Raw genomic sequence first — 227,306 nt, 5'->3', positions numbered from 1 at the left:
CGAATCCATGTTCACCCATGTCACCGATGGTTCGAAGATCGCGCTGGCGCACCTGGTGCGATTTTTGCAGAATCACGGGGTTCCATGGATAGACTGCCAGCAACAGACCCGTCACCTGGCCACCCTGGGCGCGCGCCCCGTGCCCCGCGCGCGCTTCGTGGCCCGCGTGGCGGAATTGGTAACGTTGCCGGCGCCGCCCTGGCAGTGTGGCAGGCTCGACACGCATGGACGCCTGCTGCCTTTAGCCGAGACGACGTCCTAGCGCCTTAGGCGTTATCATGTCCGCAGCGCCACAGGGCCTCACACCTGCTGGCGAGCGCGCATGAGCCAGCTAAAAGAACTCCCTTTTTCCACCCTACAGTTCTATGCCACGGCCCCCTACCCTTGCAGCTACCTGCCTGGGCGCCAGGCGCGCTCACAAGTTGCCGCGCCCGGGCACCTGATCCACGCCGGCACGTATTCGCAACTGGTGGAACAGGGCTTCCGGCGTAGCGGCCTCTTTACCTATCGGCCGCACTGCGACGGTTGCCAGGCATGCATCCCGGTGCGCGTGGATACCGCGCGCTTTGCGGCCAGCCGCAGCCAGCGGCGCGCATGGAAGCGGCATGGCGATCTGCGCTCCTTCGTGGCCGAGCTGGCGTGGTCGCCCGAACACTACGAGCTCTACACCCGCTACCAGCAGGGGCGCCACCCGGGGGGCGGGATGGATGAGGATAGCCGGACGCAGTATGCGCAATTCTTGCTGACCAGCCGGGTCAACACGCGCCTGGTGGAGTTCCGCGCGCCCGACGGCACGCTCGCGATGGTCTCGATCATCGATGTGCTGGACGAGGGGCTGTCCTCCGTCTACACCTTCTATGACCCGGAACTGCCGGGCAGCCTGGGTACCTACAGCATCCTGTGGCAGATCGAGCAGTGCCGCGCCCTGGATCTGCCCTGGCTATATCTGGGCTACTGGATCGCGGCCAGCCGCAAAATGGCCTACAAGGCCGGTTTCCGGCCCGCCCAGTTGCTGATCGACGGCAACTGGCGCGACCCGCCCGCCGAGGACGATACGGCGTCCTGACGCGCGTCCCGCGGCGCCCCCGGCGCTCTCGCGGCCCCGCCCCGGCTCGCACCCGCGTGCGCTGAAACCCGCTCGAACGCGCCATACGCAGGCGGATCGCTCTACAATGCCGCCCCATGTCTATCCTGTTCCAAGCCTATCCCCTCGCGCGCCGGGCGCTGTTCGCCATGGACGCGGAAACCGCCCATGAAGTCACGCTGAAAACGCTGCAGCGCGCCTACGATTGCGGCGCGACCCGTTCGCTGATGCATGCCGCGCCGCTCGCTCCCATCACCCTGATGGGCCTGCGCGTCCCGAACGCCGTCGGCCTCGCCGCGGGCCTGGACAAGAATGGCGCCCATATCGATGCGCTAGGCAACCTGGGCTTCGGCTTCGTGGAAGTCGGCACGGTCACGCCGCGTCCGCAGCCGGGCAATCCCAAGCCGAGGCTGTTCCGCCTGCCCAGCGCCAACGCGCTGATCAACCGGCTGGGATTCAACAATCTGGGCCTGGACGCTTTTATCGCCAATGTGCAGCGCAGCCAGTGGCGCGCGCGCGGCGGCATTCTGGGCCTGAACATCGGCAAGAACGCCGACACGCCGATCGCCCAGGCCGCGGACGATTATCTGAAGGGCCTGCGCGGCGTTTTCCCGCACGCGGACTATGTGACGGTCAATATTTCGTCGCCCAATACGCAGAACCTGCGCTCCCTGCAGGGCGGCGACGAGCTGAACCACCTGCTGGAGCGCCTGCGCGAGACGCGCAAGGAGCTTGCCGATACCCGTGGCCGGGATGTGCCGCTGGCAGTCAAGATCGCCCCCGACCTGGACCCGGAGCAGGTCGACGCCATTGCCGATATCCTGCCGCGCTATGGTGTGAACGGCGTTATCGCGACCAATACCACGCTGTCGCGGGCGGCCGTGGCCGGCCTGCCGCATGCCGAAGAGGCCGGCGGCTTGTCCGGCCCGCCGGTGCATGAACTCAGCCTGGCGGTCATCTCGCGGCTGAAACAGCGGCTGGGATCTGCCTTGTCCATTATCGGCGTGGGCGGCATCCATAGTGGGCGCCAGGCCGCCGAAAAGATGGCCGCGGGCGCGGATGCGGTGCAGTTGTACACCGGGCTGATCTATCGCGGGCCGGCCCTGGTCCGCGAATGCGTGGACGCCACCGCCGTACGGGCACGGTAGCGCCCCGGCGCACCACAAAAAAAAGGGCCGCCCATTAAGGCGGCCCAGCTCCAGCTCTGCTCAAACTGGTCTACCACGATAGCACCCGCGGCAGCGGGGCGCCGATGCCGGCCCGAAAGACTCAGGCGGCAGCGCGGCGGCTACGGGGCGATGCAACCTTATTGGCGGCGTCGGCGGCATCCGAAGCAGCCTTGAAGGTCGCGTTGGCGGCGGCATTCAAATTGGATTCGGCGACTTCGGCGGCCTGCTTGGCGGCCTTGCTCATCGAATCGTACGCGCTGGTGGCGGTCGCCAGCGAAGACTTGATCAGCGCGACGGCACCTTCCGTGCCGGTCGGGGCGTTCTTGGCCAACTGATCGATGGCTTCGGACAGCTGCGCCTGGTTGTCGGCGATATGCTCTTCGCCCAGCTTGACCAGTTCGCCCTGCACGCCGGCGACGATGTCATACACATGCTTGCCGTAGGCCAGCGCCTTTTCCGCGCTGGGTTGCACCAGGCCGGTGGAGAAGGCCAGGGCTTCCTGCGGGTCCTTGACGTCGGCGGCTTGCTGCGAACGCAGCGCGACTTCATCGATCGAGGCCTTGATAACCTTCAGGTTCAGGTCCACGAGTTTCTCGAAGCCCGCGAAAAGCGCGGACTGCGTGGCGATCAGGGTGTTGATGCCGGCCTTTTGACGGGCAAAGACTTGTTGCGGAATAGCGCTCATAGGGAATCTCCTCGAGTTGCCCCTTCGCAGGGGGCGCAAATGGCGGGATGCGGAAGAAGATGCGAGGGTTCCATACTGCCGAAACACCCCAGGCTCGCGGCTACCACAATTCCCGAGCCGTTGTGCACTGCACAATTCACATTTTAGACATAGCCGGTTCGATGTCAAGCACTTTTGGTGCGCCGCAACAAACCCACACAATTCGGCGGGGTATCGCGTTCCGGCACCACGGGACTATCGCTTCCGGGGCAGCATGGCGCTTCAGTATGACGGCGCATCGTGACAGCGCATCCACCGGCGAAAGATAGAGAGACCGTGAAAAGGGCGCAACATGGGGAAACAACTAGGGTGACGCGTCCCTGCTTATTGCCTAGACTGGCATGCAGAGTAGGCCCGTAGAGGCTCTCGTAGCGATTGCACTTGCACCCGTATGCGGGTATGCACCCGCAAATTGAGGAGACAACATGCCTTTCCGATCCCGTCGGCTAGCTGCCGTTCTTGCGGCTGTCGCGCTATCCGCGGCCGGTGCCGCCCAAGCAGAGTACCCGGACCACGTCGTCAATATGGTGGTCCCGTTCGCCGCCGGTGGGCCTACCGACAACGTCGCGCGATCGCTGGCCGAAGCCATGCGCCCGTCGCTCGGCCAATCGATCATCGTGGAAAACAAAGGTGGCGCCGGCGGCACGATCGGCACCACCTTCGCCGCGCGGGCGCCGGCGGACGGCTATACCGTCCTGCTGATGCACGTGGGTTTTTCGACGGCGCCCTCGCTCTACAAGGACCCCGGCTACGACCCGTTCAAGAGCTTCGAACCGATCGGCCTGGTGGTCGACGTGCCGATGACCATCCTGGCGCGTGACAACTTCCCGCCGAACAACATCAAGGAATTGGCCGAGTACGTCAAGAAGAACGCCGACAAGATCACGCTGGCCAACGCGGGCATCGGCGCCGCCAGCCACCTGTGCAGCGTCATGCTGAACGAGGCCTTCGGCGTGCAACTGCTGACAGTGCCCTACAAGGGGACGGCCCCTGCCATGAACGACCTGCTGGGCAAGCAGGTGGACATGCTGTGCGACCAGACGACGAACACCACGCAGCAGATCAACGCGAAAAAGGTGAAGGCGTATGCGGTCACCAGCCTGAAGCGGGTTGCCACCCTCCCCGACCTGCCGACGATGGACGAATCGGGCTACAAGGGGTTCCAGGTCGGCATCTGGCACGGCATGTGGGTGGCCAAGGGCACGCCCAAGCCGGTGGTCGACAAGCTGGTCAAGGCCCTGCAGGCCGGCGTGAAGGACCCCAAGTTCCAGGAGCGCATGCAGACGCTGGGCGCCACGGTGCTGGTGGACGACGCCAACCCGCAGGCCCTGGATGCCAAGGTCAAGCAACAGGTGCCGCAATGGGCCGAGTTGTTCAAGAAAGCAAATATCGAAAAACAATAACATCCGCCGCGCGACCCGCGTAGCGGGACAGCGCGTGAACCCCGGTCCGCCGGGGTTCGTCGAAAGCCCGGCCCGTGCTTGCACCGTCCGGGCTTTTTTTATCGCGGGCCCCCACGGATGCCATCCGGGCGGGGACAACGGGTTCAGGCGGCCTGGGCGCCATCCTGCCGGCCGGCCACCGCGCCATCCACCTCAGTCTGGCCGAACGCCGTTTCGGCGACGCGGACGTCATAGCCCAGCGATGTGGAAATCCGCGCGGCCGTGTCCATCAGGCGCGCGATCCATTCGTCCTGCATGCGTTCGGCGGGCGCCGAAATCGACAGCCCCGCGACGAGCTTGCCGCTATCGTCATGGATGCCGGCGGCGATGCAGCGCACGCCGACTTCCAGTTCTTCGTTATCGCGTGCATAGCCGTGGCTGCGCACTTTGGACAGCTCTCGCTCCAGCAGATCCAGCCGTGTCAGGCTGTTGTCGGTATGGCCCTTCAGCCCGGTGCGCAAGGCGTAGGCGCGGACCTGCCTGGGTTCGGCCATGGAAAGGAAGAGCTTGCCGGTCGACGTCAGGTGCAGCGGCGCGCGCCCGCCGATGGCGCGCACCACCTGCATTCCGGAGCGTTCGCTCCAGGCCCGGTCGATATAGACGATCTCGTCGCCCTGCTGCACCGAGAGATTGACCGTCTGGCCGGTCAGCTCGTGCAGATCGTGCATAGGGGCCTTGGCCGCGTCGCGCACGTTCAGCCGCCCCTTGACCAGGGACCCAAGCTCCAGCAGACGCATACCGAGCTGGTACACGCCGTTGTCCACCCGTTCGACGTAGCGGCCCACGACCAGATCGTTCAGGATGCGGTGCGCCGTGGACGCGTGCAGGCCCGTCGTTGCGGCGAGCTCTTTCAAGGTGACCGGTTCGGGCTGGGCCGCCAGCGCATCGAGCAGCCGCATGGCGCGTTCGATGACCTGGATCGCGATGGTCGCGTGGCCATCGCCTGGCTGATGGGCGCTGCTGGCTTGGGATGAGGGGCGGGTCATAAGCTCTGCGCGCCGGTCCCGCGTAGTCCGCGCGGGAAGCACGGCAATGCGGCGGCGCAATATTTCGTTATTTCCCGTATTGTGAAATACGTGGCGCGCTTTGGCAACCTGAACCGCCGCCCGGGAGCCGCGGGGAGCCAGGCCGTCGGAGTTTCTTGCCACACCAAGAGGCCATGCGGATGGGCAAGGGGCCAGGCTGGGGACGGCTGCCGTCACGCCCCCGGGTGAAGCGGACGGGTCAGGCGGACGGCGTCAAGCGGCCACCCAGGCGCTCTACTTCGGCGCGAAGGTAATTCATCGCTTCTGCCGCCGCGTCCGGTTCTCCCTTGACCCCAAGGTCGATGTGGGGCGATTTGCCGTCTTCGCCCACGCTGGGCAGGCTGAACGCCTTCACCCCGGGCCAGCGCGCCTGGATTTCCTCCATGACGGGCGCGATGCGGGATTCGGGCAGGCCGTAAACCAGGAAGGCATGCTCGGCATGTGCCGTTTGATGATGCAGATGGCGGTATCGCGTATCGAGCGTCCACTCCAGCATGGGCCAGGCCATGACGGGAAAGCCGGGCACGAAGGTATGTTCCCGGATGAAAAACCCCGGGATCCGGTTGAACGGGTTGGGAACGATCTCGGAGCCCTGGGGAAAGCGGCCCATTTCCAGGCGGCGTTGGTTTTCCGGGGTACTCATATCCGTGCTGCCCTGCCCTTTCGCGGCCATTTCGGCGCAACGCAGCGTGATCTCGCGTTCGGCATCGGGATGCAGCGCCAGCGGCAGATCCAGGGCCGCGGCCGCCGCCTGGCGGGTGTGGTCATCCGGCGTGGCGCCGATACCGCCGCAGGAGAAAACGATATCCCCGCTGGCGAAGCTGCGCCGGTAGGCGGCGACCAGGGTGTCCCGGTCATCCGGCAGGATTTCGGCCCAGGCCAGTCGCAACCCGCGCGCGGATAGCAATTCCACGACCTTGGAAAAATGCTTGTCCTGCCGGCGACCGGACAGGATTTCATCGCCGACGATGATAAGGCCGACGCGGGGCGTCGCGGGATCGAGAGACATTTCGGATTCCATCAAATAAGGTCAGCGGCCCATCTCGATGACTTTTTCCTGGCGCAAGCGCTGCAGGGCATCCAGGCCGTAATGCGCGAAGACCAACGCCGAAAACACCGGCAGGAATACCCAGGCGGGCGGCAGCAGATTGATCAGCGAGCACACCAGCCCGATGATCCAGAAGCCCGTATTGTGCCGGCGCATCAGGATGCGCCTTTCCTCCGGGCTGGCGTGTTCGACGATGGCATCGATGCGCATCATGCGCGAAAACGCGAAGGCCCACCAGAAGATGGACAGCAGTACCGCCATGGGAGGCACCAGCCATAGCGGCAGGGTCAGCAGCCATCCCAGCGCGAATGCCAGGCTGACCCATATGGCGTTCCAGACACTGACCGCGGTACCGAACTTGCCCTGTTTGCCGACGGCCGCGTATTCCCGTTCGCCGACGTGGCGCAAGACCAGCGGCATGACGAAAATCGCCGCGATGGCCAGGCCCAGGATGCCGGACACCGGCAGCAGGATGGCCGCCGCCACCACGGGCACCAGGTACACCTTCAGTGAAAACAATCCGACCGCAACCAGCCATTCGTCGACGCTGTTGACGACGCTCCATTGCGACGCCTCGTCGCGCAGCCAGTCGGTCAGGGGCGTCCAGCAGAACCACAACAGCAGGATCGCGCCGATCAACGCGATCAGGAAAGGTAGCAGCACCGCGAACAGCATGGCGGGATGGCATTGCGATACCGCCGCGCGCCTGAAGGCCTGCCAGACGCCGGCCAGGCCGGCTGACGCGGGCGGCGGATTCGTCGGGGAATAGGGGGAGGCGGGCATGAGGATCGTCCGGTTGTGCATCGCAGGTATGATAGTTAAATACTTCCGCTGCTGCCGATATGTCAGTCCTAGAACCCGGTAAAGATCGTGCCGCCCTGCGTGGCCTGCTTCAACGTCCCGACATCGACCTGGTCGCCTGCTTCTGCGCCGCCTGGTGCGATACCTGCCGCGAATACCGGCCCAAGCTGGAACAGCTCGCCGCCCAGGCCGATACGGCGGTCTTCGTCTGGATAGACATCGAAGACCATCCCGAACTGCTGGGGGAGGAGGAAGTGGAAAACTTCCCGACGCTGCTGGTGCAGCGCGCGGGCAAGACGGTTTTTTTCGGCCCCATGCTGCCGCACATCGGGCATCTGGAACGGCTGATCGCGTCCTTGGGACCGGACAGCGCCACGCTGCCTACCCAGCTGCCCGATATCCGCGCGCTACTGGCGGAATAGGCCGGGCAAACGATTCAGGGGTTCAGGAAGGCTTGCGCGTGCCGCCCAGCAGCACGGCCACCTTGCGTTTGGATGCGGCGGCCCGGTCGGCCGGCGCGTCGCCCTCGGGATTGGATTCCGGCGCGGGGTTGCTGGGCACGTAAGGCTTGAAGAAGAAGTCGTCCACGGGTGCCTGCCGCGCGCCCGATTCGCCATAGCGCCGTTCGCCGGACGAGCGCCCGCGTGGCTCGCGGCGGTCGCGGGCACCGCGCGCTTCATCGCCATGACCGTGGCTACGGCTGCGCGAAAGCAGCTCAGCCGGCACTTCTAGCTTGCCGCGCGGCACCGGCCGCTTGATCAGTTTTTCGATATCCAGCAGCAGGCGTTCTTCGCTGGGGGTGAACAGCGCGATGGCTTCGCCGGAGGCGCCGGCGCGGCCCGTGCGGCCGATGCGGTGCACGTAATCTTCGGCGTTGTACGGCAGGTCGTAATTGATCACGCAGGGCACGCCCGCCACGTCCAGCCCGCGGGCCGCGACGTCCGTGGCCACCAGCACTTCGAGCTGTCCCGCCTTGAAGGCATCCAGCGCCTTCATGCGATCGGCCTGGCTTTTATCGCCGTGGATGGATTCAGCCTTGATGCCGTCGCGCTCCAGTTCGCGCGCGAGCCTGGCGGTGCCGATCTTGGTATTCGAAAAAACGATGACCTGGTTCAGATTGCGCGACTTGACCAGGTGAACGACAGCGGCGCGCTTTGCTTCGCTGCTCATTTCGTAGGCGATCTGCGTCACCGTGTCCGCCGTGGCATTGCGCGCCGCGACTTCGAGTTCGACCGGGTGGCTGAGATACGAACGCGCCAGCTTGCGGATTTCGTTGCTGAACGTCGCGGAAAACAGCAGGTTCTGGCGCTGCTCGGGCAACAGCCTGATGATGCGTTCCAGGTCGGGCAGGAAGCCCATGTCCAGCATGCGGTCCGCTTCGTCCAATACCAGGATGCCGACCTGGCCCAGATTGACGTTCTTCTGCTCGACATGGTCCAACAGCCGGCCAGGGGTCGCGACGAGGATCTCGCAGCCGTTGCGCAGGCTTTCCTTCTGCGGCCCGATGTCCACGCCGCCGAACACCACGGCCGAACGCAGCGGCGTGCGCTTGCTGTAGCGCTTGACGCTTTCGGCGACCTGGTCGGCCAGCTCGCGCGTGGGGGTAAGGATCAAGGCCCGCACGGGGTGGCGCGCCGGCGAGGCGCTGCTATTGGCCATCGGCATCAGCCGGTGCAGGATGGGCACCGTGAACGCGGCCGTCTTGCCGGTACCGGTTTGCGCCGCGCCCATGACGTCGCGCCCGGCGATCACCACGGGGATGGCCTGCGCCTGGATGGGGGTGGGAACGGTGTAGCCGGTTTCTGTAATCGAGGCGAGCAGCAGTGGATGCAGATCGAAGTCCGAAAACGCGAGTGTCGGCGCATCCGTTGAAGGTGCTGCGGAAGGATTGGTTTCAGTCATGGGGTAGGCAGATACCGGTGCCACGTGCAAGCACGAAAACAGAAGGAATCAGGCCCGGATTGCTGTGGATAAGTTCATTTTAGCGCAGGTAGGACTCCACGCCAGTTCTGTAGCGAATTTATTCGGGACGGAACGCTGACCGGGCGGGGCCGGTCAAGCGCCCGCTGGCGGGGCGCTCGCCGCCCGAACGGCGGCGCGAACGTTCCTGCACAGCCGCCATACACCCCGTGGCTAAGGCGCCAGCCAGCGCAACCCCCACAGCACGAGCATGCCGCTGACGATGACGAGTACCGCGCTGCGCGTGCGCAGGAAAACCAGCACGCCGACGATGCCGGCCAACAGCTTCATATCCAGCAACGGCCCGACGCCTGCCCGCCACGGCAGCAGGTCCGGGATGATGATGGCCGTCAGGGCCGCCGCCGGCGCATAGCGCAGGGCGCGCCGCACGCTGTCGGACAAGGGCAGGTAATCCCCGAACACTTGATAGCCGGCGCGGGTGATCAGGCTGCAGAGGGTCAATAGCGCGATGGCGGCATAGACATATGCGTCCTCGGATGCCATGTCCAGGTTCATGCGCGGCCCCGCGCGCGGCGTTCCACCAGCATGCCGGCCGCCACGCCGGCAAACACCGCGGCCGCCAGCCCGAGCCGCAAGGGAAAGACCTGGCCGAACCACGCGGTCGCCGCCGCGGCCGCCATCGCCGCCAGCATCGGCCGGGTCGTCGCCAGGGGCACCACGATGGCAAGCAGGGCCAGCACGGCGGCGAAATCCAGCGACCAGGCGGCCGGCACCAGCGAACCCAGGTAGATGCCGGCGATCGACGTTCCCTGCCAGACGAACCAGCTGGGCGCGATCGTCCCGATGAAGAACCAAAGCTGTTCGCGCGTGCCGCGCACGCGCGCATCGCCGTAGCGCGGGATGAACAGCACGAAACCCATATCGGTGGTGAAGTAGCCCAGCGCCAGGCGGCGCGGCCACGACAAGTGGCGGAAAAACGGATGCAGCGCCGCGCCGAAAATCAGGAAACGCAGATTCACGACGAAACCGGCGGCGAAGATCAGCCACAGCGGCGCGCCCGTAGCGATCAGCGGCAGCGACGTCAACTGCGCGGATCCGGCATACAGCGCCAGCGACATCAGCAGCGCCATGTTTTCGGACAGCCCCGACTTGACCATGGCGATCCCGGTCACCAGCCCCCACGCGCCGGTGGCGACCATGGTAGGCGCGACGGCGCGCAAGCCTTCCCTTGCCGCGGTCCAGCGCGCCTGGCGGACCGCAAGGCCTTCGGAATCGGAAACTGCCGGTTCGGACGACAAGGACTGACCTGAGCTGGAAGGGAAACCGGCCGCGCGGCCGGACAAAAATGCACCGCGGACGGGCCCGGGGCGCACTGGAATGGGGCATATTGTAGCCGGCTGCTTGATACAATACGGCCCACTCAAGGAGAACGAACATGTCGATGGCCGACCGCGACGGATTCATCTGGTATGACGGCAAACTGGTTCCCTGGCGGGATGCCACGACGCACGTCCTGACCCATTCGCTGCATTACGGCCTGTCCGTGTTCGAAGGCGTCCGTGCCTACAAGACGGATGGCGGCACCGCCATCTTCCGGCTCAAGGATCACACCAAGCGGCTCTTCAATTCCGCGCACATCTACCAGATCGCCATCCCCTTCGACGCCGAAACCCTGGAAGCCGCGCAATGCGAAGTGGTGCGCGCCAACCAGCTGGAATCCTGCTACCTGCGTCCGCTGGTGTTCTACGGCTCGGAAAAGATGGGCGTGTCGCCCAAGGGGGCCAAGGTCCATGTGGCCATCGCCGCCTGGCCCTGGGGAGCCTACCTGGGCGAGGAAGCCCTGGCCGAAGGGATACGCGTCAAGGTCTCGTCCTTTGCGCGCCAGCACGTAAACGTGACCATGCCGCGCGCCAAGGTGGCCACCACCTATGCCAATTCCATCATCGCCAACGCGGAAGCGCTGCAGGACGGCTATGACGAAGCGCTGCTGCTGGATACGGAAGGCTTCGTCGCCGAAGGTGCCGGCGAAAACATCTTCATCGTCAAGGACGGCGTGGTCGTGGAACCCGAAATCGCCTCGGCGCTGACCGGCATCACCCGCTCCACCATCCATGCCCTGGCGGCGGACCTCGGAATCCCCGTCCTTACCCGCCGCCTGACCCGCGACGACGTCTATATTGCCGACGAGGCCTTCTTCACCGGCACGGCGGCCGAGGTCACCCCGATCCGCGAAGTGGACAACCGCCGCATCGGTACCGGCCGGCGCGGCCCCGTCACGCAGCGGCTTCAGCAAGCGTTCTTCGATCTTGTGCAAGGCCGCAATGCCAAATACCAGCACTGGCTGACCAAGGTTTGACCCGAGGGGATGGGCCGCGCCACCGCCGGTCAATGACTGCGGGACGCACCTACTTACCCGGATATCGATTCCTCCGCTATCGTTGCGCTATTCATCGCACCCACCGTTTTCAGGAAACACCATGACCTCTGCCGCCACCGCCTCCAAGCACGAAACCATCGAGGTCGGCGCCGAAGACCTGCCCGTTTACTGCCCCGGCCCCAAGGCACCGCTCTGGAGCATGCATCCCCGCGTCTTTCTGGATGTGGCTCACACGGGTTCCGCGCGCTGTCCCTATTGCGGTGCCGAATACCGGCTGAAGCCTGGCACCCCGGTCGGCGGCCACGGGCACTGAAAGCCCACGCCTGTCCCACCCCTTTCGTCCACTTCGTTTTCCGCTCGCCACGCCGCCCATGTTTGCCACGCCGCAAGAAACCGAAGACGCCTTCTACGAGGCACTGGAACATGCCGACCTGACCCGCTTGATGCAGGTCTGGGCGGATGATGAGGAAGTCGTATGCATCCACCCGGGTGGGCTGCGCGTGGTCGGCCTCAAGGCGGTGGAAGAATCCTGGCGGGCCATTCTTGCCGCCGGACCGCTGCACATCCGGCCGATGCAGCCCGTGGTAATGCAAACCATCGCCAGCGCGGTACATATCCTGGTCGAGCACGTCGAAACCGCGCGCGGCCCGCATGACGGCTATGTCAGTTGCTACGCCACGAACATCTATCACAAGGGAGCGACGGGTTGGCGCCTGGTCATGCACCACGCATCGGCGGCGCCGGCGGAAGCCGGACTGCTGGATCTGAGCGACGTTCCCGGCATGCTGCACTAGGCGGGTAACAGCTTTTGGCCACCGCTCGCCTGGATACCACTCCCTGCCCCGTACCGCGCTGGTTGCCCGATGGGCATAGCCAGACCTTGTACGCCGCCACCCTGGCCCGCTATCACCGCATCGCCTTCGTGCGCGAACGCGTCGATACGCCGGACGGCGATTTCATCGACATCGACTGGACCGGCCCCGGCTTGTTCCCGCATAAATCCGCGGACGGCCAGCCGGCGACGGCGCCTCCGGTAGTAACGGCCAAGACCGCGGCGGCACGCTGGATCACCGAAGCCGATTGGGCATCGCTGCCCCAGTTGCCGGGCACGCCGGCACTGGTGCTTTTTCACGGACTGGAAGGCGGCAGCCTGAGCCGCTATGCGCAAGCCATCGCCCAGCATTTCCGTGCCCGCGGATGGATCGTGGCCATCGCGCATTTCCGCGGGTGCTCCGGCACGCCCAACCGGCTGGCGCGCGCGTACTATTCCGGCGACTCCGACGAAGTGGGCTTCATGCTCGACAGCGTTCGCGCGCGTGTGCCCCATGCGCGCTGGCATGCGGTCGGCGTCTCGCTGGGCGGGAACGCGCTGCTGAAGTACATCGGCGAACAGCAGCAGGCGGTGGACTGGCTGGCGGCCTGCGCCGGCATTTCAGTCCCGCTGGACCTCGTCGCCGGGGGCAACAGCCTGTGCCGCGGGTTCATCAATCGCCATGTCTACAGCGCCTATTTCCTGCGCACCATGAAGCATAAGGTGCTGGAAAAGGCGCGCCGCTTTCCCGGCGCCATCGATGTCATGCGCATCGCCCACGCGCGCAATCTGCGCGACTTCGATGACGCATATACGGCACCGATGCATGGATTCCGCAACGCCCTGGATTACTGGACACGCGCGTCCAGCAAGCCGTGGCTGGCCGCCATCGCGGTCCCCACGCTGGTGCTCAACGCACGCAACGACCCGTTCTTCCCGGAACCCGCGCTGCCCGGCCCGGCGGACTGCTCCGCCAAGGTACTCCTGCATCAGCCCGCGAATGGCGGCCACGCGGGCTTTCCCACCGGCGCCTTTCCGGCACATCTGGGATGGCTGCCGCAACGCCTGGGCCGGTTCTTCGAAACCGGCACCTGAGGTCCGGCCAGCGCGGTCCGCCCGGCCTTGCGTCTTCAACGAGACCCGATCAGCTTTTGAAGCGCTGCAACAGCTGACGCTGCTCGTCCAGCTTGTCCCTGACTTCCTTGATCTGCACGTCGATCTGCGACGACACGTAGAAGTCGCGCGATATGTCGCGCGCCTGCCGCAGTTGCGCTTCCGCCGCCGGCAAGGCACCGATCGCCGTGTAGTAGGTCGCCATGTCGCGCCGGGCCTGTACGCGGTCGCCGGTCCTTTCTTCGCTTTGCGCGAGCAACTGGTAGAACACGGGCTCGTCCTCGCCCCATTGCTTGACGCGGTCGCGCAGGAAGGCCTGGGCCTGGGCATCCCGCCCGGACTGCTGCAGGGCCTGCACATAGGCGATGGCAATGGCGTAACGGCCAGGCCAGGCTTTCCACGCGGCCTCGGCCAGCGATAAGGCGCGGGCATGGTCCTTCTGCGCATTGGCCAGATCGATGGCCAACCTGTCCAGTTCCGGCGCGGACCGACCATCGGCCATGGCCAGTTTCAGGTAATTATCCGCCGCGGCCAGATCCTCGCGCCGCATGGCACTCAGCGCAAGGCCATAATAAGCGGCCGATTGCTGCACACCCGTCAGCGTGCGCGTCTCGTCCTGGAACAGCTGGGTGGTGGTGCGCAGTCCCGCCGTATCCTGCCCCTGGATCACGCGCATCTTGGCGCGCACGTACCAGTAGTCGGTACTGTCCACGTGATGCCCCGGCGGCAGGTTGCGCACGCGGTTTTCGATATCGGACATACGGTCGATGGACAAGGGGTGGGTGGACGCCCAGGCACCTCCGCCGGTCCCCTCGTTCAGGCGCGATGCGCTCATCAAGCGCTCGAACATGTGCGACATGCCGCTGGGGTTGTACCCCGCGCTTGTCAGCATCTGGAAGCCGGCCCGATCGGCTTCGCGTTCGGCATCGCGCGAAAAACCGAGCTGCCGATCGATCGCCGCCGCCTGGCCGAAGGCGGCCACGCCAGCCGCCAGGTTGCCGCCGCCGCCGGCCAGCGCGGCGAGCAGCGCGCCCGCGATGGAGGCCAGCATGATGGCGCTCGTCTGGTTGCCCTGCGTCATCCCGCGCGCAATGTGCCGCTGCACCACGTGGCCGATTTCGTGCGCCAGCACCGCGGCCAGCTCGGACTCGCTCTTCGTCGCCACGACCAGGCCGCTATTCACGCCGATATATCCTCCCGGCAGAGCGAACGCGTTGATCTCGGGATCCCGCACACCGAACATATCCACAGTGGGCACGGCACCGGGCGAAAACGACGCCAGCTTGCGTCCCATCGCAGTCAGGTATTGGTTGATTTCCGGGTCCGCGATATACGTCGGGTCACGGCGGCCTTCGGCCATGATGACGTCGCCCAGCTGCCGTTCCGCGTAGGGCGACAACTGGTCCGCCGACGCGGCGCCCATCGAGGGTAGGCCGACCGGCTGAGTCCATGCGGACGATGGCGCTCCACTTAATAATGAAGCACAAAGCAACAGCATGAGCGGCTTATTTACGTAGGCCAACCGCCGCGAAGTCCCGTGTTTCATGCGAGTATCATACCCAGGCACAAAGTATTCTTTCCCTAGCTATAGCGATATTTCATCATATTGAGGCTCCGATGCGACCCATAAGAAAAGCTGTATTTCCCGTTGCGGGCATGGGCACCCGCTTTCTGCCGGCCACCAAGGCCATGCCCAAGGAAATGCTTCCAGTCGTGGACAAGCCCCTCATCCAGTACGCCGTGGAAGAGGCCGTGGCCGCGGGCATCACAGACCTCGTATTTGTCACCGGCCGCAACAAGCGCGCCATCGAAGATCACTTCGACTCCGCACCGGAATTGGAGTCTGACCTCGAAAAGAAAGGCAAGTTCGAGCTGCTGAACATGGTGCGGGGCATTCTGCCGGCCGGCGTCAACTGCATTTATATCCGGCAGTCGGCTCCCCTGGGGTTGGGCCATGCGGTATTGACGGCCGAACCCGCCGTCGGCAACGAGCCCTTCGTGGTCGTGCTGGCCGACGACCTTATCGATGCCGACACGCCTGTGCTCAAGCAGCTGGTGAATACCGCCATCAAGTACGACGGCAGCGTACTCGGCGTACAGGATGTACCGCGCTCCGAAACGAAGAAGTACGGGATCGTGGCCGCGCGCAAGGTTGACGAGCGCACGGAACGCGTCACGCATATCGTCGAAAAGCCCGAGCCGGACGACGCGCCCTCCACGCTGGCCGTCGTCGGCCGGTACGTGCTGGAGCCGGAAATCTTCGAACACCTGCGCGCCACCAAAATGGGCGCCGGCAACGAAATCCAGCTGACCGACGGTATCGCTTCGCTGATGCGCGAACGCGCGGTCTTCGCGCATCGCTATGAAGGCACGCGCTACGACTGCGGCAACAAGCACGGGATGTTCCAGGCGACCGTCGCGCTGGGACGCAAGTACCACGGCCTGGAGCCGGATCAGGAGTAAGGCCGGGCCGGCCGACGGTCGGGTTGACGCGCGCTAGCGGATAGCAGGCGGCGCCGTCATCCCGACACGCCCGCGCCGCTTGCGCGCGGGCAGCCGGCCTTTGCCGGACAAGCGCATCAGGGTTCCCAGCGCAACCAGCAGGCCGATCAATTCCACCAGCGCGGCGGGAATCCACATCGTCAGGCCGCCTATGCTCTGGTCCATCAGCGCCGGCATGGGAATCGCCCGGCCGCATAGCTCGAACAAAGGATAGAGATCGCGCTGCGTCAGCGCGATATAGGCGCCGGCCACCATTTGCGGCGCCATGGTGAAGATCGGCGACAGCACCCGCCCGCCCGGCGACATGGCGGCTGGCGGACTGGGGCGCCGGTCCAGGATCAGGTTCCAGTACAGGAAACCCGTGATCACGACGGACCAGTTCATCAGGCGGTACAAGCGCCAGTCCAGCATGGAATAGAACTGCACCGTCGGCAGCAGCCACACCACAACCAGGAAAACAAAGAGAACCGGTACCAGGATGGGTTGGGTCAGGACGGCTTCCACGCAGCGTCCCGCGACCGTGGCACGCATGCGATGCAGCCACTGCCGGGCGACGGATGGCAGGCCGGCGCGCATGGCCGAACCCGGGTAGGCCGCCATAATGACCAGCGGCCCAAGATGATGCAGGACCAGATGCTGAATGCGGTGAATGAAGAACATCCGTTCCGCGTAGTAGTCCAGGCGCGTGTGCAGCGACAGGTAGAGCAGCACCATCCCGCTCCAGAACAGCGCCTTGCGCGCGCCCGAGACGCGATGCACGCGTCCGCCACGGACGAACAGGATTCCACCGGCGGCGAACAGGGCCACCAGCGTCGGCGAAAACTCCCAGGGGGTGAGCCAATCGAGCAGGAGCACGGAGACGATCCTGAAGCGCGCGCCACCGGGATGGCGATGCGCGGATAGTCCATTGTAGTCGCCGGCCGGGACGGCGGCGCCTTCGCCCCGGCCGCGGATGCTAGAACTGGTGGGTGATGCCCACCGCTACCCGCGTCGTGTGCGAATTGGCGGGATCGAACTGATTGTCCAGGGTGTAGTTGCGCGCATAACCGGCAAAGGTATACAGGCTGGTGCGCGGTGAAAGCGGATAGATATAACCCAGCGTCGCCACCTGGGCGGTGCGCGCCGCCTTGCCGTCCTGCCAGGACCAGGAGGGCTTGGCGGGAGACCACTGCGCCACCAGGCTGCCCGGGCCCAGCGGCACCGTCGCGCCGATATACCAGGCGTCCACCCGACCGCCATGGACAAAGGCGCTAGGCCCCAGGCCCAGGCCCAGCCCATCCGGATCGCCGCCGTCCAGCCCGACATAGCCGTCTTGCTGGCGCGACCAGGCCACCGCGATTTTGACGACCTCGAAATCGTAGGCCACGCCCAACTGCAAGGCACGCGGACGGGCGCCCATTGCGACGGGCGCCCCCAGGCGCATTTCGTCCCAGGTGGCGATCGCCAGCAGCGGACCCTGCTCGTAGTGCAGGCCGATGCTGTACGCCCGATTGTTGTTGGCCGTGCGGAATCCGGACGCGCTGCCGTCGTCCGCATTGAAGGAATAGCCAAGGCCGACCTTCAGTCCGCCGACCGTGGGAGAAAAATAGTTGACCGTATTATCGAACTGGAAGTTGTCCGATGCCTTGAATGTCGAACCCAGGCCCATGTCCTTCCAGCCGGCCTGTTCGAGCTCGCCGCCGAACTGGCGGCCGATGGTGGACTGTCGTCCCAGGCGGACTTCGCCCAAGGTGTCCCTTCCCAATCCTACCCAGGCGTTGTAGTTGAACAGACGGCCGCTGTCGTCTTCCACCAGCCCGTCCGCGGCATTGAAACCCGTTTCCAGCTGGAAGGACGCATGCCAGCCGGCACCCAGATCTTCTTTGCCGCGCATGCCCCATAGCGAATCCGTCTGCCCGCCCGTGAGCAGCCCGTTGCTCGTGCCTTGGCCGGAAGTGTGCTGGCTGGCGACGGCCAGATCGATCAATCCGTACAGCGTGACGTGGGTGCCAGGAGGATCGTCATCATCCGCGCTGGCGATGGCGGGATAAAACAACGCCGCGCTCGTAAGCGCGGCGAATAAAACAAATCGCTTCATTGCATGCAGCCCCAGAGATCAACGCCGCGTGCAAGTCTACCCTTCAAATTGCCGCACCGCGACGGTCGCCGAAGTGTACGTGCGCGACATTCGGATGCGCCTGCAATTGGCGCGCTTGCGACATAAGTATCGATCTCATTTCAGCAGGGCATTTAACGGTGATGCACGCCGAAGCCAGCTGCCTGTCCCCGCCCTGATCGACCTGCATCCTCGATACCGTCAGGCCCGCGGCCTTGAAGTCGGAGAAGATGTGCTTGCGCACTGCGCTCAACGCATCGCGCGGGCAAACGACGGTGAGCCGCGAACTGGCATCGCGGCGATCGGGCATGGCGGCACGGTCCACGCCGGCACGGCGCAGGAACAAGTCGAAAACACGCATAGTGGCCTCCTTGCGAAGCGGGTGCCGCGTGGATACGCGTCGCGCCACAGCCTGCAATGCCCATGCCAGGCATGGCACGGGACGATTGCGGACGATGACGGCTGACGATTCGAACGACTTCGCTGCATAACGGCAGCCCGTGCTCGCGCTGCATCCTGGCCGGGAAGGCGCTCGACGGAGCACCGGCCTGGATCGGCATACCGATGGGCATGCCAGGAAAGCGAGACGGGGAAGTACGGCGGCAAGCGCTATGCGGGATCCGAAGAGGGCGACGGGCACGACGGCATCGGGCCTGGGCCTTCTTCGGGCGCCCCGGCCGCAATGCGGACGGAACGATAGAGCTTGCTGGACAACCGCACCCTGCGGGACAGGGCGCGGCAGAGTTGATCTGCGTGAACCCTATCAGGCAGCGACGCCGACACTAGGTCGACTACTACTGTCGCCGGAATCTGTATTCACGTAGCAACTCCTGGGGATTCGAAGCTGCTATTGTAATCGGGTTTACCCCCATGCTCAATGGCCGAGCCTGCTTTTCAGGCGTAGAAATGCCAGCCGATGTAACCGGCAAACAACGCATACAGCCCGCCCACCGCGGACAGCGTGCGCAGGCTCATGGCTTCCTGGCGGAAACGCAGCCAGAGCACGCCGATGGAGAGCATGGTAAACAGGCCGGCGGCGATCAGAGTGCCATCCAGCAGCCAGGGGGTAAGGAAGATGCCCAGGGCGCTGGGAATGGTTGCCTGGATCATCATGGCCCCGGAAATATTGGCCAGCGCGAGGCGCTCCTTGCCCTGCCGGACCCAGATGATGGCGTTCATGATTTCAGGCAGCTCGGTGGCGACGGGCGCCAGGAGCAAGGCCGCCACATGCGGGCTGGCGCCCATGAACTCGCCCAGGGCTTCGATCTGCACCACGAAGATGCGCGAGGCGACGGCGATGACGGCCAGCGCCAGTATCGTCTGCAGACAGGCCCAACCCATGGTCGGCTCCGCATCGCGCGGCCTGAACTTCAGCGGTTCCAGCACGTCGGCCTCGGTACAGGTATCTTCCGCGGCCAGCGCCCGCTTGACGTACAGCGCATAGGCGAGCAGAAAGAGTATGCCCAGCCACGGCTTCCAGGCGAAGGCCAGCAGCCCCAGGCCCACTTTGAAGATAAAGATGCCCATGAACCAGGCCTGGTCGCGTGCCAGCCGCTGCTGGTCCGCCTTGATACTGGGATCGCCGGCGCTGGCGGGCTGCCGCTTGCGCAGGCGCATCAACGCCAGGCCCACCACCGCGTAGGCGAGCGTGGACAAGACCAGCGGCCCGCCCATGGCGGCGCCCACCCCGATGTCTTTCTGGTCCGGCGTCGTGCCGAACACCACGGCCATGAATGTGACGGCGCTTTCCGGCAAGGCGGTGCCGAATGCAGCCAGCACGGTGCCTACCGCCGTAGCACCCAGCTCGAGCCGGTGCCCCACCCATTCGACGCCATTGACGAAGTACTCGCAGGCGAGATAGATCGCGACTGCCGAGGCGAAAAACAAAACGAACGTGGAAATCATGATGACACAGCCGGACGAGCGGATACCGATGGCGCGACGACACGGCTCGCCCGGCTGGGTTAGCGTGTCGTGGCCAAAGGTCTCGCCTGGCTGGTTTGCGCGGCGCGCGGCGTGCGCGCACGTGGCAAAGGCCGTTTGCGCCATGGGGCCAGGGGCCGCCAAGTGTGTTGACGCAAACTCCTTGGGGTAAGGATGGCTACTCCCCAATGACAACGGGCGGATTGTAGCAGCAGGTTAACGCGCCTGTACCGCGAAATTCGCGCGCCGCGCGGTAAAGTAGCCGCTCGGACACAGCCGGATATGCCATGAGCCTGCCTCCCGACGACCTCGCTCCCCAGATTGCCCGCCGTCGCCACCTACAGGCGCTGATGCGATCGGCCGGGGGTGGCATTGCCCTGCTGCCCGCCGCGCGGACCGCCGTGCGCAATCGCGACGCGGAATACCCCTATCGGCAGGACAGCGACTTCCTGTACCTGACCGGCTTCCCGGAACCGGACGCCTGGCTGGTGCTGGTTGCCGGGGACACGGACCGCTCCGTGCTGTTCTGCCGCGACAAGAACGAAGAGCGGGAACTATGGGAAGGACGCAGCTTCGGCCCGGATGCCGCCGTCGCGCGCTTCGGCTTCGACGAGGCCTATCCGGTCGACCGCCTGGACGACATGCTGCCCGGCATGCTGCTGGACCAGCCCATCCTGTTCGCGAGCTTACTGCGCGATGAGCGCGTCGACGAACGCGTGCGGCGGGCCGTCGACGCGGCGCGCGCGCAATCCCGCACGGGGCAACGTCCGCCCGTCCGCCAGCAAGACCCCCTGCCCCTCATCGCCGAGATGCGGCTGGTGAAGGACCCGGCGGAGATCGCCATCATGCGCCGCGCCGCGCGGATTTCCGCAGGCGCCCATGCGCGCGCCATGCGCCATGCGCGACCCGGCATGCGGGAATACGAGATCGAAGCCGAACTCCTCTACGAGTTTCGCCGCCATGGCGCGCAATCGGTCGCCTACAACACGATCGTGGCGACGGGGCCGAACGCCTGCATCCTGCACTATCCGGCGGGAGAGGCGGTGCTGGAGGACGGCCATCTGGTCCTGGTGGACGCCGGCTGCGAAGTGGACGGCTATGCCGCCGATATCACCCGCACGTTTCCGGCGAATGGTCGCTACAGCGGCCCGCAACGCCTGCTATACGACCTGACCGTGGCGGCGCAGGACGCGGCCAGTGCCGCGACCCGTCCCGGCCTGACATGGAATGACGGACACGAGGCCGCGCTGCGCGTGCTGGCCCAGGGCATGATCGACGCCGGCCTGCTGCAAGGCTCGCTGGATGGCGTGCTCGAATCGAAAGCCTACAACCGGTTCTATATGCACCGTACGGGCCACTGGCTGGGCCTGGACGTGCACGACGTGGGCGACTACCGCATGCCGGATGCGCCCGCGGGGCCGGACCGGCCCTGGCGCATCCTGGAAAAGGGCATGCTGCTGACGATAGAGCCCGGGATCTACGTGCGCCCCGCGGACGACGTGCCGGAAGCGTTCTGGAACATCGGCATCCGTACCGAGGACGATGCCCTGGTCACGGACGAAGGCTGCGAACTGATCACGCGCGGCGTGCCGGTGGATGCGCGCGAGATCGAAGCACTGATGCGCGAATAGGCCTGCGCGGATGCGGCCGCGCGGCCGCATAACCGCGGGGCCTGATGCTGGCGCCGGCCTTGCGCCCAAGGCGATGCGCCGCCGGCGTCAGAGGACGTAGCCCTCCAGCCACCCCATGGCCTGCCATACGTAGACCACCACCATGGCAATGGCGAACATGGTGCAGATGGACCCGATCAGCACCGCGCCCAGCGCGACCAGCACCGGCCCCCATCCCGTGCGCGACGCCCCGGCAAGGCCGGGGTTGTACGCGCGATCGAATTTTTCATCGGCGCGCAGGCTGAGCACGGCGCTTTCGATGAAGCCTTCGGTCATGGGAATGAACAGCAGGAAGAAGGCCGGATTGTCGTACCACACCGGAAACCACCGCGTGGCGGCCAGGCATGCGACGGCGTAGAGCGTCACCCAGATGGCGCCCCGGCGTCCGAGATACCACCAGTGCGCGCCCATCCAGCCAAGAAAAAGGGCAAGCAGGCCGGCGCGCACCTTGGTACGGGGCGCGCGGCGCGACGACTGCAGAACGGAGGACGCTTCGGCCATGTATATTCCATCGCAGACAGGCTGCGTCGCGAATTGTAGCTAGAATTCCGGCATGAAAGATTCGGCATTTCCTATCGCGATCCTGGGCGCCGGCCCGGTGGGGCAGGCGCTGGCGCTGATGCTGGCACGCGTGACCGACGATGCCTCGCGCATTGCCCTGATCCAGGGCGCGCCTCACGCGCCGGCAGCACCGGCCGCACCGGCCGGTGCTGCCGCCGGGGCCCGTGTCCTCGCCCTGAACCACGGCAGCCTGGTACTGCTCGAAACGCTGGGCGCGCGGCCGCGGGGCGCCGCGCCCATCCATACCATCCACGTTTCCCAGCGCGGGCGCCTGGGCCATACCGTGATCCGCGATACGGACTTCAACGTGCCCGAGCTGGGCGCCGTCGCGCCCTATCCCGCCGTACGCGATGCGCTGGCGCGCGCGGTGGCCCAATCCGGCGTCACCGTGCTGCATGCGCACGGCTCGCGCGTCGCCGGCCGCGATGGCGACGGGGTGATCGTGCGGGCGGCGGACGGACAGGAGATCCGCTGCGCCGTGGCGGTCGTATCCGACGGCGCGGCGGCGGGACAGTTGCGCCGCGAATACGGCCAGGACGCCGTGCTGACCACCGTCCGCGCCACCCGGCCCCGCGCCAGCTGGGCCTTCGAGCGATTCACCCGCGAAGGTCCGCTCGCCCTGCTGCCCCATCCCGCCGGCGACGATTGCTACGGCGTCGTGTGGTGCTGCGCGCCGGCGCACGCGGCCACGCTGGCGACACTGGATGCGCCGGCGTTTTCGCATGCGATCGGCACCGCCTTCGGCGACCGCCTGGGCGCCCTGACCTGTATCGCTGATCGCCACGTTTCATCCCTCTTCATGAGCATGCGCCGCGCGCAGGTCGACGGGCGCGTGGTCGCGATCGGCAATGCGGCGCAAACCCTGCATCCGGTCGCCGGCCAGGGCCTGAACCTGGGACTGCGCGATGCCGCCGGCCTGGCGCAATCCCTGACGCCCTGGCTGCGCGACCCCACCCGCGATCCGGCCGCCTCGCTGCGCCAGTTCGCGGGCGCCCGCCGTGGCGACCGCTGGATTACCACCGCCCTGACCGATCTGCTGCCGCGCGTCTTCACCACTGGCCTGGCGCCCGTGGAACACGCCTGCGGACTGGCACTGCTCGCCCTGGACCTGGCCGCGCCGCTGCGCGCGCCCCTGGCCAGGCATCTGCTGCAAGGCTGGCGGGCCTGATAGCGGGCGTCGCAATGCCCGTCCGGCTCGCCGGCGCGACGCCAAATACCCAGGGCCCGCCGCATAGACGGGATGCGCGGCGACCCGGCCCGTCAGGGCTATTCCGGGGGGGCCGCAACAGGGCGTAATCCGGGCCGCATCCGGCACGGGTAAAATCCGCGGATGCAAATCGGCCCCTGGACCCTTCCGAACAACGTGCTGGTCGCGCCCATGGCGGGCGTGACGGACCGTCCGTTCCGCCAGCTGTGCAAGCGGCTGGGCGCGGGCTATGCCGTGTCGGAAATGGCCGCGAGCAACCCGCGGCTGTGGGATAGCGTGAAGACGTCGCGGCGCCTGAACCATGACGGAGAGATCGCGCCGGTCGCGGTGCAGATCGCCGGCGCCGATCCCGCCATGATGGCCGAGGCCGCCGTGTTCAATGCCGGCAAGGGCGCGCGCATCATCGACATCAACATGGGGTGTCCGGTCAAGAAAGTATGCAATGTCGCGTCCGGATCGGCGCTGCTGCGCCACGAGGACCTGGTGGCGCGCATCCTCGAGGCCGTGGTCGACGCCTGCGCGCCCCTGGGCGTGCCCGTGACGCTCAAGACCCGCACCGGCTGGGACCGCGAACACCGCAACGCCCTGCGCATCGCGCGCCTGGCGGAACAGGCCGGCATCGCCGCCCTGACCCTGCACGGCCGCACGCGCGCCGATCTCTACACCGGCCAGGCCGAATATGACACCATCCGCGCCGTCAAGGCCGCGGTCCGGATCCCGGTGGTCGCCAACGGCGATATCGACAGTCCCGAGAAAGCGCGCCGCGTCCTGGACTACACTGGCGCGGATGCCGTGATGATCGGCCGGGCCGCCCAGGGCCGGCCGTGGATCTTCCGGGAAATCGACCACTACCTGCGCACCGGGGCCACGCTGGACCCGCCGACCTACGGCGAAATGCGCGATCTGCTGCTCGAGCACCTGGACGACCACTACCGCTTCTACGGCGAACATACAGGTGTCCGGACGGCGCGCAAGCACATCGGCTGGTACGTCGAAGGCCTTTCCGGCGCCGACGACTTCCTTGCCGCCATGAACCGCATCGACGATACCGCCGCGCAGGCGCGTGCCGTCGGCGCCTGGTTCGACCAATTTCCGCGCGACGGCCGCCCTGGGCAGGCCGACCGCGCGCAAACCCTGCTGGCGGCCTGACGCCAGTCACACAAACAAAAATAGTTGTGCCCCTATATGAGTAAAAAAGATGTCCTGGAAGAATGCGTGCGCGCCAGCCTGGAGCGCTATTTCGAAGACCTCGGCGACGCCGAACCCCACGACATGTGGGAAATGGTGATGCGCTGCGTAGAACGGCCGGTCCTCGAAATGGCGATGGAACGGGCCGGCGGCAACCAGTCGCGCGCTTCCGAAATGCTGGGCATTACGCGCAATACCCTGCGCAAGAAACTGCTCGCGCACAACATCCACGTTTGATCACTCAGCCGCCGCCTCGCGCCTTCCCGACTCCATCATGAAAATCGAAACCGCCCTTATCTCGGTCTCCGACAAGACCGGCATCGTTGAATTCGCCCGTTCGCTGGCGGCGCGCGGCGTGCGCCTGCTCTCGACCGGCGGCACCGCCAAGCTGCTGGCGGAATCCGGCCTGCAAGTCACCGAAGTCGCCGCGCATACCGGGTCGCCGGAAATCCTCGACGGACGCGTCAAGACGCTGCATCCGAAAATCCACGGCGGCCTGCTCGCCCGCCGCGACAGCAAGGAACACATGGCCACGCTGCAGGCCCAGGGCATCGACCGCATCGACATGCTGGTCGTCAACCTGTACCCCTTCCGCGAAACCGTCGCACGCGAGGGCTGCACCTTCGCGGACGCGGTGGAAAACATCGATATCGGCGGGCCGGCGATGCTGCGCGCCGCGGCCAAGAACCACGGCACGGAAGCGGGCGGTGTCACCGTCGTGATCGATCCCGCCGACTACACCCGCGTCCTGGCGGAAATCGATGCCGGCGGCACGACCTCCTACGCGCTGCGGCTGGCACTGGCCACCAAGGTGTACGCGCACACCGCGGCCTATGACGGGGCCATCGCCGCCTACCTGAGCAGCCTGGCCGAGCCCGCGCCAGCCCAGGAAGCCGCGCCGGCACGCCATCCCTGGCCCGAGACGCTGACCATCCAGATGCACCAGCAGCAGGCCCTGCGCTACGGCGAAAATCCGCACCAGTCCGCGGCCTTCTATGTCGATACGCAGCGTCCGGCCGGCGTGTTGGGCAATTACCGGCAGCTGCAAGGCAAGGAGCTTTCGTACAACAACATCGCCGATGCCGATGCCGCCTGGGAATGCGTGCGCACCTTCGACAGCGCGGCCTGCGTGATCGTCAAGCATGCCAATCCCTGCGGCGTCGCGGTGGCCGAGCATGCACTTGAGGCCTACCGCAAGGCATTCAAGACGGACCCGACCTCGGCCTTCGGCGGCATCATCGCCTTCAATCGCCCGGTCGACGCGGCCTTGGCCGAAGCGGTCAGCGAGCAGTTCCTGGAGGTCCTGCTGGCTCCCGCCTACGATGGAGCGGCGCTGGCGCTGTTGGCCAAAAAGAAAAACGTGCGCGTGCTGGAAGTGCCGACCGGCGCCGGCCACAATCCGTTCGACGTCAAGCGCGTGGGCGGCGGCTGGCTGGTGCAGACACCGGATGCGTCTACCGTGGCGCCCGATGCGCTGAAGGTAGTGACGCGCAAGCAGCCTTCCGAACAGCAGATGCTGGACATGATGTTCGCCTGGAAAGTCGCCAAGTACGTCAAATCCAACGCCATCGTGTTCTGCGCCGACGGCATGACCCTGGGCGTGGGCGCGGGCCAGATGAGCCGCGTGGACTCGGCGCGCATCGCGTCCATCAAGGCAGAGAACGCCGGCCTGACGCTGCGCGGCTCCGCCGTCGCGTCGGATGCGTTCTTCCCCTTCCGCGACGGCCTGGACGTGGTGGTCGCGGCCGGCGCGGATTGCGTGATCCAGCCGGGCGGCAGCATGCGCGATGACGAAGTGATCGCGGCCGCCGACGAGCATGGCATCGCCATGGTGCTGACCGGCACCCGTCATTTCCGGCACTGATGCGCATCCTCGGCGTCGATCCCGGCTTGCGCCGCACCGGCTTCGGCATCATCGACGCCGAAGGCTCGCGCCTGCGCTATGTCGCCAGCGGCACGGTCGTGGTGCCGCCGGCGAACGCGCTGGCCGACCGCCTGAAAGTCATCCTGGACAACCTGCGCGACATTATTCGCGATACGCGACCCGACGTCGCCGCGCTGGAAATCGTCTTCCTCAACACGAATCCCGCCTCCACGCTGCTGCTCGGCCAGGCGCGCGGCGCCGCGCTGTGCGCGATGGCCGACACCGGCCTGGCGGTGCACGAGTACACCGCGCTGCAGATCAAGAAGTCGGTTGTCGGCACCGGACGGGCCGCCAAGGAACAGGTACAGGAAATGGTACGGCGCCTGCTGGCGCTGGACGGCCTGCCCGCGCCCGACTCGGCCGATGCGCTGGCCTGCGCCATCTGCCACGCGCACGTCGGCCCCCTGGCGGACCGGCTGGCCGCCTTGAATCAGCCTCTGTCGCTGCGGCGCGCCGGCATGCGCCTGCGCGGCGGACGCCTATCGGGCTAACCCACTAAGCCATAGACCAAATGATCGGACGACTGACCGGCATCCTTATCGAGAAATCGCCTCCCACCGTCTGCGTGGACGTGAACGGCGTGGGCTACGACGTGGACGTGCCCATGAGCACCCTGTACGCCCTGCCCGAAAACGGGGCCCGCGTTTCGCTCTACACGCACCTGACCGTGCGCGAGGATGCGCACCTGCTCTACGGGTTCGCGACTGTCGCCGAACGCAGTGCCTTCCGCGAACTGGTCAAGGTCAGCGGTATCGGCGCGCGCACCGCGCTGTCCGTCCTGTCGGGGTTATCGGTGGCCGACCTGGCCCAGGCCATCACGCTGCAGGAATCCGGCCGGCTGACGCGCGTGCCCGGCATCGGCAAGAAAACCGCGGAACGGCTGCTGCTGGAAATGCGCGGCAAGCTGGGCGCGGACATCGGCGCGACGCCGCACGCCGTGCCGGATAGCCAGTCGGATATCCTTAACGCCCTGCTTGCGCTGGGCTATTCGGACAAGGAATCGCTCGCTGCGCTCAAAGGCCTGCCCGAGGGCATCGGCGTATCCGATGGCATACGGCAGGCGCTGAAGGCCCTGGTGCGCTGAACGCGCCCGCGCCCGGACGCCGGCGCCGCGGCGCTGACGGCGGGCTTAAATGCCGCGTGCCCGCGGGCTCGCCAGATAGCCCGGCACGACGGCTTCCATCGCCGTGGGCACCACACCGAGCTCCGGCGCCATGGGCTCGCGCGCCACGTTGTCCACGGTCAGGCTGTCCAGGTTGTCGGGGGTCATCAGCGGCGTGCCGGGCAGGCAGGCCAGGACACCGGCCTGCAGCCGGCCCAATCCCATCGGGATGTTGATGACGCTGCGCGGATGCCCGCTCCATTTCGCGCACATGCCGGCGATCTCGCCCAGGGTATGCACCTGCGGCCCTGCCAGCTCGTAGACCTTGCCATACGTGTGCGGGTTGGACAGCATCGCGTCGATGGCGGCCGCCACGTCTTCCACATAGACCGGCTGCATGCGGGCCCGGGCGCCGGCCAGCGGCAGCACGGGCAACCAGCGCGCCAGGCCGGCGAACAGATTGGTAAAGCGATCGTCATGGCCGAAGACCACCGACGGGCGCACGATGGTCCACGCGCCGTCCCGGGCCGCGGCGTAGGCGTCGCGCAGCGCGGCCTCGCCATCGCCTTTCGACCGCAGATACATGCTGGGACCGTTGGAATCCGCGCCCAGGGCGCTCACGTGTATCAACCGCCGCACGCCATGGCGCACGCAGCCCTGCGCGATACGGCGCGGCAGCTCGACATGAGCCCGGGCATAGCCCTGGCCGTAGGGACGACCGCGCCCGTCATGCAGGATGCCGACCAGGTTGATCGCCACATCGCAATCGGCCAGCACCGCATCCAGCGCGGCGTCGTCGTACACGTCGGTTTGCGACAGGGTCACGGTAGGCACGACCTGGAGATCCCGTCCGCGCGCGTACAGCCGCGTCGGAACATGCACCTGGTGCTGCGCCACGCCCAGCCGCGCCACCAGGTGCCGGCCGATGAAGCCGGTGCCGCCTATGATAAGGATACGCATCCGTCACCCCAGGTCGATGTGGCAAACAGCGTCGATTCTGCGCCGGCGGCCCGGGTTGACGCAAGCACGGGCCGGCGATCGGCCGGGCATGGATCAGGACGCGAGGAAGCCCGCGTATGCTTTCAGATCCACATTGCCGCCACTGATGATGACACCGACGCGCGCGTCGCGCACCGGAACGACCCGTTCCAGCACCGCCGCGGCGCCCAGGCAGCCGGTGGGCTCTACCACCATCTTCATGCGTTCGGCGAAGAACTTCATCGTATCCACCAGCTGCGGATCGGCGACCGTGACGATGTCGGTGACATGCTTCTGGATGATGGGGAAGGTCAGCTCGCCCAGATGCGTCGTCAGTGCGCCGTCGGCGATCGACTTGGGAGTGGCGATGGGGATGACGTGGCCGGCCCGCAGCGACTGCTGGCCATCGTTGCCGGCCTCGGGCTCGACGCCATACACCTTGCACGATGGGCTGAGCGCCGCCGCGCTCAGCAGGGAGCCCGACAGCAGCCCGCCGCCGCCCAGGCACACGAACAGGTAGTCCAGTTCCCCCACTTCCTCGAACAATTCCTTGGCGGCCGTGCCTTGTCCCGCGATGACATCGAAATGGTCGTAAGGCGGGATCAGCGTCGCGCCCGTTTCCGCCTGCAGGCGCGTGGCGACGGCCTCGCGGTCTTCCTTGTAGCGATCGTAGGTTACGACCTTGCCGCCGTACCCTTCCGTTGCCGCGCGTTTCGCCGCCGGCGCATCCAGCGGCATGATGATGGTGGCCGATACGCCTTGCAGGCGCGCCGCCAGCGCGATCGCCTGGGCATGATTGCCGGAGGAAAAAGTCAGCACCCCGGCGCGCCGCTGTTCGGGCGTCAGCCGCGCGATTGCGTTATAGCCGCCGCGAAACTTGAAGGCGCCCATGCGCTGGTAGTTTTCGCATTTGAAGAAGACCCGCGCCCCGGCACGCGCGTCGGCGGTGCCGGAGGTCAGGACAGGCGTGCGATGGGCAGCGCCCTGCAATCTTTCGCTGGCGGCGACAACATCGGTGTAGGTGGGCAATTGGCGCGACATGGAATTTCCTCGGCAGGAAGAATGGAAAAACCGGGGGATCATAGACCAGCGCGGCACGCGCCGCCATGGCCGGACGAGCCTGTGGTGTACGATAGGCGGGCTATCCTTGCCCCTCCCGACATGGCCATCCAGTCCGACTCTCTCTCGTCCCGTCCCGACGCCGGCCGCCTGGTCGCGCCGCAGCCCGTATCGCCCAACGAAGAGTCCATCGAACGCGCCCTGCGCCCGAAGATTCTGCGCGACTACGTCGGCCAGGACCGCGCGCGCGAACAGCTGGAGATCTTCATCGCGGCCGCCCGCAAGCGCGGCGAGGCGCTCGACCATGTCCTGCTGTTCGGCCCCCCCGGCCTGGGCAAGACCACGCTGGCCCACATCATCGCGCACGAAATGGGCGTGCAGCTGCGCCAGACCTCCGGCCCCGTGCTCGAGCGCCCGGGCGACCTGGCCGCGCTCCTGACCAACCTGGAAAAGAACGACGTCCTGTTCATCGATGAAATCCATCGCCTGTCGCCGGTCGTCGAGGAAATCCTCTACCCGGCGCTGGAAGACTTCCAGATCGACATTCTGATCGGCGAAGGCCCCGCGGCGCGCAGCGTCAAGCTGGATCTGCAACCCTTTACCCTGGTCGGCGCCACCACCCGCGCCGGCATGCTGACCAACCCCCTGCGCGACCGCTTCGGCATTGTGTCGCGGCTGGAGTTCTACAACGCCACCGACCTGGCCCACATCGTTACCCGCAGTGCCGCCCTATTGCAGGCCAGCATCACGCCGGAAGGCGCCGACGAAGTCGCGCGCCGTTCGCGCGGCACGCCCCGCATCGCCAACCGGCTGCTGCGGCGCGTGCGCGATTACGCCGAGGTCAAGGCGCAAGGCCACATCGACGCGAAAGTCGCGGGCGCGGCGCTGTCCATGCTGGAGGTCGATCCCCAGGGCCTGGACCTGATGGACCGCAAGCTGCTGGAAGCCATCGTGCACAAGTTCGACGGCGGGCCGGTCGGGGTCGACAGCCTCGCCGCGGCCATCGGTGAAGAACGCGACACCATCGAGGACGTCATCGAGCCCTACCTGATCCAGCACGGCTACCTGCAACGCACCTCGCGCGGCCGCATGGCCACGCAGACCACCTGGCGCCACCTGGGCCTGGCGCCTCCCGCCGGCACGGCCGGCGGCAGCGGGGACCTGTTCGGCGGCTGAAATTCAGGCGAAGCCGGCCACGCATTCCAGGATTTCGTCGCCGTAGGCTTCCAGTTTGCGCGCGCCTACTCCGCTGATGCCGCCCAGTTCATCGGCCGTTTCCGGCCGGGCCAGGGCGATTTCGCGCAAGGTGGCGTCATGGAAAATGACATAGGCCGGCACGCCATGGTTGCGGGCGACCCCGGCCCGCCATGCACGCAAGGCCTCGAACACCGGTTGCGCATCGGCGGGGAGTTCCGCCACGGGGGCCCGCGAGCGCGTCCCGGCGCTCTTGCCTGCCCGGGCAGCCTTGGGAGACTCCCGGCGCAGCATCAACTGGCGCTCGCCTTTAAGGACGTCCCTGCTGGCTTCCGTCAATGCCAGCGTCCCGTAGCCTTCGGTATCGACGGTCAGCAGCCCCTGCGCCAGCAGCTGGCGCAGGACGCCGCGCCAGGCGGAATCCGATAAGTCCGCCCCGACGCCGAAGACGGACAGCGTATGGTGTCCGTACTGGTTCACGCGATCGGTGGTCTTGCCGCGCAGGATATCGATGATGTGGCCGGCGCCATAGCGCTGCCCGCGCTCCTTCCATAGCCGGTACACGGCCGACAGCACCTTCTGCGCCGCCACCGTCCCGTCCCATGCCTGCGGCGGATCCAGGCAGACGTCGCAATTGCCGCAGGCAGTGATTTGCTGCCCGAAATAGGCAAGCAGGCGCACGCGCCGGCATTCGACGGTTTCGCACAGCCCCAGCATGGCGTCCAGTTGCTGGCCCAGGCGGCGCCGGAACGACTCGTCGCCCGGGGATTCGTCGATCATGCGGCGTTGCTGCACCACGTCCTGCAGACCGTAGGCCAGCCACGCCGTGGCCGGCAATCCATCGCGACCCGCGCGCCCGGTTTCCTGGTAGTAGCCTTCCACCGACTTCGGCAGGTCGATATGCGCGACGAAGCGCACGTCCGGCTTGTCGATGCCCATGCCGAAGGCGATCGTGGCAACCATGACGATGCCGTCCTCGCGCAGGAAGCGCGACTGGTTCGCCGAGCGCACCGCCGCGCCCAGCCCGGCATGGTAGGGCAAGGCCAGCACCCCGTTGTTGGAGAGGAATTCGGCGGTTTCCTCCACCCGTGCGCGCGACAGGCAATAGACCACGCCCGAATCGCCGGCGTGCTCGCTGCGGATCAGGTCAAGCAGTTGCTTGCGCACCTCGTTCTTTTCGACGATGCGGTAGCGGATGTTGGGGCGGTCGAAGCTGGCGACGAAATGGCGCGCCTCGTCCAGCGCCAGCCGCTGGGCGATTTCCGTGCGCGTCACCGCCGTCGCGGTTGCCGTCAGCGCGATGCGCGGCACCTGCGGCCAGCGTTCGTGCAGCAGCGACAAGCCCATGTATTCCGGACGGAAGTCGTGCCCCCATTGCGACACGCAGTGCGCCTCGTCGATGGCGAACAGCGCGATACGGCCGCGTTCGAGCAATTCCAGGCAGCGGTCGGTCAGCAGGCGTTCGGGTGCCACGTAGAGAAGATCGAGTTCGCCGTCCAGGAATGCGCGTTCGACATCCCGCGCGACGCGCCAATCCTGGGTGGAATTCAAATAGGCCGCGCGCACGCCGAGCTCGGTGAGCGCATCGACCTGGTCCTGCATCAAGGCGATCAGCGGCGATACCACCACCCCGGTGCCTTCGCGGACCAGCGCGGGCACCTGGTAGCAGAGCGACTTGCCGCCGCCGGTGGGCATCAGGACCAGCGCATCGCCGCCCTGGATGACGTGATCCACGATGGCCTGCTGCTCGCCGCGGAAGGATTCGTAGCCGAAGACGCGCCGCAGGACTTCCAGGGCGCGCGGCTCAGACATGAAGGAAAGCCGATTGCATCATGCGCGGCATTTTATAGGAGCGGGCAAACCTGCACGCGCGCGCTGTGCCGGGAACGGCACTATCGCCCGCCGATGGGCATGGTCAGTTGCATATTGACGCCGTAGTCGCCGCTGACCACGTCGTGATCGGCGCCCACGGCCAGGCGGACATTGGGCGACAGCATCATGCTTTGGGAAATGCCGTAGCGCCGTTCCAGCATTTCGCCGGTGGTGTCGCGCAGCCCGGAATAAGTGCCGCTGAGTTCGCCCCAGCCGCTGATCGGCAGGCCGGCCGAAAAGGTATTGCGCCATTGGGCGGTCGCGGTGGCGCCGTCCTGGTAAGTGGAGAGGTCGCCGTAGCCGCTGCTGGTCAGTTCGTTGCCGTAGCCCAGTTTCAGCGTATCGAACACCTTGACGTTGTAGCCCAGGCTGTAGCGCCAGCCCTGCGAGGTATCGAAACGGCTCTGCGTCGCGCCGCCCTGCAGCGTGCCCCACTCGCCCATCGAGTAGGTGGTGCCCAGGCCGGTGGCGGTCAGGGCGTGGGCGCTCTGGACCTGCCCCTCCAGGGTGATGTCGGGCGTGACCCCGTAGCGCAGGCTGTTGCTGCCGGCGGTCGGGCCATATTGAACGCCGCCCGCCGTCAGGCCGGGATCGGTGTTGTCTATGCGTCCCCATACGGAGGAATAGCCCAGCTTGCCTTCAGGGACCGTGGCATCGCTGCTGGTGGTGAGGTTGGACACCTGCACGCCCCCTATCGTGGCGGCGCTGCTCCAGGCGGGGGAAAAAGGTGTCAGCGAGCCCAGGGACACCGACGGCCCCTCCACGTTGCGATATGTCAGATTGCGCTCGCCCAATTGCATGCCGCCCTGCGGCGATATCCCGGCAAACCAGGGCTTGGGCGTGCCCAGGGGCCGCCCCCACTTGACCGGCGTGGACCCCGGAGGCAGCGGGACGTAGTCCAGGTCCAGGCCGCCGGCGGTGGAATCCGCGGCTTCCGCCGCCGCGGTCGGCACGGCGATGCAGTCCAGTGGCGCCGCCTCCCCGCCCGCCTCGGCGGCAGGCTGGCCCTGGCCAGCGGCCATCCCCGCGTCGGCGATGGTGGGGGCGACATCCTTGGCGGGGTCCGGAGACGACCCGATTGAACCGGGACCCTTGGCGGGATTCGTCGGGGAAACCGCCGAGCCGTCCGCGCCCCTGGCGGTATCCGCAGGCGATGTCGTCGAGCTATCGGCGCCCTTGGCCGTATCCATGGCCGGCCCGGCGGCGTCCGTGCCGGCGTCTCCCGCCGGCGCTTCAGCCTGCAACGGCGGCACGGGTTGGCAGGGCAGCAGCTCGGCGGTGATCTGCCCCTGGCCTGGGGGCCTGACCGGCAGCGGCAAGGCCGGCGCCAGCACACCCAGGCCGCGGCCCGCCTGGGCAAGCAGGACCGGAGCGCGCGCGCCGGCGCCCGACATCGAGGGTGCGGGATATGCGAGAGCCTCCGCGGCTACGGCGCCCCCGTGGACGCAGCAGGCCAATGCGACGGCAAGCGCGGCGCGGCAGGCGCGCCGCGGGACAAAAACATGCATAAGGCCAAAGTTCCGGTGCCGGGATCGACGTTATCTATCGGGATTGCAACTGAAAGCCGTCATCCTGGCCGTTACAAAACTCCACCTCCCCCTGGAACGGCGTATTTTAATCGGAGCCGAATGGGGCCGTGCTTTATAGTTCGGGTCGATTTCCGATTTCAGTCCATTTCCTCCCCTTGCCCGCGGGGCCCCGGCCTCGCAATATGCGGACATGGAAACACCTCATACTAAATTGCTGGTCGTCGACGACGACCCCGCGCTGCGGCAACTGCTGGCCGACTATCTGAACCGGCACGGCTACGACACCCTGCTGGCGCCCGATGCCGCCGACCTGCCGGCGCGCATTGCCCGCTATGCCCCGGACCTTCTGGTCCTGGACAGGATGCTGCCCGGCGGCGACGGCGCCGATGCCTGCCGGCGGCTGCGCGAACAGGGTGAGGACATTCCGGTAATCCTGCTGACGGCCCGCGATGAAGCCGTGGATCGCATCATCGGCCTGGAGGCCGGTGCCGACGATTACCTGGGCAAGCCTTTCGATCCCCGCGAACTGCTGGCGCGCATCGAAGCCGTCCTGCGCCGCAAGAAGGGCCCCTCGGCGCTGACGCGCGACGCGCCCGTGAATTTCGGCCCCTTCGTCTTCGACCCCGCCACGCGCCAATTGCTGCGCGACGGCGTGGCCGTCAAGCTGACCGGCGGGGAAATCAATCTGCTGGAAGCCCTGGTCCGCAACGCCGGCAAGCCGCTGTCGCGCGAACGCCTGCTGGCCCTGGCCCGCGACGACGACGCCGGCGAACGGAACGACCGCGCCATCGATATCGCCATCCTGCGCCTGCGCCGCGCCATCGAGGACGACCCCAAGCAACCGCGCTGGATCCAGACGGTATGGGGCATAGGCTACCGATTCTCGCCGTGACCAGGTTTTCGCCGCGCTCCCTGCTTCCGCATTCCCTGCGCACCCGCCTGATACTGCTCGTGCTCGGTTGCATGCTGTTGGCCCAGGCGGGCACGCTTGCCGTGGGCTCGCACTACCGGCAACGGTTCATCGACGACGTGGTAATGGACTACATCGTCACGACGATACGCACGTTGCGCGCCGCGGTATCGGAAGTGCCGGCGGAGGACCGCGCCGGCTTCGTGCGCGATGCCTCCGGCGGACAGTGGCATCTGTGGGCCCGCACCCTTCCCGCCGAGGCGCAACTGGCGCGCTTCCATGGCGGCGGACTGCCGCCGCCTCCCCTGCGCGATGGCGTGTCGGCCGCCGACCGCGATGCCCGGATGGCCGAGATCCGCGAATACCGCCGGAATCGTCCCGATGGCGAGGACAACGACATCCGCCGCGACCTGCGCGGCCTGGTGCACCAGCTGAACAATCGCCTGAACGACGGCACCCGCGTCGCGCTGTCGCGCGGGCCGCGGCCGGAGGTCTTCATTTCCCTGGCGCCCAATCCCAGCAGCGAGGACGCGCCGCAACTGCGCGAATGGCTCGTCATTCCGCTGGACCGGCTGGACCCGCCGCTGGCGACGCCCATCGTCATCACATGGCTGGCCACCTTCGGCGTGGTACTGATACTGGCGGGCGGTTTTTCCTGGCATATCACGCGTCCCATCACCCGCCTGGCCGAAGCCGCCGACAAACTTGCCGCGGGCCAACCGCAGCGCGTCGTGCCGTCCGGTCCGCACGAGACCCGCGTGCTGGGCGAACGCTTCAATGCCATGCTGAACGCGCTGCAGGAATCGGAGTCCGTCCGCCGCACGCTGCTGGCCGGCCTGCCGCACGACCTGAAGGCGCCTCTTTCGCGCATGTGGCTGCGCATCGAAATGTCCGACGATGCCGTGTTGACGGAGGGCCTGCGCAAGGACCTCCAGGACATGCAATACATGGTCGACCAGTTCATCGGCTTCGTGCGCGGCACCGATCCGGCGGGTTACCGATATGCCCCCGTCCCGCTTGCCGAGTGGCTGACCGAGCGCGTGCAGGGCTGGAAGGGCGCGGGATCCCCGGTGGAGCTGCGCATCGACAGCGATCAACCGATGACGGTGCAGGGCGATGCGGTCGCGCTGGCCCGCCTGCTGGACAATCTGATCGGCAATGCCCTGCACCATGGCGCGCCGCCGGTGGAGGTATCGCTGGCCGAACGCGACGGCATGGCCGTACTGTGCGTCGCCGACCATGGCAAAGGGATCCCGGCGGACCGCCGGTCCGAGGCGCTGCGGCCGTTCGCCCGGCTTGACGATGCGCGCACGCGGACAGGCAATGTGGGGCTGGGGCTGGCGCTGGTCGAAGCCATCACGCGCGCCCATGGCGGCACGCTTACCCTGGGCACCGCGGCAAGCGGCGGGCTGCGCGTGGAAATCGCCCTGCCGCTGCGCAATTGAGGCGCAGCGGGCCGCGGCGGCTCACTGCCGTCCGGGCATGCCGGCGATGGCGTTCGCGGGACGCCGCGCCTTGCCGAATAGCGACCGGTAGGCCAGGATGTTGAACACCAGGATCAGCGGAATGGCCACGATCGCCCCGGATAGCACCAGCCGCATCGATCCGAGCGAAGCCGCGCCATCCCACAGCGTCATGTCGTCCAGGATCAGGAAAGGGAACATGCTGTATGCCAGCCCGGTCAGCATCAGCAGGAACAGCCCCACGCAGGCGACGAACGGCACCCAGCTGAAACGTTCGGCGTGCCGCGGCAAGCGCATCAGGACCATTTCCGTACCGACGAAACCCAGCAGCATGGCCACCCACACCGCGACGGCGAGGCCAAGATGGGACAGGTTGCTCCACTTATAGAAAATGCCGGCGTTGGCCAGGCCCAGCGTAACCGCGATGGCCACCATGCCCGCCGCGGTCCAGCGGATCGCGTGCCGCGCCCACTGCACCGCGCGGCGCTGCAGATCGCCATCCACCCGCATCGTCAGCCACGAGGCACCGAGCAGCACGTAGGCCGCCACCGCGCATAAACCGACGAACAGCGAAAAACCGTGGTAGCCGGCGGTATTCTGATACCCGGTCGCAATACGGCCCAGGGCCATGCCCTGGCCGAAGGCCGTCATCAGCGAACCGATCCAGAATGCCGTTACCCAGCGCGGCTTGGATTCGGTGCGCGCGCGCAGCCGGAACTCATACGACACGCTGCGCAACACGACGCCCAGCACCATCAGTGTCAACGGCGCGTAGAGCTGCCCCAGCACGTTCCCCCAGGCAAATGGGAACGCCGCGGCGAACAGGCCGATACCGAGCAACAGCCAGAACTCGTTGGCATCGCGCCAGGGGCTGAGCAGTGCCATCATGCGGCCGCGGTCCTCGGTGGGCGCCAGCTGCAGCAGGATACCGACGCCCAGGTCGAAGCCGTCCAGCACCGTACCGGCCACCACCAGCACGAACAGCATTCCCATGAACACCAAAGGCATCCAGAAAGAGGGATCGTCCGGGGCAAGGCCCAGCGACGCGGCAAGCGTGGCGATCATGATGCGACTCCCGCCATCCTGCGCACCGGCACGACGCCATAGCGCGCGGCATGGAAAAGCATGCGCACGAAGGCCGTGCCCAGCACCCCGTACAGCACCGCATAGCCCAGCGTCCCGTACAACAGCGCGCGCGGCGAGGCCGTTCCCAGGATTTCCGACTGCGTGACGGCACCGTTCACCGCATAGGGCTGGATGCCCACCGCCGTGAATATCCAGCCGACAGCCACGAAGGCCGCGCCGGAAAACGTCATCAACGCGAGCGCGCGCAACCAGCGCCGCGACAGGAAGGAGGGATCGAAGCCACGCTTGCGCAGCTTGAGCAGCGTGGCCCAGGCGGCGCAGGTCATCAGGATCGCCAGTATCGCCACGCCCCGCAGGGACCAGAATGTCAGCGCCACCGGCGGTTGCATGTTGGCGTAGTTTTCCAGGGCCAGGAAATGGCCATTGACGTTGCGGCCCAGCCAGCGCGCCGCCGCGTCTTTCAGCGTCCAGACGCCGTGGCTGGTGGCGCTGTCGGCGTCCGGCCAGCCCAGCACGACCAGGTCGGGCGGGTCGCCCTCATGCCAATAAGGGGCGGCGGCGGCCGCCTTGGCCGGCTGGTAGTGCGCGATAAGCTTGCCCATCCCCGCCCCTACCGGCGCCAGCAGCGCCGCCGCGATGCAGGCCAGGCCCAGCGCGGCGCGGAAACCCAGGCGTTCGCCGTCGTCCAGCGGCCGGCGCAAGGCCTGCCAGGCGGTAATGCCCATGATCAGGAAAGCCGCCGTCAGCAACGCGCCCAGGACGGTAGAGCCCAGCATCCATCCCAGCGCGGGGTTGAACACCACCCTGGCCCAATCGTAGATCTGAAACCGGCCGTCCACGGCGACCGCGCCATCCGGGGTCTGCGCCCACGACACCAGGGCCAGCACCCAGAAAACGGTGGCCAGATGCCCCAGCGCGACCATCAGCACCGAGAGGGTATGGACGATTTCCGACACGCGACGCTGGCCGAACAGCATCACGCCCAGGAAGCAGGACTTCAACGCGAACACCGACAGGACGGCGAAACCCACCAACGGCCCTGCCACATTGCCTATCTTGTCCATCAGCCCGGACCACACGGTGCCGAGCTGCAACAGTACGGGCACGCCGCAGGCCAGCGCCAGGATGAAGGCAAGGGCGAAGATGCGCACCCAGAAACGATAGGCGGAGGTCCAGCCGGCATCGCCGCTGGTGCGGGCGCGCAGCTTGAAATACAACAGCAGCCAGGACAGCGCCAGGGCCAGGGCCATGAAAAGCGCCACGAATGCCAGGCTGCCGATGAACTGCAGACGTCCCAGGAATAAAGGGGGGATGCTCATGGTGGGCGCTAGTTTAGACGTAGTTTGCGCCAATCGCGCCTCCGGAATGGGCAACCCTGACCTTCCGCAAGGCGGCGGGCCCCGAACGTGGCAAAATTGTCCCTTTGCCGCCGCCTTTTCCCGCACAGCATGACCACTGCTTCCCCGCCCCCTGCCGCCGCCAGCTTCCTGCGGCACATCATCGAAGCCGATCTCAAGGCCGAACGCTTCAAAGACAAGCATTGGGCCGGCGTTCCCGGTCCGGCCTCGGTGCAGGCCCAGGGCGGCCTGGATCCTGCCCGCATCCGCACGCGCTTCCCGCCGGAGCCCAACGGCTACCTGCACATCGGCCACGCCAAGAGCATCTGCGTGAACTTCGGGCTGGCGCGGGACTACGGCGGCGCCTGCCATCTGCGCTTCGACGACACCAATCCCGAAAAGGAAGACCAGGAATACGTCGATGCCATCATCGAAGCGGTGCGCTGGCTGGGCTTCGACTGGAAAGACCCGGGCGGGCGGGAACAGCTGTATTTCGCCAGCGATTACTTCGACACCATGTATGCATTCGCGCAGGCGCTGATCCGCGCCGGCTACGCCTACGTGGACCAGCAGTCGCCGGAGCAAATCCGCGCCAATCGCGGCACGCTGACCGAAGCCGGCAAGGATTCGCCCTGGCGCGACCGTCCGGCGCAGGAATCGCTGGACCTGCTGGCGGAAATGCGCGACGGCAAGCATCCGGACGGCAGCATGGTATTGCGCGCCCGCATCGACATGGCCTCGCCGAATATCAATCTGCGCGATCCGGTCATTTACCGCGTGCGCCACGCCACGCATCACCGCACGGGCGATAAGTGGTGCATCTATCCGATGTACACCTGGGCGCATCCCATCGAGGACGCGCTGGAAGGCATCACGCACAGCATTTGCACGCTGGAGTTCGAAGACCAGCGGCCGTTCTACGACTGGACGCTGGACCGGCTGGCCGAGCTCGGCCTGCTGGCGCGCCCCCTGCCGCACCAATACGAATTCGCGCGGCTGAACCTGACTTACGTCGTGACCAGCAAGCGCAAGCTGCTGCAGCTGGTTCGCGACGGCCACGTGGACGGCTGGGACGACCCGCGCATGCCGACCCTGTTCGGCATGCGCCGCCGCGGCTATCCGGCTTCCGCGATCCGTTTGTTCTGCGATCGGACCAGCATCTCCAAGTCGGAGTCGCGCATCGACTACAGCCTGCTCGAAGCAGCCGTGCGTGACGAACTGGACCCGGTGGCGCCGCGTTCCGTGGCCGTGCTCCAGCCCCTGAAGCTGGTCATCACCAACTATCCCGAAGACCGTGTCGAAACGTGCAGCGCGCCGCGCAATCCGCACGATCCCGCGCAGGGCCAGCGCGAATTCCCGTTCTCCCGCACGCTGTGGATCGAGCAGGACGACTTCCGCGAGGAACCGCCCAAGAAGTACTTCCGCCTGTACCCGGGCAATATGGTGCGATTGAAGTACGGCTATGTGGTGCGCTGTACCGGGTTCGTGAAGGACGAGCAGGGCAATGTGGTCGAGGTGCAGGCCGAATACCTGCCGGAGACTCGCAGCGGAACGCCCGGCGCGGACAGCGTGAAGGTCAAGGGCACGATTACCTGGGTCAGCGCGGCCCACGCGGTCGGCGCGACCATACACCTGTACGACCGCCTGTTCGCGGACCCGCATCCCGACGCCGGCGACAAGGACTTCATCGCGGCGTTGAATCCCGACTCCCGCAAGACTGTCCAGGCCTGGCTGGAACCGGGCACGCAGCTGGAGCCCGGCGTGACGTGGCAGTTCGAACGGCTGGGTTATTTCACGCTGGACAGCGTGACGTCGACGCCCGATGCGCCCATCCTGAACCGCGTCGTGACCTTGAAGGACTCCTGGGGGCAAGGCTGAACCAGCCCCCCGCACTTGAAGTCCCCCGGGAACAGGCCCCAGCCATGCCGCCGCGCCGGCCGGGACATTGCATGGCGATGTAGCGGTTACGGCCGGCGCCGCGCGGTGTCCGGGTCCAGGTTGGCTGGCCCGGCGGAGGTGTCCTCGGGCCGGTCCATCGGCGGCGCCGCCACCGAGCCGGAAGGCAACAGCCCTTTTTTCTCGGCATCGCCCAGCGCGCCGCGCGATGCCGATTCCTCGCGGCGTCCGCCGGCAGCCCCGGCCGGACGCGCGACACCTGTTTGCCTCGACTTGCCGGCCTCATCGTCCGGGGCATCCACCGCGCCGTCGCCCGGCTTGCGGTCACGATGGTCGTGAACCGGCAGTTCCGGATCCGGCAGCGCGCCGCCGTCGGGGTCATAGCCTTTTTCCAGGGTGCGCAGCGCTTCCTCTTCCTGTCCGCTAAGGCCGGCAGGACGCCGGGGTGCGTGGCGGTTCGTCATGGACGTTCTCCTTGTCGGGCCGGTACGGCACGGGAACGGCATCGCGCAAGGCATGTGCCCGTGGCGAGCGCGACACCGGGTGCGCGGCGATGTCCATGGCCCCCATCCCCGCGGGGGCCCGCTCGGTTATCATGCCCGACGTTCCGTTAACCGGGGGTCTCCCCGGTCTTTCCGCTGCCAAGATGAGCTCTGATCCCCTTGCCCTGGACTTCAAAAGCGCCACGCTCTATGCCGTGCGCGTCGTACTGCATAGCGCCGATATCGGGCGGCTGGCCGCCGCCCTGGACAAGCGCATGGCCGACGCCGGCAGCTTCTTCGAAAACGAACCCGTCGTCATAGACGCAAGCCGGGTCGAAGGCCTGGTGGACTGGCCGGCGCTGCTGGATGCGCTGCGCGGCCACAACCTGCCCCCCATCGGCGTGGTCGCCGAGGGCGACAATCTGCAAGCCGCCAAGGATGCGGGGCTCGCGCCCGTCGAGCTCTCGACGCCCCCGGCGCGGGTCGCGCCAACGGACGCCGGCAATACGCCTCCGCCCCTGCCTACCCAACCCGCCGCCGCCCTGACCGCCGCGCCGGCCCCGCAAGGCGACAGCGGCGCCACCGCACCGCCTGACGATGCCGGCGGCGCCCATCAAGGCGTGACCGGGGACGCCAGCCAGCCCGGAACCGCCGAGTCCGGCACGGCCGGCGCCAAGGCTGAGGCGAATGGCACCCAGCCCGCGACGGGAAGCCCAGGCGCGTCCACCGTTTCCCACGGGAAACCCGGCCGCAAGGGCGATGTCGCCCCCGCGGGCCAGGACGGGCAGGCCACCGCGCAAGCGAAGCCAGGCCCGCAAGCGGCGGCCGGCACGCGCACGCGCGAACCGCTGCCTACCCGCGCCGCGCGCGAAACCACGTCGTCACCCAGCCCCACCCCAGCCGATCCGCAGTCGTCATCGGCACTGGTCATCAGCCGCCCGCTGCGTTCCGGCCAGCGCGTCTACGCGCGCCACACGGACCTGGTGGTCATCGGCATGGTCAGCCCCGGCGCTGAAGTGATCGCCGACGGCAATGTCCATGTCTACGGCCCGTTGCGCGGCAAGGCGATGGCGGGTGCGCGCGGCGATACATCGGCGCGGATTTTCACCACGCACCTGGACGCGGAGCTTTTGGCCGTCGCCGGGGTGTATCGGGTGGTCGAGGACAAGCTGGATGCCAATCTGCACGGCCAACCCGCGCTGGTCCGCCTGGATGGCGACACTTTACGTATCGAAGCGCTGAAAGCGTGACGGAGCCCTCACGGGGGACTTGGTGACCAACAGTTGCCGTGGGCGTTGAAGAAACGCTAAACCCGCAGTTTTGCTTTACGATACTGCGATTTATCTGCTCAGGACATAAGGGTTCTATCGACATGACGCGTACTGTTGTGGTCACTTCCGGCAAGGGCGGGGTGGGCAAGACGACTACCAGCGCCAGTTTTTCTTCCGGCCTCGCGATGCGCGGGCACAAGACCGCGGTGATCGATTTCGACGTGGGCCTGCGCAATCTGGATCTGATCATGGGATGCGAACGTCGGGTGGTGTACGACTTCGTCAACGTCATCCAGGGTGAAGCATCGCTGAAGCAGGCGCTGATCAAGGACAAGCAGCTGGAGAACCTGTTCGTGCTGCCGGCCTCGCAAACGCGCGACAAGGACGCGCTGACGCAGGAAGGCGTGGGCAAGGTCATCGACGATCTGAAAGAGATGGGTTTCGACTACATCGTCTGCGATTCGCCCGCCGGCATCGAAACCGGCGCGCTGCTGGCCGCCTACTACGCCGACGATGCGCTGGTCGTCACCAACCCCGAAGTCTCGTCCGTGCGCGACTCGGACCGCATCCTGGGGATCCTGGCCGCCAAGTCCAAGCGCGCCGTGGAAGGCGACGAACCCGTCAAGGAGTTCCTGCTGCTGACGCGGTACAACCCCAAGCGCGTGTCGGAAGGCGAGATGCTCTCGCTGTCGGATATCGAAGACATCCTGCGCATCAAGCTGATCGGCGTCATTCCCGAATCCGAGTCCGTCCTGCAAGCCTCGAACCAGGGCCTGCCGGCGATCCACCTGAAGGATACCGACGTCGCGGAAGCGTACAAGGATGTGGTCGCCCGCTATCTGGGCGAGGAGCGTTCGCTGCGTTTCACCGACTATGCGAAGCCCGGTTTTCTGAAACGCATATTCGGAGGCAAGTAATCGATGTCCCTTCTGTCCTTCCTGCTCGGCCAGAAAAAGTCATCGGCCAGCGTCGCCAAGGAACGCCTGCAGATCATCCTGGCTCATGAACGCTCGGGACGTGACGGCTCGCCCGATTACCTGCCGCAGTTGCAGCAAGAATTGATCGCCGTCATCTCCAAGTACGTGAAAATCGATCCGGACGACATCAAGGTCCATGTGGAACGCCAGGACACCCTGGAGATCCTCGAAGTGAAGATCGAAATGCCTCAGGCCTGAGGCGGCCTGCGCGCGGGTTCGCCCGCGCCGAAATGCCGCGCGCCGCGGGTGGCTTGCCCTCAGGCCAGCTCTCCGCGGCGCGTTTTCAATTGTGGGGAACGTCGCCGGGTACGATACCGGTCAGGCGACGGGGCGCGGCCCGGACCGCGCCCGCTTGCCAGCCTACTTGCCGACCTGGTTGCCGATCACGCCGCCGATGGCCGCGCCGCCCACGGTGCCGAGCACACCGCCGTTGGTGATCACCGCGCCGGCCACGCCGCCGATACCGGCGCCCGTTACGGTGGCCTTTTGCCGGTGATTCATGCTGTCCCAGGTGGAACAGCCCGTCGCTGACAACGCCAGCAATGAGATCGCGCAGAGTTTGGATAGATGTTGGATTGTCATGATTTTCTCCGGACATCGAAAGCGCCGCGGCTGGCCATAACGCCGGATGCCGTCTGGTGCTTTCGGCGATGCCGTCATGGATGACGCAATGTCATGGACGACATAGCCAGCATTGCAAATGGCGGGCCCAAGGGGTGTGAGACTTGCCCAGCAGTTGTGTCAATACGTTCGGTCGGCCGCCGGTTGCGCCCGGCCGTGTTGCGGGTCAGCCGCTTATTTGACCAGACGTAACACGTCGCGAAAGCGCGGGTGCTCGCACGTGCCCAGCCACTCGAACAAGGCCATCTCGGTGGTCATGACGTCGATGCCGTGCGCGCGTGCGCGCTGCAGCGCAAAATCGCGGTCGGACGGCTGCCGGGAACCGCAGGCGTCGGCCACCATGCGCACACGATGGCCACCGCGGCGCAAGCCCAACGCGGTCTGGAGCACGCAGATATGGGCTTCGCAGCCCGCCACGAAAATCGTCCCGCGGGCGTTCGGCAGCCAGCTGCCGAAACCGGGCTCGTCCACCGCGGAAAAATGCATCTTCCGGAAGACCGCCCGCGCGTGCTGGCCGACGTCGTCCAGTGTCGCGCCCAGCGCGGCGCGGTGATGCTCTGTCGCCACCACGGGCACATCCAGCAGCACCGCGCCGGCCGCGAGCCGCGTGGCGGCGGCAAGCACGGCCGCGCCATCGTGGATCACGGGCATCAGCCTCGCCTGCATGTCCACGATCAAGACCGTGCAATCCGCTGCATCGTGTATCGGCATCGCAGTCTCCCGCCGGGTTTGATGCCCCTGGTCCTTTATCTTGTGGGTGGGTGGGCGGCGTGCTGCCGCCCACGGCCCTGCACCTACACTTACTTCAACGGCTTGTATCGCAGGCGCTTGGGCTTGGCGCCTTCCTCGCCCAGGCGGCGCCGCTTGTCCGCTTCATATTCCTGGTAATTGCCATCGAAGAAGACGACCTGCGAATCGCCTTCGAACGCCAGGATGTGCGTGGCGATGCGGTCCAGGAACCAGCGGTCGTGGCTGATCACCATCACGCTGCCCGGGAATTCGAGCAGCGCATCTTCCAGGGCGCGCAGGGTTTCGACGTCCAGGTCGTTGGAGGGTTCATCCAGCAGCAGCAGGTTGCCGCCGGCGATCAGCGTCTTGGCCAGGTGCAGCCGGCCGCGTTCGCCGCCGGACAGCTGCCCGACGATCTTGTTCTGGTCGCCACCCTTGAAGTTGAAGCGGCCCAGATAGGCGCGCGAGGACATTTCGAACTTGCCGACGGTCAGTACATCGGCGCCATCCGCGACGGCATCGAATACCGTTTTGCCGTCGGTCAGCGAATCGCGGGACTGATCGACATAGGCGACCCTGACCGTCTGGCCCAGCGTGACCGTACCCGAATCCGGCTGCTCGCGGCCGGCAAGCATGCGGAACAGCGTGGACTTGCCCGCGCCGTTGGGGCCGATGATGCCGACGATGGCGCCGGGAGGCACCTTGAAGCTGAGGTTATCGATCAGCAGACGGTCGCCATACGCCTTGCTGACGCCGTTGAATTCCACCACTTCATTACCCAGGCGCTCGCCGACGGGAATGAAGATTTCCTGCGTTTCGTTGCGCTTCTGGTATTCGTAGGAGGACAGCTCCTCGAACCGCGCCATGCGGGCCTTGGCCTTGGCCTGGCGGCCCTTGGGATTCTGCCGCACCCACTCCAGTTCTTTCTTGATGGTCTTCTGGCGGGCGGATTCGCTGGCCTCTTCCTGCTTCAGGCGCGCGTCTTTCTGTTCCAGCCAGGAGCTGTAGTTGCCCTTCCAGGGGATGCCGTGGCCGCGATCCAGTTCGAGGATCCATTCCGCCGCGTTGTCCAGGAAATAGCGGTCGTGGGTGACGCCGACCACGGTGCCGGGGAACTTCTGCAGGAACTGCTCCAGCCATTCGACGCTTTCGGCATCCAGGTGGTTGGTGGGTTCGTCCAGCAGCAGCATGTCCGGCTTGGACAACAGCAGGCGGCACAGGGCCACGCGGCGCTTTTCACCGCCGGAGAGGTGCTCCACCGAGGCGTCCCACGGCGGCAGGCGCAGGGCGTCGGCGGCGATCTCCATCTGGTGCTCGATATCGTCCGCGCCGCTGCTGGCCGCGGCGGCGATGATGGCTTCCAGTTCGGCCTGTTCCGCCGCCAGTTTGTCGAAATCGGCATCCGGTTCGGCGTAGGCGGCATAGACCTCGTCCAGCCGCTTGCGCGCGGCGACGACGGCACCCAGCCCTTCTTCGACGGACTGCCGCACGGTATGCGCGGGATTCAGCTGCGGCTCTTGCGGCAGGTAGCCGATGTTCAAGCCCGGCATGGGAATCGCTTCGCCCTCGATATCCTTGTCGACGCCGGCCATGATTTTCAGCAGCGTCGACTTGCCGGAGCCGTTCAGGCCCAGCACGCCGATCTTGGCGCCCGGAAAGAAGGACAGCGATATATCGCGCAGGATCTGCCGTTTGGGCGGCACGATTTTGCCGACGCGATTCATGGTGTAGACGTATTGAGCCATGGAGGGTGTTTGATAATTGTCCGATCGAAACGGAATTGTAGGCCGTGTCGGCCGGCCGGTCTTCGGCGCGTGCCGCCAGCGACGCATTGCAATCAACGGAAAGAAAGAAAAAGCAGGGACGGCACGCCGGCCGATTCTCCTTTTGCCGGTCTTTCGATATTCTTACAACTCCGGACACGCGTTTCGCAAGACGCGACCACGCAGCAGCAGGAACGCTTATGTCAGCTTCAGCCACCCCTCCCGATTCCATTTCCCGCTTCCAGGCCGCCGAGCTCGATATGCTGGCCAAGACGGCGGACGCGCTCAGCGCCTACCTGGGCAAACCCGTCCTGGCGGAAGTCGGTACGGCGACCGACGGCCTCGAATGGGTCACTTTCGGCATACCGCTCGAAGAGGACGCACTGGAAAGCGGCGAGCACGAGCCCGTGCGCGTGCAAATGGGCGGCCCGGATGCCAGATTGCTGGGCAGCCGCGGCGGCCTGACGGGTACCGACGAACAGGCCTACGACTGCCTGTACCTGTGGGCCATCCAGATCACCCTGGCGGAAGGCGAACGCTTCGTCAAACTGGACCAGGACGGCGAAGAATCCGCCTGGTCCGATACGCTGGCCGACGTGCTGCCGTTTGCGCTGTCCGACGAGGACCTCGCCGCGCTCGAAGACGATGACGACGACGAGGACGATGAGGACGACGAAGACGATGACGACGAGCCCGCGCCCGGCAACGGCAGCGGCGCCCCGCGCCACTAGACCCGGTCGATCAGGAAAAACATCCCACGCCGGCCGCGCCGCATAGCGGGCGCCGCGCCTGGGCCGCGCGGCATGCGCGCCGATACCGCCGCCGCACGGGCGCCTGGCCATGCCGCGGGCCCACTCCGCGCTGCCGGCATGGTTCAATAGCGGGCATCGTCTTCCCCCGTCCCTACGCTGGAGCCCGCCATGCCGTCCAAAGTCCTGCGCGCCACCCTGGCGCTGCTGGCCGCCTGCCTTGCCCTGCCAGGCTACGCGCAAATGAAAATCGGTGTCGTGACATCGTCGACCGGCCCCACGGCGCTGGTCGGCATCCCGCAGAAGAACACCGTGCCGTTGCTGCCGACACGCATCGGCGACCTGACGGTGGAGTACATCGTACTGGACGACGCCAGCGATACGTCGCAATCCGTCACGGCCGTCCGCAAACTGATCAACGAAGACCACGTCGATGCGATCATCGGCCCGCCCGGCTCGCCCAATACCCTGGCCATCCTGCCCTTCGTCGCCGAAGCCGGCGTGCCGCTGCTGGCGCCGGTGGGCTCCGCCGCCGCCGTGGTGCCGATGGACGCCCAGAAGAGGTGGGTATTCAAGACCACGCAGAACGACGACATCATCGCGAAGGCCCTGGTGCAGCACATGGCCGGCTCGGGGATAAGAACCGTGGGATTCATCGGTTTGAACGACCCCTACGGCGAGAACTGGTACAAGGTTTTCTCCGATCTGGCCGCGCGTCACCATATCGCGATCGTCGCCAACGAACGCTATGTGCGCACGGACAGCTCCGTCACCGGGCAGGCGCTGAAACTGCTGGCGGCCAAGCCCGACGCGGTGCTGGTGGCCGCGCCGGGCGGCGCCAGCGTGCTGCCTGAAACCACGCTGGTGGACCTGGGCTATCACGGCAAGTTCTACCAGACGCACGGCGCCGCCCTGCCCGATTTCCTGAAACTGGGCGGCAAGAAGGTGGAAGGCACCATCCTGGCGGCCGGCCTCATGCTGGTCCTGCCGGAGATCCCGGACGACAACCCATCCAAGAAGGTCGCCACCGCCTATATCGATGCCTATCGGCAGCGCTACGGCACGACGCCCGCCACCTTCGGCGCCAATGTCTACGACGCCGGGCTATTGCTGCAGCACGCGGTGCCGGTGGCCGAGCAGGCCGGCAAGCCAGGCACGCCGGCCTTCCGCTCCGCCCTGCGCGATGCGCTGGAACAGACCCGCGACCTGGTCGGCACGCAGGGCGTGTACACCATGACGCAGCAGGACCATAGCGGATTCGACGAACGCGGCCGCGTTCTGATCACGGTCAAGAACGGCAACTGGACATTGCTGAAGTAGCCGCCCATGAACGCGCAGATCGCCCTGATCCTGGGCCAGGACGGCGTGGCCAACGGCGCGGTCTATGCGTTGCTGGCCTTGTGCATCCTGCTGGTCTTTTCCGTCACGCGCGTGCTTTTGATCCCGCAGGGCGAGTTCGTGGTCTACGGCGCGCTGTGCATGGCATCGATGCAGAACGGCCGCATGCCCGCGCTGGTCTGGCTGCTGTGCGCCTTCGCCGTGGCCGAGACCATCGCCGACGCGCGGGCCGGCGCGCGGGGCAGCGCGACGATCCGTCCGGTCCGCCTGGCCGGCCGGACGGCCTATCCCTTCCTGTTGGCCGGCGCGCTGTGGCTGCTGCCGCTGGCGTCGCTGCCGGTCTGGCTGCAGGCCGTGCTGACGCTGGCCATCGTCGCGCCCATGGGGCCGCAGCTCTATCGGCTTTTCTACCAGCCCATCGCGGATGCGTCGACGCTGATCCTGTTGATCGTCTCGATCGCGGTACACCTGGCTTTGGTCGGCCTGGGCCTGCTGGCGTTCGGGCCGGAGGGCGCCCGCGCGGCGCCGTTCAGCGACGCGCGCTATGCGCTGGGACCGGCGAGCGTCGCCAGCCAGACGCTATGGGTCGTGGCGGTATCGCTGCTGTGGATGCTGGCCCTGTACCGCTTCTTCGGCCGCACACTGCCCGGCCGCGCCTTGCGGGCCGCCGCCGATAATCGCGCGGGCGCGCGCCTGGTCGGTATCTCGCCGGAGTTCGCGGGACGCGCGGTCTTTCTGCTGGCCGCAACGCTGGGCGCCTGCTCGGGCATCCTGGTCGGCCCCGCCGCGACCCTGTACTACGACTCCGGATTCCTGATCAGCCTGAAGGGCTTCGTCGCCGCCATCGTGGGCGGCCTGACCAGCTATCCGCTGGCCGTCATCGGCGCGCTGGCGGTGGGACTGGTCGAGTCCTTCTCGGCATTCTGGGCCAGCGCCTACAAGGAAATCATCGTCTTTACGCTGATCATCCCGTTCCTGCTGTGGCGTTCGCTGCGCCACGGCACCATCGAGGACGAAACGGAATGACCGCCCTGGGAAAGCCGCGATGCGCGATGCCCTGACGCCCCGGCGGCTGGTGGCCGCATTCCTGGCGATACTGGCCGTCGCGCCCTGGCTGCTGCCGCCCTTCTACGTCAGCCTGCTCGAGACCATCGGCCTGCACGCGCTGGTGGTGCTGGGCCTGGTGCTGCTGACGGGCATTGCCGGGCTGACCAGCTTCGGCCAGGCCGCTTTCGTCGGCGTCGGCGCCTATACCGCCGCGCTGCTGGCCACGCGCGCGGCATCGCTGCCCGCATGGCTGGCGTGGTTGGGCGCCTCGCCCTGGCTGGCGCTGGCCGCCGGGCTCGCGCTGGCCTTCGTGCTGGCCTGCCTGCTGGGCGCGATCACACTGCGCCTGTCGGGCCATTTCCTGCCATTGGGCACGATCGCCTGGGGCCTGAGCCTGTATCTCGCCTTCGCCGCCATACCGGGACTGGGCGGATTCAGCGGCATCGGCGGCATCCCCCCCTTGCGCATCGCCGGGCTGGTCCTGGGCGACCGCGGCATGTACTACATGATCTGGCTGTTCCTGATGCTTGCCGTCTGGACCACCCTTAACCTGATGGATTCGCGCCAGGGCCGCGCCATCCGCGCGCTGCGCGGCGGCCGCGTGATGGCCGAAGCCATGGGCGTGGATACGACGCGCACGCGCGCCGCCGTTTTCATCATCGCGGCGCTGCAGGCCTGCGCATCCGGGTGGCTGTACGCGCATATGCAGCGCTTCGTCAACCCGACGCCCTTCGGCCTGCAAATGGGCATCGAGTATCTCTTCATGACGGTGGTCGGCGGCGCGGCGCACGTATGGGGCGCCCTGGCCGGCGCGGGCGTCTTCGCGCTGGCCAGGCAGTGGCTGGAGGACTGGCTGCCGCGCCTGCTCGGGCAGAACGGCAATTTCGAAATCATCGTATTCGGCTTCGGCATGGTGCTGGTGCTGCATCGCGCGCGCGGCGGCCTGTGGCCGGCCATCGCCCGGCGGGTACCTGTGGCCCGCGAACCGCGGCGCATCAATATGTCCGCCGAGCCGCTGCCGCGCCGGCCGCTGCCGCCGCGTGGCGACGTGGTGCTGGAGGCCGCCGGCCTGACCCGGCGCTTCGGCGGGCTGGTGGCCAACGATGGCATCGGGCTCGCGGTGGAAGCCGGGCAGATCCTTGCCGTGATCGGGCCGAACGGCGCGGGCAAGAGCACCCTGTTCAACCTGCTGTCGGGCATCGATACGCCGACGTCCGGATCCATACTGTTCCAGGGCGAGCCTATCGCGGGACGCAACGCGCGCCATATCGCCGCGCAGGGCATGAGCCGCACCTTCCAGCACGTGCGGCTGCTGCCGCGCATGAGCGCGCTGGACAACGTGGCATTGGGGGCGCACCTGCGCGGGACGCACGGCATCTGGGCATCGTCCTGGCGCGCCGATCGGCGCGAAGAAGCGCGGCTGCTGGCCGAAGCGGCCAGGCAGCTCGAACGCGTGGGGCTGGGCGCGCACATGCACGATGAAGCCGGCGCCCTGCCGCTGGGCCGCCAGCGCATTCTGGAAGTGGCGCGCGCGCTGGCGGCGGACCCCTGCCTGCTGCTGCTGGACGAGCCGGCCGCCGGCCTGCGGCACCACGAAAAGCGCGAGCTGGCGGCCCTGCTGGCCAAGCTGCGCGCGGGCGGGATGGCCATTTTGCTGGTGGAACACGACATGGATTTCGTCATGTCGCTGGCCGATCGGGTCATCGTGATGGACTTCGGACAGAAAATCGCCGAGGGCACGCCCGCGGATATCCAGCGCCATCCCGCGGTCATGGAAGCCTATCTGGGCGCCATGGACTGAGCGCGGTGCCGGGTGGCGACCGGGACATGGCGCGCGAAGCGCCGCCGCGCGGTTTGCGGCACGCGCGCCGAAGTAAAATCCGGCCCATCCCCCCGGCGCGCCGCGCCGATCCGCACCGAGACGTATGGACGCTGCCACGGTTCAACTGAACGACATCGCGCTTTTCGTAGAAGTGGCGCGCCGCAAAAGCTTCAGCCTGGCGGCGCGCGCGCTGAACATTCCGACGTCCACCCTATCGCGCCGCATCAGCGAGCTGGAACGTGCGGTCGGCATGCGGCTGTTGAATCGCAACACGCGGCGGCTGGACCTGACGGAGGCCGGGGCGCAGTATTTCGAACGCTGCCAGGGGCTGGTGGACGAAGCCCGCTTCGCCCACGAACAACTGTTTTCGCGCTCGTCGCGCCCGGAAGGCAAACTGACCGTCTGCCTGCCCAACAGCCTGGCGATGCTGTTGATGCCCGAATCGCTGCACGCGTTCACCGACGAATACCCCGAAATCGAATGCGAGCTCGATTTGAGCCTGCGTTCGGCCGACCCGCACGCGGCCCCCTTCGACATCATGCTGCGCTTCGGCGAGCCGCCGCCGGCCGACGGCATGGAAGTCCGCGAGCTGATGGCGCTGAAGCGGCATCTGTACGCCTCCGATGACTACGTCGCCAGGTACGGCGAGCCCGAAACCCCTGCCGACCTGGCCCGTTTCGAATGCCTGCGCAGCGGCTCCAGCGAGTTCAGCTCCACCTGGATATTGAGCCGCGACGGCGTGGTCGAACGCGTCCCGGTGTACGGCCGCCTGATGGCGAACAACATGGGGCTGCTGAGCGATTTCGCCAGCATGGGGTTGGGCATCGCGCCGCTGCCGGTCTATGCGGCGACGCACGGGCGGATTTCGCGGGACCACACGCTGCACCGCGTGCTCCCGGAATGGTCGGCCGCGCCCCTGCCCGTCTACGCGGTATTTCCCTCGCGCATCCTGCCGGCGAAAACGCGGGCCTTCATGGACTTCATCATTCCGCGGCTGACGCCGGCCAATGGAGATGGCGCATAAGCATGCGGACGCGGCCCGATGGCCGCTCCGCCACTGGAGACGACGAAAAAAAACCGCCGGTCGATAAACCGGCGGTTTTTTTGTACCGAAGGCGCCGCGAGGCAGCCCCGGCGGCGATGCGGATCAGGCGCGCTTGATCTTTTCCAGCATCTTGAACACGCCCTTGGGCGAGTTCACGAACAGGCGCTTGAAAGCCTTGCCCAGGCAACGACGTTCCAGGGTGTTGCGACGCACGCGTTTGCGTTCAGCCATGACGAATCTCCAATCTACAGTCCGGGTTGCAATTTGCGCCCAGCGGGGATTCCGGTGGCGCCGAATTAGGGGAACCCGGCATTCTACCCGTTTTTGTCCCTATCCGCCCAGCATCAGCGGGCGCCGGCACCGCCCGGCAGGAAGGCCTCGACCTGTGCCGGCGTCGGCAGCGGTTGCACCGCCCCGTACCCGCGGGTGGACAGCGCGGCGGCCGCGTTCGCATACCGGACGGCCCCGGCCCAGTCGTCACCCCGGGCGCGGCGGGCCAGCAAGGTGCCGGCGAAGCAGTCCCCGGCCCCGGTGGCGTCGACCGCCTCCACGGCCATGCCGGCGACGAGATGGCGGTTCCGTCCGTCATCCAGCACCGCGCCGTCGCGGCCCATCTTCAGGATGACGATGCCGCTGGCGCCGGCATCGCGGATCCAGTCCAGCGTGGCGGCCGGATCGGTGTGCCCGGTCAAATGCCGCATGTCGTCCATGCTGGGCAGGAAGATATCGGCCATGCGCATCGCTTCGCGCAAAATGGCGCGCGCCCGGTCGACCGGCCACAGGCGCAGGCGCAGGTTGGAATCCAGGCAGACCTGGCCGCCGGACGCCCGCGCCCGCTCGATGGCGGCGAATACCGTATCGCAGGCATTGCCGCTGATGGCCATGCTGATGCCGGACACGTGCAGGAAGGCCGCGCGTTCCACCATGTCGTGCCGCAGGTCCTCCGGATGCATGCGGCTGGCGGCCGAGCCGTGCCGCATATAACTGAACACATGGCCTTCCGGGCCATGCTGCACGAAGTAAAGGCCGGTATGCGCCTGCGGATCGATCATCACACCGCTGGTATCGACCTGCTCGTCGCGCCACAGTTGCAGGAGCTGTTCGCCGAACACGTCCGCGCCGACCCGGGTCAGGTAGGCGCAGCGGGCGCCCTGGCGCGCCGCCGCGATGATGGCGTTGGAGGTGTCGCCGCCGAACCCCTGCAGGAATTCGGGCTGGCCAGGGCGCGTCTGGTTGAATTCGATCAGGGGTTCGCCCAGGCCGACGATGTCGAAATCAGGCATGGGCAGCCTCGCGAATACGCAGGATCTGGGCAACCAGGGCGGCGGTGTCGCGGGCGGCGAATGCCGCCTTGTCGTACAGGTTGCTGCCGATGCCGACCAGCGAGGCGCCGGCCTTGAAGTAGTCGCCCATGTTCTTTTCCGTCACGCCGCCGGTGGGGCAGAAGTCCGTGTCCGGAAAAACCGACTTCAGCGATGCCAGATGGCTGGGGCCGCCGGTCTCCGCGGGAAAGATCTTGACCAGATCGGCCCCGGCGCGACGCGCCTGGATGACCTCGGAAGGGGTAAAAGCCCCCGGCAGGCACAAGGCCGACGCGGCATGCGCCAGCGGCACCATTTCGGGCACCAGGCCGGGGGACACCAGGAAATCGACACCGGCGACCAGGGCGTCGCGCGCCTGGGTTTCGGTCAGGACCGTGCCCAGCCCGATCAACAGGCGATCGCCATGCTTGTCGCGCAGCGCCTTGACCAGGTCGATGACGCCCGGAATGGTCCACGTCAATTCCAGCGTGGTGCAGCCCGCCGCGATGGCGACTTCGGCGGCATAGGCTGCCGTGCCGGCATCCCCGTAGCGCAGCACGGGCACCACGCGGGCGGCCAGCAGGGCCTGGCGCTTGGCGGCGCGGGCATCTTGGGAGGGAGTCGTCGCGTTCATGGGTCCTCTCGGGAAAAGGCGCCGCCGCCGGCAATGACCGGCCAGGCGCTGAATCTGGCGTGCGCGGCATCGCGCAAACGCATAAGCGGTGCGATATAGCGCGACGATGCCGCGCCTTGCGGGCGAAACTGCAGCGTACTGACGCTGACGCAAGCCAAGGGCCTGCCGCCCTTGCCGGTGACGGCCACGCTGTAGCAAACGATGCCGCGCTCGTTCTCCTCGTCGTCGACGGCATAGCCGCGCTGGCGGATGAGCGCCAGTTCCCGGTGTAGCGCATCGCGATCGGTAATGGTATTGGGCATGCGGGCGGCGAGGTCCAGCGCGGCCACCAGCGAGCCTGCCTCGCCTTCCGGCAATGCGGCCAGGTAGGCCTTGCCGGCGGCCGTGCAATGCAGCGCCAGGCGGCCGCCCACGCGCGAGGCCATGCGCACCGGGCCCTGGCTTTCCAGCTTATCGATATAGATCATTTCCGTGCCGGCCGGCACGGCAAGGTGCACGGTTTCGCCCGTTTCGTCGCGCAGCGTCCGCAAATCGTCGGCCAGCGCGGCGCGCAGGTCCAACTCCGACCAGGCCCGGCTGGCCAGTTGCAGCAGGCGCGGGCCGAGACCGTAGCGCGCGGTACCGCCGGGACCGCTACCCTGGGCTTCCGCGATCAGGCCTTGCTGTGCCAGCGCCGCAACGATGCGGTAGACCGTGCCGCGCGGGTAGCCGCAGGCGCGCACAAGGTCCGTCATGGCGACGGGGCCCGGGGCATCGGCCACGGACTGCAAAACCGTCATGAATTTGGAGAAGGCGGCGGTTCCCGCCACCTGGGATGGATTGTCCACAATGTGGTCACGTATTCCACAATATAGACGGATTATTCCACAGCCGGGAGGCGCCAGCCAAGTGCCCGGCTATCCCGGGGCGCCTAATCCCCACCCGCCGCAAGGCATAGCCGGGCACCTATTGACACCCAGGCTACGATATGAAAATGACATCCGAAATCCGCATCGTTGGCGCTCGCCAGAACAACCTGAAAAACCTGGACGTATCGTTCGCCACCGGCGAATTCGTCGTCGTGACCGGAGTATCCGGCTCGGGGAAGAGCTCCCTGGCCTTCGATACACTCTATGCCGAAGGGCAACGGCGCTACGTCGAGACGTTCTCCCCCTACGCCCGTCAGTTCCTCGACCGCATGGACAAGCCGCAGGTCGACCGCATCGAAGGCATCCTGCCCGCGATCGCCATCGACCAGACCAACCCGGTGCGCAGCTCGCGCAGCACGGTCGGCACGATGACGGAGCTGAACGATCACCTGAAACTGCTGTTCGCGCGCGGCGCGCGGCTGTATTGCCGCGGCTGCGGCCTGCCGGTGCGGCGCGACACGGCCGATTCGATCTTCCGCTCGCTGCAGGAACGCACGGCCGGCGCGGACGACCGCCGCCTGGTCGTCACCTTCCCCATCAAGGTGCCGGCCAACTTCACCGAGGACGAGGTCCGCGGCTTCCTGGAACAGCAGGGCTACACCCGCGTCCACGCCCAGCAGGGCGAGCCGGCATTGCCGGCGTCCCACGACAAGGCCGGCGGCGACGGCGCGAAGAAAACGAAAACCAAGGCGGGCAAGGCCAAGGGCGGCGATACGGGCGTGCCGCAGCGCGTGCTGCACGTGGTGCAGGATCGCTTCCGCTTCGGATCGGTGGAACGCGACCGCGCGATGGAGGCGCTGGACACGGCCCTGCGCATGGGCGCCGGCCACCTGTCCGTGCATGTGCTGGACGACGACGGCAACGACGCGCAGGTCTGGAAATACAGCGATCGCCTGCACTGCGCCGATTGCGACATCGAATACACGGATCCGCTGCCCAGCTCTTTTTCGTTCAACTCGCCGCTGGGGGCCTGCGAGACCTGCCGCGGCTTCGGCCGCGTGATCGGCATCGACTTCGGCCTGGTGGTGCCCGACGAGAACAAGACGCTGCTGGAAGGCGCCATCAAGCCCTGGCAGACCGCCAGCTACAAGGAATGCCAGGACGATCTGCAGAAATACGCGCCCAAGGCGGGCGTGCCTCTGTCGGTTCCCTGGAAAAGCCTGACACCCGCGCAGCGCGACTGGATCCTGCACGGCGACCCGGATTTCAAGGGCGGCGGCCAGGCATGGAAAACGCAGTGGTATGGCGTGCAGCGCTTCTTCGCCTGGCTCGAAACCAAGGCCTACAAGATGCATGTGCGCGTGCTGCTGTCGAAATACCGCAGCTATACGCCGTGTCCGGTATGCCATGGATCGCGGCTGAAACCCGACGCCCTGCTGTGGCGCGTGGGCAGCAAGGAAGAGGCCGATGCCGTGCTCCCGCCCACCGAGGGCCGCTACCGGCGCTTCAAGCCCGTGCAGGCGAACTGGTCGGACGATTTGCTGAACCTGCTGGACGGGCTATCCATCCATGACCTGATGCTGCTGCCCATCGAACGGGTACGCATCTTCTTCGACCGCCTGACCTTCGCCGGCGTGCTGGATGCCGCGACCGATCTTCTGCTGACGGAAGTGCGCGCGCGCCTGAAGTTCCTCTGCGACGTCGGGCTGGGCTACCTGACGCTGGACCGGCAGAGCCGCACCTTGTCGGGCGGCGAGGTACAGCGCATCAACCTGACCACCGCGCTGGGCACCTCGCTGGTGAATACCTTGTTCGTGCTCGACGAGCCGTCGATCGGCCTGCATCCGCGCGACATGCATCGCGTGGTGGAGGTCATGCACCGGCTGCGCGATGCCGGCAATACGCTGGTGGTGGTGGAACACGACCCGCAGGTCATGGTGGCCGCCGACCGCGTCATCGACATCGGCCCGGGACCGGGCGAACGCGGCGGCCATATCGTATTCGACGGTACGCCGGCGCAGCTGCGCGAGGCGCGCACGCTGACTGGCGACTATCTGGGCGGCCGCCAGCGCGTGGAGGCGCCGCGTCCCATGCCGGTGGCGGCCAACACGCCGCGCCTGCTGCTCGAAGGCGTCAACGCGCACAACCTGAAAAACGTTTCCGTCGAAATCCCGCTGGGCCGGCTGGTATGCGTCACCGGCGTCTCGGGATCGGGCAAGTCCACGCTGGTACAGGACGTCCTGTATCCCGCCCTGCTGAAACTCAAGGGCAGGCCTTCGGAGGCGCCCGGCGCCCACGCGCGCCTGCTGGGCGCGGAGCAGATCGCCGACGTGGTGCTGGTCGACCAGGCCCCCATCGGCAAGACGGCACGTTCCAATCCGGCCAGCTATGTCGGGGCCTTCGATGCCATCCGCAAGCTGTTCGCGCAGGCGCCGCTGTCCAAGGAACGCGCCTACACGGCCGGAATGTTCAGCTTCAACAGCGGCGAAGGGCGTTGCCCGACCTGCGGCGGCACCGGTTTCGAGCACGTCGAAATGCAGTTCCTCTCCGACGTTTACCTGCGCTGCCCGGATTGCGATGGCAAACGATTCCGTCCCGAGGTGCTGCAGGTCCGCGTCGAGCATCTGGGCAAGAGCGCGTCGATCGACCAGGTGCTGGACATGACGGTCAGCGAGGCGCTGGACTTCTTCAAGGGCTTGCGCGACGTGCAGACCGGCCTGGCGCCGCTGGCCGACGTGGGCCTGGAATACGTGCGCCTGGGCCAGCCGGTACCGACCTTGTCCGGCGGCGAAGCGCAGCGGCTGAAACTGGCGGGTCACCTGGCCGAGGCCGCGCGCAGCGGAATATCGACGGCCAAGGTAGCCAAGAAAGGCAGCCTGTTCCTGTTCGACGAACCGACGACCGGCCTGCATTTCGATGACGTGGCGCGGCTGATGCGCGCCTTCCGCCAGTTGCTGGCCGCCGGCCACACGCTGCTGGTCATCGAGCACAACCTGGATGTGATCCGCGCCGCCGACTGGCTGCTGGACCTGGGACCGGAGGGCGGCGACGCCGGCGGCCTGCTGGTGGGCGTCGGCACGCCGGCCGACCTGATGAAGAACCCGGCCTCGCACACCGGCGCGGCGCTACGCGACTACGAAACGGCCATCGTGCCGGCGGCACGGCCCGGCGCCGCCGGCACGGCGCTGGCCGAACCCGCGCCCGTCTACGCCAACCGCGACGGCGGTACGCCGCTGCAGACGGCCGTACGCCGACGCGCCACGCAGGCCATCGAGATCCGCAATGCGCGCGAGCACAACCTGAAGAACGTCAACGTGGAAATCCCGCGCGACAAATTCACGGTGATCACCGGTGTGTCGGGCTCGGGCAAATCGACGCTGGCCTTCGACATCCTGTTCAACGAAGGACAGCGCCGCTACCTGGAGTCGCTGAACGCCTATGCCCGCGCCATCGTCCAGCCCGCGGGCAAGCCGGACGTCGACGCGATTTTCGGCATACCGCCGACGGTGGCCATTGCCCAGCGCACCAGCCGCGGCGGCCTGAAATCCACCGTCGCCACGATGACGGAAATCCACCACTTTTTGCGCCTGCTCTATGTGAAGCTGGGCGTGCAGTATTCGCCCGACTACAACGTGCCGGTGGAACCGCAGACGCCCGAGCAGATCGTCGCGCGCATCATGCGCGACCGTGCGGGCCAGCACATCGGCATCCTGGCGCCGCTGGTCACCGCGCGCAAGGGCTACTACACCGACCTGGCGAAATGGGCGGGTGGCAAGGGCCACACGCACCTGCGCGTCGATGGCGAGTTCACGCCGGTCAGTCCCTGGCCGCGCCTGGATCGCTACCGCGAACACACCATCGAACTGCCGGTCGCGGACGTGCAGGTCGATCCCGCCAACGAAGCCGCCCTGCGCGACGCCGTCAAGCGGGCGCTGGAGTACGGCCAAGGCGCGCTCAGCGTGCTGTGGCCGCTGGACAACCTGCGCGACAACCCCAATACCCCGCTGGAGCAGGCGCATTTCTCGACCAAGCGTACCTGCCCCATCAGCGGCGTCAGCTTCCCGGAGCTGGATCCGCGCATGTTCTCGTACAACTCCAAGCACGGCTGGTGTCCCACCTGCTATGGCGCCGGCGTGGTCATTCCCGAGTTCGACGAAGAGCAGACCGGCGAGGAAAGCTACTGGACCGACGGCGCCGGCGAGGCCCAGGTCTGCCCGACCTGCCATGGCCAGCGCCTGAACCGCGTTGCCCTGGCGGTGCGCTGGCGCGACCGCTCCATCGCGCAGCTGGCCGGCATGGCGGTCAGCGAAGCGCATACGTTTTTCGAGGGCCTGGTGCTGCGCGGCCGCGAAGCGGAAATCGCGCGCGACATCCTGCAGGAAATCCGCAGCCGCCTGAACTTCATGAAGGAAGTCGGGCTGGATTACCTGGCACTGGACCGTTCCGCGCCGACGCTGTCCGGCGGCGAAGCGCAGCGCATCCGCCTGGCCGCGCAGCTCGGCTCCAACATGCAGGGCGTCTGCTATGTGCTGGACGAACCCACGATCGGCCTGCATCCGCGCGACAACCGCATCCTGCTCGATGCGCTGGGCAAGCTGGAGGGCAACGGCAATACGCTGGTGGTGGTCGAACACGACGACGACACCATCCGCCGCGCGGCCCACATCATCGACATCGGCCCCGGCGCCGGCGTGCGTGGCGGCCGTGTGGTCGCGCAAGGCACCGCGCAGGACCTGATGGCGGCGCCCGAATCGGTGACCGGACGCTATCTGGCGCAGCCCCTGCGCCATCCCCTGCAAGGCCGGCGGGCCGTCGAGAAGGACACGCCCTTCATCGAAATCCGCAACGCGCACCTGCATAACCTGCACAACGTCAATGCACGGCTGCCGATCGGCCGGCTCAGCGTGGTGACCGGCGTGTCCGGTTCGGGCAAGTCCACGCTGGCGCGCGAAGTCCTGCTCGACAACCTGCTGCACGCCGTATCGCAAGGCAAGGCGCCGGCCTGGAAGGGCTGCACCGGCATCGTCGGGTGGGAAGTGCTGGACCGGGTTCTGGAAGTGGACCAGACCCCCATCGGCAAGACGCCGCGCTCCTGCCCCAGCACCTACATCGGCTTCTGGGACGAAGTACGCAAGCAGTTCGCCGACACGCGGGAAGCCCGCATGCGCGGCTGGACCCCGGCCCGCTTTTCCTTCAACACCGGCGACGGCCGCTGCCCGATCTGCGAAGGCCAGGGCATGCGCACCATCGAAATGAACTTCCTGCCCGATGTGAAGGTGCCCTGCGACGCCTGCAACGGCGCGCGCTTCAATGCCGATACGCTCTCCGTGCAGTTGCGCGGCAAGCATGCCGGCGAAGTCCTGTCCATGGAAGTGGACGACGCGCTCGCCTATTTCGAGGCGCACCCCAAGGTGCGGCGCCCGCTGCAACTCATGCAGGACGTCGGGCTGGGCTACCTGACGCTGGGCCAGCCTTCGCCGACACTGTCGGGCGGCGAGGCGCAGCGCATCAAGCTGGTCACGGAACTGTCCAAGGCGCGCCTGACCGAAGGCGTCATTACCACGGGCCGCGCGTCGCGCGCGCCGCATACACTGTATGTGCTGGATGAACCCACGGTGGGTCTCTCCATGGCGGATGTGGAAAAGCTCATCCATGTGCTGCATCGCCTGGTGGAGGCCGGCAACACGGTGGTGGTGATCGAACACAACCTGGACGTCATCGCCGAAGCCGACTGGTTGCTGGACCTCGGCCCCGAGGGCGGCACCGGCGGCGGCCAGCTGGTGGCGCAAGGATCGCCGGAGCACGTCATGTCCCTGCGCGACCGTTCCCATACCGGCCGGGTGCTGGCCGAGTTCCTGGAGCGCCAGTAGAGGTCGACGATGTTTTGCCGTTTCGAAGACCGTCTCGCGGGACGGGCATTGCAGCTGGACGGAGCGCGCGACCGCATCGAGGCGCGCGCGCCGGAGCAGCTGCAGCCGGCGCTGGACGCCATCGAACGCGCGCGGGGAGAAGGCCGGTGGGTCGCGCTGCTGCTGGATTTCGAGCTGGGCGAATGGCTGCTGCCGTCGCCCGCGGGCACGCTGCCGAACCCGCCTGTTCCGCACGCACCGGCGCAACCGCTGCTGCGCGCGCTGGTGTTCGATGCCGCGCGCCATGAGGTGCCCTGGCAGGCCGGCGCGGATGCGCCCGGCGGCATCGATGGCATCACCCCGCGCCTGGACCGCGCGAGTTATCTGACGCGCATCCAGGCCATCCGTCAGGGCATCGCGGAGGGGGCCTTCTATCAGGTCAACTACACGATGCCGCTGGACATGCGCGTGCACGGCGACAGGCGCGCGCTCTATGCGCGCATCGCGCGGCGCAATCCGGTCGCGCACGCGGCCTACATCGAGGACGGCGACCGGACGGTCCTGTCGTTCTCCCCCGAACTTTTCGTGGCGCGGCGCGGCGACCTGCTGACCACCCGTCCCATGAAGGGAACGGCCCCGCGCGATCCCGACCCCGTGCGCGACCAGGCCCTCGGCCAGGCGTTGCTCGCCAGCGAAAAGAACCGCGCCGAAAACCTGATGATCGTGGACTTGTTGCGCAACGACCTGGGCCGCATCGCGCAGCCCGGCAGCGTACGGGTGGAAGCCCTGTTCACGCTGGAACGCTATCCCACCGTATGGACCATGACATCCACCGTCACCGCGCGTGCGCCGCGGGCGGACCTGGGCGATGTCCTGCGCGCGCTATTCCCCTGCGGTTCCGTCACCGGCGCGCCGAAGATCGCCGCCCTGGCCCATCTGCGCCGGGCCGAGATCGCGCCGCGCGGGCTGTATTGCGGCAGCATAGGCTGGCTGGCTCCGGACGGCGACTTTTCCCTGAACGTGGCGATTCGCACGCTGGTCGTGGACGCGGATGGCCGGGGAGTCTATGGTGTGGGCGGCGGCATCGTGCATGATTCCGATCCGGACTCGGAATGGCAGGAATGCCTGTGGAAGGCCCGCATACTCGACCCGGAGCGCGTCCAGCCATGACTCCCGTTCAACCCATGTCTCCCACACCCCGCCCCGATCTGATCGAAACGATACGCGTCGACGAGAACGGCCATATGGCGCTGCTCGACCGGCACCTGGAGCGGCTGCGGACATCCTGCGCGGCCCTCGGACATGCCTGGGATGCCGGCCATGTCCGCGACAGCCTGCTGGCCGCCGCGCACGCCGCCGAAGGCCCCGGCCCCCACCGCCTGCGGTTGCTGCATCACGCCGACGGCACGCTCACCCTTCGTACGTCCCCCCTGCCCGGCCTGCCCGCGCCACAGGGGGTGTGCCTGTGGACGACGCGCCTATCCTCGAGCGAGTCGCTGCTGCGGCACAAGACCACGCACCGCCCCTGGTACGACGCCATCACGGAATGGCTGGCGCGGCACCCGGACATCTTCGATGCCCTGTTTTGCAACGAGCGCGGCGAACTGTGCGAAGGCAGCCGCACCAATGTCTATCTGCAAATGGGCGGGATCTGGTTCACGCCTCCCATCGCCAGCGGCTGCCTGCCGGGCGTGCAGCGTGCCGCCCTGCTGGATGCCGGCCGGGTACAGGAACGCGTTCTTTACGAGGACGATGTGCCGCGCGCAAGCCGCATCCGCCTGTCCAACGCGCTGCGCGGGTGGATGGATGTGGAGTTCCGCCTGGGGGCGAAGGCATAGGCGCCAGGCCGTCGGGGCCCCGCGGCGCCCGATGCCGCCGCTGCTAGGGCCGTGCCAGTACCTGCCGCAGCGCCTGGTCCGCCGCCGCCATCCCCATCGTGGCGGTAATCGTGACCGACGACCCGTAACCGGCACAGGACAGCCCTTGCGGGGCCAGGGGCTGCACCATGGCGCCGACATCGTCTTCGGCCTCCGCGCCGGCCGTCCACGCGGCGGGAAGAATAGCCGGCTGGTCGAACCACAAGGCCCGCACATGCATCTTCGGTGTACGCGCGGGCGCCTTGCCCGCCTTGGGCGACGCTTTGGGATAGCCGTGTTCGCGGCGCAGTTTGTTGCGCAGCTTGGCCAGCAAGGCGTCATTGCACGCCTGCGATAAATCGCCCGCGCGCAGCGCCAGGGGATCGGTCTTGCCGCCGGCGCCGCCGCACACCAGCAAGGACAGGCCGCGCCGCCGCGCGTGCAGGATCATGGCGATCTTGGCGGCCGCCTGGTCGGTGCAGTCCACCACCGCGTCATAGCTGTCCGCCAGCAGCTCCCCGACATTGTCCGGCGTCACGAAATCGTCGATCTGCGTCACGGCGCATTCGGGATTGATGCCCGACACCCGTGCCGCCATCGCCGCCACCTTGGCCTGCCCCAGCGTATCGGTCAGGGCGTGGATCTGGCGATTGACGTTGGACTCGGCGATATGGTCCAGGTCCACCAGGACAAGGGCGCCGACACCGCTGCGGGCCAGCGCCTCGGCCGTCCACGAGCCGACGCCGCCCAGGCCGACCACGGCAATGCGCGCGGCGCGCAGTCGATCGGGTGCGCCAGGGCCATAAAGCCGCGCCAAGCCGCCGAAACGGCGCTCCGCGTCGATATCGCAAACCAGGGAGTCGGTGGGTGCAGTCATGATGGACGGCATTTTCTCATGCCGCCGGCCTGCGCCCCGCGGGACGCGAGGCTAGTGCATCTCCAGCTTGTACCCCACCCCGTAGATGGAGCGGATCAGGTCATGGCCGGGCAGGACCGCTTCGAACTTGCGGCGCAGATTCTTGATATGGCTGTCCACCGTGCGGTCGGTGACGACGCGGTGATCGGCGTACAGATGATTCAGCAACGCGTCGCGCGACAGGATCTTGCCTTCGGCGGCCGCCAGCGCCTGCAGCAGGCGGAACTCCACCGGCGTCAGGGCCAGGGGCTTGCCGTCCAGCGTGGCGACATGATGTTCGGGGCGGATTTCCAGCAGCGACTGCGGATGTCCGCCGTGGCCGTTGCCGCGCGCGCGGCGCAGGATGGCCTTGACGCGCGCCACGACCTCGCGCGGGCTGAACGGCTTGCAGATGTAATCGTCGGCGCCCATTTCCAGGCCGATGAGCCGGTCGATCTCCTCCACCCGCGCGGTCACCATGATCACCGGCACGTCGCTGAAGGTGCGCAGTTCGCGGCAGACTTCCAGGCCGTCGCGGCCGGGAAGCATCAGGTCCAGCAGCACCAGCTCGGGTTTCATCTGGCGGATCGCCGTCAGCGCTTCGCGACCATCGGCCAGCGATTCGGTTTCGTAGCGGGCGGCGCGCAGGTAATCGGTCAACAGCGCGGCCAGCTTGGGTTCGTCTTCTACGATCAGGATCATGGTGGCTCTCAGGACGCGGCTCCGTGGGCCGCGGGAAAAACAATACGGACACGCAAGCCGCCCAGTTCGGACGGCATCGCGTGGATGGTGCCGCGATGCGATTCGACGATACGCTGGCAGATCGCCAGGCCCAGGCCGGCGCCCCCGCTCTCGCGCGAACGTGACGGGTCGACCCGGAACAGGCGGTCGAACAGGCGCGGCAGGAACTGCGCGGGCACGCCGGGCGCGGAATCCTGGCACTCCACCGCCACCGTGCCGCTTTCCGTCCGGACGGACACCCGCACCATGCCATCCGGGTCGGTATAGCGCAGGGTGTTCTCCAGCAGATTGCTCATCAGCTGGGTCAGGCGCTGCGCATCCCCTTCGATCACGCACGCCTGCGGGCCGATATCGGCTTCCACCCGCAGGCGCCGCGCGCCCAGGCGTTCACGATAAGTCTCGACCGATTGTTCGGCAATGGCGGCCATGTCCACGGGCAGCATGCGATACGACAGCGCGCCCACGTCCGCCAGCGAAAGCTCGTACAGATCGTCGATCAGCTTGCTCAGCAACGAGACCTCCGACTGCAGCGACGCCAGCGCATCGGGCGAGAAAGGCCGCACGCCGTCCTGCAATGCTTCCATCTCGCCGCGCAACACCGCCAGCGGCGTGCGCAGTTCGTGCGAGATATCCGCGACCATCTCTCGCCGCAGGGCCTCGTTGCGTTCCAGCGTATGCGCCAGCCGGTTGAAGTCCTGGCCCAGGCGGCCCAGTTCGTCGGCGGACGTGACGTTCACCCGGGTCGTGTAGTCGCCCGCCGATAGCCTGTGCGTCGCCCCGGCCAGGCGGCGGACCGGCGCCAGGAAAATCCGCGCCAGGAAAATACTGACCGCGGCCGCCAACAGCGCCGCCAGCAGGCCGATGACCCAGGTGGCTTCCGACTGCTCGCGCTGGAAGCGCTGGTCGGCCTCGCTCGGCAGCCGGTTGGGGAACGGCGTCACCAACCACCCGACCGTCATGCCGTCCACATCCACGGGGCGCCGGGGCGCCCCGGGCGGCGGCGCCGAATAGCCGGCGACCACGCGCATCTGGTTGTCCAGCAGGGTAAACGGAAGAGCCAGGAAATCGCGGCCCCGCGCCCAGTCCGGCTCGACGAAGTCCGGCGGCGGCGGAGGCGCGAGGTTGGGATCCACTTCGGACAGCCACTCCAGCACGCCGTGGGGCGGGGGATGCCGGCGGCCGGCCGGGTCGCCGGGCGGCACCGTCAAGATATGGGTCCACAGCGAGGGATTGCCCCGCAGCGCCTCCCAGCTGCCGCGCTCGCGGTACAGGTCGGCCAGAGATTGCCGCATGCGATCGACTCGCCGTAGTTCACGTTCCTTTACATACGAAAGGAAATGGCGTTCGAAGTTCCAGCGCACCGCGCTGCCCATGGCCAACGTCACCGCCAGGCTGGTGGCGAGGATGGCGAGAAAAAGTTTGAAGGTGATGCCTAATCTCATGGCGCACGGTGCATGGGCGAGAACAAGCCGCCCCTCCCTGATAGACAGGGAATTCCGGCGAATGTTACCCACAGCGGCGGGTAAATGGCCTGCCTTGCCCCACTGTTCCACAATGTTTACGCCTTGCCACACCGCCGGCGCCTCGCGTTTGCACATTGTTGCTTAAATGTTACTGCGACCCTCCCGTGCCGCCCTACTACCTCAGGCGGCTCGACATTACACGGAGATAGGGACAGAATAGGACACATTCACCGTGTCCCAGTCAGAATCATCCCCCTCCATTGCGCCGATAGCCGCCTCCGCCTCCGGAGCGATATCGCTGTGCCTGATCAATATGCTGAATCACGTGGCATTGACGGGCGGACGTGTAACAGTTTCCCTTAGCGCAATCCACATCGGCCTGACGACCTTGACGGTCGGCGCGCTTATCGCGGTTTTCGCCGTACTTCCCATGATTTTCTCGGTAAAAGCCGGAAGATGGGTGGACAAGGTAGGCATACGGCGCCCCATGTTCATCGGCACGGGGCTGCTGGCCGTGGGCACCCTCGTGCCAGCGATCGCTTCGACGCGCATTTCGCTGCTGTTGGCGTCATGTTGCATCGGGATCGGGTTCATGTTGCACCAGGTCGCCTCGCAAAACGTGTTGGGCGAGGTGCGCGCCAAGGACCGGCTGCGCAATTTCTCGTGGATGTCGGTGGCGTTGGCGGCCTCCGGATTCTGCGGCCCGCTGGTGGGCGGACTCGCCATCGACCATATGGGCAGCGACGCGGCCTTCGCCCTGCTCGCGGCCGGCCCACTGGGCGCCGCGACCGGCCTTTACCGCCTGCGCCGGCATCTGCCGCGCAAGCGTCCCCGCGCCGGGGCGGACACCGGGAACGACGGCCGGCGCGTGACCGAGCTGCTGGCAGTGCCCCCGCTGCGCCGCATACTGCTGGTCAACACCATCCTCTCCGGCGCATGGGACAGCCACCTGTTCATCGTGCCCCTGTTCGGCGTGGCCATCGGCTTGTCCGCCACCACCATCGGGGTCATTCTTGCTTCCTTCTCGGCGGCTACCTTCCTTATCCGGCTGGCATTGCCGCTGATCCAGCGTCGCGTGCGCTCCTGGACGCTGATCCGCGTCGCCATGGGGACGGCAGCAGCGGACTTCCTGGTTTATCCGTTTTTCACCGATGTTGCGATCCTGATCGGCCTGTCTTTTACGCTGGGACTGGCGCTGGGCTCCAGCCAGCCCAGCATCCTGGCGCTGCTGCACCAGCATTCGCCACCGGGGCGCGCCGCCGAGGCGGTGGGCCTGCGCATGGCGCTGATCAATGGTTCGCAGGTCTCCCTGCCCCTGACGTTCGGCGCATTGGGCGCGGTCATCGGGATCGCGCCGCTGTTCTGGGCTTACGCCGTCATGCTGGCCACTGCCGGCTGGTTGAACCGCGCGCCTCCGGCCGGGTCCGATAGAAATGGCTGATTCCAAGTCCATTCCCGCCCTGCCGCTGCCCGGGACGCCCGATGCCGTCGCCGCGCTAGGAACCGCCGTGCCGTTCCGCCTCTGGACGCCGGAAGAGCGGCATGCCTCCATGGAAGAGGCGCTGAGACACTGGCGCGCCGATGAGGACGTGTGGATCTACGGCTACGGCTCGCTGATCTGGCGGCCGGAGTTCGAGTACCTGGAACGCCGGCTGGCGACCCTGCACGGCTATCACCGGGCGCTCTGCCTGTGGTCGCGCGTCAACCGCGGCACCCCGGAATCCCCCGGGCTGGTATTCGCCCTGGATCGGGGCGGATCCTGCCGGGGCGTGGTGTACCGCCTGCATGGGGCGCTGGTGCCGAAATTCTTTCCGCTGCTGTGGGCGCGCGAAATGTCCACCGGCGCCTACCTGCCGCGCTGGCTGTCCTGCGCGACGGACGAAGGCACCGTGCGCGCGCTGGTGTTCGTCATGGACCGCGCCAGCCCCGCCTATATCCCCGCGCTGCCCGAGGAAGAACTCCTGGCCATCGTGCGGCGCGCCAGCGGCCGCTATGGCCCCTGCATCGACTACGTCATGCAAACGGCGCAGGCGCTGACCGAGGCCGGCATCCACGACCGGCGCCTGGCCCGCGTCGCGCGCCTGCTGGCGGCGCAGCGCCATACGCTGCCGGAAGGATGATGCCCTGCCGCGCCCATGGGATCCCGGCCGGCCGCCTGGCAAGGGCGGTAAACTGCCAGCTTCTCCGCATCAGGCCAGGCCGCCCGCGCCGCTCGCCCTTGCAAGCGCGCGACGACGGATGACCATCTCCCGAGCCCCCGCCATGTCTCTCGCCGATCTGCGCCAAAGCTACGAAAAGAAAGTTTTGCTCGAAACCGACGCCGCCGCTTCGCCCTTCGACCAATTCACCGCCTGGTTCGATGAGGCCCTGGCCGCCCAGGTCCCCGAACCCAACGCCATGACGCTGGCGACGGTGGATGACCGCGGCCGGCCGGCGGCACGCATCGTGCTGGTCAAGGGCGCCGACCCGCGCGGCTTCGTTTTCTATACCAATTACGAATCCCGCAAAGGACGCGAACTCGCCGCCAACCCGCACGCCAGCCTGCTGTTCTTCTGGCAACCGCTGGAAAGGCAGGTCCGCATCGAAGGCTCCATCGAAAAAACCTCGGCGGAAGAATCGGATGCCTATTTCCTCAGCCGGCCACTGGGCTCGCGCCTGGGCGCCTGGGCTTCCCACCAAAGCCAGCCTGTCAGCCGGGAAGCGCTGGAAGCTTCCCTGCGCGACTGCGAGCAGCGCTACGGCGATGCGCCGCCGCGCCCACCGCACTGGGGCGGCTACCGCCTGGTGCCGGACCGCTTCGAGTTCTGGCAGGGCCGGCCGTCGCGACTGCACGACAGGCTGGTATACGAGCCCAGCGGCGCCGGCGACGGCCAATCCTGGCGCATCGTCCGCCTGTCCCCCTGACCGCGGCCGCCGTTGCGGCCCCACCAGCAACCGCCCGGACCGCGGGTCCAGTTCCCATACACGCCCCGCCGCCCAGCCTCCACGACGTACCGCGCATGTCCGCATCTTCACCTGACTTCGACGCCGCCTACTTCCGCACCGCGCTGGGCCGCTTCGCGACCGGTGTCACGGTGGTTACCGCCACCGGGCCCGACGGCAAGCCGCTGGGGCTGACCGTCAGCTCCTTCAACTCCGTCTCGCTGGAGCCGCCCCTGGTGCTGTGGAGCCTGTCGGCAAGTTCGCGCTCGCGGGACGCCTTCATGGGATGCGAACGCTATGTGGTGAACGTACTGGGAGCGGACCAGCTGCACCTGGCGGAGCGCTTCGCGCGCGGCAGCGTGCTGGAGCGCTACGCGGGCATGCGAGAGACTTACGCGCCGGGCGGGACGCGCATGCTGGGCGATCACTGCGCCGCCTGGTTCGAGTGCTACAACCGCAGCCGCTATGAGGAAGGCGACCACATCATCATGGTGGGCCAGGTCGAACACTGCGGCCACAGCGGCGCCCTGCCGCTGGTCTACCATGCCGGCGGCTTCGACCTGACGCCGGACCCTGCGGCAGCGGAACGGGAATAGGTTGGCATGGCGACCGATATCGATTGCGTCGTCGTGGGCGCGGGGGTGGTGGGCCTGGCGATCGCGCGCGCCCTCGCCTTGTCGGGGCGCGAAGTGCTGGTCGCGGAAGCCGCGGAGGGCATCGGCACCGGGACCAGTTCCCGCAATTCGGAAGTGATCCACGCCGGCATCTACTATCCGGCCGGCAGCCTGAAGGCAGAACTGTGCGTGCGCGGCAAACGGATGCTGTATGCCTATTGCGCGGAGCGCGGCATTCCGCACCGCCGGTTGGGCAAGCTGATCGTCGCCACCGACGCCGCGCAAGGCGCCATGCTGGATGACATCGCGCGGCGCGCCCGGGCCAATGGCGTGGACGACCTGGAGCGCCTGTCCGGGACGCAGGCGATCGCCATGGAGCCCGCCCTGCAATGCACCGCCGCTTTGCTGTCGCCGTCGACCGGCATCGTCGACAGCCACGCGCTGATGCTGGCCCTGCAGGGTGATGCGGAAAACGCCGGCGCGCAATGCGTCTTCCATACGCCGCTGCTGTCCGGTGCCGTACGTCCGGAAGGCGGCTTCGACCTGCGTTTCGGTGGCCAGGACGCCATGACGCTGTCGTGCGCGACGCTGATCAATGCGGCCGGGCTGCACGCGCCCACGCTGGCGCGGCGCGTGGAAGGCGTGCCGGCGGCCAGTATTCCGGCCGAATACCTGTGCAAGGGCAGTTATTTCACGCTGGCGGGGCGCGCACCGTTTTCCCGGCTGATCTACCCGGTACCGCAGCACGCGGGGCTTGGGGTGCACCTGACGCTGGATATGGGCGGCCAGGCGAAGTTCGGTCCCGACACGGAATGGATAAACGACGAGGACTACACACTCGATCCACGGCGCGCGGACGTATTCTACGAGGCGGTGCGCAGCTATTGGCCGGCCTTGCCCGACGGCGCGCTGGCGCCGGGCTACACCGGCATCCGCCCGAAGATCTCCGGGCCGCATGAACCCGCGGCCGACTTCGTCATCGCCGGACCCGGCCGGCATGGCGTGCGCGGGCTCGTCAATCTGTTCGGCATCGAATCGCCGGGCCTGACGTCCAGCCTGGCGATCGCCGAACACGTGCTGGCCGCGCTCCAGGGCTGAGCGCACCGATTTTCACCATAACCGGACCGCCCTTTCGAGGCATCTACCGATCATGCAGCACAACGACTACATCCTGACGCTTTCCTGCCCCGACCGCACGGGCATCGTCTATCGCGTCAGCGGCCTGCTGTTCGAACTGGGATGCAACATCCTGGATTCGCAGCAATTCGGCGACGACGAAACCGGACGCTTTTTCCTGCGCGTGCACTTCGACGTTCCGCCCGCCGTGGCGCCCGACGCGCTGCGCGCGCGCTTCGCCCCTCTTGCCGGCGAGCACGCGATGGACTGGCAGATCCACGACGCGCGCCGCAAGGCACGCCTGCTGATCATGGTCAGCCGCCAGGGGCACTGCCTGAACGACCTGTTGTTCCGCGTGCGCAGCGGCCACCTGCATGCCGAAGTCGCCGCCATCGTGTCGAATCACACGGACTACGCCGGCCTGGCGGCGTCCTACGATATCCCCTTCCATCACCTGCCGGTAACGCCGGAAACCAAGGCCGAACAGGAAAGCCAGGTCCTGCGGCTGGTGGACGAACTGCATATCGACCTGGTGGTCCTGGCCCGCTATATGCAGATCCTGTCCGGCGATATGTGCCGCGCGCTGGCGGGCCGGGCCATCAATATCCACCACAGCTTCCTGCCCAGCTTCAAGGGTGCTCGCCCCTATCACCAGGCGCACCAGCGCGGCGTGAAAATCATCGGTGCCACCGCGCACTACGTCACGCCCGACCTGGACGAAGGCCCGATCATCGAACAGGACATCGAACGCGTGGACCACACGATGTCCGCGCAGGATCTCACCCAGGTCGGCAGCGATGTGGAATCGCTGGTGCTGGCGCGCGCGGTGCGCAGCCACGTGGAACACCGCATCCTGCTGAACGGCAACCGGACGGTGGTCTTCCGCTGACGGAGGCAAGGCCGCCGCGTCGGCATGGACATGCGCGCCGTCCGGCCCGAGCCGGCTATCCGGCGCGATGACGGATACGGACGAATCGGATGATCCGGGCATGAATTCAAACGGAATATCCGCCGGATAAAAGCACGGCGCCACGCGCCCCCATAGGATGGTAGGGACCGGCAAGACCGGAATTTCCCTATACATCGAACGGGGTGCGAGATGGACAAACGATACGGTGCCTGGGCTTTTGGCCTTACCGCATGGCTGGCAATGCTTATCTCGCCATTGGCGGCCAAGGCGGATGACGGGACGATCGTCGTCGCGGTGCCTGCCAAGGCGGGCTCGGTGGATGGCAGGCAGGAAAATTCCGACCAGTTCATGTGGCAGCAGTTCATCACCGCGACCACGCCATCATCGGTAAAAGGCAAGGTCGAGTTCGAAACCTGGGCATCCGATCTGGATACGTTCGCTGCCGATCCCAAATGGCCGGCCGCCGATGCGCCCAAGCGCCTTCACGGGAGCATGCTGGAAAACATCAAAAATCCGCACCTCGGCGCGATCGACGTACCCTGCGCGACGCCCGGCAACGCGGGCGTCGGCGGCTTCCCAAGCACGGGTTGCATCGCCGAGGAGACGAGAAGGAATCGGCCCCAGTTCGACTACATCGTCCAGAACAAGCTCTATAGCCGGGCGGGGTTGAAGCAGGCGTTCCAGGACCCGGCATTCACCGTCGCCATGCCGCTGTCCTCGTTGGCCGTCAAGGTGGACTGGGTGCCCGTTGCGACGGTAAGCCAATGGATACCGTACGAGACGGTGGAACGTGTCCGCCAGGACTACTACACGACCACCGTCAACTCCGTCGAGTATGCGCTGGTGTCCATGCACCTGAGCAGCCGGCAGAATCCGAACTGGGTATGGGCCACGTTCGAACACTACCTGACCCCGGGGCGCTGCGACTTTATCGGCTGTTCCGATACCTTCGGGGCCGCCAAAGCGGTCGTCGCTCCCCAGCGGAATACCGTCAATTCGCAGTACGGCTACTGCGACAAAACCGCGGCCCTCGTCAACATGATGAATGCCCGGCAGGTGGCGCCCGTCTGGCGCAACTACTGCCTGAAGTCATCGGAAGTGGACTACGCGGCGGCCGATGGCACGCCATACGTGCTCGGCAACTCGGTCATAGAAGGGATCACAGGGAACGGAACCGTTGCGGCATCTTCCTGCATCGCTTGCCACGCCTATGCGTCCTTCGGACGGGACGGCAGCCCGGAAAGCAGCGTGACGGCAATGTTGCCCTTCAACCCGATAGGAAAGCCCGTGCCCGGGGTGCTCGCGCAATCCAGGCTCTATGACTTCATGTGGGGCCTGCTGTTCGCCAAATGACGGCGTGCCGGCTTGCCGGCGCGCCGTATGCAGAAGCCGCGGCGATCAGTGCGACAGGATCTTCGACAGGAACTGCTGGGCGCGCGGCGAGCGGGCCTCCAGGTTGCCGAAGAACTCTTCCTTGCCGCAATCCTCGACGATAAGTCCGCCCACATCCATGAAGACGACGCGGTTGGCCACCTTGCGGGCGAAGCCCATTTCATGGGTGACCACCATCATGGTCATGCCCTCGCGCGCCAGGTCCACCATGACGTCCAGCACTTCGTTGACCATTTCCGGGTCCAGCGCGGACGTCGGCTCGTCGAACAGCATGGCAATGGGGTCCATCGACAGCGCGCGGGCGATCGCCACGCGCTGCTGCTGCCCCCCCGACAACTGCCCCGGGAATTTGTCCTTGTGCGCGCTCAGGCCGACGCGATCCAGCAGCTTCAGGCCGCGCGCCACGGCTTCGTCCTTGCTGCGGCCCAGCACCTTGACCTGGGCCAAAGCGAGGTTCTGCGTCACGGACAAATGCGGGAACAGCTCGAAATGCTGGAACACCATGCCCACGCGCGAGCGCAGCTTCGGCAGATCCGTCTTCGGCGATCCCACCGACGTACCGTCCACGGTGATTTCGCCCTTCTGGAAGGGCTCCAGGCCGTTGACCGTCTTGATCAGCGTGGATTTGCCGGAGCCGGACGGCCCGCATACCACCACGACTTCGCCCTTGGCGACCGTGGTCGTGCAATCCGTCAGCACCTGGAAATCGCCGTACCACTTGCTGACATTCTTGATTTCTATCATTGCCATTCATAAACCCCGGAAGTGGCCGCGCGTCAGCGCACAATTGCCATGCGTGTCTGCATCCGCTTGACCACGCGCGACAGCGTGAAGCAGATGACGAAGTACACGGCGGCCGCGAACAAATACATTTCCACCAGGCGGCCGTCGCGCTGCGCGATCTTGGAGGCGGCGCCCATGAAGTCCGTCAGGGACAGCACATAGACCAGCGACGTGTCCTGGAACAGCACGATGGTCTGGGTCAGCAGCACGGGCATCATATTGCGGAAGGCCTGCGGCAGGATGATGTGCCCCATGACCTGGAAGTACCGCAGCCCCAGCGCCTGTCCGGCCGCGATCTGCCCGCGCGGGATGGACTGGATGCCCGCCCGCATGATCTCGCAGTAGTAGGCTGCCTCGAACAGCGTGAAGGTAATCAGCGCGGAGGTAAAGCCCCCCACCGCCAGCGGCCTGTCGGACCCGGTCAGCCAGGCACCGATATAGGGCACCAGGAAGTAGAACCAGAAGATCACCAGCAGCAGCGGCAAGGCGCGCAGGCCATTGACGTATATCGTGCCGATCCAGTTGAAAAGGCGGTTACTGGACAACCGCATCATCGCCAGGATGGTACCGAGGAACAGGCCGCCGATCGCCGAGAGGATGGTGAGCTTCAGCGTGAAGACCATCCCGTCGCGAAACAGGTACGGCAGCGAACGCATGATGACGTCGAAATCGAATCCATTATTCATCGCGTTCCCCTCACTCAATGGCCGCCGGTGCCGCTGGACTTGGAGCCGACGAAGCCCGGCACCGAGACGCGGCGTTCCAGGGCGCGCGCGCCCAGCTGCACAACCATGTTCAGCGCGAAATACAGCAGCGTCGCGCCGGCGAAGGCCTCGAACACCTGGAAGCTGAATTCCTGCATGGAGCGCGCCGCGCCCGTCAGTTCCAGCAGCCCGATGGTGAAAGCGATCGAGGTGTTCTTGATCAGGTTGAGAAATTCGGACGTCATGGGCGGCAGGATGATGCGATAGGCCATCGGCAGCAGCACATAACGGTACACCTGCGCCGGACGCAGGCCCATGGCCGTCCCCGCCATGCGCTGGCCGCGCGGCAGCGACCCTATGCCGGAGCGGACCTGTTCGGCCACCCGCGAGGACGTAAAGAATCCCAGGCACAGCACGGCCGGCCAGAACATGCCCCAGGGGGGCGGCATTTGCTTGATGGCATCGCCCAGCGATGTCGGCACCAGCTCGGGTATCACGAAATACCAGATGAACATTTGCACGAGCAGCGGTATGTTGCGGAAGAGCTCCACATAACATGTGCCGATACGCTGTGCGACCTTGCTTTCCGTGGTGCGCATCACGCCGATCACGGAACCCAGGGAGAAGGCCAGTATCCATGCCAGCAGCGCAGTCGAGACTGTCCAGCCCAGTCCACGCAGCAGCGCGTCCAGATAGGTACCGGAGCCATCGGGCGACATCTCGAAAAAGATGGACCAGTTCCAGTTGTAATGCATGTGTGATCCTGCGGAAAAACCACGCCGGCGCTGATGCGCCGGCGCAGGGAAATCAGGGTGGACGGCACCTGGCCGCCCACGCCGCTCATCGAAAGCGAACGATGATTATTGCTTGTACACCGCCGGATCGCCCGAATCCGTCGGATTGGCCAGCACCTTCTTCAGGGCCGGGCTCATCGGCAGATCCAGGTTGACGTTCTTGGGCGGGATGGGCGACAGGAACCACTTCTTGTACAGCTTTTCGACCGTGCCGTCCTTGATCATCGCGACGACCGCATCGTCGACGACTTTCTTGAAGGCCGGATCGTCCTTGGGCTCCATCACGGCATACGGCTCGACCGAATAGGCCTGCTGGCTGATCATCCATTCCTTGGGGTTGCGCGAGGTGGCGACCAGGCCGGCCAGCAGCACGTCATCCATGAAGAACGCCGCGGCGCGGCCGTTTTCGACGGTCAGGAAGGCTTCGGCGTGATCCTTCGCGGGAATGATGTTCATGCCGAGGGGGGACACTTTCTTGCCGTCCAGGTAGGAGGCCTGGCCGCCATTGGCCTCGGTCAGCCACTTGATGTTGCTGGTGCCCGCGGTGGAAATCACGGTCTTGCCCTTCAGGTCTTCCAGCGTCTTGAAGTTGGAGGACTTCTTGGCGACAAAGCGGTTGGCCGTCACGAACGTCGTGGGCGCGAAGCTGACCTGCTTCTGGCGCTCCAGGTTGTTGGTGGTCGAGCCGCATTCGATATCGACGGTACCGTTGGCGATCAGCGGAATACGCGTGGACGAGGTAACGGGTACCAGTTGCACGTTCAGCTTTTTACCGACGCTTTTGCCCACGGCGTCGACAATGCCGTGGCAGATATCCATGGAATAGCCGATGGGCTTCTGGTTATCGTCCAGATAGGAAAACGGCAGCGAAGCGTCGCGGAACCCCACCTTGATCGTGCCCGAGGACTTGATGTCGTCCAGACGGCCGGCCTGGGCCGAAAGGGATGTGAGCGTGGTGGCGGCAGCGACAGCAGCAAAAAGCAGCGTTTTTTTCATGAAGATATTCCCATGGTCAGGAGAAACACTCGAACCGCACGGGTAATGCGGTCCGAGACTAGCCCGGTATTGTTTCAGAAATCCCCTCAGAAACAATCGGTATTACCCCTCTGACGAAAATCAAAAGAGGCCATACAGCTTAGCGCTGCGGGCCACCTGTACCGGCAACCGTTCCCGTCCGCCGAAGGCTTACGCAGCGCTGTTCCGGGCGAAACGTCCGCCTCAGTCCCCGGCCACGCCCTGCAACCACGTCTGGAATACGCGCGGCGCATCCGCCCGGTGGCCGCGGTCCGGGTAGCTGAAGTAATAGCCCTGGGGGACGGGCAGCACCGCCGGGGTCGGCATGACGACCGCGCCGGCGTCCAGCGCTTCCTGGGCCAGGAAACGCGGCACCAGGCCCACCCCCAGGCCCGCCTGCGCCGCCGCCAGGACCATGGAGAACAGCTCATAGCGCGGGCCGCCGGCGGCTTGCGGGCCGAACAGGAAGCGGTTTTCCGCATACCACAGGCGCCAGGCGTCCGGTCGGGAATTCAGGTGCAGGTGGGGCATGCCCGCCAGGGGACCGGCGCCCTGTTCCAGGCTGGCCTGCGCCAGCGCCGGCGCGCACACGGGAATCAGCTCGCGTTCGCGAAACAGCAATACGCCCCGGGTACCGGGCCAGATGTGATCGCCGTGATACAGCGCGCCGTCGAAGGGCTGGTCCTTGAACTGGAAAGGCAGCGTGCGTACCGAAAGACTGACCGTGATGTCGGGATGCATCCGGTTGAAATCGGCCAGGCGTGGAATCAGCCAGGTCGTGGCCAGGGTGGGCACCACGGCGATGTGCAGGCTGCGGCCCATGCCGGTGCGGCTGACCAGGCCGAAGGTGTCCTTTTCGATCTGGTCGAGGTGATGGCGGATGCGGCCGGCATATTCGGCGCCGTGATCCGTCAGGGCGATGCGCCGCCGCACCCGGGTAAACAGCTGCACACCCAGCCGCGCCTCCAGGCTGGCCACCTGGCGATAGACGGCGCTGTGGGTCAGCGAAAGCTCTTCGGCTGCCCGTGAAAACGTACCGAGCCGCGCCGTGGCTTCGAAGGCCTGCAGGGCGCTCAAGTTGGGAATGCCTTTTCTCATGGATGCGCGCAGCGCTGGATGGCGGGAGTCGCCGGGCTCGCGTCGTGCGATTTTATCAACGACTTTGTGCGTTCCACGAAAAATGGAACTGGCGGCGTCTGAACCGCCACTTCCGTCTTTCGGCTCGCCGGGCTGCGGGCAACTCGCCGCCGCGAACCTCGGCACGCTTCGCCGCCGGCGCGCAAATTAAAGATTTATACTGACATAAATAATTACATAAACCCCACTCTTAACCTCAATCCCCTGAAAAACGAACGCGCATGAACAAGCTCACCCGTCTTTCCCGCGTCTTCCTGTCGCTCGCCGCCGCGGCACTGCTGCTGGCCGGCTGTGCCTCCCGCCAGTACACGAATGTCGCCGACGCGATGGTCCCGATGGCGCCTGGCGAAGGCCGCATCGTCCTGTATACGCCCACGACGGATGTCAGCCTGGGCGCGAACGCCCAACCGCGCGTACGCATCAACAACCGCCTGGTAGGACGGGCCAAACCGGGCGGCTTCTTCTACGTGAATCGCGCGGCGGGTACGTATACCGTGCTGGCACACCGCGGCGCACCCCTGACCTTCACCCTAGAGGCGGGACAGACGCAGTACATCCGCTTCGTACCGGACGGCCTGATTTCGACCAATTCCGGCGATGCCAGCGCCAAGTTCCTGCGGCCCGAGCTCAGTCCGTCGCCCACGCAAGCGCAGGCCGAATTGCAAAGCATGCGATTCTGGGGCGCGTCCTCGCGCACCCGAAACGAAGAGGGCATGGCCCGCAACGGCGCCGCGATGCAATAGGCAGCGGCCGAGCCTTAACCGGCCGTAACCTCTGGAAATACTTGGGCAGGATCCCTATACTCCGCGCTTTGCGCTGAGAGGTCTCCATGCCCATCCTGTTTTCCCCTGGCAGGACCCGCGCGCCGCTGCGCGCGCTGGCGTTCTGCATCGCCACCCTGACCCTTGCCGGCTGCATGTCCATCGTCATGCGGCCCGCCACGCTGGCCCCGGCCGCCGGCGGCGCGGACGGCAGGCCGCTGCAACTGGCCCGTCCGGTTTCGGCGGTATTGACCAACGACGTCGCCGTCACGCTGCCCGGCAATTCCCAGTGGTCCCTGGCCGGCTCGATTCCACAGGGCCAGGTCTACCGGAAAGTCGGCGGCACCCTGATGATCGATGCGAAGCGGGTGCGCGAAGCCTATCTCGTCGTATCGGGCGACAAGCTGGCCGGCTTTTACTTCCCCGGCGAAGCATCGTTCACACCGCTTTCCTATACCCCACCCTTGAAACTGGAGCAGACGCAATGAACATCAGCGCCGGCCGGCTGACGGCCTGGACCATCGGACTATGCGCCGCCTTACTTCTGGCCGGATGCGGGGGCCCCCGCTATGCAAGCATGGCACAGGCCTTGCCGGCCCTGCCGCCCGGCACGGGCCGCATCGTCCTCTACAACCCCATGGACGGCGCGGGCTCCGGCCCGTCCGGACAGCCCAAAATCCGCATCAACAAGCAGGTGGTGGGACGCTCGAAGCCGGGCAGCTTCTTTTTTGTCGACGAACCGGCGGGCAGCTACATCGTTACCGACAAGCTCTGGACCGACGATGGCCTTAGCTTCATGCTCAATCCGGGTGAAACCCGCTATGTGCGCTTTTCGGCCGCCAGCCTGGGCAGCACCGGGATCAGCAAGCTGAACATCGAACTGGTCGATTCCCCGAGCGAAGCCGAACGGGAACTGCTGCCCCTGCGCTATGCCGGCGCCACGCCGGCCGTGCAGGCGCAAGCCATGCCGGCGCGATAGCCCGCTTCCCGCCCCGGACCGCGCTGCACCGCACCATCGGCTGCCGGCTGCCGCCGGGGCGGGCGGAACGTGCCCGGGCCGCACTTCAATGTGCGTTTTTATCAATTGCCCTGTGCGCGTTTGGAACATTATTCTCACGGATTACCCTAGCCCGACTCCGTGAAAGGTTCCATGCAGACTCCGCAGCCTCCCCGCCTGGGCGGACATATCCTTGTCGATCAACTCGCCGCCCATGGCGTCAAGCACGTCTTCTGCGTCCCTGGCGAAAGCTACCTGGCCGTCCTGGATGGCCTGCACGACGCGAACATCCCCGTCACCGTCTGTCGCCAGGAGGGCGGCGCGGCCATGATGGCCGATGCCCATGGCAAGCTCACCGGCGAACCCGGCATCTGCATGGTCACCCGTGGCCCCGGCGCGTCCAACGCGCTGGCCGGCATCCACATCGCCATGCAGGACTCGACGCCGCTGATCCTGTTCGTCGGCCAGATCGAACGCGGCATGCGCGAACGCGAAGCCTTCCAGGAAATGGACTATCGCGCCGTTTTCGGCACGCAGGCCAAATGGGTCACCGAGATCGACCAGGTCGAACGCATCCCTGAACTGGTGTCGCGCGCCTTTCACGTGGCGACGTCGGGCCGGCCCGGTCCCGTGGTCATCGCCCTGCCCGAGGACATGCTGGTCGAGACGGCCGAAGTCGCCGACGCGCCGCACTACGAAGTCATCGACAGCGCGCCGGCGCCCGGGCAACTGGCCGAACTGGAAACGCTGCTGAAGTCGGCGCGCGCGCCCATCGCTATCCTGGGCGGCGCGCGCTGGGATGCCGATGCGGTGCAGCGCTTCGCCGATTTCGCGACGCGCTTCCAACTGCCGGTGGCCGTCTCTTTCCGGCGGCAGATGCTGTTTCCGGCCGACCACCCCTGCTTCGCGGGCGACGTCGGCATCGGCCTGAACCCTGCACTGCTCAAGCGCGTGCAGGACGCGGACCTGGTGCTGCTGGTCGGCGGCCGCATGTCGGAAATGCCCAGCCAGTCCTATACGCTGTTCGACATTCCCGTACCCAAACAGAAACTGGTGCATGTCCATCCGGACAGCGGCGAATTGAACCGCGTGTATCGCGCGACGCTGGCGATCAATGCGTCGCCGATCGCCTTTACCCAGGCGCTGGCGAACCTGAGCCCCGCCGGCGGGACGCCCGGCTGGCCGCAAGACGTGCAGGCGGCGCACGCCTCGTATCTGTCGTGGAGCGACCCCGCCTCCATCAAGACCCCGGGCGCGCTGCAGATGGGCGCCGTGATGCAGACCCTGCGCGAAACGCTTCCGGACGACGCCATCATGACCAATGGCGCGGGCAACTATGCCACCTGGCTGCATCGCTTCCACCGCTTCCAGCGCTACGGCACGCAACTGGCGCCCACGTCCGGCTCCATGGGCTATGGCCTGCCGGCCGCCGTCGGCGCGAAGCGCGTCTATCCGGATCGCACCGTGGTCTGCCTGGCGGGCGACGGCTGCTTCATGATGCATGGCCAGGAATTCGCGACGGCAGTGCAATACGACCTGCCCATTCTGGTGCTGATCGTCGACAACGGCATGTACGGCACCATCCGCATGCACCAGGAGAAGCATTATCCCGGCCGCATCTCCGCGACGGCGTTGCGCAACCCGGATTTCGCGGCGTATGCCCGCGCGTTCGGCGGCCACGGCGAACGCGTCGAGTCCACGGAAGAATTCGCGCCCGCGTTGCGGCGCGCGCTGGACAGCGGCAAGCCGGCCATCGTGCATTGCCTGATCGACCCCGAGGTCATCACGCCGACCACGACGCTGGAAAAGATCCGCGACGCGGCATTGAAGGCCAAGCACTAATACGATTTGAACCCGCGAGACCAGGAGTTTTCGATGTCATCCAATCCCTCTTTCCACTGGCAGGACCCCTTGCTGCTCGACAGCCAGCTCAGCGACGAGGAGCGCATGGTGCGCGACGCCGCGGCGGCCTACGCGCAGGACAAGCTGGCCCCGCGCGTGCTGGAAGCCTTCCGGCATGAAAAAACCGACCCCGCCATCTTCCGCGAAATGGGCGAGCTGGGCCTGTTGGGCCCCACCATCCCCACCGAATACGGCGGCGCGGGCATGAACTATGTCTGCTACGGCCTGATCGCCCGCGAAGTGGAACGCATCGATTCCGGCTACCGCTCGATGATGAGCGTGCAGTCGTCGCTGGTGATGGTGCCGATCAATGAATTCGGCAGCGAAGAACAAAAGCAAAAATACCTGCCGAAGCTGGCCAGCGGAGAATGGATAGGCTGCTTCGGCCTGACCGAACCGAACCACGGCTCGGATCCCGGCAGCATGGAAACCCGCGCCGTCCTGACCGGCAGCGGCTACAAGCTGACCGGCAGCAAGATGTGGATCACCAATTCGCCGATCGCCGACGTGTTCGTCGTCTGGGCCAAGTGCGTCGGTGGCGACCACGACGGCAAGATCCGCGGCTTCATCCTGGAAAAAGGGATGAAGGGCCTGTCGGCGCCCGCCATCCACGGCAAGGTCGGATTGCGCGCATCCATCACCGGCGAAGTCGTCATGGACGAAGTCGAAATCCCCGCCTCGCAGATGCTGCCCAACGTCAGCGGCCTGAAGGGGCCGTTCACCTGCCTGAATTCCGCGCGCTACGGCATCGCCTGGGGCGCGCTGGGCGCGGCGGAGTTCTGCTGGCACACCGCGCGCCAGTACACCATGGACCGCAAGCAGTTCGGCCGCCCGCTCGCGGCCAACCAGTTGATCCAGAAAAAACTGGCGGACATGCAGACCGAAATCACGCTGGGCCTGCAAGGCTGCCTGCGCCTGGGCCGCATGAAGGACGAAGGCACGGCGGCCGTGGAAATCACGTCGCTGATGAAGCGCAATTCCTGCGGCAAGTCGCTGGACGTGGCGCGCATGGCGCGCGACATGATGGGCGGCAACGGCATTTCGGATGAGTTCGGCGTGGCGCGCCACCTGGTCAATCTGGAAGTCGTCAACACCTACGAAGGCACGCATGACGTGCATGCCTTGATCCTGGGCCGCGCGCAGACCGGCATCCAGGCGTTCTGCTAAGCAGGCAGGATACGGGGCGGCGCCACGCACCGCCCCGTATGGCCCTTCCGGCGCACAACTCCGATACGAAAAATTACGCCGGCATAGGCTGCGCATCCCATCGGCCATGGAGATACTTTCGACCATGGGCTGGATGACGTTGCCACGATGGGGGAATGCCGCATGGAAAACTGGGAGCGCGAACGGGTAGAGCTATTGCTGGGAACGGGCGACGAGAAGCGTTTTTTCAACCTTCTGCACGAAATCGTGGGTCGGCTCGGATTCGATTACTACGCGTTCGGCATGCGTCTGCCCTTGCCCCTGAGCAACCCCACTCTTATCCTGCGCGACAACTGTCCGGCCGGATGGCAATGGGCGTCGATGGGCACCGCCCTGGCCTTTGCCAAGACCGAGAATGCCCAGGTGGATCCCTCGGCCGACCCCCTGGTCTGGTCCGTCGACCTGCCCATGTATCAGCCTCCATTCTGGCGAGATGCCGCCATGCACGGCCTGAAAGCGGGGTGGGGCCAGGCCTGCCATGGCCCCATGGGCATCAGTAGCGCGCTCAATCTGGCGACCACCAATACCCGTATCACGCCACGGGACCTGGATTTCCTGTCGCCCCGCCTGACGTGGCTGACCCATGTGGCCCACCGCGGCCTTGCCCAATTGCTGATACCGAAATACCTGCCGGAATCCCAGGCGCACCTGTCCGGCAAGGAAGTCCAGATCCTGCGCCTTACCGCGGATGGAAAAACCTGCGGTGCCATCGGCCGCATCATGCATATTTCCGAACGGACCGTACATTTCCATATCGAAAAAATCCTGCAGAAGCTGGTGGCGGCCAACAAGACCGCCGCCGCGCTGAAGGCCGCGATGCTCGGCCTGCTGTAGACAGGCCTCAGAACAGATAGCGGATTCCAACGTTGGCGGATACCGAGCTTACGCCATGGCCGCCGATACGCTGCTGCCCGGACAAATCGCCGTACAGCGACAGGTTGCGACTGATCCGCCCCGTGGCGCCGACCTGCAACTGCATCGCGGTACCGACCGTACCCGGCGTGAATGAGGTATCCGCCAGCTTGACGTCATCGTTCCCACCCCAGGTCTGCAACAGGTTGGCGGCCACATAGGGCTTCCAGTCCGGGGCGGAGTGCACCGGGATGGTTACCTTGACGCCGCCGCGCGCGGTCAGGAAGGTATTGTCGGCCCAGCGGGTTTTGACGCCATCCATGTCCGTGTGGTTATCCAGGCTGAACGTCTGGCTCATCAACTGCAACTGCGGTTCCACCACGAAACCGTTGTCCAGCGTGAATGCCTTGCCGGTTTCCAGCGACGCTTCCAGACTGTTGCCCTGGACCCGGCCGGCCTTGCCGCTCGCGTCGGTGCTGATATCGCCGCTGAAGGTGCCGGCGGACAGCACGCCGTCGACGTACCAGCCGCTCTTGTGCTGCCACGTGCCGGTCAAGGCCAGGCTGCGCGCGTCCAGGCGGAACTTGCTGTCCTCCGCGTCCCGCGCCTTCGGGCGGACGGAGGTCGAACCGATCGTAACGGCCGCGCCCAAACGCAGGTTCTGGTCCTGGTCCGCGAGATGCAGCCAATTGCCGCCGATCTGCATGGCTTCGATGTCCTGATCGAAATCGTAGCCATAGCTGTCGAAACTGCGATTGGACCGGTAGCTGCCGCTGGAACCGATGACGCGGCTGAACATTTCCGCACGATTGTCGGGGGGCGGGACATCATTGCCCCGGATCTCTCCCAGGCGGCGATTCAAAGTGCCCATGACCGTGGCACCATAGTTCTGCAGCGCCAGCGGTGCCACCAGGTCGGAACTGGCCTGCGCCACGAGCGCGGGACGGCCGCCGCCGCCGCCACCCGTGCCAGGCATGCCCGGGACGGGGTTGCCATCGGGGCCCAGATAAGCGGTCTGCAAGCGATAGTCCCAATCCAGATTGTCGCCGCCGAGCAGGGATTGCGACGCCGCGGTCTGGCCCGGACCATAGGCAAAGACCCGATACTGGTACGGGCTATTGTTGGCCGCGACATAGCCTGCGCCACCCAGCTTGAAGGAATCGCTCGATGCGTTGCCCGCCACCTGCACCAGCGAGATGCCTTCGGTCGGCACCTTCAGGTTGTTCAGCGATGTATTGGTGTTGCCGCCCGTTCCCGAGGACTTCAGCAGCAGCGTCGTCGTGCCGGTCGCGTTGCCCTTGATCAGCAACCGGTCGGTGCTCTGCGCGCTCAAGGGTCCGCCGGTGTTCAGCGTCGTGTTCATGACCACGGTGCCGCCGCCGTTGTAATTCCCGGTCACCATCAACGACTTATGGACCCCGCCCGCGGGCGCGCCGAAGGCCACCGTCCCGGCATTGTTCAGGTTCGTCACCGTGGCGTCGCCGGTCACGTTCCAGACGCTGCCGGCGTCGTTCAGGTTTACGTCCGCGGTGCTGGCGGCACTTCCCAGCTCGGGAGTCCCCGTATAGACGCTCCCGTTATTCAGGTTCAAGACCAGGCCAGCGCCCGCATCCGCGCGCAGCGTGCCGTCCAATGCCTGGTTATTCGCGTTCAACGTGCCCTGGCCGCTCGCGACGCGATAGAGCGCCTTGCCGGCGGCCGCGTTCAGCGTCGTTCCGGCAAGGTTGACTACGCTGGATCCGTCAGAAACGATGGCGTCGTCGGCGCTGTTGACGACGCCGCCCGTGAAGCCGATCGTCGCGCCATGCACGGCCACGGCGGCGGTTCCGGCGGCGGTGCTATCCACGGTGGCCGCACCCATATCGAGGGCGCCCGCGTTGACCACGACGCCGCCCACATGGCTGGCGCCGCTCAGGCCCAGCCGGCCGGCGCCGTTCTTGGTAAAGGTATAGCCAGCGCCATTGTCCACTACGGCGCGCCAGGTCGTATCCTGCCCAGCCTCGACGTTGACCGCACCCGCCTGCCGCAGTTCGATATCGCGGGCGGACACAAAGCTGCCGCCGACGTCCAGATTGCCGCCATTCAGCACCACTTCGCGGGCGACCGAGGTATCGCCCAGGTTGCGATCGCTCGTCACCTTCAACGTGCCGCCTTCGATGCGGGTATTGCCGACATAATTGTTATCGCCGGTCAATTCCAGGGTGCCTGCGCCCTGCTTGACGACAAAGATGCCCTGGCCGTTGGGCGTGGTGCCATCGCCCAGGTGATAGGCCACTGTCTGCGTCGCGCCCGCGCCGACGTTGTACGTCACGTTGTCATTGGCGCCGATGATGCCGCCCTGGGCGGCGTTGGCCCCATCGTTGATCGTAAGATTGGGCCAATCGTTCGCCGTCGCCTCGTTGGGCGGACCGGCTTCCGACAAATCCAGCCAGCCGCCGTCCAGCGTCACGGACTTGGCGAACGTGGCGGGCGTCACGTTGCGGATGGCGAGGACGCCGGATTCGAGATCGGTTCCACCCACGTATCCGAAGGCATTGTTGCCCGAAAGAATCAACGTCCCGCTGCCTTTCTTGATCAGGCTCATGCCGCTCGCGTTACCGCCGGTCAGCGTGCCGGAGAATGTGCCCGTGCTGGTGCCATCCAGGTTGTTGACACCGTCCACGGTCAGGGAATTGGCGCCGAGATTAATGGTCCCGTCGCCGGCGATCATGCCGGTATTGAAATTGCCGTCCGGGTTCGCCACGGCGGATACGTCCAGCACGCCAGGGCCGCTTACGTTGAATGTCCGCTGGCTGGCGTTCGCCTGGCCCGCCACGGCCAGCGTTCCGTTCTGCACAATGACACCGCCACCCGCGCCGGATCCGAAATTGAAGACATTGGGGCCCGTCAACGTCAGCGTGCCGGTACCGGCCTTGGTCAACCTGCCGTTGCCCTGTGGCCCGTCCTGTATGGTGCCGCTGAAGTCGGACGACTGCGCCGACGACACGGTCAGATTGTTCGCGCCGAGTTGGATCGTGCCATTGCCGGCCGCGAGGCTATCGATACGGCCGACCTCCACACCGGATGCCGCCGTCGAACCGGAGATGTCCAGGGTGGCGCCCGCCGTGGAGAAATCGAACGCGACGCCGGTGCCCTGGGCAGCGCCGGCCAGGCCCAGTGTCGCGGTATCCCGGATGTGCGCGGTGCCGCTGAAGTTCGTCAGCGCGTTGGCTCCGGTGAACGTCGTGGTGCCGGCTCCGCTGCGGATAAGATCGCCGTTACCTGTGATCTGACCGGCGTATGTCGTTTGCTCGGCGCCGGCGATTTCCAGGTTGACAGGCCCGATCAACACTTCGCCCGTGCCGGCGGTCCCGCTGCCTTGCAGGGAATTCAGCGTAAAGGTGCTGGTGGGGGCACGGGAGCTGACATCCAGCAGGCCATAGTCGTCCACTTCCGCGTGCACATCGGTAGCCGTCACGTTGGGGCTGAGCCGGATCGTGCCGATCCCGGCCGGGCCCGTACCCTCGGCCCGAAGCCCTATGCCATTTATCGTTGTGGTGCCCGTCACGGCCACGAGGCCGCCGTTCTCGGCGTGCAGCCCCCAGGAGTTCGCGCCGAGGTTGAGCGCGCTGGTCTGCGTCGCATCCAGCGTGACATCGTTCAGGTTGACCTGACTGCCCACGCCATTGACATCGATCGCCGCGCCGCCGTCACCGGTCACGCTGAAGTTCGGCAGAACGGTTGCACCGGTAGGAGTGGCCGGGTCGAAGGTGACCACCGCCCCGTTGTCCAGTTCAAGTCCGTTGGCCCCGGGGCCCGCGGCCTGCAGCAAAGTCGAGCCGGAAAACTGGACGCTGCTGCCGGCCTGATTCACGCGCATCGCGTCGCCCGCATTGGCGCCGGCCGTAATGGTCGTATCGGTCAGCGTGGCCGTCGCGGCATCGCCGGTGGCGGCGGAACCGACTGTCATGCCGACAGCACCGCTGCCCGTGGCGTTGACCGTGACCGCGCCGCTGGCGCCGAGATTCATCGTGGCACCGCTGTTGACCGACAGGCCGGTCGAATTGGCGCCGGCCGCATTGATGGCGACGCCGTTCATGTTCAGGGTCGAGGAACTGACTACCTGTGCGCCGATCGACTGGCCATCCACGGTAATGGAGCCGCCGGTCATCCCGGCAGTCGTGCCGATGCCGCCGCCCACGAGAAGACCGCCGGCGGCGTTGCCGGAGGTATGGATGGTCGTATTCGACAGGGCCGGTGTACCGCTGGTGGTCAGAAGCACGCCGATGGATTGGTCTCCCGAGGTCGTGAAGCTGGCGCCCTGTACAGTGAGATTCTGCAGCACACCCTCGAAATCGCCGCCCAACGCGTTGGTGCCCGTCGTCACGATTTGAGAACCGTTGACCGTCACCGTGTTGGACTGCCCCGCCAAGCCGGTTACGCGGATACCGGCGACATTGGTACCCAAACCGCCGGCCCCTCCATTGCCATGCACGTTCAGTACCGTGTTGGCATCCATGGTAACGGTGGAGGCGCCCGACACGCTTACCGCGTTCGAGCCGTCGCCTTCCACCGTAACGTTCGTGCCGACCAGATTCACCGTGCCGGCGTTGCGTGCCACCACGCCGTCCGCGTTCTGGCCGTGCGTTAGGATTGTGTTGTTGCCCGGCGCGGTGATGGAATTGCCGTCGGCCAGCACACCGATCTCGGAATCGGTGCAGGTTTCGACCGACTGGCCGGCGGTCAGGTTGGCGGTCCAAGTGGGACCGCAGGCAGCCTCGGCCCCACCCGCCATCAGGATGAAGGATGCCGCTGTCCCGCCCAGCCAGCACAGGACAACAGAACCGTGACGCTGGCGTGGCCGAACCTGCCCCACCAGGCCACCCGACCCTGCGCCCTGCGGCGATTTATCGCCCTTGGCAAGCTCCGATGCGGCCACCAGCTGGCCGGTTTTCCTGCTCCGTATCAAACGATAGATCCGATTCATCCTTGCACGCCGCCCATATGGTTTCCCGACCCATTCGCCGGAATTTTCCTAGACCGAAATTCATCAAGCCCACGAGCTTAGGTTCTCGGTAGATGGCTTTGAATAAGAAAATTCTTAGCGGCACGCTCGACCGTTGCCGATGCGCACGCGGTAAACGGGAATTCCCCGTTCATCACGATGTGCCGTCGGTCGACAAAGGAACAACCAGCGTATCCGAGTACAGCGTCACATCTGACCGCCGGATTTCATACTGAGCCCCCAGCGTGGCATTCGGCCCCGCGAAGCCGGCAAGCAGGTTCTCCGAGAATACGAAGGAAAATCCCCCCCACAGAAGATCGACGGGAATGGCGAACTCGGGACTGGATAGCGTGACGGCTTTCGGATTTTCCGTACCGGGGAAACGTCCGTTCAGGAACAGATTCATGACGACCACGTCTCCGCTCTGGAAAGCGGTATACGAGTTGGGTACGAATACCTGCAAGCCGCCGGCTATTACTTTTCCATCCACCAGGTCGGGTTTTCCAGGCAAATAAGGCGGGAGCCCTTTCAAAGCCGGACTGGGCCGTTGAGCCGTTGCCGATGCCATCGTACCCAGCACGTTCACGGGAAGGTAATTCGAATCCAGGCCATTGCCGCTGACCGCCGGAACCACTGTATAGGCAACGCTATTGGGCGTCTTATCGGTCGCGTTCAACGACATGAAATACCGTTTGGGTATCTTTATCGTGTCCCCCACCTTCAGTTGATAGGCATTCGTCATGAAACCATTGAGCCACATACCCACCAGGATGGGAGTCCCGTTCACCATCCATGGAACCGAGGGATCCTCGCTGATCGTGACGGGCACACCGGTATCGTCGTAATCATCGAGGTCTATCGCGTCCGGCATCTCGGGCACCTGGACGCCGGCCTCCAGCCAGGCCGTACCCAACGCGGAGAACAGCAGCGGAAACGGCCGGGTCAGGACTCCGCCCCAGGTGCAGCCCATGGGGATAATGCTGGGCCCCGTATTGGCGAATTTCAGGGCGGTGCGGCCATCGCTGTCGGTGTACGTCAGGAAGGTATTGCCGGTGATATCGTTGGGATCCGTTTGAGGATCGCCATTGTCCTCTGTCAGAACGTACGTCGGATTCCCCACATACCCTTTCCAGGTCACTTTGCTATTGTTCAACGGCGTTCCCTCGTCCGCGTCGCTCAACCATAGCGTCAGCATGACGACCTGGTCGGGATCCGGGTTGTTGGGATCGAAGGGCGAAAGCGTTGGATCCGCGGTCTCGCCATACGTGCGGCTTATGCTGGATTGCATGCGGGGCCTGGCACAGCGGAACAGCGCGGTGCAATGGCCCGCATCCGGCGCATTGGTATCCCAGACGGACACCAGCACCATGTACTTGCTATCGAGACCGGGCCGGCTCTTGATCCCGAAGGTGAAAGCCGCCTCGCCGGCCGAGACCTTCGCGGTTCCCGATTTCGCCCCGGATAGCGATGCTGTCGGGATTACGGACCAGGAAATCGAATCGCCGGTGTTGCCGGAAACCTGGACCTTGAGAGTATTGAAGGTGCCCACTATCAGTTGCGTAGCCGGCCCCGGTTCGTCGAACTGGACGTTCATGATTTTCCGCCTGGATGAAGGACACATAAAGCACGGAACCGCCGCCGCATGGCGCCCCGCGCGGACGCTTGCCACCGCAACGCGATCCGCTACGTTGGCGGCCAATCTGGAATCTGCAAGGTGGCGGAATACACGTCATCGTTTACGTCGTCGTCGTCCAACAGACCATAGACCGTGAGCGTGTACGTGTACGCCTTGTCGAATTGCATGGGTAGCGATACGGAAATCGCGGCAGGATCCCGCACCAGGAAACTGTCGAAGCCATACTTCCAATCCACACGGACCCAAAAGCCCACATTGCCGGCGAGCTTGAATGGATCCCAGGTGGCGCTGACGACCCCGGCCGGATCGTAGGTGGCGGTCTTCAGGTTTATCGCATAGGCCATGATTCCATCCCTGTCCAAAAATGCCGACGATTCCGGGCGCCCGCGTTTCCCTGGCGGTTCCAGGTGCAGGCGGCGACTATCTATTTCGCGCCGTGCATTCTTTCCCTCTGCGCCTGACGCATCACGGCCTCCTGAGCCTTGTAATCACCCACCAGGATTGCGCCGGCGAAGAAAGCGCGATCGTCCGTATTTGCGATATCGCCGCCATCGAGCTTGGCGAGATGCAGGCTGTAGACCCGGGCCGCCTGCTCGCGATTGTCGGTCTGCGCCGCGCGCACGACCGACGGACCGTTGCGCCCATATACCGTATCGCCGGCGCGTACGTCCTGGGCGCGTCGCATACCATGCTTCGTCAATATGGGGTGGTCGGGCGTGACCACCACGGAGTCGCCCGCCGCATCGATCAATTTGATGAATTTCTTGTCGTATCCCGGCGTCAGGGCGGTGACGCGCAGGCGCGTTCCCGAGGGCCCGGCCAGAATATCGCCGGTCTTCAGTTGTTCAATGGGCATCGTCCCGCCAGCGGCAAGGGCCACTGGAGTCCCCTCGATAACGCAGCCCCATTGAAAACCCACGGCGGGCAGCTGCTTTTCGGCGTCGTAGCCGTCAAAGTTTCCGATCGAGCCGATTCCGACCGATATCGGCGAATGCGGCTGGCCGTTCCGGACGTCGTAGAAGGTCGCGATCATGTACCAATCCTGGACGTCGCTGGCGCTGAGGTCGGTGCATAACCCGATATTTCCCGCACTCAGGTAGTTGCTGGAATCCGTTCTATCGTTGGGATTGGAGAACTGCCAGGCCAGTACGTTCTGGTTGACGCTGAAACCCTGCCACGGCGACTTCAGATCGAACTGTGCGTTGCACGCCCCGCCTTCGTGCTTGACCAGGCGTATGGCAAGCGTCCCGGGTTTCGGCCCCGTCCCCGTTGGAACCGCGGGCACCGCACGCCCGTTGATCGTCATGGTGTAGATGGCATTGATCGTTTGGACCTTGCCGGCGAACGGAAACACCAGATTCAGGTTCTCGTTTTGCACACCGGGCTGCGTCGGCCCGTAGTCGCAGAAATCACCCTCCGTATTGGTCGCGCCGCGATTGAGACAAATGATCGTGCGATCGGGTCCGTTGGCGGGCGGTTTGTGGTTCGGCGCGTTCGTCGGATCGGTGATGTCGGCAGTTGTCGGACTTGCCCTGGCCCGGTCCATGCGAACGTTGTAGCAAAATGGCGTGCCACCCGCTTCGCCCAGGAACTTGGTAAGCGTGATGACGTCGGCCATGTACGGATTATTCGGTCCCGATGTGAGGGACCCCGCCACGACGGGCATGTTGCGCATATCCGCCTGGGAATCGTTGGTACCGGCGGCAATCAACTGATCGGCCAGACCGTTCGAATCCTTCGTATATACGTTCACTGACTGGACTTCATATTTCTCCGCGTCCGTATCGGTGACGAACATCGAGCTGAAGGACATGGCCGTGACGTTCGTGAAATAGGGATTCGTGGCGGTAACGTGAAGTACCGCGTAGTCGTCCGGAGCGTGGGCAATGCCGTAGCGGGTTGGCGTGCCGGTTACCGTCATATCCCGAAACTGCCAGTTCCTGGCCTTCAGCTGTTCCAGCGTCCGATAGGCCGCGGGGGAGGTCTGCGGATCGCGTCCCCACATCTTGAGTATCGCCCGGTAGGCTGCTTCCGAATCGCTGCCGCAGGACACGGGCAACCCCGTCGCCGGCGTACTGTCCACATCGGCCCGGATCGCCCTGTCGTCCTGAGCGTCAGGCTTATGGAAAGTCTGGGCCGGCGATGCCTGCAGCGGCAAAATCATCAGGGCGCATGCTGCAATAGCCGCGATTGACGAACGGTTCCCCATTTCGAAACTCCCGTGGAATGAGTGCCTGGCACGCACCAGACATCCAAGCCTTGTCCGGAGTGGCCGGACAGATGCATCGATCCGGACCGGCACAATCGACCGGCCGGCCCGGATTCCCCATCAAGCCGTCACGAGCGGAATAATGGGCATCAACGGCGCCGAATATGTCGACTTATCTCCCGGCACGCCCCATCCCTTGTAGTAGTAGCACTCGAAGGTGCCGCGATTGGGGCCATTGGCCGCGTAGCCGCCCAGATTGGCGGCGGGTACCTTGACTTGGTTGGGACCGGCCTGCGCCGCCTGCACCTCAATGCTGAAGCTGCGCCCGATCGCTTCCGGCGGATTTTGGCCCGGCTCCCAGCCGTTAAGAAAATAGACAAGAGTGAATTTTTCGTTCGCCGTCAGGTCCGGCACGTAGACCGTTACATCGCCCTTCAGGAGCAGCGAAATATTGATAATGCCGACACCGAGCACGTAGGGTTTGCCGAGTTCTCCGTCCGTGGGGGGATGCAGCCACGTATCGCCCATGACCGTGGCGGATACGACCTGCGACTGCGTGGTTTCCCCGGTAGTGGCATCGGAGGTCATCCAGTTGACGGAATGCTCGCCGCTGCCGGCAAACAGTTGCTTCTGTATATTGACGCCCGTCTTCAGGCTTTCATAAGGCACGATATCGCTGGCGGCTTTGCCGTTGACCATCGCGATTACCGGCTGCGTCCGCTCCACGCTGGGATCCAGATCGCCAACGATGGACGCGTTGACGAACGCGCCCGGGAAATCATCCAGGTTCAATGGCGACCACAGATTGAACTGCGACGCCGGCCCGCCCAGCAGCTCCGGCATGAAGCTCAGGTGATTATTGCTGGTCGAGTATTGGCTGCCATATTTGACGCTACAGGTATAGACGCCCTCGAACTCGCTCGATACCTTGAAGGTCGCGGGTTCCCCGTTGACGCCAGTGTAGAAATTGTAGGTAAACCCCGCCTCGGGCTGCAGTTCGTTGCCGGCCGAATCGTAGACGTGGACGTTCGCGTCCAGTTGGAACGCAATCGGATAATTCTTGAGGGCAGTCCCATGCTGGGTGAATTGCACGGTGGCCGTGGCGGTGAAGCCTGGCTTCCCCAGATCGGACGACGAGGGCGCGATCGGAATGGATTTCGGACTCAGCACCAGATTCCCCGTATTAACGAACTTCGTCGTGTACGACGCCGTCACATAGGTGGTCGCGCCGTCGGGGCTGGTCACTTTGATAGGCACGGTAACGTTTTCGACCAAAGCCTTGTAGGTCACCGTCACCGACAGCTTGCCGTCGCTCGCGTCCGTGTCCCGGGGCGAAGTCTGCGGAGGATCGAATACCACTTTGGGATCGGTGCTGCTGAATATCACCGGGATATTCTTCGGATCCGTGGGTGCAGCAGGCACATAGGTAAAGACAAAACGCATGGGCGCATCTAACCCGATAACGGCTTTATCGGGCGGCATGATCGAGTTAGCCATGTGGAATCTCCTTGGCGTGCGGAACGATTTCGAGCTCAGGCGGACACCGTTGCAAAAAACCGCAAATGTGCGTTAAGGAAAGATTCTATGGACGTGCCGATGTAACCTGAACTGGCAAAAATGCCAGTTCTCGTTTTGCATAAATGCCGAGGAAATGGGAAAGATTCAAAACGGCCGGCAACGACCGCGGCCGGACATCCGGGCCTTTACGGAACGGCGCTGGAAGGCCCGTATCTGGATGCTCCGGGGAGAAGCACGTTCAGGGCTGGACGTTCGCGGGCATCGCGCCGACGCCCCGTGCAAGGAATCGCCAATAGCGCGGCCCCGCACCCGTGTCGACCGCGACCACGCCGCCCACGTTAACCCTGGGCTGGCGCGGACACGAAGCATCGCGCCCCAGCCGCACGGAGGCCTGGCTGCGCGGAGGCAAGGTCAGCCATTCGCGCGGGGCATAGCCGTGCTCCACCGGCACACCATGGATATCCAGGCGTGTGCACAGCCCGACGAACGTTTGCGGTCCCAATAGCGCGAAGCGCGCAGGGGTGGCAGCGCGGTTTTCCACGCGCAGCCAGACGACCGCGCCATGAGCAGCATCGGCTCGCTGGCCCAGCACGGTAATCCGCAGTGGCTGTTCCAACGCCGCGTCGCGCGGCCATTGCCGATCGGCCCGCGCCTGTCCGGCCAGCACCTGGCGCGATGTGTCCGCCACGAAAGCGGCGCGGCCGCGCCATTGCGCCAGCGCATCGGTTTTGCAGCCGCCGGCATTGGCCACCACGCGCACGGCCTGTTCCGGCGTCATCAGGACCGCAGGCACTTCCTCGCGCAAGGTCTCCAGCATGGCCTTGGCGGATAAGCGCAAGCGCTGCGTGGCGACGGCCTCCAACTCCTTCAGGCGCAGCGCCTCGCGGTCACGGTCGCCGTCCGGACACAGCACGTCGATCTTGGACAACATGTCCCAGGCCGTCACGGCCTGACGCAAGGTGTAGTTTTCCACCGCGGCGGGCGCCGGCGCGCCCAAGGCCGGCAACGCGGCGCCGGCCAGCAGGATCGCGGCGAATATGCCGCCAGCGCCCGGCCATGCCGCCCGCGCGAGCGTTGCACCGATTCCGCGCACCGCCATCCCGGGACTCAAGCGGACTGGTCCTCGCTGAGGTCGAACAGGCTGGTGGCGTCCAGTTCCAGCACCGCTTCGTCGTGCTGGTTGTAGACGATCCACGCCCAGTTGATGATGCCCAGGTCGCTGCGCGACGAAGAACTGCGCAGGCCATGCACGCGAGCCTCCAGCCGCAATTGGTCGCCTGGCCGCACGGGCACGCGCCAGCGCACTTCGCCCAGGCCGGGCGAACCGAAGGATTCGGAATCGTGCAGGGCCGCGTCCACGGCCATGCGCATGGCCATGGCGCAGGTGTGCCAGCCGCTGGCGATCAGGCCGCCCCAGCGCCCCTGGGCGGCGCGCTGGACGTCGGTATGGAACCACTGCGGGTCGTATTTACGGGCGAATTCCAGGATCTCGGCTTCGGTGACCGTGACGGGCCCGGCGTGGATGACCATGCCCTGCTTGAAATCGGCGAACTTCATGAAAACGGTTTCCCCTTATCGGCCGCGCCGGGTCTTGCGCCCCGCGCCGATCGGGCGCCCGGGCATAAACAGCGTCGCGGTCCATGCGTCTCGACATGCAGCCTGCCTTGCCGGCACAAGGCCTGGAGCAGGATAGTCGAATCCCGCGCGGCTTGCACGGCGGCGTCGCGCCGGGTGTACACGGCGCGGACCGCGGCGGGCCCACGCCGCTGCCGTGCGGGCCATCGATGCCGCCGGTCCGCTTGGCGCCGCAGCGGGACGTGAGCGAAAATCCCGCAACAGGAGGACATATGGATCAGGACCACCGGCCGGAGCCGGCCCGGGTTTGCGTGCAGGCCGGTGGCCGCGAGACGTGCCTGGAATACCGATGGATCGCGCCCGAACGCCGGGACGCGCCGCTCCTGGTCTTTCTTCATGAAGGGTTGGGATCGGTGGCCATGTGGAAGGACTGGCCCGCCCTCGCCTGCGCGACGGCAGGCTGCCGGGGTTTGCTCTATTCGCGGCCGGGATATGGCAAGTCCACGCCGCGGCCCGCCCACGAAAAGTGGGAACGCGGATACCTGCACGAACAGGCCCGCGATGTCCTGCCCGCGCTGCTGCATGCCCTGGGCGTGGACCCGCGGCGCGACCCGCCCTTCCTGTACGGGCACAGCGATGGCGGGTCGATCGCGCTACTGTACGCGGCGCACCATCCCGACGCCGTGGCGGGCGTGATCGCCGCTGCGCCGCACGTTTTCGTCGAGGATGTCACCGTGCGCGGTATCGACGAGGCGCGGCGGGCCTACCTGGAAAAGGACCTGCGCGCCCGGCTGGCGCCTTATCACGACGATCCGGATTCCGCGTTCTGGGGGTGGAACGACATCTGGCTGGATCCGGCATTCCGCGGCTGGAATATCGAAGCGGAATTACGGCAGATTCGCTGCCCCGTGCTGGCACTGCAAGGCACCGGGGACGAATACGCCAGCCTGGCGCAGATCGAAAGCATCGCCCGCTACGCCCCCCGCGCGACCATGCAGGTGCTGGCCGATTGCGGCCATACGCCTCACCGCGACCAGCCGGTCGCGGTGATGGCGGCCATCAAGGATTTCCTGTCGAGGAATCGGCTTAGCGTATCGGCCACGGATACATCGCCCCGCCCTGGTTCCACAGGGCATTGACGCCCCGCTTCAATCCCAGCTTGCTGCCGCTGCCCACGTTGCGCTCGAAGATTTCCCCATAGTTGCCGACCGCCTTGATGGCGTTGTAGGCCCACTTTTCGTCCAGGCCCATGTTCTTGCCCGCGCCGGGGGTCACGCCCAGGATGCGCAGCACGTTCGGGTTGCTGCTCTTGAGCATCTCGTCGACGTTCTTTTGCGTGATGCCGTATTCCTCGGCCTCCATCAGCGCGAAGAGGGTCCAGCGGACGATGCCCAGCCAATTTTCGTCGCCCTGCCGCACCATCGGCCCCAGTGGTTCCTTGGACAGGCGTTCGGGCAGAATCTCGTAATCGGCGGGGTTGGCCACCTGCGAGGCGCGCACGGCGGCCAGTTGGGAGGCATCGTCGGTAAAGGCATCGCAACGGCCGGACTCGAACGCGCGCACCACCTCGGTCACCTTGTCGATGACCACCGGCGTGAACTTGATGTTGTTGGCCCGGAACCAGTCGGACAGGTTCAGTTCGGTGGTGGTGCCGGGCTGCACGCAGATGGTCGCGCCGTCCAGCTCCTTGGCGCTCTTCACCTTCAGGGAATTGCGCACCAGGATGCCTTGCCCGTCATAGAAGCTGGCCGCCACCGCTGCCAGGCCCAGCGAGGTATCGCGGGTCTGCGTCAAGGTTACCGTGCGCAGGAGCACGTCGACTTCGCCGGACTGCAGCGCGGTAAAGCGCTGTTGCGTGGACAGGGCCGTGCCCTTGAACTTGCTGGCATCGCCCAGCGTCGCCGCCGCGATGGCGCGGCAGATGTCCACGTCCATGCCGGCCCACTCGCCTTTGCTGTCGGTGGCGCTGAAGCCGGTGACGCCGTCGCTCAGGCCGCATTGGACAAAGCCCTTCTTCTTGACCGCATCCAGTGTCGGACCGGCCACCGCGACATGCGCCGCACCCGCCAGCGCCAGGGCGCCGGCCGTCAGGGTAAGGAACTTCTTCATGGATGTTCTCCTTGTGCGCGGTTCGCCGGCCTTGTGGGCGCGGGCCACCGCATCGCCGGGCGAGCCGCCGGCCGGACCTGCATGTAGGCGGCGCAGCGTAAGCCGCGCCGGATGGCGCGGCAATTAGGTGGAACACTTAGCCCATGGGATGAGGCCCCGCCACGCAAGCGCGCGGTCCGCCACGTGCGAGTCGCCTGGGCGGACGTGCGGGGACGTGCGAGGGACGGCGAGGCGCACGGGATGAGGTGCCGGAGAACTGCTGGAGGACGTGGTCGACCGTCAGACTTCAAAAGCGGCGGCGGCCCGGCCGATGCGGTCGTTCACTGCAGCCCATTCCGGCGTGCGGGGTGGGGCCTCGACGAGAATCCGCGCATAACCCAGCCCGTCCAGTTCTCGCAGCAGGGCGTACAGCGCCTGCGCATACAGCGCCGGGTCGGCGGCCACCGGCTGCCACACCAGCCGGCTATCGATTTCCAGCGGACGCGGGGTATAGGCGACCGCGACCGTGCGGCCATCCGGCGGCAAGCCGATGCCCACGGCCGCCGCGTCCAGCTGTTCGCGGCTTACCAGTGCCAGCGGCGTGCGCGGCGCGTAGTGGGCGCGCAGCGTGCCGGACGCGCGCGGTGCGGCCGCATCGGGCAGCGCGGGAGCCGTGCCCAGTACGCGGGCGATATCGGTGGCGGATATGTGGCCGGGCCGCAGCAGTACCGGCCCGATTCCCTCGTCCACGCGCGACAGGTCCACAATGGTGGACTCGATGCCGACGGCGGAGGCGCCGCCCTGCAGCACCGGCATGCCGGCCGCGACTTCATCGGGGAATTCCGCGCGTACATGTTCCGCCCGCGTCGGCGATACATGGCCGAAGCGATTGGCGGACGGCCCGGCCACACCGCCCTGGCCGTTGGGATGCAGCCCGGCAAAGGCCCGCAGCAGCCGCTGCGCGACGGGATGCGAGGGGCAACGCACGCCCACGCTGTTCTGCCCGCCGCTGACGGCGGGGTCGATGTGCGGCGCGCGCTTCAGGATCAGCGTCAGCGGACCGGGCCAGAAGGCGTCGATCAGGGCGTGGGCCTGCGGGGGAATGTCGGCGGCCCAGTACGTCAGGTCCGCCCCGGGCGCCACGTGCACGATCACCGGATGATCCGAAGGCCTGCCCTTGGCGGCATAGATACGGCCCACCGCCAGCGGGTTCTCCGCGTCGCCGCCCAGGCCATAGACGGTTTCCGTGGGAAAGGCCACCAACTGGCCGCGCGCCAGCACGCGCGCGGCATGCGCGATCTGGGCATCGGTGGCTTCGTCTTCGGTCTCTGGCACCATGGCGGATCCGGGTGGGTCAGGGCGCGGGCATGCCCAGCACGGCCGCCACGCGGGCCGCATCGCGGCGCGCCTGCGACAGGGTGGACGCGACGATGGTGACATGGCCCATCTTGCGCCCGCGGCGCGCGTCGCGCTTGCCATACAAATGCAGCTTGGCGCTGGGCACCGCCAGTGCCGCGGCCCAGTCCGGCTCACGCTGGCGATCCGAGCCTGGTTCAAACCAGATGTCGCCCAGGATATTCAGCATGACGGCCGGCGCCAGCAGGTCGGTACCGCCCAGCGGCAACCCGGCCATCGCGCGCGCCTGCTGTTCGAACTGGCTGGTAAGGCAGGCGTCGATGGTGTAGTGGCCGCTGTTGTGCGGACGCGGCGCGATTTCGTTGACCAAAAGCGAACCGTCGCGCAGCACGAAGAATTCGACGCACAGCACGCCGTGGTAATCCAGGCCCGCGGCAATGCGCAGGGCGGCGTCGCCGGCGGCACGCTCGAGCGCCGCGTCGGGACCGGACAGGGCTGCGCGGTCCACGGTGGAGACGGCCAGGATGCCGTCGCGATGCACGTTGCGGGCCACCGGGAACATCACCGTCGCGCCATCGAAGCCTCGCGCGATCACCACCGAAATTTCGTGGTCCAGGGGCATCAGGGCTTCCAGCACGCACGGGACGCGGCCGAACGCCTCGAAGGCGGCCAGCGCCTCGTCGCGGGTCTGCACCCGCGCCTGGCCCTTGCCGTCATAGCCCAGGCGCGCCACCTTGAGGATGCCGGGAAACAACGTCTGCGGCGCGGCGCGCAGGTCGTCGTCCTGGCGTACGGCCGCGTGCGGGGCCACCGGAATCCCTTGGCCGGCGATGAAGGTCTTTTCCGCGATGCGATCCTGAACCACGGCCACGGCATCGGCGGAGGGACTGACGCGGCAGCGCGCCGACAGCGCGCGCAGGCTATCGGCCGGGACGTTCTCGAACTCCGTCGTCACTGCGCGGCAGGTGCGCGCGAGCTCGTCCAGGCCGGCCGGGTCGTCATAGCCCGCGTGGATATGGCGATCCGCCACCATCGCGGCCGGGCCGTCGGCCGCCGGATCCAGGACGGCGACCTTGTAGCCCAGGCTTTGCGCCGCGTGGCAGAACATCCGGCCCAGTTGCCCGCCGCCCAGCAGACCGAGCCAGCCGCCCGGCTCGACGATCATGCCGTGGGCCGGCGCCGGTTTGCCGCCGGGGGCCGGCGCCGGGGGCGTGCCGCCGTGCGAGGACGATGCGGCGCCAGCGGCGGCTGCGGAAGATACCGGCGTATCGCCAGCCTGGGAGGACACGCGGGTATTCATGCCTGGGCTCCTGCCGGCGGCAGTTGCATATCGCGGGCGGCCTGCGTCTGGCGGGCGCGGAAGTCCGCCAGCTTGGCATGCAGGCGGTCATCGGTGGTCGCCAGATTGGCGATGACATGCAGGGCCGCATTCGCGGCGCCGGCCTCGCCGATCGCGAACGTGGCCACCGGGACCCCCTTGGGCATCTGCACGATGGAAAGCAGGGAGTCCTCGCCACGCAGGTACTTGGACGGCACGGGCACGCCGAACACGGGAACGTCGGTCAACGCCGCCATCATGCCGGGCAGATGCGCCGCCCCGCCCGCGCCGGCGATGATCGCGCGCAGGCCGCGGCCGCGTGCGGCCGCGCCGTATTCCGCCATATCCAGCGGCATGCGGTGCGCGGAAATCACACGTGCCTCGCAGGCGACGCCGAAATCGTCCAGCATGGCCACGGCATGCTTCATGACTTCCCAGTCGCTGGAGGAACCCATGATGACCCCGACCAGGGGCGTCGAGGCGGGCGAGGAGGTGGATTTGGCTGTCATAACAAGGCAGTGGGACTAAGCGATGGAACGTTGCGGCGCGGCGGCGCGCCGCCGCCAATGGTGCGGCCCGGTCGCGCGGGAACGGGCCGGCGAAACAGGGGAAACCGTCGATTTTACCCGGGCCCCGGCACGCCGTCCCGCGACCGCGCGTGAGGGACCGCGCGCGGGAAGCGCGGCGCGCCGGACGGGACACGCGCCGCCACGCCGGGCACCGGACGTGGGTGCCGCCGATTCGCCGACGCTCAGCTCCCCGAAAAGGGAGCCAGCCATTCGTAGGAGGTGGGATTGTCCGCGCACGGCCCGAAGCCGCATTCCAGCGTCGTACTGGCGGCGTTGACCAGCACGACCAGGAAGAAAGACCACATGATGACCCCGCCGATGATGCCGGCGCGACGCGGCGCGCTGTTGTCGCCGGCCCGGCGGTCCAGTGCCAGCATGACAGCGCAGTAACCGATCAGGGCGACGAAGGCGATCAGGGCCCAGGTATAGAAATGCAGGTCCAGCAAGGTCGAACCATAGCCGGGATCGCCGGGCGCCTGGTGCAGCAGCAGCTGGCGCGCCGAGACCACGATACCGGCCAGCGCGGCGGCGATCACCATGGCGTAATGCGCCGGCGAGGCGCCGAAGCGCAGGTTCAGCAGCAGCCCGGCGCCGGCCAGCACGAAGGCCAGGCGCTGCAGCAGGCAAAGCGGGCAAGGCAATTCGTTGAAGACGATCTGCCAGGCGAAGGCCAGGGCCAGCGCGGCCGTGATCGCCAGCAGCGCCAGGGCATTCAGGAAAGTGGACGCGGGATGAGAGGAGCGGGAAGCGAATTGCACGGCCTGCCTCTCAGAGCATCAGCCGCAGGGCGTCGGTCATGTGATAGCGCGCCCAGACCGCGAAAACGATCAGGGTCAATACCCACAACGTGAAGCAGGCCTCGCGCCTGCCCCGCAGCCCGAACCACACCGCCAGCATGCCGAGAACAAACGGCAGCATCATGACCATTTCAGCCCCTCCCCTTTCCCGCCGGCCGCCCCGGAATCAAGCGGCCCCGGCAAGGGCCGCCGGTCGATGTGGCCGACCGGCAATGAGGGCGCCCGTCACCCCCTCTGGGCGCGGTTGCGCGGCACTATATATGATCCTTGCCCGAAAGACGACTACGGGAGAGACCCACCCCCGAAGCGCTACGCGCTTCCCCCTCAAGGGGGCGGCGCCAGAGGACCGGCGGAGCCGGATCCTCGGCGTCCCGGGTCGGGAGAGACCTGTTTGATGCGGACGCGGTGGCGCTGTTGGCGGCTTTATTGGGTCAGGCGGTCGAGGGCCTCGCGGTACTTTTCCGCGGTCTTGCGGATCACGTCGGCGGGCAGGCGCGGCGCCGGCGGCGTCTTGTCCCAGGGCTGGGTTTCCAGCCAGTCGCGCACGAATTGCTTGTCGAACGACGGCGGGCTGATGCCGACGCGGTAGCTGTCGGCCGGCCAGAACCGCGAGGAGTCCGGCGTCAGGACTTCGTCCATCAGGTGCAGCGTGCCATTGTCGTCCAGGCCGAACTCGAACTTGGTATCGGCGATGATGATGCCCTTGGTGGTCGCGAAGGCGGACGCTTCGCGGTACAGCGCCAGGGTCACCTCGCGGATGCGTTCGGCCATGGCCTGGCCGACCTCGCGCACCACGTGATCGAAGTCGACGTTTTCGTCGTGCGTGCCGAATTCGGCCTTGGCCGCCGGCGTGAAGATGGGCTGCGGCAGTTTTTCCGCCTGGCGCAGGCCCGCCGGCAAGGCGATACCGCAAACGGCGCCCGTGGCCTGGTAGTCCTTCCATCCCGACCCGATCAGGTAGCCGCGCGCCACCGCCTCGACGAGGATGGGCTTGAGCCGCTTCACCACCACCGCCCTGCCCCGGACCTGCTCGACTTCATCGGGCGCCACTACGTCTTCGGGCGCGATGCCCGTGGAATGGTTGGGGATGAGGTGGGCCAGCCTGGACAGCCAGAACTCCGTCAGGGCGGTCAATACCTGCCCCTTGCCGGGAATGGGATCGTCGAGAATGACGTCGAACGCGGAGATACGGTCCGTCGCGACGATAAGCAGCTTGTCGTCGCCGACAGCGTACATGTCGCGCACCTTGCCGCGCCCGAGCAGGGGCAGGGACCGGATACTGGATTGATGCAGGGCTGATGTCACGGGAGGCCTATGGCGGAAATAAACATTCCCGCGGGACGCTGGGTCCGGCGGGAATGTCCGATGGAACGAAATGCCGGCGGATGCGCGCAGTTTACTGCACGGCGGGGGCCGGCTTTACTGAACGACCCGGGCGGGCCTTACTGAACGACCTGCGCCAGTTGGCCTCCCGCGTATTGCCGGGCGATTTCCTGCAGCGGCACGACCTTGATCTTGCTGGCGTTGCCGGCCGTTCCGAATTCCGTGTAGCGCTGCACACAGATCGCCTTGGCGGCCGCGCGGGCGGGCTTCAGGTATTCGCGCGGGTCGAACTTGGAAGGATTCTCGGCGAAAAAGCGGCGGATGGCGCCGGTCATGGCCAGGCGGATATCGGTATCGATATTCACCTTGCGCACGCCGTACTTGATGGCTTCCTGGATTTCCTCGACGGGCACGCCGTAGGTTTCCTTCATGTCGCCGCCGAATTCGCGGATTTCCGCCAGCAGCTCCTGCGGCACGCTGGAACTGCCGTGCATGACCAGGTGGGTGTTGGGCAGCCGGCGGTGGATTTCCTTGATGCGGGAAATCGACAGGATGTCGCCGGTGGGCTTGCGGGTGAACTTGTAGGCGCCGTGACTGGTGCCGATGGCGATGGCCAGCGCGTCCAGCTGCGTCTTGCGCACGAAATCGGCGGCCTGTTCCGGATCGGTCAGCAGCTGTTCGCGCGTCATGGTGCCTTCGGCGCCATGGCCGTCTTCCTTGTCGCCCATCATGGTTTCCAGCGAACCCAGGCAGCCCAGTTCGCCTTCCACCGTCACGCCCACCTTGTGCGCCATGTCGACGACCTTGCGGGTGACTTCGACGTTGTAGTCGTAGTCGGCAACGGTCTTGCCGTCTTCCTTCAGGGAGCCATCCATCATGACGCTGGAAAAACCCAGGTCGATCGCGCCCTGGCAAACCTTGGGCGACTGGCCGTGGTCCTGGTGCATCACCACCGGAATATGGGGATAGGATTCGACGGCGGCCTGGATCAGGTACTTCAGGAAGCCCTCGCCCGCGTATTTGCGCGCGCCGGCGGAGGCTTGCATGATCACCGGGCTGTCGGTTTCGTCGGCGGCCTCCATGATGGCCTGGACCTGCTCCAGATTATTGACGTTGAACGCCGGAATGCCGTAGCCATTTTCGGCGGCGTGGTCGAGCAGCTGGCGCATGGATACTAGGGCCATGGTGGTCCTCCTGATAGGTGATGATCGAGTAATGTGAATTTCTGGAACCGGGCGATTTTAACGGGGCTGAAAGGAAAGTTCTTGGGAAGGAGGAACTAGCCCAAGCGCGCGATTGTTTCCGGGCATTACGCCTGCCCGGTCCGGTCGAACCATCCGCGGGCGGTCCTGTCCCAGGCCCTGTTAAGCTCCCATCGCGTCCGGACGCCCCCGGGCCGACGGCCCTGCAAAGCCGGACTGGTGCCGGCATATCGACGAGGACAGCAATGAAATCACGCGCGACATTCGCATTCGTTTCCGCCCTGATGGGCGCGGCCGCCGCGACGGCTTCGGCCCAGACCACCCAGGAGATGCAGTTTCCCGGCCACGACGGCAGCCTGTCGCCACCGTCCACCCTGCGCATGACGGTCACCCCCCAGGCGCCGGCCGTGCCGCCGCCGCCCCCCGTGCGCGACACCCCGGAAAGCGTGCGCTTGTATACCCAGTGCCGCAACGACGCCGACCGCGAGGCCACATCGGCGGAAAAAATGCGCGAAGCGGTCGGGCAATGCCTCGATCAGCTGAACCAGCGCCGCGCCCAGGGCCAATAGCGCGCCGTCCCGGTTCGGCGCGGCGGCGGGGTCACGGGATGATCCCAACCGGGCCGATCCCGGGTACACTCCCGCGCGTTCGCCGGGGATCGCTCCCGGCCGGGTTTGGGCCTTTTTTTACGCCATGACGCAGAACTTAACATCCGCCCCGCCGACCATTTTCCTGTACACCGAGGAAAAACGCGGCAACCAGTGGGTCGAATCCGTCGTCGTCGGACAGCTCGGCGATTTTTCCGGCTCGGAGAAATTCATCGTCGTCCAGGATCCGCACACGGGTATCAACTTCGTCTACCGCATCGACACGATGAGCAACAATCTGGATGCGGTATCCATGACCAGCCTGACGGAGGCCGACTTCGCCGCGCGCAAGACTACGACCATCGGCGGCGCCACGTTCAAGCTGGGGCCCGCCGAAGACGCCATCAGGCTGCTGCGGGGCAAGGGGCAATGGATACAGGACAAAGGGGCGATCCTTTCCGTCCTGCTGCAGGGGGCCGCGACCAAGAAAGTGGGCTTCGTCAGCCCGCGCATCCGGCGAGAGCGCGTGACCCAGGTGGGCCCCGGCGTACCGGTGGAATACCTGCGCGACCGCGTTGCCCGCGACGAAGCGCCCGCCGACGCGGCCGCCCCGGCCGATCCCGCCGCCTGACGGATGTCCCGCCCGCCCGGGCCGCCACGCCCGGCTACGTGCACCGGCCTAGTCGTTGAGCGTGCAGGCGACCGCCTCGCCCCCTTCGAACTCGACGTCGTACGTGTGCTCGTCATCCCACGGCACCGTGAACCACAGTTCGAAGTCCTCGCAGCTTTCGTCGAACAGCCACAGCGCGCGCAGCACGGCGACTTCGGCCATGGCCTCCGGCGTTTCGCTTCGGGGCAGGCGCGCCGGGTCCATGCCCATTTTTTCGCACTCATCGGGCGAATAATGCTCGAGCAGCAGATCGGCCGCCTCCAGCACCTTGTCGTTCAGTAGGTCGAGCAGAGCCAGCAGCGCTTGCTGGCACTCGCGCGAGGGCATTTCGCCGTCCGTCTGCACCATGACATGAATGGGCGGACGGTCGACCGCGTACATAACGTTTTCCACCGCCCAGAGCTCCGGTTCTTCGGGGTCCTGGCTGAATGTGAGCTGCGCCATCAAGGTTCTCCAGCGGAAGTGAACGGCCGGAGGCCATGGTAACGCGTCATGTCTTTTGGAGCGACGGCCGGAAAAGCCCCCACCCGCGCGGCTGTGCGATTTGCTGACGGGACTTCACAAAAACTAACGAAACTCATCTACACTGCCCGCTTCTTCCCCGGACCTTGCCTCCCCGCTCCCATGATAGGCCGCCACGCATGGCGCTTCTGGTTGCCTGCGCTGTTGGCCATCGCCCAGGCGTCCGCCAGCCCTATCCCCGCCCCCGACGGCCGTGCCGCGAGCGCCGCCGCAGTCGGACAGGTCGTCATGGGAATTCTCAGTTACACGCGCTGGCCCCAGCAGCCCGAGCCCATCCGCCTCTGCGTCACGGGCGAACCGGCCTACGCGGCCGGCCTGCTCGATGACGAGGCGCGGCCGTCCACCCCGGCGGCCGTCGCAAGGGCGGTCGCGCCCGGCGATCCCTCGCTGGCGCAGGATTGCGACGCGGTGTACCTGGGCGGACTGTCGGAAAAGGCGCAGCGCCAGGTATTGCAACGCCTCGTCGGCCGCCCGGTGGTAAGCATCATCGAAGATGATGCCGAATGCGCCGTCGGTGGCATGTTCTGCCTGGATATCCAGCCCGACCGGGTCGGCTTCCAGGTCAACCTCGATTCCGTCGCACGCAGCGGTGTTCGCATACACCCCGCCGTGCTGCAGCTTTCGCGTCGCAGGCCACCACCATGAAGAACGCGCGCTCCGAATCAAACCGCCCCAGCCTGGGCCAGGCGCTGCGCCGGCTGTACCTGACCGTCACCTTGTTCGCGGTGGGCATGGCCGGCATCGTCGTCACCGTGATGGGACTGGTGGCGCTACGGGCCTATACCGATCATCACCAGCAGCTCATTGCCCGGTCCATCGTCTACACCGTGGAGGCCGCCACCGTATTCCACGATCGCCAGGCCGCGATGGAAGCGCTGGCCGCTATCGCGGCCAAGGAAGACGTAGCGGCCGCTACCGTATTCGACAGCCGCAACGAGATCCTGGCGGACTGGCATCGCTCGCCGCGCGAGCGCTTCGCCTGGGCACGGCAGCAGGTCGCGAGGATGGTCAATCCGCCTCCCGTCTTCCTGCCGATCACGCATCAGGGACAGACGATCGGCCGCCTGCTGCTGGTCGGCCGCGGCGGCAATCTGTTCGATTTCCTGCTGAAAGGCCTGGCCGGGGTGGTCGGCTGCGTCCTCGTCAGCGGACTGGTCGCGAGCTGGCTGTCGCGGCGTGCCTCGCGCGAAATCGTGCGGCCGCTGCGTACCCTGGCCGAGGTGGCCCATGCCGTGCGCAACGAGCGCGCCTTCGCGCGGCGTGTGCCGCCAGCCCGCATTCGCGAACTGCATGCGCTGGGCGAGGACTTCAACGCCCTGCTCGACGAACTGGAAGCATGGCAGACGCAGTGGCAGCATGAAAACGCGTCGCTGGCGCACAAGGCCGCGCACGACAGCCTGACAGGCCTGCCCAATCGCGCGCACTTCGAGGAACAGCTGGACCGCGCCATCCACGACGCCGCCGTGCTTAACCGGCGCGTGGCAATCATGTTCCTGGACAGCGACCGCTTCAAGGAAATCAATGACGGCATGGGGCACGCGGCCGGCGACGCCGTTCTGATCAATATCGCCGCCCGCGTGCGGGGCCAGCTGCGCGAAGGCGATGTCGTCGCCCGCCTGGGCGGAGACGAGTTCGCCGTCATGCTTTCGCCCCTGCGCGAGCTGAGCGACGCGCAGCGCATCGCCGACGACATCCTGTTGGGCATGCGCGCGCCGATCCGCCTGCCCAACGGCGAGGACATCGTTTGCTCTCTGAGCATCGGCATCGCGGTCTTTCCGGACCATGCCGACAACGCCGCAGATCTGTTCGATGTCGCCGACAGCGCGATGTATCACGCCAAGCGCCGGGGTGGCGGCACGCAATCGACGGCGGGTCGCCGCGGACGTTCCGCGCGCGAAATCTATAACGCCTACAACTAGAGGAGTTCGTCCGTGTCCGCAATCCATCCATCCGCTCTCGGCCGGTTTCACACCCGCGCTGCCGCGTATCTGCGCCGGATCCTGTGGCTGACCTGCGCGGCGCTGCTGCTGGCCGGCTGCCAGACCGTGCCGCAGGGGCTGACGCCGGCGCAGATCGCGGTGCTGAAGCAGGAAGGCTTCAAGCAGACCGACGAGGGCTGGGAACTGGGATTGTCCGACAAGGTGTTGTTCGACTTCGACGCCTATGTCGTCAAGCCCGAGGCCCGCGACAATATCCAGCGCCTGACCGGTAATCTGCTGCGCGTCGGAATCGAACACATGCGGCTGGATGGACATACCGACAACGTGGGCGCGGCCGACTACAACCAGCAATTGTCCCTGCGGCGCGCGCAGGCCGTTGCCGACGTCGTGCAGGCCGCCGGCATGCCCGCCGCCAATGTCGGTGTGCGCGGCCTGGGCGCGAGCCGCCCCATCGCCGACAACGGGACTGCCGCGGGCCGCGCGGAAAACCGCCGCGTCGCCATCGTCATCACGGCGGCGTAAGCCCGCCCGATCGCGGTTCCCCGCCCCGCCCGCGCCCCCGCCTGCCGCTGAAGCGAGACTGCGCGCGCCGGGGCCTGGCAAGGCGCCGCGCGGGTCAGGCGGCCGCCCACCGCTGGATGCGCAAGGCCATCCGGGCGACGAATCCGGGCCGTGACATGTGCCGCTCGATGTGCAAGCGCAGCCATTGGTCCACCTCGGCCTCCCACGCGAGCGAGGCATGCGCCGGCGCCGCCGGCTTGGACATGGCGGCCATGCTCCGCATGGCACCCGAAGCCGCGGCGCGCGCCAGGCGCCTCCGGATGCGGTCTTCTATGCATGGCCCGATCCTGCCATCGAGCAGGATGGCGCGATAGGCGGCGACCGTGTCCGCATATCCCTCCTGCCCCGCGGCCGGCAGTCCCGCCGCGCCGGATATGTCCTTGGCGACCAGCAGCTCCGGCAAGACATGCGCGATCGCCGACAGGATCTTCGGATCGACCACCAGGGCATGGAATGCCGCGACCACGCGGGTATGCCCCGCGGCCACTGCCTTGGCAACCCCCGCGGGCTCGCCCACGGACCTGGCCTGCAGCAGTCCTGGCAGGCTGCGTGCGATGACGGGCAGAAGCGCCTCATCGACCAGCATCGCGTGGTAGGACGCCACGGCTTGCGCGTGCCCCTTCTGCATGGCCAACGCCAGGCCCGGCGCTCCCCACGAGCCTTGCGCCAGCAGCGCTTTGGGCAGTACATGCCGGATGAACGGCAACAAGGCGGGATCGGCGACGAAGGCATGGTATGCGTCGATGGCGGCCGCATGGCCCTGCTCCAATGCGCTATGCAATGCCGTGACCTGGCCCAGGGGATCCTTGCCGGTCACCAGGGCGGGAAGGCTGTCCTTCATGCATTCCAGGATGGCCGGCTGAACCAGGACGCGGCGGTACGCGTCGAGGGCCCCGGCCTGCCCCTTGCTCATCGCCCACCATAGGACGGATTGATAATATTTGCGGGCACCTGGGCGCTCGCTTGCGGTGCGAATCCCGAGCAGCGTGGGCATATCCTCCCGGATTTCCGGGAAGAGGGCGGGATCGAGCAGCATGCTGCCGTAGGCCAGGATGGCGGCCGCGCTACCGCCGTCCATGGCGTAGATCAGCGGGCTCCCGACCTGCAGCGTACGGCCGAAACGCGTACCGGTGCCCGCCAGCAGGCAGAGCAGCCTGCGACGGATCTTTGGCAGGAGGACCGGATCGGTCAGCATGGCGCGATACGCCTCGACCGCTCCGGCACGGTCGCGATGCATGGCGGCGACCAGGGCTGGAGTGCTGCCCTTGCAGTCGGCGATCAACAGGTCGTGCAATACCGCGCCGACAGCGGGCAACACGGCCGGGGAGCACAGCAGGCGATGCCATGCGCCGATACCCGCCACGTTGTCCGCCACCATGGCGTCGTACAGCATCGGCGTATCGTGGTTGCCGCACAGCAGGCGGTAGAGCTGCTGGCTTTTCCGCTGCGTGGGCGCGGCGCCGCCCCACCCTTGCTCCGCGAGCAGGCGCGCCGCATCGATGGCTGCCGCGTTGCGCTGGGCCATCCAGCGCTGCAAGCGGGTCGCTCCGCCCGGCCGGGAAACCTCGCTCAGCAGCGCATACATATCGGTGTACCAGCAGGACGCCAGCACGAAGCCCGCATTGCCCATGTGCATCACGCCGTCGATCAGCGCGGCCCGCTCGCCGACCGGGAAATGATCGCGAAAATGGCCGATATTGCGATTCAGATATCGGCACGCCTCGTCATTGCCCAGGCGCACCAGCAGGAGCAGCAGGGTATCGGTATCGGTCAGGCATTCGGCCGGGGTATCGACAAGCTCCCGGGGATCGTCGGCGCGGATGGCGGCCCGTACCTCGACCGGAGAAACGTCGGCTGCGTCCGGCCGGCGCGCCTGCCGCCACCTGCGCAGATCGGCGATCGTCAGGGGATCCGGACTCTTCCAGCGTGCCATAGCTGTCTCTGCCTCCGATGTCTGCCAGGCGAGCTTGCCATAGGAGAGCGCCACGGCGCGCTGGCCACGCTCGTCATGCCATTCCGCCCGCTGGACCGGGATGTCGTCCATCAGTCCCTCGGCGTGGATGGCGTCGAGCAGCGCGACGGCGATGAGCGTGGCGTCGGTCCGCAGCCTGTAGCGTTCGCCGAACTCGTCCAGTTGCACGAAAGCGTGCAAGGTCAGGCGCTCGGCGCCCAGGCCCAGGTCCAGCAGGATATCGTCCAGCGCGGCTTCGAACCACGCCGGAATGCCCTGGCCGTGCTGCGCGTGCCGCAGTTCCGGCGGCGCGGCGTTCCTGAAGGCGGACAGGCATTGGTCGGCGAGCAGGCTGGCCAGGTTGTCGGGCGTGATGGACTCCAGGACCAGGGTCCGGCAGGCATCGACAAAGGCCGGGTCCTCGGCGCGCAGCGCCGGGGCGCGTGGATCGGAGACGGGCTCCAGGCCGATCTCGGCGGCCAGCGCATTCCAGGCGGCGTTGACGTAGTGGATTTCATAGTCGGTATAGCCTTTGCGCCGCCCGAATTTCTCGTGTACCGCTTCCTGCAGTACACCGCGCGTGCAGTCTTCCTTCATCTTCCAGAACCGGGCCTTAATGCCGCCCGCCGACATCAGCAGCCCGCGCTGCGTGGCGATCAGGTTGGACAGCGTGCCGCCTTCGCACACGTCCAGGCTTCCGGAGAGGTTCACCGCCGCGCTTATCCTGATGTGCAGCGGGATGGCGCCATCGCGCAGCAGCGCATCTATGCTTTCCAATGCCCGCTTGCCCGAGCCATCGATCAATTCGGCGTAGCACTCCTGGTACGGTGCATTGAAGCGCCGGCGAAACAGGCAGTTGTAGCCATCGGCGATCTTTCGTGCCTGCTCCAGCGACTTGCCCTGCGCCGCGAATTCGGCCAGGGTATCCAGCAAAACGCGCATTTCATCGCGGTACCGCTCGAAAAGCGGGCCGGCGCAGAAGGCCCTGTTCGAGCCATGCTGCTCGCGGCTATAGCTGATGCCGGCGCAGGGCACGGCCTGCGTGCCCTGCGCCGAAACATCCTCTTGCCGGTAAGGTAGGAAAAACTCAGGTCGAAAACCGGCTGCGCCGGTCGCGCACGCGTACATGGGCATCTCCCGCAAAACGCCTTATGTGGCGCTTGCGCGGGATCGTTCCGGACGCATCGCGGCCCGTGTTCCGCCGGGAAGCGTTGCCGGGACCTTCGAGCACGCGCTCCGCGCGCGCTTACGCTGGTGCCTCGACGCGTTCGGCATGCCGCGGTACGGCCGGATCCGGGAGGGCGGGATAGCTGGCGGAAAACACCAGCCGCCCGGCGCTCCAGGTATGGCTGACCAGCGGCTGTCCGTTCACGGTCGCGACGGCCGTCAGGTCCGCGCGCAGGCCGGCCTGGATGCGTCCGCGGTCGTGCAGCCCCGCGGCCTTGGCCGGGTTGCCCGATACCAGCGCCACGGCCTGGGGCAGCGGCAGCGACGCCTGGCGCGCGGCGACGAAGGCAGCGGCGATCAACGTAGAGGGCTGGTAGTCCGAACACAGGCAGCTGGCGACACCCGCGCGGATCGCGTCGATGGCGCGCATGGAACCGCTCTGGCTCTGGCCGCGCAGCACGTTGGGCGCTCCCAGGATGGTGGGCAGCCCGCAGGAAACGGCCGCCTTGGCGGTATCCAGGGTGATGGGGAATTCGCTCATCGCCACGCCCAGCGCGCGCATCGCCGCGATGCGGTGGACGGAGTCGTCGTCGTGGCTGGCGGTGGGGATGCCGTGACGGCGCGCCCGCTCCAGCAGGTGCTCGACGCGGCCCACCGCGCCCTCCTGGGCCTCGGCCTTGGCGCGCGCCGCTTCCTCGGCCTGTTCGCGGCTCATCCCGTGATTGCCCATCATGTATTCCAGATAGGCATCCAGCGTCTTGAATTGTCCCTGGCCGGGCGAATGATCCATCACCGACAGCAGATTGACCATGCCTTCGTCCATCAACGCGGTCAGGACGGGCACCGCGAACGGGTCGGTGACCTCGTAGCGGCAATGCACCCGGTTGTCCACCAGGCTGTGGGGCTTGAAGGCGTGCAGCATGCGGATGACCTGGGCCGCCGTGTCGTTGTTGCGCACGCCCCATTCGCGGTTGGCGAAGGACACCGCATGGTACGGCGTGGTGATGCCGGCCGCGGCATTGCGGCGGTCGACCTGCGCCACCGCGAATTCCAGCGGGAACAGCACGCGGGCGCGCGGCTCCGCCTCTTTTTCGATGGCATCGCAATGCAGGTCGATCAGGCCCGGCATCAGTGTTTGCCCGCGCAGTTCGACCACGCGGTCGGCTCGCGGATTCACGGGGTCCACGGCGGCAATGCGGTCGTCCTCGATCAGCAGCGACGCATTGTCCAGGACATCGTCGGCCAGCACGATGCGGGCATGGGTCAGCAGTGTGGTCGCCATGGTTACTCCTGCAGGGCCGCGGAGGCCGGTTCCAGTGCCAGGACGCGCGTCGCCACGGCATCGCGCACCGCATCGTCATGGAAAATGCCTATCACGCAGCGGCCTTCGGCCACGGCATCGCGGATCAGCGAAACGACGACTTCCCGATTTCCCGCGTCCAGCGAAGCCGTCGGCTCGTCCAGCAGCAACAGCGGATGCCCGCCGATAAATCCGCGCGCGATATTCACACGTTGCTGCTCCCCGCCGGAAAACGTGGCGGGCGGCAGGTCCCACAAGCGGCGGGGCAGCCGCAGGCGTTCCAGCAGCCCGGCGGCACGCGCGCGCGCCTGGTCGGCGGCGACGCCACGCTGGCGCAGCGGATCCGCGACCACGTCCAGCGTGGCGACACGCGGGATGGCGCGCAGGAACTGGCTGACGTAGCCGATCACGTCGCGCCGCAGCTGCAGGATGCGTTGTTCGGGCGCCCGGGTCAGCTCTGTCCAATCGTCGCCGTCGCGCACCCGTATGCTGCCGGAGGTGGCCAGGTAATTGCCGTACAGGCAGCGCAGCAGCGTGCTTTTGCCGGTACCCGACGGGCCGGAGAGCACCAGGCATTCGCCGCGCGCCGCATCGAAGGACACGTCGCGCAGCACGGGCAGCGTAATGCCGCCCTGGTTGTGCAGCGTGAAGAGCTTGGACAGCCCGCGCGCTTCCATCATCATGTGTCGTTGCATCATCTCAATTACTCCGCCGTGCTTCGCGCGCCCCACGACGCGGGAAACCGGTATGGTGTTGATCGGGGACGCCGCCGGAGCCGGCTTTGCCGTTCCGCCAGCGTCGCTCCCTTCGAGGGGGGAAGCGCGCAGCGCTTCGGGGATGGGCTTCCTCTACGACTGGAGAATCGAAGAAACCAGCAATTGGGTATACGGATGCTGCGGGTCGTCCAGGATCTGGTCGGTCAAGCCGCTTTCCACGACATGGCCGCCGCGCATTACCAGCGTGCGATGCGCCAGCAGGCGCGCCACGGCAAGATCGTGGGTGACCACGATGGCGGCCAGCCCCAAGTCGGCTACCAGCTGGCGCAGCAGGTCCAGCAGGCGGGCCTGCACCGAGACGTCCAGCGATGCGGTCGGTTCGTCCATGAACACCATGCGCGGGTGCGTCACCAGGTTGCGGGCGATCTGCAGGCGCTGTTGCATGCCGCCGGAAAACGACGCCGGCCTGTCGTCCAGGCGGCCCACATCGATTTCCATCTTGTGCAGCCAGTTGCCCGCGACTTCACGCAGGCCGCCATAATGCCGCTGGCCAACGGCCATCAGGCGCTCGGCGATATTGGCGCCGGCACTGACCTGCATGCGCAGGCCGTCGCGCGGATTCTGCCGCACGAACCCCCAGTCGGTGCGCGCCAGCAGGCGCAGCCGGGACTGGGATAGCGTGGCCAGATCGGTCAGCCCTTCCTCGCGCAGGTCGTAGGACACGCTGCCGGACTGCGGCGCGACCTGGCACGACACCGCCTGCAGCAGCGTGGTCTTGCCGGAGCCGGATTCGCCGACCACGCACAGCACCTCTCCGGCGTACAGGTCGAAATCGATATCGCGGCAGCCGTGGATGCCGTCCCAGGTGTGCGTCATGCCGCGCACGGATAGCAAAGGCGTGGGTGCCATCATGCTGCGTTCTCCCCGGCGTCCGGGCCGCGGTGTCCGGCGGCCTGGCGGTCCGCGCAGTATTCGGTATCGGAACAGACGAAGTGGCGGTTGCCCTGGTCGTCCAGGATGATCTCGTCCAGGTAGCTGTCGCGCGATCCGCACAGCGCGCAGCAGTCCTGCCATTTCTCCACGGTAAAGGGATGGTCCTCGAAGTCCAGGCTGCGCACGCGGGTATACGGCGGCACGGCGTAGACGCGCTTTTCGCGGCCGGCGCCGAACAGCATCAGCGCGGGGTTGCCGTCCAGCTTGGGGTTATCGAATTTAGGGATGGGAGAAGGCCGCATCATGTAGCGGTCGTTGACCACGACCGGGTAGTCGTACGTGGTGGCGATATGGCCATGCTGCGCGATGTCCTCGTACAGCTTGACGTGCATGCCGCCGTATTCGGCCAGCGCATGCATGGTGCGCGTTTCGGTTTCGCTGGGCTCCAGCCAACGCAGCGGTTCCGGTATCGGCACCTGGAACACCATGATCTGCCCTTCGCGCAACGGCGTTTCCGGCACCCGATGGCGGGTTTGCACGATGGTCGCGTCGCGCGTCGATTCGGTCGTTTTCACGCCGGTCACGCGGGCGAAGAAGCGGCGGATATTGATCGCGTTGGTGGTGTCGTCCGATCCCTGGTCTATCACTTTCAAGGTATCGCCGGCGCCGATAATGGCGGCCGTCACCTGGATGCCGCCGGTGCCCCAGCCATAGGGCAGCGGCATTTCGCGGCTGCCGAAGGGCACCTGGTAGCCGGGGATCGCCACGGCCTTCAGCAGCGCGCGGCGCAGCATGCGCTTGGTCGATTCGTCCAGGTAGGCGAAGTTGTAATGCGGATCGCGCGCGACGCCGGCCTGGGCGGCGCCGGCGGAAGCGGGTACGGAACTGACGGTCATGATGCGATGGCCTCGTCCAGAGGGGATGCGGCGGCGGCCCGGGTGGCCTGCCGTTCGTTGTGCGCGGCGACGCCGCCCTGCGTATCCGCGCCGGCCTGCGCGGCGCTTTCGGCACGCATCCGGCGCACCAGTTCCAGGTTGGCCTGGAAATCCACGTAGTGCGGCAACTTCAAATGCTGGACGAAGCCGGAGGCCTCGACGTTATCGCTGTGATACAGCACGAACTCGTGGTCGTTGGCGGGGGAATCGGCGGCTTCGCCGAGTTCCGCCGCGCGCAGGGCCCGGTCGACCAGCGCCATGGACATGGCCTTGCGTTCGCCGTAGCCGAAGACCAGCCCGTAGCCGCGCGTGAAGCGCGGGCCTTCCTGCGGGTTGCCGGCGAACTGGCTTACCATCTGGCACTCGGTGACATCGATTTCGCCCAGCGTGACCGCGAAACCCAACTCTTCGACGAACATCTCGACTTCGACCGATCCATAGCGGATCTCGGCGGCGAAAGGATGCGTATTGCCATAGCCGCGCTGCGTCGAATAGCCCATGGAGAGCAGATAGCCCTCGTCGGCGCGTGCCAGGTTCTGCAGCCGCGCCGGACGCGAGGCCGGAAAGGTCATCGGCTGGCGCGTCAGGTCGAAAGGCGCCGGGTCGCCCGGCGGAATGGCTTCGTCTTCCACCAGCGATTCGTGCCGCAACAGGTCCGTGACGCGCGGCATGGCCGGATCGAGCGGAACCTCGGCCGGCGGCAGCGGCGCCACCGGGGCATCGTCCTCCAGGCTGAAGTCCAGCAGGCGCTGCGTGTAGTCGTAGGTGGGCCCCAGCACCTGCCCGCCCGGCACGTCCTTGAAGGTGGCCGATATGCGGCGCTGCAGCCCCATGCATGCCGTGTCCAGCGGCTGCGTATAGCCGAAGCGCGGCAGCGTGGTGCGGTACGCGCGCAGCAGGAATACCGCTTCGATCGCATCGCCGGCCGCCTGCTTGAGCGCCAGCGCGGCCAGGTGCGGATCGTACAGCGAGCCTTCCGCCATGACGCGCGACACCGCCAGCGGCATTTGTTCGCGGATCTGCGCCAGCGTCAGCGCCGGGACCGCGGGATCGCCACGCCGATAACCGTCCAGCATGCGGTAGGAATTCAGGATGGCGCGTTCGCCGCCCTTCACAGCAACGTACATATCAGTTCTCCATCCGGGTGGTGCGCGGCAGACCGCAGATCTGCCTGCCTTGCGTCAGAAAGACATCCACGCCCAACGGAAACAGCGCGTGATTCGATGCCCATTGTTCGCGGAAGTCCGCGGGCAGGCCCGCCACCGCCAGGGCGCGCGTGCCGGGAATGCCCGGGCCGGAAAGCGCCAGCGCCACCCCTGCCCCGAAGGCGCCGACTTCGATCAGCAAGGTGGCCGATCGATCGGGATAGGCGGCATCGCCGGGATCGCAACTGTCCAGCGACGGGGCCACGTGCCCGGCGGGCACGGCGATGAATCGGGCTTGCGCCGGATCGTCCACCAGCGGGCAGGCGCAATGGAAGCGCAGGAAACCGCGCACGCTTTCGTCCACGCCGGCCGGCAGCCAGACCGGCGCATCGACATCGGCCAGTGCCAGCAGCATCGCCGCCATCGCCGGCGACAGGCCGGAAGGCACGCCGCAGGACGTTTCCAGTTCCTGGATCCGCCCCGGATGCGCCAATGCCTGCAGCGCCGCGCGGAAGGTCTCCTGGGCACCCGCCACCGGGTCGTCGAAGCCGGGCAGCAAGGTGGCCGCGCCGCGTGCCGCGGTGCTCGCCGTATGAGTGGTGGCCATCAGTTATCCCCCCGCACCAGGGTAAAGAAGTCGACGCGCGTCTGCGCCGCGACCGCGGCGCGCGCGGCGGCGTTGTCCGCATGCGATCGGGCCAGCGGCTCTATCACGCTCTTGCGCACGCGCTCGTGCCATTCGTCCATCTGCAACAGCCCGTCCAGCACGGCGGCCTGCTCCGCGTGGCGGGCGGCGCGGCCGCGCACGTAGGCGGTACCGACGATGCCATCGTCGAACGCCACGGCGCAGCGCGTCACGGATATCTCGCCAAGATTGAACTGCGCGCCGGTGCCGCCCGCGCGGGCACGCACCATTGCCATGCCGGTTTCCGGCGCGCGCAGCTTGCGGTAGACGGGCAGTGTCCCCAGCGCCGCATAGGCGAGCGCCAGGGCGTCCGGTTCGGCCAGCGCCATCACGCGCATCCAGGCAGCGCGCGGCGCGTGCGGCTGTTCGCCGGTTTCGGGAGTCATGGTTACCTCTAAACGTCTATACGAGTAGATGTAGTATGATCCGTCACGAGGTAAAGTTCAACCGCAGTGAACCACGTTGTCGGTGAATTTTTTATGACCACGCTTGCGTAACGGAAGAACATCATGGTGGAACGAGGATCGGGCATCGCCATCTGGCGCCAGATTGGCGAGGCCCTGGCGACGGACATACGCAACAAGCGCTACGCGCCCGGCGAACAGCTGCCGCCGGAACCGGAACTGGCCGAAAAGTTCTCCGTCAACCGCCACACGATACGGCGGGCGATGGGCGAACTCGAACAGGGCGGCCTGGTCCGCATCGAGCAGGGACGCGGCACCTTCGTGCAGGAACACGCGATCGACTACGCCATCGGCAAGCGCACGCGCTTTTCCGAGAACCTGGGTAGCCAGGGCGTGCTGGGCCACGCTCAGGTGGTGCACAGCGAAACGCTGAAGTCCGCGGAAATCGCCCATCATCTGGGCCTGTCGCGCAATGCCTCGCTGCTGCGCGTGCAACTGATCGGCAAGACGGAAAACCGCACGATAAGCGTGGCGGAGCATTACTTCGAAGAAAAGCGCTTTCCCGGATTCGTCGACAAACTCGACGCCACGCGCTCCATTTCCAAGACCTATCGCCAGTTCGGCATCTCGGACTACACGCGCAAGTGGTCGCGCATCACCGCCACGCTGCCCAGCGAAGAGGTGGCACGCCTGCTGGCACAGCCCAAGACCCGCCCCATCCTGAAAGTGGAAGCCCTGAACATCGACCAGGACAAAGCGCCGCTGCAGTACAGCATCACCTGCTTTTCCGGCGACTGGGTGCAATTGATGGTCAACGACGACTAGGGTCCGCAGACGCCGGAAGGCATCCCGCTGCGCGCCATCCCGCGCGCGGAAAGACATCTAGACATCTGTTCGTCATCGAAGATCGCTACTCTAGAAGGTTCTACAGGTGGACTCCATGCATCCAGACAATTCGCCTTCCCATTTCCTGCGCGGCATCGGCGGCCGCCGCGTACTGACCGCCCAGGGGCTCGGCCCCGCCCGCCTGTCCTTCGAGCAGGACCGTATCGCCGACACCCATAACGGTTCCGGACCCGCGCCGGCCGATTTCGACGCGGGAGACCTGCTGGTGCTGCCCGGCATCGTCGACCTGCATGGCGACGCTTTCGAACGCGCGATCATGCCGCGTCCGGGAGTGACCTTCCCTTACGACGGCGCCCTGCTGGACGTCGATCGGCAACTGCTGGCCAACGGCATCACCACGGAATTCCACGGGCTGACCCTGTCCTGGGAAGGCGGCTTGCGCGGCGAACCCTACGCCATGCGCATGTTCGACGCCCTGGAGCGCATGCAGCGCCTGCTGGGGGCGCGCCATTACGTACACCTGCGCTTCGAGACCCATCACGTCAGCGGCGTGGAAATCGCGCAGTCCTGGATCCGCGCCGGCAAAGTGCGTTTCCTGGCATTGAACGACCACCTTCCCAGCATGACCAAGCGTTTGGGCGACGACCGCAAGCTGCTGCAGTACGCGGAGCGCGCCGAATGCGACCTGGACACCTTCCAGGACCGCATCCGCGCGGCCATGCGATCGGCCGATGCGGTCGCCGGCGCCATGCGCGAACTGACCGATTGCGCGCGCGAAGCCGGCCTGGAGGTCGCATCGCACGACGACCGCGATCCGGCCACCCGCCGCTACTATCATCAGCTCGGCTGCGGGGTGGCGGAATTCCCGCTAACCATCGAGGCGGCCCAGGTGGCCCGTTCGCTGGGCGACGCCATCGTTTTCGGGGCGCCCAATGTGGTGCGCGGCGGCAGCCACACCAATGCGCCCGACGCTACCGCGATGATCCGCGCGGGCCTGTGCGACGTGCTGGCTTCCGACTACTACTATCCCGCCCCGCTGACGGCCGTAATGAAACTCGCCAGCCGCGGCATCCTGCCGCTGGAGCACGCCTGGGCCCTGGTCTCGCGCAACCCGGCGCGAGCCGCCGGGCTGCGCGACCGCGGCCAGCTGGACACCGGCATGATCGCCGATGCCATCGTGGTGGACGACAGCGTGCCCGAGGTCCCGCGCGTCTGCGCCGCCATCGTGGGCGGACGGCTGCGCTATGCCGCACGCCACTTCGAAAGCCCGCTGGCGCGGGCCGCTGCCTGAGCCCCTGCCATGCCGCTTGCTTATCGCTACGCCGTCTATCTGGCGCCGGCCGGCGCCTGGCGCGAATTCGGCCGCGCCTGGCTGGGTCGGGATGAAGAAAGCGGGCAGCGCCTGCCGCGCGCGCGAGAAGAGGATCCCCGGCTGGACGCCTGGACCGACGCGCCTCGGCACTACGGCCTGCACGCGACGCTGAAGCCGCCCTTCCGCCTGCGCCCGGGCACGACGGCGACGGGACTGGACGAGGCGGTCCGCGCGCTCGCCCGCATGCAAAAGCCCTTCCACATCGCGCTGACCCTGCGCGCCCTGCGCGGGTTCCTGGCCTGGTGCCTGCCCGACGACGCCGGCACACACGCGCGCGTCCGCGCCCTGGCGGACCGGGTGGTACGCGACCTGGACCCCTATCGCGCACCGTCCACCCCGGCTGAAATCGCGCGCCGCCGGCCGGAGCAGTTAACGCTGCCCCAGCAGCGCATGCTGGCCGAATGGGGCTACCCCTACGTCTTCGATACCTACACCTTTCATATCACGCTGACCGGCAACCTCGGCGCCACGGAACTCGACCATGCCGAGGAACTGCTGCGCGCGCGCGCCGGCCGTGCACTGGACGGCGCCATGCCCGTCGAGGCAATCACCGTGTACGTCCAGCCGCGCCCCGACGATCCGTTCATCGTCGCGCGCCACTACGGCTTCGACGGAACCGTGCGCGACGCGGCCGGCGCCCGCTATATGGACGACGATGCACCATGAATGCGCCCGCACCCTCGCTCGTCTACATCATGGGCGCGTCGGGCAGCGGCAAGGACACGCTGCTGCGCCATGTGCGCGGCATGAGCACGCCGCGGGACCGCATCCTGGTTGCGCATCGGTATATCACCCGGCCCAGCGGCGTCGACGAGGCCTCGGTGGCGCTGAGCGAAGACGAATTTGTCCGGCGCGAACAACTGGGTTGCTTCGCTCTCTCGTGGCGCAGCCACGGGCTGGCTTACGGCGTAGGCGTGGAGATCGACGCCTGGATGGCAGCCGGGGTAACGGTGCTGGTGAATGGATCGCGCGCGCATTTGCCGCGCGCCTGGGCCCGTTACCCGGGCCTGTGCGCGGTGGAGATCGCCGTCGATGCGCGCACGCTGAAGCAGCGCCTGTCCAGCCGCGGCCGCGAGAACACGCAGGCCATCGAGGAAAGGCTGGCGCGCGCGACGGCGGCATTCGACGTGCCGGCCGGTTGCGAATTGCTTACCGTGGACAACAACGGCGCTCCGGAACAAGCGGCGGATCGCGTGCTGGAGATCGCCCGCCGCCGGCACGCATGAGCGTGCCCCGGAAGCCGCCCGGGTCGTAGCGGGCGGGCCCGCATATCGACCCGGCCGCGCGATGGCCTGCCCGCGACCAGGTATCAACGCGCCCGCGCCGCGTCCCGCACATAGGCATGAAACCGCCCGAGTAAAGGATCCTCCAGCGACATCCGGTGAAACGCCAGCATGACGGGATTGATGGGCAGCGCGCGCCTGACCTTGACGATGCGCAGCACGCCAAAGCCGACATGGCGGCGCACGATGGATTCAGGCGCGATGGACACCAGCCGCGACGCGGCGACCAGGGCCAGATTGGCTTCGAACGAGCGGGTTTCCATCAGGGGCTTGATAGGCGGCAGGCCGTGTTCGGCCCAGAACGCATCGAATGCGCCGCGCGATGTCGTTCCCGGCTCGGGCAAGGTCCAGCCCATCGCCGCCAGCCGCGACAGGGACACCTGCCCCGAGGGAATATCGGGGTGGCCCGCGGCACAGTAGATAACGGTGCGCTCGTCGAACAATCGCTCGATGACCCATTCGTCGCCAGGGTCCGCCACATTGCCGCGCAGGATGGCGAAGTCCAGGTCGCCCGCGGCGAGGCTGTTGAACAGCGCGACGGAGTTGCCTTCGCGCACCTCGAAACGCATGCCCGCCCCATCCGTTCCCGTGCCGCCTCCCGGCGTCCGCCCTTGTGCCTTCGCATCGCCATCGGCGCCGGCCGCTACCACCGCGCCGCCCGTCCCCGTCTTGTCCAATGGCGCCTGCCCGCCATCCGGATAGACGCGTTCCAGCAAATGCGGCAGCAGCGTGTGCATGGCGCGCGGGATACACCCCAGCCGGATCGGCGGCGCATCGCCCGTCGTCAGGTCGTTCAGGCGCTCCATCGTGCGCAGCGCGAAACGGGCGCGTGGCAGGATCAGGCGGCCCTGCGCCGTCGGCACGCTGCCATGGCTGGACCGCTCGAACAGGCGCGCGCCGACCAGCGTCTCGGCCTCGGCCAACAAGCGCGACAACACCGGTTGCGGTACGCCCAGCTCACGAGCGGCGCGATGCACCGACCGCCCATCGCCGACGGCGACGATGGCTTCGATATGGCGGCGCTGTAGGGTTTTTTTCTTTTGCATGGATGGATGCGCGGATAGGCAATCGCCGGCACGGGCTTCACATGCCGGCGGTCGTTGCCCGCATTCCGCACGCCCGGCGGGCCCGCGGCGTGCGGCGTGCGGCGTGCGGCAATGGGGATACATATTCAGTATAACGGTATGCCTTATATATATCATTTACCGCATTACCCACGATTGCTATATTGGCCTCGCCCACCCTCCCAGCCGTGCCCCGCGGGCCCGCGCCATCCGGGAAGGGACATAACCTCTAGCATGCACAGGCCAACATCATGTCGATCACCGTTACTCCCCTCGCGTCGGCCCTCGGCGCGGAAATTTCCGGTCTGGATCTGCGCGCGCCGCTCGCCGCCGATGACGTCGCGGCGCTGAAGCGCGCCTGGAGCGAGCACCTGGTCCTGCGCTTTCGCGGCCAACTGCTGAGCGATCCGGAACTGCTGGCCTTCAGCCGGGTATTCGGCGAGCTCGATCCTCCCGGACCGAACCCTTACGGCAAACCTTTCCTGACGGAATTTCCCGAAATCAACGTGATTTCCAACGTGAAGAAAGACGGCGTACCCATCGGCAACCTTGGGGACGGCGAAGCCGTCTGGCACTGCGACATGACCTACATCGACACGCCGCCGATGGCCGCGCTGCTGCACGCGCTGGACGTACCGCCCAGCGGCGGCGATACCTTCTGGGCCAATATGTACCTGGCCTACGAGACACTGCCCGCCACGCTCAGGAAAGCCATTTCCGGGCGCCGCGCCATCCATGACGCCACCTACAACAGCGCCGGCATGATGCGCAAGGGCATGAAGGAAGTGACTGACCCGCGCGAGGCGCCGGGTGCCCGCCACCCGCTGGTGGTGCGTCATCCGGAAACCGGCCGCGCCGCGCTGTACCTGGGCCGTCGCCGCAACAGCTATATCGTCGGATTGCCGCTGGACGAAAGCAATGAACTGCTGGACCAGCTTTGGGCCCACGCCACGCAGCAGGAATTCACTTTCCGCCAGCAATGGCAACCGTACGACCTGATCCTCTGGGACAACCGCTGCACCCTGCACCGCCGCGACGCCTTCGATCCCGCCGTCAGCCGCATCATGCATCGCACGCAAATCAAGGGCGCGGCCACCGTGCCCCACGAAGAGCACGATGCCCTCGCCGCGTAGCCGGCCGGACACCGCCATGAAAGCCATCCTGATGCGCGAACCCGGTCCGGCCAGCGTGCTGTACCACGGCGATGCGCCCCTGCCGGAACCCGGTCCCGGCGAGGTACTGGTGCGCGTGCACGCCACCTCGGTCAACCGCCCGGACATCGTCCAGCGCGAGGGCAATTACCCGCCACCGCCCGGCGAATCGGACATCCTGGGCCTGGAAGTGGCCGGCGTGATCCACGCCGTGGCCGAGGGCGTGCAAGGCTGGCGGCCGGGGGACCGCGTGATGACGCTGGTCGGCGGCGGCGGGTACGCGGAATACGCCCGGGCGCGCGCCGAGCTGCTGCTTCCCATTCCCGACGGCATGGACTTCGAGACAGCCGCCTGCGTCTGCGAAACCTACATCACCGCCTATCTGAACGTCTTCATGCTGGGCGGCCTGCGCGACGGCCAGACCGCGCTGCTGCATGGCGGAGGCGGCGGCGTGAACACCGCGGCCCTCAGGCTGTGCCGCGCCCTGGTGCCCGACGCGCGCCTGATCGTCACGGCGTCGCCGGGCAAGGAGGACCGCCTGAGGGCGTTGGGCGCGCACCACGTCATCGACTATCGCGCCACGCCGGACTTCGCGGCCGAGGTCAGGACACTGACCGCGAAGAAGGGCGTGGACGTCATCCTCGATCATATCGGCGCGCGCTATCTCGCGCCGAATATGAATTCGCTGGCGGCCGGCGGACGTTTGGTCGTCATCGGCGTCATGTCGGGCATCAAGGCGGAACTGAACCTTGCGCTGATGATGGTCAAGCGTCAGCAGATTATCGGCAGCGTCCTGCGTTCGCGCCCGGCGACGGAGAAAGCCGACATCGTCAGGGAGTTCGCTGCGCGCGCGCTGCCCTGCATCGCCGACGGACGCGCCGCGCCCATCGTCGAGAAAGTGTTCCCGCTGGAGCAGGCAGCCCAGGCCCACGCCTGGATGGAGGCCGGCGGATTCTTCGGCAAAATCGTGCTGTCCGTGCGCCCCGCGTAGTCGTGGACGAACAGGCCGGCCGCGCCGGCCAGGCCGCCGATGCACAGCAGGCCGTGCATGCCCATGCGCATGCAAACCCTGACGATGGGAAGACCTCGCCGGACAGCGAAGGTCTCGTCCGCGGTAGCCGCCTTGCGCATCAATGCCCCAGCACGCGAAGATCCCAGGACACGATGGTGCCTGGCGCGTCCGCGGAGGACGCCGGACTCGCCGCGTCGGTGACCTGCAATGTCCAGGTGCCGCGCGCGGACTCGTCCAGGAAGGCGTTCGAAGCGGCCAGGTCGATGGAGAAGGTGTCGCCCGCCAGCATGACGAGCGTGCCCGCCGGCAGAATGATGCTGCGGGTGCCGGACGGCGATATGAGCGCGATATGCAGTCGGTTGGGATCCTTGTGCGTGGTGCGCAACCGCAGCTGTACCGTTTCGATCTTTATGTCGTCTTTCACCGCGATCGGCGCGCCGGTCCCCGGCGCATCGCAGGCGCCGATGGGGACCGCGTCGCCGCTCATTGCGACCCAGCCCGTGTTGCGCAGCGGGCCCAGGGGCGTGTGGCGCCGGGCCGCGTGCACGGCAGCCGTGGCGTCGACCAGACCGAAGCCGTACCAGTTGCTGAAGGAGCGGCCCGCGGCATTCCTGACCCAGCCGTCGTCCAGTACCAGCCCCTGCCGGACGATGTCCGGACGGTCGGGATCGATCTTGCGTGCGGTCGTGGCGAGGATGTACTTGATATCGCGCCAGGTCAGCGCCGGGTTGGCTTGCAGCATCAGCGCCGCGACGCCCGTCACGGTGGGCGCGGCGGCCGACGTCCCATTGGCACGGGCGGTGTAATCGCCGCTGGCATCGACGCTGGACAGACTGCCGCTGTCGAGCGCGTTGTAGCGCGGCAGGCCCGGCTCGTCGCGGTTCAATCCCTGCGCCAGGCCGGAGGCGTCCGTCGTCACGATGGCGGGCGCATACAAATGCGTATCGTCCACCGAAGACGTGCCCGACTGCGCATGGGACTGCGCCACGAGGGCCTTTTCCAGGCCGAACTCGCCCCCCAGGCCGGATACCCAGAGCGCCGAACCCGTATTGGAATAGGAGGACTTGATGCCGTCCGCGTTCACCGCCCCCACCGTCACGACGCGGGCCATGGCGTTCATCGTGTCCGCCGTGGCGGTCAGGCAACCGATGCCCGTGCCGCCGGTCGCCGCACGGCAGGTTTCCGCGCCGATGCCTATCTTGTCGGCGCTTTCGAATTCGTTGCCCGCGGACTTGATGAACAATTCGCCAGTGTTTCCATCCAGATCCGCATCCGGATACTCGGACGCCGAATACGGCGCGAAGATGACCGGCGAGTTTCCCCCGCTGATGTTATGCAGCACGGGCCGGGGCACATCGCGTGCGCCGGGTGCCTGCATGTCCAGCAGTTTGGCCTCTGGCGCGATGCTGCCGCCGCCCTTGCCGTTGCCTTCCAACGCCCCGATGATGCCCGCCGTGGCGGTGGCATGGGCAATATCGCGATCGCGCAGGCCGGTCCGGTCCAGGGGCGCGCGCACCAGCAGATTGGGCGCCAGGTCTTCGTGATCCGGGTCGATACGGCCAGGCTCGTGTATCGCGACCACGACGTCCTTGCCCGTTATGCCCTCCTGGTGCAGCGTGCCCAGGTTCAGGTCTACGCCGGCCTTGGGCGCCGTATCCGCGAAAACGCGCCGGCCGGTATTGTTCAGATGCCACTGGAAGGGATACAACGGGTCGTTCGGCACCGCCCGCTCGAACGCTGCCGCCGCGCCCGCCGCGTGTCCCGTCGCCCCGTCTTGCGGCGCCGCCGGCCCGGATCCGGGCAAATGCGGGGAAGGCGTATCGCTGCCGGGTGGCCGCGGGGCGTGCGCAATGGGGAAGGAAGACGTGATCATGACGACATAACCTGCGTGCGATGACGGATCGGATGTTCGATTCCCTGTGGTGTCCGTCTGCCTGCATTCCGATCCCTGCATAAGCCGCCCCGGCGCGCGCCGCACCAACGATTCGTCAACGCCATTAACGTTGTTGTTGCAACAACTACCAATATCCCCTATTCTGGATCCAGCCACGCCCGCTCGCGGCCGCATCGTCGTATCGATGCCCGTTGGCGCAGCGCGCGCCACCATCGGGCCATATGGAGGAACACGGCATGAGTACCGTAGACGTCAAGACCGAGATCACCGGCAATGTCTGGAAAATCCTGCGCAAGCCGGGCGATACCGTGGAAGAGGACGAACCGATCCTGATTCTGGAATCCATGAAAATGGAAATCCCCGTCGTGGCACCGGAAGCCGGCACCATCGCCGAGATCCTGGTCCAGCCGGAGCAAACCGTGTCCGAAGGCAGCGTCGTCGCTCGCCTGTCGGTGTGAGGCCGCCATGGCGTCCCTGAACCGCCTGCTGGTCGCCAACCGCGGCGAAATCGCCTGCCGCGTCATGCGCAGCTGCCGCGCCCTGGATATCGAAACCGTCGCCGTCTATTCGGAAGCGGACGCCCAGGCCGCCCACGTCGCCATGGCCGACCAGGCACGCGCGATCGGTCCGTCGCGCGCCAGCGAAAGCTATCTACGTCCGGAAGCGATCCTCCAGGCCGCCGCCGACACCGGTGCCCAGGCCATCCATCCCGGCTACGGCTTTCTTTCCGAAAACGCCGCCTTCGCCCAGGCCGTGCTGGCGGCGGGCCTGACCTGGGTCGGACCGCGCCCGGACAGCATCCGCGACATGGGCGATAAGCAGCGCGCCCGCGAACTGGCCATCGCCGCCGGCGTGCCGGTGGTACCCGGCAGCGACCGCTACGAGACGGGCGCACTGGACGGCATCGCCGAAAGCGCCGCGCGCGTCGGCTATCCCCTGCTGGTGAAAGCCGTGGCCGGGGGCGGCGGCATCGGCATGCGCCGCGTCGACCGCCCCGAGGACTTGCAGGCCGTCGTCGAAGCCAGCCAATCCATGGCGGCCAAGGCCTTCGGCAACGGCGCGGTTTTCCTGGAACGCTATATCCCGCTGGCGCGCCACGTCGAGATCCAGGTCTTCGGCTTCGGCGACGGCAACGCCATCCACCTGTACGAACGCGACTGTTCCCTGCAGCGCCGCTACCAGAAAATCATCGAGGAAAGCCCGGCGCCCGGCCTGCCCTCCGCCACGCGCGCCAGGATGGCCCAGGCCGCGGTCGACCTGTGCCGCGCCACGCGCTACCAGGGCGCCGGCACGGTCGAATTCATCGTCGACGCGGGATCCTTCGAGTTCTACTTCCTGGAGATGAATACCCGCATCCAGGTGGAACACCCGGTGACCGAGATGATCACCGGACGCGATCTGGTGGCAATGCAGATCGACCTGGCGCGCGACAGCCTGCCCGCACTATCCCAGGATGCCATCGCCGCGCAGGGCCATGCCATCGAATGCCGGCTCTATGCCGAGGACCCCAAGCGCATGTTCATGCCCTCGCCGGGCCGCCTGACCGTGTTCCGCCCACCTGCCGGCATGCCGGGCATCCGCGTGGACAGCGGCTACCGGGAAGGAGATGAGATCACGCCTTTCTACGATCCGATGATCGCCAAGCTGATCGCGCACGGCGAAGACCGCGACACCGCGCGCCGCCGCGCCGCCGAGGCCCTGCGGCGGTTCGAGGTCGAAGGGATACGCCACAATCGCGATTTCCTGATCGCCTGCCTGGAACATCCGGCGTTCGCGGCCGGCGACGTTCATACCGGTTTTGTGGAGTCGCATCGCCAGGCCCTCTGCTAAACTCGCACGGTTTCCGACGGGGTACCCCGATGAGCGTCAAGCATGTGGCCAAGGACGATGCGTCCACGGACAACATTTCCGGCGATTTGAAGAAACTGGGCTTCACGGAATACGAAGCCAAGGTTTATGTCCAGCTGCTGGGCATGCCGCCGTCGACGGCCTACGAGATTTCCAAGCAGGCCGGCGTGCCGCGGCCCAATACCTATAGCGCGCTGGACAGCCTGGCGCGCCGCGGCGCCGTGCTGCCGGTGCGAGAGAACCCGACCTGCTATGTCGCCGCGCGCCCGCGCGAGCTGCTGGACGCAATCGCGCGACAGACGCGTTCGCTGTGCGCCGGCCTGACCGAGCGCCTGGAGGCGGTCACGCCGCGCACCGAGGACCAGTACGTCTGGACGCTGCGCGGCGACGCGGCGGTGCACGAACATATCGACATGCTGATCGAGCGGAGCACGGCGACGGTGTGGATCAAGGCCGCCGATCACGTGCTGCGCCGACATGCGGATCGTCTGCGCGAGGCGGCGGTGACGCGTGGGGTGCGCTTGCTGATCGTGCTGTTCGGGAACAATGCCGAGGAGTTCCGGTATACCGATAAGTGCCGCGTGTATATCCACGAGAACAACGGTGTGCGAATGGGGACGGCGGACAATCTGTTCACGCTGGCGGTCGACTATCGGGAGATGCTGACGGCCAATGTCGAGGGGGATGTGATCGCGGCGCATTCCAAGAACATGCCGATTGTGACGATGGCGCTGTCGTTGATTCGCCATGATTACTACATGGCGGAGATTTTTTCGCGGTTCGGGGACCAGATAGACGAGGCGTTCGGTCCTTATCTGCGGGATCTTCGGCTGCCGAGTTTCACGCCGGAGCAGGTGGCTTCGTTCAAGAAGAATACAGGGATCGTTTAGGGCTGGCGGTTTCGTTTTTTCCTTCGGCAGGTGTGTTGCTTTGTTCTGTGCGGTGATCGGGGCTGTTGGCGGGTGGCTTGCTAGTGCCGTCCGGCGGGGGTGATGCCTGTCGGGGCCAGCCCGGAGGAGCCGGTCCGGCGCCTTCGCGCCGGACTCCCGCGTTGTCATCCTCGTACGGCGGCCGAAGTGGCGGTGGGGTTCTTGCGTTTTTTTTTGCCCGGCCGTCCTTCCTACGGATTCCCTCGCGCGGCTCCAACGGGCTGGCCCCGACAGGCATCACCCCCGCCGGACTCCGGTTTGCCTTAATTACGGTCGCTGCGACGAGCTGGGTTCTTGCGCTTCGTGGGTGGCGGTTGCTGCCGGTGGAAGATTTTGCGGCGCACGTCGATCGCCGGCCGCCCAGCGCGGCCAGCGATCGCCTACACGGTGCGTTATGCCGCGGGGGCTTTCGTGCGACGGCCTTGCATCTGGAGTGGATGCCGTTGCATGCACGCATCCGCATGTGCCTTGGGCTAGATGGCCTGCGAGCTGCGATGGTCAACCATACGCGATATGGTGAACGAGCCGAGATAGTCAACGAAACGCGGCATGGCGATCAAGCCGCGACATGGCCCCCTATACGGCGTACGGGACTGTCCGGATTCCGGGGTATCCGCGGCATCCAGAGCCTGCGCGATGTCAGGATTTCTCGTCTGCAGCCCCCAGCACGTCGCATTCCACCATCGCCGCCATTCCCACAGCCATCCGCATGCAGCCCGTCGCAGTCAACCACCGAGTAGGCGCATCGGGGCCGCGCTGGGCGGCCTCGATGCGACGTGCACCGCAAGATCCTTCAGCGGCGACATCCCCCACCCACGAAGCGCGAGAAACCAGCTCGTCGCAGCGCTCGTGATTAAGGGCAAATCGGAGTCCGTCGGGGGTGGTGCCTGTCGGGGCCAGCCCGTTGGAGCCGCGCGAGGGAATCCGAAGGGAGGACGGCCGGGCAAAAAACCCGCAAGAAAACCACCGCCACTTCGGCCGCCGTACGAGGATGACAACGCGGGAGTCCGGTGCGAAGGCGCCGGACCGGCTCCTCCGGGCTGGCCCCGACAGGCACCACCCCCGACGGACGGCACTAGCAAACCACTCACGAACAGCATCGATCAGCGCACGGCACCAGCAAGCCACCCACGAACAGCACCGATCACCGCACGGCACCCACAAGCCACCCCGCAACCGCCAAATCCCTACCGCTGATGCGCCGCCGCCTGCCAGGCCGCCAACCGATCCTCCAGAACGGCCACCACCGCCAACGCCTTCGCCAGATCCGGAATTTCGTCATACACCGGCACACCCACCGCCCGCGCCCTTTCCCGATACGCTCGTTTGCTATCGTCCAGCTCGGGCGACCCGTCGCCCCGCAAGGCGAGCAGGAAATGCGCCTGTCCCGCCCACTTGCGCTGCGTCTGTTCCACCACCGCCAGCAGATTGCCGATCGGATCCACCGACCCCCGGCCCACGAAGGCTGCCAGGTTCAAATGCATGGCCACCGCATCGGGCCGCGCGTGTTCGTAGACCAGGTCCAGGATCTCGCCCGCCACCCAGCCGTCCTTCTCCTGCAAGGACCGCACCGGCGTATCGATGGGATTCAGCACGCTCGTCCCCGGCGGAAAACCCAGTGCCTCCAGCGCCTCGCGCGCCGCCTTGCCGAAAGGCGCGACCGCCAGTCCTTCGCGGGCGAAACTGTCCGCACCCAGCACGCTGGACCCGCCGCCGTTGCCGAACAAGGTCACGACGCGCGTCGGCCGTTGCGGGCGCGGCGTCAGGTGTTGCAGGGCCAACAAGGCATTGATGAACTCGTCGACCGTCTGCACCAGCGCCACCGGCGTCTGGGCGGCCAGCGCGTCCCAGGCACGTTCGTGTCCGCCCAGCGCGCCCGTATGCGAGCTGGCCGCCAGCCGCCCCAGGCTCGTCGTGCCGCCCTTCAGGATCACGACCGGCTTGGCCACTGGCGCATTGCGCAGCAGCTCGAAGAACGCCCGGCCGTCCTTGATATCTTCCAGGTACAGGCCCACCGCCTTGGTATCGGGGTCGTACAGAAAGTATTCGAGCAAATCATGCGGCGCGATATCGGCGCTATTGCCGATGGTCACCAGTCCGCTGAAGCGCAGCCCGCGCCATTGACCGCGCTTGATGATATCGGTGGACAACCCGCCCGACTGCGACACGATGCCGATGGTACCCGCTTCCTTGGGAGCATCGGCGGGAAACGTCAGCCCGCCGCGTGGAGAATACGTGCCCAGGCAATTCGGCCCCAGCACGCGCACGCCGCCCGCGCGCGCCCCTTCGACCAACGCCTGCTGCGTCTCGCGGCCTTCCTCGGTTTCGCCGAAGCCGGAAGAAATCACCTGCGCGAATCGGCAGCGTCCCGCCGCCGCGCCCAGCACGTCGGGGATCTGCGCCGCGCCGATCGCGACGTAGGCATAGTCTACGGGTTGCGGCGTTTCGGCCAGGCTGGGATAGGCGGGCAAGCCCTCCACTTCGGCCGCGGTGGGATGAATGGGATAGATCGCGCCGTTATAGCCGTAGGCTTTCAGGCGGCGGATGAATGTATTGGCGATCGCCACGCTGCGCGTCGAAGCGCCCAACACGGCAACCGTGCGCGGACGGAACAGCGGCCGGTAATAGGCAAGGATATCTTCGCCGCCGCGCGGCACGGCGGCGCCGCTCGATGGCGATACGGCGGATGCCTTGTCGGCGGGGCTCGCTTCCGCTGGCGGCGTCAGTACGAATCGCGCATCCACCGCGCGCACGCCGGCCGGCGAAGCGATCAGCGGATTGATGTCCAGTTCGGCAAGGTCATCGCCCAGCGCTTCCAGCAACCCACCCTTGCCACCCACCGCCATCAGCGCGCGTACCAGCGCGTGCCGGTCCACCGGGTCCTGGCCTCGCGCGCCACGCAACAAAGCGGCCCCGCGCAGCTCGTCCAGCATCGCCCACGCATCGGCCTCCGTAATGGGACAAATGCGAAACGCCACGTCCTTCAATACTTCGACGAAAATGCCGCCCAGGCCCACCATGATCAGCGGGCCGAACTGCGGATCGCGCACCGCCCCTACCGCCACCTCGATGCCGCGCGGCGCCATTTCCTCCACCAGCCAGCCGTCCACCCGCGCGGCGGCGATCGTCGGCCGGACGGCCATCGCGCGTACGGCCGCGCCCACCGCGGCGGCATCGGCCAGGTTCAGCGCGACGCCGCCCGCATCGGACTTGTGCAGGATATCGGGCGACACCACCTTCGTCACGAAAGGGCCCGTCAGCCCGGCCGCCCGCGCGGCCGCGTCGTCCGCATCGCGGGCCACCACGGCGCGCGGGACGGCGATACCGAATGCCGCCAGCAATGCCTTGCCGTCGGCCTCGCTCAGGGCCTGGCGATGTTCCTCGCGCGCGCGGACGATGATGTCCCGCGCCGGATTGCGTTCCGTCATAGTGCTTTCCCCCTGGAGGCGGCCTCAGTAACTGGTGGGCCAGGTGCGCATCAGGTGTTCGCCGATTCCGCCCGCACGGCGGCGCCGGTGTACGTCCAGCATGCGGATCAGGAATGCGCGCGTTTCCTGCGGCTTGATAACGTCCTGCGCGGAGAAGATCCGTGCCATGTCCCAGACTTCCAGGTCTTTCTGGATATCCGCCAGGGCCTCCGCGAATCCCTCGTCCGACGGCGTCTTGTTGTGCACGATATTGGTGGCGAACACCGGGTCCATGAAGCTGACCTCGGCGGTGGGCCAGGCCACCATGACATCGTTATGGGCGCCGCCACCCATGGCGACATAGGCGCGGCCATAGGCCTTGCGGCACAGCACGGTGATCTGCGGCACCGTGGTCAGGCAGGTGGCGTTCATGAAGTTCATGATGTGGCCCGGCGCGCCGCGCCGTTCGGCGTCCAGCCCCACCACGAAACCCGGCGTATCCATGAAGCGGATCAACGGGATATTGAAGCTGTCGCACATCACGGTGAAGTCCACCGCCTTGCGGCAGGCTTCCGCCGAAAGGGCGCCGCCGCCCGACATCGGGTTGTTGGCGATAATGCCCACCACCTGGCCCTGCAGCCGGCCCAGCGCGGCCACCAGCGGCTTGCCGAAGCGTGCCTTGATTTCCAGCAGGCTATCGCGGTCGAAGATGATCTCCAGGATCTTCTTCATGTTGTAGACCTGCGTGCGCTTCTCCGGCAGGATCTCCAGGATGCGCTCCTGCCCTTCCCCCGATCCTTCCGTCACCTCGGCCACCGGCGGCAGTTGGCCGTTGTGCGAAGGCATATACGAAAGAAAGCGGCGGATGGCGCGCATGGCCTCTTCATCGGTGTCGACGAAGTAATCGATCAGCCCGGTTTGTTCCGCGTGCAGCCGCCAGCCGCCGAGTTCCTCCAGATCGACCTTCTCGCCGATCGCCATCGATACCAGCCGCGGGCTGGATACCGACATGATCGAACCCTTCTTCATCACGGAGAAGTCCGCGCAGCAGCATAGCCAGGCCGACGATCCGAACGATGTATTCAGGGCGGCGGAAACCCAGGGGGTTTCGCGCATGCGGCGAAACTGCGTGGTGTCGTTGCCCAGCAGCGCGCCCATCCCGCGCGAGCCCATGGCATCGGGCAGGCGCGCGCCGGTGGATTCGCCCACGTGCACGAAAGGCATGCCGCGCTCGGTGCAGGCCTTGCGCACATAACCCATCTTGCGGGAATTGGTCGCGCTGGTGGAGGCCCCCTTGGTCGTGAAATCGTTCACCACCACGCCGACGTCACGGCCATCGATGCGGCCGAAACCCACCAGCTTGCCGTCGCGCGGCGTCTCGGCGGCGTCCAGCTCGAAGCGCGCCGACGCGGCCAGTACACCCAGCTCGATGAAGCTGTCCGCGTCCACCAGTTGCTCCAGGCGCTCCTGCGCATTCAGGTCGCCGCTGGCCCGCCGCCGGGCCAGCTTGTCCTCGCCGCCCATGGCGCGCGCGGCTGCGCGCCGCCGATCCAGTTCCGCCAGGGATTCTTCATGGGGCATGGGGTTCTCCTCCTGTTGATGCGCGGTGCCGATCAGGCGGAAAAGTCGCGCCTTTCCACCGTCAGCCTGTCGATGGCGGCCGGGTCCAGTTCGGGGCGATAGCCGGCCGGCATGACGACGGCGCCGCGCTCGAAGCCCAAAGGTTGGCGAAACAGCTTGTCCGGGTGCTTCAGGAAGCCGTTGAACTCGCCGGCGTTGTCGATGGTGGTGCGTGCCACGCAGGCTTCCATCCAGTTGTGGATCTCACTGCCCAGGCCGTCGCCCAGCACCGGGCGCATGCCGTTGCCGCGCACGCGGTCCAGGCCTTCCGCCAGCCGTTCCAGGCTGCCGAAGCGCTTGAGCTTGAGCTTGCAGTAGCCGACGTTGCTCAGGGTGGCGGCACGATCGATATCCGCCAGCGCGCAGATCGGCTCGTCCAGCATCAGCGGCACGGGGCTGGCCCGCGCCACGGCGGCATTGGCATCCCAGTCATCCGCGTCGCACGGCTGTTCGAACAAATCGATTCCCGCGGGGTCCAGCTGGCCGACGAAGGCCACGGCATCGGTCCGGCTATAGGCGCGATTGGCATCCAGGCGCAGGCTGGCGCGCCCGTCCGCCGCGCGCTGGATGGCGCGGACGCGATCCAGATCGGCGGCGACGTCCTTGCCGACCTTGACCTTGAACACCTTGAAGCCGGCGGCGATGCGCCGGTCGATTTCCTCGGCGATGGCGGCGGGCTCCAGCGCGCTGACGGGTACCAGCAGGGGCAGCACGGTGTCTCGCGCCACGTCCAGGAAGGGCGAGCCCTCCAATGCCTCGATGGCGCAGACCATGGCAGTGACCGCGACTTTGCTGTCCTGGAAGCGCGCCAGCAGCCCGGCCTTGGCATCCGCGGTATCGCGCCCCGGCAGCGCCGCCAGCTGCTCCAGGCAGAAGGCCCATGCCCCTTCCCGCGTTTCGCTGCTGGAACCCGGCGATACGTGGCCGTCGGCGAAGGCCCGCCGCCCGCCGTCGTCCTCCAACTGCACCAGATAGGGCTCGAACTCCGTGAAGGTTCGGTATGACAGCCGGTACGGGGTGGACAGCGGCAACCGCAGGCGGCGCAGCGTGACCTTGCGAATTTTGCTCATGCGACCTCGCCAGGGAAATACCGGGAACGCGCAACGGAATACGCACCCGAATAATGGTTGTTGCGTACACTACTACGATAATCCCCCAGCTGCAACGGTCGCTCCGCGATTATTGCGCTGCGGCAAACCCGGCCCCGATATGACTATGTGTTTTTGCCCGATTGACGCGCCACGCATTCGCGTATCACAATCCGCAAAATAGTAGTTGTAGTTACGACAACCATAACAAACGACGCGCGCCCCCCGCGCGTACCACAGGAGACGCGGCCTGCCCTCGCGGGCAGCCGCGGCGCAGTACGGCGTTCCGCCGCAACAGCGGAACCGCACGGAGACAACGCGCATCAACGGAGGCAGCGATGCAGGACAACCATAAGAAGGGCGGCGAGGCGACACCGGACCGCGCGGCAACGGTTTTTTTCTCGGCCTGGCGGCCGGCCCGGCGGCATAAAGGGGCGACAGCCTCGTCGCCCGGCATGAGGACGCGCCGTCCCGGCGTCTCGCGTGGATGGCTGGCCGCCCTGGCGGCAACGGTGTGCGCCGCGCTGGCAGTGCCTGCGCCGGCACGCGCGCAGGATGACTGGCCCGCCAAGCCGCTGACCTTGCTGATCCCCTACGCGCCCGGCGGCACGACCGACATCATCGGCCGTATCCTGGGCGACAGGCTCGGCCGCATCCTGGGGCAGACCGTCGTGGCCGATAACCGTGGCGGCGCGGGCGGGACGATTGCCGGCACCATGCTGGCGCGATCGAATCCCGACGGCTACACGATCATGCTGGAACACATCGGCTTCGCTTTCAACGCGACGCTGTATCCGCACTTGAGCTACCAGCCGCAGAAGGACATCACGCCGGTCGCCTACGTAGGCCAGACGCCCAATGTGCTGGTGGTAACCAACTCCATGCCGGTCCACAACATCAAGGAATTCCTCGACTACGCCCGCGCCCATCCCGGCGCGGTCAACTACGGCTCGGGCGGCGTCGGCAGCGCGGGACATCTGCCCATGGCGTGGCTGCAATCCAAGGAGGACCTGAAGCTGACCCACATACCCTACAAGGGATCGGGCCCCGCCATCACGGATTTGATCTCCGGCCGCATCGAAGCCATGCTGCTGACCATCCCGGCGGTGCTGCCCTATATCCGCAGCGGCCAGGTCCGGCCGCTGGCCACCTCCGGTGCCCGGCGCGCGGCCTCGCTGCCGGACCTGCCGACGATGCAGGAAGCCGGCGTCAAGGGATTCGACTACGAGCCCTGGTACGGGGTTTTCGTGCGTGCCGGCACGCCGCCGGCCGTCGTCGCCAAGCTGCACGACGCGATCAATCAGGCGCTGAAAGACCCGGATACGCAGAAGAAGATGCTGGAGCAAGGACTGGCGGTCGATACCTGGACCCAGCAGAAGTTCCAGCAGCAGGTACGCGACGATACCGAGAAGTGGCACGGCATCATCACGTCGCTGAACATCAAAATGAACTGACCGGGCCGCGGCCTCAGGCGGCGACGGTTTCCAGCAGATCCAGGTAATGCCGCAGCGGGGGCGTGGCCGCCCCCGCCACCTTGGCCAGGTCGTCGTACTTGCGCAGGCGCACGGCTTCGGCGAAATACGGCAGGCGTTCGAAGGCCTGGGCTTCTTCCGGCGTGAAGGGGCCGCCCTGCAGCACCAGCGTATCCTTCGAAGCCTGGGACAGCGTGTCCCAGTAGCCCGCGTCCACGGCGCACAGATAGCGCTTGGCGGGTACATGCAGCCGCACGGGCGCGACCACGCTTTCGCCGACCAGGCCCAGCAGCGCGCGCGCGCCGATGTCCTGATGGCGCTTGTCCTCCAGCGCGCTTTCGGCCATCAGCAGGTGGCCGATGTCGTGCAGCAGGCTGGCGACGATGGTGGCCGTCGACTCGCCGGCCTGTTCGGCCAGCGCCGCGCATTGCAGCGCGTGTTCGGTCTGGGTGACGGCCTCGCGGCCGTAATAGGCGCTGCCGTAGCCCGAAAACAGGCTTTCGACGCGCGACAGGGTCAGGGCTTCGGACATGATGGCGGCCATCAGATAAAGATTTTTCGGATGCGCGAGGACAGCACGTCGATGGCGGTCACGAACAGGATGATGATGATCATCACCGCGCAGGTCTGGCCGTACTGGAAGCTGCGGATGATTTCCCACAACACCATCCCGATGCCGCCCGCGCCCACGATGCCCACCACCGACGCCGAGCGCACGTTGGATTCGAAGCGGTACAAGGAATAGGAAATCCACAACGGCAGGACCTGCGGGATGACACCGAAGACGATCTCTTCGATTGCGCCCGCGCCGGTGGCCCGCACGCCTTCGACCGGCCGCGGATCGATGGCCTCCACCGCCTCGGAGAACAGCTTGGCCAGCACGCCCAGGGTGTGTACCCACAGGGCCAGCACCCCGGCGAACGGCCCCAGGCCCACGGCCACGATGAACAGCATGGCGAACACCATCTCGTTGATGGCGCGGCAGGCGTCCATCAGCCGGCGCACGGGCTGGTGCACCCACGCCGGCACGATGTTGGAAGAGCACAGCAGGCTCATGGGCACCGCCAGCACTACCGCCAGGAAAGTACCCCAGATGGCGATCTGCACGGTGACCAGCATCTCTTCCAGATACATGCGCCAATCGCGGAAGTTCGGCGGAAAGAAATCCTGCAGGAACTGCGACATGTTCCCGGAATCGCGGAACAGGTCCAGCGGGCGCATGTCGGCCCCCTGCCACGACGCGGCCAGCAGGGCGATGATGATCGCCCATGCCAGCATGGTGGGCAGCGAGCCCCTGGGCGATTGAGGCGCGGGCCGCGCCGGAGACAAGGTGGCACTCATGGGATCTCTTTACCTGTTCGCTGCGACGTCGCTTACTGCTGCGACTTGACGGAGGCGGCCTGCTCGGCCAGGTCGGCCAGCTTGCCGTCGATTTCCGCCAGCTTCTGCTGCTTGGCTTGCGCGCTCAGGGTCGTATCGCTTTCGACCTTGGCGCGCTGGCCGGCCAGGTTGATCTGGCGGATCGGCAGCAGCTGCGTATTGTCGGAAACGACGAAGCCCTTGTAGCCCAGCTTCTTCAGCTTTTCGAGCTCCTGCGCCGCGTCGGGACCCTTCTGTCCGTAATTCACGAAGAACCCCTGGATCTTCTGTTTCAGGGCCGCGGGCAGGTCGGCGCGCCACACCAGCGGATCGGCCGGGATCAAGGGCGACTTCCAGAGGATACTGATCTTGTCTTCCGGCGATTTGCCGGTGTTGACCTTGTAGCGCTCCAGGGCTTCCGTATTGGTGATGGCCACATCGACCTGGCCATTCATCGCCGACAGCAGATTGGTTTCGTGGTTGGCGATGCGGAAGTTCTTGAAGAAGGACTTGGGATCGATCTTGTTGGCGCCCCACAGGTAGTACCCGGGAACGGCGGTGCCGGAGGTCGAATTGGGATCGCCCGCGCCGTAGCTCAGCGTCTTGCCGTTCTTCAGCACATCGTCCAGCGACTTGACCTTGCCGTCCTTGGCCGTCACCAGCACCGACCAGTAGCCGGGATTGCCGTCCTTATCGATCACGTGGGCGAAAACTTCGCCCTGCGAGCGGTCCACGGCTTCGATGGCGGACAGGTTGCCATACCATGCCATCTGCACTTTGTTAAAGCGCATGCCCTCGATGATGCCGGCATAGTCGGATGCGAAAAAAGGCTGGACCGGGACACCGAGGACCTTGCTCAGATCGTCGATGACGGGCTGCCATGCGCTGCGCAGATTGCTCGACGATTCCGTCGAGATAATGCCGAAGTTCAAGGTCTTCACGTCCTGGGCGAACGCCGGCGCGGAAATGGCCGCCGTGGCGATGAGGGCGCAAAAAGTTCTGCGAAGCATGAGGGTAACTCCGTGTCTTGCGGTGGAAAGTGAAAACAGAAATCAGGCCGCCGCCAGCTGCGGACGGCCCATCGGGGACTGCGGTGCATCGGCGGCGGCCGGCGCCGCCGCGGGCATCAATTCGCCCAGCTCGGCGCCATACAGGTCCTGCAGCATTTCGGCGGTCAATTTGGATGAGGGGCCGTCGTAGACGACCTTGCCATGGCGCAGGGCAACGACACGCGGGCAATAACGCATGGCCACATCGACCTGATGCAGCGACACCACGACGGCGACGCCGCGCGTGCGATTGATTTGCGCCAGCGTATCCATCACGCGGCGCGACGATTCGGGGTCCAGCGAGGCGATCGGTTCGTCGGCCAGGATGGTACGGGCGTTCTGCACCAGGGTACGCGCGATGGCCGCGCGCTGCTGCTGGCCGCCGGACAAATTGGACGCACGCTGAAAGGCGTGGCTTTCGATGCCGACCTGCGCCAGGGCGTCCAGGCCCACCTGGATCTCGCCGCGCAGGAACCAGCGCAGCAGGCTGCGATACAGCGGCACGCGCGGCAGCATGCCGGCCAGCACGTTGGTAATGACCGGCAGGCGGCCCACCAGGTTGAATTGCTGGAAGACGAAGCCGATGCGGGCACGCGCGCGCCGCACGTCGCGGCTGATGCGGCCGTTGCGCTGGATCAGGTCGCCGTTGACGCGGATCTCGCCGGCGCCGCCATCGGCCGCGACGAACCCGGCCAGGTGACGCAACAGCGTGGACTTGCCGGAACCGGACGCGCCCAGCAAGGCCACCATCTCACCGTCGCGCACCTGCAGGCTGACTCCGTCCAGGGCTTTCTGGCCGGCGCGGAAGGACTTGCTGACGTCGCGCACATCGATTGCATAACTCATCGCATGGATCTCGCATTCGGAAGATGCGAGTAGTCTGGGCAGAGCCGATGACAGGCTCATGACCATGTCATGAGACATTCAGCCAGGATTTAGTGACGGCGTGTGTGTTCGTCATCAAAATGAAAAGAAAGCCGTTGCTGCATTGCGGCCGAATTAGTCCGGCCGCAGGAGCGGCCCGCGCATCTCGCGCGTGGCGGCCCGACACGCGCACAAGCGATTTCTCCGCGGCTTCGGCCGCTAAAAACGCCCTATCCACGACATTCCGCCGCCACTACGCGGACTTACGCATGAGCATGGCGCGATGCCGCATGCGCCTCCGTTGCGCCCAAAGCATATGGGACAACTGCGCTGCTTATGGATGACGCGCGACCCTGCGGCGGACGCGCAGAATCGGGGCGTGTGTAGGGGCACGGGAGGTCGCCCATGGGTTTGCTCAGGACGTTATTCGCGCTATCGGTGGTACTGGACCATTCCCCTTTCAATGGCGGCAATATGCTGGTGGGAGGACGGCTTGCGGTGCAGCTGTTCTATGTAATCTCGGGGTTCCTGATTTCCTATATCCTGAACACCAACGAGGCCTATCGCAGCACGGGGCGCTTTTACGAGAACCGCCTGCTGCGGCTGTTTCCGACCTATCTCGCCGTCGCGGCGGTGGCCCTGGCATTGAATTGGGTTGCCAATCCCGAATTCCTCGATGTCTATCGGCGCAGCCCCAACAGCGCGGACCTGTTCCTGATGCTGTCCAATCTATTCATCGTCGGCCAGGACTGGCTGATGTTCTTCGGCATCAAGGGTGGCTCGCTGGTCCTGACCGGCAGCTACGCCGACAGCGACGTGCCGCTGTACCAGGGCCTGCTCGTGCCGCAGGCGTGGACGCTGGGCGTGGAACTCAGCTTCTATCTCATCGCCCCGTTCGTCCTGCGCTCGATGCGCCGCGTCGTGCTGCTGTTCGTGGCATCGCTGGCATTGCGCGCGGTACTGCTGCTCGCCGGCGTGGCGCAGTCGGACCCATGGACCTACCGTTTCTTCCCGCTGGAACTGGCGTTGTTCCTGTCCGGCGCGCTGTCGCACCGGCTGCTGCTGCCGATGTGGCAGCGGCTGAGCGAGCGCTTCCGCTACCTGCCGGAACTGGCCACCGGCCTATTCGTCATCTACACGCTGTTCCACTTTTCCGTGCCGATCAACCACAACCTGCGCGACGCGCTGGCACTGGCGGCTTTCGCCGGCATCCTGCCGCTGACCTTTATCCATCAGGCACGCCATCGCCTGGATAAAAAAATCGGGCAGCTCAGCTACCCGATCTATATCTCGCATTCCGTGGCGATCCTGCTGGTGCATCAGGCCGCCGGCTGGATCGGCCTGACCGACGCGCTGGCGATCTCGACCCTGAATGTGCTGCTATCGCTGCTGCTGGCCGCATTGCTGTGGAGCATGATCGATAGCAAGGTCGATAAAATCCGCGAGCGCGTCAAGTCGGGCGATCGGTCAGGCGCTCCGGCGCGCGCCCTGCGGGCCTGACACCATGCCCATCACAAGCTGCGCGACGACCGCGACGATGATGTTCACGGCCAGAGCCGCCAGGCCGGTATAGATGCCATAGGTGTCGCCACCCACCACGAAGGCGTGCACGGGCTTGATGCCGTCCATGTACGCCAGCGTGGTGCCGGTGGCCAGGCCCACGAGCCAGCCCAGCAGCAGCGGACCGCCGCGGAACCAGCCGAAGAACAGCCCGAACACCACGGCGGGGAAAGTCTGCAGGATCCACACGCCGCCCAGCAGTTGCAGGTCCAGCGCGAACTGCGTGGGCACGAACAGGATGAAGACCAGCGCGCCCACCTTGACGACGAGCGAAACGATCTTGGCCACCTTGGCTTCGCCCGCCGGCGTCACCGACGGGTTCACATAGGCCTTCCAGAAGTTGCGCGTGAACAGGTTGGCCGCGCCGATCGACATCACGGCCGCGGGCACCAGGGCACCGATGGCGATGGCGGCGAAGGCAAAGCCCGCGAACCAGCTGGGGAACAGCGAATTGAACAGCGCCGGCACCACGTCATTGGGCGTCTGCGGATGCAGGTTGGCGGCGTAGGCCATGTATCCCAGCATGGCGATCAGGCCCAGCAGCAGCGTATAGGCCGGCAGGAAGATCGCGTTCTTGCGGATGGTGTCGGCGCTCTTGGCGGCGAAGATACCGGTCAAGGTGTGCGGGTACATGAAGGCCGCGAGGGCGGACCCCAGCGCCAGCGTCGCATACGGAAGAAATTGCGATGCCTTCAGCGTCAGTCCCGTGGCACCGCCTTTCGCGGCGAACGCCGCGCCGGCGGAGGAGAACACCGCGGCGTAACCGCCCAGCTTGGCCGGCACCAGCACAATGGCCACCAGGACGACGATATAGATCATCAGGTCCTTGACGAAGGCGATCAGCGCGGGCGCCCGCAGGCCGGCGGAATAGGTATACAGGGCCAGGATCACGAAGGCGGCAGCCAGGGGCAGTTCGCCGGTCAGGCCCAGCGCCTTGATGACCACTTCCATGCCGACCAGCTGCAGCGCGATGTAGGGCATCGTCGCCAGCACGCCGGTGACGGCGATGGCCAGCTCCAGGGGGCGCGACTGGAAGCGCGCATAGACGACATCGGCCGAGGTGACGTGTCCGGCCTTCTGCGCCACCCGCCACAGCCGCGGCATGATGGCGAATACGATGGGATAGACAAGAATGGTGTACGGCAGCGCGAAAAACCCGTAGGCGCCCACGGCGTAGACCAGCGCGGGCACGGCAATGACGGTGTACGCGGTATAGAAGTCGCCGCCGACCAGGAACCAGGTGATCCAGGTACCGAAGCGGCGTCCGCCCAGGCCCCATTCATCCAGATGCGCCGTCGTCTCGCCGCGCTGCCAGCGCGACGCCGCGAAGCCCATGACGGTCACCAGCACGAAAAAGAAAATGAACACGCCCAGGGCGGTCCAATTGATATGGCCGTCCATTATTCGTCCCCTTCTTTACGCTGGCTGCGGTAGACGATCCACGTCAGGAACGCGGTGATCGGCACCCACAGGAGCTGATACCAATAGAAGAAAGGGAAACCGAACAGCTCGGGCAGGGCCTGGTTATAGAACGGCACCCATAGCAAGCCGATGAACGGCAGCAATAGAAGAATCCACATGCCTAGACTCGTTATAAGAAGGTTGTCTCTCGATTTTGTCGCGCGATCGGACATGACGCCGGACGTGGCAGGATGGCGCCGCCGTTGGCGAGGCCGCAGGATACTCCCGTATTCCGGAGCACCGCAAATAAAGACCTTGCGCGCCGCGCGGGCATATTGCACGCCGCCGAAGCCGCTGCTCGCCGGCTGCCACACGCCGATTTCTCGACATTCGGGTTTACACCAGGGTAAAAATGAACTAAACTTTATCGCGTGACGTATTTCCATAGCACGGACATCGCCTTTCGCGATTTCCGCGGCATTCCGGCGGTTCTGCCGCTCTCACCCGCTTCTTCCGGTCCCGCCGCATGGGCTGACCGCGACCAAGCACCCGTTTTGACGGGTTCGCCGCCCTGACGGCCAGCGTCCTCGCCTTTCCATCATTCGCGTCCCCGGACGCGACCGACCGGCCGTCCCGGCCGCGTGCCCGTTGCCGCGCGGCGGCATGGCGCGACGGTTTACCTTTTCTGGAGACTTCCATGGCGAAAGAAGAACTGATTGAACTCGACGGCATCGTCGACGAAGTGCTGCCCGACGCGCGCTACCGCGTCACGCTGGACAACGGCGTTGAAGTCGGCGCCTATGCGTCCGGCCGCCTGCGCAAGCACCGCATCCGCATCCTGGCGGGCGATCGCGTAACGCTGGAAATGTCGCCCTACGATTTGACCAAGGGCCGCATCAATTTCCGCCACAAGGACGCCAACCCCGCGCCGCGCCCCAGCGGAACGGGCTATCGCCCCTCTGCCCGCCGCTAAGTCCCAACGGCCTGGCATGCCCGCCCGGTTCATTCCGGGAACGCGGCAAGTCACGGCTTGCCTACAGGCAAGCGCTGCCGAAACGACCTGGGTTTCGGCCCGATTTCCACCGAATGCGAGGCTGCCGCGTGCGCTAACGTAGCGGCTTTGCGGAAACATCGACCGGCCGCCCATGGCTACCGAACAGGAATTGCGCGCCGCGGCCGCGCGCGTCACGGAACTACAAAAGCAGCTTGCACTGGCGGACCGCGGCTGGCAGCTGCTGGGCCGTTCCCGCGCCGCCTTCATCAGCAGCCTGCGGCACACCGGGCTGTCCTATGCCCACGCACAGATCAAGTTCGATGATTTCGTGGAAGAACAGCGGCGCCTGTACGAGTACCTGACCCAGGCATTGCAGGCCGCGCAGGACCACTACGCGGCCCTGACGGCGACGGCCGGCGGCACGCCGCGGCCGGACGCGGGCCAGGACATCCGCGAGCACGCGGCCGCGCGGCCTTGACGGCCTACATGCACAGGTTGGCGGTCTGCACCAGCCCCTGCGCGCCATAGGACGAACGCGACGACATGCGGACTTCCACCTTGCCGCTGGCGTACTCGATGACGCGCAGCACCGAGCTGATGCCCATCGCGCTTTCGTCGACCACGTCGTAGCCGTTGCTGATCGCCACTATCTTGACCTGCTCGCCCTGGCCGCGCCAACCGTCGGCCACGCATTGCGCGTAAGCCTGCGGGGGCTTGGCCGTATGGCCGAAAAATACCGGATCCTTCTTCAATAGATCGTTGGTCGACGAGCAACCGACCAAGGCCAGCACGAGGGCGGCGACGCCTGCGCGACGAATCATTGCAACTCCCATTGGTGCGATAACGATCCCGGACTATAGCGCAGTAGGAGTATGCTCAAGCGGTCCCGTGGCGCCGTGGCGCCCGGGATGCGGTATCGACATGCCGTGGTTTCGAAGGTCCGTTTCGTCAGCCGAAAAAGGAATCCCCATGAAACGCTCATATCTCGCCATCACCCTGTTTTGCGGCGCGATCGCCGTGTCCGCCGTACAGGCCCAGCCGGCCATGCAAGGCAAGACCGACAAAGGCCCCGCCCTGGTCGATCAGAAGAACATGACGCTGTATACCTACGACAAGGACGCCCAGGGCAAGTCCAATTGCAATGGCCAATGCGCCGCCAACTGGCCTCCCCTCGCCGCGGGCAGCGATGCCAAGCCCACCGGCAAGTGGACCATCGTCACGCGCGATGACGGCAGCAAGCAATGGGCATACGGCGGCATGCCGCTGTACACGTTCAAGAAAGACACCAAGCCGGGCCAGGCCACCGGCGATGGCGCGGGCGGCGGTACCTGGCATATCGCCAAGCCATAGCCCGGGCGCGGCCGGCGCCCGCGCCAGCCCCCCGCACTGCACAGGCCCGGCGGATCCGCCGGGCTTTTCGATTCGAGGCCCTTTGATTCGCCGGGCTTTTACTTGCGCAGCGCCGACTTCGGGCGGAACGCCTTGACCACGTCCGGACGCGTTTCCATGTAGGGACCGCCGATCAGGTCTATGCAATACGGCACCGCCGCGAAGATGCCGGGCGTCGCCACGGCGCCCTGCGCGTCGCGCAAACCCTCCAGGGTTTCCTTGATGGCCTTCGGCTGCCCGGGCAGGTTGATGATCAGCGCGGCGTGATCGGCGGTTTCGCGCAGCACCGCGACCTGCCGCGACAGAATGGCGGTGGGCACGAATTTCAAACTGATCTGCCGCATTTGCTCGCCGAAGCCCGGCATTTCGCGGGTGGCTATCGCCAGCGTCGCCTCCGGCGTCACATCGCGGCGGGCAGGCCCCGTACCGCCGGTGGTCAGGACCAGATCGCAGCCGACGTCGTCCACCAGCTCGACCAGCGCGGCGGAAATCGCTGCCTGCTCGTCCGGTATCAGGCGGGCGACCGCTTGCCAGGGCGATGCCAGCGCCTCTCCCAGCCAATCGCGCAGGGCCGGGATGCCGAGGTCTTCGTAGGTACCCTGCGAGGCCCGATCGGATATGGACACAAGGCCGACGATCAATTCATCGGGATGGCTGCGCGTGAGACGCGAGGCGGTATGGCTCATGGAAGCACCTGACGGTTCGGAATACGTTCCGCGAACTATACCGCCGCGCCCGCGCCGTTACGGCCGGCTCAACGCCCGAACTTGGCGCGCGGGTCGAAGGGTGCTTGACGCTGCAGATTCCGGTAGGCTTCCTGCGCCGCGGGCGTATTGGCTGGCGGCAAGGCGATTTCCAGCTCCAGGTACAGATCTCCGGGCGGCTTGCCGGGCAGGCCACGGCCTTTCAGGCGCAGCTTTCCGCCGTTGCGCGACCCGGCCGGTATCGCCACTTCCACCGGCCCGCCCGGGGTCGGCGCCGTGACGGTACCGCCCAGCGCCGCTTCCCACGGCGCCACGGGCAGCCTTAGCGTCAAATCGCGTCCGTCCACCCGGTACAGGGAATGCGGCCGCAGGCGGACCTCCAGGTAGAGGTCGCCCGCCGCGCCGCCGGCGTAGCCCGCCATGCCCTGGCCGGCCAGACGGATGCGTTGCCCTTCGCGGATCCCTTGGGGGATCTTCACGCTTAACTTGCGTTCCTGCAGGCGCGGCCGTCCCTGGTCGTCCATCTTCATGGACCGCAGGCTGATTTCCCGGGTGGCGCCATGCAGCGTGTCCTCCAGCTCGACTTCTATCGTGGCATGGTGGTCCTCGCCGCGCGCGCGAAAACCGCGCGCGCGCCCGCGCGTCGCATTGCCGAACAGCGACGAGAAAAACTCGCTGAAGTCGGTGTCCTCGCCGCCGTGGGCGGAGCTGAACTCGAAGCCCTGGTCCCAGCCCGGCGGCGGCCGGTGCGCGCCGTTGGCGGACACGCCTGCCGCCAGGTTGTCGTACGCCGCCCGCTTTTCCGCGTCGCGCAAGACGTCATAGGCTTCGTTGATGTCCCGCATGCGCACTTCGGCGTCGGCTTCCTTGCTGACGTCGGGATGGTATTGCCGCGCCAGCTTGCGGTAAGCGCGGCGCAGGTCGTCCTCGCCGACGTCCCGCGTCACGCCCAGTATGTCGTAGTAATCCTTGAACTCCATTTCGCCCGCTCTCGCTTCCGGGTAGCCATACGGTGGCCCTGCCGGCCCACGCCTGGGCGAAAGCGCAGCCCGCGCTGCCGCCTTCGCGCCGCATTCCATGCGCCAGACTACCGTAATCCCGAACAAACTTTCAGATAGTGGATATATCGGGCTAGATCGGCCGATTTCAACGCAGGGTGGCCATATGGGCCCCTGAACGCTACACCGCCGGTGGGCTACCGGCGATCCCCCTTTCGAACGAGAGGGGCAACGCTGCTACTGCTTCGATACAACATTGGGAACATTATGTAGCGCACGGACGGTCTTTGCGACAGAATGGGTAAAGTTCACATCAGCCGGGCACAAGGCTTGTTTCGTCGTCATCCACTCACGATCCAACAGCAGATTGTCCTGCTGGCCGGCACCCTCTGTCTGGCCCTGGTGGCGGCGGCAGCCGGTGGCGCGGCCTACATGGGCCAGCGCCAGACCCGGGATCTGATCGAACAGCACGTGGCGGATATCGCCAGCGCGATGGCCCATACGCTGGATCGCGACATGTTCGAGCGCTTCCGGGAAATCCGCAACCTTGCCGAAGGGCCGACCTTGCGCAGCATGGACCCCGGTACCCTGCGCGGCCTGCTGACGGTCCGCCAGCAATCCATGACGGACTATGCCTGGATCGGTGTCACCGACCCCGACGGCAAGGTGATCGCCGCCACCCAGCGCAGGCTGGAGGGCGACTCCGTGGCGCGGCGCCTGTGGTTCCAGCGCGGCCGGGAATCGCCCAATATCGGTGACGTCCGCGAATCCCGCATGCTCAATGAACTGCTGGAACGGCCGCGCGGCAAAGGCTTCCGCTTCGTGGAAATTTCCGCGCCCATCGTCGAGGACGGCCGCCTGGTCGGCGTGCTGGGCGCGCACCTGAGCTGGACCTGGGCGGCCGACGTGCGCCGCGCCATGCTGGAGGCCGATACCTCGGGCGGCGTGCGGGATCTGTGGATCCTGTCCTCCGACGGCACCATGCTGCTCGGACCTCACCTGGGCAGCAGGCCCTTTTCCGACGAACAGATCGCCCGCATGCGCGCATCCCGCCAAGGCTACTTCGAGCTGCAGAGTGACGCCGGCGAAATGTTGACTGGCTATGCCCTGGCATCGGGCTATCGCGACTATCCTGGCCGCAATTGGATCATCGTGGCGCAACAACCTGCCCGCAACGCCTATGTGGCAGTGCGGCGCCTAGAATGGCGGGTCCTGATCCTGAGCATCCTTATCAGCATCGCCGGCATCGCCCTGACCTGGACCATCGCCAACCGCATCGCCCGGCCCTTGCGCGCGCTGACCAAAGCGGCCAGCCACCTAGGCCGCGACGAATCGGTCACCATGCTGCCGCGCCTGGCGGGCGCGCGCGAGATCGTCGATCTTTCCGCCACGCTGCGCTCGCTGATGCGGCGCCTGGACGTCGAACAGGCGCGCGCCGAACACGTCCAGCGCCGCGCGCAGATCGAAGAGCAGCGCTACGTGCAGGAAATCAGCGAACTGCGCAAGGCCGCGGGGATCGATCCGCTTTCCGGCCTGCTGAACCGGCGCTCCTTCCTGTACGCGGCCGCCATGCTGATGGCCGAACAGAGCGCCCGCCTGGGACAGGTCGCCGTCATCATGGCGGACATCGACTTCTTCAAGCTCGTCAACGACAACCACGGGCACGGAGCCGGCGACGCGACCATCCGCAAAGTCGGTGAAATCCTGACGTCTTCCGTGCGCGAACAGGATCTGGTCGCCCGTTTCGGCGGCGAGGAGTTCGTCATCCTGCTCGCGGGGGCATCGCCGAATGCCGTCCTTGCCACCGCCGAGCGCATGCGCCGCAATGTGCAGCAAACGCCGATCGAATATCACAACGTCACCATACGCATCACCATCAGCCTGGGAATCGCCGTGGCCAGCGCGCGCGACGGCGACATCCAGACCATCATCGAAAGCGCCGACCACGCCTTGTACCGCGCCAAGCAGCGCGGCCGCAATCGCGCCGTCCTGTCGGCCTGAGGCCGCCCCATGACCGATATCCGCCATTTCCAGCTGCTGGCCCGCTACAACGCCTGGATGAACGAGAAACTGATGGACGCGGCGGCCGCCTTGCCGGCCGATGCCCTGCACACCGATCGTGGCGCCTTTTTCGGGTCCATCCTGGGCACGCTGAACCATCTGATCGTCACCGATACCATGTGGTTCCGGCGCTTCCTCGATCATCCGGCCGCGCGCCGCGGCCAGGCGCTCTCGCCCATCGCCGCCATGCCGGTCGAAAACCGGCTGGATGCCCGGCCCTTCGATACCCTCCAGGCGCTGCGGCCGCGCCGCACGGCGATCGACGCGGCCATCTCGGCCTGGGTAGGGGAACTCCAACCCGACGATCTTGCCTATCTATTGACGTACCGCAACAGCAAGGGCATCCCATCGCGGCGCGAGACCGCCAGCCTGCTGCTGCATGTGTTCAACCACCAGACCCACCACCGCGCGCAGGCGGGCACCCTGCTGACGCAGGCCGGTATCGAGGTCGGGGTGACGGATTTGCTTATCCTCGTCCCGGACGAACAGCCCGCGCGCTGCTAGTATTCCTGTTCACGCCAACCGGAGGAGACCGTGGCCGTACCGCTGACCCTATACGTCGATGCTCAATTTCTAAGCCCTTATGCCTTGTCGGCATATGCCGCCCTGGAAGTAAAAGGGCTGGACTTCGAGGTCCGGCAAGTCGACCTGGAGCAAGGGGACCAGCGCGCCGCGCCTTTCCTGCACCGTTCGCCTATCGGCAAGGTCCCGGTCCTGGCGCATCTGGATTTCTACCTGAGCGAATCCAGCGCCATCGCCGAATACCTGGAACAGGCCTTTCCCGCGCCGGACTACGCTGCCATCTATCCCGCCGACACGCGCGCACGCGCCCAGGCGCGGCAAGTGCAGGCGTGGCTGCGCAGCGACCTGCAGACGCTGCGCCGCGAACGCCCGACGGAAGTCATTTTCGACGGCATGCGGCCGGCGCCGCTCAGCGACGCCGGGCATTGCGACGCCGCCCGCCTGATCCGGGTCGGCACCGCCCTGCTCGCGCACGGCCAGCCCAACCTGTTCGGCGCCTGGAGCCTGGCCGACCTGGACCTGGCCGCGATGCTGAACCGCCTGGCAATTCCCGGCGACAGCCTGCCCGACCCGCTACGCGCCTACGCGCAACACCAGTGGAACCATCCCGCCATCCAACGATGGATCGCCGGCCGCGCCTAAAGCAGGAAAGAAGAAACGCGGGAAAGTCAGGAACGCAGGAAAGAAAGGAACAAGGAAAAGCAGAAAGACCCAGCCGCGTCCTTCCGGGAAACCCGGAGTCGCGCGCCGGACGGGTCCGCGGCGGGCCGTTGGAGCCGCGCGAGGGAATCCGAAGGAAGGACGGCCGGGCAAAAAACCCGCAAGAAAACCACCGCCACTTCGGCCGCCGTACGAGGATGACAACGCGGGAGTCCGGCGCGAAGGCGCCGGACCGGCTCCTCCGGCCCGCCGCGGACCCGTCCGGCGCGCGACGGCTAAAGAACCCAAACCACCCACGCACCAGAAAAACGCAATACCCGCATCACCCCGCCCGCTGCTGCAGAATCTCCACCGCCGGCAAGGTCTTCCCTTCGAGGAACTCCAGGAACGCCCCGCCCCCGGTGGAGATATACCCCACCTTGTCGGTAATGCCGAACTTGGCGATCGCCGCTAAAGTATCGCCACCGCCAGCGATGGAAAAGCCGGAGGATTCGGCGATCGCCCGGGCAATCACTTCAGTCCCGTGCGAGAACTGCTCGAACTCGAACACCCCCACCGGGCCGTTCCATACGATGGTCCCGGCTTTCTTCAGAATGTCCGCCAGCGCCTGCGCCGTCTGCGGCCCGATATCCAGCACCATGTCGTCCGCCCCGATGTCATCGGCCGACTTCACCGTGGCCGGCGCATCGGCCCCGAAGGACGGCGCGCACACCACATCCGTCGGGATCGGGACATCCGCGCCACGCTTGCGCATGATGTCCATCACCGCCACCGCCTCGCCTTTCTGGTCCGGCTCGGCCAGCGATTTACCGATGGACTTGCCGGCCGCCAGCATGAAGGTATTGGCGATGCCGCCTCCGACCACCAACTGGTCGACCTTGTTGGCGAGCGACTGCAGGATACTGAGCTTCGTGGACACCTTCGACCCGCCCACAATGGCCACCAGCGGCCGCTTGGGTTCGTGCAGCGCGCGGCCCAGCGCATCCAGTTCGGCTTCCAGCAGCGGGCCCGCGCATGCCACCGGCGCAAAGCGCGCAATGCCGTGGGTGGTTGCTTCGGCGCGATGCGCGGTACCGAAAGCATCGTTCACATAGACATCGCACAACGCCGCCATCTTGCGCGACAGCCCTTCGTCGTTCTTCTTTTCGCCCGGGTTCACCCGGCAGTTCTCCAGCAGCACCACCTGCCCCGGCGCCACCTGCACGCCGTCCACCCAATCGCGCAGCAGGGGCACCTGAATGCCCAGCAGCTCCGACAGGCGGCGACCCACCGGCGCCAGACTGTCGGCATCCGTCAGCTGGCCTTCTTTCGGACGGCCCAGGTGGGACGTCACCATCACCGCCGCGCCGGCATCCAGCGCCATCCGGATGCCGGGGACCGACGCGCGGATACGGGTGTCTTCCGAGATATTGCCGGCATCGTCGAACGGCACGTTGAGATCGGCGCGGATGAACACGCGCTTGCCTTGCAGGGCGCCGGACTTCGCCAGCGCGGACAGCGTATTTACCTTGGACATAGTTGTCTGCTCCCCTGAGCGCGGACCGGCCAGGCCCGCGCAGCCGTACGGAAAACAAAGGGGACGACGCGCGTCCCCTTTGTTCATGGTCTATCCATGCGCGATACGCGTTTTACTTGGCGTTCATCAGCGCGACGGTGGTGTCCAGCATGCGGTTGCTGAAGCCCCACTCGTTGTCATACCAGGACGACACCTTCACCAGCGTACCGGATACCTTGGTCAGCGTGGCGTCGAAGGTGCTGGATGCCGAGTTATGGTTGTAGTCGACGGAGACCAGCGGCTCGGTGTTGTAGTCCAGGATACCCTTGAGCGCGCCCTGCGAGGCCGCCTTCAGGATGCCGTTCACTTCCTCGACCGAGGTTTCGCGCTTCGCGATGAAGGACAGATCGACGATGGAAACGTTGATGGTCGGCACGCGGATGGCGTAGCCGTCCAGCTTGCCGTTCAGCTCGGGCAGCACCAGGCCCACCGCCGCGGCCGCGCCGGTCTTGGTGGGGATCATGCTCATGGTGGCCGAACGGGCACGGCGCAGATCCTCGTGATACACGTCGGTCAACACCTGGTCGTTCGTGTACGAGTGGATGGTGGTCATCAGGCCCGATACCACGCCGAGTTCGTCGTGCAGCGGCTTGACCAGCGGCGCCAGGCAGTTGGTCGTGCAGGAGGCGTTGGAGATGACGGTGTGCTCGGCCTTCAGCGTCTGGTGATTCACGCCGTAGACCACGGTCGCGTCCACGTCCTTGCCGCCCGGCGCGGAGATCACCACCTTCTTGGCGCCGCCCTTCAGGTGAGCGCTGGCTTTTTCCTTGCTGGTGAAAAAGCCGGTGCATTCCAGCACCACGTCCACCTTCAGCTCGCCCCAGGGCAGTTCGGCCGGGTTGCGATTGGCCAGCACGCGGATCTTGTCGCCATTGACGACCATGTAGTCGCCATCCACTTCGACCGTGCCGGGGAAGCGGCCATGGACGGTGTCGTAGCGCGTCAGGTGCGCGTTGGTCTTGGGATCGCCCAGGTCGTTGATGGCGACGATCTCGATCGCGTGCTTCTTGCCGCCTTCATAATGCGCGCGCAGCACGTTGCGTCCGATGCGGCCGTAGCCGTTGATGGCAACACGTATTGTCATGACTCGCTCCTCGTTTACAAAACCTGTTTGACGGCCTCGGCGACCTTTTCGGCGGTCAGGCCGAAGAAGGGGAACAGGGCGCCGGCCGGCGCCGACTCGCCGTAGCGATCGATACCGACCACGGCGCCCTCCAGCCCTACATATTTGTGCCACAGGCCGGTGGTGCCGGCTTCGACGGCGACGCGCGGCAAGCCCTTGGGCAGCACGCCGGCACGCCATTGGACGTCCTGCCTGTCGAACACGTCCGTGCTGGGCATCGATACCACGCGCACGGCCACGCCATCCTTGGCCAGCAATTCCTGTGCTGCCAGCGCCAGCGCGACTTCGGAACCGGTCGCGATGATCACCGCGCGCGCATCCGGGGCATCGCGCAACACGTATCCGCCGCGCGCGATCGCGGCCAGGGTCTGCTCGTCGCGGGGGACGAAAGGCAGGTTCTGGCGCGACAGCAGCAGCGCGGTCGGGCCGCCGTCATGCACCGCCATGCCGATGCTTGCCGGACGCTTGACGGCCTCTATCCACGCGACGGCCGTTTCGGCCGTATCGCACGGACGCCACACTGACAGGTTGGGGATCAGGCGCAGGCTGTTGGCATGCTCGATGGACTGGTGCGTGGGGCCGTCTTCGCCCAGGCCGATGGAATCGTGGGTAAAGACATGGACGACACGCTGCTTCATCAGCGCGGCCATGCGCAGGCCGTTGCGCGAGTAATCCGAGAATGTCAGGAAAGTGCCGCCGAAAGGCAGGTAGCCGCCATGCAGGGCGATGCCGTTCATGATGGCGGCCATGCCGAATTCGCGCACGCCATAGTTGATGTGGCGGCCGAACTGGATGGCCTTGTCGCCGGCGCGAACCGGCGCCACGCCCTTCCAGTCGGTGTAGTTGGAGCCGGTCAGGTCGGCCGAGCCGCCCAGCAGTTCCGGCAGCGCCTGCGCCAGCGCGCCGATCGCATACTGCGACGCCTTGCGCGTGGCGACGGTTTCCGCTTTCTCGACGGTGGCGGCGATGAACGCGCGCGCCTTGTCGGCGAAATCGGCCGGCAGCTCGCCGCGCATGCGGCGGGTGAACTCGGCCGCCTCGGTGGGGAACTGCCGCGCATAGGCGTCGAAACGGCCCTGCCATTCGTTCTGCGCGACGGAACCGGCACGGCGCGCGTCCCAGCCTTCGTAGATGTCCGCCGGGATGACGAAGGGCTCGGATTGCCAGTTCAGGGCGGCGCGGGTGGCGGCGATCTCGTCCTTGCCCAGCGGCGCGCCGTGGACTTTGTCCGTACCCGCCACATTGGGCGCGCCCTTGCCGATGACGGTGCGGCAGGCGATCAGCGTGGGGCCGCCATGGCTGGCGGCATTGGCGCGGGCCTGGCGCAAGGCGCCATCGACCGCGTCGACATCATGGCCGTCGACGCCGCGGATCACATTCCAGCCGTAGGCTTCGAAACGCTTGGCGGTGTCGTCGCCGAACCAGGCTTCGACCTTGCCATCGATGGAAATGCCGTTGTCGTCGTACAGCACGATCAGCTTGGACAGGCGCAGCGTGCCCGCCAGCGAGCAGACCTCGTGCGAGATGCCTTCCATCAGGCAGCCATCGCCCACGAAGGCGTAGGTGTGATGATCGACCACGGCATGGCCGGGGCGGTTGAATTCGGCCGCGAGCAGGGCTTCGGCCAGCGCCATGCCCACCGCGTTGCCCAGCCCCTGGCCCAGCGGCCCGGTGGTGGTTTCGACGCCGGGGGTGATCCCGACTTCCGGGTGGCCAGGCGTGCGCGAGTGCAATTGGCGGAATTGCTTGAGCTCTTCGATCGGCAGGTCGTAGCCGGTCAGGTGCAACAAGGAATACAACAGCATCGAGCCGTGCCCGTTGGACAGCACGAAACGGTCGCGTCCGGGCCAGGCCGGGTCGGCGGGATTGTGGCGCAAATGGCGGGTCCACAGGGCCTGGGCGATCTCCGCCATCCCCATGGGAGCACCCGGATGCCCGGAATTCGCCTGCTGTACGGCGTCCATCGCCAAAGCGCGGACAGCATCCGCCAAAGAAGGTTGTCGGGCGGTCGGATTGCTCATGCTCGAAGGGCTCGTCTCCCGGCGAAGGTACAAAAAGGGGCCGGGTATAGGGTTTGAAGAGCTCACGATTTTAGCACCGGGCCGGGAGCCGCCCGCCGGGGCGGCCTCCCCCGGGCGGCGTAATGCCGCCTCGCCCGGGCGGAGGACACCGCGCGGGCGGTAAGATTCCGCCACGCACGCCACGACGACATCCCCATGCCCGGTCCCCGCTTCCACTGCCCCTTCGCGCTCTCCGCGCACGCGCGCATCGAATTGCCCGACGCCATCGCCCACCACGCCGCCCGGGTGCTGCGGCTGCGCGACGGCGACACGGTAGTGCTGTTCGATGGCAACGGCGGCGAGTATCCGGCCACCCTGCGCATCGCCGGCAGGACGGTCCACGCCGAACTGGGCGCCCACGATGCGCGCGAGGCGGAACTGGCCGGCGGGATCACGCTGGTCCAGGGGCTGCCGTCGGGCGACAAAATGGATTGGATCGTCGAAAAGGCCGTCGAGCTGGGCGTACGGCAGCTGGTGCCCATCGCCGCCCAGCGCAGCGTCCTGCAGTTGAACGGAGAGCGCCAGGACAAGCGCCTGGCGCATTGGCGCCGCATCGCCGCGTCCGCCAGCGAACAATGCGGGCGCAACCGGCTGATGCACATCGAACCCGTGACGCCATTGGCGCGCTGGCTGGAAACGCCGTCCACCGGACTGCGCCTGCTATGCCACCCGGAAGGCGGCGCGTCATTGAAGACGGCACTGGACAATGCGCGGGACACCCGTTCGATCGCGCTGCTGGTGGGCCCGGAGGGAGGCTGGTCGGATGCGGAGCGCACGGCGGCCGGCGCGGCGGGTGTGCTTACCGCCAGCTTCGGCCCCCGCGTACTGCGTACCGAAACCGCCGGCCTGGCCCTGGTGGCCGCGACGACCGCGCTACTGGCCTGGGACGAAAACGAGCCCGCTGGCCCGCTTCAATCGGCCTCGCCGTAGCGCGCCGCGGCCACGCCGGGCTCTGCCGCGGGATGGGCACCGGCATGCTCGACGATGTAGGCGAACAGCCGGCCGTTTTCGCGCGCGTATTCGGTCACATCCTGGCAGATCGAGATGATGCGCGCGGCGTCTTCCTCCAGCGCGGGATCGCCGGAGTGCAGTTTGTACAGCCACAGCACGACGCCGACCTTCTGATCCAGCACGGTATCGGAAAGGCAATCGGAAAGTTCGTCGAAACTGCGGAAATGCATGGGGAAGTCCACCGCCTTGGCGATGGCGCGGAAGACGGCCGAGCGGCTGCGCGCCCGATCGCAGTCCGCGACGTACAAGGCCGCGCGCAGCTCACCAGTGGCCTCGACCACTGATTGCTTGTCCAGCGCAGCGGCATCGAGCTCGCCGCCACGCTGCAACTGTCGCTGCAATGCGGGCTGACCGGTTCTGGCCATGCTCGGACCTCCTGCAAAAAAATCCACCGCGACCATCCGCGGAATACGCTGCATCGTATCGACATAAGCCGGTTCGATCAATCGCATCGCGCCATGTTTTTGCGCCGCCTCGATACGCGCGATCCACGGTCGACGCCTGGGCGTCGGAAAATGCCAGGAAAGTCTCACCCGCCAAGCGCTGCGCGCCGCCCCTTAAAGGGGGCGAAGCCGGATCCGCGGCGTCCCGGGCCGGGCAGCGCACCCGCCTTCTGCCGTCGAGAAGATAAAGGCAGGGCGAGGCGCCCGTTTCCGGCGCTCGAAAGACAAGGGCCGGAAGAAGGCGCCTGTCGGCCTGCCTTCTTCCGGCCCTGTCGCGGGCGCGGGACCGCCTAGCGGCGGTTGTTGGCGTCCACCACGGCGAGCGCCGTCATGTTGACGATGCGGCGCACCGTGGAACTGGAGGTAAGGATGTGCACCGGTGCGTTGGCGCCCAGCAGGAAGGGCCCGACGGCCACGTTGCCGCCCGCCGCGGTCTTCAGCAGGTTGTACGCGATGTTGCCGGAATCGACGTTGGGGCACACCAGCAGGTTGGCGGTGCCCTTCAGCGTGGAGGACGGCAGGATGCGCAGGCGCAGTTCTTCGTCCAGCGCGCAATCGCCGTGCATTTCACCGTCGATTTCGATCTCCGGCGCGCGCTCGCGCACCAGCTGCAGGGCCGCGCGCATTTTCGCGCCGGACGAGGAACTGCCCGAACCGAAGTTCGAACGCGACAGCAGCGCGACCTTCGGCGCCACGTTCAGGCGATTCATTTCCTGCGCGGCGGCGATGGTGAACTCGGCGATCTGTTCGGCGCTGGGTTCCTCGTTGATATGCGTGTCGACCAGCACGACGGTGCGCTCGGACAGCAGCAGGATGCTCATGGCGGCGTACACATTGCAACCGGGCCGCTTGCCGATCACTTCGTCGATGAAGCGCAGGTGATCCGCATACGAGCCGACCGTGCCGCAGATCATGCCGTCCGCGTCGCCAAGGTGCACCATCATCGCGCCGATAAGGGTCAGGCGGCGGCGCATTTCGACGCGCGCCATTTCCTTGGTGATGCCGCGGCGGCACATCAATTCCCAATACGTGGTCCAGTAGCGATGGAAGCGCTCGTCGTATTCGGGATTGGTGACTTCGACGTCCTCGCCCAGGCGGATACGCAGGCCCAGGCGTTCGATGCGCGCGGCCAGCACGGCGGGACGGCCCACCAGGATGGGCTTGGCCAACCCTTCGTCCACCACGACCTGCACGGCGCGCAGCACGCGTTCGTCTTCCCCTTCGGTGTAGACGACGCGCGCCTTGCCGCCCTCGCGCACCAGGCGCTTGGAGGCCGCGAACAGCGGCTTCATGAAGGCGCCGGAGTGATACACGAACTGCTGCAGCTGCTCGATATAGTTGTCCATATCGGCCAGCGGACGCGTCGCGACGCCCTCTTCCATCGCGGCCCTGGCCACGGCGGGCGCGATGCGCACGATCAGGCGCGGATCGAAGGGCTTGGGAATGAAGTACTCGGGACCAAAACAGAGGTCGAAGGTACCGTAGGCCGCGGCCACGACCTCGCTCTGTTCTTCCTGCGCCAGCTTGGCGATGGCGTACACGGCCGCCTTTTCCATGCCGCGGGTGATGGTCGTCGCGCCGACATCCAGCGCCCCCCGGAAAATATACGGGAAGCACAGGACGTTATTGACCTGGTTCGGGTAGTCGGAACGGCCGGTCGCCATCACGGCGTCATCGCGCACGCTCTTGACGACTTCGGGCAGCACTTCCGGCGTTGGGTTGGCCAGCGCCAGGATCAGCGGGCGGGCGGCCATCGCGGCGACCATATCGGGCTTGAGCACGTTGCCGGCGGACAGGCCCAGGAACACATCCGCGCCCTCGATCACTTCGCCCAGCTTGCGCAGCTCCGTCTTGCGCGCGAAGCGCGCCTTGTCCGGATCCATCAGCGTGGTACGGCCTTCGTACACCACGCCTTCGATATCGGTGACCCAGATGTTTTCGATGGGCAATCCGAGGTCCACCATCAGCTCCAGGCAGGCCAGCGCCGCGGCGCCCGCGCCCGAGGTGACCACCTTGACCTTGGCGATGTCCTTGCCCACGACCTTCAGGCCGTTGATGAAGGCCGCGCAAACGGTGATGGCGGTGCCGTGCTGGTCGTCATGGAAGACCGGAATCTTCATGCGTTCGCGCAGCTTGCGCTCGACGACGAAGCATTCCGGCGCCTTGATGTCTTCCAGATTGATGCCGCCGAACGTCGGCTCCAGGCCGGCGATGATTTCCACCAGCTTGTCGGGATCGGTCTCGTTGATCTCGATGTCGAAGACGTCCAGGCCGGCGAACTTCTTGAACAGCACCGCCTTGCCTTCCATCACGGGCTTGGATGCCAGCGCGCCGATGTTGCCCAGGCCCAGAACGGCCGTACCGTTGGAGATCACACCGACCAGGTTGCCCCGGCTGGTGTAGCGGTAGGCGTTCACCGGATCGGTGACGATTTCTTCGCAGGCGGCCGCGACGCCGGGCGTATAGGCCAAAGCCAGATCGCGTTGGTTGGTCAGTTGCTTGGTCGGCGTGACCGAGATCTTGCCGGGGCGGTCTTGCTCGTGATATTCGAGCGCGGCCTTGCGCAGATTGGCGTCCATGATCGCTTGATACGTGTGAAGAAAGTTGAAAACCGAAAACGCAGGATTCTAGTCCTTTGACAGGCTAGCCGCCGAAGACGGTGCCGGAACCGGCCACCGCCCATGCTCTCGCGCGCCCTCGCCGCAGGAAGAAACGACGGCGCCAATGCTGGTCTGGCCATCATCCCTTACATCTGGAAAGTCTTTAATCTTACTCCGGCCACGAAATTCGGCCGAAATGCGGCGCCGCCGCGCGATGAATCGCAGGCGCGGCACGCGCTGCCGGGACGCTTCGGTTGCGGCGCAAACGCCACGTCGATTCATGCGAGTTCGGGGAAGACGCCGGCCGGATCGAAATGCGATTTGACGCGCCTGTCCAGCGCACGCGCCTGGGCCGGCGGCAGGCAGGCATCGGCGCGGGCGGCCGCGCCGGCTTGCTCCGCGACCGCGGATCCGATCGGTACCGGCTCCAGCACCAGGCTTTCCAGCCATGCCAGCGTGCCCGCATGGCCATGCAGCATCCGGGCCAGGTTCAGCGTGGCGGGCGCCTGCGGCAATAGCGCATCGAGCCTGTAGTGCGCGGGCCAGGCGGGCTGTTCCCGGCACCACTGGGCTTCGGCGGCACCCGCCATGCGGAACAGCGCCGGCACCAATTGCTGCAATGCCGCGCTGCGCAAGGGCAGGCCATCGTCCGCGCCGAAGGGTCCGAGCGTGTCGGCCACCCCGTCGGCCAGGAGCACATCGGCCGCGTGCACGCCGGACAGATCGCCCCGGCCTGGCGGCCAGGCTGCCGCGTCGCGGTCGGCGAACCAGGCCGCCAGGGTGCGGCCGGGCGCCGCGCCGGCAAACTGGCGCAGGCCGGCTTGCGCCAGCTCGCCCAGGGTCACGCCGGGCCCCGCGCGCCAGCGCGGTACCGGGCCCGGTTCGCGCACGAGCCGGTCCAGCCGCGCGGGATCCACCCACAACACCGGCCGCCCTTCCGTGGACACCGTCGATCCGGCCAGCGCCAGTTGGATGCCATGCTCGGCACACAGCGCCCTGGCCTGCCGCACATCCGCCGTCGCCAAAGGCGTCCAGGCGGCTTGCGGCACCGCATCGTCCGCCGCCGGAGAGACCGCCGTGCCGGAGGTATCCGCGGCGGGAACGCCGGCGTGCATCGACTTCAGCTCCCCGTCGCAGACGCGGCGCAGGCTATGGCAGAAGACCTGCCACGGCGTGCGCGGGGCCGGCCGCCCCAGGAGAAACGCGCGTCGCGATGGCTGCATGACTACAATCCCTTTTCTTCGTATCCGCCGATAGCACCCAGCGTATGTATCCCCTCGCCGACCGTACTCATGAATTCCTGACTTTTCACGCGGTGGAGGTGTTCAAGCAAGCCCAGGCGCTACAGGCGTCCGGACGCGACATTATCAGCCTGGGCATCGGCGAACCGGACTTTACCGCGCCCCCGCAGGTGGTGGAAGCGCTGGAACGCGCGGCGCGCGCCGGACTGAGCGGCTACAGCCCGCCGGCCGGGCTGACCGCCTTGCGCGAGGCGATCGCCGGCTTCTACACCCGCTTCGGCGCGCACGTGGACCCTGCCCGCATCATCGTGACGTCTGGCGCCTCGGGCGCGCTGTCCCTGGCCTGCGCGGCCCTGGTCAATCCGGGCGACGAAGTCCTGATGCCCGACCCGTCCTATCCCGCCAACAGCAACTTCGTGCTGGCGGCCGGCGGACGGCCGCGGCTGATCCCCAGCACGCCGGCCAAGCGCTTCCAGCTGTCCGCGGCCGATCTGCGCGAACATTGGACGCCGCGCACCCGCGGCGCCATCATCGCATCGCCCAGCAACCCCACCGGCACGTCCATCGCGCAAGCCGAACTGGCCGAGCTGCTGGGCGAAACCGCGGCGCGTGGCGGCTTTACCCTGATGGACGAAATCTACCTGGGCCTGTCCTACGACGGCGAGCCGCGTTCGGCGCTGGCGCTGGACGACGAGGTCGTGGTCATCAACAGCTTTTCCAAGTACTTCAATATGACCGGCTGGCGGCTGGGCTGGCTGATCGTGCCGCAGGCGATGGTGGCGACCGTGGAAAAAATGGCCGCCAGCCTGGCGATCTGCGCGCCCACGCTGGCCCAGCACGCGGCCCTGGCCTGCTTTACGCCCGACACGCTGGCGCTGTATGAAGAACGGCGGCTGGCTTTCCGCCAGCGTCGCGATTTCCTGCTGGGCGCCTTCCAGGAACTGGGTATCGACGTGCCGGTCAAGCCGGACGGCGCCTTCTATATCTATGCCGATATCTCGCGCTGGGGCATGGACAGCGACCGCTTCGCCACCCGCCTGCTGCACGAAGCCGGCGTGGCGGCCGTGCCGGGGCTGGATTTCGGGCCGGCCCACGCCAGCCGCGGCATGCGCTTCGCGTATACCACCGGCATGGACCAGTTGCGCGCCGCCGCCGGCCGCATCGGCGGCTTCCTGGCGGGGCTGCGCTGAAGGCAGGCTATTCGCGCGCCAGGGGAATGCCCGACGCCACGGCCAGCCGGCGCCGCTCGGCCTGGACCTTGTCGCCATAGCCGCCATCGTTCGGGCCGCTGGCGCCGACATAGCAGGCCAGGCCGGCCTCGACGGAGCCGCGCCGCTTGATGCAATCCTTGAGGATGCCGGCGCCGACGCGGATATTGGCGACCGGATCCAGCGCGCCCTTCTTGCCATAGGCATCGAACTTGGACTGGTGGACGCTGGTCATCACCTGCATCAATCCTTGGGCCCCCACGCTGCTTTCGGCGAAAGGGTTGTAGCGGGATTCCACGGCAATGACCGCCAGCAGCAGCAAGGGATCGACCTTCAGCTCGCGTCCGACCTTGTACGCCGTATTGACCAGCACGGCGGTCGCATCGGATGCCACTTTGTACTTGCGCGAGATATAGTTGCGCAGCGCTTCGGTTTGCGCGCTGCTCACGCCATCTCCCCGCGACCCAGATTTGGCCACGGGATGCGGCAAGGGGGTGAGAAAGGCGGTGGCGTTACTGCCCGCTTCGGGTACGGCAAGCGCGACCGCGCCCGGCGTGCCGGATGGCTTGTCCGTGTCGAGATCGAGGTCGGCCGCGGTATCGGCGTCCGCCAGCGCGCTGTCCGCGCCCATGGGCGGGACCGTCGCGGGCGCGAGCGCCGTCAACAAAGCCTTGTGCACCTGCAGCGCCTGGTCGCGCAGACCGGGCAGAGCCAAACCCATGCTAACGGTGACGATGACGGCGATGCCGAGGTAGACGGCACAGATTCGCAGCCATTCGCCGATATAGCGGTGAACGCCTTGTGCCAATTGCCTGAACGGATAACTGGCCACTGACGCATAAGGCATTGGAGACCTCCTGCGTTTTATAGGGAAGGGGATGTTAACCTCTTATCGGCTGCCCATATGTAACAAATCCCGCAAGTAACATGCAACGTTGAGCAAGTTTGCCTAACTTCTGCGAATTCACACCCGCTCTCCCGTAGGCCTCCCGTGAAATACCGAGATTTAAGAGATTTCATCGCCCAACTCGAAGCGCGCGGCGAGCTCAAACGCATCGCCGCCCCCGTCTCCACCCAGCTGGAAATGACGGAGATCGCCGATCGCGTGCTGCGCGCCGGCGGGCCGGCGCTGCTGTTCGAGAACGCCCGCCACCAGGATGCGCCCGCCACGATGCCGGTGCTGGCGAATCTGTTCGGGACGCCGCGCCGCGTCGCCTGGGGCATGGGCGCCGACGATGTGCAGGCCCTGCGCGAAACCGGCGAGTTGCTGGCGTCGCTGCGCGAGCCCGAAGCCCCCAAGGGCCTGCGCGATGCCTTTGCCAAGGTGGCGATGCTGAAAGCCGCGCTGTGGGACATGAGTCCGAAGAACGTCCGCGGCCCCGCGTGCCAGGAGATCGTCCTGGAGGGCGACGATGTCGACCTGTCCCGCCTGCCCCTGCAAACCTGCTGGCCCGGCGACGTCGCGCCGCTGTTGACCTGGGGACTGGTCATCACCAAGGGGCCGCGCGCGCGCCGCCAGAACCTGGGCATCTACCGGCAGCAGCCGATCGCCCGCAACAAGCTGATCATGCGCTGGCTGTCGCATCGCGGCGGCGCGCTGGATTTCCGCGAGCATGCCCAGGCCCATCCCGGCCAGCCCTTTCCGATCGCCGTGGCGCTGGGCGCGGATCCCGCGACCATCCTGGGCGCCGTCACCCCGGTCCCGGACACCCTGTCGGAATACCAGTTCGCGGGCCTGCTGCGCGGGTCGCGCACGGAAGTGGCCAAGGCGCTGGGCAGCGATCTATCGGTCCCCGCCTACGCGGAAATCGTCCTGGAGGGCCACCTGTTGCCCAGCACGGATCCGCGGGCGCGGGCACCGTCGGTGCCCGACGGCGTCGCGCCGCCGGCGGATACCGGCTACGAAATGGCGCTGGAAGGCCCCTACGGCGATCACACCGGCTATTACAACGAACGCGATTGGTTTCCGGTGTTCACGGTGGACCGCATCACCATGCGGCGCGATCCCATTTACCACTCCACCTACACCGGCAAGCCGCCGGACGAGCCGGCGGTCCTGGGGGTGGCGCTGAACGAAGTCTTCGTGCCCCTGCTGCGCCGCCAGCTGCCCGAGATCGTCGACTTCTACCTTCCACCCGAAGGCTGCAGCTACCGCCTGGCCGTGGTGTCCATCCGCAAGCAGTACGCGGGCCACGCCAAACGCGTCATGTTCGGCCTGTGGAGCGTGCTGCGCCAGTTCATGTACACGAAGTTCATCGTGGTCGTGGATGAGGACGTCGACCCGCGCGACTGGAAAGAGGTCGTCTGGGCGATGACGACCCGCATGGACCCGGTGCGCGATACCACGCTGGTGGAACGCACGCCGATCGATTACCTGGATTTCGCCTCGCCGGTTTCCGGGCTGGGCGGCAAGATGGGCCTGGACGCCACCAACAAATGGCCGGGCGAGACCGACCGCGAATGGGGCCGGCCCATACTCATGGACGAAGCCGTCAAACGGAAGGTGGACGCGATGTGGGGGGAACTGGGCTTGTAGGGCCGTCGCCGTGTCCTTGCGCCTGCCGCGCCTGCCAGCCGCGATAGACCTGCCATCCGACCGCGGCGGCGCCGGCCAGCTTCAATAGCCGGGACCGCTTGCCGCGCAGGAAGATCGCCGACAGCGACGACATGATGACCGGATAGCGGCGCACCAGGGAAAAAGCCTGCAGCGCGAGCCCCGGCATATTGCTGGCGCCCAGGCGCGGCATCAGGGCCTTCACCAGATGCGAGGGCGACAGGGAGTCGGTCAGTCCGGCAACGTTGTGCAGCAGCGCTTCGCGCTCCACGGCCGCGCGGGCGCGCAGCAGTTCGATGCGGATCTGGCGATCGACCTCGGGGGACAATTTGTTCATGGCGCGGGCTCCCGGCGGCGGGCGGCGCGGGCCTCGCGCGCCGCTTCGGCGCGCCGCTCCGCTTCTTCTTCCTCTTGCGCCTTGATGCGCAGATGGTCCAGTAATTGGGCGTCGCGCGCCAGTTCTTCCAGCGTGGCCGCGAAGGGCGCGGGGCCCGTCGTCAAGGTGCGGCGCACGATGAAGAGAAGAACCACGCCCAGCACGGCATAGACAGCCGCCAGCGCCCCGAGCGCCATGTAGCGTTCATCGGTAGGCCAGAAATACACGGCCACCAGGATCGAGAACACCAGCACGGCCAGGGTCAGGAACAGCAGGGCCGCGAAGGAACAGCCCAGCAGCTTCAGCAGCCGGCCTTTCTCCGCGGACGCTTCCAGCGCCAGCAGCTCGAAACGCGTGCGCCCCAATTCAACCAGGCTGGAGGCGACACCGAGCAGGGATTTGCGTAAAGGCATATGAGTATTCCATTGCGCTCCGCGCCACCCGCGCCGCATGAAAGCGGTGCAGCCGGGCGCGGGGCGCGGCGGTTCACAGGCGCTGCCGGACGCCCCGTTGCCTTAGCGGCGGCTGATCAGCAGACCGAGCAGCAAGCCGGTCAGGCCAGCGATGCCGATAGCCTGCCAGGGATTGTCATGGACGTAGTCGTCCGTTGCCCGGGCCGCCTTGCGGCCGCGTTCGACCACCGCGTCCTGCACCTCGTAGAGCGTCTCGCGGGTGCGCTTGAGCGAGGTCATGGCGCGGTCGCGCAGTTCGGCGGCCTTGTCGCCGGTACTCGCGGCGGCTTCGCGCAGCAGGCTTTCCGCATCGTTCAGGCTGCTCTTGACGCTGTCGATCAGGTTCTCTTTAGCGTTTTCGGAAGATGTCGCGTTCATGTTCGTTCCCTTTTCTTGTGTTGCATGTCCTGGACGGAAACAATGATACCAGCGGGGCTTTGCCTCAAGCCCCCTATTGCTACCGACTGCTACGTCCGCGGCGGCATGCCGCGGACCGTAAGAGCATGCCACGATGCAACGCGGCTTTATTTGATCTGGGTTATTTCGACGGCGGATTTAATGCCCTGCTGGTCGATGTCCTGCTTCATCACCAGGTTGACGGCGGGGCAATACCAATCGGTGACGGTGGTATTCAACGCCGGGATGGGGATGGTCAAGCCCTTGAAGGTCGCCATGGTCGGATCGGTATCGCGCCGATAGGAAATCGGCCAGCAGGATTGCTTGCCGAGCGCCGTATCCATCGTGCGTCGCGTGCCGACCGTCTTCTGGCCGATGCGCACGGTGGTACTGGGCGTCCCTCCCACAGGGGCCTCTTTGCCGATATTCAGGCGGAAGTTCGCGCCCGGCAGTTTCTGGCCCGGCCCGCTGATTTTGCCGTCGTAGGCGAACAGGCCCAGCATGCGCAGGTCGAACTGCCCTTCCGACACGGGTCTTTCGCCGGCGCTTTCGTAGCGCACGAAACTGGCCTGCCCGTTGTGGACGGTCATCAGATAGTCCAGCCTGGACTTGCCCGGCGGCAGGCCGGCATAGGAGAACGTGGCCACGCCGGTGACCCGGGCGCGGCAGTTTTCGCCATTGCTTTTGGTTACGTCAGCAAACGCCAGGTCGGCGCCCAGTTGCAAGTTGCCGGAGCCCGTCAACTGCACCTGTCCGCCGTTGCGGATGAATTGGGCATCGCAGACGCCGGCTTGCGCGTTGCCGGCGGCCAGCAGCATGGCGATGGCGGCCAGAGCACCGTACACCGGAACAGCCGCCGCGCGCGGCGGCTTCCGCAGCGTAGAACGCCCCGGCGACGGGAGGCAGGCCGGCGCGGCGTCATGAGGAGAATGCGGATACACGATTGGAGACCTCATCGAAACGGCCGCCCATGGGAACGGGCGGGTGCATCGATACTACACCGCGCCACGCGGGGCGCGCGCCCACCTGTTCGCCCCGCATCCGCCTGCCGCGGCCGACTCCGGCGCGTGCCGGGCCCGCATGCGGACCGCGCGCCGCATATGCCGCCCGGACATAAAACCCTACACAAATATTTCTTTTGTTTATATAAACATACCCACATCTTCGTTCCACGCTGGAAGCCGGCTTCCTAGAATGGAGGCCCTGCCCATGCCGCATCGCGGAAATGGGCTCGTGCCGCTCCCTCCTCCGCACCCGCCATGAAGCTATTTCCCCTGTTTGCCGACCTGAACCAGCGCCTGGTGCTGGTGGTAGGCGGCGGCGCCGTCGCCGCGCGCAAGGCCCAAGCGTTGCTGGAGGCCGGCGCGTTCGTACGCGTGGGCGCGCCGGAATTGAATGCCGAGCTGTCAGCCATGGTCCGGGACGGCAAAGTGGCCCACCTGGCAGGACGCTTCCACGATGGCTGGCTGGACGACGCCTGGCTGGTGGTAGCGGCCACCGATGACGCCCAGGTCAATGCGCAGGTGGCCGCGGCAGCCGGGGCGCGCCGCATCCTGGCCAATGTGGTGGACGATCCCGCCCTGTCTTCTTTCCAGGTGCCGTCCATCGTCGACCGGTCGCCGCTCATCGTGGCGATTTCTTCTTCCGGCGTGGCCCCGGTACTGGCCAGGCGGCTGCGGGAACGCATCGAATCGATGTTCGATCACGCGCTGGGTCCGCTGGCCGAGCTGGCGGCGCGCTACCGCACCCGCATCCGGGAACGGCTGCCGGACCTCGGCGCCCGGCGACGCTTCTACGACCGCCTGCTGGACGGCCCCGTTGCGGCGCTGCTGCGGCAGGCTCGGCCGGAGCAGGCCGCGCAGGCCCTGGAAACCGCCCTGGCGCAACCCCAGCAAACGCCGGCCGGCAGTGTAGTGCTGGTGGGTGCCGGCCCCGGCGACCCCGGCCTGCTGACGCTCAAGGCGTTGCGGGCCTTGAACGAAGCCGACGTCATCCTGTACGACCGCCTGGTCGGCGACGGGATCCTCTCGCTGGCGCGGCGCGACGCCGAACGCATCGACGTGGGCAAGCGCCCGGGCGAAGATCACGCCGCCACGCAGGCACGCATCCACGCCTTGATGGTCGAGCAGGCGCGGCACGGGCGGCGCGTGGTGCGGCTCAAGGGCGGCGATGCGTTCATTTTCGGGCGGGGCGGCGAGGAGCTGCAGCACCTGCGCGCCCACGGCGTACCCTACGAAGTGGTGCCCGGAGTAACGGCGGCGCTGGCCTGCGCGGCGCACGCCGGCATTCCGCTGACGCACCGGGACCACGCCCAGTCCCTGCACCTGATCACCGCGCATTGCCGCGACGATGCCGCCGCCCCGGATTGGGCGGCGCTGGCCGCCGGTAACCAGACCCTGGCGTTCTATATGGGCGTCGGCCAGCTGGAGCCGCTGTCGCGGGGGCTACGGGAACACGGCCGGCCGGCCGATACGCCCTTCGCCCTGGTGGAAAACGGCAGCCGGCCCGAACAGCGGGTACTGACCGGACGGCTGGAAGACCTGGCGGAGCTGGCACGGGCGCATGCCATCCACGCGCCCGCCCTGCTGATCGTCGGCAGCGTGGCCGCACTGGCCAACGAGCTGCACTGGTTCGGGGAACATATCGACGGCATGGCCGCCGCGACGGCCGGGTGAAGGCGAGCCGGGCGGGAGCCGCGTTTCCGCCTGGCGGCCAGGCGCCTATTCGGCGGTCTGGCGGGTGCCGAAAATGCGGTCGCCGGCGTCGCCCAGGCCGGGGATGATGTAGCCGTCCTGGTTCAGGCCCTGGTCGATCGACGCCGTATAGACCTGGACGTCGGGATGCTCCCGGTCGAGCCGCGCGATGCCTTCGGGCGCGGCCACAAGCACCAGCGCGCGGATGTCGCGGCAGCCGGCGCGCTTGAGCATATCGATGGTCGCGCACATCGAGCCGCCGGTCGCGAGCATCGGGTCCACGATCAGCGCCACGCGCTGGTCCAGCTCGGCGACCAGACGCTCCAGATAGGTATGGGCCTGCAGGGTTTCCTCGTTGCGCGCCAGCCCCACCACGCTGACCTTCGCGCCGGGCACCAGCGTCAGCACCCCGTCGAGCATGCCGATGCCGGCCCGCAGGATGGGCACCACGGTGATCTTCTTGCCGGCCAGCTTTTCCACGTCCACGGTGCCGCTCCAGCCCTGTATCTGGCACGGTTCGAGGGGCAGGTCCTTGCATGCCTCGTAGGTAAGCAGGGCGGCGACTTCCTGGGATAGCTCACGGAAACTTTTGGTGCTCAGGTCGGCGCGGCGCATGATGCCCAGCTTGTGGCGGATCAGCGGATGACGTATTTCGTGCACGGGCATTGCGGTTCTCCGATATCGATGGGTCGAATCGTAGCCGGGCGCTCAGCGATCGGCCAGCCACTTGATGAGCGCATCGTCGAAGGGGCGCACGGCATCGGCGCGCTCGTCGTTGACGATGCTGACGACGACATAGCGCTTGCCGCTGTTGCCCAGCACGTAGCCCGCTATCGCGCGCACATTGGCCAATGAGCCGGTCTTCAGGTGGGCCATCCCCCGCGTATCCTTGTCACGCAGACGACGGCGCACCGTACCGTCGACCCCGGCGATCGCCAGCGAAGACATGAATTCCGGCATATAGGGCGAATTCCATGCCACGGTCAGCAGCGAGGCCAGGCTGTCCGCGGAAACGCGGCCGATACGGGACAGGCCCGATCCATTGTCGATGACCAGCTCCGGCATGGATAGCCCCTGGCTGTCCAGCACCCGGCGCACGACCGCCGCGCCGGTGGCCGGCGTGGCGGGACGACGCCCCTCTTCCGCGCCCATGGTCAGCAGCAGGAGGCGCGCCATGACATTATTGCTGCGCTTATTGATCGCGCGGATGATGTCGGACAGCGGCGGCGAGTCATGGGCGACCAGGGGCACGGCATCCGGCGGAACCATGCCGGCGCGCACCTGGCCGGTAAAGGTGCCGCCCAGTTCGCGCCACAGCAGGCGGAAGACCGCGGTCGCGTAGTCCGGCTGGGACAGCGCCAGGCGGTACAGGCTGAATTCTCCGCAGGAACCGGCGACCTTGCCGGCCACGCGCAGCGTGATGCCCGCCTGCGTAATGAGGGGCTCGGTGGCGACTTCCGGCGCGCCGGGACAGACCGCGTCGCTCCATTCGACCTGCCCCTCGACGGTGACGCCCGGCACCGGCGGATCGATCACGGGGCGCCAGCGCCGCGCGACGGGATCGGGCAGGAACGCCAGGCGTACCGCCCCGAAGCCCACCATGAGCGCGTCGGGACTGGCGTTATAAGGACGGTCGGGCGCGCCGTCGAAGGCGCCGGGGTCGGTGGCGACCGCCCCGAATATGGTGCGGTCGATCACCAGATCGCCGATTTGCCGGACTCCGTGCAGGCGCAGATCGCGCAGCAGGCTCCACAAGTCCTGCATCAGGAACAAGGGGTCGCCGCTGGCACGCAGGTACAGCGGACCGGCCAGCACGCCATTGGCCCCCAGGCGCGCCCCCGGATCCGACAGCAGTTCCGTGCGCCAGACGTAATCGGGCCCGAGGCTGGACAGCGCCGACCAGGTGGTGACCAGCTTCATCACGGAGGCGGGATTGCGCGGCTGCTTGGCGTTGATGGAAAGCAGCCGCTGTCCGCCCAATTCCTGCACCACCAGCGACAGCGACCCGCCGGGCAGCTTGCTGGCGCGCCAGGCCGACGCCAGTTCATGCGGCAACGCATTGGTCGAAGCGGGCGCCAGGCCCTGGGCGCGCGCCGCGCCCGGCGCCACGCCCATTATCGATATGGCCAGCAAGCCGGCTGCCGCCCGCCCCGCCAACCCAGCCATCCACCCGAACCACCGCTCGATCATTCCCCGCCCGCTTCCGTCGCCGAACCGCCAAAAGCGCCAAGGATACCTTGCATGAACGGCGCCGTGCGGCCGGCCTACTACAATTGCCGGTTCGCTTGTCACGATTTCCACATCCAGCGTGTCCCCGTCCATTCCACCTTCCCATCGCCTGTCCGACTTCGACTACGAACTGCCGCCGGAGCTCATCGCCCAGCATCCCAGCGCCGAGCGCGGCGGCAGCCGCCTGCTGCACCTGGATGCGCAAGGGGGCCTGCACGATCGGCGTTTCGCCGACATCGCGGCCCTGCTGCGGCCGGGCGATCTGCTGGTATTCAACGACACGCGCGTGATCAAGGCGCGGCTGACCGGCCACAAGGCCAGCGGCGGCAGGATCGAAGTCCTGGTCGAGCGCATCACCGGCCCGCGCCGCGCGCTGGCCCACGTGCGCGCCAGCAAATCCCCAGGACCGGGTACGGTCCTGCGCCTGGCGGACGCTTTCGACGCCGTGGTGCACGGCCGCGCGGGCGAACTCTTCGACCTGGAGTTTCCCGCCGATGTGCTGGCGCTGCTGGATGCCCACGGCGCCACGCCGCTGCCGCCCTACATCGCGCACGCGGCCGACGCCGAGGACGAAACGCGCTACCAGACCGTCTACGCGCGCGAACCCGGCGCCGTGGCGGCCCCTACCGCCGGGCTGCACTTCGACCAGGCCATGCTGGACCGCCTGCAGGCGCTGGGCGTGGCGCGGGCATTCGTTACCCTGCACGTCGGCGCCGGCACTTTCCAGCCCGTGCGCGTGGAAAACATCGCCGACCACGTCATGCATGCCGAGTGGTACACCGTCCCCCAGGCCACCGCGGATGCCGTCGCCGCCGCCCGGGCGGCGGGCGGGCGCGTCGTCGCGGTGGGAACGACCAGCGCGCGCGCGCTGGAATCGGCCGCCGCCCAGCAGTTTCCGCTGCAGGCCACGCAGGGCGATACCCGGCTGTTCATCACGCCGGGATATCGCTTCAAGGCGCTGGACGCCCTGATCACCAATTTCCACTTGCCGCAGTCCACGCTATTGATGATGGTGTCGGCGCTGGCGGGCATGGAACCCATCCGTCGCGCCTATGCCCATGCCGTGGCGCAACGCTACCGTTTCTTCAGCTACGGCGACGCCATGTTCATCGAAGCGGCCGCGGCCCAGACATCATGACCGGACTCGATTTTCAACTGCTTGCCACCGATGGCGCCGCGCGGCGCGGCCGCATGACGCTGAACCACGGCGTCGTGGAAACCCCGATTTTCATGCCCGTTGGCACCTACGGCAGCGTCAAGGCCATGCTGCCGCACGAGCTGGCGGACATCGGCGCGCAGATCGTGCTGGGCAATACCTTCCACCTGTGGCTGCGCCCGGGCACCGAAGTCATGGAAAAGCATGGCGGCCTGCACGGTTTCATGGGCTGGAACAAGCCCATCCTGACCGATTCCGGCGGTTTCCAGGTGTTCAGCCTGCAAGGCATGCGCAAGATCACCGAGGAAGGCGTCCGCTTCGCCTCGCCCATCGACGGCGCGCGCCTGTTCCTGACGCCAGAGGAATCCATGCGCATCCAGCGCGCGCTGAATTCCGACATCGTCATGGTGTTCGACGAATGCACGCCCTATGAAATCGACGGCCGCGCGGCCACGGAAGACGAAGCCGCGCGCTCGATGCGGATGTCGCTGCGCTGGGCGCGGCGATCGCGCGACGCCTTCGACCAGCTGGCCAACCCGAATGCGCTGTTCGGCATCGTCCAGGGAGGCATGTACGAGCGGCTGCGCGACGAATCGCTGGCCGGCCTGCTGGACATCGGCTTCCATGGCTATGCGATCGGCGGCCTGTCCGTGGGCGAGCCCAAAGCGGACATGATGCGCATCCTGGCGCACGTGGCGCCGCGCCTGCCCGCCGGGGCGCCGCGCTACCTGATGGGGGTGGGAACGCCGGAAGACCTGGTGGCCGGCGTCGCGCAGGGCGTGGACATGTTCGACTGCGTCATGCCCACCCGCAACGCCCGCAACGGCTGGCTGTTCACGCGCTACGGCGACGTCAAGATCCGCAATGCCCGCTACCGGGACGACACCCGGCCGCTGGACCCGACCTGCGGCTGCCATACCTGCGGGAACTTCAGCCGGGCCTATCTGCATCATCTGCAGCGTGCCAACGAGATCACCGGGGCACGGCTGAACACCCTGCACAACCTGCATTTCTACCTGACCCTGATGAGCGAGATGCGCGAAGCGATCGCGGCCGGCCGCTTCGAGGCCTGGCGGGCGCAATTTGCCGCCGACCGGGCGCGCGGCGTGGATTAGCGGCGTGTCCGGCCGCCGCCGGGGCGCGCCGCGCCCGCCCGGCGGCCGGCGATGCCGCTCCTGGGGGGACGAGGCTTTCCCCCGCGGGCGGCTCCGATACAATAGCGGGCTGCCCTCCATGCGCAGGCTCGCGAAAAAACGCAAAATCAGACCAAAAACCCAATAACCGGATCCGCGCGGCGGATCCCTTCAGGAGAACCCGATGTCCTTTACCGACACCCTAGGCGTTGTCGTCGCCCAAGCAGCCGCCACCGAAAGCGCGCTGATGAACATCCTGCCCATCGTCTTGATGTTCGTCATTCTGTATTTCCTGATGATCCGGCCCCAGATGAAGCGCCAGAAAGAGCACCGGAACCTGCTGGCCGCGCTGAGCAAAGGCGACGAAGTCGTCACCGCCGGCGGCGTGCTGGGCAAGGTGACCCGTGTCACGGATACCTATATCACCGTGGAGATCGCCGAAAGCGGCGACAAGCCGGTGGAAGTGGTCGTCCAGAAATCCGCCGTCTCCACCGTACTGCCCAAGGGAACCATCAAGGCGCTGTAAGCGTCCGAGTGTGGCCCGGGCGATGCACATGCCGCCCGGGCAATCCCGCAGTGCCCCCGGCCTTTTGCCTCAACCGTCATTCGTCAAAATCAGTAGCCGGCCATGAACCGCTATCCCCTCTGGAAATACCTTACGGTCCTGATCGCGGTCGTCATCGGCCTGCTGTACACGCTGCCCAATTTCTACGGCGAATCCCCCGCGGTGCAGATTTCCAGCGCGAAGGCGACGGTCAAGGTCGACAACGCCCTGCTCGGCACGGTCGAACAGATCCTGGCCCAGGCCAAAATCCCCACCGTTGGCGCTTTCTACGAGCAAAACGGCCCGCTGGGCACCATCCGCGCGCGCTTCTCGTCCACCGACCAGCAGCTGCAGGCGCGCGACCTGCTCGACAAGACCCTGAATACCGTTCCCGGCGACCCGCATTACACGGTGGCGCTGAACCTGCTGCCCGCCTCGCCTGCATGGATGCGCGCCCTGGGCTGGTTCGAGCCCAAGCCGATGTACCTGGGCCTGGACCTGCGCGGCGGGGTGTATTTCCTGCTGCAGATCGACATGCAGGGCGCGCTGAGCGCCCGCTATGACTCCCTGGCGGCCGATGTCCGCAGCGTGCTGCGCGACCAGGACGTGGCCGGCGCCAGCGTGGACCGCACGGGCCAGGCCATCACCGCCACCTTCGCCAACGCCGATAGCCGCGACAAGGCCGTTTCGATCCTGCGTACGCGCATGCCGGACCTGCAGTTCGTCGACCAGAACGACGGCGCCAAGCCGCAACTGGTCGGCACGCTCAGCCAGGCCTCGATTACCCGGGTGCAGGAAAGCGCGCTGACGCAGAACATCAACACGCTGCACAACCGCATCAACGAACTGGGCGTGGCCGAGCCCGTCATCCAGCAGCAGGGCAACGACCGCATCGTCGTGCAGCTGCCCGGCGTGCAGGACGTGGCCAAGGCCAAGGAACTCCTGGGCCGCACCGCCACCCTGGAAATCCGCATGGTGGACGATTCGCCGGCGGCGCAATCCGCGCTGGCCGCCAATACCGTCCCCTTCGGCCTGGAACGCTACACCGACCGCGACGGCCGCCCCATCCTGGTCCGCCGCCAGGTCATCCTGACCGGCGAAAACCTTCAGGACGCCCAGCCGGGCCGCGACCCGCAGACGCAGCAGCCGGCCGTCCATCTGACGCTGGACGCCAAGGGCGCGCGCATCTTCCGCGACGTCACGCGCGATAACGTGGGCAAGCGCATGGCCATCCTGCTGTTCGAAAACGGCAAGGGCGAAGTGGTCACCGCGCCGGTCATCCGCGGCGAAATCCCCGGCGGCCAGGTGCAGATTTCCGGCAGCATGACCGCCGAGGAAGCCGCCGATACGTCGCTGCTGCTGCGCGCCGGCGCGCTGGCCGCCCCGATGTCCATCATCGAGGAACGCACGATCGGCCCCAGCCTGGGCGCGGACAACATCGCCAAGGGATTCGCGTCCACGCTGTACGGCTTCCTGGCGATCGCCGTCTTCATCATCCTGTACTACCGCCTGTTCGGCGTCTTCTCCACCATCGGGCTGGCGGTGAACGTACTGCTGCTGCTCGCGGTGCTGTCCATGCTGCAGGCCACGCTTACCCTGCCCGGCATCGCCGCCATCGCCCTCACACTGGGGATGGCGATCGACTCGAACGTGCTGATCAACGAACGGATACGCGAAGAACTGCGCAATGGAGCGTCGCCGCAGCAGGCCATACACCAGGGCTTCGAGCGCGCGTGGGGCACCATCCTGGACTCGAACCTGACGACGCTGATCGTCGGCCTGGCGCTGCTGGCCTTCGGCTCCGGCCCCATCCGCGGGTTCGCGGTGGTGCACTGCCTGGGCATCCTGACCTCGATGTTCTCGTCGGTCGTGGGCGTGCGCGCGCTGGCCAACCTGTGGTACGGCCGCCGCAAGAAGCTGGCCAGCGTCTCGATCGGCCAGGTATGGAAACCGTCCGGCGACACCAAGGCGAAGGCCTGAAGACCCGATATCCAAGGCCAACCCTAAGCAAGGCGAAACATGGAATTCTTCCGCATTCACCGCACCATCCCGTTCATGCGGCATGCGCTGGTGCTCAACATCATCAGCGCGGTGACCTTCCTGGCCGCGGTTTTCTTCATCCTGACACGCGGCTTCCACCTGTCGATCGAATTCACCGGCGGCACGGTGATGGAAGTCAACTACGCGCAGACCGCGCAGCTGGACTCGGTGCGCAGCGCGGTAGGCAAGCTCGGCTACTCGGATTTCCAGGTGCAGAATTTCGGCACCTCGCGCGATGTGCTGATCCGCCTGCCGCTGCAGACGGGCCAGACCTCGTCCGCGCAAAGCGACGCGGTGCTGAAGGAACTGAAGGCGGCCGATCCGTCGGTGGAGCTTCGCCGCGTGGAATACGTGGGGCCTCAGGTGGGCCAGGAACTGGTGCACAACGGCTTGATGGCGCTGCTGTTCGTGGTGCTGGGCATCGTCGTCTACCTGGGCATCCGCTTCGAATGGAAGTTCGCGCTGGCCGGCGTCATCGCCAACCTGCATGACGTGGTCATCATCCTGGGGTTCTTCGCCTTCTTCCAGTGGGAATTCTCGTTGTCGGTGCTGGCCGGCGTGCTGGCGGTGCTGGGGTATTCGGTGAACGAATCCGTGGTCATCATGGACCGGATCCGCGAAAACTTCCGCAAGCAGCGCAAGGCTTCCGTGCCGGAGGTCATCAACGGCGCGATCACGCAGACAATTTCGCGCACCATCATCACGCACGGATCCACGCAGATGATGGTGCTGTCGATGCTGTTCTTCGGCGGCCCCACCCTGCACTACTTCGCGATGGCGCTGACCATCGGCATCTGGTTCGGTATCTATTCGTCGGTCTTCGTGGCCGCCGCGCTGGCCATGTGGTTTGGCGTGAAGCGCGAAGACCTGGTCAAGCCCGCGAAGAAAGATGGACCTGAAGTAGCCTGAGCACGATTAACGGACGGTCGCTAACGGACGATCCTTAATGGACGATCTTTAACGGACGATCCGCGAGCGCCCTGCCCGGGCGCTCGCCACTGCCTCGATGGCGGACCCGGACAGGTCCGCCATTGTTCTTTTGCAGGTCACCGCCGTTCGCCGCCCACCGCCAGGGCGGGGGGTTCGGACACGGGTTCTTGCCGGTTCAGCAGGGAATGATGCCGGGCGTAGGCGAAATAGACGACCAGCCCGATGGCAAGCCAGACACCGAAGGCCAGCCACGTAAGCGGCTGCAGGTAGGTCATGAGCGTCACGCACGCCACCACGGCCAGGGCCGGCACGACGGGCACGCCAGGGCAACGGAAGCCTCGACGCAGTTCCGGACGCGTCTTGCGCAGGACGATGACGGCAATCGAGATCAGGCTGAACGCGGCGAGCGTGCCGATATTGATCAACTCGGCAAGGGTGCTCAAGCGCACGAACCCGGCCACGATGCCGAAAAGTATGCCCACGACCCAGGTCGCCAGAAAGGGCGTGCCGTATTTCGGATGAACCGTCGAAAGCCGGCGCGGCAGCAGGCCGTCGCGTGACATCGCGTAGAGGATGCGCGTCTGTCCATACGTCATGACCAGGATCACCGTCGTCATGCCCAGGATCGCGCCCACGTCCACGAAGCCGGCGATCCAGGTTTCCTTCGCGTAGTTCAGCGCCAGCGCTATCGGATCGTTGACGCCCAGGAAGCGCTGGTAAGGCACGATGCCGGTCATGATGGCGGCCACCGCCACATACAGCACGGTGCACACGATCAGCGAACCGATGATGCCGATCGGCAGGCTCCGCTCCGGCCGCGCCACTTCTTCCGCCGCGGAAGTCACCGCATCGAAGCCGATGAACGCGAAGAAGACCAGGGCCGCGGCGCTGAATATCCCCGTATATCCGAAGGGAGCGAAGGGATGCCAGTTCGCCGGCTGAACGTGATGCACGCCCACGACGATGAACAACAGCACCACGGCAACCTTGATGACCACCATGGCATTGTTGACGCGCGTCGACTCCTTGACGCCGATCGAAAGCATGGCCGTCAGCGCCAGCATGATCAGCATCGCGGGCAGGTCCATCCAGGTATGGACACCGGGCAGCGCGCCCGGCGCGGCGGTAAGCACCGTGGGAAGGTGAAGGCCGAAGCCCCTTAGCAGCGATTGGAAGTAGCCGGACCATCCGGCGGAAACGGCCGAGGTGGCGAAGCCGTATTCCAGTATCAGGTCCCAGCCGATCATCCAGGCGACGAACTCGCCCAGCGTCGCGTAGCTGTAGGCATAGATGGACCCCGTGACGGGTACCGTGGAGGCGAACTCCGCGTAGCTGAATGCCGCGCATCCGCATGCCAGCGCCGCGACGATGAACGAAATGGTCAGCGCGGGCCCCGCCGTGACCGCGCCCGTTCCGGTCAAAACGAATATGCCCGTCCCGATGATCGCGCCGATTCCCATCAAGACCAGATCGAACGGACCCAGCACCTTCTTGAGGTTTCCGGACGCACGACTCGACGCGATCATGGCGTCTATATTTTTTGTTCGAAAGATATTCACCGCATGCCTCCAGGAGAATGCTGCCCCCGCCCCATGCTTGGGTGGGCGGGCAGAATATCATCGGGAGAGTGCGGTCAGGACCGATTGGCGGCCATGCAGGCGCCGGAAAACTTCTTTTGAATCAACGCTCTTTACACGGTCGCATTGGCGACCGGCGAACCGGCCGCGCGGCGCATCGCCGTGGAACGCGGCGATGCGCGCTGCGGAAACGACACCGCCGGGGCCGCGATGCGGCGGGACGGTTGCGCCGCCGCTGCCTCGGTCGCGTGCGTCGCGACGCGGGGCCGGTCCGTCACTCGGGACAATCCAACTGGGAGGCCAGATGCCCCATGTCGTCGGCGATCCAGTCCCAGTCCTGCTCGGCGCGCAGATTGGTTTTCTGCGCCGGACCGTATTCCGTCGGCCGCAGGATAAAGGCGGTCCTGAAGCCGCATTTGCGGGCGGCGGCCAGATCGGAATTGTGGGCGGCCACCATGCAGATTTCCTCCGGCCGCAGGTCCAGCACTTCCGCGGTCCTCAGGTAGGCCTCCGGCGAAGTCTTGTACGCCTTGACGACCTCCGCGCCCAGGATGGCATCCCAGGGCAGCCCGGCATGCTTTGCCATGTCCGTCATCAACCGGATATTGCCGTTGGACATCGGCGCGATGATGAAGCGCTGCTTCAGCCGGCGCAGGCCCGCCACGGAGTCTGGCCACGGCTGCAAGCGATGCCAGATCAGATTCAGGTCGTTGAGCGTTTTCTCGGGCAGGGCGGCGACGTCGATCCGGTAGTCCGCCAGCAGTTTTTCCAGGTTCTCGCGGTGCAGGACATCCAGCTTGACGAAGGGGCGCCGCCCGGAACGGACTTCGTCCAATGCCGGCTGGTACTTCTTGCGCCACGCGTTCGCCACATCATGGGGATCGTCCGCGATCCCATGCTTTTCCAGGAAAGGACGCAATTCCCGCGCGACGCTGGTACGCCAATCCACCACCGTTCCGAACACATCGAACAGCAACGCCTTGATCATCGTGTGATCCGCCATGGTCTCCACCTGTTTGTCGAAAAAAAGGCCGATGGTGGAGTCTACCTCCGGTGATATTCTCGAGGCTTAATCGTCGCTGAACCTGAAGGCCCGCGGGGCCGTGGACATACGCAATGGCACATGGCGAACACAAATACCACGTCGAGGTCCGGTGGACCGGCAATCGCGGCAGCGGTACGTCCGGCTACGGCGCCTATGGCCGGGATCATGTGATCCGGGCGGATGGCAAGCCGGATATACCGGGTTCGTCCGATCCCGCGTTCCGGGGCGATGCCGCCCGCTGGAATCCGGAAGACCTGCTGGTCGCGTCGGCATCGGCATGCCACAAGCTGTGGTACCTGCACCTGTGCGCGGATGCCGGCATCGTGGTGGTGGATTATGCCGACGCCGCCGAAGGCACCATGAAGGAAAGCGACGGCACGGGCCGCTTCACGGGCATCGTATTGCGTCCGCGTGTGGCCATCCGGCAGGGATGCGATCCCGCCGAAGCGCAACGGCTGCATCACGTCGCGCACGCCAAGTGCTATATCGCCAACTCGGTCGACTTTCCCATCGCCTGCGAACCCACCATCGTGGTCGCCGACAGCTGAACGGCGCCCCGGGCGGCGGTCCCGCCGGGACTTCAGGCCGACGCTACGGACACGGGCCGGGCGGCCCGCCAGCGCTATTTGCCGCGCAATTGGTCGATCAGGCGACGGTCGCGCTTCGTCGGACGCCCCTGGACGATATCCAAAGCCGGTTCGGGCGCCAGCCGGCGCATTTCGGCGGCGCGTTCGCGCGCGGCGATGCTGTCCGGTGTCTCGTCGTACATCAGGCGCGCCGCCGTGGCGGGGCCGCGTATGTTGCTGACCGCCCGCACGAGCACGCGGATGGGCGGATCGCTCTTGCGTATGGTGATGAAATCGCCCTCGCCGACCTCGCGGGCGGGCTTGGCGGGCTGGTCGTTGACCAACACCCGCCCCTTGCCGATCTCTTCCACGGCAAGGCTGCGCGTCTTGTAGAAGCGCGCCGCCCAGAGCCATTTGTCCAGCCGTATTTTGTTCGTCATGGCGATCCTCCTGAGTCAGCCGCGGCCCGGTCGTTTTTTCCGTCCGGACTTTCCCGGGCACCATCCCCGCACGCCGCGCCGCCTCATCGCGGCGACGACGGGGCCATGGGATTGCGGACCCGGTACAGGCTGCCCTCGCTGTCATTGACCGTTCCGTAGACCCAGGCCTGATCCGGCGAAATCGCCAGGTTGGAGTGGTGGGTACCGGGCAGGGGCTGGGTGGCCAGCAGGCGGCCGTCCGGACCGAAGACGGCAAAGCCGTCGCCATTGTAGAGGCTGACGAACAGGCGGCCGGCCGGATCGGTGCGCACCCCATCCGGCGTGTGGCGGCCCGTCCCCGGCAGGCGCTCGTCCAGCACCAGGAAGTCGCCGCCATCGCGCAAGCTGCCGTCCGGCGCCACCTTGAATCGCAGGATCTTGTCGGTGGTGCTCTCGCCCAGGTAGAGCGTGCCGCCGTCGGGCGACAGGGCGACGCCGTTGGCGTTCTGGATGTGGTCGGCGACCATGTCGGCGCGTTGCAGGCCCGCCGGCAAGTGATACAGCCTGCCCGGAATGCCGCCGTCGCCGCCGGAAGCGGTGAAATAAGCGCCGCCACGGCCGTCCGCGGCCAGATCGTTGGGGCGGACGAAAGGCTCGCCGCGCGCGCCGTGGTCAAGGGTGCGCAGCAACCGCCCATCCAGGGAGCGCTGTTCCACCGTGCCCGCGTCGTAGCAGGCGACAAGCAGCGTGCCGTCGGCCAGCGGCAGCAACCCGTTCGGGCCGCACCCGGCCGCGTGCCATGCCACCTCGGGGCCGGCCTGCGCCAACCGCAGTACATCGCCCGCGCCATAATCGACGAAGTAAAGAACAGCGCCGACGAAAACCGTGCCCTCGGGGAATTGCAGGCCTGGCGCAAAACGGGTGGCATCGCCCGCGGATGCCGCGCAGGCGGGTCCGCACAGGGCAAGAAGGAGAACCAATAGGTACCGCATGAAATGCTCCTGGGGATCGAAAGCGCGGCCGGGCGGGGCGATACGCATGGCAACGCGGCCGGCGCGCCGGCTGCGATAACCCGTCTTGCCTGGCAAGCCGTGCAAACCCGCACTGAAGGGAAGCCGCCGCAGCGTTTAAAGTTGACGCACACGACAACCCTCCCTCCGATGGAATTCCCGCCATGAAGTTCCTTGCCGCCCTTGTCCTGCTGTCCGTCCAGGCGTTCGCGTTTGCCCAGGCGCCCGCGACCGCCCCCTCTCCCGTTTCCGGCCCGGCACTGGCGCGCATCGAGAAAAGCGGAGTGCTGCGCGTCTGTACGCCCGGCGACTACAAGCCTTTCAGCTTCCAGCACGCGCCGGGACAGTTCGAAGGCATCGATATCGACCTGATGCAGACCCTGGCGACGGCCCTTAAAGCCAAGCCGGAATACATCAAGACGAGCTGGTCGAACCTGCTGCCGGATTTCGTCGCCGGCAAATGCGATATCGCGGTGGGCGGGATTTCGGTATCGCTGGAACGCCAGAAGCAGGCGTACTTCAGCATTCCCTATATGATCAACGGCAAGACGCCGCTGACGCGCTGCGAGAACGTCTCCCGCTTCCAGACGATCGAAGCCATCGACCAGCCCTCGGTACGCGTCATCGCCAACCCCGGCGGCAGCAACGAACGCTTCGCGAAGACACGGCTGAGCCACGCGAAACTGACCATGCACCCGGATAACCTGACGATCTTCGACGAACTGATCAAGGGCCAGGCCGACGTCTTCGTCACCGAGGCCGCCGAAGCCATCGTCCAAAGCAAGGCCCACCCGGAACTGTGCGCGGTCAACCCCGACAAGCCGCTGCAATATGCGGAGATGGCCTATCTGCTGCCGCAGGGCGACGAGGTGTTCAAGCACTTCGTGGACCAGTGGCTGCATCTGGCCCAGGCCAGCGGCGAATACGCGCAGATCAGCGCCAAGTGGCTGGGCAAATAAGGCGGCATGAAGGAAAGCGGCATTGGAGACGATCACCCAGTACAAGCTATGGTCGTTCACCGGCGGCTCGCCCAGGGCGACGGTGGTCCAGCGCCAGGACTATCGCAAGGCAGCCGCCTACGAGGTCGCTTCGTATGCCGACCTGGCGACCCGGGTGGCGGAGCTGCAATTCCACAATCGCGACCATATCCTCCTGTTCCGCGGACAAACCGGCGACCATCGCAACCGTTCCGGCTATACCTCGTTGAAACCCAGCCTGCTACGCGGAACGGGCCACGCGAATCCCAGCCTGGACACGTTGCGCAAGCGATTCGCGCGCCTGACCGCCGCCGAGAAAATCCTGGCCGAGGAATACCTGGCGGCCGGTTTGCTGGGCATGGAACGCATCGGCCGGCATGGCACCGTGCGCTGGGCCATCCTCCAGCATTACGAGGTATGCGCCACGCCCCTGCTGGACGTGACCCACTCCCTGCGCATCGCCGCATCGTTCGCCAGCCATGGCGCGGACGACGAAGCCTATGTCTTCGTGCTGGGCGTACCGTACCTGAGCGGCGGGATCACCGTCAGCGCGGAAGCGGGGTTGCAGACGATACGATTGTCCAGCGTATGCCCACCCTCCGCGGCGCGGCCGCATTTGCAGGAAGGCTATCTGCTGGGGGAATATCCGGAAATCGCCGGGATCGGCCAGAAGGCGCTCTATCTGCACCATGAAATGGATTTCGGGCGGCGCCTGATCGCCAAGTTCCGCTTCGACCCACGCACCTTCTGGAAAGGCCACAGCTTCCCCATCGTGGGCAGGCACGAGCTGTATCCGTCCGACGACCCCCTGCTGGACCTGACCCGGCGCGTCAGGAAAAAGCTGGAACGGGACGGCGGCTGAAGGCTTAGCGCTTCGCTACGCGGGCGAACCACCGCCAGGGCACACGCATCGGCCAGCGATAGGCCGGGTCCAGGAACCACCGCTTGAGCCCATGCACCGCCGTCATGGCGATCAATGCGGACGCCGCCACGTCCGACGCGAAATGGTCCAGGTTGACCAAGCGGCTGACGGCCGCCAGCACGGCCAGGGTATAGACCGCCCAGCGCCAGCGCGGCGCCACCACCGCGATCGCCGCGGCCAGCACGAAGGCGGTCAATGCGTGGCTGGACGGAAAGGAATTGAACGGCTTGCCCTGGAAAGGATGTCCCAGCCCGTAGATCCCCTGCTCGAAAAACAGTTCCGGACGCGCGCGTGCCACCACCTGCTTGAGCAGGCCCGTAACGATCCCGCCGGCGATCCACGCGGCCATCAGCAGCAGCGCGCCCCGCACCACGCGTTCGTAGCCGCCGATCCAGGCGCCGTCGCGCCCGCGGCGCAAGGCGGCCAGCGCGGCGATATAGACGATCAGGACCGCCCAGGCGTAGTTGCCGCTGTCGCCGGCTTCGCCTATCCATTCGAAGACATGATCCACGCCGGGGGAAACGTTGGCGTGCAACCATTGGGCGAGCGGCAGGTCCACGAATAACGCCGACAGGCCGAGCAGCAGCAGCGCGAAGATCCCGACCGCCACCCGGCGCGCGCGGCGGTCGGCGGGCGCGTCGTCGCGCACGCCTGAATTCTGGAACATGGTTTGTCCTCTGTAAGTGCGCGGCTGCCGCCCCGTGCGGACCGGCCGCGTTTCCGGCCCGATGGCCCGCCGGACCGAGACGATACCAAGACAGGATGGCATCCGGGGTAAAATTCTGTTTTTCCTCCCACGCCCCCGGGATCTACACCCGTCACGGCCTCCGACATGCAAGAAACCATACTCGCGCGCGACGCCGCGCCCGCCGACGCGTCCGCGCCCGGCTCCCCCCGCAAACTGTTCATCCGCACCTTCGGTTGCCAGATGAACGAGTACGACTCCGACAAGATGGCCGACGTGCTGCGCGAATCGCAGGGCGTGGAATTGACCGACAAGCCGGAAGACGCGGACATCATTCTCTTCAATACCTGTTCCGTGCGCGAGAAAGCGCAGGAGAAAGTCTTCTCCGACCTGGGACGCGTGCAGCAACTGAAGAAAACCAAGCCGGGACTGGTCATCGGCGTGGGCGGTTGCGTGGCCAGCCAGGAAGGCGAGGCCATCGTCAAGCGCGCGCCCTATGTGGACGTGGTATTCGGACCGCAGACCCTGCACCGCCTGCCGGAACTGATCCGCCAGCGCCAGTCCGAGGGCCGCGCCCAGGTCGATATCAGCTTCCCCAGCATCGAAAAGTTCGACGCCCTGCCGCCGCCGCGCGTCGACGGCGCGACGGCCTTCGTGTCCATCATGGAAGGCTGCAGCAAATACTGCAGCTTCTGCGTGGTGCCCTACACCCGCGGCGACGAAGTGTCCCGGCCTTTCGATGACATCCTCATGGAAGTCGCCGACCTGGCCGACCAGGGCGTGAAGGAAGTCACGCTGCTCGGGCAGAACGTCAATGCCTATCGCGGCCGCCTGGGCGACGGCGACGAAATCGCCGATTTCGCCATGCTGCTGGAATACGTGCACGACATTCCCGGCATCGAGCGCATCCGGTACACCACCTCGCATCCGAAGGAAATGACGCCGCGCCTGATCCAGGCCTATGCGCGCCTGCCCAAGCTGGTGTCTTTCCTGCATCTGCCAGTGCAGGCCGGCAGCGATCGCGTGCTGGCGGCGATGAAGCGCGGCTATACGACCCTGGAATTCAAGTCCATCGTCCGTCGCCTGCGCGAAGCCCGCCCGGGCCTGACGCTGTCGTCCGACTTCATCGTCGGCTTTCCCGGCGAGACGGAAGAAGATTTCGAGAAAACCATGAAGCTGATCGACGACGTCGGCTTCGACACCTCTTTCTCGTTCGTGTATTCGCGCCGCCCGGGCACGCCGGCGGCCGACCTGGCCGACGACACGCCGCAGACGCTCAAGCTGCAGCGCCTGCAACGGCTGCAGGCCCGCATCGCCGAGCAGGCGGCGGCCATCAGCGCGGCCATGGTGGGTACCACGCAGCGCGTGCTGGTCGAAGGCCCCTCGCGGCGCGACCCGAACGAACTGATGGGCCGCACCGAAAACAACCGCATCGTCAATTTCGCGGCACCGCCGCGGCTGGTCGGCCACATGATCGACGTAGTCATCACCGAGGCCTATCCGAATTCCCTGCGCGCACGGGTCGCCCTGGCGGAATCCCCTGCGCCGGAGGCCGCATGACGGGCGCGCGCGCGCGGACACCGCGCAAGCAGGCCGGCGTCACGGTGCAGATCGGCGGCGACAACGCCCAGTTGGCGAACCTGTGCGGCCCGCTGGACGAAAACCTGCGCCAGCTCGCCGACGGGCTGGGGGTCAAGCTGTCGCGCCGCGGCAGCCGCATCACACTGGAGGGCGAACAGGCCGAACTGGCCGCCCAGGCGCTGCGCCGCTTCGATGAACAGGCCGCGCGCAAGCCGCTGTCGGTGGACGACATCCAGCTGGGATTGGTCGAAATCGGCGTCGGACGCGAGAGCGGCGCGCATGGCGGCAAGCCGGCGCTCAAGCCCCCCACCCTGCCGGCGATGGACGACTACGGCGAAGGCATTTTCCTGCGCACACGCCGCTCGGACCTGCGCCCGCGCACGCCGCGCCAGCGCGATTACCTGGAAAACATCCTCAAGCACGACATCACGTTCGGCATCGGCCCGGCCGGCACGGGCAAGACATGGCTGGCCGTCGCCTGCGCCATCGACGCGATGGAGCGCGACACGGTACAGCGCCTGGTGCTGACGCGGCCCGCCGTGGAAGCCGGCGAACGCCTCGGCTTCCTGCCCGGCGACCTGGCGCAGAAGGTCGACCCCTATCTGCGCCCGCTGTACGACGCGCTGTATGACCTGATGGGCTTCGAAAGGGTGCAGCGCCTCTTCGAGAAGCAGACCATCGAGATCGCGCCGCTGGCCTATATGCGCGGCCGCACGCTGAACCACGCCTTCGTCATCCTGGACGAAGCGCAGAACACCACGCCGGAACAGATGAAGATGTTCCTGACCCGGATCGGCTTCGGCAGCAAGGCAGTCATCACGGGCGATCCTTCTCAGGTGGACCTGCCGCGCGGCCAGCAAAGCGGCCTGGCGCATGCGGTGGGCGTGCTGCAGGACGTGCAGGGCATCGCGACGACGCGCTTCACCAGCCGCGATGTGGTGCGCCACCCGCTGGTCGCCCGCATCGTCGACGCCTACGAGCAAGCGGCGGCCGATGAAGACTGAAGCATCGGCCGCGCGCACGCGCGGCCTGGGGTCCGGCGACGCCGCGCGACGGACCATCGAGGCAGGACGCGCCGGCCGGAAGCCGCCACACGCCGTTGCCAAGGCAGGGCGGCCGCCGGCGGCCGTCTCGCTGTCGCTGTCCGTCCAGTACGCCGTCGAGGCGCCGGCCCTGCCTCGCTGGCGGTTGCGGCGCTGGATCGCCCGGGCGCTGGACGGCGCGCGCGATGACGGGCTGGTGGCGTTCCAGGGCATGGAGATCAGCATGCGTATCGTCGGCCTGGCCGAAGGCCGCCGCCTTAACCGGGATTTCCGTGGCCGGGATTACGCCACCAATGTGCTGACTTTCGAATACGGCGTCGGTCCCGACGATGTCGCCCGGGGCGACATCGTCCTGTGCCTGCCCGTGCTGCGCCGCGAGGCGCGCGAACAGCGCAAGACGCCCCTGGCGCATGCCGCCCATCTGACCGTCCACGGCACCCTGCACGCCCTCGGCTACGACCATATCCGCGAGCGCGATGCCCGCCGCATGGAAGGGCTGGAGACTCGCGTATTGGCGGACATGGGCATCGCCGACCCCTACGCGCCGCGTTAAAGCGCGCCGGCGTGGGGGTAATCCCGCCCGTGGCGTTACAAAAGTGCCGCACAACATCGGTTATGCTGGTTTTTTTGTAACTTGTCCTCTGGACGATGCCCGACCCTTACCCTGCGAACGACGCGGATCACCCGCGTCAGGCCAAGCCCGCCAACAAATCCCTGCTAGACCGCCTGCTGTCCCTGGTTCGACGCGAACCCGAGGACCGGGAAGGCATCAAGGCCATACTCGAGGCCGCCCACGAACGCCAGCTGCTGGACAGCGAGTCCTACGCCATGATCAAGGGCGCGCTAGCCGTCTCGGAGCGCACCGTCGGCGACATCATGGTGCCGCGGCCCCGCATGGACCTGCTGGATATCTCCCAGCCGCTGCCCTACCTGCTGTCGATCATCATCGACACGGCGCATTCGCGCTTTCCGGTATTCGAAGGCGATCGCGACAATATCGTCGGCATCCTGCTCGCCAAGGACCTGCTGCGTTGCATGCTGGAGCCGGACATCGAATTGCGCTCGCTGGTCCGTCCGGCGGTATTCGTCCCGGAATCCAAGCGGCTGAACGTGCTGCTGCGGGATTTCCGCGAAAGCCGCAACCATCTGGCCATCGTGATCGATGAATACGGCGGCATCGCCGGCCTGGTCAGCATGGAAGATGTGCTTGAGGAAATCGTCGGCGATATCGAAGACGAATTCGACGAGGACGACGAAGCCACCATCTTCCCCGAAGGCGAGAACCAGTGGCGCGTCCAGGCCGCCACCGATATCGACAAATTCAACGACGCCTTCGGCCTGGCCTTGCCGCACGACGAATACGACAGTATCGGCGGCTGGCTGGGCGGCGAACTCGGGCGCATCCCGCGCCGCGGCGACGTCGCGGAACGGCACGGCCTGCGCTTCGAAGTCGTGCGCGCCGACGCCAGGCGCGCCTTGTGGCTGCGCGTCAAGCGACTGCCTTCCACCGCCCCCACGACGCCTTCCCCCGACGCAGAATGACGACTTCGACGACGCGCCACCCGCGGGTGCTGGGTATGGCCTGCGTGGCCGCGGCCGGCGCCATCCAGGCCCTGACGTTTGCCCCCGGCCCCCTGCCCGACGGCGCGCTGGCGCTGGTACAGGTCCTGATGCTGGCCATCCTGGCGCGCCGCCAGCTGGCCGCGCCGACATTGCGCCAGGCCCTGCGGGACGGCTGGATCTTTCACTTCGCCTGTTATGCCCTGGGCCTCTACTGGCTGTACGTCAGCATGCACGACTACGGCGGGCTGTCGTCGCCGCTGGCGGCCGCCGGCGTGCTGGCGCTGTCGGGATTCATCGCGCTGTTTCCCGCCGCGGGGGGCGTCCTGGCACGCTGGCTGGCGCCGCTCGCGGCCAACGCCACGCCGGGTCGCCGGCTGCGCGCCGCCCTGGCCTTCGCCTGCGGGTTCACGGCGCTGGAATGGGTGCGCGGCACGTTGTGGACAGGCTTTCCGTGGCTGAATATCGGCTACGCGCACGTCGATAGCCCCTACGCCGGCTGGGCGCCGGTGGTCGGCGTCTACGGCATCGCCTGGCTGGCGGCCTTCGCGGCCGCGGCATTGGCCGCGCTGTGGCGGCCGGCCGACGTGCCGCGCGATCCGCGCGACGGCATGGCCGCCGCGCTGGCCATCGTCACCGCACTGGCCGGCTGGGGCCTGTCGCGGGTGGAATGGTCCCGGCCGCACGGCTCGCCGCTGGAGGTACGGCTGGTCCAGGGCAATATCGAACAGTCGCAGAAGTTCGATGCCGGCCTGATGGAAAAAGGCCTGCTGCAGCACATGAACCAGGCGTCGATGCCGCCCCCGGCCGGCACCCCGGCGCCGCAGCTCATCATCCTGCCCGAAACCGTCCTGCCGGTCTTCCAGGACCAGCTCGACCCGCGCGCCTGGGACCTGTGGCGCCGCATCGCCGAGGAACGCAAGGCCACCATCGTCATGGGCGTGCCGCTGCATCGCGTGGTCGACGGCCGCGACCGCTACACCAACAGCGCGGTCGCCTTCGACGGAAACACATCGGTGGAAGCCCTGCGCACCGGCGAGCTGGCCATGCGCTACGACAAGCAGCATCTGGTGCCCTGGGGCGAATTCGTGCCGCCGGGCTTCCATTGGTTCGTGCGCATGCTCGATATCCCGCTGGGCGATTTCGACCGGGGCGACGTCCGCCAGCCGCCCTTCGATATCGACGGGCAACAACTGGCCCTGAACATCTGCTACGAGGATCTTTTCGGCGAAGAACTGCTGCCGGCCATACGGCATGGCGCCAACGGCGAGCCGGGCGCGTCCATCCTGGTGAATATCAGCAACCTGGGATGGTTCGGCGACACCTGGGCATTGCGGCAGCACCTGCAGATCGGCCGCATGCGCACACTGGAAACGGCGCGGCCGATGCTGGCGGCCACCAACACCGGACTGACCGTATCGATCGACCCCCACGGCCATGTGCTGGCGCAGGCGCCCGCCATGCAGATGACGGCCCTGCAGACGACCGTGCAGGGCATGACCGGCTTCACGCCTTATGTCCGCACCGGCAATACCACCATGATCGGGCTGGTGGCGGCGGGACTATTGATTCTTCTGGCCACCCGGCGGCGCGTAGCGGCGTAGCGGCGTAGCGGCCATCGGTCCGCCGGGGGCTTATTTCTCGCGCAGCGGCAAGTCGGCGCCCGCCTGCCGCCGCGGCGACGAAGGCCCGGTCCCGACGCCGCTGGTTTCGATGAAGGCGGCGATCTCCGCCATATCGTCGTCGTCCAGCTCCAGGGTCGCGGCACCGACCCAGCCGTCGACCTGCCCTGCCGACCGCGCGCCCACGATGGCCCCGGTGACGCCGGGCCAGGCCAGCGTCCATGCGATGGCCGTGGCGGCGACGGTGCTGCCGTGCCGCGCCGCGACACGCCGCAGGACGTCCGCCAGTTCTAGATTGCGGCGCAGGTTTTCGCCGGTGAACTCCGGGTTGCGCGAACGCCAGTCGTCGGCGGGCAGCGCGGCGGCGCGGTCCTCGCTGAAGCCGCCACTGAGCAATCCCGACTGCATCGGGCTATAGACGATGACACCCGTCCCGTGGTCCACGCACCACGGCAGCAAATCGGCGGCCGCATCGCGGCGGATGGCCGAAAAAGGGGGCTGCAAGGTATCCACGTGGCCCAGGCGCTCGGCATCCTCCAGTTGGGCCGCATTGTGATTGGACAGGCCCACGGCACGCACCTTGCCCTCCGCCTTCAGATCCAGCAACGTCTGCCAGTACTCGGCCACCGTCGCGCCGTCGTTGGCCGGCCAATGCATCTGGTACAGGTCGATGCGCTCCACGCCCAGGCGCCTGAGGGATGCTTCCAGCTCGGTCCGCAGGCTGCGCGCCGCCCCGACGCGACGGGGTGGCGCGGTGGGGTGATCCTTGTCCCACACCAGCCCGCATTTGGTGAACACGTAGGGACGCTGGCTGGGCGCCATGCCCTTGAGCGCCTGGCCGACCAGTTCCTCGGAATGGCCCAGGCCGTACACCGCGGCCGTGTCGATCCAGTTGATGCCGCGCGCCACCGCGTGACGCAGGGCGGCGATGGAGTCGGCGTCGTCCTGCGCGCCCCATCCGGCCGCCCAGCCCGGGCCGCCGATCGCCCAGGCGCCGAAACCCACGCGCGTAATGTCCATGTCGGTGCGGCCCAGCCGTCGAACCGGAAAAGAAGTGGGACTCATGCGGTGCCTCCTTGTCAGATTCCCGCCATCCTGACGGGCGGTATTCGGCGCCTCGCCGCGTCGGCATATGCCATGCCCACGGGAGTCATGCGCCCAACTTGCACGCCCAAAAAAAGTCGTGCATAATCTCGTTTCTTCGCCAACGGCACAGACAAAAAGCCGGCAAGAACAGTCGCAGCGAACAGTCATGCTGTAACCCCAAGCGCTGATTTTGCAGGATTTTTGCCTCGTATTTCGTCGGAAGTTTCGGCCAGAAGTACACGGGGGTATAGCTCAGCTGGGAGAGCGCTTGCATGGCATGCAAGAGGTCAGCGGTTCGATCCCGCTTACCTCCACCAGTCGAAAGCGAAGTTGCTGTAGTCAGTTCAAGGTCCCCTTCGTCTAGAGGCCTAGGACATCACCCTTTCACGGTGAGTACAGGGGTTCGAATCCCCTAGGGGACGCCAGTTTAAATGCTGGCAAGGTTGTAGGTTCAGTGTCGCTCGCGATGCTGTGCGAATACACCGCTGCGGAGCGGTAGTTCAGTTGGTTAGAATACCGGCCTGTCACGCCGGGGGTCGCGGGTTCGAGCCCCGTCCGCTCCGCCAGAATTCCAGAACGTTGTTGTGACAACAGCGGTCACGCGAAAGCCCTGAGAAATCAGGGCTTTTTGCTTTTCTGCTTGCCAACCATGGGCGCATCTTTGGATGCCTGAGAACTGGCAGCATAGTCCCAAGCCCACTAAATTCTATCCGATTAGTGTGCCCGGATTGTGCCCGTGATCGGCCTGCCGGAACTACCTCCGTAGCGTTTGATAGTATCTATCGCCTGGCCTAAGAACTGCCTTCCAGCGCCCGGGCAACCCCGACACCCGCGTCAACTCGAATCTAGAGGCTTTCTGTGTCAAACCAAAACGCAGAACTTTACTTTGAACTTCAGGGGGCCCTTCGGTCGATTTATCGGCCGATGGTGGAAAAAAAAATACCCCGAGCTGGGCCACCACTGGCCGCTGTTGTCTGGTTTCACGTTGCACCGGGCGTCATTCAACGGTTGGGGCCTTTTCGGCCTCCAGCATACTGGCAACAATGCCATGATGATTACCAGCGATCATGGAGAACTTCCAGGTTTCGTCGTTGGTGTGCAGGAAATCACCCCCGAATCCCGGGCGGCGGTAAGACGACGAGTCGCCCAGCATTTCGGATTTACTTCAATGGATGCTGTACTCCTATGCGAGCCCAACGGTAACCTGGCTAAATGCGAGTTCGACGCGATGTTAGAGAACCATGAGCGTGCTAAGAACCTCACGCCGATGAAAATTTTCCTGAGCCATAAAACGGCAGATAAGCCTCTCGTCCGTGAGTTTAAAAAAGTACTCGCAGAAATCGGCTTTGAGCCGTGGCTTGACGAGGATGCGATGACCGCCGGGGCACCGCTGGAGCGGACAATACTTAAAGGATTCAACGACTCTTGTGCGGCGGTGTTCTTCGTGACGCCTAACTTCGTAGATGAGAACTTCTTAGCGACCGAGGTAGATTACGCTATAGCGCAGAAGCGCGCGAAGGAAGAACGGTTCGAAATTATTACGTTGCAGCTAAGCCAGGACGGCAAGAAAGGCAACGTACCCGATCTACTGCGGAGGTTCGTGTACAAGGAGCCGTCGTCCGAGGCTGAGGCGCTATACGAAATACTCCGCGCCTTGCCTATTCGACCCCATCAGATTAGTTGGCGGGACTAGTCTGGGGCCGAATTCCGATGCGATTTTCCGCGGGGGTAGCGCCACTCGCGCGCCAGCCAGTTTCCCCCCGTAGGCCCCTCGCGTTCTGTGGTCGGAGTTGGTGCCCCTAGCCTCCAGGCGTTACACGTCGAGCCGCTTGCTTTTCGGCGGCCGTGGCTTTGATTTGCGCGTTGCGCACCTGTCGGTTATGCCGGGCCACGTACCAGTCTTCTATCAAGGACTCTATTAGGCCGATCAGCAACCCCGCCTCGTCCGGCTCAACATCGACAATCACGTCTATCTCTCGTTCCATGTGCGCGCCAATGTTGCCAATAGTCCTGACGGCTTCAATTGATTCCCACGTGTCTTCAGCTACTTGCTCCCGGATCGCTTGAATTTCAGCAGCGAGATTTCTGAGGTGTGGCAGCTTGAAAAAATCCCGGATCATCCCTTGCAAGCATCGTCTAGAAAGCGTTGCAGACGCCTTGGGACTTAGATCGCAGATTGCACACGCCTCGGCGTAGTCCTGTGCAATGGCGATTGGGATGTAGTCTGGTAGTGGTTTTACCCGAGATCCGGGGCGAAGATGCCACGTATCGAGCGTCTTTCCGTATCGTCGCTCCTTGTCGGTGGTGACTCGGACTAGTTCCACTTTGATGGCATATTCTTTGCATTCCCTGTTAGGGCACACAATGACGTGAGTAAGGACTGCTAGCGGCCCGTCCTTATTGCCTTTATTAAAGAATGTCTCACCGCCGGTCGAGTTATCTTCAGTGATGATCGAATGATGGTGGCAATACGGGCAACGCCATGAGAACGCCATATAACGCTCCGTTAATGATTTGCTCTGCACTGTAATCCAACAATGGTCACGTCGGTAGTGCTCCGAAATCGATCGTATACAGAGCAGCCCGGGCAAGGCCGATCTGTTGTCACGAAAATCCTTGGCCACCATTCGGAACATTGATAATTCGGATCATCCATTTCGGAACAAGTATTCGACATTACTAGCCGCACCTTTCTGTCGCCCGCGTGTCCGCCGAAGGCCACCACTGACAATCAAGTCAAGGAGGTTGAGAACGCCGGCTTGGCCATAAGCCGCAGCGGGTCGTCATCGAAACCATTTCCGGCCGCGTGCTCGCCGCTGAGTGCCCAATCTTCGCCAAGCTGATGGGCAAGCTTGAGGATGGGGATACGTTGGTGGTCACGAAGCTGGACCGCCTGGGGCGCAACGCGACGGACGTTGTTGGCACTGTGGAAAGGCTGCTGCGGACTATCTCGGCCTCCGTCTGTAGCCCCCAGGCCTCCGCCTCGGCCCCGCTCTCAACGATCTTACTTCTGGGCGGAAACCCCTTCCCGCCGTACTTGGCACTTCCATTTATTCCGATGCTTGCTGATGGTCGCCACGGGATTCTCCAAACCCAATCGCCGCCTGATTGTGCTCAAAGAATGCCCAAACCACCCGCAACGTAGTTAAGTTGGTTGGAGAAGCGCGCCCTGCAAGGGCGTGCGACGACCGCAATACCGGCCTGTCACGCCAGGGGTCGCGGGTTCGAGCCCCGTCCGCTCCGCCAGAATTCCAGAACGTTGCCGACGATATGTCCAGGACAACGATCACGCTGAAAAGCCCTGAGCGATCAGGGCTTTTTGCTTTTCTGCCTGCCAACATGGACGCATCTTTGGATGCCTTAAAACTGGCAGCATAGTCCCAGGCCCACCAAACTCCCGCCGATCAGTGCGCCGGATTGTGCCCAGCCAGCCGGGGGGCGACACCCAACACCAAGTCATCGTTGCGCTCGACGTTGATTGCGCGTGTTATCTCAAACGCTTAAGCGCGCCCCGCGACGTAGCCGATGCGTGACAGCTCGGTACGCGGTGTCTCGGCCAGATCGACAACGCCCTGGGGCGGCAACGCGGCGGGCCGACGACGGGCCGGTCAATGTCGGCCCGGCCCGGCATCAGGCCGCCGGAAAGCCCACTTTCTGCGGCCACAGGTTGGCGAAGGCGTGGATCGCCGTGGAGCCGTACACGCCGTGCCGCGTGAACGGCTCGTCTTTCAACCATTCCTCCGCCGCCTGCCGGGAGGGGAAATCGATGACCAGCAGGCTGCCGATCATGGTTTGGCCGTCGTCCGCCAATAATGGGCCGGCGAAGGCCATGTGGTCCGCCTTGGTGGCCAGATACGCGCGGTGTTCGGGACGTACCCGGGTACGGATGTCGGCGACGCCGGGCTTGTCGAGCAGGTGTATGGCATACAGCACGATGAAGTCTCCAGGAATTTGCAATGCGGCCGGGAGAAGGCTGCCACGCGGCGCCCGTCCGTCCGGGATGCATCATAGGGCACTGGACGGCAATCGCGTGGCACCGGCAAGATGCCTGCAAGTGGCCTGCGCCATCAGGGCACATACCCCCACAGATCCATGATGACCGCCGCGCCGGGCAGGAATAAGCGGTCGGCCACCTGCATGGCGCTGAAAGGCAGGCCGGCGCGCCGCAAGGACGGGTCCCAGGCCATGTAGCTTCGGCGGAAGTCCTTCAGGTCGGTGTGGAAATGCAGGGCCCGGACGACGCGGCCCAGGTCGGTGCCGGCGGCGGCGAAGATGACCTGGGCCTTTTCCAGGATATCGGCCGCCTGCGCGTGGACGGGGTCGCCATAGTAAGGCGCGCCGGGTTGCGGGCGCGCGCCTGGGCAAAGGCCACCGTCCTCGACAGCCATCAGGCCGGCGACGAACAGCACGCCATCGAACACGCGGGCCGGCAGCATGTCTGGCGCGATCAGGGAAACATCGCAGTCGATATCGCGGACGCGGCCGGCCGCGGAGGCATGCGCGGCCACCAGGTTGATCTCGATCGTCGCATCGCGGGTACCGAAGGCCGGATGACGTACCGGCACGACGGTGGTGGGCGGCACGCGCCCGTCGAAGGCACGGGACCAGGATTGCCAGAAGGCGGCCAGGTCCTCGTCATGGCTGAGATAGACCTGGGCCTTGAGCACAAGGTCCAGCCGGCTGCCCGATGCCTCCAGCGCCGGCACCAGGCGCTTGCCCACCAGGTAGTCGGTTTCCAGCTTGATCCTCGTGCCGTTCCACATCTGGCCGTCCGGCACCCGGGCTTCTGCCGCGATGTTCCCGCTGCCATCGCGGGCCAGTTGGCCGGCGACGAAAATCATGTCGCCCATGCGCAGGCATGGCGCGTAGCCGGAGGTCCGCGGCACGTTCAGTTGACCGGTGCCGGCGACTTGCGCGGCGTAGCCGCTGGCGGCCGTGGCCGCCATGACCTGCACGTCCATGGACACGTCCAGGTTCAGCAAGCCATCGACGATGACCGAGGTGCTGGGCGCGACCTGCCCCGCCAAGGCCTGCTTGCGCGCGACGTGATAGGGATCGACATGGCTGGCATCGGGATAGTACTGATCCAGGCGCGCCACGCGGTCCATGCCGCTTCCCGCTTCCTGCAGGTGCAGGCGCATGGCGTCGAAGATGGCTTGCGCTTCGCGCTGTGCCTGGGGCGGCCGGCCCAGCGGGTGGTCGGCGCGCAGGACGGCGGGGTCGGCGAGGCCATTGGGAAGAACGGCGCGCAGACCGGTGCCGAAGACCCAATTGCCGGCGCGCACGAACGGCACGTGGATAATGTCGCCGTTGCCGTAGCGGCGAACGCCGTAGCGTTGGAACGTCATGCTGTCTCCATATCAATCTATTTTCAGGCCGGCATCCTTGATCGCCTGCGCGGCGCGCTGCTTTTCCTGCTGGAAAAATGCCTGGAATTCGGCGGGCGTATCCGTGACGATTTCGACCGACGCATTATCCATGTAGGTCTTGACCGCATCCGACGCCATCGCTTTCTTCAGCTCGCGATTCAGGCGCTCGATAATGGCCGGCGACGTTCCCTTCGGCGCCACCAGCCCGGACCACACATAGGCCGAAAACCCCGGGAAACCCGATTCCGCCAGGGTGGGCACATCCGGCAGCAAGGGCGAACGCCGGTCGCCTGTGACCGCCAACGGAATCAGGCGCTTTTCGCGGATGTGCGGCATCATCGCGGCCAGGCCCGGCATGGCGACGGGGACCTGGCCGGCCACCACGTCGGTCACGGCCTGCGCGCTGCCGCGATAGGGAATGTGCATCATCTGCAGCCCCGCCGCCGACAGGAACATGGCGGTGAACAGATGCTGGGCGCTGCCGTTGCCGGACGACGCATAGTCGATCTTGCCGGGGCGCGCCTTCACGTATTCGATAAATTCGGCGACGCTGCGCACGGGCATCTTGGGGTTTACCACCAGTACGCTCGGCTCGCGGCCGAACAGCGATATGGGGGCGAAGTCGGCGACCGGATCGAAGTTCAAGCGGCTGTACAGGGTTGCGCTGATCGCCTGCGGATTGGAGGCCAGCAATAGCGTATAGCCGTCCGGCGCGGCGCGCGCGACATATTCGGCGCCGATCATCGCGCCCTGGCCGGGTTTGTTTTCGATCACGATGGCCTGGCCCATCTGCTGCGCCATCTGCTGGGCGATGACGCGCATGGGCGCGTCGGACGAACCGCCCGCCGAATACGGCACGATGATGTGGATGGCGCGCGCCGGATAGTCGTCGGCGGCCCGGGCCGCGGGTATGGCGCAAGCGCCGGCCAGGGCTAGCACCGCCGCGGCGAACGAGGCAAGCCGCACCGGCAATGGCGCGGGGCGGGACGGCGTGCGGCGGGACAACAAAGCTTCCATGACGGGCTCCAGCAGAAGGACGGCGATGTGCGCATGTTGCGGCCCCACGGCGCCAAGAACAATGAGACCCGGGAAACTCACTATTCAACGGATTTATCTAATCCGGGCGCGGGACCCGGGCATCCCCATCGTGGATGAGGACACGGCCTGGCGCTATGCCCTTCGCTACCGTCAGAGGCGGACGAAGGGCAGATCGTGCTCCCAATAAGGCCCCTGCGCGAAAGCGGCCTCGAGGAAACGCACGAAGGTTTGCACGCAGTTGGCCATGGTCGGATTGGGCAGATAGGACGCATACATGACGCCCTCGGGCAGCACGTAGCCGGGCAGCAGCCGGACCAGCCGGCCGGCGCGGATCTCGTCGGCGGCCGCCATGGTGGTGATGGCCGCCACGCCCAGGCCGGCCAGCGTGGCCTGGAGGACGCCGTCGGCGTTATTGGCCTTGAAATTGCCTTTGACGCGCACGGTTTCTTCGCCCTTGGGATGCCGAAAGGTCCACTCCCCCTGGGCGTTGGAGCAATACAGGATGCAGTTGTGACGCGCAAGATCGGGCGGCACGAGAGGGGCGGGATTGCGCTCCAGATACGATGGCGCGGCGCACAGCACGAAGCGCCATGGGACCAGCGGCCGCGCGACCAGGGACAGCAGGCGGGGCTGCTGCGCGGTGCGGATGACCACGTCTTCGCCACCGGTGATCAGGTCCGCGAACTTGTCGGTCAGGTGGAGTTCGACCGTGATGTCCGGATACCGCGCCAGGAAGCGCGTGATGACGGGAACCAGATGCAGGCGTCCGAACGCGATGGCTGCGCTTACCTTGACATGCCCGCCCGGGGCGCACCGGAATTGCTCCAGTTCGCGCACGGCATGCTGCGCGTCGGACATCAGGCGCTTGCAACGCTCGAAGAACAGATTGCCCGCCGCGGTCAGGCCGATCTTGCGCGTACTGCGGTGCATGAGCTTCACACCCAAGGCGTGCTCCAGGTCGGCGACGTGCTTGGTGGCGAGCGGGCGCGATATGCCCAGGCGCTCCGCGCCCGACGAAAAGCTGCCCGCCTCCGCGATCGTCACGAAGGTGGTGAATTCATTCAGGTTCAACATCCCGGCCATCCGTTGCGATATCCATGCACAAACTGAAAGCAATATGCGCGCCAGTTTTGCGCTTACCTACCGGTGCGCCGGATGCACCGCCGCGGGGCAGGGCCAACCGCTGATTTCCGCAGCCGCGCCGGATTCAGCGCGGCGGCGCCAGGAAGCGACGCGCCCGCGGCCTGCGGCCTGCGTACATTGAAACGTTTTGAAACCAGAAATCGGCCTACCCGCGCCATCCGGCGTAGGCGGCAGGATAAATATCGCTCGTCGCTAACTTCCGGCAACTTCGCGAGGTTGTTAGCAACGTGCGGTTTATTTCATCGAATTCTGGCCATTGCATGGTGAGGGACGCGTTCCTACGATCCGGCCGTTTTCAACCCGCCCGCCGGAGACCCCATGCCGCAGACTCAGACCCTTCCCTCACCCGTCGCCCCGGGCGAAGCGCCACGCGAGGGGGTGTCGCCGGCGGCGTGGACCGTCGACGCCATCGCGGCCCTGTACGCGCTGCCCTTCCCCACCCTGATGCGGCGCGCACAGGCGACGCATGCCGCGCACTTCGACGAGACGGAAATCCAGCTATCCAGCCTGCTGTCGATCAAGACCGGCGGCTGTCCGGAGGATTGCGGCTACTGCTCGCAGTCCTCGCGCCATGACAGTGGCCTGGCGGCCCAGCCCTTGATGCCCCTGGAAGAGGTGCTTGCCGCGGCCCGCGCCGCGCAGGCCGCCGGGGCGCGCCGCTTCTGCATGGGGGCCGCATGGCGCTCGCCCAAGCCCAGGCAGGTGGCGGCGGTGGCGCGGATGGTTACCGAGGTCAAGGCTTTGGGCCTGGAAACGTGCGTGACGCTGGGCATGCTGGACGACGCGCATGCGCGCCAGCTGGCCGATGCCGGGCTCGACTACTACAACCACAACCTGGACACATCGCCGGAGTTCTACGGCAAGGTCATCACGACCCGCACCTACCAGGACCGGCTCGATACGCTGCGACGCGTGCGCGAGGCCGGTATCAAGGTGTGCTGCGGCGGTATCGTCGGCATGGGCGAAGACCGCCGCGCCCGCGCGGGGCTGATCGCGCAACTGGCCAATCTGGATCCCTATCCGGAGTCGGTGCCGATCAATAACCTGATGCAGGTGGCGGGCACGCCGCTCTACGGCACCGCACCGCTGGATCCGTTCGAATTCGTGCGCACCGTCGCGGTAGCGCGCATCGTCATGCCGCGCGCGATGGTCCGGCTATCGGCGGGGCGCGAGCATATGGACGACGCGACGCAGGCCCTGTGCTTCCTGGCCGGCGCCAACTCGATCTTCTACGGCGAAGTATTGCTGACGACGGCGAATCCGCGCGCGGACGCGGACCGCAAACTGCTGGCGCGGCTGGGCATGCGTACCGGAGACGCCGTATGCGCGGCGTGAACAACCCCGCAAAGGCCGCCGCCGGACCGGTACGCGACGCGGTGGCGCGCAGCCTGCGCGCCGTCTGGCATCCCTGCACGCAGATGAAGCACCACGAGCGCATCCCCCTGCTACCGATCGCGCGGGCCCAGGGCGCGTGGTTGTACGACACCGACGGCCGCCGCTATCTGGATGGCATCAGTTCATGGTGGGTGAACCTTTTCGGCCACGCGCATCCGGCCATCAATGGCGCGCTGATCGATCAACTGGGCAAGCTGGAGCACGCCATGCTGGCCGGCTGCACGCACGAGCCGGCGGTGGAACTGGCCGAACGGCTATCGGCGCGCACGGCGGGCGAGCTGGGACACGCATTCTTCGCGTCCGACGGGGCGTCGGCGGTGGAGATCTCCTTGAAGATGAGTTTCCATTTCTGGCGCAATTCCGGCCGGCCCGCCAAGCGCGAGTTCGTCTGCGTGGAACAGGGCTATCACGGCGAAACCCTGGGCGCGCTGGGCGTGACCGACGTCGCATTGTTTCGGGACGCATACGGGCCTTTGCTGCGCCAGGCGCACCGGGTGGCCTCGCCGGACGCGCGCATGGCCCTGCCCGGCACGGGCGCGGCCGCGCGCGCCCTGGAAGACGTCGCCGCGCTGTTCGAGGCGCGCGGCGCATCCATCGCCGCCATCATCGTCGAGCCGCTGGTGCAGTGCGCGGCGGGCATGGCGATGCACGACGCCACTTACCTGCGCGGCTTGCGCGCATTGTGCGATCGGCACGACGTGCATTTGATCGCCGACGAAATCGCGGTGGGCTTCGGCCGCACCGGCACCTTCTTCGCGCACGAACAGGCCGGAATACGGCCCGACCTGCTGTGCCTGTCCAAAGGGATCAGCGGCGGCTACCTGCCGCTGTCGGTGGTGTTGTCGCGCGACGCCATCCATGACGCCTTCTATGACGACGATCTGGCGCGCGGCTTCCTGCATTCCCACTCCTACACCGGGAATCCGCTGGCCTGCCGCGCCGCGCTCGCCACGCTGGACCTGTTCGACACGCGCGATGTGCTGCGCGCCAACCAGGCCCGCTTCGATGCCCTGGCGACCGCTTTGGACGGGCTTTCCACGCATCCGCGCGTGCGGCACCTGCGGCGATGCGGCACCATCCTGGCCTTCGATGTCGTTGTCGATGGCCAGGAGCGGCACGACTTCGCGCGGCGCTACGCCGCCCATGCATTGGCGGCCGGCGTGCTGCTGCGCCCCATCGGCCGCACGGTCTACCTGATGCCGCCCTACATACTGGACGACGACGAGATCGCCCTGCTGGCAGCGGCCGCCATCGAAGCGCTGGAGCGAACACTGAACGATCAGGGAGGGCACCCATGATCGATCCCTTCGAGGTACTGCAGGCCGGCCTGGCGGAACGCGCATCCCAGGCCCTGACCCGCCGGCGCCGCATCGCGGATAGCCCCTGCGCGCCGCGCATCCGCATCGACGGCCGGGACGTGGTGGCTTTCGCCAGCAACGATTACCTGGGATTGGCGAATCACCCCGCGCTGATCGACGCGATCGCGCAGGGCGCGCGCCGCTACGGCGCGGGCAGCGGGGGATCGCATCTGCTGGGCGGCCATTCCCGCGCGCACGTGCTGCTGGAGGATGTCCTGGCCGAGTATGCGGGCGGTTTCGCGCGCGACCCGCGCGCGCTGTCGTTCTCTACCGGCTATATGGCCAACCTGGCCATCCTGACCGCGCTGGGCGAACGCGGCGCGACCCTGTATTCGGACGCGTTGAACCACGCCTCGTTGATCGACGGCGCGCGCCTGTCGCGTGCACGGGTGCGCGTCTACCCGCACGCGGACGCCGCGGCCCTGTCCGCGATGCTGGAAGAAGATCGCGGCGGCGGCGTGAAGATCATCGTGACCGATGCCGTGTTCAGCATGGACGGCGACATCGCGCCGCTGGCCGAACTGGCCGCATTGGCGAAACGGCACCAGGCATGGCTGGTGGTGGACGATGCGCACGGCTTCGGCGTCCAGGGCGACGACGGCGCCGGCACCGTCGCGGCGCTGGGATTGCGATCGCCGCTGCTGGTCTATATGGGCACGCTGGGCAAGGCCGCGGGCGTGGCGGGCGCCTTCGTCGTCGCGGAATCCACCGTGATCGAATGGCTGATACAGCGGGCGCGAACCTACATCTTTACCACCGCCGCCGCCCCCGCCCTGGCCCATGCCGCGGCCGCCAGCGTGGGGCTGATGCGCGGGCCGGAAGGACGGGCGCGCCGGGCGCGCCTGCGCGAACGCATCGACACCGTGCGGACCATGATCGGACGCATCGCCACCGACCATCCCGAGCCGTCCTCGACCGCGCCGTCCGCCGCCGCGCTGCCGCTCGCATCGCTGTCCGGCACGGCCATCCAGCCCATCGTTGTGGGCGAAAACGAAACCGCGCTGTCCGTGGCCGACGCCCTGCTCGACCACGGTTTCTGGATCCCGGCGGTCAGGCCGCCGACCGTGCCGGCGGGCACCGCGCGGCTGCGGCTCTCGTTATCGGCGGCCCACGAAGCCGGCGACCTCGAGCGCCTGGCGCATGCCATGGCGTCCGTTTTCCACGCGGCGAGCTACCCGCGCGACATTCGTCCTGCGTCACGATGAAACGCATGCGATGACGCCCGTTAACGCGACCAGTCACCCTCACGACTTCTTTTCCACGCCACGATGAGACCCCGCCACGCCTGCGCGCCGGACACCCCAGCGCGTCGCCACTCGTACTTCATTGCCGGGACCGACACCGAGATCGGCAAGACGCTGGCCAGTTGCGGCTTGCTGCGCGCCTTCGCCGCGCACGGCCTGTCCACGGCCGCCATGAAGCCCATCGCGGCCGGTGCTGCCCAGGATGCCGGGGGCGTCTGGCGCAACGAGGACGCCGAGGCCTTGGCTGCTTGCGCAACCGTGCCGGTGCCGCGCGCGCTATCCACGCCGTTCCTGCTGCGCGAGCCCGCGGCGCCGCACCTGGTCGCCGCGCGCGAAGGCGTCACATTGGATATCGCCCACATCGTCCGTTGCCACCGCGACATCGCCGCGCGAGCCGACATCACCGTCGTCGAGGGCGTGGGCGGCTTCCGCGTGCCGCTGGACGATGACCTGGATACCGGCCACCTTGCCCAGGCCCTGGACCTGCCCGTCATCCTGGTGGTCGGCATGCGCCTGGGCTGCCTGAGCCATGCCCTGCTGACCGCGGAAGCGATCGCGGCATGCGGCCTGCGCATCGCGGGATGGATCGCCAACACCATCGACCCCGGCATGCGCCTGGCGGCGGAAAACGCCGCCACGCTGCGCGAGCGTCTTGCTCGGCGCCACGGTGCCGCGCTGCTGGGCGAGATACCGCGCCTGCGGGACGCGACGGGCGAACACGCGGCCGGATGGCTGGACGTCCGCGCGCTGGTCTCCGCTTGGGGACGCCTACCGCCATAACGCCGCCCGTCCGCGCGGCGCGTACATCAACCCGCTTCAGCCAGGGCTTGCTGGATCATGGCTTCCGTCTCTTTATAGCGGCCTTCACCGAAATGCGTGTAGACGATCCTGCCCTGCTTGTCGATCAGGTAGAACGCGGGCCAGTAGCGATTGCGATAGGCATCCCAGGTGGCGTACTGGTTGTCCTGGGCCACCGGATACGCAATGCCGAAGCGCTTGATGGCATCCTCGACATTCCGCGTGGAGCGTTCGAAGGGAAACTCGGGCGTATGGACGCCGACCACCACCAGGCCCGAGTCCTTGTACTTCTCGTGCCATGCTTTCACGTAGGGCAGGGTGTGGATGCAATTGATGCAGGTATAGGTCCAGAAATCGACCAGCACGACCTTGCCCCGCAACGAGGCAAGGTCCAGCGGCGGGCTGTTCAGCCACTTTTCGATGCCGGTGAATCCGGGCGCCTGGACCGGCGGCGCGGCTTGCGCCATGGACGGCAAGGGCAGCGCGCAAAGCGCGACGACGGCGGCAGCGGCGAGTTTTTTCAATGTGGCCAGCATGTTGTCTCCTTCAAGACGGAAAGAAAAACCGGTACCCCGCGGCGCAGCGCATGGATCTTCGGAGAATCTTGAAAATCCCGGCTCCGCGCGAGGCGTCATTGGAACAAGCCCGTGATCCAGGCATAGGCCAGGACGTCGTATTGGAAATGGATGGCCACCGCCGTCAGGATGAGCAGGACGCCGAAGGCGCGCTGCAAGCCGGTGGTATGGCGGGCGATGCGGCCTACGCGTCCCACGACGAACTTGCCGCCGTAGGCGATCGCCAGCATGGGAATCCCCGCGCCCACGGCGTAGAGCAGCAGCAGGACACTCGAATGCCCGATATCCTGGGCGCGCGCGGCCAACACCAGGATGGATGCCAGCACCGGACCGGCGCAGGGCGTCCACACCGCCCCCAGCGACACGCCCAGCAGAAAGCCGCCGGCGTTACCTCTGCCCGTACCGCCCAACGCGGCCACCCGCTGCAACGGGCCGTTGATCCGCGCCATCAGCCAGTCATAAGGGCGCGGCCAGAGGCGGGCCAGCCCGAACAGCGCCAGCAGCACGGTCGACGCCGAACGCACCGCCTCCTGCACGTGGCCGGAAGACTGCGACAGCAGCCCCAGCAGGATACCCAGCGAGGCGAATGCCAGGACGAAGCCCGACACGATGAACAGCGGGCGCAGCCGGCCCGAACGCTCCACCGAAGTGCCCAGCACCACCGGCAACAGCGGCAGTACGCAAGGCGATGCGATGGTCAGCACGCCGGCCAGCAGCGCGATGGGCGGATCGATCAGGTCCATGTCGGGTCTCCGGTTCCAGAGCCCGCATTGAACCGCGCCAAAGTATCGCCGCGGTGCCGGCAACCGGGGATTTTCTTGGGCTTTTGTATCCCCTGCCGGGGCGTATACAGTACGACACAAACGGCGCGTCCGCGGACGGTATAAAGCGGGCATCGACGCTGCCGGAGCGACCAGATCGCGTACCGGACACAGCGGAACGCCCGTGCCGCTCCCGACCGGAACCGGCACGGCCCCCTCGCCAAGGAGCATCGCGATGACCGCCCACCGCCATACCGGCGCCCTGCCTTGCCGCGCCCCCCTCGAACGCGGCATCCATAGCCGTCCCGCGGCAGCCATGAAGCGCTGGGTATCCGCCCTGCTGCTGATGCTGGGCGGCCTGGGCGCCGAGGCGCTGCGGCCCGGCCCCTGCCCACTGATCGTCGATAACGGCATGCCGCAGCTTCGCGATCGCCGGGAGCGACGCGACGATAAGGATCGCCTGGACGGCCCCGAACGCCGGCGGCGCGGATTTTAAATACACTCTTCCGGACGGCGGCCCGCGTCCGCTTCCACCAGGCCAACGATAAAGGCACCGCAGATGGACCATGTCGATCACATCATGATCGTCGACGACGATCGCGAAATCCGCGAACTGGCCGGCAACTTCCTGAAGAAGAACGGCCTGAACGTCACTTTCGCGGCCGACGGGCGGCAGATGCGCACGCTGCTGGAAAGCAGCACCGTGGACCTGATCGTGCTGGACATCATGATGCCCGGCGACGACGGCCTGGTCCTGTGCCGCGAACTGCGCAGCGGCAAGCACAAGCGCATCCCCATCGTGCTGCTGACCGCGCGCAGCGACGATATGGACCGCGTCCTGGGCCTGGAAATGGGTGCCGACGACTATCTGGTCAAACCCTTCGTCGCGCGCGAGCTGCTGGCGCGCATCAAGGCCGTGCTGCGCCGCACGCGCATGCTGCCGCCCAACTTCCAGGTCACGGAGGCGGGCCGGCAGATCCGCTTCGGCGACTGGCGGCTGGACACCACGGCGCGCCATCTGCTGGACAGCAGCGGCACGGTGGTCTCCCTCAGTGGCGCCGAATACCGGATGCTGCGCGTATTCCTGGACCATCCGCAACGGGTGCTGACGCGCGACCAGCTGCTGAACCTTACCCAGGGGCGCGATGCCGACGTCTTCGGCCGCTCCATCGACCTGCTGATCAGCCGCCTGCGCCAGCGCCTGCGCGAGGACGCGCGCGAGCCGATGTACATCAAGACCGTCCGCAGCGAAGGCTATGTCTTCGCCGCCACGGTCGAAGTCACCGAAGAGAACGCATGAACGGGACCGCCGCGATGTCCGCTCCCAGCGCCACGCAACGCTTTGCCCTATGGCCGCGTACCCTGGTGGTGCGGCTGTTCGTGATTTTCCTGGTGGGCCTGGCCGTGGCCCAGGCCCTGTCGATGGCCCTGCTATTCTACGAACGCTACGAAGCCGGCAAGTCTATGATGCTGGGTGCCCTGGGCAGCGATGTCTCCATCGCGATGGACATCCTGGATCGCCTGCCACCGGACGAACGGCCCGCCTGGCTGTCGCGACTGAGCACGGCCAAGCGGGTCTACCTGCTGCGCGAGGGCGTGGCCGACCAGCCCGTGACGAACTCCGCCGGACAATCCGCGGCGGACCGGATCCGCGACGCCCTGCCCGGCCGCGACGTTGCCGTGCGCGCGATGGCCGGCGATCCCAAGCATATCCAGGCCATGATGCACCTGCGCGACGGCAGCCCGGTCACCCTGGACATCCATCTGTCGCTGATGCCGCTGGCGATGTGGCTGCCGCTGGTACTGGTCGTGCAATTGCTGTTGCTGGTCGGATGCGTGTGGTATGCCGTACGCCTGGCCGTGCGGCCGCTGACGCGCCTGGCGCATGCCGCCGATACCCTGGACCCGAACAAGACCGGCCCGCGGCTGGACGAGCAAGGGCCCATGGAAGTCGCGCACGCGGCGACCGCCTTCAATGCCATGCAGGACCGCATCGCCGCGCACCTGGCGGAACGCATGCGCATACTCGGCGCCATTTCGCACGATCTGCAGACGCCCATCACGCGCATGAAGCTGCGTTCGGAGCTGATGGACGAGTCCCCGGACAAAACCAAGCTGGCGCAGGACCTGGACGAGGTGGAGCGTCTCGTGCGCGAAGGACTGGCGTACGCGCGCACGGCGCACGGGGCGCTGGAGAAGCCGGCGCGCCTGGATATCTGCGCCTTCCTGGACAGCCTGACCTGCGATTACCAGGACACGGGCAAGGATGTCAGCCTGACCGGTTCCAGCGGCGGCCCGATGCTGACGCGTCCGCACGCGCTGCGGCGCCTGCTGGGGAACCTGATCGACAACGCCCTGAAATACGGAGGCGGCGCGGCCGAGGTCCACGTGGAACCGCGCGACGACGGCAGCCTGACGGTGTCGGTGCTGGACCGGGGTCCGGGGATTCCGGACGATAGGCTGGAAGACGTGCTGCAGCCGTTCTATCGCCTGGAGGGTTCGCGCAACAGGGATACCGGCGGAACCGGGCTGGGGCTGGCCATCGCCAGCCAACTGGCCGCGGTGACGGGCGGGACGCTGACATTGCGCAACCGCGAAGGCGGCGGGCTGTGCGCGGAACTGCGCCTGGCGGGGCTGGAATAAGGCCATCCCATTGCCCCGCCGCCGCCGCGATCCCATGCGCCGTTGCGTTGGTCGGTGCTGTTGTTGGGTGGTTTGCTAGTGCCGTCCGTCGGGGGTGGTGCCTGTCGGGGCCAGCCCGGAGGAGCCGGTCCGGCGCCTTCGCGCCGGACTCCCGCGTCGTCATCTTCGTCCGGCGGCCGAAGTGGCGGTGGGGTTCTTGCGGATTTTTTGCCCGGCCGTCCTCCCTTCAGATTCCCTCGCGCGGCTCCAACGGGCTGGCCCCGACAGGCACCACCCCCGCCGGACTCCGATGTGCTTTATTCACTGTCCGCTGGGGCGAATTGAGTTCTTGGGCTCCGTGGGTGGCCGATTCTGCCGTTGGAAAATTTCGCGTTGCACGTCGCATCGAGGCCGCCCAGCGCGGCCTCGATGCGCCTACGCGGTGGTTGAATGCGACGGGCTGCATGCGAATGGCGGTGGGAATGGCGGCGGTGGTGGAATGCAACGTGTCGAGGCTGCTGCAGACACAAACATCCTGACGCCGCCACAGGCTCTGGATGCCGCGGATACCCCAGAATCCTGACAGTCCCGTACGCGCTCGTAGGCCATGTCGCGTTTCGTTGACTATCTCGGCTCGTTCGCCATGTCGCGTATGTTTGACCATCGCAGCTCGTAGGCCATCTCGCATAAGGCACATGCGGATGTACGCATGCAACGGCATCCACTCCAGATGCAAGACCGTCGCACGAAAGCCCCCGCGGCATGACGCACCGTGTAGGCGATCGCTGGCCGCGCTGGGCGGCCAGCGATCGACGTGCGCCGCAAAATCTTCCACCGGCAGCAACCGCCACCGACGAAGCGCAAGAACCCAGATCGTCGCAGCACCCGTGATTAAGGCAAACCGGAGTCCGGCGGGGGTGGTGCCTGTCGGGGCCAGCCCGTTGGAGCCGCGCGAGGGAATCTGAAGGGAGGACGGCCGGGCAAAAAGCCCGCAAGAAAACCACCGTCACTTCGGCCGCCGTACGAAGATGACAACGCGGGAGTCCGGCGCGAAGGCGCCGGACCGGCTCCTCCGGGCTGGCCCCGACAGGCACCACCCCCGCCGGACGGCACTAGCAAACCACCCGCGAACAGCGCCCGTCAGCGGACCACATCAGCAAACCACACATCAACAGCACCGACCAACGCAACGGCATCAGCAAACCGCAAACCCCTCACCCCCCAGGCCGAACCCCCGCATCGAACTCCACCTCTTCCAGCGGATACAACGGCCGACTCCGTTTCACATAAGGAAAGATCGAATAATCCGAAGTCGTCACACCCGGGCTATCGCATTCCACCAGCCCGTCGGAAATCGGCACGAACACCGGCCGGCAATACATCCGCGACTTCAGCAACAGGAACCGCGCCTGCCGCGGATCCTGTCCCACGCTCTCGAACACCGCCAGATCCCAAGGCTCGTGTGTCTGCTCCGACACCACCACGCGCGCATCGCCCAGATCCAGGACCGCCGTGCGCCCCATACTGACCCGCATGCCGGTATAGGTCGGCCCGGTAATCACGTACTCGCCATCCGTGATGGCCAGCACCGTCCCGCTGGCTTGCATCGGCTGCGCATGAATGCCCAGCGACGCCAGCGAACGCTTGTTCCCCAGCGGCAAACTCACCCGCGCCCCCACGCCGGTCTCGACCATCCGGGCGACCGCCTCCGGATCGCACACCACTCCCGCCAGGATGCCCTTCATCCCGCGTCCCAGCGCCGCTTCCAGCACCGCCGTCGTATCGCAGGTGCCGCCGGAATTGCAATTGTCCCCGTGGTCGAGCAACAGAATGGGTCGCCGCGCGTCCCGCGCCATCGCGTCCGCCCGTGCCAGGGAGTTTGCCAGCGGCTCGCTGCGATATACGAAACCATCGCGTTGCGCCCAGATTCCCGCCGCGATTCTTTCCGCCGCCGCCTCGGCCAGCGCGCGGTCCTTATCAGCCACCACCACCACGCTGATGCAAGGATGGGGAATATCCGCCAGCCCGAAGCCTGCCAGCACGGATGCCGCCGCGATACCGCCTGCTTCTTCCGCCTGGGCAGCCCGCACCGCGTCGCGCATCGCGCCGGCATCGGTGGCCGAGCGCAGGGTATGTGTCATCAGCGGCGGACGCCGCCATGCCATCACCGGGTGGAATTCGCCCGCGATCATGCGCCACAGCAGCCGGCCCGCATGGTCACCGGTCTCGTACATATCCACGTGCGGGTAAGTCTTGAAGCTGACGATCACGTCCGCGTTCTCCACCATCCGCGCCGTCACATTGCCGTGCAGGTCCAGCGCCACCGCGATCGGCACGCCGGGCGCCGCCGCGCGCACGCGGGCCAGCAGGTCCCCTTCGCCGTCATCGCTATTTTGCGCGACCATGGCGCCGTGCAGGTCCAGGAAGATAGCGTCGCAGCCTGGCACGTCCGCCAGGATACGGGCGCACATCCGGTCGTAGGCGTCGGCGTGCACCGGTCCGCTGGGATAGGCCCAGGCGGAAAGCGGCGTCACCATGTCCGCGCCATGCGCCTTGGCCAGATCGATGAAGGCACCCATCGCCGTGCGGGCGCCTTCGTTCTCGCGGCGGGCGTCGTCGCCGCAGGCGGGACCGTTGCGGCCGAAGGCCGACCAAGGGGTGGGGACGGGCGAGAACGTGTTCGTCTCGTGGTTCATCCGCGCGATCAGGACTTTCATGCGGCGGTCTCCCGGGCAGCGACGCCGGCGGTCTGCAGCATGGCGCGCAGCAGCACATTGCAACCCGCTTCCAGGTGTTCCGGGCTGGCGTCCTCAATCTCGTTGTGGCTGATGCCATCCTTGCACGGCACGAAGATCATCGCGGTCGGCGCGACGCGCGCCAGGTAGACGGCATCGTGGCCGGCGCCGCTGACGATGTCCATGGAAGACAGGCCCAGTTCGCGCGCGCCATCCTCCAGCGACGCCACCAGTGCCGCATCGAAAGGCTGTGGCGGGAAGTAGACCACTTCCTGCACATCCACGGTAACCCCCGTTCGCGCCGCGCAATAGTCGCGCATGGCCGCGGTCATGGCGGTCAGGGTGGCGTCGTCGGCCGCGCGCAGGTCCACCGTCAATCGCACGCGCCCCGGGATGACATTGCGGGAATTGGGATAGGTGTCCAGGCAACCTACGGTGCCGCGGGCATGCGGCGCGTGGTCCAGCGCGATGCGGTTGACCTGCTTGACGATATCGGCGGCGGCCAGCAGCGCGTCGTGGCGCAGCTCCATGGGCGTAGGCCCCGCGTGCGCTTCCATGCCCGTGACGGTGACGTCGAACCAACGCTGTCCGAGCGCGCCGCGCACCAGCCCGATGGTCTTGCCATTGGCTTCCAGGATGGGGCCTTGCTCGATGTGCGCCTCGAAATAGGCGGCCACGGCGCGGCCGCCCACGGCATCGGCGCCGTCGTAGCCGATGGCGCGCAGGGCGTCGGCGACGGCAATACCATCGCGGTCGCGCTGTTCCAGGGCGTGCGCCAGGGTGAAGGCACCGGCGAAGACGCCGGAGCCCATCATGACCGGGACGAAGCGCGAGCCTTCCTCGTTGGTCCAGACGGCGACTTCCACGGGAGCCTCGGTGACGATGTCATGGGCATGGAGGGTACGCAGGACCTCGATGCCGGCCAGGACGCCGTAGTTGCCATCGAACTTGCCGCCGGTAGGCTGGGTATCGATATGGCTGCCCGTCATGACCGGGGGCAGGTCGTTGCGGCGACCCGCGCGGCGCATGAAGATATTGCCGATGGCGTCGATGCGCACGGTGCAGCCCAGTTCGCGGGCCCACTGCACGACCAGATCGCGGCCCTGGCGGTCCAGGTCCGTCAGTGCCAGGCGGCACACGCCGCCCTTGTCGGTGGCGCCGATGCGCGCCAGCGCCATCAGCGATTCCCACAGGCGCGCGCCATCGATGCGCGGGAAGGATGGGATTGCAGGGTCGGACATGTTCGGTTCCTCTAGAAGATGATGCGCCGTGCCGTAGCCATCAAACCCCCACGCCCAGGTAGCGGTCCTTGATCGCGTCATCGGCGGAAAAATCGGCGTTGCTGCCCTCGTACACGATAGCGCCCTGTTCGATGATGTAGTGGCGGTCGGCCAGCTGCGTGCAGACTTCCAGGTTCTGCTCCACCAAAAGGATGGGCACGCCCTGCTGCCGGATCAGCTTGAGCTGCGCGACGATTTCCTCGACGATGACGGGCGCCAGCCCTTCGACCGGCTCGTCCAGCATCAGCAGGCGGGGATGGTTCATCAGCGCGCGGCCGATCGCCAGCATCTGCTGCTCGCCGCCGGACAACTGGGCGCCGCCATTGCGCCGGCGTTCTTTCAGGCGCGGGAAAATGCGGTAGATATCGGCCAGTTGCCAGGGCGAGCGGCGCCGCGCGCCCAGCAGCAGGTTTTCCTCTACGGTCAACAGCCGGAAAATGCCGCGATGTTCGGGTACCAGGCACAGGCCCAGGCTCGCCACGCGGTGCGCCGGCAGCCCGCCGACGGGCGCGCCATCGAAGAGGATATCCCCGCGCGCCGGACGCAGCGCGCCCGCTATGGTCTTCAGCGTGGTGGATTTGCCCGCGCCGTTGCGGCCCAGCAGGGTCACCAGTTCGCCGTCGCCCACGGCCAGCGATACGCCCTGCAGAATATGGCTTTTGCCGTAATAGGCGTGCACGTCGCGCAGTTGCAGTTTCATGCGCGGCCTCCGGTGATCATATTGCCGAGGTAGGCGGCGCGCACGCGCGGGTCGTCGCGGATCGCCGCGGGCGGGCCTTCCACCAGCACCCTGCCCTGCTGCATCACGGTCACGGTATCGGAGATATCCATCACGATATTCATGTTGTGCTCGATCAGCACCACGGTATGGTCCGCGGCCAGGCCGCGGATCAGCGCCTTCATCGAATCCAGGTCGTCCACGCCCATGCCGGAAGTGGGCTCGTCCAGGAAGATGGCACGCGGACGCGCCGCCATCGCCATGCCCACTTCCAGGCGTCGCTGCTGCCCGTGCGACAGGGACGCCGCGGCGACACCGGCGCGCGGACGCAGCGCCAGGCGGTCGAGCAGGCTGTCGACCAGTTCGTTCAGGGCGGCGTCGCGGCCGGGCCGGTGCCACATGTCGAAGGCGCCGGAGGCGTGCCCGCCCTGCGCCGCAAGGCGCAGGTTCTCGCGCACGTCCAGGTTGGCAAACAGGCTGGTCACCTGGAACGAGCGCGCGATGCCGCGCCGCACGCGGACGTTGTCGGGCTCGCGCGTAACGTCGTGGCCATCGAATACGATGCGCCCGCCGCTGACGGGCACGGTACCGGTCAGGGTATGGAACAGCGTCGTCTTGCCGGCGCCGTTCGGTCCGATCACCGAGTGCACCGTACCGGGCATCACGCGCAGGTCGACGCCGCCAAGCGCGGTGAATTTTCCGTAGCGTTTGACGATGCCGGTGGCTTCCAGGATGGGGTGGCTCATGGCTGCCCTCCTGGCACCGCAAGGCGGGGGTCCGCCGCGCGCGGCGCGCAGCGCGTTCCGCCCCCGCCGATGCGGAATCGCGCAGGCCATCCCGGCAACCGCGTGTTCATAGCCGGTCCTCCTCCGCGTGGGGTGGCGGGACACCGCGCCGGGCATGCCGCAGTCGCTGCCACAGTGTCTGCCCCAGGCCCCACAGGCCCTTGTGCATGAACAGGCTGACACCGATCAGCAGCAGGCCCAGCAGCATCAGCCAGCGCGGCCACAGCGTCGACAGCCAGTCCGATACCAGGACGTAGAAAGCGGCGCCCAGCACCGAGGCGAACAGATTGCCGGTGCCGCCGATCACCGTCATGACCAGGATCATCTCGCTGGTGTGGTATTCGATGTTGGACAGCGGCGCGATGCCCGTCATCAACGCATGGAAGGCGCCTGCCAGCGCAGTCACGGCGCCCGACAGGGCGAAGACGGCCAGCTTCAGCGCACGCGTGTCGTAACCCACGGCGCGGGCGCGGCCTTCGTTTTCGCGAACGGCCAGCAGCGTGCGGCCGAACACGGAATCCGTCACCCGCTGCAGCAGCCAGAACACCACGAGGAAGCAGATGCCCACCAGCGCATAGAAGCGCCATGGCGTATCCAGCCGCATCAGCGTCAGGCCGCCCAATGCGAGGGGCGGACGCGGAATGTCCAACAGGCCGTTGTCGCCGCCGGTCCACGACGGCAGGCTGTAGGCCAGGAAGTAGAACATCTGCGCGAAGGCCAGCGTCAGCATGACGAAATACGTGCCGCGCTGGCGGATGGCGAACCAGCCCACCAGGCCGGCGACCGCGGCCCCGACGACGATGGCGGCCAGCACGGCGGCGGGCAGCGGCAGGCCGGCGCGCGTCATCAGGATGCCCACCGCGTAGCTGCCCACGCCGAAAAAGATACCCTGGCCGAAGGAAAGCAGCCCGGTGTAGCCCAGCAGCAGATTGCAGCCCAGCACCGCCAGCGCATACACCAGGACTTCCGTCGCCAGCGTGCCGGAATCCAGCAGGAGCGGCAGCAGCAGCACGGTGGCAGCCGCCAGCAGCAAGCCCGCATGACCGCGCAGTGCCCGCGTCATCCTGGCCTCCGCATGCCCGCATGCGCGCGCGGCCGTTGCACCGTCCTGGCCCGCGTGCGCAGATGTCCGCGCGTATGTCCGTACGGATGTCCGCTCAAGCGCCGCGTCATCCCGGCCCCGGCATATCCCGGTGACAGCCGCATTATCCTCTCCCCAGCAAGCCGTGCGGACGCAGCAGCAGCACGGCCGCCATCGCCACATAGATCATCAGCCGCGCGCCTTCCGGCCACAGCGTGCTCATCACGCTTTGCACGATCCCGATCAGCAGGCCGCCCGCCAGGGCGCCGGCGAAGCTGCCCATGCCGCCCACCACCACGATGACGAAGGCCACGCCCAGCGCTTCCAGGCCCATGAAGGGGTCCACGCCGCGGATCGGGGCCGCCAGGGCACCCGCCAGGGCCGCCGTGCCCGCGCCCAGGGCGAACACCAGGCCGAAGACCCGGTATACGTTGATACCGAGCAGGGAGACCATTTCCGCCGATTCGCTGCCCGCGCGCACGGCGCTGCCCAGCCGCGTGCCTTCCAGCACCCACCACAGCAATAGCGCGAAAACCGCGGTGAAGCCGATGATGAACAACCGATACTTGGGATAGATGAAGCCGCTCCACATGACCACGCCCTGCAGGATGTCGGGCGTCGCCACGTTGTCGCCCAACGGCCCCCAAACCACAATGACGGCCTCTTGCAGCACCAGGGCCAGCCCGACGGTGATCAGGATGTGGAATTCATGCGGCTGGTCGTACACCCGCCGCAGCAGCGTACGTTCGGCCAGCCAGGCCAGCAGCGCCACCAACAGGGGCACGACGGCCAGCGCCAGCCAGAAATCCAGGCCCCAGGCCACAGCCTGGTAGCAGAAGTAGGCACCCAGCAGGTAGAACGCCCCGTGCGCGAAATTGACGAAGCGCAGCAGGCCGAAAATGATGGACAGCCCCACCGCCAGCAGGAAATACAGCATCCCGATGCCGATGCCGTTGACGACTTGCAGCAGATAGACGTTCATGAATGCGAAGGCAGCCGGGATCTTTACATACTGGAAGGCACGGACGCCCGCCGCGCTGGGCCGTCCCTGCCGGGCGCACCCGCGGCGCCAGGCATCGGAGCGTCAACCATCAGAGCTTGCAGCCGGTCTGCGCCACGGGCAGGAAGGACTGGCCCGAACTGAGGATCTCCGCGTAGTCGTCCTTGTCCTTCATGGCTTTCTTGGCCTTGCCCCGCAGCAGATAGTAGTTCTTCAGCACCTGGTGATCCTGCGCGCGGATTTCCTCGTCGCCGGTCAGCCCGGTGTACTTCATGCCTTCCAGCACGGGAATGACCTTGGCGGGATCGTCGGTGCCGGCCTTGACGATGGCGTCGATCAGGATCTTGGCGCAGATATAGGAACCGGCCAGGCTGTAGTTGGGATTGGCCTTGAAGGTGTCCTGGCAGCGCTTGACCAGGTCCTTGTTGCCCGGGCTATCGATGCCATGCCAATATTGCGCGCCGAAGTACACACCTTCGCAAAGATCCGCGCCCAGCGATTCGAACTGCTCCAGGCCGGAAGCCCACGCCATCAGGATCGTGGTGTTCTGCTTCATGCCGAAGCTGACGGCCTGGCGCAACGCGTCGGAAGACTGCGAGCCGAAGTTCAGCAGCAGCAGGACATCCGGCTTGGCCGCCATGGCATTGGTCAGATAGCCGCTGAATTCCTTTTCCGCCAGCGAGTGGTAGCTGTTGCCGACGTGCTCGATACCCTTTTCCTTGAAGATATTCTTGGCCGCGTTCAAGAGACCGTCGCCGAACACATACTGCGGCGTGATGGTGTACCAGCGCTTGGCCTTGGGTAGTTTTTCGATGAGCGGGCGCACGGTCTGTTCGATCGCGCCGTAGGTGGGCACAGACCAGCGGAAGGTGGACTTATTGCAGTCCGAACCGGTGATTTCGTCCGCGCCGGCCGTGGTGATGAACACGCCGCCGTCCTTCTGCACTTCCTTGCCCATGGCCAGGGCTTCCGACGACAGGATGCCGCCGGCGAAGTAGCGCGCATGCTTCTGCTGCGCCAGTTCCTGCACCTTGCGCACCGCGGTGGCGGGCTTGCCTTCGGTATCCAGCGTCGTATAAGCCAGCGGACGGCCGAGGATCTTGCCGTACTGCTGGACGACCAGTTTCATGCCCAGGTCCGCATACTTGCCGTTGGCGGCGAACGGCCCGGACATGGGCACGGGGCATCCGAGCTGGATCTCCTGGGCCGCTTGCGCATAGGCGTTGCGCAGCGAAAGGGATCCAGGCAGGGCCGACAGGGCGGCGAGTTTCAACAGGTGGCGACGGTTCAAGGATTTCCCCTTATTTATCATGATAAATAGGATGAACTGATAATATGGGGCTGCGATATTCCGCGTCAACACGGCAGGGCACGGAACGGGGCCGTATTTTCCCTAGGGTGTGCCCGCAACACGCAGGCCGTTTCAACGGATCCGTCCAGCCGAACCAAAAGGGGAGACTCCTCGCATGCCCCGCGAATCCGCCGCCCGGGCACCCGCCGCGCCGGCCAAGTCCAAGCGCGCCGACCTGGTCGCAGAAGAAATCAAGCGGCTGATCACCGAACGCGACCTGCGGCCCGGCGACAAGCTGCCGCGCGAAAACGAATTGCAGCAGCTGTTCGCCGTCAGCAAAAGCACGATGCGGGAAGCCTTGAAATCGCTGGAGGTGCAGGGCCTGGTCACGATCAGCACCGGTCCGACCGGCGGCGGCCGCATCGTGGAGGTCACGCTGGACCGCACCTTCCAGTTGATGCAGAACTATCTGTTCTTCAAGGAAGTCACGATCGACGACATCTACACGGTGCGCAAGCTATTGGAGCCGGAACTGGCGGCGGGCGCCGTACCCCACCTGACGGAAGCCGATTTCGAAGCGCTGACCCATAGCATCGAATGCTGCGATCCGTCCTCGGGCAGGACGGCCGACGTCGTCGCGCAACGCAAGGAAGACCTGAATTTCCACGACATCCTGGCCCTGGCCAATCCCAATCCGTTCCTGCGCTTTACCTGCCAGATGATCAACGAGATGCTGCGCCAGCTGACCGTGTTCGAGAACGATACGCCGACGCGCACGCAGCGTCGGTTCGGCCAGGCCAACGTCCGCATACACCAGGATATCGTCGCCGCCGCGCGCGCCCGCGACGCCGATACGGTCCGGCGGCTGATGGCCGAACACATGATCGAGGCATCGGGCTACGTGAAGAAGCTGAACGGCAAGCTGCGCGGACGGCTTGTCCTGGACTCGGAGATGACCCGCCGCGGCACCTTGGCCCGCGGGGCGCTCCACCGGCACAACGATAAATAACGACGCCGGAAGGACGGCCGGGCGGTTCCGCCCGCACGCGATTCCTCGCGGGAAATTACGGTCGCGCGATCCCGGTGGAACCAGGCGCCGATGCGCCATTGCTCACAGGAAATTACGGTCCCGCCATCGCCGCGGACTCTACTATTTTCATTGGCGAATCACCCCGGGTTCGGTGCCGTCTTGCATGGTGCATACGGATGTCGCCATGGCAGGCGCTTGCGGCCCTATCGGTTCGGGCTTGCGCACGGTCGACGCACTCTACCGCCTTGCGTCGCGTGTCATCGACTCCTACGCATTTAAAGGAATAGATCGTGACCAACAAGACCAGGACCATCAACCTCGAACACCTCATGAATATCGCGGTGCCCGACGACCTGTACGGAAGCATCACCGGAACGCTGTTCATAGACGGCATCGATGCGTTGGATAGCCCACACTACAGGTCGGCCGCCCTGATAGGCAGCCCGGACACGACCCTGGGATTGGGCATCGTGTACTACGACGTGGCCCAGAAAACGTTCGCGGCTCAAAAAGCGCAGCAAGGTCTTGGAGGGACATGGCCATTCGGCACGAAGGTCTCCGCTGCCTGCGGCGTGGGGGGCGGATTGGCGGCCTTTGCCGGCCAGGACGAGACCATACCGTTCGTGGAGGTGTATCGCAGCCCGCTATCCTCCGGCGGTCCGCCGTCCGACAGCACCGATTGGTCGCACAGCCACACCATTACCTTCGACAATTACGTCGGCATGCCGGGGGGAGTTACCGGCAGGGTCCAGAACATGCTGGAACGGAATGGAAAGATCTACGGCTTTATCAAGTCCAAGCCTCCACAACTGCACGCATTCTTTTACGCCGACGCGTTGCAGAACTCGACTGCGACGGTGATCCCTTACCCCGGCAACGCCGCCCTGGCTTTCCTGCCCCTGGACGTGGATGAGTCCAGCACCATGACGCAACGGCGGATCGCGTTTCACGGCGACGACAAGCTGTACACGATCGATGAAAGCTACTCCAAGGTGTTATGCGCGGACTTGACCACTAACAAGGTCACTTCTTTTCTGCTCGCGAAGCCCACCACGCGCAGCCTGCTGATGCACGCCGACCCGGACCCCCGGTTCAATAAGGCCTACACCGGCTACGACCCGGACTCCGACGGATACATCATGCCGTATACCGTGGATCCTGGCGGCAACTTCACACGCGGGGAAAACACGATCGTCGGCGGCTCTGAAGTTTGCCCGTCTTTGGACCAGAACCTGGGACTGCTTTATACGATAGAGGTGTTCGCGCAAGCACCGGTCGTCGATATACGAACGGACACGCAGGTCACGCTTACCGGCGACCCGCTGCCCACCTTCCTGGATTACGCGGGCAGGCCGGGAACATGGGTGGACAGCGCCAATAGTGTGCTTTACCTCTCGGGTCTGAACGGCTCGCCCACTTCCGACAAGCTGGCCAATCGTATAGCCGTATTCAAAGCATCCGAAAAATAGGCCGGCTACGCCATTCTTCCCAGGTTTATGACGCAGCGACCGATACGGCCGTCACGGTCAACGGAGACGCCATATCCATGGGTAAAGGCGTCCCCTGCACAATAAGAAATCGCACTCCCAAAAAGGCGATTTCCGCTCGGCTCCCGAGGCGCGCCCCATGTAACTGACAGGAATGTCAGTTTTCGGACAGCCTATCGTCCCGGATCGCTTCGTACAGTACGGGCATCATGATTGCCCTTACCCCGATCGGGCGCCGTGCAGGGCGCCGCCTTTCCTTCGTTCCGGCCGCGCTGTCGGCGTTGGCGCTGCTGTCCGGCTGTGCCGTCGGGCCCGACTACGTCCGCCCGACCATGGAAATCCCCGCCGCCTACAAGGAAGCCGGCCCCTGGAAGACCGCGCAGCCCGGCCAGGTCGATCCCAACCAGAACTGGTGGGAGATCTACGGCGATAAAACCCTGGATCGCCTGATGGCCCAGGCCAACGTTGCCAACCAGACCATCGCCCAGGCCGCCGCGCAGTATCGGCAGGCCCGCGCGCTCGTCGCACAGGCGCGCGCCGCTTTCTGGCCGCAGGTGACGGCCGGCGTATCGGCCGACCGCACGCGCAGCATGACCAACAGCGGCACCAAACTGGGCAATACCTATGCCGCCACGCTCGATGCCAGCTGGGAACCCGACCTCTGGGGCGCCGTGCGCCGCTCCGTCGAAGCCAGCAACGCCACCGCGCAGTCCAGCGCCGCCCAGCTGGCCGCCGCCCGCCTGAGCGTGCAGGCCGCCCTGGCCCAGGATTATCTGCAGCTGCGCGTCACGGACGAACAGAAGGCCCTGTTCGCGCGCACCATCGCCGCCTTCGAGCGCTCGCTGAAACTTACGCAAAGCCAGTACAACGCCGGCGTCGCCCTGCGTTCCGATGTCGCGCTGGCCGAAGCGCAACTGCGCACGGCGCAGGCGTCCGCCATCGACCTGGACACGCAGCGCGATCAACTCGAACACGCCATCGCCATCCTGACCGGCCGCGCGCCCGCCGACTTCACGCTGCCGCCCGCGCCCGAAAGCTGGCAGGCCAATGTGCCGGCCATTCCCGCCGGCGTGCCGTCGCAATTGCTGGAGCGGCGGCCGGACATCGCAAGCGCGGAACGCCTTGCCGCCGCCGCCAACGCGCAGATCGGGGTGGAGCAAGCCGCCTATTATCCCGACCTGATACTGAGCGGCGGCCTTGGCTTCAGCAGCGGCACGGCCGCGCTGTCGCAGTGGTTCAACACGCCCAGCCGTATCTGGTCGCTGGGCGCCGCGCTGGCCCAGACGGTATTCGACGGGGGGCTGCGAGGGGCGCGCGTGGACGAAGCCCGCGCCGGCTTCGATGCCGCGGTCGCGCAATACAAGCAGACCGTCCTGGGCGGTTTCCAGGAAGTCGAGGACAACCTGTCGAACCTGCGCGTACTGGCCAATGAAAGCGTCGCGCAGGACCAGGCTGTGGAAGCGTCGAGGCTTTCCGAGCGCCTGGCGCTGGCGCAGTACCGCGCCGGTACCACCACATATCTGACCGTGGTCACCGCGCAGGCGCTGACCCTGTCCAATGAACGCACCGCCGTCGACCTGCTGGGCCGACGCCTGCTTTCCAGCGTCGCGCTGATCAAGGCCACGGGCGGCGGCTGGAACGCCGCGCGGCTGGATACGCCGATGGCCGACGCCGGCACCGCCGTCCACTGACGCGAAACGAATTCCAGGAAACGAGAGCGAAGATCATGGCAGATGCATTGTCCCGGCGCCGCGCCGGATTCGCGGTCGCCGGCGTGGCGCTGGTCGCCGTCGCCGCCGTCTTTTGGGGCATGACGCGAAAAGCCGAATCGGCCGACGCGCCAGCACCCAAGACGCCGCCCGTTATCGTGACCTCCACGCGGGTCGAGCAACAGGACGTGCCCATCTACCTGACCGGCGTGGGCACCGTGACGGCCAACCAGTCGGTGACCGTTAAAACCCGCGTTGACGGCGAACTCGACAAAGTGGGCTTCGTCGAAGGCCAGGACGTGAAGGCCGGCCAGATGCTGGCGCAACTGGATCCGCGCGCCCTGCAGGCGCAGCTGGCGCAGGCCAAGGCGACGCAGGCCAAGGACCAGGCGCAGCTGGTCAACGCCCGCCTGGACCTGAAGCGCTTCACCCAGCTGACCAAGGAGGACGCCGCCACGCAGCAGCAACTGGACACGCAGCGCGCGCTGGTGTCGCAACTGGAAGCGACGGTGCAGATGGATGAGGCCCAGGTCGCGTTCGCGCAGGTCCAGCTTGGCTACACCACCATTACCGCGCCCATCGGCGGCCGGGTGGGCGCGCGGCTGGTGGACCCGGGCAATATCGTGCACGCGACCGACACCGGCGGCCTGGTCGTCATCAACCAGATCGATCCCATCTCCGTCATCTTCACGGTGCCGGAATCGGCGGTCGGCGACATCAATACCGCGATGGCGGACACGCCGCAGGGACTGCCCGTGACGGCGCTGGGACGCGAATCCAACCAGCCGCTGGGCGAAGGCAAGCTCGTGCTGGTCAACAACCAGATCGACACTACTACCGGCACCGTGCAGCTGAAGGCGCTGTTTCCCAACCCGCGCCACGTGCTGTGGCCCGGCCAGTACGTGAACGCGCGGCTGCAGCTGGGCGTGCGCAAGCAGGCCCTGACGGTGCCCGCCGCCGTCGTGCAGCGCGGCCAGAACGGCACCTATGCCTATGCGCTGGACGACCAGGGCATCGCGCGCATCCAGCCGATCCGCGTGGCGGTGATCCAGGACAACGTCGCCGTGGTGGACGACGGCCTGAAGGCCGGCGAACGCGTGGTCGTGGACGGGCAATACAAGCTGCGCCCCGGCCTGCACACGAGTGAATCCGCAGCGGCGACCGCGATGGCCGATCCGCCGGCCGCCACCGCTACGCGCGCCGGCGCGCCGGATGCCCGCGCGGCCGGCACGGGCGCCAATGCGCCCAAGGGAGAAGGCCGATGAGTATTTCCGCCACCTTCATCAAGCGCCCCATCGGCACCAGCCTGCTGGCGCTGGCGATCCTGCTGGTGGGCATCGCCGCCTGGCCGCTGCTGCCCGTGGCGCCGCTGCCGCAGGTGGACTTCCCCACCATCCAGGTAACGGTGAGCCTGCCGGGCGGCAGTCCGGAGACCATGGCGTCGAACGTCGCCCAGCCCCTGGAGCGGCAGTTCTCGCTGATCGCCGGTTTGTCGCAGATGACCTCGCTCAGCGGCCAGAGCCAGACGCAGATCACGCTGCAATTCGACCTGGACCGCAGCATAGAGTCGGCCGCCGTGGACGTGCAGGCCGCCATCAACGCCGCGTCCGGACAACTGCCGTCCAACCTGCCGAACGCGCCGACCTTCCGCAAGGTCAACCCGGCCGACGCCCCCATCATGATCCTGAGCGTGCAGTCGGACACGCTGCCCATCACCGAAGTCAACGACTACGCCGACAACATCCTGGCGCAGCAGATTTCGCAGATCAAGGGCGTCGGCCTGGTCAATATCGGCGGCCAGCAGAAGCCGTCTGTGCGTGTGCAGGTGGACCCGGCAAAGCTGAAGTCGCTGGGCCTGAGCCTGGAGGATGTGCGCAACGTCATCGCGACGACCACGGTGAACCAGCCCAAGGGCACGATCGACGGGCCCACGCAAAGCTTCACGACCTACACCAACGACCAGTTGCTCAAGGCGGCCCCGTGGAACGACATGGTGATCGCCTATCGCAACGGCGCGCCGATCCGCGTGCGCGATGTCGGCGTGGCCGTGGACGGCCCGGAGAACAACAAACTGGCCGCCTGGGCCTACGCCGGCCCGGCGGCGGCGCCCGGCAATACGATCACCAACGGGCGCGGCATCGTGCTGCAGATCAGCAAGCAGCCGGGCGCCAATGTGATCGATACCGTCGACGCCATCAAGGACGCCATGCCGCGCCTGCGCGCGGCCATTCCGCCGACGGTGCAGATCAACACCATCATCGACCGCACGCAGAACATCCGCGCGTCCGTGCAGGACGTGGAGTTCACGCTGATCATTACCATCGTCCTGGTGGTCATGATCATCTTCGTCTTCCTGCGCGACGTCGCCGCGACGCTGATACCCTGCATCACCGTCCCGCTGGCGCTGATGGGAACGGCGGCCATGATGTACGTGGCCGGCTTCAGCCTGGATAACCTGTCGCTGATGGCGCTGACGATCGCGGTGGGCTTTGTTGTCGACGACGCCATCGTGATGCTCGAGAACATATATCGCCACGTGGAGGACGGCATGGGTCCGCTGGAGGCCGCCTACAAAGGCGCCGGCGAGATCGGCTTCACCATCATGTCCATCTCGGTATCGCTGGTCGCCGTGTTCATCCCGCTGCTGCTGATGGGCGGGATCGTCGGCCGGCTGTTTCGCGAGTTCGCCGTCACCGTCACGCTGACGATCCTGGTTTCGGTCATTGTGTCGCTGACCTTGACGCCGATGCTGTGCTCGCGCTACCTGAAGAACCAGCATGGCCGCGAACACGGGCGGCTGTTCATGCTGTTCGAGCGCGGCTTCGACGTGATGCTGGGCGGCTACAAGCGCGGACTCCAGTGGGTGCTGCGCCACCAGTTCATCACGCTGATGAGCTTCATCGCCACGGTGGCCGTTACGGTGCTGATGTTCCTGACGATCCCCAAGGGCTTCTTTCCGCAGCAGGATACGGGCTACATCTTCGGCTTCGCGCAATCGGCGCAGGACTCTTCGTTCGCCGCCATGAACAGCCGCATGGTGCGGCTGGCGGATATCGTGCGCCAGGACAAGGACGTGGCGGCCTTCGGCATGAACGGCGATCCGACCCAGTTCAACACGGGCCGGTTCTATATCGGCCTGCGCTCCAAGGAAGATGGCCGCAAGGATAGCGCCGACGAGGTGATCCGCCGCCTGCGGCCCAAGGTCGCGCAGGTGGAAGGCGTTACGCTGTACATGCAGGCCGGGCAGGACATCAACGTCGGTGGCCGCCTGTCGCGCACGCAGTACCAGTACACCCTGACCGATTCCAACCTGGACGAACTGAACGAATGGGCGCCCAGGCTGGCCACGCGGTTCGCGCAACTGCCCCAACTGACCGACGTCGCGTCCGACCAGCAAAGCAACGCGCCCACCGCCACCCTGACCATCGACCGCGCGCGGGCGTCCAGCTTCGGGATTTCGCCCGCCCTGATCGATTCCACCATCTACGACGCCATCGGCCAGCGCCAGGTGGCGCAGTACTTCACGCAATTGAACAGCTATCACGTCGTGCTGGAAGTCACGCCGGCGCTGCAGCGGGATCCCTCCCTCTTCAGCAAGCTGTATCTGACATCCCCGCTGACCGGCGAGCAGGTTCCGCTGTCCACGTTCGTCAAGCTGGATACCACCAAGACGGGTTACCTGGCCATCAACCACCAGGGCCAGTTCCCGGCGGTAACCCTGTCCTTCAACCTGGCGCCCGGCACGTCGCTGGGCGAGGCGGTACAGGCGATCGACGCGACCAAGACGGCCATGGGCGTGCCGGCCACGCTGGTCGGATCGTTCCAGGGCGCCGCGCGCGCCTTCGGCGACTCGCTCAAGTCCCAGCCCTACCTGATTGCCGCCGCGCTGATCGCCGTCTATATCGTGCTGGGCTTTCTCTACGAAAGCTACATCCATCCGCTGACGATCCTTTCCACCCTGCCTTCGGCGGGGCTGGGCGCGCTGCTGATCCTGCGCGCGGGCGGCTACGACCTGAGCGTGATCGCGCTGATCGGCATCATTCTGCTGATCGGCATCGTGAAAAAGAACGGCATCATGATGATCGACTTCGCCCTGCACGCCGAACGCGAGCACGGCATGTCGCCCCAGGAAGCCATCTACCAGGCCTGCCTGCTGCGCTTCCGCCCCATCATGATGACGACGATGTGCGCGCTGCTCAGCGGCCTGCCGCTGATGCTGGGCAACGGCCAGGGCGCCGAGCTGCGGCGTCCGCTGGGGTACGCCATGGTGGGCGGGCTGATCGTGTCCCAGGCCCTGACCCTGTTCAGCACGCCCGTCGTCTACCTTTACCTGGACCGCGCGCATTATTGGTACCTGAAGCGCAGGCAGGCCCGCGCCGATCGCAAGGCGGCGCGGCGGGCCGGCGCGGACGGCACCAGGCAGGACGAGCCACTGGTGCAGAAATAGGGTAAAAGAGCGGCATGAAAATCCTGATCGTCGAAGACGAGCTCAAAACGGCCGACTACCTGCACAAGGGGCTGACCGAGCAAGGCTGCACCGTCGATCTGGCGCACAACGGCATCGACGGCCAGCACCTGGCCCTGGAGCATGATTACGACGTCATCGTCCTGGACGCCATGCTGCCGGGGCTGGACGGCTTCCGCGTATTGCGCGAACTGCGGCGCATGCGACAGACGCCCGTCATCATGCTGACGGCGCGCGACGGTGTGGAAGACCGCATACGCGGTTTGCAGGACGGCGCCGACGACTACCTGGTCAAGCCGTTTTCCTTCCTGGAACTGCTGGCCCGCCTGCAGGCCCTGACCCGCCGCGGCCGCGCCCAGGAGCCCATGCACCTGCGTATCGGCGACCTGCAGATCGACCTGGCCAGCCGCAAGGCGCAGCGCGCCGGCGTGCGCATCGACCTGACCGCCAAGGAGTTCGCCCTGCTTGCCGTGCTGGCACGGCGCAAGGGCGAGATCCTCTCCAAGACCGCGATCGCCGAGCTGGTCTGGGACATGAACTTCGACAGCAACGTCAACGTCGTCGAAGTGGCCATCAAGCGGCTGCGCGCCAAGATCGATGCGCCCTTCGGCGTCCGCCTGCTGCATACCATACGCGGCATGGGCTATGTCCTGGAACAGCGCGACGAAGCGCTGCCCGAATGAAGCGTTCCATCACCACCCGCCTGGCGCTGATGTTCGCATCGGTTGCGCTGCTGACCTTTTCGCTGATCGGCATCGCCCTATACGGCGTCCTGCGGGCGGAATTGGCCCGCCAGCAGACCGAGGTGCTGGACACCACCGCCAACGAAATGCTGTATGCCCTCAACCGCATGGGCAGCACCGAACGCTGGAGCCGCGCCGAAACCAAGATGGACACCCTGACGCCGGCCGACGGCAGCCTGCGCTTCTGGATCCTGAGCCCGGATCCAGCCTACGCCTATGGCAGGGACGTTCCCCCCAGCCTGGCCGCCAGCCCGCCGGCCGACGGCTTCTACAGCATCGCCATGCCCGGCCGCGAATACCCCATGCGCGTGCTGGTCCGCACCGTCCCGGCGCTGCAGGAGCGTCCCACGGTCAAGTTCATCGTCGGGATGGAGACGGCCCCCTACTTCCATACGCTGCATACCTTCCTGATCGCCCTGGCCGGCCTGCTGCTGTCGGCCGTGCTGCTGATCATGCTGCTAAGCCACTGGGTGGCCCGCATGGGCCTGCTGCCGCTGCAGCGGCTATCGAGCGAAGCCAGCATGCTAAGCCCCCGGCACCTGTCGCAGCGGCTGAACGTCGCCACGCTGCCCATCGAGCTGGCCGACCTGGCTGGCGCCTTCAACGGCGCGCTCAGCCGGCTCGAAACCGCCTATACCCGCCTGGAAGCCTTCAATGCCGACGTCGCCCATGAATTGCGCACCCCCCTCACCAACCTGATCGGCCAGACCCAGGTCGCGCTCTCGCGCCGCCGCAGCGCCACGGACCTGGAGGAAGTGCTGCAGTCCAACCTGGAAGAGCTCGACAGGCTGCGCGCCATCGTCAACGACATGCTGTTCCTGGCCCGCGCCGACCAGGGCGAAGCCGCCACCGGACTGGTGCGCACGCCCGTGGCGGCGGAAGTCGGCAAGACCATCGAGTTCTTCGAATTCGTCCTGGACGATATGCGCCTGGCCGTGGACATCGAAGGCGACACCGAGGCACAGGCCTCGCTGGACACGGCGCGCTTTCGCCGGGCGGTCACCAACCTGTTGCAGAATGCCATCCAGCATACCGAATGCGGGCGCCGCATCACCGTCCGCATCGAGTCGCAGCCCGGCACGGTGCGCATCGCCGTTTCCAATCCAGGGCCGGCGATCGACCCCGTGCATTTGCCACGGCTGTTCGACCGTTTCTACCGGGTCGACGCCGCCCGCCACGACAATGGCCACACCCATGGCCATGGCCTGGGCCTGGCCATCGTCAAGGCGGTGGCCACCATGCATGGCGGCGACGTGTTCGCCAGCAGCGATGCCGATGCCACGACCATAGGCTTCAGCGTCCTGGCCTGACCAAACTCCGGTAACGCATTGCCGGCTGACGAATGCGCAAGCTTCGGTCACACTCGGCACACCGGCCGCCAACCCGGCGCCGGCCATTCCCGGAAGGAGGTCCGATGAAACATTCCCATTCCCGCAAGGCCCTGCTGGCGGCGACAGCGGTGGCCGCCGCCGCGCTGTTCGCGGCCGCTCCCGCGCGGGCCGACGTCACGGTCCCGATGGCGCTGGCCACCCCCACCGGCAAAGGAGAGGACATAGGCACCGTCACCCTGTCGCAAAACAAGTACGGCCTGCTCCTGACTCCCAACCTGAAGGGCCTGCCGCCCGGCCTGCACGGCTTCCACATCCACGAAAAAGGCGATTGCGGCCCCTCGCAGCAGGACGGCAAGCCCGTGCCCGCCGGGGCCGCGGGCGGCCACTACGACCCGAACGGGACGAAGAAGCACGGCAGCCCATGGGGCGACGGCCACCGCGGCGACCTGCCCGCGTTATACGTCGACGCCGCGGGCAACGCCACCAACCCCGTACTGGCGCCACGCCTGAAGCTCGCCGAGGTCCACAAGCACGCGCTGATGATCCACGTCGGCGGGGACAACCATAGCGACCATCCCCTGCCGCTGGGCGGCGGCGGTGCGCGCGCGGCCTGCGGCGTAATTCCCTGAGCGGAGCGCTGCCGGTTACGCGGGATGTCATCGGCTCGATCCGGCGGCGCCGTCGCTAAGAGTAAGTCCTATAAGTTATGGAGGCGGGGAATTCCTGCATCAAACAGGAACCCCGTCTTCTACGCGCGCGACGAATGGGCCTCTTCATGACCCAACCCTGTTGCACCCAGATCGATCTGGCCGTAGACCCCGCAGCTTGATGACTTCGTTGACCTACTCCCCGCTTCCGCAGTTCCACTCCCTGACCACCCGGATCGTGGCGCGCCCGCGGTTCATGGCGCCTCCCCGCTTTACCTTCTTCGGAGGAACGCGCGGTTCCCTCAACGGGCACCGTTACGCGCGACCTCCCTGCTGACGCTTCGCTGTTAGCGCTCGACGCGCGCCGCACGTCCGATGAACCGGGCGTGCGCGGGCAAGTACTGCCCATCGTCGCGTCGATGCCGCCTCGAACGCATGCGCCCGCTGTTGCGGCGCCACGCGCGGGCGAAGCGCACCGCCCTCCACCGTAGCCCTTTTCCCCGGCGCCGTTGCCGCGATGCGCTGCCGCGCCATGCGCCCGTCGGCCGCTCGCCCCGGCGCATCCCGACAGGCCGGCTTATCCGTCCGCGCGCCTTGCGGCCCGCGGCGAATTCCCATCCACCACAGAGAGTACGCAGCAACCGGTTTTTCCCACCCTTAGCGCTTTAGGAGCAGTATGTC

General features: G+C 66.4%; 210 protein-coding genes, 3 tRNA genes and 1 riboswitch (2 of these 214 only partly in view). Of the genes, 106 read left to right on the top strand and 107 right to left on the bottom strand.

What is annotated here, in order from left to right; genetic code table 11:
* The 3 genes from aat to CAL28_RS05885 all read left to right on the top strand — a co-directional run.
* Window positions 1-262 carry the final stretch of a leucyl/phenylalanyl-tRNA--protein transferase gene (gene aat / locus CAL28_RS05895; protein WP_094840408.1) on the top strand. The gene continues 494 nt to the left of window position 1, outside the view, so the window shows 262 of its 756 coding nt (coding positions 495-756); its start codon lies off the left edge, out of view; the stop codon is at window positions 260-262.
* Between the two features lie 60 nt (window positions 263-322).
* Entirely contained in the window at window positions 323-1,066 is a 744-nt protein-coding gene (locus tag CAL28_RS05890; RefSeq protein WP_094840407.1) for an arginyltransferase, read from the top strand.
* Between the two features lie 116 nt (window positions 1,067-1,182).
* Window positions 1,183-2,232 carry a quinone-dependent dihydroorotate dehydrogenase gene (locus CAL28_RS05885; RefSeq protein ID WP_094840406.1) on the top strand — a complete coding sequence of 350 codons (1,050 nt, stop codon included), beginning with the start codon at window positions 1,183-1,185 and terminating at the stop codon, window positions 2,230-2,232.
* A 121-nt stretch (window positions 2,233-2,353) separates the two neighbouring features.
* On the opposite strand, the gene phaP is transcribed toward CAL28_RS05885, so the two are convergent.
* Window positions 2,354-2,938, bottom strand: coding sequence for a TIGR01841 family phasin (gene phaP, locus CAL28_RS05880; RefSeq protein ID WP_094840405.1), 585 nt, complete (start codon window positions 2,936-2,938; stop codon window positions 2,354-2,356).
* 464 nt (window positions 2,939-3,402) lie between these two features.
* Between phaP and CAL28_RS05875 the strand changes: the two genes are divergently transcribed.
* Window positions 3,403-4,380, top strand: a complete 978-nt coding sequence (locus tag CAL28_RS05875; RefSeq protein ID WP_094840404.1) for a tripartite tricarboxylate transporter substrate binding protein BugD — start codon at window positions 3,403-3,405, stop codon at window positions 4,378-4,380.
* Between the two features lie 143 nt (window positions 4,381-4,523).
* Here the strand turns inward: CAL28_RS05875 and CAL28_RS05870 are convergent, their stop codons facing one another.
* From CAL28_RS05870 to CAL28_RS05860, 3 genes are all read right to left on the bottom strand, one after another.
* A complete protein-coding gene (locus CAL28_RS05870) occupies window positions 4,524-5,405 on the bottom strand; it encodes an IclR family transcriptional regulator (protein WP_094840403.1) in 882 nt (293 codons plus the stop codon).
* Window positions 5,406-5,643: 238 nt separating this feature from the next.
* A complete protein-coding gene (locus CAL28_RS05865) occupies window positions 5,644-6,453 on the bottom strand; it encodes a competence/damage-inducible protein A (protein ID WP_094840666.1) in 810 nt (269 codons plus the stop codon).
* A gap of 21 nt (window positions 6,454-6,474) precedes the next feature.
* Entirely contained in the window at window positions 6,475-7,275 is an 801-nt protein-coding gene (locus CAL28_RS05860; RefSeq protein WP_094840665.1) for an EI24 domain-containing protein, read from the bottom strand.
* A 59-nt stretch (window positions 7,276-7,334) separates the two neighbouring features.
* Between CAL28_RS05860 and CAL28_RS05855 the strand changes: the two genes are divergently transcribed.
* Entirely contained in the window at window positions 7,335-7,715 is a 381-nt protein-coding gene (locus CAL28_RS05855; protein WP_094840402.1) for a thioredoxin family protein, read from the top strand.
* Window positions 7,716-7,737: 22 nt separating this feature from the next.
* Here the strand turns inward: CAL28_RS05855 and CAL28_RS05850 are convergent, their stop codons facing one another.
* From CAL28_RS05850 to CAL28_RS05840, 3 genes are all read right to left on the bottom strand, one after another.
* Window positions 7,738-9,195: a DEAD/DEAH box helicase gene (locus CAL28_RS05850; RefSeq protein WP_094840401.1), complete on the bottom strand. Its 1,458-nt coding sequence runs from the start codon at window positions 9,193-9,195 to the stop codon at window positions 7,738-7,740.
* Between the two features lie 231 nt (window positions 9,196-9,426).
* Window positions 9,427-9,756, bottom strand: a complete 330-nt coding sequence (locus tag CAL28_RS05845; RefSeq protein ID WP_094840664.1) for an AzlD domain-containing protein — start codon at window positions 9,754-9,756, stop codon at window positions 9,427-9,429.
* A gap of 8 nt (window positions 9,757-9,764) precedes the next feature.
* Window positions 9,765-10,511, bottom strand: coding sequence for an AzlC family ABC transporter permease (locus CAL28_RS05840; RefSeq protein ID WP_254925997.1), 747 nt, complete (start codon window positions 10,509-10,511; stop codon window positions 9,765-9,767).
* Between the two features lie 137 nt (window positions 10,512-10,648).
* Between CAL28_RS05840 and CAL28_RS05835 the strand changes: the two genes are divergently transcribed.
* From CAL28_RS05835 to CAL28_RS05820, 4 genes are all read left to right on the top strand, one after another.
* On the top strand, window positions 10,649-11,569 hold the full coding sequence (locus CAL28_RS05835; RefSeq protein ID WP_094840399.1) for a branched-chain amino acid transaminase: 921 nt from the start codon (window positions 10,649-10,651) through the stop codon (window positions 11,567-11,569).
* Window positions 11,570-11,690: 121 nt separating this feature from the next.
* Window positions 11,691-11,903, top strand: a complete 213-nt coding sequence (locus CAL28_RS05830) for a zinc-finger domain-containing protein (RefSeq protein WP_094840398.1) — start codon at window positions 11,691-11,693, stop codon at window positions 11,901-11,903.
* Between the two features lie 58 nt (window positions 11,904-11,961).
* Window positions 11,962-12,384: a nuclear transport factor 2 family protein gene (locus CAL28_RS05825; RefSeq protein WP_094840397.1), complete on the top strand. Its 423-nt coding sequence runs from the start codon at window positions 11,962-11,964 to the stop codon at window positions 12,382-12,384.
* 14 nt (window positions 12,385-12,398) lie between these two features.
* Window positions 12,399-13,496, top strand: a complete 1,098-nt coding sequence (locus CAL28_RS05820; protein WP_094840396.1) for a YheT family hydrolase — start codon at window positions 12,399-12,401, stop codon at window positions 13,494-13,496.
* Between the two features lie 49 nt (window positions 13,497-13,545).
* Here the strand turns inward: CAL28_RS05820 and CAL28_RS05815 are convergent, their stop codons facing one another.
* Window positions 13,546-15,012: a M48 family metalloprotease gene (locus CAL28_RS05815; RefSeq protein ID WP_254926030.1), complete on the bottom strand. Its 1,467-nt coding sequence runs from the start codon at window positions 15,010-15,012 to the stop codon at window positions 13,546-13,548.
* Window positions 15,013-15,131: 119 nt separating this feature from the next.
* Between CAL28_RS05815 and galU the strand changes: the two genes are divergently transcribed.
* The gene (gene galU / locus CAL28_RS05810; protein WP_094840394.1) at window positions 15,132-15,977 is read left to right on the top strand and encodes a UTP--glucose-1-phosphate uridylyltransferase GalU; all 846 of its coding nucleotides are present in this window, start codon (window positions 15,132-15,134) and stop codon (window positions 15,975-15,977) included.
* A 33-nt stretch (window positions 15,978-16,010) separates the two neighbouring features.
* On the opposite strand, the gene CAL28_RS05805 is transcribed toward galU, so the two are convergent.
* From CAL28_RS05805 to CAL28_RS05790, 4 genes are all read right to left on the bottom strand, one after another.
* Window positions 16,011-16,871 (bottom strand): cytochrome c oxidase assembly protein, encoded by an 861-nt coding sequence (locus CAL28_RS05805; RefSeq protein ID WP_094840393.1) that lies wholly within the window; start codon window positions 16,869-16,871, stop codon window positions 16,011-16,013.
* Window positions 16,872-16,971: 100 nt separating this feature from the next.
* A complete protein-coding gene (locus CAL28_RS05800; RefSeq protein ID WP_094840392.1) occupies window positions 16,972-18,093 on the bottom strand; it encodes a porin in 1,122 nt (373 codons plus the stop codon).
* 43 nt (window positions 18,094-18,136) lie between these two features.
* Window positions 18,137-18,472 (bottom strand): hypothetical protein, encoded by a 336-nt coding sequence (locus CAL28_RS05795; RefSeq protein ID WP_094840391.1) that lies wholly within the window; start codon window positions 18,470-18,472, stop codon window positions 18,137-18,139.
* Between the two features lie 533 nt (window positions 18,473-19,005).
* The gene (locus CAL28_RS05790) at window positions 19,006-20,016 is read right to left on the bottom strand and encodes a sodium:calcium antiporter (protein WP_094840663.1); all 1,011 of its coding nucleotides are present in this window, start codon (window positions 20,014-20,016) and stop codon (window positions 19,006-19,008) included.
* Between the two features lie 93 nt (window positions 20,017-20,109).
* Window positions 20,110-20,233, bottom strand: a riboswitch (yybP-ykoY riboswitch).
* An 88-nt stretch (window positions 20,234-20,321) separates the two neighbouring features.
* Here CAL28_RS05790 and CAL28_RS05785 point away from each other — a divergent pair.
* Window positions 20,322-21,665, top strand: a complete 1,344-nt coding sequence (locus CAL28_RS05785) for an aminopeptidase P N-terminal domain-containing protein (RefSeq protein ID WP_094840390.1) — start codon at window positions 20,322-20,324, stop codon at window positions 21,663-21,665.
* Between the two features lie 87 nt (window positions 21,666-21,752).
* On the opposite strand, the gene CAL28_RS05780 is transcribed toward CAL28_RS05785, so the two are convergent.
* Window positions 21,753-22,205, bottom strand: coding sequence for an NINE protein (locus CAL28_RS05780; RefSeq protein WP_094840389.1), 453 nt, complete (start codon window positions 22,203-22,205; stop codon window positions 21,753-21,755).
* 52 nt (window positions 22,206-22,257) lie between these two features.
* Between CAL28_RS05780 and CAL28_RS05775 the strand changes: the two genes are divergently transcribed.
* The 6 genes from CAL28_RS05775 (at window position 22,258) to ruvA (ending at window position 27,668) form a co-directional block, all read left to right on the top strand.
* Entirely contained in the window at window positions 22,258-23,433 is a 1,176-nt protein-coding gene (locus tag CAL28_RS05775; RefSeq protein ID WP_094840388.1) for an FAD-dependent monooxygenase, read from the top strand.
* Between the two features lie 162 nt (window positions 23,434-23,595).
* Window positions 23,596-24,621, top strand: coding sequence for a tRNA dihydrouridine synthase DusB (gene dusB / locus CAL28_RS05770; protein WP_094840387.1), 1,026 nt, complete (start codon window positions 23,596-23,598; stop codon window positions 24,619-24,621).
* A gap of 36 nt (window positions 24,622-24,657) precedes the next feature.
* Window positions 24,658-24,897, top strand: coding sequence for a helix-turn-helix domain-containing protein (locus CAL28_RS05765; RefSeq protein WP_066633074.1), 240 nt, complete (start codon window positions 24,658-24,660; stop codon window positions 24,895-24,897).
* A 37-nt stretch (window positions 24,898-24,934) separates the two neighbouring features.
* Window positions 24,935-26,524, top strand: coding sequence for a bifunctional phosphoribosylaminoimidazolecarboxamide formyltransferase/IMP cyclohydrolase (gene purH, locus CAL28_RS05760; protein ID WP_094840386.1), 1,590 nt, complete (start codon window positions 24,935-24,937; stop codon window positions 26,522-26,524).
* A complete protein-coding gene (gene ruvC, locus CAL28_RS05755; RefSeq protein ID WP_094840385.1) occupies window positions 26,524-27,075 on the top strand; it encodes a crossover junction endodeoxyribonuclease RuvC in 552 nt (183 codons plus the stop codon). The genes purH and ruvC overlap by 1 nt, the downstream gene beginning before the upstream one ends.
* Before the next feature lie 20 nt (window positions 27,076-27,095).
* Window positions 27,096-27,668 carry a Holliday junction branch migration protein RuvA gene (ruvA, locus tag CAL28_RS05750; protein WP_094840384.1) on the top strand — a complete coding sequence of 191 codons (573 nt, stop codon included), beginning with the start codon at window positions 27,096-27,098 and terminating at the stop codon, window positions 27,666-27,668.
* Between the two features lie 45 nt (window positions 27,669-27,713).
* Here the strand turns inward: ruvA and CAL28_RS05745 are convergent, their stop codons facing one another.
* Together CAL28_RS05745 and CAL28_RS05740 are read right to left on the bottom strand one after the other, a co-directional pair.
* Complete coding sequence (locus CAL28_RS05745) at window positions 27,714-28,646, bottom strand: complex I NDUFA9 subunit family protein (protein WP_094840383.1); 933 nt, start codon at window positions 28,644-28,646, stop codon at window positions 27,714-27,716.
* 93 nt (window positions 28,647-28,739) lie between these two features.
* A complete protein-coding gene (locus tag CAL28_RS05740; protein ID WP_094840382.1) occupies window positions 28,740-29,705 on the bottom strand; it encodes a threo-3-hydroxy-L-aspartate ammonia-lyase in 966 nt (321 codons plus the stop codon).
* Window positions 29,706-29,825: 120 nt separating this feature from the next.
* On the opposite strand from CAL28_RS05740, the gene ruvB reads away from it, so the two are divergent.
* The gene (gene ruvB, locus CAL28_RS05735; protein ID WP_094840381.1) at window positions 29,826-30,899 is read left to right on the top strand and encodes a Holliday junction branch migration DNA helicase RuvB; all 1,074 of its coding nucleotides are present in this window, start codon (window positions 29,826-29,828) and stop codon (window positions 30,897-30,899) included.
* A 3-nt stretch (window positions 30,900-30,902) separates the two neighbouring features.
* Here the strand turns inward: ruvB and recQ are convergent, their stop codons facing one another.
* Window positions 30,903-32,729 (bottom strand): DNA helicase RecQ, encoded by a 1,827-nt coding sequence (gene recQ, locus CAL28_RS05730; protein WP_094840380.1) that lies wholly within the window; start codon window positions 32,727-32,729, stop codon window positions 30,903-30,905.
* Between the two features lie 80 nt (window positions 32,730-32,809).
* Window positions 32,810-34,297 (bottom strand): fimbrial protein, encoded by a 1,488-nt coding sequence (locus tag CAL28_RS05725; RefSeq protein ID WP_141218142.1) that lies wholly within the window; start codon window positions 34,295-34,297, stop codon window positions 32,810-32,812.
* Between the two features lie 211 nt (window positions 34,298-34,508).
* Here CAL28_RS05725 and CAL28_RS05720 point away from each other — a divergent pair, with 211 nt between their 5' ends.
* Both CAL28_RS05720 and CAL28_RS05715 read left to right on the top strand, forming a co-directional pair.
* Entirely contained in the window at window positions 34,509-35,210 is a 702-nt protein-coding gene (locus CAL28_RS05720; protein ID WP_094840378.1) for a response regulator, read from the top strand.
* Window positions 35,207-36,673 carry an ATP-binding protein gene (locus CAL28_RS05715; RefSeq protein ID WP_440588352.1) on the top strand — a complete coding sequence of 489 codons (1,467 nt, stop codon included), beginning with the start codon at window positions 35,207-35,209 and terminating at the stop codon, window positions 36,671-36,673. The genes CAL28_RS05720 and CAL28_RS05715 overlap by 4 nt, the downstream gene beginning before the upstream one ends.
* Before the next feature lie 21 nt (window positions 36,674-36,694).
* Here the strand turns inward: CAL28_RS05715 and CAL28_RS05710 are convergent, their stop codons facing one another.
* Together CAL28_RS05710 and CAL28_RS05705 are read right to left on the bottom strand one after the other, a co-directional pair.
* Complete coding sequence (locus CAL28_RS05710) at window positions 36,695-37,756, bottom strand: cytochrome d ubiquinol oxidase subunit II (protein ID WP_094840376.1); 1,062 nt, start codon at window positions 37,754-37,756, stop codon at window positions 36,695-36,697.
* On the bottom strand, window positions 37,753-39,096 hold the full coding sequence (locus CAL28_RS05705; RefSeq protein ID WP_094840375.1) for a cytochrome ubiquinol oxidase subunit I: 1,344 nt from the start codon (window positions 39,094-39,096) through the stop codon (window positions 37,753-37,755). The genes CAL28_RS05710 and CAL28_RS05705 overlap by 4 nt, the downstream gene beginning before the upstream one ends.
* 129 nt (window positions 39,097-39,225) lie before the next feature.
* Here CAL28_RS05705 and CAL28_RS05700 point away from each other — a divergent pair, with 129 nt between their 5' ends.
* Window positions 39,226-40,992 carry a glutamine--tRNA ligase/YqeY domain fusion protein gene (locus tag CAL28_RS05700; protein WP_094840374.1) on the top strand — a complete coding sequence of 589 codons (1,767 nt, stop codon included), beginning with the start codon at window positions 39,226-39,228 and terminating at the stop codon, window positions 40,990-40,992.
* Window positions 40,993-41,078: 86 nt separating this feature from the next.
* Here the strand turns inward: CAL28_RS05700 and CAL28_RS05695 are convergent, their stop codons facing one another.
* Window positions 41,079-41,474 carry a hypothetical protein gene (locus CAL28_RS05695; protein WP_094840373.1) on the bottom strand — a complete coding sequence of 132 codons (396 nt, stop codon included), beginning with the start codon at window positions 41,472-41,474 and terminating at the stop codon, window positions 41,079-41,081.
* Between the two features lie 182 nt (window positions 41,475-41,656).
* On the opposite strand from CAL28_RS05695, the gene minC reads away from it, so the two are divergent.
* The 3 genes from minC to minE all read left to right on the top strand — a co-directional run bounded on the left by minC (window position 41,657) and on the right by minE (window position 43,938).
* Window positions 41,657-42,742 carry a septum site-determining protein MinC gene (gene minC, locus CAL28_RS05690; RefSeq protein ID WP_094840372.1) on the top strand — a complete coding sequence of 362 codons (1,086 nt, stop codon included), beginning with the start codon at window positions 41,657-41,659 and terminating at the stop codon, window positions 42,740-42,742.
* Window positions 42,743-42,864: 122 nt separating this feature from the next.
* Window positions 42,865-43,680 carry a septum site-determining protein MinD gene (gene minD / locus CAL28_RS05685; RefSeq protein WP_094840371.1) on the top strand — a complete coding sequence of 272 codons (816 nt, stop codon included), beginning with the start codon at window positions 42,865-42,867 and terminating at the stop codon, window positions 43,678-43,680.
* A 3-nt stretch (window positions 43,681-43,683) separates the two neighbouring features.
* Window positions 43,684-43,938 carry a cell division topological specificity factor MinE gene (gene minE, locus CAL28_RS05680; protein ID WP_094840370.1) on the top strand — a complete coding sequence of 85 codons (255 nt, stop codon included), beginning with the start codon at window positions 43,684-43,686 and terminating at the stop codon, window positions 43,936-43,938.
* 162 nt (window positions 43,939-44,100) lie between these two features.
* Here the strand turns inward: minE and CAL28_RS05675 are convergent, their stop codons facing one another.
* From CAL28_RS05675 to ettA, 3 genes are all read right to left on the bottom strand, one after another.
* The gene (locus CAL28_RS05675) at window positions 44,101-44,322 is read right to left on the bottom strand and encodes a glycine zipper 2TM domain-containing protein (RefSeq protein ID WP_094840369.1); all 222 of its coding nucleotides are present in this window, start codon (window positions 44,320-44,322) and stop codon (window positions 44,101-44,103) included.
* 213 nt (window positions 44,323-44,535) lie between these two features.
* Complete coding sequence (locus tag CAL28_RS05670) at window positions 44,536-45,072, bottom strand: isochorismatase family protein (protein ID WP_094840368.1); 537 nt, start codon at window positions 45,070-45,072, stop codon at window positions 44,536-44,538.
* An 89-nt stretch (window positions 45,073-45,161) separates the two neighbouring features.
* Complete coding sequence (gene ettA, locus CAL28_RS05665; protein WP_094840367.1) at window positions 45,162-46,835, bottom strand: energy-dependent translational throttle protein EttA; 1,674 nt, start codon at window positions 46,833-46,835, stop codon at window positions 45,162-45,164.
* Between the two features lie 218 nt (window positions 46,836-47,053).
* Between ettA and CAL28_RS05660 the strand changes: the two genes are divergently transcribed.
* The 5 genes from CAL28_RS05660 to CAL28_RS05640 all read left to right on the top strand — a co-directional run bounded on the left by CAL28_RS05660 (window position 47,054) and on the right by CAL28_RS05640 (window position 52,833).
* Window positions 47,054-47,584, top strand: coding sequence for a hypothetical protein (locus CAL28_RS05660; protein WP_094840366.1), 531 nt, complete (start codon window positions 47,054-47,056; stop codon window positions 47,582-47,584).
* 189 nt (window positions 47,585-47,773) lie between these two features.
* Window positions 47,774-48,922: an ABC transporter substrate-binding protein gene (locus CAL28_RS05655; protein WP_094840365.1), complete on the top strand. Its 1,149-nt coding sequence runs from the start codon at window positions 47,774-47,776 to the stop codon at window positions 48,920-48,922.
* 6 nt (window positions 48,923-48,928) lie between these two features.
* Window positions 48,929-49,966: a branched-chain amino acid ABC transporter permease gene (locus tag CAL28_RS05650; protein ID WP_094840364.1), complete on the top strand. Its 1,038-nt coding sequence runs from the start codon at window positions 48,929-48,931 to the stop codon at window positions 49,964-49,966.
* A gap of 19 nt (window positions 49,967-49,985) precedes the next feature.
* Complete coding sequence (locus CAL28_RS05645; protein ID WP_094840363.1) at window positions 49,986-51,788, top strand: branched-chain amino acid ABC transporter ATP-binding protein/permease; 1,803 nt, start codon at window positions 49,986-49,988, stop codon at window positions 51,786-51,788.
* A 124-nt stretch (window positions 51,789-51,912) separates the two neighbouring features.
* The gene (locus tag CAL28_RS05640) at window positions 51,913-52,833 is read left to right on the top strand and encodes a LysR family transcriptional regulator (protein WP_094840362.1); all 921 of its coding nucleotides are present in this window, start codon (window positions 51,913-51,915) and stop codon (window positions 52,831-52,833) included.
* Between the two features lie 123 nt (window positions 52,834-52,956).
* On the opposite strand, the gene CAL28_RS29965 is transcribed toward CAL28_RS05640, so the two are convergent.
* The 4 genes from CAL28_RS29965 to CAL28_RS05625 form a co-directional block, all read right to left on the bottom strand.
* The gene (locus CAL28_RS29965) at window positions 52,957-53,085 is read right to left on the bottom strand and encodes a hypothetical protein (RefSeq protein WP_254925996.1); all 129 of its coding nucleotides are present in this window, start codon (window positions 53,083-53,085) and stop codon (window positions 52,957-52,959) included.
* 113 nt (window positions 53,086-53,198) lie between these two features.
* Window positions 53,199-54,137 (bottom strand): sugar kinase, encoded by a 939-nt coding sequence (locus CAL28_RS05635; RefSeq protein ID WP_094840361.1) that lies wholly within the window; start codon window positions 54,135-54,137, stop codon window positions 53,199-53,201.
* Window positions 54,130-54,789 carry a bifunctional 4-hydroxy-2-oxoglutarate aldolase/2-dehydro-3-deoxy-phosphogluconate aldolase gene (locus CAL28_RS05630; RefSeq protein WP_094840360.1) on the bottom strand — a complete coding sequence of 220 codons (660 nt, stop codon included), beginning with the start codon at window positions 54,787-54,789 and terminating at the stop codon, window positions 54,130-54,132. The genes CAL28_RS05635 and CAL28_RS05630 overlap by 8 nt, the downstream gene beginning before the upstream one ends.
* Complete coding sequence (locus CAL28_RS05625) at window positions 54,786-55,619, bottom strand: IclR family transcriptional regulator (RefSeq protein WP_254926029.1); 834 nt, start codon at window positions 55,617-55,619, stop codon at window positions 54,786-54,788. Before CAL28_RS05625 ends, CAL28_RS05630 begins: the two co-directional genes overlap by 4 nt.
* Window positions 55,620-55,762: 143 nt before the next feature.
* Here CAL28_RS05625 and uvrA point away from each other — a divergent pair, with 143 nt between their 5' ends.
* From uvrA to CAL28_RS05610, 3 genes are read left to right on the top strand one after another with little or no spacing between them, the layout of a single operon-like run.
* Window positions 55,763-61,507 carry an excinuclease ABC subunit UvrA gene (gene uvrA / locus CAL28_RS05620; RefSeq protein ID WP_094840661.1) on the top strand — a complete coding sequence of 1,915 codons (5,745 nt, stop codon included), beginning with the start codon at window positions 55,763-55,765 and terminating at the stop codon, window positions 61,505-61,507.
* 9 nt (window positions 61,508-61,516) lie between these two features.
* Window positions 61,517-62,656: an aminodeoxychorismate synthase component I gene (locus tag CAL28_RS05615; protein WP_094840359.1), complete on the top strand. Its 1,140-nt coding sequence runs from the start codon at window positions 61,517-61,519 to the stop codon at window positions 62,654-62,656.
* The gene (locus tag CAL28_RS05610) at window positions 62,653-63,324 is read left to right on the top strand and encodes an aminotransferase class IV family protein (RefSeq protein WP_254925995.1); all 672 of its coding nucleotides are present in this window, start codon (window positions 62,653-62,655) and stop codon (window positions 63,322-63,324) included. The genes CAL28_RS05615 and CAL28_RS05610 overlap by 4 nt, the downstream gene beginning before the upstream one ends.
* A gap of 43 nt (window positions 63,325-63,367) precedes the next feature.
* Here CAL28_RS05610 and CAL28_RS05605 read toward each other — a convergent pair whose 3' ends face one another.
* Genes CAL28_RS05605 through CAL28_RS05595 form a run of 3 tightly spaced genes read right to left on the bottom strand, consistent with a single transcriptional unit; the run spans window position 63,368 to window position 66,420 of the window.
* Window positions 63,368-64,219: a tRNA threonylcarbamoyladenosine dehydratase gene (locus CAL28_RS05605; protein WP_094840660.1), complete on the bottom strand. Its 852-nt coding sequence runs from the start codon at window positions 64,217-64,219 to the stop codon at window positions 63,368-63,370.
* A 51-nt stretch (window positions 64,220-64,270) separates the two neighbouring features.
* A complete protein-coding gene (locus CAL28_RS05600; protein ID WP_094840357.1) occupies window positions 64,271-64,939 on the bottom strand; it encodes a response regulator in 669 nt (222 codons plus the stop codon).
* A gap of 8 nt (window positions 64,940-64,947) precedes the next feature.
* The gene (locus CAL28_RS05595; RefSeq protein WP_094840356.1) at window positions 64,948-66,420 is read right to left on the bottom strand and encodes an ATP-binding protein; all 1,473 of its coding nucleotides are present in this window, start codon (window positions 66,418-66,420) and stop codon (window positions 64,948-64,950) included.
* A 253-nt stretch (window positions 66,421-66,673) separates the two neighbouring features.
* On the opposite strand from CAL28_RS05595, the gene CAL28_RS05590 reads away from it, so the two are divergent.
* The 7 genes from CAL28_RS05590 to CAL28_RS05560 all read left to right on the top strand — a co-directional run bounded on the left by CAL28_RS05590 (window position 66,674) and on the right by CAL28_RS05560 (window position 73,356).
* On the top strand, window positions 66,674-67,882 hold the full coding sequence (locus CAL28_RS05590) for an MFS transporter (protein ID WP_440588351.1): 1,209 nt from the start codon (window positions 66,674-66,676) through the stop codon (window positions 67,880-67,882).
* Window positions 67,875-68,561 (top strand): gamma-glutamylcyclotransferase, encoded by a 687-nt coding sequence (locus CAL28_RS05585; protein ID WP_094840354.1) that lies wholly within the window; start codon window positions 67,875-67,877, stop codon window positions 68,559-68,561. The genes CAL28_RS05590 and CAL28_RS05585 overlap by 8 nt, the downstream gene beginning before the upstream one ends.
* 142 nt (window positions 68,562-68,703) lie before the next feature.
* Complete coding sequence (gene pdxH / locus CAL28_RS05580; RefSeq protein WP_094840353.1) at window positions 68,704-69,345, top strand: pyridoxamine 5'-phosphate oxidase; 642 nt, start codon at window positions 68,704-68,706, stop codon at window positions 69,343-69,345.
* Between the two features lie 95 nt (window positions 69,346-69,440).
* Window positions 69,441-69,959 carry a flavin reductase family protein gene (locus tag CAL28_RS05575; protein ID WP_094840352.1) on the top strand — a complete coding sequence of 173 codons (519 nt, stop codon included), beginning with the start codon at window positions 69,441-69,443 and terminating at the stop codon, window positions 69,957-69,959.
* A gap of 6 nt (window positions 69,960-69,965) precedes the next feature.
* Entirely contained in the window at window positions 69,966-71,075 is a 1,110-nt protein-coding gene (locus tag CAL28_RS05570; RefSeq protein ID WP_094840351.1) for an NAD(P)/FAD-dependent oxidoreductase, read from the top strand.
* A gap of 52 nt (window positions 71,076-71,127) precedes the next feature.
* The gene (gene purU, locus CAL28_RS05565; protein ID WP_094840350.1) at window positions 71,128-71,982 is read left to right on the top strand and encodes a formyltetrahydrofolate deformylase; all 855 of its coding nucleotides are present in this window, start codon (window positions 71,128-71,130) and stop codon (window positions 71,980-71,982) included.
* Window positions 71,983-72,192: 210 nt separating this feature from the next.
* Complete coding sequence (locus CAL28_RS05560; protein WP_094840349.1) at window positions 72,193-73,356, top strand: hypothetical protein; 1,164 nt, start codon at window positions 72,193-72,195, stop codon at window positions 73,354-73,356.
* 45 nt (window positions 73,357-73,401) lie between these two features.
* On the opposite strand, the gene CAL28_RS05555 is transcribed toward CAL28_RS05560, so the two are convergent.
* From CAL28_RS05555 to CAL28_RS05535, 5 genes are all read right to left on the bottom strand, one after another.
* Complete coding sequence (locus CAL28_RS05555) at window positions 73,402-74,139, bottom strand: amino acid ABC transporter ATP-binding protein (RefSeq protein WP_094840348.1); 738 nt, start codon at window positions 74,137-74,139, stop codon at window positions 73,402-73,404.
* A gap of 32 nt (window positions 74,140-74,171) precedes the next feature.
* Window positions 74,172-74,864 (bottom strand): amino acid ABC transporter permease, encoded by a 693-nt coding sequence (locus tag CAL28_RS05550; RefSeq protein ID WP_094840347.1) that lies wholly within the window; start codon window positions 74,862-74,864, stop codon window positions 74,172-74,174.
* Window positions 74,865-74,878: 14 nt separating this feature from the next.
* Entirely contained in the window at window positions 74,879-75,637 is a 759-nt protein-coding gene (locus CAL28_RS05545) for an amino acid ABC transporter permease (RefSeq protein ID WP_094840346.1), read from the bottom strand.
* A 105-nt stretch (window positions 75,638-75,742) separates the two neighbouring features.
* Window positions 75,743-76,672: an amino acid ABC transporter substrate-binding protein gene (locus tag CAL28_RS05540; protein ID WP_094840345.1), complete on the bottom strand. Its 930-nt coding sequence runs from the start codon at window positions 76,670-76,672 to the stop codon at window positions 75,743-75,745.
* A gap of 222 nt (window positions 76,673-76,894) precedes the next feature.
* Window positions 76,895-77,788, bottom strand: a complete 894-nt coding sequence (locus CAL28_RS05535) for a LysR substrate-binding domain-containing protein (RefSeq protein ID WP_094840344.1) — start codon at window positions 77,786-77,788, stop codon at window positions 76,895-76,897.
* A 260-nt stretch (window positions 77,789-78,048) separates the two neighbouring features.
* On the opposite strand from CAL28_RS05535, the gene CAL28_RS05530 reads away from it, so the two are divergent.
* The 6 genes from CAL28_RS05530 (at window position 78,049) to CAL28_RS05505 (ending at window position 83,527) form a co-directional block, all read left to right on the top strand.
* Window positions 78,049-78,570 carry a DUF2846 domain-containing protein gene (locus CAL28_RS05530; RefSeq protein WP_094840343.1) on the top strand — a complete coding sequence of 174 codons (522 nt, stop codon included), beginning with the start codon at window positions 78,049-78,051 and terminating at the stop codon, window positions 78,568-78,570.
* 86 nt (window positions 78,571-78,656) lie between these two features.
* The gene (locus CAL28_RS05525; RefSeq protein ID WP_094840342.1) at window positions 78,657-79,076 is read left to right on the top strand and encodes a hypothetical protein; all 420 of its coding nucleotides are present in this window, start codon (window positions 78,657-78,659) and stop codon (window positions 79,074-79,076) included.
* Window positions 79,073-79,567 (top strand): hypothetical protein, encoded by a 495-nt coding sequence (locus tag CAL28_RS05520; RefSeq protein WP_094840341.1) that lies wholly within the window; start codon window positions 79,073-79,075, stop codon window positions 79,565-79,567. Before CAL28_RS05525 ends, CAL28_RS05520 begins: the two co-directional genes overlap by 4 nt.
* Before the next feature lie 171 nt (window positions 79,568-79,738).
* Window positions 79,739-81,427, top strand: a complete 1,689-nt coding sequence (locus CAL28_RS05515) for a thiamine pyrophosphate-binding protein (protein ID WP_094840340.1) — start codon at window positions 79,739-79,741, stop codon at window positions 81,425-81,427.
* 33 nt (window positions 81,428-81,460) lie between these two features.
* On the top strand, window positions 81,461-82,654 hold the full coding sequence (locus CAL28_RS05510) for an acyl-CoA dehydrogenase (RefSeq protein ID WP_094840339.1): 1,194 nt from the start codon (window positions 81,461-81,463) through the stop codon (window positions 82,652-82,654).
* A gap of 162 nt (window positions 82,655-82,816) precedes the next feature.
* A complete protein-coding gene (locus CAL28_RS05505; RefSeq protein ID WP_176463886.1) occupies window positions 82,817-83,527 on the top strand; it encodes an autoinducer binding domain-containing protein in 711 nt (236 codons plus the stop codon).
* 7 nt (window positions 83,528-83,534) lie between these two features.
* Here CAL28_RS05505 and CAL28_RS05500 read toward each other — a convergent pair whose 3' ends face one another.
* The 7 genes from CAL28_RS05500 to CAL28_RS05470 form a co-directional block, all read right to left on the bottom strand.
* A complete protein-coding gene (locus CAL28_RS05500) occupies window positions 83,535-88,511 on the bottom strand; it encodes an autotransporter outer membrane beta-barrel domain-containing protein (RefSeq protein ID WP_094840337.1) in 4,977 nt (1,658 codons plus the stop codon).
* Window positions 88,512-88,683: 172 nt separating this feature from the next.
* Window positions 88,684-90,123 (bottom strand): hypothetical protein, encoded by a 1,440-nt coding sequence (locus tag CAL28_RS05495; protein WP_094840336.1) that lies wholly within the window; start codon window positions 90,121-90,123, stop codon window positions 88,684-88,686.
* A gap of 89 nt (window positions 90,124-90,212) precedes the next feature.
* On the bottom strand, window positions 90,213-90,509 hold the full coding sequence (locus CAL28_RS05490) for a hypothetical protein (RefSeq protein WP_094840335.1): 297 nt from the start codon (window positions 90,507-90,509) through the stop codon (window positions 90,213-90,215).
* Window positions 90,510-90,589: 80 nt separating this feature from the next.
* The gene (locus tag CAL28_RS05485) at window positions 90,590-92,329 is read right to left on the bottom strand and encodes a Hint domain-containing protein (protein ID WP_094840334.1); all 1,740 of its coding nucleotides are present in this window, start codon (window positions 92,327-92,329) and stop codon (window positions 90,590-90,592) included.
* A gap of 165 nt (window positions 92,330-92,494) precedes the next feature.
* Window positions 92,495-93,871, bottom strand: coding sequence for a hypothetical protein (locus CAL28_RS05480; RefSeq protein WP_094840333.1), 1,377 nt, complete (start codon window positions 93,869-93,871; stop codon window positions 92,495-92,497).
* Between the two features lie 259 nt (window positions 93,872-94,130).
* Window positions 94,131-95,003 (bottom strand): hypothetical protein, encoded by an 873-nt coding sequence (locus CAL28_RS05475; protein ID WP_176463885.1) that lies wholly within the window; start codon window positions 95,001-95,003, stop codon window positions 94,131-94,133.
* Entirely contained in the window at window positions 95,000-95,449 is a 450-nt protein-coding gene (locus CAL28_RS05470) for a MaoC family dehydratase (protein ID WP_094840331.1), read from the bottom strand. Before CAL28_RS05470 ends, CAL28_RS05475 begins: the two co-directional genes overlap by 4 nt.
* A 290-nt stretch (window positions 95,450-95,739) precedes the next feature.
* Here CAL28_RS05470 and CAL28_RS05465 point away from each other — a divergent pair, with 290 nt between their 5' ends.
* Window positions 95,740-96,606, top strand: a complete 867-nt coding sequence (locus CAL28_RS05465; RefSeq protein ID WP_094840330.1) for an alpha/beta fold hydrolase — start codon at window positions 95,740-95,742, stop codon at window positions 96,604-96,606.
* Here CAL28_RS05465 and CAL28_RS05460 read toward each other — a convergent pair.
* From CAL28_RS05460 to fba, 8 genes are all read right to left on the bottom strand, one after another.
* On the bottom strand, window positions 96,554-97,576 hold the full coding sequence (locus CAL28_RS05460) for an amino acid ABC transporter substrate-binding protein (protein WP_094840329.1): 1,023 nt from the start codon (window positions 97,574-97,576) through the stop codon (window positions 96,554-96,556). The two genes, CAL28_RS05465 and CAL28_RS05460, sit on opposite strands and share 53 nt — an antisense overlap.
* Window positions 97,577-97,855: 279 nt before the next feature.
* On the bottom strand, window positions 97,856-98,893 hold the full coding sequence (locus CAL28_RS05455; protein WP_094840328.1) for an L-threonylcarbamoyladenylate synthase: 1,038 nt from the start codon (window positions 98,891-98,893) through the stop codon (window positions 97,856-97,858).
* A gap of 16 nt (window positions 98,894-98,909) precedes the next feature.
* Window positions 98,910-100,076 (bottom strand): 5-(carboxyamino)imidazole ribonucleotide synthase, encoded by a 1,167-nt coding sequence (locus tag CAL28_RS05450; protein WP_094840659.1) that lies wholly within the window; start codon window positions 100,074-100,076, stop codon window positions 98,910-98,912.
* Window positions 100,077-100,207: 131 nt separating this feature from the next.
* Window positions 100,208-100,738 (bottom strand): 5-(carboxyamino)imidazole ribonucleotide mutase, encoded by a 531-nt coding sequence (gene purE / locus CAL28_RS05445; RefSeq protein ID WP_094840327.1) that lies wholly within the window; start codon window positions 100,736-100,738, stop codon window positions 100,208-100,210.
* A gap of 242 nt (window positions 100,739-100,980) precedes the next feature.
* Window positions 100,981-101,556, bottom strand: coding sequence for a disulfide bond formation protein B (locus tag CAL28_RS05440; protein ID WP_176463884.1), 576 nt, complete (start codon window positions 101,554-101,556; stop codon window positions 100,981-100,983).
* Window positions 101,557-101,566: 10 nt separating this feature from the next.
* Window positions 101,567-101,719 (bottom strand): DUF5993 family protein, encoded by a 153-nt coding sequence (locus tag CAL28_RS29685; protein ID WP_176463824.1) that lies wholly within the window; start codon window positions 101,717-101,719, stop codon window positions 101,567-101,569.
* Window positions 101,720-102,018: 299 nt separating this feature from the next.
* Entirely contained in the window at window positions 102,019-102,900 is an 882-nt protein-coding gene (locus CAL28_RS05435) for a phosphoribosylaminoimidazolesuccinocarboxamide synthase (protein ID WP_094840326.1), read from the bottom strand.
* 137 nt (window positions 102,901-103,037) lie between these two features.
* Window positions 103,038-104,102 (bottom strand): class II fructose-bisphosphate aldolase, encoded by a 1,065-nt coding sequence (gene fba / locus CAL28_RS05430; protein ID WP_094840325.1) that lies wholly within the window; start codon window positions 104,100-104,102, stop codon window positions 103,038-103,040.
* 263 nt (window positions 104,103-104,365) lie between these two features.
* On the opposite strand from fba, the gene CAL28_RS05425 reads away from it, so the two are divergent.
* Together CAL28_RS05425 and CAL28_RS05420 are read left to right on the top strand one after the other, a co-directional pair.
* Complete coding sequence (locus CAL28_RS05425) at window positions 104,366-104,689, top strand: hypothetical protein (RefSeq protein ID WP_094840324.1); 324 nt, start codon at window positions 104,366-104,368, stop codon at window positions 104,687-104,689.
* Between the two features lie 124 nt (window positions 104,690-104,813).
* On the top strand, window positions 104,814-105,338 hold the full coding sequence (locus CAL28_RS05420; protein ID WP_094840323.1) for a hypothetical protein: 525 nt from the start codon (window positions 104,814-104,816) through the stop codon (window positions 105,336-105,338).
* A 48-nt stretch (window positions 105,339-105,386) separates the two neighbouring features.
* On the opposite strand, the gene CAL28_RS05415 is transcribed toward CAL28_RS05420, so the two are convergent.
* A complete protein-coding gene (locus tag CAL28_RS05415; RefSeq protein ID WP_094840322.1) occupies window positions 105,387-105,821 on the bottom strand; it encodes a hypothetical protein in 435 nt (144 codons plus the stop codon).
* Between the two features lie 306 nt (window positions 105,822-106,127).
* Between CAL28_RS05415 and CAL28_RS05410 the strand changes: the two genes are divergently transcribed.
* From CAL28_RS05410 to CAL28_RS05400, 3 genes are read left to right on the top strand one after another with little or no spacing between them, the layout of a single operon-like run.
* Entirely contained in the window at window positions 106,128-106,544 is a 417-nt protein-coding gene (locus CAL28_RS05410) for a YfiR family protein (RefSeq protein ID WP_254925994.1), read from the top strand.
* Window positions 106,541-107,818, top strand: coding sequence for a diguanylate cyclase domain-containing protein (locus CAL28_RS05405; protein WP_094840320.1), 1,278 nt, complete (start codon window positions 106,541-106,543; stop codon window positions 107,816-107,818). Before CAL28_RS05410 ends, CAL28_RS05405 begins: the two co-directional genes overlap by 4 nt.
* Before the next feature lie 12 nt (window positions 107,819-107,830).
* Window positions 107,831-108,361, top strand: a complete 531-nt coding sequence (locus CAL28_RS05400; RefSeq protein WP_254925993.1) for an OmpA family protein — start codon at window positions 107,831-107,833, stop codon at window positions 108,359-108,361.
* A 94-nt stretch (window positions 108,362-108,455) separates the two neighbouring features.
* On the opposite strand, the gene CAL28_RS05395 is transcribed toward CAL28_RS05400, so the two are convergent.
* The 8 genes from CAL28_RS05395 to phnG form a co-directional block, all read right to left on the bottom strand.
* Complete coding sequence (locus tag CAL28_RS05395) at window positions 108,456-111,479, bottom strand: hypothetical protein (protein WP_094840319.1); 3,024 nt, start codon at window positions 111,477-111,479, stop codon at window positions 108,456-108,458.
* A gap of 118 nt (window positions 111,480-111,597) precedes the next feature.
* Window positions 111,598-112,800: an alpha-D-ribose 1-methylphosphonate 5-triphosphate diphosphatase gene (locus CAL28_RS05390; RefSeq protein WP_094840318.1), complete on the bottom strand. Its 1,203-nt coding sequence runs from the start codon at window positions 112,798-112,800 to the stop codon at window positions 111,598-111,600.
* A 2-nt stretch (window positions 112,801-112,802) separates the two neighbouring features.
* Entirely contained in the window at window positions 112,803-113,516 is a 714-nt protein-coding gene (gene phnL, locus CAL28_RS05385) for a phosphonate C-P lyase system protein PhnL (RefSeq protein ID WP_094840317.1), read from the bottom strand.
* 150 nt (window positions 113,517-113,666) lie between these two features.
* A complete protein-coding gene (gene phnK, locus CAL28_RS05380; RefSeq protein WP_094840656.1) occupies window positions 113,667-114,443 on the bottom strand; it encodes a phosphonate C-P lyase system protein PhnK in 777 nt (258 codons plus the stop codon).
* Window positions 114,443-115,363: an alpha-D-ribose 1-methylphosphonate 5-phosphate C-P-lyase PhnJ gene (locus CAL28_RS05375; RefSeq protein WP_094840316.1), complete on the bottom strand. Its 921-nt coding sequence runs from the start codon at window positions 115,361-115,363 to the stop codon at window positions 114,443-114,445. Before CAL28_RS05375 ends, phnK begins: the two co-directional genes overlap by 1 nt.
* Window positions 115,360-116,529, bottom strand: a complete 1,170-nt coding sequence (locus CAL28_RS05370; RefSeq protein WP_094840315.1) for a carbon-phosphorus lyase complex subunit PhnI — start codon at window positions 116,527-116,529, stop codon at window positions 115,360-115,362. The genes CAL28_RS05375 and CAL28_RS05370 overlap by 4 nt, the downstream gene beginning before the upstream one ends.
* A 1-nt stretch (window position 116,530) precedes the next feature.
* Window positions 116,531-117,154, bottom strand: coding sequence for a phosphonate C-P lyase system protein PhnH (gene phnH / locus CAL28_RS05365; RefSeq protein WP_094840314.1), 624 nt, complete (start codon window positions 117,152-117,154; stop codon window positions 116,531-116,533).
* Entirely contained in the window at window positions 117,154-117,618 is a 465-nt protein-coding gene (phnG, locus tag CAL28_RS05360) for a phosphonate C-P lyase system protein PhnG (protein ID WP_094840313.1), read from the bottom strand. The genes phnH and phnG overlap by 1 nt, the downstream gene beginning before the upstream one ends.
* A 123-nt stretch (window positions 117,619-117,741) precedes the next feature.
* On the opposite strand from phnG, the gene phnF reads away from it, so the two are divergent.
* From phnF to phnN, 4 genes are all read left to right on the top strand, one after another.
* Window positions 117,742-118,461, top strand: coding sequence for a phosphonate metabolism transcriptional regulator PhnF (phnF, locus tag CAL28_RS05355; protein ID WP_094840312.1), 720 nt, complete (start codon window positions 117,742-117,744; stop codon window positions 118,459-118,461).
* Between the two features lie 115 nt (window positions 118,462-118,576).
* On the top strand, window positions 118,577-119,773 hold the full coding sequence (locus CAL28_RS05350; protein WP_094840311.1) for an alpha-D-ribose 1-methylphosphonate 5-triphosphate diphosphatase: 1,197 nt from the start codon (window positions 118,577-118,579) through the stop codon (window positions 119,771-119,773).
* Between the two features lie 9 nt (window positions 119,774-119,782).
* The gene (locus tag CAL28_RS05345) at window positions 119,783-120,520 is read left to right on the top strand and encodes a DUF1045 domain-containing protein (protein WP_094840310.1); all 738 of its coding nucleotides are present in this window, start codon (window positions 119,783-119,785) and stop codon (window positions 120,518-120,520) included.
* Window positions 120,517-121,080: a phosphonate metabolism protein/1,5-bisphosphokinase (PRPP-forming) PhnN gene (gene phnN / locus CAL28_RS05340; protein WP_094840309.1), complete on the top strand. Its 564-nt coding sequence runs from the start codon at window positions 120,517-120,519 to the stop codon at window positions 121,078-121,080. The genes CAL28_RS05345 and phnN overlap by 4 nt, the downstream gene beginning before the upstream one ends.
* Window positions 121,081-121,163: 83 nt before the next feature.
* On the opposite strand, the gene CAL28_RS05335 is transcribed toward phnN, so the two are convergent.
* Window positions 121,164-122,183, bottom strand: coding sequence for a LysR family transcriptional regulator (locus CAL28_RS05335; protein WP_176463883.1), 1,020 nt, complete (start codon window positions 122,181-122,183; stop codon window positions 121,164-121,166).
* Window positions 122,184-122,452: 269 nt separating this feature from the next.
* Here CAL28_RS05335 and CAL28_RS05330 point away from each other — a divergent pair, with 269 nt between their 5' ends.
* Together CAL28_RS05330 and CAL28_RS05325 are read left to right on the top strand one after the other, a co-directional pair.
* Window positions 122,453-123,334, top strand: a complete 882-nt coding sequence (locus tag CAL28_RS05330) for a TauD/TfdA dioxygenase family protein (protein ID WP_094840307.1) — start codon at window positions 122,453-122,455, stop codon at window positions 123,332-123,334.
* A 16-nt stretch (window positions 123,335-123,350) separates the two neighbouring features.
* Entirely contained in the window at window positions 123,351-124,343 is a 993-nt protein-coding gene (locus CAL28_RS05325; protein WP_094840655.1) for an NAD(P)H-quinone oxidoreductase, read from the top strand.
* A gap of 139 nt (window positions 124,344-124,482) precedes the next feature.
* On the opposite strand, the gene CAL28_RS05320 is transcribed toward CAL28_RS05325, so the two are convergent.
* On the bottom strand, window positions 124,483-126,237 hold the full coding sequence (locus tag CAL28_RS05320; protein ID WP_176463882.1) for a S8 family serine peptidase: 1,755 nt from the start codon (window positions 126,235-126,237) through the stop codon (window positions 124,483-124,485).
* Between the two features lie 257 nt (window positions 126,238-126,494).
* Between CAL28_RS05320 and CAL28_RS05315 the strand changes: the two genes are divergently transcribed.
* The 3 genes from CAL28_RS05315 to CAL28_RS05305 are packed head-to-tail and all read left to right on the top strand — an operon-like array spanning window position 126,495 to window position 128,996.
* Window positions 126,495-126,716: an acetyl-CoA carboxylase biotin carboxyl carrier protein subunit gene (locus CAL28_RS05315; protein ID WP_094840305.1), complete on the top strand. Its 222-nt coding sequence runs from the start codon at window positions 126,495-126,497 to the stop codon at window positions 126,714-126,716.
* A gap of 7 nt (window positions 126,717-126,723) precedes the next feature.
* Window positions 126,724-128,088, top strand: coding sequence for an acetyl-CoA carboxylase biotin carboxylase subunit (locus CAL28_RS05310; RefSeq protein WP_217906531.1), 1,365 nt, complete (start codon window positions 126,724-126,726; stop codon window positions 128,086-128,088).
* Window positions 128,089-128,117: 29 nt separating this feature from the next.
* The gene (locus CAL28_RS05305) at window positions 128,118-128,996 is read left to right on the top strand and encodes a TrmB family transcriptional regulator (protein WP_094840304.1); all 879 of its coding nucleotides are present in this window, start codon (window positions 128,118-128,120) and stop codon (window positions 128,994-128,996) included.
* A gap of 1,226 nt (window positions 128,997-130,222) precedes the next feature.
* On the opposite strand, the gene CAL28_RS05300 is transcribed toward CAL28_RS05305, so the two are convergent.
* The 3 genes from CAL28_RS05300 to CAL28_RS05290 are packed head-to-tail and all read right to left on the bottom strand — an operon-like array spanning window position 130,223 to window position 135,132.
* Window positions 130,223-132,463, bottom strand: a complete 2,241-nt coding sequence (locus CAL28_RS05300) for an acetate--CoA ligase family protein (protein ID WP_094840303.1) — start codon at window positions 132,461-132,463, stop codon at window positions 130,223-130,225.
* Between the two features lie 24 nt (window positions 132,464-132,487).
* Window positions 132,488-134,023 (bottom strand): acyl-CoA carboxylase subunit beta, encoded by a 1,536-nt coding sequence (locus CAL28_RS05295; protein WP_094840302.1) that lies wholly within the window; start codon window positions 134,021-134,023, stop codon window positions 132,488-132,490.
* Window positions 134,024-134,055: 32 nt separating this feature from the next.
* Entirely contained in the window at window positions 134,056-135,132 is a 1,077-nt protein-coding gene (locus CAL28_RS05290; RefSeq protein WP_094840301.1) for a mandelate racemase/muconate lactonizing enzyme family protein, read from the bottom strand.
* Between the two features lie 356 nt (window positions 135,133-135,488).
* On the opposite strand from CAL28_RS05290, the gene CAL28_RS05285 reads away from it, so the two are divergent.
* Entirely contained in the window at window positions 135,489-136,604 is a 1,116-nt protein-coding gene (locus tag CAL28_RS05285) for a Bug family tripartite tricarboxylate transporter substrate binding protein (protein ID WP_094840300.1), read from the top strand.
* Between the two features lie 13 nt (window positions 136,605-136,617).
* On the opposite strand, the gene CAL28_RS05280 is transcribed toward CAL28_RS05285, so the two are convergent.
* Genes CAL28_RS05280 through phnC form a run of 4 tightly spaced genes read right to left on the bottom strand, consistent with a single transcriptional unit; the run spans window position 136,618 to window position 139,876 of the window.
* Complete coding sequence (locus CAL28_RS05280; protein ID WP_094840653.1) at window positions 136,618-137,154, bottom strand: phosphonate degradation HD-domain oxygenase; 537 nt, start codon at window positions 137,152-137,154, stop codon at window positions 136,618-136,620.
* An 11-nt stretch (window positions 137,155-137,165) separates the two neighbouring features.
* The gene (phnE, locus tag CAL28_RS05275) at window positions 137,166-137,963 is read right to left on the bottom strand and encodes a phosphonate ABC transporter, permease protein PhnE (protein WP_094840299.1); all 798 of its coding nucleotides are present in this window, start codon (window positions 137,961-137,963) and stop codon (window positions 137,166-137,168) included.
* Window positions 137,964-137,995: 32 nt separating this feature from the next.
* Window positions 137,996-138,991, bottom strand: a complete 996-nt coding sequence (phnD, locus tag CAL28_RS05270; RefSeq protein ID WP_094840298.1) for a phosphonate ABC transporter substrate-binding protein — start codon at window positions 138,989-138,991, stop codon at window positions 137,996-137,998.
* Between the two features lie 42 nt (window positions 138,992-139,033).
* Entirely contained in the window at window positions 139,034-139,876 is an 843-nt protein-coding gene (gene phnC, locus CAL28_RS05265) for a phosphonate ABC transporter ATP-binding protein (protein WP_094840297.1), read from the bottom strand.
* Between the two features lie 423 nt (window positions 139,877-140,299).
* Between phnC and CAL28_RS05260 the strand changes: the two genes are divergently transcribed.
* Window positions 140,300-141,394, top strand: a complete 1,095-nt coding sequence (locus CAL28_RS05260) for an acyltransferase family protein (RefSeq protein ID WP_094840296.1) — start codon at window positions 140,300-140,302, stop codon at window positions 141,392-141,394.
* On the opposite strand, the gene mctP is transcribed toward CAL28_RS05260, so the two are convergent.
* Entirely contained in the window at window positions 141,362-142,855 is a 1,494-nt protein-coding gene (gene mctP, locus CAL28_RS05255) for a monocarboxylate uptake permease MctP (RefSeq protein WP_094840295.1), read from the bottom strand. The genes CAL28_RS05260 and mctP overlap by 33 nt on opposite strands.
* Window positions 142,855-143,034 carry a DUF3311 domain-containing protein gene (locus CAL28_RS05250; RefSeq protein ID WP_094840294.1) on the bottom strand — a complete coding sequence of 60 codons (180 nt, stop codon included), beginning with the start codon at window positions 143,032-143,034 and terminating at the stop codon, window positions 142,855-142,857. Before CAL28_RS05250 ends, mctP begins: the two co-directional genes overlap by 1 nt.
* A gap of 518 nt (window positions 143,035-143,552) precedes the next feature.
* Between CAL28_RS05250 and infA the strand changes: the two genes are divergently transcribed.
* Window positions 143,553-143,828 (top strand): translation initiation factor IF-1, encoded by a 276-nt coding sequence (infA, locus tag CAL28_RS05245; protein ID WP_094840293.1) that lies wholly within the window; start codon window positions 143,553-143,555, stop codon window positions 143,826-143,828.
* 172 nt (window positions 143,829-144,000) lie between these two features.
* Window positions 144,001-144,327 carry a hypothetical protein gene (locus tag CAL28_RS05240; RefSeq protein WP_094840292.1) on the top strand — a complete coding sequence of 109 codons (327 nt, stop codon included), beginning with the start codon at window positions 144,001-144,003 and terminating at the stop codon, window positions 144,325-144,327.
* Window positions 144,328-144,331: 4 nt separating this feature from the next.
* Here the strand turns inward: CAL28_RS05240 and CAL28_RS05235 are convergent, their stop codons facing one another.
* Window positions 144,332-144,670 carry a hypothetical protein gene (locus tag CAL28_RS05235; RefSeq protein WP_094840291.1) on the bottom strand — a complete coding sequence of 113 codons (339 nt, stop codon included), beginning with the start codon at window positions 144,668-144,670 and terminating at the stop codon, window positions 144,332-144,334.
* 148 nt (window positions 144,671-144,818) lie between these two features.
* Here CAL28_RS05235 and CAL28_RS05230 point away from each other — a divergent pair, with 148 nt between their 5' ends.
* The gene (locus tag CAL28_RS05230) at window positions 144,819-145,199 is read left to right on the top strand and encodes a COG4315 family predicted lipoprotein (RefSeq protein ID WP_094840290.1); all 381 of its coding nucleotides are present in this window, start codon (window positions 144,819-144,821) and stop codon (window positions 145,197-145,199) included.
* 98 nt (window positions 145,200-145,297) lie between these two features.
* Here the strand turns inward: CAL28_RS05230 and mog are convergent, their stop codons facing one another.
* Complete coding sequence (gene mog / locus CAL28_RS05225; protein ID WP_094840289.1) at window positions 145,298-145,924, bottom strand: molybdopterin adenylyltransferase; 627 nt, start codon at window positions 145,922-145,924, stop codon at window positions 145,298-145,300.
* Window positions 145,925-145,992: 68 nt separating this feature from the next.
* Window positions 145,993-146,922 carry a DnaJ C-terminal domain-containing protein gene (locus tag CAL28_RS05220; protein ID WP_094840288.1) on the bottom strand — a complete coding sequence of 310 codons (930 nt, stop codon included), beginning with the start codon at window positions 146,920-146,922 and terminating at the stop codon, window positions 145,993-145,995.
* A gap of 315 nt (window positions 146,923-147,237) precedes the next feature.
* Between CAL28_RS05220 and CAL28_RS05215 the strand changes: the two genes are divergently transcribed.
* From CAL28_RS05215 to yfcF, 3 genes are read left to right on the top strand one after another with little or no spacing between them, the layout of a single operon-like run.
* Window positions 147,238-148,941 carry a sensor domain-containing diguanylate cyclase gene (locus CAL28_RS05215; protein WP_094840287.1) on the top strand — a complete coding sequence of 568 codons (1,704 nt, stop codon included), beginning with the start codon at window positions 147,238-147,240 and terminating at the stop codon, window positions 148,939-148,941.
* Window positions 148,942-148,950: 9 nt separating this feature from the next.
* Window positions 148,951-149,505, top strand: a complete 555-nt coding sequence (locus CAL28_RS05210; RefSeq protein ID WP_094840286.1) for a DinB family protein — start codon at window positions 148,951-148,953, stop codon at window positions 149,503-149,505.
* Window positions 149,506-149,535: 30 nt separating this feature from the next.
* On the top strand, window positions 149,536-150,165 hold the full coding sequence (gene yfcF, locus CAL28_RS05205; protein WP_094840285.1) for a glutathione transferase: 630 nt from the start codon (window positions 149,536-149,538) through the stop codon (window positions 150,163-150,165).
* Between the two features lie 340 nt (window positions 150,166-150,505).
* On the opposite strand, the gene CAL28_RS05200 is transcribed toward yfcF, so the two are convergent.
* From CAL28_RS05200 to tkt, 3 genes are all read right to left on the bottom strand, one after another.
* Window positions 150,506-151,699 (bottom strand): phosphoglycerate kinase, encoded by a 1,194-nt coding sequence (locus CAL28_RS05200; RefSeq protein WP_094840284.1) that lies wholly within the window; start codon window positions 151,697-151,699, stop codon window positions 150,506-150,508.
* Window positions 151,700-151,811: 112 nt separating this feature from the next.
* The gene (gene gap / locus CAL28_RS05195) at window positions 151,812-152,822 is read right to left on the bottom strand and encodes a type I glyceraldehyde-3-phosphate dehydrogenase (RefSeq protein ID WP_094840283.1); all 1,011 of its coding nucleotides are present in this window, start codon (window positions 152,820-152,822) and stop codon (window positions 151,812-151,814) included.
* A 14-nt stretch (window positions 152,823-152,836) separates the two neighbouring features.
* Entirely contained in the window at window positions 152,837-154,882 is a 2,046-nt protein-coding gene (tkt, locus tag CAL28_RS05190; protein ID WP_094840282.1) for a transketolase, read from the bottom strand.
* Window positions 154,883-155,077: 195 nt separating this feature from the next.
* Here tkt and CAL28_RS05185 point away from each other — a divergent pair, with 195 nt between their 5' ends.
* A complete protein-coding gene (locus CAL28_RS05185) occupies window positions 155,078-155,851 on the top strand; it encodes a 16S rRNA (uracil(1498)-N(3))-methyltransferase (protein WP_094840281.1) in 774 nt (257 codons plus the stop codon).
* Here CAL28_RS05185 and CAL28_RS05180 read toward each other — a convergent pair.
* The 3 genes from CAL28_RS05180 to CAL28_RS05170 form a co-directional block, all read right to left on the bottom strand.
* Window positions 155,833-156,297 (bottom strand): barstar family protein, encoded by a 465-nt coding sequence (locus CAL28_RS05180; RefSeq protein ID WP_094840652.1) that lies wholly within the window; start codon window positions 156,295-156,297, stop codon window positions 155,833-155,835. The two genes, CAL28_RS05185 and CAL28_RS05180, sit on opposite strands and share 19 nt — an antisense overlap.
* Before the next feature lie 368 nt (window positions 156,298-156,665).
* Window positions 156,666-158,954 (bottom strand): NADP-dependent malic enzyme, encoded by a 2,289-nt coding sequence (locus CAL28_RS05175; RefSeq protein ID WP_094840280.1) that lies wholly within the window; start codon window positions 158,952-158,954, stop codon window positions 156,666-156,668.
* 299 nt (window positions 158,955-159,253) lie between these two features.
* Window positions 159,254-160,198 carry a hypothetical protein gene (locus CAL28_RS05170; protein ID WP_094840279.1) on the bottom strand — a complete coding sequence of 315 codons (945 nt, stop codon included), beginning with the start codon at window positions 160,196-160,198 and terminating at the stop codon, window positions 159,254-159,256.
* 44 nt (window positions 160,199-160,242) lie between these two features.
* Between CAL28_RS05170 and CAL28_RS05165 the strand changes: the two genes are divergently transcribed.
* The gene (locus CAL28_RS05165) at window positions 160,243-161,406 is read left to right on the top strand and encodes a pyridoxal phosphate-dependent aminotransferase (protein WP_094840278.1); all 1,164 of its coding nucleotides are present in this window, start codon (window positions 160,243-160,245) and stop codon (window positions 161,404-161,406) included.
* 7 nt (window positions 161,407-161,413) lie between these two features.
* Here the strand turns inward: CAL28_RS05165 and CAL28_RS05160 are convergent, their stop codons facing one another.
* The gene (locus CAL28_RS05160) at window positions 161,414-162,271 is read right to left on the bottom strand and encodes a transglycosylase SLT domain-containing protein (protein WP_094840277.1); all 858 of its coding nucleotides are present in this window, start codon (window positions 162,269-162,271) and stop codon (window positions 161,414-161,416) included.
* A 144-nt stretch (window positions 162,272-162,415) separates the two neighbouring features.
* On the opposite strand from CAL28_RS05160, the gene CAL28_RS05155 reads away from it, so the two are divergent.
* Window positions 162,416-163,960: a UbiD family decarboxylase gene (locus CAL28_RS05155; RefSeq protein ID WP_094840276.1), complete on the top strand. Its 1,545-nt coding sequence runs from the start codon at window positions 162,416-162,418 to the stop codon at window positions 163,958-163,960.
* Here the strand turns inward: CAL28_RS05155 and CAL28_RS05150 are convergent.
* The 4 genes from CAL28_RS05150 to CAL28_RS05135 form a co-directional block, all read right to left on the bottom strand.
* The gene (locus tag CAL28_RS05150) at window positions 163,917-164,315 is read right to left on the bottom strand and encodes a hypothetical protein (RefSeq protein ID WP_094840275.1); all 399 of its coding nucleotides are present in this window, start codon (window positions 164,313-164,315) and stop codon (window positions 163,917-163,919) included. The genes CAL28_RS05155 and CAL28_RS05150 overlap by 44 nt on opposite strands.
* Entirely contained in the window at window positions 164,312-164,767 is a 456-nt protein-coding gene (locus CAL28_RS05145) for a phage holin family protein (RefSeq protein ID WP_094840274.1), read from the bottom strand. The genes CAL28_RS05150 and CAL28_RS05145 overlap by 4 nt, the downstream gene beginning before the upstream one ends.
* A 102-nt stretch (window positions 164,768-164,869) precedes the next feature.
* Complete coding sequence (locus CAL28_RS05140) at window positions 164,870-165,184, bottom strand: DUF883 family protein (RefSeq protein ID WP_094840273.1); 315 nt, start codon at window positions 165,182-165,184, stop codon at window positions 164,870-164,872.
* Window positions 165,185-165,330: 146 nt separating this feature from the next.
* The gene (locus CAL28_RS05135; RefSeq protein ID WP_094840651.1) at window positions 165,331-166,020 is read right to left on the bottom strand and encodes a hypothetical protein; all 690 of its coding nucleotides are present in this window, start codon (window positions 166,018-166,020) and stop codon (window positions 165,331-165,333) included.
* Between the two features lie 441 nt (window positions 166,021-166,461).
* Here CAL28_RS05135 and cysG point away from each other — a divergent pair, with 441 nt between their 5' ends.
* Complete coding sequence (gene cysG, locus CAL28_RS05130; protein ID WP_094840272.1) at window positions 166,462-167,877, top strand: siroheme synthase CysG; 1,416 nt, start codon at window positions 166,462-166,464, stop codon at window positions 167,875-167,877.
* Window positions 167,878-167,922: 45 nt separating this feature from the next.
* Here cysG and upp read toward each other — a convergent pair whose 3' ends face one another.
* Window positions 167,923-168,561, bottom strand: a complete 639-nt coding sequence (upp, locus tag CAL28_RS05125; RefSeq protein ID WP_094840271.1) for a uracil phosphoribosyltransferase — start codon at window positions 168,559-168,561, stop codon at window positions 167,923-167,925.
* Between the two features lie 42 nt (window positions 168,562-168,603).
* Complete coding sequence (gene dacB / locus CAL28_RS05120; protein WP_254926026.1) at window positions 168,604-170,010, bottom strand: D-alanyl-D-alanine carboxypeptidase/D-alanyl-D-alanine endopeptidase; 1,407 nt, start codon at window positions 170,008-170,010, stop codon at window positions 168,604-168,606.
* Between the two features lie 193 nt (window positions 170,011-170,203).
* Between dacB and queA the strand changes: the two genes are divergently transcribed.
* The 5 genes from queA (at window position 170,204) to secF (ending at window position 175,906) form a co-directional block, all read left to right on the top strand.
* Entirely contained in the window at window positions 170,204-171,262 is a 1,059-nt protein-coding gene (gene queA / locus CAL28_RS05115) for a tRNA preQ1(34) S-adenosylmethionine ribosyltransferase-isomerase QueA (RefSeq protein ID WP_254925992.1), read from the top strand.
* Window positions 171,259-172,395: a tRNA guanosine(34) transglycosylase Tgt gene (tgt, locus tag CAL28_RS05110; protein WP_094840269.1), complete on the top strand. Its 1,137-nt coding sequence runs from the start codon at window positions 171,259-171,261 to the stop codon at window positions 172,393-172,395. Before queA ends, tgt begins: the two co-directional genes overlap by 4 nt.
* 202 nt (window positions 172,396-172,597) lie before the next feature.
* The gene (gene yajC, locus CAL28_RS05105) at window positions 172,598-172,939 is read left to right on the top strand and encodes a preprotein translocase subunit YajC (protein WP_094840268.1); all 342 of its coding nucleotides are present in this window, start codon (window positions 172,598-172,600) and stop codon (window positions 172,937-172,939) included.
* Window positions 172,940-173,041: 102 nt separating this feature from the next.
* On the top strand, window positions 173,042-174,937 hold the full coding sequence (secD, locus tag CAL28_RS05100; protein WP_094840267.1) for a protein translocase subunit SecD: 1,896 nt from the start codon (window positions 173,042-173,044) through the stop codon (window positions 174,935-174,937).
* A 39-nt stretch (window positions 174,938-174,976) separates the two neighbouring features.
* A complete protein-coding gene (gene secF, locus CAL28_RS05095) occupies window positions 174,977-175,906 on the top strand; it encodes a protein translocase subunit SecF (protein ID WP_094840266.1) in 930 nt (309 codons plus the stop codon).
* A gap of 137 nt (window positions 175,907-176,043) precedes the next feature.
* On the opposite strand, the gene CAL28_RS05090 is transcribed toward secF, so the two are convergent.
* The 3 genes from CAL28_RS05090 to CAL28_RS05085 all read right to left on the bottom strand — a co-directional run bounded on the left by CAL28_RS05090 (window position 176,044) and on the right by CAL28_RS05085 (window position 178,507).
* Complete coding sequence (locus CAL28_RS05090) at window positions 176,044-177,486, bottom strand: amino acid permease (RefSeq protein WP_094840265.1); 1,443 nt, start codon at window positions 177,484-177,486, stop codon at window positions 176,044-176,046.
* Window positions 177,487-177,617: 131 nt separating this feature from the next.
* Window positions 177,618-177,782 carry a hypothetical protein gene (locus tag CAL28_RS29680; RefSeq protein WP_176463880.1) on the bottom strand — a complete coding sequence of 55 codons (165 nt, stop codon included), beginning with the start codon at window positions 177,780-177,782 and terminating at the stop codon, window positions 177,618-177,620.
* Complete coding sequence (locus tag CAL28_RS05085) at window positions 177,779-178,507, bottom strand: haloacid dehalogenase type II (RefSeq protein ID WP_217906530.1); 729 nt, start codon at window positions 178,505-178,507, stop codon at window positions 177,779-177,781. Before CAL28_RS05085 ends, CAL28_RS29680 begins: the two co-directional genes overlap by 4 nt.
* 113 nt (window positions 178,508-178,620) lie before the next feature.
* Here CAL28_RS05085 and CAL28_RS05080 point away from each other — a divergent pair, with 113 nt between their 5' ends.
* A complete protein-coding gene (locus CAL28_RS05080; RefSeq protein WP_094840264.1) occupies window positions 178,621-179,097 on the top strand; it encodes an OsmC family protein in 477 nt (158 codons plus the stop codon).
* 74 nt (window positions 179,098-179,171) lie between these two features.
* On the opposite strand, the gene CAL28_RS05075 is transcribed toward CAL28_RS05080, so the two are convergent.
* Window positions 179,172-179,555, bottom strand: a complete 384-nt coding sequence (locus tag CAL28_RS05075) for an RNA-binding S4 domain-containing protein (RefSeq protein WP_094840263.1) — start codon at window positions 179,553-179,555, stop codon at window positions 179,172-179,174.
* An 83-nt stretch (window positions 179,556-179,638) separates the two neighbouring features.
* Complete coding sequence (locus CAL28_RS05070; protein ID WP_176463879.1) at window positions 179,639-180,526, bottom strand: SMP-30/gluconolactonase/LRE family protein; 888 nt, start codon at window positions 180,524-180,526, stop codon at window positions 179,639-179,641.
* 182 nt (window positions 180,527-180,708) lie between these two features.
* Between CAL28_RS05070 and CAL28_RS05065 the strand changes: the two genes are divergently transcribed.
* Window positions 180,709-181,503: a transporter substrate-binding domain-containing protein gene (locus tag CAL28_RS05065; RefSeq protein WP_094840261.1), complete on the top strand. Its 795-nt coding sequence runs from the start codon at window positions 180,709-180,711 to the stop codon at window positions 181,501-181,503.
* 22 nt (window positions 181,504-181,525) lie between these two features.
* Complete coding sequence (locus CAL28_RS05060; RefSeq protein WP_094840260.1) at window positions 181,526-182,383, top strand: FRG domain-containing protein; 858 nt, start codon at window positions 181,526-181,528, stop codon at window positions 182,381-182,383.
* A 4-nt stretch (window positions 182,384-182,387) separates the two neighbouring features.
* On the opposite strand, the gene CAL28_RS05055 is transcribed toward CAL28_RS05060, so the two are convergent.
* On the bottom strand, window positions 182,388-183,110 hold the full coding sequence (locus CAL28_RS05055) for a phosphatase PAP2 family protein (RefSeq protein ID WP_176463878.1): 723 nt from the start codon (window positions 183,108-183,110) through the stop codon (window positions 182,388-182,390).
* A gap of 165 nt (window positions 183,111-183,275) precedes the next feature.
* On the opposite strand from CAL28_RS05055, the gene miaB reads away from it, so the two are divergent.
* The 5 genes from miaB to lnt all read left to right on the top strand — a co-directional run bounded on the left by miaB (window position 183,276) and on the right by lnt (window position 188,916).
* Window positions 183,276-184,688: a tRNA (N6-isopentenyl adenosine(37)-C2)-methylthiotransferase MiaB gene (gene miaB, locus CAL28_RS05050; protein ID WP_094840258.1), complete on the top strand. Its 1,413-nt coding sequence runs from the start codon at window positions 183,276-183,278 to the stop codon at window positions 184,686-184,688.
* Window positions 184,685-185,713, top strand: a complete 1,029-nt coding sequence (locus CAL28_RS05045; protein WP_094840257.1) for a PhoH family protein — start codon at window positions 184,685-184,687, stop codon at window positions 185,711-185,713. Before miaB ends, CAL28_RS05045 begins: the two co-directional genes overlap by 4 nt.
* A 130-nt stretch (window positions 185,714-185,843) precedes the next feature.
* Entirely contained in the window at window positions 185,844-186,305 is a 462-nt protein-coding gene (gene ybeY / locus CAL28_RS05040; protein ID WP_254926025.1) for an rRNA maturation RNase YbeY, read from the top strand.
* 95 nt (window positions 186,306-186,400) lie between these two features.
* Window positions 186,401-187,294 (top strand): HlyC/CorC family transporter, encoded by an 894-nt coding sequence (locus CAL28_RS05035; protein ID WP_094840255.1) that lies wholly within the window; start codon window positions 186,401-186,403, stop codon window positions 187,292-187,294.
* On the top strand, window positions 187,291-188,916 hold the full coding sequence (gene lnt, locus CAL28_RS05030) for an apolipoprotein N-acyltransferase (RefSeq protein WP_094840254.1): 1,626 nt from the start codon (window positions 187,291-187,293) through the stop codon (window positions 188,914-188,916). The genes CAL28_RS05035 and lnt overlap by 4 nt, the downstream gene beginning before the upstream one ends.
* Window positions 188,917-188,946: 30 nt before the next feature.
* On the opposite strand, the gene CAL28_RS05025 is transcribed toward lnt, so the two are convergent.
* Window positions 188,947-189,954, bottom strand: coding sequence for an aldo/keto reductase (locus CAL28_RS05025; RefSeq protein WP_094840648.1), 1,008 nt, complete (start codon window positions 189,952-189,954; stop codon window positions 188,947-188,949).
* 307 nt (window positions 189,955-190,261) lie between these two features.
* Between CAL28_RS05025 and CAL28_RS05020 the strand changes: the two genes are divergently transcribed.
* From CAL28_RS05020 to CAL28_RS05005, 4 genes are all read left to right on the top strand, one after another.
* Window positions 190,262-190,337 (top strand) — tRNA-Ala (locus tag CAL28_RS05020).
* A 32-nt stretch (window positions 190,338-190,369) separates the two neighbouring features.
* Window positions 190,370-190,445: transfer RNA gene (locus tag CAL28_RS05015), tRNA-Glu, on the top strand.
* A gap of 64 nt (window positions 190,446-190,509) precedes the next feature.
* Window positions 190,510-190,586: transfer RNA gene (locus CAL28_RS05010), tRNA-Asp, on the top strand.
* A 482-nt stretch (window positions 190,587-191,068) separates the two neighbouring features.
* A complete protein-coding gene (locus tag CAL28_RS05005) occupies window positions 191,069-191,713 on the top strand; it encodes a toll/interleukin-1 receptor domain-containing protein (protein WP_094840253.1) in 645 nt (214 codons plus the stop codon).
* Between the two features lie 106 nt (window positions 191,714-191,819).
* Here the strand turns inward: CAL28_RS05005 and CAL28_RS05000 are convergent, their stop codons facing one another.
* Entirely contained in the window at window positions 191,820-192,515 is a 696-nt protein-coding gene (locus tag CAL28_RS05000; RefSeq protein ID WP_094840252.1) for a DUF4145 domain-containing protein, read from the bottom strand.
* 311 nt (window positions 192,516-192,826) lie between these two features.
* On the opposite strand from CAL28_RS05000, the gene CAL28_RS04995 reads away from it, so the two are divergent.
* Window positions 192,827-193,165, top strand: coding sequence for a recombinase family protein (locus CAL28_RS04995; protein WP_254925991.1), 339 nt, complete (start codon window positions 192,827-192,829; stop codon window positions 193,163-193,165).
* A 485-nt stretch (window positions 193,166-193,650) separates the two neighbouring features.
* On the opposite strand, the gene CAL28_RS04990 is transcribed toward CAL28_RS04995, so the two are convergent.
* The 4 genes from CAL28_RS04990 to CAL28_RS04975 all read right to left on the bottom strand — a co-directional run bounded on the left by CAL28_RS04990 (window position 193,651) and on the right by CAL28_RS04975 (window position 197,501).
* Complete coding sequence (locus CAL28_RS04990) at window positions 193,651-193,953, bottom strand: YciI family protein (RefSeq protein WP_094840251.1); 303 nt, start codon at window positions 193,951-193,953, stop codon at window positions 193,651-193,653.
* 134 nt (window positions 193,954-194,087) lie between these two features.
* Window positions 194,088-195,368, bottom strand: coding sequence for a RidA family protein (locus tag CAL28_RS04985; RefSeq protein WP_094840250.1), 1,281 nt, complete (start codon window positions 195,366-195,368; stop codon window positions 194,088-194,090).
* Between the two features lie 12 nt (window positions 195,369-195,380).
* Window positions 195,381-196,406 (bottom strand): Bug family tripartite tricarboxylate transporter substrate binding protein, encoded by a 1,026-nt coding sequence (locus tag CAL28_RS04980; protein ID WP_141218141.1) that lies wholly within the window; start codon window positions 196,404-196,406, stop codon window positions 195,381-195,383.
* Window positions 196,407-196,577: 171 nt separating this feature from the next.
* Window positions 196,578-197,501 carry a LysR substrate-binding domain-containing protein gene (locus CAL28_RS04975; protein WP_176463877.1) on the bottom strand — a complete coding sequence of 308 codons (924 nt, stop codon included), beginning with the start codon at window positions 197,499-197,501 and terminating at the stop codon, window positions 196,578-196,580.
* Window positions 197,502-197,888: 387 nt separating this feature from the next.
* Here CAL28_RS04975 and bioB point away from each other — a divergent pair, with 387 nt between their 5' ends.
* The 4 genes from bioB (at window position 197,889) to bioD (ending at window position 202,347) form a co-directional block, all read left to right on the top strand.
* The gene (gene bioB / locus CAL28_RS04970; RefSeq protein WP_094840247.1) at window positions 197,889-198,905 is read left to right on the top strand and encodes a biotin synthase BioB; all 1,017 of its coding nucleotides are present in this window, start codon (window positions 197,889-197,891) and stop codon (window positions 198,903-198,905) included.
* Entirely contained in the window at window positions 198,893-200,263 is a 1,371-nt protein-coding gene (gene bioA, locus CAL28_RS04965; protein WP_094840246.1) for an adenosylmethionine--8-amino-7-oxononanoate transaminase, read from the top strand. Before bioB ends, bioA begins: the two co-directional genes overlap by 13 nt.
* The gene (bioF, locus tag CAL28_RS04960) at window positions 200,263-201,528 is read left to right on the top strand and encodes an 8-amino-7-oxononanoate synthase (RefSeq protein ID WP_094840647.1); all 1,266 of its coding nucleotides are present in this window, start codon (window positions 200,263-200,265) and stop codon (window positions 201,526-201,528) included. Before bioA ends, bioF begins: the two co-directional genes overlap by 1 nt.
* 63 nt (window positions 201,529-201,591) lie before the next feature.
* Window positions 201,592-202,347 (top strand): dethiobiotin synthase, encoded by a 756-nt coding sequence (bioD, locus tag CAL28_RS04955; RefSeq protein ID WP_094840245.1) that lies wholly within the window; start codon window positions 201,592-201,594, stop codon window positions 202,345-202,347.
* Window positions 202,348-202,373: 26 nt separating this feature from the next.
* Here bioD and CAL28_RS04950 read toward each other — a convergent pair whose 3' ends face one another.
* Both CAL28_RS04950 and CAL28_RS04945 read right to left on the bottom strand, forming a co-directional pair.
* The gene (locus tag CAL28_RS04950) at window positions 202,374-202,901 is read right to left on the bottom strand and encodes a thioredoxin family protein (protein ID WP_094840244.1); all 528 of its coding nucleotides are present in this window, start codon (window positions 202,899-202,901) and stop codon (window positions 202,374-202,376) included.
* A 95-nt stretch (window positions 202,902-202,996) separates the two neighbouring features.
* Window positions 202,997-203,683: a cytochrome c biogenesis CcdA family protein gene (locus CAL28_RS04945; protein WP_094840243.1), complete on the bottom strand. Its 687-nt coding sequence runs from the start codon at window positions 203,681-203,683 to the stop codon at window positions 202,997-202,999.
* A 253-nt stretch (window positions 203,684-203,936) separates the two neighbouring features.
* Here CAL28_RS04945 and CAL28_RS04940 point away from each other — a divergent pair, with 253 nt between their 5' ends.
* The 3 genes from CAL28_RS04940 (at window position 203,937) to CAL28_RS04930 (ending at window position 206,344) form a co-directional block, all read left to right on the top strand.
* A complete protein-coding gene (locus CAL28_RS04940) occupies window positions 203,937-204,197 on the top strand; it encodes a hypothetical protein (protein ID WP_094840242.1) in 261 nt (86 codons plus the stop codon).
* A 63-nt stretch (window positions 204,198-204,260) separates the two neighbouring features.
* Entirely contained in the window at window positions 204,261-205,001 is a 741-nt protein-coding gene (locus tag CAL28_RS04935) for a response regulator (RefSeq protein WP_094840241.1), read from the top strand.
* Window positions 204,998-206,344: a sensor histidine kinase gene (locus CAL28_RS04930; protein WP_440588350.1), complete on the top strand. Its 1,347-nt coding sequence runs from the start codon at window positions 204,998-205,000 to the stop codon at window positions 206,342-206,344. The genes CAL28_RS04935 and CAL28_RS04930 overlap by 4 nt, the downstream gene beginning before the upstream one ends.
* Before the next feature lie 1,193 nt (window positions 206,345-207,537).
* Here CAL28_RS04930 and CAL28_RS04925 read toward each other — a convergent pair.
* From CAL28_RS04925 to CAL28_RS04895, 7 genes are all read right to left on the bottom strand, one after another.
* Entirely contained in the window at window positions 207,538-209,040 is a 1,503-nt protein-coding gene (locus CAL28_RS04925) for a M81 family metallopeptidase (RefSeq protein ID WP_094840240.1), read from the bottom strand.
* On the bottom strand, window positions 209,037-210,299 hold the full coding sequence (locus tag CAL28_RS04920) for a Zn-dependent hydrolase (RefSeq protein WP_094840239.1): 1,263 nt from the start codon (window positions 210,297-210,299) through the stop codon (window positions 209,037-209,039). Before CAL28_RS04920 ends, CAL28_RS04925 begins: the two co-directional genes overlap by 4 nt.
* A gap of 40 nt (window positions 210,300-210,339) precedes the next feature.
* Window positions 210,340-211,038: an ABC transporter ATP-binding protein gene (locus tag CAL28_RS30155; protein ID WP_094840238.1), complete on the bottom strand. Its 699-nt coding sequence runs from the start codon at window positions 211,036-211,038 to the stop codon at window positions 210,340-210,342.
* On the bottom strand, window positions 211,035-211,802 hold the full coding sequence (locus tag CAL28_RS04910) for an ABC transporter ATP-binding protein (protein ID WP_094840237.1): 768 nt from the start codon (window positions 211,800-211,802) through the stop codon (window positions 211,035-211,037). Before CAL28_RS04910 ends, CAL28_RS30155 begins: the two co-directional genes overlap by 4 nt.
* 106 nt (window positions 211,803-211,908) lie before the next feature.
* Window positions 211,909-212,904 (bottom strand): branched-chain amino acid ABC transporter permease, encoded by a 996-nt coding sequence (locus CAL28_RS04905; RefSeq protein ID WP_094840236.1) that lies wholly within the window; start codon window positions 212,902-212,904, stop codon window positions 211,909-211,911.
* A gap of 142 nt (window positions 212,905-213,046) precedes the next feature.
* Window positions 213,047-213,904: a branched-chain amino acid ABC transporter permease gene (locus tag CAL28_RS04900; protein WP_094840235.1), complete on the bottom strand. Its 858-nt coding sequence runs from the start codon at window positions 213,902-213,904 to the stop codon at window positions 213,047-213,049.
* Between the two features lie 109 nt (window positions 213,905-214,013).
* Entirely contained in the window at window positions 214,014-215,213 is a 1,200-nt protein-coding gene (locus CAL28_RS04895) for an ABC transporter substrate-binding protein (protein WP_094840645.1), read from the bottom strand.
* A 175-nt stretch (window positions 215,214-215,388) separates the two neighbouring features.
* On the opposite strand from CAL28_RS04895, the gene CAL28_RS04890 reads away from it, so the two are divergent.
* The 9 genes from CAL28_RS04890 to CAL28_RS04850 form a co-directional block, all read left to right on the top strand.
* Complete coding sequence (locus CAL28_RS04890; RefSeq protein WP_094840234.1) at window positions 215,389-216,222, top strand: FadR/GntR family transcriptional regulator; 834 nt, start codon at window positions 215,389-215,391, stop codon at window positions 216,220-216,222.
* 311 nt (window positions 216,223-216,533) lie between these two features.
* Entirely contained in the window at window positions 216,534-217,712 is a 1,179-nt protein-coding gene (locus tag CAL28_RS04885) for a hypothetical protein (RefSeq protein ID WP_094840233.1), read from the top strand.
* Window positions 217,713-217,939: 227 nt separating this feature from the next.
* Entirely contained in the window at window positions 217,940-219,421 is a 1,482-nt protein-coding gene (locus CAL28_RS04880) for an efflux transporter outer membrane subunit (RefSeq protein WP_094840232.1), read from the top strand.
* A 35-nt stretch (window positions 219,422-219,456) separates the two neighbouring features.
* Window positions 219,457-220,704, top strand: coding sequence for an efflux RND transporter periplasmic adaptor subunit (locus tag CAL28_RS04875; RefSeq protein WP_094840231.1), 1,248 nt, complete (start codon window positions 219,457-219,459; stop codon window positions 220,702-220,704).
* Entirely contained in the window at window positions 220,701-223,886 is a 3,186-nt protein-coding gene (locus CAL28_RS04870) for an efflux RND transporter permease subunit (RefSeq protein WP_094840230.1), read from the top strand. The genes CAL28_RS04875 and CAL28_RS04870 overlap by 4 nt, the downstream gene beginning before the upstream one ends.
* Window positions 223,887-223,900: 14 nt before the next feature.
* A complete protein-coding gene (locus tag CAL28_RS04865) occupies window positions 223,901-224,587 on the top strand; it encodes a heavy metal response regulator transcription factor (protein ID WP_094840229.1) in 687 nt (228 codons plus the stop codon).
* Complete coding sequence (locus tag CAL28_RS04860) at window positions 224,584-225,957, top strand: heavy metal sensor histidine kinase (protein ID WP_094840228.1); 1,374 nt, start codon at window positions 224,584-224,586, stop codon at window positions 225,955-225,957. The genes CAL28_RS04865 and CAL28_RS04860 overlap by 4 nt, the downstream gene beginning before the upstream one ends.
* Window positions 225,958-226,061: 104 nt before the next feature.
* Window positions 226,062-226,607, top strand: coding sequence for a superoxide dismutase family protein (gene sodC / locus CAL28_RS04855; RefSeq protein WP_094840227.1), 546 nt, complete (start codon window positions 226,062-226,064; stop codon window positions 226,605-226,607).
* A 694-nt stretch (window positions 226,608-227,301) separates the two neighbouring features.
* On the top strand, window positions 227,302-227,306 hold the 5' end (the start) of the coding sequence (locus tag CAL28_RS04850) for an autotransporter outer membrane beta-barrel domain-containing protein (protein ID WP_094840226.1). Its footprint extends 3,637 nt past the window's final position; 5 of the gene's 3,642 nt are visible here — the first part of the coding sequence; the start codon lies at window positions 227,302-227,304; its stop codon lies off the right edge, out of view.

The sequence above is a fragment of the Bordetella genomosp. 11 genome, assembly GCF_002261215.1.
GTDB lineage: Bacteria > Pseudomonadota > Gammaproteobacteria > Burkholderiales > Burkholderiaceae_B > Bordetella_C.
This window is presented reverse-complemented; position numbering and strand designations above follow the sequence as displayed.

Bases quoted from the DNA above. Each gene is read 5' to 3' on its own strand.
- CAL28_RS05695 (WP_094840373.1), bottom strand. From the start codon at position 41,474: ATGACGAACCGCCACGCACCCCGGCGTCCTGCCGGCCTTAGCGGACAG.
- CAL28_RS05450 (WP_094840659.1), bottom strand. From the start codon at position 100,076: ATGATCGTCGAGCCGGGCGGCTGGCTCGGTCTGCTGGGCGGCGGGCAA.
- dacB (WP_254926026.1), bottom strand. From the start codon at position 170,010: ATGGGCGTGGCGCCGGGCGCGGCGCGCGCCCAGGGCCTGGCGCCCGCT.
- CAL28_RS05655 (WP_094840365.1), top strand. From the start codon at position 47,774: ATGCCGTCCAAAGTCCTGCGCGCCACCCTGGCGCTGCTGGCCGCCTGC.
- yajC (WP_094840268.1), top strand. From the start codon at position 172,598: ATGTCCTTTACCGACACCCTAGGCGTTGTCGTCGCCCAAGCAGCCGCC.
- CAL28_RS05710 (WP_094840376.1), bottom strand. From the start codon at position 37,756: ATGATCGCCACGCTTGCCGCGTCGCTGGGCCTTGCCCCGGACGATCCC.
- CAL28_RS04985 (WP_094840250.1), bottom strand. From the start codon at position 195,368: ATGACGTTCCAACGCTACGGCGTTCGCCGCTACGGCAACGGCGACATT.
- CAL28_RS05660 (WP_094840366.1), top strand. From the start codon at position 47,054: ATGTCAGCTTCAGCCACCCCTCCCGATTCCATTTCCCGCTTCCAGGCC.
- CAL28_RS05035 (WP_094840255.1), top strand. From the start codon at position 186,401: ATGCCCGACCCTTACCCTGCGAACGACGCGGATCACCCGCGTCAGGCC.
- CAL28_RS05780 (WP_094840389.1), bottom strand. From the start codon at position 22,205: ATGGCCGAAGCGTCCTCCGTTCTGCAGTCGTCGCGCCGCGCGCCCCGT.
- CAL28_RS05375 (WP_094840316.1), bottom strand. From the start codon at position 115,363: ATGACCGTCAGTTCCGTACCCGCTTCCGCCGGCGCCGCCCAGGCCGGC.
- CAL28_RS05250 (WP_094840294.1), bottom strand. From the start codon at position 143,034: ATGTGGATTCTTCTATTGCTGCCGTTCATCGGCTTGCTATGGGTGCCG.
- CAL28_RS05290 (WP_094840301.1), bottom strand. From the start codon at position 135,132: ATGAGCAAAATTCGCAAGGTCACGCTGCGCCGCCTGCGGTTGCCGCTG.
- CAL28_RS04905 (WP_094840236.1), bottom strand. From the start codon at position 212,904: ATGACGCGGGCACTGCGCGGTCATGCGGGCTTGCTGCTGGCGGCTGCC.
- CAL28_RS05300 (WP_094840303.1), bottom strand. From the start codon at position 132,463: ATGACGGAACGCAATCCGGCGCGGGACATCATCGTCCGCGCGCGCGAG.
- CAL28_RS05825 (WP_094840397.1), top strand. From the start codon at position 11,962: ATGTTTGCCACGCCGCAAGAAACCGAAGACGCCTTCTACGAGGCACTG.
- CAL28_RS05370 (WP_094840315.1), bottom strand. From the start codon at position 116,529: ATGTACGTTGCTGTGAAGGGCGGCGAACGCGCCATCCTGAATTCCTAC.
- CAL28_RS05455 (WP_094840328.1), bottom strand. From the start codon at position 98,893: ATGGTGCCAGAGACCGAAGACGAAGCCACCGATGCCCAGATCGCGCAT.
- cysG (WP_094840272.1), top strand. From the start codon at position 166,462: ATGAAGCTATTTCCCCTGTTTGCCGACCTGAACCAGCGCCTGGTGCTG.
- gap (WP_094840283.1), bottom strand. From the start codon at position 152,822: ATGACAATACGTGTTGCCATCAACGGCTACGGCCGCATCGGACGCAAC.
- sodC (WP_094840227.1), top strand. From the start codon at position 226,062: ATGAAACATTCCCATTCCCGCAAGGCCCTGCTGGCGGCGACAGCGGTG.
- uvrA (WP_094840661.1), top strand. From the start codon at position 55,763: ATGACATCCGAAATCCGCATCGTTGGCGCTCGCCAGAACAACCTGAAA.
- CAL28_RS05600 (WP_094840357.1), bottom strand. From the start codon at position 64,939: ATGATCCTGATCGTAGAAGACGAACCCAAGCTGGCCGCGCTGTTGACC.
- CAL28_RS05065 (WP_094840261.1), top strand. From the start codon at position 180,709: ATGAAGTTCCTTGCCGCCCTTGTCCTGCTGTCCGTCCAGGCGTTCGCG.
- CAL28_RS05550 (WP_094840347.1), bottom strand. From the start codon at position 74,864: ATGAATAATGGATTCGATTTCGACGTCATCATGCGTTCGCTGCCGTAC.
- upp (WP_094840271.1), bottom strand. From the start codon at position 168,561: ATGCCCGTGCACGAAATACGTCATCCGCTGATCCGCCACAAGCTGGGC.
- CAL28_RS05075 (WP_094840263.1), bottom strand. From the start codon at position 179,555: ATGACGAACAAAATACGGCTGGACAAATGGCTCTGGGCGGCGCGCTTC.
- CAL28_RS05595 (WP_094840356.1), bottom strand. From the start codon at position 66,420: ATGAGATTAGGCATCACCTTCAAACTTTTTCTCGCCATCCTCGCCACC.
- CAL28_RS05520 (WP_094840341.1), top strand. From the start codon at position 79,073: ATGAACATCAGCGCCGGCCGGCTGACGGCCTGGACCATCGGACTATGC.
- CAL28_RS05725 (WP_141218142.1), bottom strand. From the start codon at position 34,297: ATGCATGTTTTTGTCCCGCGGCGCGCCTGCCGCGCCGCGCTTGCCGTC.
- minE (WP_094840370.1), top strand. From the start codon at position 43,684: ATGTCCCTTCTGTCCTTCCTGCTCGGCCAGAAAAAGTCATCGGCCAGC.
- CAL28_RS05490 (WP_094840335.1), bottom strand. From the start codon at position 90,509: ATGGCCTATGCGATAAACCTGAAGACCGCCACCTACGATCCGGCCGGG.
- CAL28_RS05150 (WP_094840275.1), bottom strand. From the start codon at position 164,315: ATGAACAAATTGTCCCCCGAGGTCGATCGCCAGATCCGCATCGAACTG.
- CAL28_RS05000 (WP_094840252.1), bottom strand. From the start codon at position 192,515: ATGGCGTTCTCATGGCGTTGCCCGTATTGCCACCATCATTCGATCATC.
- CAL28_RS05285 (WP_094840300.1), top strand. From the start codon at position 135,489: ATGCAGGACAACCATAAGAAGGGCGGCGAGGCGACACCGGACCGCGCG.
- CAL28_RS05835 (WP_094840399.1), top strand. From the start codon at position 10,649: ATGTCGATGGCCGACCGCGACGGATTCATCTGGTATGACGGCAAACTG.
- CAL28_RS05705 (WP_094840375.1), bottom strand. From the start codon at position 39,096: ATGAGCATCCCCCCTTTATTCCTGGGACGTCTGCAGTTCATCGGCAGC.
- CAL28_RS05560 (WP_094840349.1), top strand. From the start codon at position 72,193: ATGGACAAACGATACGGTGCCTGGGCTTTTGGCCTTACCGCATGGCTG.
- CAL28_RS05185 (WP_094840281.1), top strand. From the start codon at position 155,078: ATGCCCGGTCCCCGCTTCCACTGCCCCTTCGCGCTCTCCGCGCACGCG.
- CAL28_RS05005 (WP_094840253.1), top strand. From the start codon at position 191,069: ATGATGATTACCAGCGATCATGGAGAACTTCCAGGTTTCGTCGTTGGT.
- CAL28_RS04865 (WP_094840229.1), top strand. From the start codon at position 223,901: ATGAAAATCCTGATCGTCGAAGACGAGCTCAAAACGGCCGACTACCTG.
- CAL28_RS05515 (WP_094840340.1), top strand. From the start codon at position 79,739: ATGCAGACTCCGCAGCCTCCCCGCCTGGGCGGACATATCCTTGTCGAT.
- CAL28_RS05675 (WP_094840369.1), bottom strand. From the start codon at position 44,322: ATGACAATCCAACATCTATCCAAACTCTGCGCGATCTCATTGCTGGCG.
- purU (WP_094840350.1), top strand. From the start codon at position 71,128: ATGCAGCACAACGACTACATCCTGACGCTTTCCTGCCCCGACCGCACG.
- CAL28_RS30155 (WP_094840238.1), bottom strand. From the start codon at position 211,038: ATGAAACTGCAACTGCGCGACGTGCACGCCTATTACGGCAAAAGCCAT.
- CAL28_RS05085 (WP_217906530.1), bottom strand. From the start codon at position 178,507: ATGGCGGATCACACGATGATCAAGGCGTTGCTGTTCGATGTGTTCGGA.
- CAL28_RS05470 (WP_094840331.1), bottom strand. From the start codon at position 95,449: ATGAAGTTCGCCGATTTCAAGCAGGGCATGGTCATCCACGCCGGGCCC.
- CAL28_RS05310 (WP_217906531.1), top strand. From the start codon at position 126,724: ATGGCGTCCCTGAACCGCCTGCTGGTCGCCAACCGCGGCGAAATCGCC.
- CAL28_RS04925 (WP_094840240.1), bottom strand. From the start codon at position 209,040: ATGAAAGTCCTGATCGCGCGGATGAACCACGAGACGAACACGTTCTCG.
- CAL28_RS04890 (WP_094840234.1), top strand. From the start codon at position 215,389: ATGCCCCGCGAATCCGCCGCCCGGGCACCCGCCGCGCCGGCCAAGTCC.
- CAL28_RS05890 (WP_094840407.1), top strand. From the start codon at position 323: ATGAGCCAGCTAAAAGAACTCCCTTTTTCCACCCTACAGTTCTATGCC.
- minD (WP_094840371.1), top strand. From the start codon at position 42,865: ATGACGCGTACTGTTGTGGTCACTTCCGGCAAGGGCGGGGTGGGCAAG.
- CAL28_RS05200 (WP_094840284.1), bottom strand. From the start codon at position 151,699: ATGTCCAAGGTAAATACGCTGTCCGCGCTGGCGAAGTCCGGCGCCCTG.
- CAL28_RS05180 (WP_094840652.1), bottom strand. From the start codon at position 156,297: ATGGCCAGAACCGGTCAGCCCGCATTGCAGCGACAGTTGCAGCGTGGC.
- CAL28_RS05510 (WP_094840339.1), top strand. From the start codon at position 81,461: ATGTCATCCAATCCCTCTTTCCACTGGCAGGACCCCTTGCTGCTCGAC.
- CAL28_RS05220 (WP_094840288.1), bottom strand. From the start codon at position 146,922: ATGGAGTTCAAGGATTACTACGACATACTGGGCGTGACGCGGGACGTC.
- CAL28_RS05315 (WP_094840305.1), top strand. From the start codon at position 126,495: ATGAGTACCGTAGACGTCAAGACCGAGATCACCGGCAATGTCTGGAAA.
- CAL28_RS05345 (WP_094840310.1), top strand. From the start codon at position 119,783: ATGCCGCTTGCTTATCGCTACGCCGTCTATCTGGCGCCGGCCGGCGCC.
- CAL28_RS05025 (WP_094840648.1), bottom strand. From the start codon at position 189,954: ATGGACATTACGCGCGTGGGTTTCGGCGCCTGGGCGATCGGCGGCCCG.
- CAL28_RS05350 (WP_094840311.1), top strand. From the start codon at position 118,577: ATGCATCCAGACAATTCGCCTTCCCATTTCCTGCGCGGCATCGGCGGC.
- CAL28_RS05740 (WP_094840382.1), bottom strand. From the start codon at position 29,705: ATGTCGCGCCAATTGCCCACCTACACCGATGTTGTCGCCGCCAGCGAA.
- CAL28_RS05425 (WP_094840324.1), top strand. From the start codon at position 104,366: ATGAAATCACGCGCGACATTCGCATTCGTTTCCGCCCTGATGGGCGCG.
- CAL28_RS05530 (WP_094840343.1), top strand. From the start codon at position 78,049: ATGAACAAGCTCACCCGTCTTTCCCGCGTCTTCCTGTCGCTCGCCGCC.
- CAL28_RS05870 (WP_094840403.1), bottom strand. From the start codon at position 5,405: ATGACCCGCCCCTCATCCCAAGCCAGCAGCGCCCATCAGCCAGGCGAT.
- CAL28_RS05395 (WP_094840319.1), bottom strand. From the start codon at position 111,479: ATGTACGCGTGCGCGACCGGCGCAGCCGGTTTTCGACCTGAGTTTTTC.
- ettA (WP_094840367.1), bottom strand. From the start codon at position 46,835: ATGGCTCAATACGTCTACACCATGAATCGCGTCGGCAAAATCGTGCCG.
- CAL28_RS05650 (WP_094840364.1), top strand. From the start codon at position 48,929: ATGAACGCGCAGATCGCCCTGATCCTGGGCCAGGACGGCGTGGCCAAC.
- CAL28_RS05055 (WP_176463878.1), bottom strand. From the start codon at position 183,110: ATGTTCCAGAATTCAGGCGTGCGCGACGACGCGCCCGCCGACCGCCGC.
- CAL28_RS05700 (WP_094840374.1), top strand. From the start codon at position 39,226: ATGACCACTGCTTCCCCGCCCCCTGCCGCCGCCAGCTTCCTGCGGCAC.
- phnN (WP_094840309.1), top strand. From the start codon at position 120,517: ATGAATGCGCCCGCACCCTCGCTCGTCTACATCATGGGCGCGTCGGGC.
- CAL28_RS04930 (WP_440588350.1), top strand. From the start codon at position 204,998: ATGAACGGGACCGCCGCGATGTCCGCTCCCAGCGCCACGCAACGCTTT.
- CAL28_RS05670 (WP_094840368.1), bottom strand. From the start codon at position 45,072: ATGCCGATACACGATGCAGCGGATTGCACGGTCTTGATCGTGGACATG.
- CAL28_RS05785 (WP_094840390.1), top strand. From the start codon at position 20,322: ATGAGCCTGCCTCCCGACGACCTCGCTCCCCAGATTGCCCGCCGTCGC.
- CAL28_RS04860 (WP_094840228.1), top strand. From the start codon at position 224,584: ATGAAGCGTTCCATCACCACCCGCCTGGCGCTGATGTTCGCATCGGTT.
- CAL28_RS05575 (WP_094840352.1), top strand. From the start codon at position 69,441: ATGTCCGCATCTTCACCTGACTTCGACGCCGCCTACTTCCGCACCGCG.
- CAL28_RS05525 (WP_094840342.1), top strand. From the start codon at position 78,657: ATGCCCATCCTGTTTTCCCCTGGCAGGACCCGCGCGCCGCTGCGCGCG.
- mctP (WP_094840295.1), bottom strand. From the start codon at position 142,855: ATGGACGGCCATATCAATTGGACCGCCCTGGGCGTGTTCATTTTCTTT.
- CAL28_RS05505 (WP_176463886.1), top strand. From the start codon at position 82,817: ATGGAAAACTGGGAGCGCGAACGGGTAGAGCTATTGCTGGGAACGGGC.
- CAL28_RS05865 (WP_094840666.1), bottom strand. From the start codon at position 6,453: ATGTCTCTCGATCCCGCGACGCCCCGCGTCGGCCTTATCATCGTCGGC.
- phnK (WP_094840656.1), bottom strand. From the start codon at position 114,443: ATGGCACCCACGCCTTTGCTATCCGTGCGCGGCATGACGCACACCTGG.
- CAL28_RS05135 (WP_094840651.1), bottom strand. From the start codon at position 166,020: ATGCTGCTGGCCGCCGGCAACGCGCAAGCCGGCGTCTGCGATGCCCAA.
- CAL28_RS04900 (WP_094840235.1), bottom strand. From the start codon at position 213,904: ATGAACGTCTATCTGCTGCAAGTCGTCAACGGCATCGGCATCGGGATG.
- CAL28_RS29685 (WP_176463824.1), bottom strand. From the start codon at position 101,719: ATGATGCTGCCGTTTGTTCTCGGCATGCTGGCGGTGTGGTTCGGGCTG.
- bioB (WP_094840247.1), top strand. From the start codon at position 197,889: ATGCCGCAGACTCAGACCCTTCCCTCACCCGTCGCCCCGGGCGAAGCG.
- CAL28_RS05210 (WP_094840286.1), top strand. From the start codon at position 148,951: ATGACCGATATCCGCCATTTCCAGCTGCTGGCCCGCTACAACGCCTGG.
- recQ (WP_094840380.1), bottom strand. From the start codon at position 32,729: ATGTCTGAGCCGCGCGCCCTGGAAGTCCTGCGGCGCGTCTTCGGCTAC.
- tgt (WP_094840269.1), top strand. From the start codon at position 171,259: ATGACCGGACTCGATTTTCAACTGCTTGCCACCGATGGCGCCGCGCGG.
- CAL28_RS05830 (WP_094840398.1), top strand. From the start codon at position 11,691: ATGACCTCTGCCGCCACCGCCTCCAAGCACGAAACCATCGAGGTCGGC.
- CAL28_RS04975 (WP_176463877.1), bottom strand. From the start codon at position 197,501: ATGTTGAACCTGAATGAATTCACCACCTTCGTGACGATCGCGGAGGCG.
- CAL28_RS04910 (WP_094840237.1), bottom strand. From the start codon at position 211,802: ATGAGCCACCCCATCCTGGAAGCCACCGGCATCGTCAAACGCTACGGA.
- CAL28_RS05605 (WP_094840660.1), bottom strand. From the start codon at position 64,219: ATGACTGCACCCACCGACTCCCTGGTTTGCGATATCGACGCGGAGCGC.
- ruvB (WP_094840381.1), top strand. From the start codon at position 29,826: ATGGCCATCCAGTCCGACTCTCTCTCGTCCCGTCCCGACGCCGGCCGC.
- CAL28_RS05790 (WP_094840663.1), bottom strand. From the start codon at position 20,016: ATGATTTCCACGTTCGTTTTGTTTTTCGCCTCGGCAGTCGCGATCTAT.
- CAL28_RS05465 (WP_094840330.1), top strand. From the start codon at position 95,740: ATGGATCAGGACCACCGGCCGGAGCCGGCCCGGGTTTGCGTGCAGGCC.
- phnH (WP_094840314.1), bottom strand. From the start codon at position 117,154: ATGGCCACCACTCATACGGCGAGCACCGCGGCACGCGGCGCGGCCACC.
- purE (WP_094840327.1), bottom strand. From the start codon at position 100,738: ATGACAGCCAAATCCACCTCCTCGCCCGCCTCGACGCCCCTGGTCGGG.
- CAL28_RS05855 (WP_094840402.1), top strand. From the start codon at position 7,335: ATGTCAGTCCTAGAACCCGGTAAAGATCGTGCCGCCCTGCGTGGCCTG.
- CAL28_RS05540 (WP_094840345.1), bottom strand. From the start codon at position 76,672: ATGAAAAAAACGCTGCTTTTTGCTGCTGTCGCTGCCGCCACCACGCTC.
- CAL28_RS05795 (WP_094840391.1), bottom strand. From the start codon at position 18,472: ATGCGTGTTTTCGACTTGTTCCTGCGCCGTGCCGGCGTGGACCGTGCC.
- CAL28_RS05460 (WP_094840329.1), bottom strand. From the start codon at position 97,576: ATGAAGAAGTTCCTTACCCTGACGGCCGGCGCCCTGGCGCTGGCGGGT.
- phaP (WP_094840405.1), bottom strand. From the start codon at position 2,938: ATGAGCGCTATTCCGCAACAAGTCTTTGCCCGTCAAAAGGCCGGCATC.
- CAL28_RS05720 (WP_094840378.1), top strand. From the start codon at position 34,509: ATGGAAACACCTCATACTAAATTGCTGGTCGTCGACGACGACCCCGCG.
- CAL28_RS05500 (WP_094840337.1), bottom strand. From the start codon at position 88,511: ATGAATCGGATCTATCGTTTGATACGGAGCAGGAAAACCGGCCAGCTG.
- CAL28_RS05320 (WP_176463882.1), bottom strand. From the start codon at position 126,237: ATGATCACGTCTTCCTTCCCCATTGCGCACGCCCCGCGGCCACCCGGC.
- CAL28_RS04875 (WP_094840231.1), top strand. From the start codon at position 219,457: ATGGCAGATGCATTGTCCCGGCGCCGCGCCGGATTCGCGGTCGCCGGC.
- CAL28_RS05260 (WP_094840296.1), top strand. From the start codon at position 140,300: ATGGGTTTGCTCAGGACGTTATTCGCGCTATCGGTGGTACTGGACCAT.
- CAL28_RS05080 (WP_094840264.1), top strand. From the start codon at position 178,621: ATGGCACATGGCGAACACAAATACCACGTCGAGGTCCGGTGGACCGGC.
- miaB (WP_094840258.1), top strand. From the start codon at position 183,276: ATGCAAGAAACCATACTCGCGCGCGACGCCGCGCCCGCCGACGCGTCC.
- CAL28_RS05325 (WP_094840655.1), top strand. From the start codon at position 123,351: ATGAAAGCCATCCTGATGCGCGAACCCGGTCCGGCCAGCGTGCTGTAC.
- phnL (WP_094840317.1), bottom strand. From the start codon at position 113,516: ATGATGCAACGACACATGATGATGGAAGCGCGCGGGCTGTCCAAGCTC.
- phnE (WP_094840299.1), bottom strand. From the start codon at position 137,963: ATGAGTGCCACCTTGTCTCCGGCGCGGCCCGCGCCTCAATCGCCCAGG.
- CAL28_RS05570 (WP_094840351.1), top strand. From the start codon at position 69,966: ATGGCGACCGATATCGATTGCGTCGTCGTGGGCGCGGGGGTGGTGGGC.
- CAL28_RS05635 (WP_094840361.1), bottom strand. From the start codon at position 54,137: ATGCCTGATTTCGACATCGTCGGCCTGGGCGAACCCCTGATCGAATTC.
- CAL28_RS04950 (WP_094840244.1), bottom strand. From the start codon at position 202,901: ATGCTGGCCACATTGAAAAAACTCGCCGCTGCCGCCGTCGTCGCGCTT.
- CAL28_RS05235 (WP_094840291.1), bottom strand. From the start codon at position 144,670: ATGATTCGTCGCGCAGGCGTCGCCGCCCTCGTGCTGGCCTTGGTCGGT.
- CAL28_RS05765 (WP_066633074.1), top strand. From the start codon at position 24,658: ATGAGTAAAAAAGATGTCCTGGAAGAATGCGTGCGCGCCAGCCTGGAG.
- CAL28_RS05070 (WP_176463879.1), bottom strand. From the start codon at position 180,526: ATGCGGTACCTATTGGTTCTCCTTCTTGCCCTGTGCGGACCCGCCTGC.
- CAL28_RS05215 (WP_094840287.1), top strand. From the start codon at position 147,238: ATGGGTAAAGTTCACATCAGCCGGGCACAAGGCTTGTTTCGTCGTCAT.
- dusB (WP_094840387.1), top strand. From the start codon at position 23,596: ATGCAAATCGGCCCCTGGACCCTTCCGAACAACGTGCTGGTCGCGCCC.
- CAL28_RS04880 (WP_094840232.1), top strand. From the start codon at position 217,940: ATGATTGCCCTTACCCCGATCGGGCGCCGTGCAGGGCGCCGCCTTTCC.
- CAL28_RS05545 (WP_094840346.1), bottom strand. From the start codon at position 75,637: ATGCATTACAACTGGAACTGGTCCATCTTTTTCGAGATGTCGCCCGAT.
- phnG (WP_094840313.1), bottom strand. From the start codon at position 117,618: ATGACTCCCGAAACCGGCGAACAGCCGCACGCGCCGCGCGCTGCCTGG.
- CAL28_RS05175 (WP_094840280.1), bottom strand. From the start codon at position 158,954: ATGGACGCCAATCTGCGCAAGGCCGCGCTCGAATATCACGAGCAAGAC.
- CAL28_RS05630 (WP_094840360.1), bottom strand. From the start codon at position 54,789: ATGAACGCGACGACTCCCTCCCAAGATGCCCGCGCCGCCAAGCGCCAG.
- secF (WP_094840266.1), top strand. From the start codon at position 174,977: ATGGAATTCTTCCGCATTCACCGCACCATCCCGTTCATGCGGCATGCG.
- CAL28_RS05775 (WP_094840388.1), top strand. From the start codon at position 22,258: ATGAAAGATTCGGCATTTCCTATCGCGATCCTGGGCGCCGGCCCGGTG.
- CAL28_RS05045 (WP_094840257.1), top strand. From the start codon at position 184,685: ATGACGGGCGCGCGCGCGCGGACACCGCGCAAGCAGGCCGGCGTCACG.
- lnt (WP_094840254.1), top strand. From the start codon at position 187,291: ATGACGACTTCGACGACGCGCCACCCGCGGGTGCTGGGTATGGCCTGC.
- CAL28_RS05330 (WP_094840307.1), top strand. From the start codon at position 122,453: ATGTCGATCACCGTTACTCCCCTCGCGTCGGCCCTCGGCGCGGAAATT.
- CAL28_RS05615 (WP_094840359.1), top strand. From the start codon at position 61,517: ATGTTTTGCCGTTTCGAAGACCGTCTCGCGGGACGGGCATTGCAGCTG.
- CAL28_RS05230 (WP_094840290.1), top strand. From the start codon at position 144,819: ATGAAACGCTCATATCTCGCCATCACCCTGTTTTGCGGCGCGATCGCC.
- phnC (WP_094840297.1), bottom strand. From the start codon at position 139,876: ATGAGTTATGCAATCGATGTGCGCGACGTCAGCAAGTCCTTCCGCGCC.
- CAL28_RS05610 (WP_254925995.1), top strand. From the start codon at position 62,653: ATGACTCCCGTTCAACCCATGTCTCCCACACCCCGCCCCGATCTGATC.
- CAL28_RS05170 (WP_094840279.1), bottom strand. From the start codon at position 160,198: ATGCAGCCATCGCGACGCGCGTTTCTCCTGGGGCGGCCGGCCCCGCGC.
- CAL28_RS05745 (WP_094840383.1), bottom strand. From the start codon at position 28,646: ATGCGTATCCTTATCATAGGCGGCACCGGCTTCATCGGCCGGCACCTG.
- CAL28_RS05295 (WP_094840302.1), bottom strand. From the start codon at position 134,023: ATGCCCCATGAAGAATCCCTGGCGGAACTGGATCGGCGGCGCGCAGCC.
- tkt (WP_094840282.1), bottom strand. From the start codon at position 154,882: ATGAGCAATCCGACCGCCCGACAACCTTCTTTGGCGGATGCTGTCCGC.
- CAL28_RS05160 (WP_094840277.1), bottom strand. From the start codon at position 162,271: ATGCCTTATGCGTCAGTGGCCAGTTATCCGTTCAGGCAATTGGCACAA.
- CAL28_RS05410 (WP_254925994.1), top strand. From the start codon at position 106,128: ATGGGAATTCTCAGTTACACGCGCTGGCCCCAGCAGCCCGAGCCCATC.
- bioD (WP_094840245.1), top strand. From the start codon at position 201,592: ATGAGACCCCGCCACGCCTGCGCGCCGGACACCCCAGCGCGTCGCCAC.
- CAL28_RS05885 (WP_094840406.1), top strand. From the start codon at position 1,183: ATGTCTATCCTGTTCCAAGCCTATCCCCTCGCGCGCCGGGCGCTGTTC.
- minC (WP_094840372.1), top strand. From the start codon at position 41,657: ATGAGCTCTGATCCCCTTGCCCTGGACTTCAAAAGCGCCACGCTCTAT.
- CAL28_RS05335 (WP_176463883.1), bottom strand. From the start codon at position 122,183: ATGCAAAAGAAAAAAACCCTACAGCGCCGCCATATCGAAGCCATCGTC.
- CAL28_RS05535 (WP_094840344.1), bottom strand. From the start codon at position 77,788: ATGAGAAAAGGCATTCCCAACTTGAGCGCCCTGCAGGCCTTCGAAGCC.
- phnD (WP_094840298.1), bottom strand. From the start codon at position 138,991: ATGCTTCGCAGAACTTTTTGCGCCCTCATCGCCACGGCGGCCATTTCC.
- galU (WP_094840394.1), top strand. From the start codon at position 15,132: ATGCGACCCATAAGAAAAGCTGTATTTCCCGTTGCGGGCATGGGCACC.
- pdxH (WP_094840353.1), top strand. From the start codon at position 68,704: ATGTCTCTCGCCGATCTGCGCCAAAGCTACGAAAAGAAAGTTTTGCTC.
- CAL28_RS04935 (WP_094840241.1), top strand. From the start codon at position 204,261: ATGGACCATGTCGATCACATCATGATCGTCGACGACGATCGCGAAATC.
- CAL28_RS04870 (WP_094840230.1), top strand. From the start codon at position 220,701: ATGAGTATTTCCGCCACCTTCATCAAGCGCCCCATCGGCACCAGCCTG.
- CAL28_RS05480 (WP_094840333.1), bottom strand. From the start codon at position 93,871: ATGGCTAACTCGATCATGCCGCCCGATAAAGCCGTTATCGGGTTAGAT.
- CAL28_RS04940 (WP_094840242.1), top strand. From the start codon at position 203,937: ATGACCGCCCACCGCCATACCGGCGCCCTGCCTTGCCGCGCCCCCCTC.
- CAL28_RS04945 (WP_094840243.1), bottom strand. From the start codon at position 203,683: ATGGACCTGATCGATCCGCCCATCGCGCTGCTGGCCGGCGTGCTGACC.
- CAL28_RS05420 (WP_094840323.1), top strand. From the start codon at position 104,814: ATGACGCAGAACTTAACATCCGCCCCGCCGACCATTTTCCTGTACACC.
- CAL28_RS05405 (WP_094840320.1), top strand. From the start codon at position 106,541: ATGAAGAACGCGCGCTCCGAATCAAACCGCCCCAGCCTGGGCCAGGCG.
- CAL28_RS05860 (WP_094840665.1), bottom strand. From the start codon at position 7,275: ATGCCCGCCTCCCCCTATTCCCCGACGAATCCGCCGCCCGCGTCAGCC.
- purH (WP_094840386.1), top strand. From the start codon at position 24,935: ATGAAAATCGAAACCGCCCTTATCTCGGTCTCCGACAAGACCGGCATC.
- CAL28_RS04980 (WP_141218141.1), bottom strand. From the start codon at position 196,406: ATGGAAGCTTTGTTGTCCCGCCGCACGCCGTCCCGCCCCGCGCCATTG.
- CAL28_RS05390 (WP_094840318.1), bottom strand. From the start codon at position 112,800: ATGGCGACCACACTGCTGACCCATGCCCGCATCGTGCTGGCCGACGAT.
- CAL28_RS05415 (WP_094840322.1), bottom strand. From the start codon at position 105,821: ATGGCGCAGCTCACATTCAGCCAGGACCCCGAAGAACCGGAGCTCTGG.
- CAL28_RS05485 (WP_094840334.1), bottom strand. From the start codon at position 92,329: ATGATTTTGCCGCTGCAGGCATCGCCGGCCCAGACTTTCCATAAGCCT.
- CAL28_RS05645 (WP_094840363.1), top strand. From the start codon at position 49,986: ATGCGCGATGCCCTGACGCCCCGGCGGCTGGTGGCCGCATTCCTGGCG.
- CAL28_RS05640 (WP_094840362.1), top strand. From the start codon at position 51,913: ATGGACGCTGCCACGGTTCAACTGAACGACATCGCGCTTTTCGTAGAA.
- CAL28_RS04920 (WP_094840239.1), bottom strand. From the start codon at position 210,299: ATGTCCGACCCTGCAATCCCATCCTTCCCGCGCATCGATGGCGCGCGC.
- fba (WP_094840325.1), bottom strand. From the start codon at position 104,102: ATGGCCCTAGTATCCATGCGCCAGCTGCTCGACCACGCCGCCGAAAAT.
- CAL28_RS05815 (WP_254926030.1), bottom strand. From the start codon at position 15,012: ATGCTGTTGCTTTGTGCTTCATTATTAAGTGGAGCGCCATCGTCCGCA.
- infA (WP_094840293.1), top strand. From the start codon at position 143,553: ATGGCGAAAGAAGAACTGATTGAACTCGACGGCATCGTCGACGAAGTG.
- CAL28_RS05305 (WP_094840304.1), top strand. From the start codon at position 128,118: ATGAGCGTCAAGCATGTGGCCAAGGACGATGCGTCCACGGACAACATT.
- CAL28_RS05555 (WP_094840348.1), bottom strand. From the start codon at position 74,139: ATGATAGAAATCAAGAATGTCAGCAAGTGGTACGGCGATTTCCAGGTG.
- mog (WP_094840289.1), bottom strand. From the start codon at position 145,924: ATGAGCCATACCGCCTCGCGTCTCACGCGCAGCCATCCCGATGAATTG.
- CAL28_RS05165 (WP_094840278.1), top strand. From the start codon at position 160,243: ATGTATCCCCTCGCCGACCGTACTCATGAATTCCTGACTTTTCACGCG.
- CAL28_RS05280 (WP_094840653.1), bottom strand. From the start codon at position 137,154: ATGTCCGAAGCCCTGACCCTGTCGCGCGTCGAAAGCCTGTTTTCGGGC.
- CAL28_RS05585 (WP_094840354.1), top strand. From the start codon at position 67,875: ATGGCTGATTCCAAGTCCATTCCCGCCCTGCCGCTGCCCGGGACGCCC.
- CAL28_RS05845 (WP_094840664.1), bottom strand. From the start codon at position 9,756: ATGGCATCCGAGGACGCATATGTCTATGCCGCCATCGCGCTATTGACC.
- bioA (WP_094840246.1), top strand. From the start codon at position 198,893: ATGCGCGGCGTGAACAACCCCGCAAAGGCCGCCGCCGGACCGGTACGC.
- CAL28_RS05800 (WP_094840392.1), bottom strand. From the start codon at position 18,093: ATGAAGCGATTTGTTTTATTCGCCGCGCTTACGAGCGCGGCGTTGTTT.
- CAL28_RS05850 (WP_094840401.1), bottom strand. From the start codon at position 9,195: ATGACTGAAACCAATCCTTCCGCAGCACCTTCAACGGATGCGCCGACA.
- ruvC (WP_094840385.1), top strand. From the start codon at position 26,524: ATGCGCATCCTCGGCGTCGATCCCGGCTTGCGCCGCACCGGCTTCGGC.
- CAL28_RS05495 (WP_094840336.1), bottom strand. From the start codon at position 90,123: ATGAACGTCCAGTTCGACGAACCGGGGCCGGCTACGCAACTGATAGTG.
- CAL28_RS05145 (WP_094840274.1), bottom strand. From the start codon at position 164,767: ATGCCTTTACGCAAATCCCTGCTCGGTGTCGCCTCCAGCCTGGTTGAA.
- secD (WP_094840267.1), top strand. From the start codon at position 173,042: ATGAACCGCTATCCCCTCTGGAAATACCTTACGGTCCTGATCGCGGTC.
- phnF (WP_094840312.1), top strand. From the start codon at position 117,742: ATGGTGGAACGAGGATCGGGCATCGCCATCTGGCGCCAGATTGGCGAG.
- CAL28_RS05140 (WP_094840273.1), bottom strand. From the start codon at position 165,184: ATGAACGCGACATCTTCCGAAAACGCTAAAGAGAACCTGATCGACAGC.
- CAL28_RS05875 (WP_094840404.1), top strand. From the start codon at position 3,403: ATGCCTTTCCGATCCCGTCGGCTAGCTGCCGTTCTTGCGGCTGTCGCG.
- CAL28_RS29965 (WP_254925996.1), bottom strand. From the start codon at position 53,085: ATGGCTGAACGCAAACGCGTGCGTCGCAACACCCTGGAACGTCGTTGC.
- CAL28_RS05240 (WP_094840292.1), top strand. From the start codon at position 144,001: ATGGCTACCGAACAGGAATTGCGCGCCGCGGCCGCGCGCGTCACGGAA.
- ruvA (WP_094840384.1), top strand. From the start codon at position 27,096: ATGATCGGACGACTGACCGGCATCCTTATCGAGAAATCGCCTCCCACC.